General features: G+C 71.5%; 227 protein-coding genes, 4 tRNA genes and 1 pseudogene (2 of these 232 cut by a window edge). 65 read left to right on the top strand and 167 right to left on the bottom strand.

The features are described from left to right. The 4 genes in view from trpS to FDO65_RS14980 are tightly spaced (at most 36 nt apart) and all read right to left on the bottom strand, a layout consistent with a single transcriptional unit that may run on beyond the window. A protein-coding gene (gene trpS / locus FDO65_RS14995; protein WP_137450469.1) for a tryptophan--tRNA ligase crosses the window boundary here: on the bottom strand, positions 1-638 show its 5' portion. 370 nt of this gene lie to the left of the window's left edge; 638 of the gene's 1,008 nt are visible here — the first part of the coding sequence; it begins with the start codon at positions 636-638; the stop codon falls past the left edge of the window. 36 nt (positions 639-674) lie between these two features. After that, complete coding sequence (locus FDO65_RS14990; RefSeq protein ID WP_205850052.1) at positions 675-1,703, bottom strand: PDR/VanB family oxidoreductase; 1,029 nt, start codon at positions 1,701-1,703, stop codon at positions 675-677. Next, positions 1,700-2,926 (bottom strand): aromatic ring-hydroxylating oxygenase subunit alpha, encoded by a 1,227-nt coding sequence (locus tag FDO65_RS14985; protein WP_137450467.1) that lies wholly within the window; start codon positions 2,924-2,926, stop codon positions 1,700-1,702. The genes FDO65_RS14990 and FDO65_RS14985 overlap by 4 nt, the downstream gene beginning before the upstream one ends. Next, positions 2,923-3,891 (bottom strand): sugar phosphate isomerase/epimerase family protein, encoded by a 969-nt coding sequence (locus tag FDO65_RS14980; protein WP_137450466.1) that lies wholly within the window; start codon positions 3,889-3,891, stop codon positions 2,923-2,925. The genes FDO65_RS14985 and FDO65_RS14980 overlap by 4 nt, the downstream gene beginning before the upstream one ends. Before the next feature lie 163 nt (positions 3,892-4,054). Here FDO65_RS14980 and FDO65_RS14975 point away from each other — a divergent pair, with 163 nt between their 5' ends. Next, a complete protein-coding gene (locus tag FDO65_RS14975; RefSeq protein ID WP_137450465.1) occupies positions 4,055-5,014 on the top strand; it encodes an Lrp/AsnC family transcriptional regulator in 960 nt (319 codons plus the stop codon). On the opposite strand, the gene speB is transcribed toward FDO65_RS14975, so the two are convergent. Genes speB through FDO65_RS14945 form a run of 6 tightly spaced genes read right to left on the bottom strand, consistent with a single transcriptional unit; the run spans position 5,006 to position 11,149 of the window. Continuing rightward, entirely contained in the window at positions 5,006-6,001 is a 996-nt protein-coding gene (gene speB / locus FDO65_RS14970) for an agmatinase (RefSeq protein ID WP_137450689.1), read from the bottom strand. The genes FDO65_RS14975 and speB overlap by 9 nt on opposite strands. A gap of 53 nt (positions 6,002-6,054) precedes the next feature. Next, positions 6,055-7,680 (bottom strand): 5-guanidino-2-oxopentanoate decarboxylase, encoded by a 1,626-nt coding sequence (locus FDO65_RS14965; protein ID WP_166442203.1) that lies wholly within the window; start codon positions 7,678-7,680, stop codon positions 6,055-6,057. Next, positions 7,677-8,666 (bottom strand): C-terminal binding protein, encoded by a 990-nt coding sequence (locus FDO65_RS14960; RefSeq protein ID WP_137450463.1) that lies wholly within the window; start codon positions 8,664-8,666, stop codon positions 7,677-7,679. The genes FDO65_RS14965 and FDO65_RS14960 overlap by 4 nt, the downstream gene beginning before the upstream one ends. A gap of 35 nt (positions 8,667-8,701) precedes the next feature. Next, the gene (locus FDO65_RS14955; protein WP_137450462.1) at positions 8,702-9,478 is read right to left on the bottom strand and encodes an amino acid ABC transporter ATP-binding protein; all 777 of its coding nucleotides are present in this window, start codon (positions 9,476-9,478) and stop codon (positions 8,702-8,704) included. After that, the gene (locus tag FDO65_RS14950; protein ID WP_137450461.1) at positions 9,475-10,239 is read right to left on the bottom strand and encodes an amino acid ABC transporter permease; all 765 of its coding nucleotides are present in this window, start codon (positions 10,237-10,239) and stop codon (positions 9,475-9,477) included. The genes FDO65_RS14955 and FDO65_RS14950 overlap by 4 nt, the downstream gene beginning before the upstream one ends. Before the next feature lie 19 nt (positions 10,240-10,258). After that, the gene (locus FDO65_RS14945; RefSeq protein WP_137450460.1) at positions 10,259-11,149 is read right to left on the bottom strand and encodes a transporter substrate-binding domain-containing protein; all 891 of its coding nucleotides are present in this window, start codon (positions 11,147-11,149) and stop codon (positions 10,259-10,261) included. 265 nt (positions 11,150-11,414) lie between these two features. Here FDO65_RS14945 and FDO65_RS14940 point away from each other — a divergent pair, with 265 nt between their 5' ends. Together FDO65_RS14940 and FDO65_RS14935 are read left to right on the top strand one after the other, a co-directional pair. Beyond that, complete coding sequence (locus FDO65_RS14940; RefSeq protein ID WP_137450459.1) at positions 11,415-12,329, top strand: Lrp/AsnC family transcriptional regulator; 915 nt, start codon at positions 11,415-11,417, stop codon at positions 12,327-12,329. A gap of 5 nt (positions 12,330-12,334) precedes the next feature. Further along, on the top strand, positions 12,335-13,048 hold the full coding sequence (locus tag FDO65_RS14935; RefSeq protein ID WP_137450458.1) for a 3-phosphoshikimate 1-carboxyvinyltransferase: 714 nt from the start codon (positions 12,335-12,337) through the stop codon (positions 13,046-13,048). Positions 13,049-13,091: 43 nt separating this feature from the next. Here the strand turns inward: FDO65_RS14935 and FDO65_RS14930 are convergent, their stop codons facing one another. The 5 genes from FDO65_RS14930 to FDO65_RS14915 all read right to left on the bottom strand — a co-directional run bounded on the left by FDO65_RS14930 (position 13,092) and on the right by FDO65_RS14915 (position 17,306). Further along, positions 13,092-13,787 carry a cysteine dioxygenase gene (locus tag FDO65_RS14930; RefSeq protein WP_137450457.1) on the bottom strand — a complete coding sequence of 232 codons (696 nt, stop codon included), beginning with the start codon at positions 13,785-13,787 and terminating at the stop codon, positions 13,092-13,094. After that, entirely contained in the window at positions 13,784-14,803 is a 1,020-nt protein-coding gene (locus tag FDO65_RS14925) for an amidohydrolase family protein (RefSeq protein ID WP_205850051.1), read from the bottom strand. The genes FDO65_RS14930 and FDO65_RS14925 overlap by 4 nt, the downstream gene beginning before the upstream one ends. Before the next feature lie 186 nt (positions 14,804-14,989). Beyond that, positions 14,990-15,106 carry a putative leader peptide gene (locus FDO65_RS23220; RefSeq protein WP_338101054.1) on the bottom strand — a complete coding sequence of 39 codons (117 nt, stop codon included), beginning with the start codon at positions 15,104-15,106 and terminating at the stop codon, positions 14,990-14,992. 114 nt (positions 15,107-15,220) lie between these two features. Next, positions 15,221-16,078 carry an exodeoxyribonuclease III gene (locus tag FDO65_RS14920; RefSeq protein ID WP_137450687.1) on the bottom strand — a complete coding sequence of 286 codons (858 nt, stop codon included), beginning with the start codon at positions 16,076-16,078 and terminating at the stop codon, positions 15,221-15,223. A gap of 13 nt (positions 16,079-16,091) precedes the next feature. Further along, entirely contained in the window at positions 16,092-17,306 is a 1,215-nt protein-coding gene (locus tag FDO65_RS14915; RefSeq protein WP_137450456.1) for an NADP-dependent isocitrate dehydrogenase, read from the bottom strand. A 211-nt stretch (positions 17,307-17,517) separates the two neighbouring features. On the opposite strand from FDO65_RS14915, the gene FDO65_RS14910 reads away from it, so the two are divergent. Next, positions 17,518-18,105, top strand: a complete 588-nt coding sequence (locus FDO65_RS14910; RefSeq protein ID WP_166442202.1) for a MarR family winged helix-turn-helix transcriptional regulator — start codon at positions 17,518-17,520, stop codon at positions 18,103-18,105. Positions 18,106-18,141: 36 nt separating this feature from the next. On the opposite strand, the gene FDO65_RS14905 is transcribed toward FDO65_RS14910, so the two are convergent. The 10 genes from FDO65_RS14905 to FDO65_RS14860 form a co-directional block, all read right to left on the bottom strand. Beyond that, entirely contained in the window at positions 18,142-18,420 is a 279-nt protein-coding gene (locus FDO65_RS14905; RefSeq protein WP_205850050.1) for a DUF3017 domain-containing protein, read from the bottom strand. A gap of 8 nt (positions 18,421-18,428) precedes the next feature. After that, positions 18,429-19,313 (bottom strand): bifunctional methylenetetrahydrofolate dehydrogenase/methenyltetrahydrofolate cyclohydrolase, encoded by an 885-nt coding sequence (locus tag FDO65_RS14900; protein WP_240757628.1) that lies wholly within the window; start codon positions 19,311-19,313, stop codon positions 18,429-18,431. Positions 19,314-19,369: 56 nt separating this feature from the next. Next, positions 19,370-20,005, bottom strand: coding sequence for a pentapeptide repeat-containing protein (locus tag FDO65_RS14895; RefSeq protein WP_137450454.1), 636 nt, complete (start codon positions 20,003-20,005; stop codon positions 19,370-19,372). 11 nt (positions 20,006-20,016) lie between these two features. Then, the gene (gene purH / locus FDO65_RS14890; protein ID WP_137450453.1) at positions 20,017-21,639 is read right to left on the bottom strand and encodes a bifunctional phosphoribosylaminoimidazolecarboxamide formyltransferase/IMP cyclohydrolase; all 1,623 of its coding nucleotides are present in this window, start codon (positions 21,637-21,639) and stop codon (positions 20,017-20,019) included. Beyond that, on the bottom strand, positions 21,636-22,304 hold the full coding sequence (purN, locus tag FDO65_RS14885; RefSeq protein ID WP_240757627.1) for a phosphoribosylglycinamide formyltransferase: 669 nt from the start codon (positions 22,302-22,304) through the stop codon (positions 21,636-21,638). Before purN ends, purH begins: the two co-directional genes overlap by 4 nt. Positions 22,305-22,537: 233 nt before the next feature. Further along, positions 22,538-24,157, bottom strand: a complete 1,620-nt coding sequence (locus FDO65_RS14880; protein ID WP_137450451.1) for a cell division protein PerM — start codon at positions 24,155-24,157, stop codon at positions 22,538-22,540. Between the two features lie 67 nt (positions 24,158-24,224). Continuing rightward, positions 24,225-25,148 (bottom strand): DUF5336 domain-containing protein, encoded by a 924-nt coding sequence (locus FDO65_RS14875; protein WP_137450450.1) that lies wholly within the window; start codon positions 25,146-25,148, stop codon positions 24,225-24,227. 273 nt (positions 25,149-25,421) lie between these two features. After that, entirely contained in the window at positions 25,422-26,303 is an 882-nt protein-coding gene (sucD, locus tag FDO65_RS14870; RefSeq protein WP_137450449.1) for a succinate--CoA ligase subunit alpha, read from the bottom strand. A 5-nt stretch (positions 26,304-26,308) separates the two neighbouring features. Beyond that, positions 26,309-27,478 (bottom strand): ADP-forming succinate--CoA ligase subunit beta, encoded by a 1,170-nt coding sequence (gene sucC, locus FDO65_RS14865; protein WP_137450448.1) that lies wholly within the window; start codon positions 27,476-27,478, stop codon positions 26,309-26,311. 290 nt (positions 27,479-27,768) lie between these two features. Next, positions 27,769-29,715: a hypothetical protein gene (locus tag FDO65_RS14860; RefSeq protein ID WP_137450447.1), complete on the bottom strand. Its 1,947-nt coding sequence runs from the start codon at positions 29,713-29,715 to the stop codon at positions 27,769-27,771. A 133-nt stretch (positions 29,716-29,848) separates the two neighbouring features. Between FDO65_RS14860 and FDO65_RS14855 the strand changes: the two genes are divergently transcribed. Both FDO65_RS14855 and FDO65_RS14850 read left to right on the top strand, forming a co-directional pair. Next, positions 29,849-30,211 (top strand): hypothetical protein, encoded by a 363-nt coding sequence (locus FDO65_RS14855; protein ID WP_137450446.1) that lies wholly within the window; start codon positions 29,849-29,851, stop codon positions 30,209-30,211. Continuing rightward, positions 30,204-30,671 carry a hypothetical protein gene (locus FDO65_RS14850; protein ID WP_137450445.1) on the top strand — a complete coding sequence of 156 codons (468 nt, stop codon included), beginning with the start codon at positions 30,204-30,206 and terminating at the stop codon, positions 30,669-30,671. The genes FDO65_RS14855 and FDO65_RS14850 overlap by 8 nt, the downstream gene beginning before the upstream one ends. A 55-nt stretch (positions 30,672-30,726) precedes the next feature. Here the strand turns inward: FDO65_RS14850 and FDO65_RS14845 are convergent, their stop codons facing one another. The 4 genes from FDO65_RS14845 to FDO65_RS14830 form a co-directional block, all read right to left on the bottom strand. Further along, on the bottom strand, positions 30,727-31,797 hold the full coding sequence (locus FDO65_RS14845) for an iron-siderophore ABC transporter substrate-binding protein (protein WP_205850049.1): 1,071 nt from the start codon (positions 31,795-31,797) through the stop codon (positions 30,727-30,729). A gap of 69 nt (positions 31,798-31,866) precedes the next feature. Continuing rightward, positions 31,867-32,442 (bottom strand): ArsR/SmtB family transcription factor, encoded by a 576-nt coding sequence (locus tag FDO65_RS14840; RefSeq protein WP_240757626.1) that lies wholly within the window; start codon positions 32,440-32,442, stop codon positions 31,867-31,869. A gap of 28 nt (positions 32,443-32,470) precedes the next feature. Further along, the gene (locus FDO65_RS14835; protein ID WP_166442201.1) at positions 32,471-33,628 is read right to left on the bottom strand and encodes a serine hydrolase; all 1,158 of its coding nucleotides are present in this window, start codon (positions 33,626-33,628) and stop codon (positions 32,471-32,473) included. Positions 33,629-33,738: 110 nt separating this feature from the next. Beyond that, the gene (locus FDO65_RS14830; protein ID WP_137450443.1) at positions 33,739-34,302 is read right to left on the bottom strand and encodes a P-loop NTPase family protein; all 564 of its coding nucleotides are present in this window, start codon (positions 34,300-34,302) and stop codon (positions 33,739-33,741) included. Positions 34,303-34,443: 141 nt separating this feature from the next. Between FDO65_RS14830 and FDO65_RS14825 the strand changes: the two genes are divergently transcribed. Next, positions 34,444-35,178: an AAA family ATPase gene (locus FDO65_RS14825; protein WP_240757625.1), complete on the top strand. Its 735-nt coding sequence runs from the start codon at positions 34,444-34,446 to the stop codon at positions 35,176-35,178. A 38-nt stretch (positions 35,179-35,216) separates the two neighbouring features. On the opposite strand, the gene FDO65_RS14820 is transcribed toward FDO65_RS14825, so the two are convergent. Both FDO65_RS14820 and FDO65_RS14815 read right to left on the bottom strand, forming a co-directional pair. Continuing rightward, positions 35,217-35,585, bottom strand: a complete 369-nt coding sequence (locus tag FDO65_RS14820; RefSeq protein WP_137450442.1) for a bleomycin resistance protein — start codon at positions 35,583-35,585, stop codon at positions 35,217-35,219. Positions 35,586-35,628: 43 nt separating this feature from the next. Further along, on the bottom strand, positions 35,629-38,346 hold the full coding sequence (locus FDO65_RS14815) for a UvrD-helicase domain-containing protein (RefSeq protein ID WP_137450441.1): 2,718 nt from the start codon (positions 38,344-38,346) through the stop codon (positions 35,629-35,631). Positions 38,347-38,809: 463 nt separating this feature from the next. Here FDO65_RS14815 and FDO65_RS14810 point away from each other — a divergent pair, with 463 nt between their 5' ends. Then, positions 38,810-39,067 carry a chorismate mutase gene (locus tag FDO65_RS14810; RefSeq protein WP_420847545.1) on the top strand — a complete coding sequence of 86 codons (258 nt, stop codon included), beginning with the start codon at positions 38,810-38,812 and terminating at the stop codon, positions 39,065-39,067. 18 nt (positions 39,068-39,085) lie between these two features. Here FDO65_RS14810 and FDO65_RS14805 read toward each other — a convergent pair whose 3' ends face one another. Then, positions 39,086-39,373, bottom strand: a complete 288-nt coding sequence (locus tag FDO65_RS14805; RefSeq protein ID WP_137450439.1) for a helix-turn-helix domain-containing protein — start codon at positions 39,371-39,373, stop codon at positions 39,086-39,088. 59 nt (positions 39,374-39,432) lie between these two features. Between FDO65_RS14805 and map (FDO65_RS14800) the strand changes: the two genes are divergently transcribed. Both map (FDO65_RS14800) and FDO65_RS14795 read left to right on the top strand, forming a co-directional pair. Beyond that, a complete protein-coding gene (gene map / locus FDO65_RS14800) occupies positions 39,433-40,200 on the top strand; it encodes a type I methionyl aminopeptidase (protein WP_137450438.1) in 768 nt (255 codons plus the stop codon). A 214-nt stretch (positions 40,201-40,414) separates the two neighbouring features. Next, entirely contained in the window at positions 40,415-41,926 is a 1,512-nt protein-coding gene (locus FDO65_RS14795; protein ID WP_137450437.1) for a Tat pathway signal sequence domain protein, read from the top strand. A 60-nt stretch (positions 41,927-41,986) separates the two neighbouring features. On the opposite strand, the gene FDO65_RS14790 is transcribed toward FDO65_RS14795, so the two are convergent. Together FDO65_RS14790 and FDO65_RS14785 are read right to left on the bottom strand one after the other, a co-directional pair. Continuing rightward, positions 41,987-43,660, bottom strand: coding sequence for a flavin-containing monooxygenase (locus FDO65_RS14790; protein ID WP_137450436.1), 1,674 nt, complete (start codon positions 43,658-43,660; stop codon positions 41,987-41,989). Between the two features lie 119 nt (positions 43,661-43,779). Further along, complete coding sequence (locus FDO65_RS14785; protein ID WP_137450435.1) at positions 43,780-45,582, bottom strand: sigma-54-dependent Fis family transcriptional regulator; 1,803 nt, start codon at positions 45,580-45,582, stop codon at positions 43,780-43,782. Between the two features lie 180 nt (positions 45,583-45,762). Between FDO65_RS14785 and FDO65_RS14780 the strand changes: the two genes are divergently transcribed. Both FDO65_RS14780 and FDO65_RS14775 read left to right on the top strand, forming a co-directional pair. Then, on the top strand, positions 45,763-46,824 hold the full coding sequence (locus FDO65_RS14780) for an alpha/beta fold hydrolase (RefSeq protein ID WP_137450434.1): 1,062 nt from the start codon (positions 45,763-45,765) through the stop codon (positions 46,822-46,824). A gap of 47 nt (positions 46,825-46,871) precedes the next feature. Beyond that, positions 46,872-47,933 (top strand): NAD(P)-dependent alcohol dehydrogenase, encoded by a 1,062-nt coding sequence (locus tag FDO65_RS14775; RefSeq protein WP_205850048.1) that lies wholly within the window; start codon positions 46,872-46,874, stop codon positions 47,931-47,933. Between the two features lie 42 nt (positions 47,934-47,975). On the opposite strand, the gene FDO65_RS14770 is transcribed toward FDO65_RS14775, so the two are convergent. Together FDO65_RS14770 and FDO65_RS14765 are read right to left on the bottom strand one after the other, a co-directional pair. Next, a complete protein-coding gene (locus FDO65_RS14770) occupies positions 47,976-48,650 on the bottom strand; it encodes a response regulator (protein WP_137450433.1) in 675 nt (224 codons plus the stop codon). Continuing rightward, entirely contained in the window at positions 48,647-50,176 is a 1,530-nt protein-coding gene (locus FDO65_RS14765) for an ATP-binding protein (RefSeq protein WP_240757623.1), read from the bottom strand. The genes FDO65_RS14770 and FDO65_RS14765 overlap by 4 nt, the downstream gene beginning before the upstream one ends. Before the next feature lie 123 nt (positions 50,177-50,299). Here FDO65_RS14765 and FDO65_RS14760 point away from each other — a divergent pair, with 123 nt between their 5' ends. Both FDO65_RS14760 and FDO65_RS14755 read left to right on the top strand, forming a co-directional pair. Continuing rightward, positions 50,300-51,718 carry a PspC domain-containing protein gene (locus tag FDO65_RS14760; protein ID WP_137450432.1) on the top strand — a complete coding sequence of 473 codons (1,419 nt, stop codon included), beginning with the start codon at positions 50,300-50,302 and terminating at the stop codon, positions 51,716-51,718. Then, entirely contained in the window at positions 51,711-51,929 is a 219-nt protein-coding gene (locus FDO65_RS14755; protein WP_137450431.1) for a hypothetical protein, read from the top strand. Before FDO65_RS14760 ends, FDO65_RS14755 begins: the two co-directional genes overlap by 8 nt. Before the next feature lie 69 nt (positions 51,930-51,998). On the opposite strand, the gene FDO65_RS14750 is transcribed toward FDO65_RS14755, so the two are convergent. The 4 genes from FDO65_RS14750 to guaA form a co-directional block, all read right to left on the bottom strand. Continuing rightward, positions 51,999-52,190, bottom strand: coding sequence for a hypothetical protein (locus FDO65_RS14750; protein WP_137450430.1), 192 nt, complete (start codon positions 52,188-52,190; stop codon positions 51,999-52,001). A 100-nt stretch (positions 52,191-52,290) separates the two neighbouring features. Further along, positions 52,291-52,704 (bottom strand): endonuclease domain-containing protein, encoded by a 414-nt coding sequence (locus tag FDO65_RS14745; protein ID WP_166442200.1) that lies wholly within the window; start codon positions 52,702-52,704, stop codon positions 52,291-52,293. 631 nt (positions 52,705-53,335) lie between these two features. Further along, positions 53,336-54,553 (bottom strand): multidrug effflux MFS transporter, encoded by a 1,218-nt coding sequence (locus FDO65_RS14740; RefSeq protein ID WP_137450428.1) that lies wholly within the window; start codon positions 54,551-54,553, stop codon positions 53,336-53,338. A gap of 19 nt (positions 54,554-54,572) precedes the next feature. Further along, complete coding sequence (gene guaA / locus FDO65_RS14735; protein WP_137450427.1) at positions 54,573-56,234, bottom strand: glutamine-hydrolyzing GMP synthase; 1,662 nt, start codon at positions 56,232-56,234, stop codon at positions 54,573-54,575. Positions 56,235-56,426: 192 nt separating this feature from the next. On the opposite strand from guaA, the gene FDO65_RS14730 reads away from it, so the two are divergent. The 13 genes from FDO65_RS14730 to FDO65_RS14675 all read left to right on the top strand — a co-directional run bounded on the left by FDO65_RS14730 (position 56,427) and on the right by FDO65_RS14675 (position 70,420). Continuing rightward, positions 56,427-56,699, top strand: coding sequence for a DUF4031 domain-containing protein (locus tag FDO65_RS14730; RefSeq protein WP_137450426.1), 273 nt, complete (start codon positions 56,427-56,429; stop codon positions 56,697-56,699). Between the two features lie 295 nt (positions 56,700-56,994). Beyond that, on the top strand, positions 56,995-57,897 hold the full coding sequence (locus FDO65_RS14725) for a hypothetical protein (protein WP_137450425.1): 903 nt from the start codon (positions 56,995-56,997) through the stop codon (positions 57,895-57,897). 160 nt (positions 57,898-58,057) lie between these two features. Then, entirely contained in the window at positions 58,058-59,089 is a 1,032-nt protein-coding gene (locus tag FDO65_RS14720) for a pepsin-like aspartyl protease (protein WP_137450424.1), read from the top strand. 13 nt (positions 59,090-59,102) lie between these two features. Beyond that, positions 59,103-60,194 (top strand): hypothetical protein, encoded by a 1,092-nt coding sequence (locus FDO65_RS14715; protein ID WP_137450423.1) that lies wholly within the window; start codon positions 59,103-59,105, stop codon positions 60,192-60,194. 106 nt (positions 60,195-60,300) lie between these two features. Beyond that, positions 60,301-61,803 (top strand): hypothetical protein, encoded by a 1,503-nt coding sequence (locus tag FDO65_RS23385; RefSeq protein WP_476739044.1) that lies wholly within the window; start codon positions 60,301-60,303, stop codon positions 61,801-61,803. A 48-nt stretch (positions 61,804-61,851) separates the two neighbouring features. Beyond that, complete coding sequence (gene thiM, locus FDO65_RS14710; protein WP_137450422.1) at positions 61,852-62,670, top strand: hydroxyethylthiazole kinase; 819 nt, start codon at positions 61,852-61,854, stop codon at positions 62,668-62,670. Next, positions 62,667-63,380: a thiamine phosphate synthase gene (gene thiE / locus FDO65_RS14705; protein ID WP_137450421.1), complete on the top strand. Its 714-nt coding sequence runs from the start codon at positions 62,667-62,669 to the stop codon at positions 63,378-63,380. The genes thiM and thiE overlap by 4 nt, the downstream gene beginning before the upstream one ends. A gap of 32 nt (positions 63,381-63,412) precedes the next feature. After that, on the top strand, positions 63,413-64,285 hold the full coding sequence (gene thiD / locus FDO65_RS14700) for a bifunctional hydroxymethylpyrimidine kinase/phosphomethylpyrimidine kinase (RefSeq protein WP_137450420.1): 873 nt from the start codon (positions 63,413-63,415) through the stop codon (positions 64,283-64,285). Positions 64,286-64,337: 52 nt separating this feature from the next. Next, the gene (locus FDO65_RS14695) at positions 64,338-65,483 is read left to right on the top strand and encodes a magnesium transporter CorA family protein (protein WP_166442198.1); all 1,146 of its coding nucleotides are present in this window, start codon (positions 64,338-64,340) and stop codon (positions 65,481-65,483) included. 150 nt (positions 65,484-65,633) lie between these two features. Beyond that, entirely contained in the window at positions 65,634-67,349 is a 1,716-nt protein-coding gene (locus FDO65_RS14690) for an L-lactate permease (protein ID WP_137450418.1), read from the top strand. 133 nt (positions 67,350-67,482) lie between these two features. Beyond that, on the top strand, positions 67,483-68,232 hold the full coding sequence (locus tag FDO65_RS14685; protein WP_137450417.1) for a (Fe-S)-binding protein: 750 nt from the start codon (positions 67,483-67,485) through the stop codon (positions 68,230-68,232). Continuing rightward, entirely contained in the window at positions 68,229-69,770 is a 1,542-nt protein-coding gene (locus FDO65_RS14680; RefSeq protein ID WP_137450416.1) for a LutB/LldF family L-lactate oxidation iron-sulfur protein, read from the top strand. The genes FDO65_RS14685 and FDO65_RS14680 overlap by 4 nt, the downstream gene beginning before the upstream one ends. Beyond that, on the top strand, positions 69,767-70,420 hold the full coding sequence (locus tag FDO65_RS14675) for a LutC/YkgG family protein (protein WP_137450415.1): 654 nt from the start codon (positions 69,767-69,769) through the stop codon (positions 70,418-70,420). The genes FDO65_RS14680 and FDO65_RS14675 overlap by 4 nt, the downstream gene beginning before the upstream one ends. Before the next feature lie 112 nt (positions 70,421-70,532). Here FDO65_RS14675 and FDO65_RS14670 read toward each other — a convergent pair whose 3' ends face one another. From FDO65_RS14670 to FDO65_RS14650, 5 genes are all read right to left on the bottom strand, one after another. Then, the gene (locus tag FDO65_RS14670; RefSeq protein ID WP_137450414.1) at positions 70,533-71,666 is read right to left on the bottom strand and encodes a GuaB3 family IMP dehydrogenase-related protein; all 1,134 of its coding nucleotides are present in this window, start codon (positions 71,664-71,666) and stop codon (positions 70,533-70,535) included. A 289-nt stretch (positions 71,667-71,955) separates the two neighbouring features. Next, positions 71,956-72,726 carry a DUF6636 domain-containing protein gene (locus FDO65_RS14665; RefSeq protein WP_137450413.1) on the bottom strand — a complete coding sequence of 257 codons (771 nt, stop codon included), beginning with the start codon at positions 72,724-72,726 and terminating at the stop codon, positions 71,956-71,958. Positions 72,727-72,743: 17 nt separating this feature from the next. After that, positions 72,744-73,160, bottom strand: coding sequence for an MmcQ/YjbR family DNA-binding protein (locus tag FDO65_RS14660; RefSeq protein ID WP_137450412.1), 417 nt, complete (start codon positions 73,158-73,160; stop codon positions 72,744-72,746). A 58-nt stretch (positions 73,161-73,218) separates the two neighbouring features. Next, on the bottom strand, positions 73,219-73,725 hold the full coding sequence (locus FDO65_RS14655; protein ID WP_137450411.1) for a YceI family protein: 507 nt from the start codon (positions 73,723-73,725) through the stop codon (positions 73,219-73,221). Then, positions 73,722-74,123 carry a hypothetical protein gene (locus FDO65_RS14650; RefSeq protein ID WP_137450410.1) on the bottom strand — a complete coding sequence of 134 codons (402 nt, stop codon included), beginning with the start codon at positions 74,121-74,123 and terminating at the stop codon, positions 73,722-73,724. Before FDO65_RS14650 ends, FDO65_RS14655 begins: the two co-directional genes overlap by 4 nt. A 119-nt stretch (positions 74,124-74,242) precedes the next feature. Between FDO65_RS14650 and FDO65_RS14645 the strand changes: the two genes are divergently transcribed. Next, positions 74,243-77,068: a helix-turn-helix transcriptional regulator gene (locus FDO65_RS14645; protein WP_137450409.1), complete on the top strand. Its 2,826-nt coding sequence runs from the start codon at positions 74,243-74,245 to the stop codon at positions 77,066-77,068. A gap of 66 nt (positions 77,069-77,134) precedes the next feature. Here the strand turns inward: FDO65_RS14645 and FDO65_RS14640 are convergent, their stop codons facing one another. From FDO65_RS14640 to FDO65_RS14620, 5 genes are all read right to left on the bottom strand, one after another. Continuing rightward, complete coding sequence (locus FDO65_RS14640; protein WP_137450408.1) at positions 77,135-77,770, bottom strand: hypothetical protein; 636 nt, start codon at positions 77,768-77,770, stop codon at positions 77,135-77,137. 39 nt (positions 77,771-77,809) lie between these two features. Continuing rightward, complete coding sequence (guaB, locus tag FDO65_RS14635) at positions 77,810-79,396, bottom strand: IMP dehydrogenase (RefSeq protein ID WP_420847537.1); 1,587 nt, start codon at positions 79,394-79,396, stop codon at positions 77,810-77,812. 266 nt (positions 79,397-79,662) lie between these two features. Then, positions 79,663-81,135, bottom strand: a complete 1,473-nt coding sequence (locus FDO65_RS14630; protein WP_137450406.1) for a hypothetical protein — start codon at positions 81,133-81,135, stop codon at positions 79,663-79,665. Next, positions 81,135-81,737, bottom strand: coding sequence for an RNA polymerase sigma factor ShbA (gene shbA, locus FDO65_RS14625; RefSeq protein ID WP_240757656.1), 603 nt, complete (start codon positions 81,735-81,737; stop codon positions 81,135-81,137). Before shbA ends, FDO65_RS14630 begins: the two co-directional genes overlap by 1 nt. Before the next feature lie 269 nt (positions 81,738-82,006). Beyond that, on the bottom strand, positions 82,007-82,603 hold the full coding sequence (locus FDO65_RS14620) for a response regulator transcription factor (RefSeq protein WP_137450405.1): 597 nt from the start codon (positions 82,601-82,603) through the stop codon (positions 82,007-82,009). A gap of 548 nt (positions 82,604-83,151) precedes the next feature. Here FDO65_RS14620 and FDO65_RS14615 point away from each other — a divergent pair. Further along, positions 83,152-83,460 (top strand): WhiB family transcriptional regulator, encoded by a 309-nt coding sequence (locus FDO65_RS14615; RefSeq protein ID WP_137450404.1) that lies wholly within the window; start codon positions 83,152-83,154, stop codon positions 83,458-83,460. Positions 83,461-83,794: 334 nt separating this feature from the next. Here FDO65_RS14615 and groL read toward each other — a convergent pair whose 3' ends face one another. The 10 genes from groL to rpsN form a co-directional block, all read right to left on the bottom strand. After that, positions 83,795-85,426 (bottom strand): chaperonin GroEL, encoded by a 1,632-nt coding sequence (gene groL, locus FDO65_RS14610; protein WP_137450403.1) that lies wholly within the window; start codon positions 85,424-85,426, stop codon positions 83,795-83,797. 138 nt (positions 85,427-85,564) lie between these two features. After that, the gene (groES, locus tag FDO65_RS14605; RefSeq protein ID WP_137450402.1) at positions 85,565-85,864 is read right to left on the bottom strand and encodes a co-chaperone GroES; all 300 of its coding nucleotides are present in this window, start codon (positions 85,862-85,864) and stop codon (positions 85,565-85,567) included. 183 nt (positions 85,865-86,047) lie between these two features. After that, complete coding sequence (locus FDO65_RS14600; protein WP_137450401.1) at positions 86,048-86,596, bottom strand: hypothetical protein; 549 nt, start codon at positions 86,594-86,596, stop codon at positions 86,048-86,050. Further along, on the bottom strand, positions 86,593-87,375 hold the full coding sequence (locus FDO65_RS14595) for a hypothetical protein (RefSeq protein ID WP_137450400.1): 783 nt from the start codon (positions 87,373-87,375) through the stop codon (positions 86,593-86,595). Before FDO65_RS14595 ends, FDO65_RS14600 begins: the two co-directional genes overlap by 4 nt. A 60-nt stretch (positions 87,376-87,435) precedes the next feature. Further along, positions 87,436-88,428 carry a hypothetical protein gene (locus tag FDO65_RS14590; protein WP_137450399.1) on the bottom strand — a complete coding sequence of 331 codons (993 nt, stop codon included), beginning with the start codon at positions 88,426-88,428 and terminating at the stop codon, positions 87,436-87,438. A 5-nt stretch (positions 88,429-88,433) separates the two neighbouring features. Next, positions 88,434-88,892: a hypothetical protein gene (locus FDO65_RS14585; protein ID WP_137450398.1), complete on the bottom strand. Its 459-nt coding sequence runs from the start codon at positions 88,890-88,892 to the stop codon at positions 88,434-88,436. 91 nt (positions 88,893-88,983) lie between these two features. Further along, complete coding sequence (tsaD, locus tag FDO65_RS14580; protein ID WP_137450397.1) at positions 88,984-90,075, bottom strand: tRNA (adenosine(37)-N6)-threonylcarbamoyltransferase complex transferase subunit TsaD; 1,092 nt, start codon at positions 90,073-90,075, stop codon at positions 88,984-88,986. Beyond that, entirely contained in the window at positions 90,072-90,527 is a 456-nt protein-coding gene (gene rimI, locus FDO65_RS14575) for a ribosomal protein S18-alanine N-acetyltransferase (RefSeq protein ID WP_166442197.1), read from the bottom strand. The genes tsaD and rimI overlap by 4 nt, the downstream gene beginning before the upstream one ends. Further along, positions 90,524-91,255 (bottom strand): tRNA (adenosine(37)-N6)-threonylcarbamoyltransferase complex dimerization subunit type 1 TsaB, encoded by a 732-nt coding sequence (tsaB, locus tag FDO65_RS14570; RefSeq protein WP_137450396.1) that lies wholly within the window; start codon positions 91,253-91,255, stop codon positions 90,524-90,526. Before tsaB ends, rimI begins: the two co-directional genes overlap by 4 nt. A 225-nt stretch (positions 91,256-91,480) precedes the next feature. Then, positions 91,481-91,786, bottom strand: a complete 306-nt coding sequence (gene rpsN / locus FDO65_RS14565; RefSeq protein ID WP_137450395.1) for a 30S ribosomal protein S14 — start codon at positions 91,784-91,786, stop codon at positions 91,481-91,483. A 99-nt stretch (positions 91,787-91,885) separates the two neighbouring features. Between rpsN and ykgO the strand changes: the two genes are divergently transcribed. The 4 genes from ykgO to FDO65_RS14545 all read left to right on the top strand — a co-directional run bounded on the left by ykgO (position 91,886) and on the right by FDO65_RS14545 (position 94,470). Then, positions 91,886-92,008 (top strand): type B 50S ribosomal protein L36, encoded by a 123-nt coding sequence (gene ykgO / locus FDO65_RS14560; protein ID WP_137450394.1) that lies wholly within the window; start codon positions 91,886-91,888, stop codon positions 92,006-92,008. Next, positions 92,005-92,418, top strand: a complete 414-nt coding sequence (locus tag FDO65_RS14555; RefSeq protein WP_137450393.1) for a hypothetical protein — start codon at positions 92,005-92,007, stop codon at positions 92,416-92,418. The genes ykgO and FDO65_RS14555 overlap by 4 nt, the downstream gene beginning before the upstream one ends. Positions 92,419-92,597: 179 nt before the next feature. Next, positions 92,598-93,686, top strand: coding sequence for a LacI family DNA-binding transcriptional regulator (locus tag FDO65_RS14550; RefSeq protein WP_137450392.1), 1,089 nt, complete (start codon positions 92,598-92,600; stop codon positions 93,684-93,686). A 115-nt stretch (positions 93,687-93,801) separates the two neighbouring features. Beyond that, on the top strand, positions 93,802-94,470 hold the full coding sequence (locus tag FDO65_RS14545; RefSeq protein ID WP_137450391.1) for a DM13 domain-containing protein: 669 nt from the start codon (positions 93,802-93,804) through the stop codon (positions 94,468-94,470). 23 nt (positions 94,471-94,493) lie between these two features. On the opposite strand, the gene tsaE is transcribed toward FDO65_RS14545, so the two are convergent. The 5 genes from tsaE to FDO65_RS14520 all read right to left on the bottom strand — a co-directional run bounded on the left by tsaE (position 94,494) and on the right by FDO65_RS14520 (position 99,742). Beyond that, entirely contained in the window at positions 94,494-95,003 is a 510-nt protein-coding gene (tsaE, locus tag FDO65_RS14540; protein WP_137450390.1) for a tRNA (adenosine(37)-N6)-threonylcarbamoyltransferase complex ATPase subunit type 1 TsaE, read from the bottom strand. After that, positions 95,000-96,214, bottom strand: coding sequence for an alpha/beta fold hydrolase (locus FDO65_RS14535; RefSeq protein WP_137450389.1), 1,215 nt, complete (start codon positions 96,212-96,214; stop codon positions 95,000-95,002). Before FDO65_RS14535 ends, tsaE begins: the two co-directional genes overlap by 4 nt. Continuing rightward, on the bottom strand, positions 96,211-97,446 hold the full coding sequence (gene alr, locus FDO65_RS14530) for an alanine racemase (RefSeq protein ID WP_205850046.1): 1,236 nt from the start codon (positions 97,444-97,446) through the stop codon (positions 96,211-96,213). The genes FDO65_RS14535 and alr overlap by 4 nt, the downstream gene beginning before the upstream one ends. A gap of 75 nt (positions 97,447-97,521) precedes the next feature. Then, positions 97,522-99,030 (bottom strand): NAD(P)H-hydrate dehydratase, encoded by a 1,509-nt coding sequence (locus FDO65_RS14525; protein WP_137450388.1) that lies wholly within the window; start codon positions 99,028-99,030, stop codon positions 97,522-97,524. 55 nt (positions 99,031-99,085) lie between these two features. Further along, complete coding sequence (locus FDO65_RS14520; RefSeq protein ID WP_137450387.1) at positions 99,086-99,742, bottom strand: response regulator transcription factor; 657 nt, start codon at positions 99,740-99,742, stop codon at positions 99,086-99,088. 660 nt (positions 99,743-100,402) lie between these two features. Between FDO65_RS14520 and FDO65_RS14515 the strand changes: the two genes are divergently transcribed. Continuing rightward, positions 100,403-100,825 (top strand): RidA family protein, encoded by a 423-nt coding sequence (locus FDO65_RS14515; protein ID WP_137450386.1) that lies wholly within the window; start codon positions 100,403-100,405, stop codon positions 100,823-100,825. Positions 100,826-100,856: 31 nt separating this feature from the next. Further along, a complete protein-coding gene (locus FDO65_RS14510; RefSeq protein WP_137450385.1) occupies positions 100,857-102,260 on the top strand; it encodes an FAD-binding oxidoreductase in 1,404 nt (467 codons plus the stop codon). A 131-nt stretch (positions 102,261-102,391) separates the two neighbouring features. Here the strand turns inward: FDO65_RS14510 and FDO65_RS14505 are convergent, their stop codons facing one another. The 4 genes from FDO65_RS14505 to FDO65_RS14490 form a co-directional block, all read right to left on the bottom strand. Continuing rightward, positions 102,392-102,760, bottom strand: a complete 369-nt coding sequence (locus FDO65_RS14505) for a holo-ACP synthase (protein ID WP_137450676.1) — start codon at positions 102,758-102,760, stop codon at positions 102,392-102,394. Positions 102,761-102,796: 36 nt separating this feature from the next. Next, positions 102,797-104,656, bottom strand: a complete 1,860-nt coding sequence (gene glmS, locus FDO65_RS14500; protein WP_137450384.1) for a glutamine--fructose-6-phosphate transaminase (isomerizing) — start codon at positions 104,654-104,656, stop codon at positions 102,797-102,799. Positions 104,657-104,766: 110 nt separating this feature from the next. After that, on the bottom strand, positions 104,767-105,486 hold the full coding sequence (locus FDO65_RS14495) for a DUF5995 family protein (RefSeq protein WP_137450383.1): 720 nt from the start codon (positions 105,484-105,486) through the stop codon (positions 104,767-104,769). Between the two features lie 287 nt (positions 105,487-105,773). Continuing rightward, the gene (locus tag FDO65_RS14490; RefSeq protein ID WP_137450382.1) at positions 105,774-107,462 is read right to left on the bottom strand and encodes an AAA family ATPase; all 1,689 of its coding nucleotides are present in this window, start codon (positions 107,460-107,462) and stop codon (positions 105,774-105,776) included. A 75-nt stretch (positions 107,463-107,537) separates the two neighbouring features. Between FDO65_RS14490 and FDO65_RS14485 the strand changes: the two genes are divergently transcribed. Together FDO65_RS14485 and FDO65_RS14475 are read left to right on the top strand one after the other, a co-directional pair. Next, positions 107,538-108,404, top strand: coding sequence for a dienelactone hydrolase family protein (locus tag FDO65_RS14485; RefSeq protein ID WP_137450381.1), 867 nt, complete (start codon positions 107,538-107,540; stop codon positions 108,402-108,404). Positions 108,405-109,085: 681 nt separating this feature from the next. Next, positions 109,086-109,379 (top strand): annotated as a pseudogene (locus FDO65_RS14475) (hypothetical protein); the annotation flags it as partial. 10 nt (positions 109,380-109,389) lie between these two features. Here FDO65_RS14475 and glmM read toward each other — a convergent pair. From glmM to mpaB, 5 genes are all read right to left on the bottom strand, one after another. Then, entirely contained in the window at positions 109,390-110,649 is a 1,260-nt protein-coding gene (gene glmM, locus FDO65_RS14470; RefSeq protein WP_420847544.1) for a phosphoglucosamine mutase, read from the bottom strand. Positions 110,650-110,932: 283 nt separating this feature from the next. Continuing rightward, positions 110,933-111,484 (bottom strand): 30S ribosomal protein S9, encoded by a 552-nt coding sequence (rpsI, locus tag FDO65_RS14465; RefSeq protein ID WP_420847536.1) that lies wholly within the window; start codon positions 111,482-111,484, stop codon positions 110,933-110,935. 28 nt (positions 111,485-111,512) lie between these two features. Then, a complete protein-coding gene (gene rplM, locus FDO65_RS14460; protein WP_137450378.1) occupies positions 111,513-111,956 on the bottom strand; it encodes a 50S ribosomal protein L13 in 444 nt (147 codons plus the stop codon). A 447-nt stretch (positions 111,957-112,403) separates the two neighbouring features. Beyond that, positions 112,404-113,714 (bottom strand): iron-containing alcohol dehydrogenase, encoded by a 1,311-nt coding sequence (locus tag FDO65_RS14455; RefSeq protein WP_137450377.1) that lies wholly within the window; start codon positions 113,712-113,714, stop codon positions 112,404-112,406. A 164-nt stretch (positions 113,715-113,878) separates the two neighbouring features. After that, entirely contained in the window at positions 113,879-115,084 is a 1,206-nt protein-coding gene (gene mpaB / locus FDO65_RS14450) for a daptide biosynthesis RiPP recognition protein (RefSeq protein WP_205850044.1), read from the bottom strand. A gap of 263 nt (positions 115,085-115,347) precedes the next feature. On the opposite strand from mpaB, the gene FDO65_RS14445 reads away from it, so the two are divergent. Further along, positions 115,348-115,539: a hypothetical protein gene (locus FDO65_RS14445; protein WP_137450375.1), complete on the top strand. Its 192-nt coding sequence runs from the start codon at positions 115,348-115,350 to the stop codon at positions 115,537-115,539. 78 nt (positions 115,540-115,617) lie between these two features. On the opposite strand, the gene FDO65_RS14440 is transcribed toward FDO65_RS14445, so the two are convergent. The 9 genes from FDO65_RS14440 to infA all read right to left on the bottom strand — a co-directional run bounded on the left by FDO65_RS14440 (position 115,618) and on the right by infA (position 121,768). Next, positions 115,618-116,340, bottom strand: coding sequence for a helix-turn-helix transcriptional regulator (locus FDO65_RS14440; RefSeq protein WP_137450374.1), 723 nt, complete (start codon positions 116,338-116,340; stop codon positions 115,618-115,620). A 215-nt stretch (positions 116,341-116,555) separates the two neighbouring features. After that, positions 116,556-117,515 (bottom strand): tRNA pseudouridine synthase A, encoded by a 960-nt coding sequence (locus FDO65_RS14435; RefSeq protein ID WP_137450373.1) that lies wholly within the window; start codon positions 117,513-117,515, stop codon positions 116,556-116,558. A 10-nt stretch (positions 117,516-117,525) separates the two neighbouring features. Further along, a complete protein-coding gene (gene rplQ / locus FDO65_RS23335) occupies positions 117,526-118,197 on the bottom strand; it encodes a 50S ribosomal protein L17 (RefSeq protein ID WP_137450372.1) in 672 nt (223 codons plus the stop codon). Between the two features lie 210 nt (positions 118,198-118,407). Next, the gene (locus FDO65_RS14425; protein WP_137450371.1) at positions 118,408-119,475 is read right to left on the bottom strand and encodes a DNA-directed RNA polymerase subunit alpha; all 1,068 of its coding nucleotides are present in this window, start codon (positions 119,473-119,475) and stop codon (positions 118,408-118,410) included. 111 nt (positions 119,476-119,586) lie between these two features. After that, positions 119,587-120,192: a 30S ribosomal protein S4 gene (gene rpsD / locus FDO65_RS14420; RefSeq protein WP_137450370.1), complete on the bottom strand. Its 606-nt coding sequence runs from the start codon at positions 120,190-120,192 to the stop codon at positions 119,587-119,589. Between the two features lie 25 nt (positions 120,193-120,217). After that, positions 120,218-120,628, bottom strand: coding sequence for a 30S ribosomal protein S11 (rpsK, locus tag FDO65_RS14415; RefSeq protein WP_137450369.1), 411 nt, complete (start codon positions 120,626-120,628; stop codon positions 120,218-120,220). 4 nt (positions 120,629-120,632) lie between these two features. After that, entirely contained in the window at positions 120,633-121,010 is a 378-nt protein-coding gene (rpsM, locus tag FDO65_RS14410; protein ID WP_137450368.1) for a 30S ribosomal protein S13, read from the bottom strand. Positions 121,011-121,238: 228 nt separating this feature from the next. Further along, positions 121,239-121,352 (bottom strand): 50S ribosomal protein L36, encoded by a 114-nt coding sequence (rpmJ, locus tag FDO65_RS14405; RefSeq protein ID WP_137450367.1) that lies wholly within the window; start codon positions 121,350-121,352, stop codon positions 121,239-121,241. A gap of 194 nt (positions 121,353-121,546) precedes the next feature. Beyond that, positions 121,547-121,768, bottom strand: coding sequence for a translation initiation factor IF-1 (gene infA, locus FDO65_RS14400; RefSeq protein ID WP_015746488.1), 222 nt, complete (start codon positions 121,766-121,768; stop codon positions 121,547-121,549). 281 nt (positions 121,769-122,049) lie between these two features. On the opposite strand from infA, the gene FDO65_RS14395 reads away from it, so the two are divergent. Beyond that, positions 122,050-122,451, top strand: a complete 402-nt coding sequence (locus FDO65_RS14395; RefSeq protein ID WP_137450366.1) for a TFIIB-type zinc ribbon-containing protein — start codon at positions 122,050-122,052, stop codon at positions 122,449-122,451. Positions 122,452-122,519: 68 nt separating this feature from the next. Here FDO65_RS14395 and FDO65_RS14390 read toward each other — a convergent pair whose 3' ends face one another. After that, positions 122,520-123,455 (bottom strand): helix-turn-helix domain-containing protein, encoded by a 936-nt coding sequence (locus FDO65_RS14390; RefSeq protein ID WP_166442195.1) that lies wholly within the window; start codon positions 123,453-123,455, stop codon positions 122,520-122,522. Positions 123,456-123,569: 114 nt separating this feature from the next. On the opposite strand from FDO65_RS14390, the gene FDO65_RS14385 reads away from it, so the two are divergent. The 3 genes from FDO65_RS14385 to FDO65_RS14375 all read left to right on the top strand — a co-directional run bounded on the left by FDO65_RS14385 (position 123,570) and on the right by FDO65_RS14375 (position 125,332). After that, positions 123,570-124,079: a group I truncated hemoglobin gene (locus tag FDO65_RS14385; protein ID WP_137450364.1), complete on the top strand. Its 510-nt coding sequence runs from the start codon at positions 123,570-123,572 to the stop codon at positions 124,077-124,079. A gap of 20 nt (positions 124,080-124,099) precedes the next feature. Then, positions 124,100-124,336, top strand: coding sequence for a 4Fe-4S domain-containing protein (locus FDO65_RS14380; protein WP_137450363.1), 237 nt, complete (start codon positions 124,100-124,102; stop codon positions 124,334-124,336). A gap of 108 nt (positions 124,337-124,444) precedes the next feature. Continuing rightward, a complete protein-coding gene (locus FDO65_RS14375; RefSeq protein WP_137450362.1) occupies positions 124,445-125,332 on the top strand; it encodes a phosphatase PAP2 family protein in 888 nt (295 codons plus the stop codon). On the opposite strand, the gene FDO65_RS14370 is transcribed toward FDO65_RS14375, so the two are convergent. From FDO65_RS14370 to FDO65_RS14330, 10 genes are all read right to left on the bottom strand, one after another. Then, complete coding sequence (locus FDO65_RS14370; RefSeq protein ID WP_137450361.1) at positions 125,290-125,982, bottom strand: response regulator; 693 nt, start codon at positions 125,980-125,982, stop codon at positions 125,290-125,292. The two genes, FDO65_RS14375 and FDO65_RS14370, sit on opposite strands and share 43 nt — an antisense overlap. Further along, on the bottom strand, positions 125,979-127,706 hold the full coding sequence (locus FDO65_RS14365; RefSeq protein WP_166442194.1) for a sensor histidine kinase: 1,728 nt from the start codon (positions 127,704-127,706) through the stop codon (positions 125,979-125,981). The genes FDO65_RS14370 and FDO65_RS14365 overlap by 4 nt, the downstream gene beginning before the upstream one ends. A gap of 54 nt (positions 127,707-127,760) precedes the next feature. Continuing rightward, complete coding sequence (locus FDO65_RS14360; RefSeq protein WP_137450359.1) at positions 127,761-128,513, bottom strand: energy-coupling factor ABC transporter ATP-binding protein; 753 nt, start codon at positions 128,511-128,513, stop codon at positions 127,761-127,763. Further along, positions 128,510-129,277: a cobalt ECF transporter T component CbiQ gene (gene cbiQ, locus FDO65_RS14355; RefSeq protein WP_137450358.1), complete on the bottom strand. Its 768-nt coding sequence runs from the start codon at positions 129,275-129,277 to the stop codon at positions 128,510-128,512. The genes FDO65_RS14360 and cbiQ overlap by 4 nt, the downstream gene beginning before the upstream one ends. A gap of 53 nt (positions 129,278-129,330) precedes the next feature. Then, positions 129,331-129,663: a PDGLE domain-containing protein gene (locus FDO65_RS22560; protein WP_205850043.1), complete on the bottom strand. Its 333-nt coding sequence runs from the start codon at positions 129,661-129,663 to the stop codon at positions 129,331-129,333. Continuing rightward, positions 129,660-130,361: an energy-coupling factor ABC transporter permease gene (locus FDO65_RS14350; protein ID WP_205850042.1), complete on the bottom strand. Its 702-nt coding sequence runs from the start codon at positions 130,359-130,361 to the stop codon at positions 129,660-129,662. The genes FDO65_RS22560 and FDO65_RS14350 overlap by 4 nt, the downstream gene beginning before the upstream one ends. A 164-nt stretch (positions 130,362-130,525) precedes the next feature. Continuing rightward, positions 130,526-132,220, bottom strand: a complete 1,695-nt coding sequence (locus FDO65_RS14345) for a solute symporter family protein (RefSeq protein ID WP_137450357.1) — start codon at positions 132,218-132,220, stop codon at positions 130,526-130,528. After that, positions 132,217-132,597 (bottom strand): DUF485 domain-containing protein, encoded by a 381-nt coding sequence (locus FDO65_RS14340; protein ID WP_137450356.1) that lies wholly within the window; start codon positions 132,595-132,597, stop codon positions 132,217-132,219. The genes FDO65_RS14345 and FDO65_RS14340 overlap by 4 nt, the downstream gene beginning before the upstream one ends. Before the next feature lie 206 nt (positions 132,598-132,803). Next, positions 132,804-133,955, bottom strand: a complete 1,152-nt coding sequence (locus tag FDO65_RS14335) for a nucleotide-binding protein (protein WP_166442193.1) — start codon at positions 133,953-133,955, stop codon at positions 132,804-132,806. Between the two features lie 713 nt (positions 133,956-134,668). Further along, entirely contained in the window at positions 134,669-135,337 is a 669-nt protein-coding gene (locus tag FDO65_RS14330; RefSeq protein WP_137450354.1) for a response regulator transcription factor, read from the bottom strand. A 143-nt stretch (positions 135,338-135,480) separates the two neighbouring features. Here FDO65_RS14330 and FDO65_RS14325 point away from each other — a divergent pair, with 143 nt between their 5' ends. Then, positions 135,481-135,768, top strand: a complete 288-nt coding sequence (locus FDO65_RS14325; protein ID WP_137450353.1) for a GlsB/YeaQ/YmgE family stress response membrane protein — start codon at positions 135,481-135,483, stop codon at positions 135,766-135,768. Between the two features lie 55 nt (positions 135,769-135,823). Here the strand turns inward: FDO65_RS14325 and FDO65_RS14320 are convergent, their stop codons facing one another. The 5 genes from FDO65_RS14320 to FDO65_RS14300 form a co-directional block, all read right to left on the bottom strand. Continuing rightward, on the bottom strand, positions 135,824-136,564 hold the full coding sequence (locus FDO65_RS14320; protein WP_137450352.1) for a TetR/AcrR family transcriptional regulator: 741 nt from the start codon (positions 136,562-136,564) through the stop codon (positions 135,824-135,826). Between the two features lie 65 nt (positions 136,565-136,629). Then, the gene (locus FDO65_RS14315) at positions 136,630-138,135 is read right to left on the bottom strand and encodes a sodium/solute symporter (RefSeq protein WP_137450351.1); all 1,506 of its coding nucleotides are present in this window, start codon (positions 138,133-138,135) and stop codon (positions 136,630-136,632) included. A 9-nt stretch (positions 138,136-138,144) separates the two neighbouring features. Continuing rightward, positions 138,145-138,552, bottom strand: coding sequence for a hypothetical protein (locus FDO65_RS14310; RefSeq protein WP_137450350.1), 408 nt, complete (start codon positions 138,550-138,552; stop codon positions 138,145-138,147). Positions 138,553-138,579: 27 nt separating this feature from the next. Beyond that, the gene (locus FDO65_RS14305; protein WP_137450349.1) at positions 138,580-139,455 is read right to left on the bottom strand and encodes a LytR/AlgR family response regulator transcription factor; all 876 of its coding nucleotides are present in this window, start codon (positions 139,453-139,455) and stop codon (positions 138,580-138,582) included. An 89-nt stretch (positions 139,456-139,544) separates the two neighbouring features. Further along, positions 139,545-140,768: a sensor histidine kinase gene (locus tag FDO65_RS14300; protein ID WP_137450348.1), complete on the bottom strand. Its 1,224-nt coding sequence runs from the start codon at positions 140,766-140,768 to the stop codon at positions 139,545-139,547. Between the two features lie 131 nt (positions 140,769-140,899). Between FDO65_RS14300 and FDO65_RS14295 the strand changes: the two genes are divergently transcribed. Continuing rightward, complete coding sequence (locus FDO65_RS14295) at positions 140,900-141,880, top strand: NAD-dependent epimerase/dehydratase family protein (RefSeq protein ID WP_137450347.1); 981 nt, start codon at positions 140,900-140,902, stop codon at positions 141,878-141,880. 92 nt (positions 141,881-141,972) lie between these two features. On the opposite strand, the gene FDO65_RS14290 is transcribed toward FDO65_RS14295, so the two are convergent. From FDO65_RS14290 to rpsJ, 34 genes are all read right to left on the bottom strand, one after another. Further along, complete coding sequence (locus tag FDO65_RS14290) at positions 141,973-142,422, bottom strand: YdeI/OmpD-associated family protein (protein WP_137450346.1); 450 nt, start codon at positions 142,420-142,422, stop codon at positions 141,973-141,975. Continuing rightward, positions 142,419-142,856, bottom strand: coding sequence for a VOC family protein (locus tag FDO65_RS14285; RefSeq protein WP_137450345.1), 438 nt, complete (start codon positions 142,854-142,856; stop codon positions 142,419-142,421). Before FDO65_RS14285 ends, FDO65_RS14290 begins: the two co-directional genes overlap by 4 nt. Positions 142,857-142,921: 65 nt before the next feature. Beyond that, positions 142,922-143,260 (bottom strand): helix-turn-helix domain-containing protein, encoded by a 339-nt coding sequence (locus FDO65_RS14280; protein WP_137450674.1) that lies wholly within the window; start codon positions 143,258-143,260, stop codon positions 142,922-142,924. A 56-nt stretch (positions 143,261-143,316) separates the two neighbouring features. Further along, positions 143,317-144,189: an AlbA family DNA-binding domain-containing protein gene (locus tag FDO65_RS14275; RefSeq protein WP_137450344.1), complete on the bottom strand. Its 873-nt coding sequence runs from the start codon at positions 144,187-144,189 to the stop codon at positions 143,317-143,319. Between the two features lie 152 nt (positions 144,190-144,341). Beyond that, complete coding sequence (locus FDO65_RS14270; protein WP_205850040.1) at positions 144,342-145,265, bottom strand: DNA-3-methyladenine glycosylase family protein; 924 nt, start codon at positions 145,263-145,265, stop codon at positions 144,342-144,344. 51 nt (positions 145,266-145,316) lie between these two features. Beyond that, positions 145,317-146,147 carry a class I SAM-dependent methyltransferase gene (locus FDO65_RS14265; protein WP_137450672.1) on the bottom strand — a complete coding sequence of 277 codons (831 nt, stop codon included), beginning with the start codon at positions 146,145-146,147 and terminating at the stop codon, positions 145,317-145,319. A gap of 198 nt (positions 146,148-146,345) precedes the next feature. Further along, the gene (locus FDO65_RS14260; RefSeq protein WP_166442192.1) at positions 146,346-147,740 is read right to left on the bottom strand and encodes a cation:dicarboxylate symporter family transporter; all 1,395 of its coding nucleotides are present in this window, start codon (positions 147,738-147,740) and stop codon (positions 146,346-146,348) included. Positions 147,741-148,117: 377 nt separating this feature from the next. Beyond that, a complete protein-coding gene (locus FDO65_RS14255; RefSeq protein ID WP_137450342.1) occupies positions 148,118-149,422 on the bottom strand; it encodes a hypothetical protein in 1,305 nt (434 codons plus the stop codon). 242 nt (positions 149,423-149,664) lie between these two features. Further along, a complete protein-coding gene (locus FDO65_RS14250; protein WP_166442191.1) occupies positions 149,665-150,870 on the bottom strand; it encodes a beta-galactosidase in 1,206 nt (401 codons plus the stop codon). A gap of 296 nt (positions 150,871-151,166) precedes the next feature. Then, the gene (locus tag FDO65_RS14245; RefSeq protein WP_205850038.1) at positions 151,167-152,636 is read right to left on the bottom strand and encodes a hypothetical protein; all 1,470 of its coding nucleotides are present in this window, start codon (positions 152,634-152,636) and stop codon (positions 151,167-151,169) included. A gap of 1 nt (position 152,637) precedes the next feature. Then, positions 152,638-153,504, bottom strand: a complete 867-nt coding sequence (gene map / locus FDO65_RS14240) for a type I methionyl aminopeptidase (RefSeq protein ID WP_137450340.1) — start codon at positions 153,502-153,504, stop codon at positions 152,638-152,640. Between the two features lie 10 nt (positions 153,505-153,514). Continuing rightward, positions 153,515-154,096 (bottom strand): adenylate kinase, encoded by a 582-nt coding sequence (locus tag FDO65_RS14235; protein WP_137450339.1) that lies wholly within the window; start codon positions 154,094-154,096, stop codon positions 153,515-153,517. Continuing rightward, complete coding sequence (gene secY / locus FDO65_RS14230; protein WP_137450338.1) at positions 154,093-155,433, bottom strand: preprotein translocase subunit SecY; 1,341 nt, start codon at positions 155,431-155,433, stop codon at positions 154,093-154,095. Before secY ends, FDO65_RS14235 begins: the two co-directional genes overlap by 4 nt. A gap of 362 nt (positions 155,434-155,795) precedes the next feature. Further along, the gene (rplO, locus tag FDO65_RS14225; protein ID WP_137450337.1) at positions 155,796-156,239 is read right to left on the bottom strand and encodes a 50S ribosomal protein L15; all 444 of its coding nucleotides are present in this window, start codon (positions 156,237-156,239) and stop codon (positions 155,796-155,798) included. Positions 156,240-156,248: 9 nt separating this feature from the next. Then, complete coding sequence (rpmD, locus tag FDO65_RS14220) at positions 156,249-156,458, bottom strand: 50S ribosomal protein L30 (RefSeq protein WP_137450336.1); 210 nt, start codon at positions 156,456-156,458, stop codon at positions 156,249-156,251. 2 nt (positions 156,459-156,460) lie between these two features. Further along, a complete protein-coding gene (gene rpsE, locus FDO65_RS14215) occupies positions 156,461-157,084 on the bottom strand; it encodes a 30S ribosomal protein S5 (RefSeq protein WP_137450335.1) in 624 nt (207 codons plus the stop codon). A 34-nt stretch (positions 157,085-157,118) separates the two neighbouring features. Further along, a complete protein-coding gene (gene rplR, locus FDO65_RS14210) occupies positions 157,119-157,496 on the bottom strand; it encodes a 50S ribosomal protein L18 (RefSeq protein ID WP_137450334.1) in 378 nt (125 codons plus the stop codon). 3 nt (positions 157,497-157,499) lie between these two features. Further along, a complete protein-coding gene (gene rplF / locus FDO65_RS14205; RefSeq protein WP_137450333.1) occupies positions 157,500-158,036 on the bottom strand; it encodes a 50S ribosomal protein L6 in 537 nt (178 codons plus the stop codon). Positions 158,037-158,048: 12 nt separating this feature from the next. Next, entirely contained in the window at positions 158,049-158,447 is a 399-nt protein-coding gene (gene rpsH / locus FDO65_RS14200) for a 30S ribosomal protein S8 (RefSeq protein WP_137450332.1), read from the bottom strand. A gap of 145 nt (positions 158,448-158,592) precedes the next feature. Then, positions 158,593-158,778 (bottom strand): type Z 30S ribosomal protein S14, encoded by a 186-nt coding sequence (locus FDO65_RS14195; protein ID WP_137450331.1) that lies wholly within the window; start codon positions 158,776-158,778, stop codon positions 158,593-158,595. 1 nt (position 158,779) lies between these two features. Then, a complete protein-coding gene (gene rplE, locus FDO65_RS14190; protein WP_137450330.1) occupies positions 158,780-159,355 on the bottom strand; it encodes a 50S ribosomal protein L5 in 576 nt (191 codons plus the stop codon). Continuing rightward, entirely contained in the window at positions 159,355-159,669 is a 315-nt protein-coding gene (rplX, locus tag FDO65_RS14185; RefSeq protein WP_137450670.1) for a 50S ribosomal protein L24, read from the bottom strand. Before rplX ends, rplE begins: the two co-directional genes overlap by 1 nt. A gap of 8 nt (positions 159,670-159,677) precedes the next feature. Further along, positions 159,678-160,046, bottom strand: coding sequence for a 50S ribosomal protein L14 (gene rplN / locus FDO65_RS14180; protein WP_137450329.1), 369 nt, complete (start codon positions 160,044-160,046; stop codon positions 159,678-159,680). Between the two features lie 394 nt (positions 160,047-160,440). After that, positions 160,441-160,737 carry a 30S ribosomal protein S17 gene (gene rpsQ / locus FDO65_RS14175; protein WP_137450328.1) on the bottom strand — a complete coding sequence of 99 codons (297 nt, stop codon included), beginning with the start codon at positions 160,735-160,737 and terminating at the stop codon, positions 160,441-160,443. Beyond that, on the bottom strand, positions 160,734-160,988 hold the full coding sequence (gene rpmC, locus FDO65_RS14170; RefSeq protein ID WP_137450327.1) for a 50S ribosomal protein L29: 255 nt from the start codon (positions 160,986-160,988) through the stop codon (positions 160,734-160,736). The genes rpsQ and rpmC overlap by 4 nt, the downstream gene beginning before the upstream one ends. Then, positions 160,988-161,407, bottom strand: coding sequence for a 50S ribosomal protein L16 (gene rplP / locus FDO65_RS14165; RefSeq protein WP_137450326.1), 420 nt, complete (start codon positions 161,405-161,407; stop codon positions 160,988-160,990). Before rplP ends, rpmC begins: the two co-directional genes overlap by 1 nt. 3 nt (positions 161,408-161,410) lie before the next feature. Next, positions 161,411-162,244: a 30S ribosomal protein S3 gene (rpsC, locus tag FDO65_RS14160; protein ID WP_137450325.1), complete on the bottom strand. Its 834-nt coding sequence runs from the start codon at positions 162,242-162,244 to the stop codon at positions 161,411-161,413. Continuing rightward, positions 162,244-162,666, bottom strand: a complete 423-nt coding sequence (gene rplV, locus FDO65_RS14155; RefSeq protein ID WP_137450324.1) for a 50S ribosomal protein L22 — start codon at positions 162,664-162,666, stop codon at positions 162,244-162,246. Before rplV ends, rpsC begins: the two co-directional genes overlap by 1 nt. 49 nt (positions 162,667-162,715) lie before the next feature. After that, on the bottom strand, positions 162,716-162,997 hold the full coding sequence (gene rpsS / locus FDO65_RS14150; RefSeq protein ID WP_137450323.1) for a 30S ribosomal protein S19: 282 nt from the start codon (positions 162,995-162,997) through the stop codon (positions 162,716-162,718). 6 nt (positions 162,998-163,003) lie between these two features. Next, on the bottom strand, positions 163,004-163,843 hold the full coding sequence (gene rplB, locus FDO65_RS14145; RefSeq protein WP_137450322.1) for a 50S ribosomal protein L2: 840 nt from the start codon (positions 163,841-163,843) through the stop codon (positions 163,004-163,006). A gap of 22 nt (positions 163,844-163,865) precedes the next feature. Next, positions 163,866-164,162 (bottom strand): 50S ribosomal protein L23, encoded by a 297-nt coding sequence (gene rplW / locus FDO65_RS14140; protein WP_137450321.1) that lies wholly within the window; start codon positions 164,160-164,162, stop codon positions 163,866-163,868. After that, complete coding sequence (gene rplD / locus FDO65_RS14135; RefSeq protein WP_137450320.1) at positions 164,159-164,884, bottom strand: 50S ribosomal protein L4; 726 nt, start codon at positions 164,882-164,884, stop codon at positions 164,159-164,161. Before rplD ends, rplW begins: the two co-directional genes overlap by 4 nt. Continuing rightward, on the bottom strand, positions 164,884-165,543 hold the full coding sequence (gene rplC / locus FDO65_RS14130) for a 50S ribosomal protein L3 (protein ID WP_137450319.1): 660 nt from the start codon (positions 165,541-165,543) through the stop codon (positions 164,884-164,886). The genes rplD and rplC overlap by 1 nt, the downstream gene beginning before the upstream one ends. Positions 165,544-165,643: 100 nt before the next feature. Further along, positions 165,644-165,949: a 30S ribosomal protein S10 gene (gene rpsJ, locus FDO65_RS14125; RefSeq protein ID WP_003938093.1), complete on the bottom strand. Its 306-nt coding sequence runs from the start codon at positions 165,947-165,949 to the stop codon at positions 165,644-165,646. A gap of 684 nt (positions 165,950-166,633) precedes the next feature. Here rpsJ and FDO65_RS14120 point away from each other — a divergent pair. Then, entirely contained in the window at positions 166,634-167,302 is a 669-nt protein-coding gene (locus FDO65_RS14120; protein WP_137450318.1) for a hypothetical protein, read from the top strand. A 27-nt stretch (positions 167,303-167,329) separates the two neighbouring features. Here FDO65_RS14120 and FDO65_RS14115 read toward each other — a convergent pair whose 3' ends face one another. The 8 genes from FDO65_RS14115 to FDO65_RS14080 all read right to left on the bottom strand — a co-directional run bounded on the left by FDO65_RS14115 (position 167,330) and on the right by FDO65_RS14080 (position 176,798). Further along, on the bottom strand, positions 167,330-168,133 hold the full coding sequence (locus FDO65_RS14115) for an ABC transporter permease (RefSeq protein WP_137450317.1): 804 nt from the start codon (positions 168,131-168,133) through the stop codon (positions 167,330-167,332). Beyond that, a complete protein-coding gene (locus FDO65_RS14110; protein WP_137450316.1) occupies positions 168,130-169,278 on the bottom strand; it encodes an ATP-binding cassette domain-containing protein in 1,149 nt (382 codons plus the stop codon). Before FDO65_RS14110 ends, FDO65_RS14115 begins: the two co-directional genes overlap by 4 nt. Positions 169,279-169,370: 92 nt before the next feature. After that, positions 169,371-170,468, bottom strand: a complete 1,098-nt coding sequence (locus FDO65_RS14105) for a DUF808 domain-containing protein (protein WP_137450315.1) — start codon at positions 170,466-170,468, stop codon at positions 169,371-169,373. A 115-nt stretch (positions 170,469-170,583) separates the two neighbouring features. Continuing rightward, positions 170,584-171,774, bottom strand: coding sequence for an elongation factor Tu (gene tuf, locus FDO65_RS14100; RefSeq protein ID WP_137450314.1), 1,191 nt, complete (start codon positions 171,772-171,774; stop codon positions 170,584-170,586). 180 nt (positions 171,775-171,954) lie between these two features. Next, positions 171,955-174,051, bottom strand: a complete 2,097-nt coding sequence (gene fusA, locus FDO65_RS14095) for an elongation factor G (protein ID WP_137450313.1) — start codon at positions 174,049-174,051, stop codon at positions 171,955-171,957. A 176-nt stretch (positions 174,052-174,227) separates the two neighbouring features. After that, positions 174,228-174,698: a 30S ribosomal protein S7 gene (rpsG, locus tag FDO65_RS14090; RefSeq protein WP_137450312.1), complete on the bottom strand. Its 471-nt coding sequence runs from the start codon at positions 174,696-174,698 to the stop codon at positions 174,228-174,230. Between the two features lies 1 nt (position 174,699). Beyond that, on the bottom strand, positions 174,700-175,074 hold the full coding sequence (gene rpsL / locus FDO65_RS14085; protein ID WP_137450311.1) for a 30S ribosomal protein S12: 375 nt from the start codon (positions 175,072-175,074) through the stop codon (positions 174,700-174,702). A 566-nt stretch (positions 175,075-175,640) separates the two neighbouring features. Next, positions 175,641-176,798 (bottom strand): metallophosphoesterase, encoded by a 1,158-nt coding sequence (locus tag FDO65_RS14080; protein WP_166442190.1) that lies wholly within the window; start codon positions 176,796-176,798, stop codon positions 175,641-175,643. A gap of 185 nt (positions 176,799-176,983) precedes the next feature. Between FDO65_RS14080 and FDO65_RS14075 the strand changes: the two genes are divergently transcribed. From FDO65_RS14075 to FDO65_RS14050, 6 genes are all read left to right on the top strand, one after another. Then, on the top strand, positions 176,984-178,312 hold the full coding sequence (locus FDO65_RS14075) for a glutamate-cysteine ligase family protein (RefSeq protein WP_137450309.1): 1,329 nt from the start codon (positions 176,984-176,986) through the stop codon (positions 178,310-178,312). Beyond that, on the top strand, positions 178,309-179,691 hold the full coding sequence (gene egtB, locus FDO65_RS14070; protein WP_240757618.1) for an ergothioneine biosynthesis protein EgtB: 1,383 nt from the start codon (positions 178,309-178,311) through the stop codon (positions 179,689-179,691). The genes FDO65_RS14075 and egtB overlap by 4 nt, the downstream gene beginning before the upstream one ends. Before the next feature lie 2 nt (positions 179,692-179,693). Next, positions 179,694-180,431: an ergothioneine biosynthesis protein EgtC gene (egtC, locus tag FDO65_RS14065; RefSeq protein ID WP_137450308.1), complete on the top strand. Its 738-nt coding sequence runs from the start codon at positions 179,694-179,696 to the stop codon at positions 180,429-180,431. A gap of 72 nt (positions 180,432-180,503) precedes the next feature. Next, complete coding sequence (egtD, locus tag FDO65_RS14060) at positions 180,504-181,556, top strand: L-histidine N(alpha)-methyltransferase (RefSeq protein ID WP_137450307.1); 1,053 nt, start codon at positions 180,504-180,506, stop codon at positions 181,554-181,556. Positions 181,557-181,795: 239 nt separating this feature from the next. Then, positions 181,796-184,135: a hypothetical protein gene (locus tag FDO65_RS14055; protein WP_137450306.1), complete on the top strand. Its 2,340-nt coding sequence runs from the start codon at positions 181,796-181,798 to the stop codon at positions 184,133-184,135. 207 nt (positions 184,136-184,342) lie between these two features. Next, positions 184,343-186,496: a hypothetical protein gene (locus tag FDO65_RS14050; RefSeq protein WP_137450305.1), complete on the top strand. Its 2,154-nt coding sequence runs from the start codon at positions 184,343-184,345 to the stop codon at positions 186,494-186,496. A gap of 78 nt (positions 186,497-186,574) precedes the next feature. On the opposite strand, the gene pntB is transcribed toward FDO65_RS14050, so the two are convergent. Together pntB and FDO65_RS14040 are read right to left on the bottom strand one after the other, a co-directional pair. Beyond that, the gene (pntB, locus tag FDO65_RS14045; protein WP_137450304.1) at positions 186,575-188,002 is read right to left on the bottom strand and encodes a Re/Si-specific NAD(P)(+) transhydrogenase subunit beta; all 1,428 of its coding nucleotides are present in this window, start codon (positions 188,000-188,002) and stop codon (positions 186,575-186,577) included. A 1-nt stretch (position 188,003) separates the two neighbouring features. Beyond that, positions 188,004-189,554 (bottom strand): Re/Si-specific NAD(P)(+) transhydrogenase subunit alpha, encoded by a 1,551-nt coding sequence (locus FDO65_RS14040; protein WP_137450303.1) that lies wholly within the window; start codon positions 189,552-189,554, stop codon positions 188,004-188,006. 521 nt (positions 189,555-190,075) lie between these two features. On the opposite strand from FDO65_RS14040, the gene FDO65_RS14035 reads away from it, so the two are divergent. Then, positions 190,076-190,489: a hypothetical protein gene (locus FDO65_RS14035; protein WP_137450302.1), complete on the top strand. Its 414-nt coding sequence runs from the start codon at positions 190,076-190,078 to the stop codon at positions 190,487-190,489. Between the two features lie 166 nt (positions 190,490-190,655). On the opposite strand, the gene FDO65_RS14030 is transcribed toward FDO65_RS14035, so the two are convergent. From FDO65_RS14030 to FDO65_RS14020, 3 genes are all read right to left on the bottom strand, one after another. Further along, the gene (locus FDO65_RS14030) at positions 190,656-194,588 is read right to left on the bottom strand and encodes a DNA-directed RNA polymerase subunit beta' (protein ID WP_137450301.1); all 3,933 of its coding nucleotides are present in this window, start codon (positions 194,586-194,588) and stop codon (positions 190,656-190,658) included. Between the two features lie 182 nt (positions 194,589-194,770). Then, positions 194,771-198,244 (bottom strand): DNA-directed RNA polymerase subunit beta, encoded by a 3,474-nt coding sequence (gene rpoB, locus FDO65_RS14025; RefSeq protein ID WP_137450300.1) that lies wholly within the window; start codon positions 198,242-198,244, stop codon positions 194,771-194,773. Between the two features lie 349 nt (positions 198,245-198,593). After that, positions 198,594-199,643, bottom strand: coding sequence for an alpha/beta fold hydrolase (locus FDO65_RS14020; protein WP_137450299.1), 1,050 nt, complete (start codon positions 199,641-199,643; stop codon positions 198,594-198,596). 209 nt (positions 199,644-199,852) lie between these two features. Between FDO65_RS14020 and FDO65_RS14015 the strand changes: the two genes are divergently transcribed. The 8 genes from FDO65_RS14015 to FDO65_RS13980 all read left to right on the top strand — a co-directional run bounded on the left by FDO65_RS14015 (position 199,853) and on the right by FDO65_RS13980 (position 208,251). Beyond that, complete coding sequence (locus FDO65_RS14015; protein ID WP_137450298.1) at positions 199,853-201,322, top strand: hemolysin family protein; 1,470 nt, start codon at positions 199,853-199,855, stop codon at positions 201,320-201,322. After that, positions 201,319-202,404, top strand: a complete 1,086-nt coding sequence (locus FDO65_RS14010) for a hemolysin family protein (RefSeq protein ID WP_137450297.1) — start codon at positions 201,319-201,321, stop codon at positions 202,402-202,404. Before FDO65_RS14015 ends, FDO65_RS14010 begins: the two co-directional genes overlap by 4 nt. A gap of 104 nt (positions 202,405-202,508) precedes the next feature. Next, complete coding sequence (locus tag FDO65_RS14005; protein ID WP_137450296.1) at positions 202,509-203,360, top strand: alpha/beta fold hydrolase; 852 nt, start codon at positions 202,509-202,511, stop codon at positions 203,358-203,360. A 177-nt stretch (positions 203,361-203,537) separates the two neighbouring features. Further along, positions 203,538-204,620 carry a response regulator gene (locus FDO65_RS14000; RefSeq protein ID WP_205850036.1) on the top strand — a complete coding sequence of 361 codons (1,083 nt, stop codon included), beginning with the start codon at positions 203,538-203,540 and terminating at the stop codon, positions 204,618-204,620. Beyond that, positions 204,617-205,705: an ATP-grasp domain-containing protein gene (locus tag FDO65_RS13995; RefSeq protein WP_137450294.1), complete on the top strand. Its 1,089-nt coding sequence runs from the start codon at positions 204,617-204,619 to the stop codon at positions 205,703-205,705. Before FDO65_RS14000 ends, FDO65_RS13995 begins: the two co-directional genes overlap by 4 nt. Next, entirely contained in the window at positions 205,702-206,556 is an 855-nt protein-coding gene (locus FDO65_RS13990; RefSeq protein ID WP_205850035.1) for a PHP domain-containing protein, read from the top strand. Before FDO65_RS13995 ends, FDO65_RS13990 begins: the two co-directional genes overlap by 4 nt. A gap of 70 nt (positions 206,557-206,626) precedes the next feature. After that, on the top strand, positions 206,627-208,057 hold the full coding sequence (locus FDO65_RS13985; RefSeq protein WP_137450667.1) for a glycosyltransferase family 2 protein: 1,431 nt from the start codon (positions 206,627-206,629) through the stop codon (positions 208,055-208,057). Next, positions 208,054-208,251 carry a hypothetical protein gene (locus FDO65_RS13980; protein ID WP_137450293.1) on the top strand — a complete coding sequence of 66 codons (198 nt, stop codon included), beginning with the start codon at positions 208,054-208,056 and terminating at the stop codon, positions 208,249-208,251. The genes FDO65_RS13985 and FDO65_RS13980 overlap by 4 nt, the downstream gene beginning before the upstream one ends. Before the next feature lie 81 nt (positions 208,252-208,332). On the opposite strand, the gene rplL is transcribed toward FDO65_RS13980, so the two are convergent. From rplL to FDO65_RS13930, 10 genes are all read right to left on the bottom strand, one after another. Continuing rightward, positions 208,333-208,725, bottom strand: a complete 393-nt coding sequence (rplL, locus tag FDO65_RS13975) for a 50S ribosomal protein L7/L12 (protein WP_137450292.1) — start codon at positions 208,723-208,725, stop codon at positions 208,333-208,335. A gap of 134 nt (positions 208,726-208,859) precedes the next feature. Further along, positions 208,860-209,462: a 50S ribosomal protein L10 gene (rplJ, locus tag FDO65_RS13970; RefSeq protein ID WP_137450291.1), complete on the bottom strand. Its 603-nt coding sequence runs from the start codon at positions 209,460-209,462 to the stop codon at positions 208,860-208,862. Between the two features lie 300 nt (positions 209,463-209,762). After that, positions 209,763-210,164: a hypothetical protein gene (locus FDO65_RS13965; protein WP_137450290.1), complete on the bottom strand. Its 402-nt coding sequence runs from the start codon at positions 210,162-210,164 to the stop codon at positions 209,763-209,765. Between the two features lie 54 nt (positions 210,165-210,218). After that, positions 210,219-210,530, bottom strand: coding sequence for a hypothetical protein (locus FDO65_RS13960; protein ID WP_137450289.1), 312 nt, complete (start codon positions 210,528-210,530; stop codon positions 210,219-210,221). A 31-nt stretch (positions 210,531-210,561) separates the two neighbouring features. Continuing rightward, positions 210,562-211,473, bottom strand: coding sequence for an SCO4651 family lipoprotein (locus tag FDO65_RS13955; protein WP_137450288.1), 912 nt, complete (start codon positions 211,471-211,473; stop codon positions 210,562-210,564). Between the two features lie 226 nt (positions 211,474-211,699). Beyond that, complete coding sequence (gene rplA / locus FDO65_RS13950; protein ID WP_137450287.1) at positions 211,700-212,422, bottom strand: 50S ribosomal protein L1; 723 nt, start codon at positions 212,420-212,422, stop codon at positions 211,700-211,702. Positions 212,423-212,521: 99 nt separating this feature from the next. Beyond that, the gene (gene rplK, locus FDO65_RS13945) at positions 212,522-212,956 is read right to left on the bottom strand and encodes a 50S ribosomal protein L11 (protein ID WP_137450286.1); all 435 of its coding nucleotides are present in this window, start codon (positions 212,954-212,956) and stop codon (positions 212,522-212,524) included. Positions 212,957-213,001: 45 nt separating this feature from the next. Next, positions 213,002-213,811: a transcription termination/antitermination protein NusG gene (gene nusG / locus FDO65_RS13940; protein ID WP_137450666.1), complete on the bottom strand. Its 810-nt coding sequence runs from the start codon at positions 213,809-213,811 to the stop codon at positions 213,002-213,004. A 257-nt stretch (positions 213,812-214,068) separates the two neighbouring features. Next, entirely contained in the window at positions 214,069-214,626 is a 558-nt protein-coding gene (gene secE / locus FDO65_RS13935; protein ID WP_137450285.1) for a preprotein translocase subunit SecE, read from the bottom strand. Between the two features lie 86 nt (positions 214,627-214,712). Next, positions 214,713-214,785, bottom strand: a tRNA-Trp gene (locus FDO65_RS13930). 226 nt (positions 214,786-215,011) lie between these two features. Between FDO65_RS13930 and FDO65_RS13925 the strand changes: the two genes are divergently transcribed. After that, entirely contained in the window at positions 215,012-216,259 is a 1,248-nt protein-coding gene (locus FDO65_RS13925) for a pyridoxal phosphate-dependent aminotransferase (RefSeq protein ID WP_137450284.1), read from the top strand. Between the two features lie 99 nt (positions 216,260-216,358). On the opposite strand, the gene FDO65_RS13920 is transcribed toward FDO65_RS13925, so the two are convergent. The 7 genes from FDO65_RS13920 to FDO65_RS13890 form a co-directional block, all read right to left on the bottom strand. Then, positions 216,359-216,796, bottom strand: coding sequence for a MaoC family dehydratase (locus tag FDO65_RS13920; RefSeq protein WP_137450283.1), 438 nt, complete (start codon positions 216,794-216,796; stop codon positions 216,359-216,361). After that, positions 216,793-217,242 carry a MaoC family dehydratase N-terminal domain-containing protein gene (locus FDO65_RS13915; protein ID WP_137450282.1) on the bottom strand — a complete coding sequence of 150 codons (450 nt, stop codon included), beginning with the start codon at positions 217,240-217,242 and terminating at the stop codon, positions 216,793-216,795. The genes FDO65_RS13920 and FDO65_RS13915 overlap by 4 nt, the downstream gene beginning before the upstream one ends. A gap of 30 nt (positions 217,243-217,272) precedes the next feature. Further along, the gene (rpmG, locus tag FDO65_RS13910; protein ID WP_137450281.1) at positions 217,273-217,437 is read right to left on the bottom strand and encodes a 50S ribosomal protein L33; all 165 of its coding nucleotides are present in this window, start codon (positions 217,435-217,437) and stop codon (positions 217,273-217,275) included. 105 nt (positions 217,438-217,542) lie between these two features. Beyond that, a tRNA-Met gene (locus FDO65_RS13905) sits at positions 217,543-217,618 on the bottom strand. A 77-nt stretch (positions 217,619-217,695) separates the two neighbouring features. Then, positions 217,696-217,768, bottom strand: a tRNA-Thr gene (locus tag FDO65_RS13900). Positions 217,769-217,857: 89 nt separating this feature from the next. Next, complete coding sequence (locus FDO65_RS13895; protein WP_137450280.1) at positions 217,858-220,458, bottom strand: putative bifunctional diguanylate cyclase/phosphodiesterase; 2,601 nt, start codon at positions 220,456-220,458, stop codon at positions 217,858-217,860. 419 nt (positions 220,459-220,877) lie between these two features. Then, a tRNA-Tyr gene (locus FDO65_RS13890) sits at positions 220,878-220,959 on the bottom strand. Between the two features lie 241 nt (positions 220,960-221,200). Here FDO65_RS13890 and FDO65_RS13885 point away from each other — a divergent pair. After that, positions 221,201-221,692 carry a YajQ family cyclic di-GMP-binding protein gene (locus FDO65_RS13885; protein ID WP_137450279.1) on the top strand — a complete coding sequence of 164 codons (492 nt, stop codon included), beginning with the start codon at positions 221,201-221,203 and terminating at the stop codon, positions 221,690-221,692. A 63-nt stretch (positions 221,693-221,755) separates the two neighbouring features. On the opposite strand, the gene FDO65_RS13880 is transcribed toward FDO65_RS13885, so the two are convergent. Continuing rightward, positions 221,756-222,637 carry a helix-turn-helix domain-containing protein gene (locus tag FDO65_RS13880; RefSeq protein ID WP_137450278.1) on the bottom strand — a complete coding sequence of 294 codons (882 nt, stop codon included), beginning with the start codon at positions 222,635-222,637 and terminating at the stop codon, positions 221,756-221,758. Positions 222,638-222,769: 132 nt separating this feature from the next. On the opposite strand from FDO65_RS13880, the gene FDO65_RS22555 reads away from it, so the two are divergent. Together FDO65_RS22555 and rarD are read left to right on the top strand one after the other, a co-directional pair. Next, positions 222,770-223,093, top strand: coding sequence for a hypothetical protein (locus tag FDO65_RS22555; RefSeq protein ID WP_205850033.1), 324 nt, complete (start codon positions 222,770-222,772; stop codon positions 223,091-223,093). 133 nt (positions 223,094-223,226) lie between these two features. Then, positions 223,227-224,219 carry an EamA family transporter RarD gene (gene rarD / locus FDO65_RS13870; RefSeq protein WP_205850032.1) on the top strand — a complete coding sequence of 331 codons (993 nt, stop codon included), beginning with the start codon at positions 223,227-223,229 and terminating at the stop codon, positions 224,217-224,219. Here rarD and FDO65_RS13865 read toward each other — a convergent pair. The 3 genes from FDO65_RS13865 to FDO65_RS13855 form a co-directional block, all read right to left on the bottom strand. Then, the gene (locus FDO65_RS13865) at positions 224,189-225,145 is read right to left on the bottom strand and encodes a ketopantoate reductase family protein (protein ID WP_137450277.1); all 957 of its coding nucleotides are present in this window, start codon (positions 225,143-225,145) and stop codon (positions 224,189-224,191) included. The two genes, rarD and FDO65_RS13865, sit on opposite strands and share 31 nt — an antisense overlap. A gap of 66 nt (positions 225,146-225,211) precedes the next feature. Further along, complete coding sequence (locus FDO65_RS13860) at positions 225,212-225,805, bottom strand: hypothetical protein (protein WP_137450276.1); 594 nt, start codon at positions 225,803-225,805, stop codon at positions 225,212-225,214. Between the two features lie 102 nt (positions 225,806-225,907). After that, entirely contained in the window at positions 225,908-227,443 is a 1,536-nt protein-coding gene (locus FDO65_RS13855) for a helix-turn-helix transcriptional regulator (RefSeq protein WP_137450275.1), read from the bottom strand. A 164-nt stretch (positions 227,444-227,607) separates the two neighbouring features. Here FDO65_RS13855 and aceA point away from each other — a divergent pair, with 164 nt between their 5' ends. Beyond that, positions 227,608-228,295: the 5' portion of an isocitrate lyase gene (aceA, locus tag FDO65_RS13850; RefSeq protein WP_137450274.1), read on the top strand. Its footprint extends 635 nt past the window's final position; 688 of the gene's 1,323 nt are visible here — the first part of the coding sequence; its start codon is at positions 227,608-227,610; its stop codon lies off the right edge, out of view.

Raw genomic sequence — 228,295 nt, 5'->3', positions numbered from 1 at the left:
TCGAGCGCGCCGCCGGGCGACGACTTGCTCATCTTGGCGGTGGGTTCGGTGAGGTCGTAGATCTTGGCGGTGGACTTGAGGATGTACGGCTCGGGGACGCGCAGCGTGGGGCCGTAGCGACTGTTGAAGCGCTGGGCCAGGTTCCGGGTCAGCTCCAGGTGCTGCCGCTGGTCCTCGCCGACCGGGACGGCGTCGGCCTGGTAGGCCAGGATGTCGGCCGCCTGCAGGATCGGGTAGGTGAACAGACCCACACTGGACCGGTCCGCGCCGCCCTTGACGGACTTGTCCTTGAACTGGGTCATCCGGCCGGCCTCGCCGAAGCCGGTCAGGCACTCCATCACCCACGCGAGCTGGGTGTGGGCGGGGACCATCGACTGCACGAACAGGGTCGACCGCTCGGGGTCGATGCCCAGGGCCAGCAGCTGGGCGGCGGCCACCCGGGTCCGCCGGCGCAGCTGCGCCGGGTCCTGCTCGACGGTGATGGCGTGCAGATCGACCACCGAGTAGAAGGTCTCGTGCGTGTCCTGCAACTGCACCCACTGCCGGATCGCGCCCAGGTAGTTCCCGACGTGGAACGAGTCGGCGGTGGGCTGGATTCCGGACAGGACGCGCGGACGAGCGGCGGGCGCAGCAGACATGACGGCGATCTTGCCACCGTCAGCCGGACGCCTCGGTCACAGGTCCAACGTCAACCGGGGGGTGAGGGCTCGGGAGACGCAGGGGAAGAGCACGTCACCGGCCGCCTGCTCGGCCGGAGTCAGCACACTGTCCCGGTGCTCGGGCACCCCGGCCAGCACACCGGTCTCGCAGCTGCCGCAGGTGCCCTCGCGGCAGGACCACGGCACGTCCCGGCCGGCGGCCAGCAGGACGTCGAGCAAGGGCGTGGCGGCCGGGACCGGCAGGACCGGGCCGCCCTCGCCCAGCTCCACCTCGAAGTCGCCGGTGGCGTCCGGGGTGTCGGCGTCGGGCACGACCGGGCGCGGGCGGAAGCGCTCGCAGCGCAACCGGTCCGGCGGCACCAGCGCGGCGACGTCGGTCAGCATCCGCTCGGGCCCACAGCAGTAGACCAGCGCCTCCCCGGCCAGACCGGCCAGTGCGGCCGGGACGGCGGCGGTCAGATCCAGCCGGGCACCCTCCTGGGCCGGGAACACCTGCACCCGGTCGGGGTGACCGGCGAGCCGATCCCGGAACGGCATGGCCGCCAGTGACCGGCCGGCGTACAGCAGGCGCCAGGGGCGACCGGCGGCGACGACCTCCTCGATCATCGGCAGCAGCGGGGTGATGCCGATCCCGCCGGCGACGAACAGGTACGCGGGCGCCGGGTCGAGACCGAACAGCTGGCGGGGCCCGGTGACGGTGATCGACTGTCCCACCCGCAGCCGCTCGTGGACGTGCCGGGAACCACCCCGGCTGGCGGGGTCCAGGCGGACGGCCACGGTCCACTCGGCGAGGCCGGGACGGCCGCACAGCGAGTACGACCGCACCACGGCGTCGGCATCCGACCGGTCGTCCAGATGCAGGTCGACGTGCGCCCCGGGTCGCCACGGCGGCAGCGGCGACCCGCCCGGGTGGTCCAGGGTCACGGCCAGCACGTCGTCGGCCTCCCAGCGCAGGGCGCGGACCCGCAGCCGGGTCGGGTCGCCGGCCGGGCCGGCGGAGGTGCTGCCGGTGGTGGGAAGACGGTCGGTCACGGCAGCGGTCACCGGTAGCCGGCCTTGTCGGCGACCCGCTCCTGGAAGTACGCGGTGACCTGATCCCACTGCGGGACCAGGTAGGTGCGGTCGGCGGCCGGGGAGCGACGGCCGGTCTGCAACTTGTGCAGGATCGGCAGGTCCTGCTCGTTGACCTCGTACAGGACCTCGCAGAGCCGCTTGCGCGCCGGCCCGTAGTCCTCGCCGGCGGCAGCGCGGTCGACGAAGACCGCCATGTGCTCGACGGTGCGGTCCGGGGCGATCGGGTCGAAACCGATGACCTGGAACCAGTCGGCCTCCAGGAACAGCAGCGCGTTCGGGAAGACGCAGAAGATGTCCTGGCTCTCCAGCTTGGCCGCCGGCACGTCGCCGAGCCACGGCAGCTGCTGTTCGGTCTTGGCGGCCTTGCCGGCGGCGCCCCGCGGGTAGCAGCCGCCGACGATGTCCCGTTCCACGATGACGTCGTCGACGTCCAGCGAGGCGGCGACGCTGCCGACCTGCGGATGGATGAACGGCAGATGGTAGAAGTCCAGGAAGTTCTCGACGACCAGCTTCCAGTTGGCGTCGATGTCGAAGTCGCGCTCCTGGGCCAGGTGCAGTCGCTCGAAATCGATGTGGCCCCAGCGCTGCTGGAGCGGGGCCAGCAGTTCCCGCAGGCCGCTCTCCGGGTCGCCGTCGGCCGGGTCGGCGGCCAGGTTGACGAACACCATGCCGGCCCAGACCGCGCTGGCCACCGGAAGCAGTCCGAGCTGGTCACGGACGTCCTGGTCCGGGTGGGTGCGCCGCTCGCGCTTGAAGTAGGGCGCCACGGCGAGCGAGCCGTCGAGGTGGTACGACCAGCAGTGGTAGGCGCACTGGATGCGCTGGGTGACCTGGATCGGTTCCTCGGTCAACGCCATGCCGCGGTGCCGGCAGGCGTTGTGGAAGACCCGCAGCACGTGGTCGTCCCCGCGGACCAGCAGCAACGGGCTGCCGCCGACGGTCAGCGGGCGGACGTCCCCGGGTTGGGCCACCCAGTGGGCATAGCCCGCCCACACCCACCCGGAGGCGAAGACGGCGCGTTGCTCGTGGTCGAACTCGGCCTGGCCGGTGTAGGCACGGGCCGGGATGAGGGACCGTCCGATCGGACGGCCGTCGAGCGGGCCGGCGACGACCACATTGCCGGCCCCGGTGACCGTCTCGGCCGGCGGGGTGAAGGACGGTTGCACGGCGGACGGGCCGGTGCGCAGGGTCATGATGCGATCTCCACGGGAGCGGGGCGGCCGGCGGTGGCGGACAGCGGGTCGGCGGCCGGATGGGCGGCGGACGCGGCGAAGGCCTGCAGGGCCCAGTCGCGGAGGGTCAGTGCTTCGGCCCACCGGTCGGACAGCTGGTGGCCGTCGGGTCCGGTGATGGCGTACGGGGTGGTGCCGAGTTCGCAGCAGAAGATGACGTCGCCCGGTAGGTCCTCGCCCGCCGCCCGGCGCCGGCGGATGGCGGCGAAACCGCGGGTCCACCAGTCCCGGAAGCGGTCCACGGCGGCGGCGTGCACCGGGTAGTCGAGGGGCACCTGCACCTGACCGCGGGTGGCGATCCGCCCCTGCAGCGATCCGGCGCGATCCAGGATGCGGTCGACGAGGGCCTCGGTCTCCGGGTGGTGCCCGTCCGGCAGCTCGCAGCCGCAGACGTGGTGGGACAGGTCGACCGCGACGGTCACCGCCGGGTCGAGGGCGTCCAGCAGCCTCGCCGTGGCACGGATGTCGTTCGTCATGGTGTTGCGGTGCGTCTCCAGCTGCAGCCGCACCCCGGCGTCGGCGGCCCGGGTGAACCAGTCGTGCACGACGGCGGCCAGCCGGGCCGGGTCGGGGTCGAAGGCCTGTCCGCAGACCACCAGATCCCGGGCGCCGATGCTCGCGGCGTAGGTCAGCGCGTTCGCCAGGGAGGTCGACCCGGTCGGCGCGCCGTCGAGGAAGGCGAAGACCGCGGTCCGCAACCCGGCGTCCCGGGCCAACGGGCCGATCGCGTCGGCACGGGGCGCCTGGCGGGCCCCGAGATCCACGGCGAGACCGTCGAAGCCGGCCCCGGCGATCCGGTCGACCTGCTCCCCCAGCGACCACGGCTGGTCACCACGGTGCGGCAGATCCTCCATCGCCCACAGCGACTGGAAGGTCGACAGGGTCAGCGGCCCGTCGGTCCGGTCGACGGCGGGTACTGGTGTCATGAGGTCCCCGAGCGGTGGAAGAGCCCGTCCCGGGACGGGCCATGGGTCGACAGTGCGAACAGATCTATTGTCGAAATAACGATAGGCGAACTTTCTGGCGCTAGCGTAAGGGACTAGTCAGCCCATCTGCCAGCCTGGCGTCGCTTCTACTGCAAGGTGTGACATGACGGAAACACTTCAGCCGGCGCCCACCGGGGTGAGGCCGACGGCGGACCCGATCGACGACGCCCTCCTGACGGCGCTGTCCCGGGACGGTCGGACCGGGGTCGAGGCCCTGGCCCGCGAGACCGGACTGAGTCGGGCCGTGGTCCGCCAGCGGACCCATCGGCTGCTGACCGAGGTGGTCGACGTGGTCGGGATCGTGCACCCGGCGGTCTTCGGATTGACCGAGTACGCGCACCTGCGGGTGGCCCCGTCCGGTACCGCGGCCGCGGCGGCCTCCGCGGTCGCCGACCACCCCGGCGTGCCCTTCGTGTCGATCACCGCCGGCGATGTGCCGGTGGTCGCCGAGGTGCGGGCCCGCAGCCGGGCCGTGCTGGCCGACACCGTCGCCCGCATCGCGGCCCACCCCGCGGTGGCCGACGTCGAGACCACCGTCTACCTGGCCATTCTCGCCGACGCCGCCGCGCCGACGCCGGCCCGGACGACCTCCCCCGGCTCGTCGATCGAGATCGACGAGGTCGACCGGCGGCTGCTCGGAGCGCTGCAACGGGACGGGCGGTCGTCCTACTCGGTGCTGTCCGGACTGGTCGGCCTGTCGGTCGGCGCGGCGCGCGCCCGCGTCCTGCGCCTGCTGGATGCCGGGGTGGTGCGGATCGGGGTGCGGCCCCGGCCGGCGACCGCGGGCCTGGTGCAGGCCGGCGTGGCCTTCCTGGCGCACGGCGCCCCCGACGAGCTGGCCGACCTGGTCGGCGCACTGCCCGGGGTCACCTACCTGGCCACCACCCTCGGTCGCTGGTCGCTGCTGGCCACCGTGCAGGCCGAGTCGCTCCCGGTACTGGCCGAGCGACTGGACGCCCTGCGAGCCCTGCCGGGCGCCGGTCGGCTCGTCACCTGGACCCACCTGCGGGTGGTCAAGGAGCGCTACCAGGACGACCTGGTCGACGGGCCGTCGTCAGGCTGAGGGCTCGGCGACCCGAGACCGGACGGCCCGGCGGCGGGCCAGCAGCGTGACCAGGTCGTAGGCGACGTGGCAGGCGGCGACCGCGGTGATGTCGGCGTGGTCGTAGGCCGGGGCCACCTCCACCACGTCGGCGCCGACCAGGTCGAGACCGTCCAGTCCACGCAGGATCTCGAGCAGCTCGCGACTGGTCAGGCCCCCGGCCTCCGGGGTTCCGGTGCCCGGCGCGTGGGCCGGGTCCAGGACGTCGATGTCGATCGAGACGTACAGCGGGCGGTCACCGATGCGCTCCCGCAGCGCCGCCACCACCTCGTCGACGCCGCGCCGGCCGACCTCGGCGGAGGTGACGATGCCGAAGCCCAGCCGGCGGTCCTCGGTCAGATCCTCGGCCGCGTAGAGCGGGCCCCGGGTACCCACGTGGCTGAGCGCGTCGAGGTCGAGCAGACCCTCCTCGGACGCCCGCCGGAACGGGGTGCCGTGGGTGTAGTCCGCCCCGAAATAGGTGTCCCAGGTGTCCAGGTGCGCGTCGAAGTGCAGCACCGCGACCGGACCGTGGGCGCGGTGGGCGGCCCGCAGCGCGGGCAGGGCGATGGTGTGGTCGCCGCCGATGACCAGCGGGCTGACCCCGGCCGCGTAGAGCCCGCTCAGGTGTTCGTCCACGGTGTCCAGGGCCGCGCCGATGTCGAACGGGTTGACGGGCAGGTCACCGCCGTCGACCACCTGGGCCACCCGGAACGGCGACGTGTCCAGCGCCGGATGGTAGGGCCGGAGCAGGCGGCTGGCCTCCCGGATGGCCGCCGGACCGAACCGGGCCCCCGGCCGGTAGGAGACCCCGGAGTCGAACGGGATGCCCAGCACGGCCACGTCCGCCGTGGGGACCTCGTCCATCCGCGGGAGCCGGGCGAAGGTCCCCCAGCCGGCGAATCGGGGGACCCGGGAGGAGTCGACGGGACCGACCGGTTCGTCGGGGGTGTGCTGCACCCGGGGCATCTCGAGCAGCGGCGCCGGCGGCGCGAGGTCGCTGGTGCGGTGGGACTGCAGGGTCACGATCGTCCTCCTGGACGGGTGCAGCCGGTCGGATCGGTGGCGACGACCACCGACACACCGGGGCGGTCGGCGGCGGCCTTCAGGTCGCGCCGGAAGGCGTCGGGATCGTCGGCCCGGGTGGCGAAGGCCCCGAAACCACGGGCGATGGCGACGATGTCGTGCGCGGTGGTCTCGGTGCCGACCCGGGGTGCCCCGGCCCGGTCGAACGAGTCGCGGATCTCGCCGTAACCGGCGTTGTCCCACACGACAAGGGTCAGGGGGCCGCCCTCGTCGACGGCGGTGGCCAGTTCGGCGATGGTGAACAGCAACCCGCCGTCGCCGGCGACGGCCATCACCGGGACGTCCGGCCGTCCGACCCGAGCCCCGACGGCCATCGGGAGCGCCGGCCCGAGGGTGCCGAGACCGTAGGGTGCGAGCCAGGTCCGGGGGCGCTGGGCGCCGAGCACGTGGATGGCGCTGTAGGCCAGCTGGGTCGAGTCCAGGGCGACGACCGTGTCCGGGGTCCGGACGTCGGCCATGGCCGCCAGCCACGGCCGGTGGCCGTCCGTCTGGCCGGTGAACTCGACCTGGCGGGCCCGGCCGGCCCGGACGGCGCCGTCCTCGTCCGCCCGTCCGGGTGCGACACCGCTCCCGGTGAGCGCCCGCTGCAGGTCGTCCAGTACCTCGGCGGCGTTCCCGACCAGACCGACGCGCGCGGGCACCGGCTCGTGCAGCTGGGCCGGGTCGATGTCGACCCGCACCACCGCTCCGGTGATGCCCAGCGGCGCGCCGGTGTAGATGCGGTCGACCTCGCTGAACTCGGTGCCGACGGCCAGGACGACGTCGGCGTCGGCGAGCAGGCGCAGCGGGGCGGGGAACGGCAGCAGCGTGCCCACCGACAACGGATGGTCCTCGGGCAGCAGGCCCTTGGCGTTGCCGGTGGTGATCACCGGGGCGTCGAGACGTTCGGCCAGGCTGCGGATCTGGGCGGCGGCGTCGACCGCGCCGCCCCCGACCACCAGCACCGACCGACGGGCGCCGGCCAGCAGGGTCGCCGCCGCGGCCAGCTCGGCGGCCTTAGGCCGCGGTGGGCGGGCGGTGACCGGCGCGGGGGTGATGGGCCCGGTCGGCCGGGCCAGCAGGTCGGTGGGGACGGCCAGGTGGACGGGTCGCGGCCGCCCGGCCGCCCACCCGGCCACGGCCTGCCCGAGCAGTTCGGCGAACCGGTCGGGGTCGGTGACGACCTCGCTGATGGAGGTGACCGGGGCGGCGATGGCCGCCTGGTCGTTGACGTCGTGCAGCGGTCCCCGGCCGCGGCCGAGGTCGGTGCTGGCGGTGGCGGCCGCGAGCACGAGCATGGGCTGGGAGTCGTGCCAGGCCTGCGCCACCGGGGTGAGCGCATTGATCAGGCCCGGGCCGGTGACGAGCAGACAGACGCCCGGCTTGCCGGTGACCCGGGTGTAGCCGTCGGCCATGAAGCCCGCGCCCTGCTCGTGCCGGGGCACCACGGAACGCAGGCCGCGCCGGTGCACTCCCCGGTAGAGCTCGATGGTGTGCACCCCGGGGATGCCGAAAACGGTGTCGGTGTCGAGGGTGTCGGCGACGAGGTCCATGATGGCCTCGCCGAACGTCCGGGTGCTCATCGGGTTCCTCCGGTGGTGGCGGGGGTCACGTCGTTGACCGGGGAGACCGGTCGGCCGGTCCGCGCCCATTCCAGGACGTTGGTCGCCTGCTCGGTGACGTAGGTCCGGCGCGTGACGTCGGACAGGTAGGCGACGTGCGGGGTGACCAGCACGTCGTCGCGCTGCAGCAGCGGATGACCGGCCGCCGGGGGCTCGACGTCCAGGACGTCGAGCGCGGCCCCGGACAGCTGCCCGGAGTCGAGCGCGGCCGTCAGCGCACCCACGTCGACCAGTCCCCCGCGGGCGGTGTTGACCAGCCGGGATCCGGGACGCATCCGGGCCAGGAACCCGGGGTCGACCAGGTGGTGGGTGTCGTCGGTGAGCGGCAGATGCAGGCTGACCACGTCCGCGGCCGCCAGCACCTCGTCCAGCGGAGCGCGGCGCACGTGCGGGACCGCCACCCCGTCCGGCAGCCACGGGTCGTGGCCGATGACCTCGGCCACCTGCCCGGCCGCCCGGGCCGCCACCTTCGCGCCGATCCGGCCGAGGCCGAGCAGGCCCACGGTCACCGTGGACAGCCGCCGGGGCGGCGGCATCCGACGGGCCAGCCAGTCGCCACGGCGCACCGCGGCCTGATGGAACGGCAGGTCCCGCAACAGGGCTCCGGCCAGCACCCAGGTGTGGTCGGCGACCTCGTCGGACGACAGGTCGTCCAGGTTGGCCACCCAGACGCCCCTTTGGGTCGCCGCCTCGACGTCGACGGTGTCCCAGCCGCGGGACAGCAGGGCGATCACCCGCAACCGGGGCAGCCGCTCGATGAGCGAGGCGGGGATGGGCGCATAGCCGACGAGCAGCGCCTGCGCGTCCTGCGCCGCGGCGAGAATCTCCTCCTCGTCGCGGGTCTCGAGCACCTCGACGCGGAACCCGGCGGCCCGCAACAGGTGCACGCCGGGGGTCGGGTCGAGGTCGTCGACGTCGGTGTAGACGGCGAGCGGTGCGGACGGCATACGCGGCAGCTCCTGGCTTGGTGGAGAGAGGATGTTCAGTGCACGTGCTGCAGGAAGCGCCGGGTCCGCTCGTGGCGGGGGCGGTCGAAGAAGTCGTCGGGGCCGGCCTGCTCGACGATCTGGCCGCCGTCGAACAGGGCCACCTCGTCGGCCACCCGGCGGGCGAAGCGCACCTCGTGGGTGACGACGACCATGGTCATGCCGTCCGCCGCCAACTGCTCCATCACCCCGAGCACCTCGCCGACGAGCTCGGGATCCAGCGCCGAGGTCGGCTCGTCGAACAGCATGACCTTCGGATCCATCACCAGCGCCCGGGCGATGGCCACCCGCTGCTGCTGCCCACCGGACAGCTCGCTAGGGAAGTGACCGGTCCGGTCGGCCAGTCCCACCCGGGCCAGCATCTCGGTCGCCCGTTCCCGGGCCTGGGCCCGCGGCACCCTCCGCACCTGGGTCAGGCCCAGCATCACGTTGTGCAGGGCGTCCAGGTGGTTGAAGAGGTTGAACCGCTGGAACACCATCCCGATGTCGGTGCGCTGCCGGGCGAGTTCGCGTTCCCGGAGGTGGACGACCCGGCCCCGGGTGGCGTTGACGCCGAGACGTCGACCGTCCAGGACGATCTCGCCCTGGTCCGGCGCTTCGAGCAGCGCCATCAGCCGCAGGATCGTCGACTTGCCCGAACCCGACGGGCCCAGCAGCGCCTTCACCTCGCCGCGGCGGACCGTGAAGTCGACCCCCTTGAGCACCTCGGTCGCGCCGTAGGTCTTGTGCAGGTTCGCGACCCGCAGCAGTGGGGCGGTGGCCGTGTCGGTCATGCCTGCACCGTCGCCTTCTCCGGGGCGGCCGCGGCCGATCCGGGTTTGCGGGACCACACCGACGACTGACGCTTGGGGCGGGTGGCCGACACCCACCGGTAACGCCGTTCCACCCACCACTGCAGAGCCATCACGATGCTCACGATCACCAGGTAGTAGACCAACGCGGCGACGTAGTACTCGGCGTACCGGAACGTGACCGAGACCCCCGCCTGCGCCGTGGTCAGCAGCTCGCGCAGCGAGATCACCGAGGCGAGGCTGGTGTACTTGATCATCGCGATGAACTCGTTACCGGTCGGCGGCAGCGCGACCTTGATGGCCTGCGGCACCAGCACCTTGGCCAGCACCCGCAGCGGGCTCAGGCCCAGCGCCCGGGCCGCCAGGGCCTGACCGTCGTCGATGCTCAGCAGCGCCGAGCGGATGATCTCGGCCATGTAGGCGGCCTCGACGACGGCCAGACCGATGAAGGCGGCCAGGAAGGGCGAGAACCAGTCCTCGCGCAGGGCCGGGAACAGCTGCGGCCCGGCGTTCCAGATCAGCAGCAGCACCAGCAGGGTGGGGATGGCCCGGAAGAACCACACGTAGAGCGCGGACGCCGCCCGGGGCACCCGCCGGCGGGAGATCCGACCGAGCGCGACGACGAAACCCAGTGCGATGGCCAGCATCTGGGCGGCCGCGGCCAGACCGAGGGACAGCAGCGCGCCGTGCAGGTACTCCGGGGACGTCAGCGCGTTCCAGAAGATGGCACCGTCGAATTGCATGGTCGGATCCCCCGGGGGCTCAGGCGGCCGGGATCGACGCGGGGTCGAGCCCGTACTTCGTCGCGATGGTGGCCAGGGTGCCGTTCTTCGTGAGCGTGGCGATACCCTCGGCCACGGCCGGGCTCAGCTCGGACCCCTTGACGGTGAAGACGCCGAACTTGGTGTCGGCCGGGAAGACGCCGGGCACGATGATCAGCTGGCCGTTGGACTTGGCCTTCATGTCGGCGGCCGCGACGTCGGTCTCGATGAGCGCGTCGGCCTTGCCGTTGGTCACTGCAGCGACGGTCTCCGCGGTCTTCGGGTACGGCTGCACGGTGATCCCCGGCTTGCCCGCGGCCTCGAACGTCGCCGAAAGATCCTTCAGCGTCTGCTCGTTCGACCCGCCGCCCTGCACGGCGACGGTCTTGCCGGAGAGGTCGTCCTGCGTGGTGATGGACGACCCGGTGGGTGCCAGCAGCGCGGGACCCGTGTTGAAGAAGGCCGTGGCGTCGGCGACCTGCAGACGGGCCTCGCTCATGTAGAGCGCCGACCAGAGGATGTCGCACCGCTTGGACTGCAGGGCCGGCATCAGCCCGTCGAACGCCGTGACCTGGAAGGTCGGCGTCGCCCCCCACAGCGCGGCCAGGGCGCGGGCGCTGTCGGAGTCGAAACCGATGATCTCGCCGCTGGTTCCGTTCTCGTAGTACTCCATCGGCGGGTACTCGGGGTCGGTGCAGAAGCTGACCTCCCCGTCCTTGAGCAGTCCGGCCGGGGCGGCCACGGACGCGCCGGACGCGGCCGACCCGCTCGCGGCGGGCGAGCTGGTGGTCGCGGCTGACGAGCCGCCGCCGGAACCACAGGCCGACAGGGCCAGCGCGGCCGAGGTGGTGATGGCGCCCAGCAGGGCGAGGGCGGAACGGGAACGCGTCATGACTGGTCCTCCGGGAGGCGACGACGGAGCCGAGGGGGCGATGGCTTCGCGGCCAGACGCTAGGCGGAGCCAACCGCCCGGCACAACAGATCAGTAGGTAACAAGCGTGTTTCGTGCTTGATTTGACCGCCGATATGGGCAGATGCTGACCGAAAGCAGGTCATTCTGCGTCCGGCCTGTCGTTTCTGCCACCGTCGGACCGCTGACTGGTGGTTGTAAAGATCGTGTATCGCCACGCCGCGGCGGGCGGTGAGGGGAGGCAGGCGTGGACGCGATCGACACCGCTTTGCTCGCCGCGTTGCGGGCGGACGGACGGGCCCGGCAGCAGACCCTGGCGCAGACGCTGGGCATCTCGCGATCCGCGGTGGCCGCGCGGCTGCACACCCTGTTCGCCAGCGGCGCCGTCCAGACGGTCAGCGTGATCCACCCGTCGGTGATGGGACTGCATGCCGTCGCTCATCTCTCGATCCGGGTGGATCGGCCGGTGGCCGAGGTCGCCGCCGCGCTGGCCGCTTTCGACGACACCCCGTTCGTTTCCCTGGTCAGCGGGGCGGCCGATCTGATCGCCGAGGTGCGAACCCCGGGGCCGAGCGAACTGGCCGACGCCCTCGAACGGGTCCGCTCGACCGACGGCATCCTGGCCATGACGACGCTGCTCTGCTCGTCCCTGGAGGTCGACGTGCTGCGCCCCGCACCGGGTTCCGAGCGGGACGTCGACGAGATCGACCGGGTGCTGCTGGAACTGCTGCTGGACGACGGCCGGATGTCGCTCAGCGAACTCAGCCGGCGCTCCGGCCTGTCGACGGGCACCGTGCGGATCCGCACCCGTCGGTTGTTCGACAGCCGGATCATCAAGGTCGGCGTGGTGGCGACCGCCGCCGTCGACCAGGCCGGCCCGGCCATCGGCGTCGGCGTTCAGGTCCGCGGACCGATCCAGCCGGTCGTCGACGCGGTCGCCGCCGACCCGGGCACCCGCTTCCTGGCCACCACCGCGGGCCGTTTCGATCTCCTGGCCACCGTGCACGCCGACACCATGAGCCAGGGTGTCGAGCTCATCGACCGCATCCGGCGACTACCCGCGGTGGTCACCGTGGAGAGCTGGGTGCACCTGCAGGTGGTCAAGGAGCGCTACCGGCTGGCCCCCACCGGCCGGCCCCCGCTCACCGAGGAAGGACAGTGACGACCATGACGTCATCGACCGTGGGACCGACGGGATTCCGGGTCTGGAATGTGCCGACCGCGGAGATCCCCGTCCGGGGACGGGTCCGCCCGACCGTCCCCGACCGGCCCTTCGACCCGTACCACGCGGCGGCGTTCCTGGCGGCCGCTTCGGTGACCACCGGCACCGTCGTCGTGCAGGGCTGGCCGCGGCCCACCGGTCACGGCACCGACGGCGCGGCGGACGACCGCATCCGCCACCTGCTGGCCGGGCTGGGCGTCTACGTGGTGCGGACCGCCGAGGGCCTGACCGCGACCAGCCGCTCGACCTCCGGCGACCTGCGCGGCGGCCGCTTCGACCTCACCGGGATGCCCCGCCTGGTCCCGCTGGCCCTGGTGCTGGCCGCGCTGGCCGAGGGCCCCAGCACGCTGATCGGCCCGGCCCGCACCGCACCCGCCGCGCTGGCCGCCGTCGAGGCGCTCCGCACGGTCGGCGGGGCGGCGGACTGGACCGGCGACGGTCTGCTCGTCCACCCACGGCGGCTGACCGGCGCGCTGTGGGTCGCTGCCGGGGACGTCGACGTGGCTCTGGCCGGCATCGTCCTCGGGCTCACGGTCCCCGGTGTCCGGCTCGACGACCTGTCGCCGGTGATCGACGCGATCCCCGCGTTCGACGACCTCTGGCTGCGCCTGCTGTGGGCCGACGAGCACCTCCTGCCGGGGACGTCGGCGGCGCACTGAGCGGATCGGGCGGGGCGCCCGATCCCGCTCCGGCGCGGCACGGTCAGGCGGGGGCGCCGCCGTCGTCGGCCGGACGCAGCTCCTCGGCGTAGGACACCGACCTGCGGCGCAGCACTCCCCCGGCCCCGAGCGTGTACTGACCCATCCGCCACAGCGGCGGCGAGTAGGCGTGCACCGACACGCTGCCGGCGGCCTTGCCGGTCAGCCGGTGGATGTGGTCGGGGCCGAAGCTGAACACCCGGCCGCCGGGAACGCTGGTGGCCACCCCGTTGTCGGCGTCGGCGCCGACGGCCAGGTTGTGCTCGGTGAGCTCACCGCTGACCACCGCGACCGCGCCCGAGGACGTGTCGTGGTCGTGCCAGCCGGTGTCGTTCTCCGGGGTCCAGCAGATCAGCCAGACGTCGACGTTCGGATCCCGGTGCAGCGACACGAAGTGCCGGTGCTCGTCGTCGAACGCAATGTGCGGAGCCAGCAGTTCGGCGCGACCGGCCAACCGGGCGGCCAGCGCCCGCAGCTCGGCGTGGTCCAGTTCCCGGCCGGGCAGCGTGTCGAGATCCAATGCCGGCTCGCCGTTCTCGCCCGGCAGCGCGGCATCCTCCAGCGCCACGGCAGCCCGGGCGGGGACCGCCTCGGCCGGCCAACGACCGGCGATGTCGGCGGCGGTGTCCGACGGCGTGGGGACAGTGTCCACCCCCCGGTCGTCGGTCAGGGGGAGCTCGGACAGTTCGATGGTCTTCATGCGGTGTGTCCTTCGAGCGGGCGTCCGGTCAGCAGACGCAACGGGTTGACGGAGCGGACCGCGCGCTCGGCGGCGGGGCCGAGCTTGCGCAACGCAGGGATCGCGGCGGGTCCGGACGCGGGGACGTAGGGGGTGTCGGTGCCGAACACGAGGGGGTCGATGCCCAGGGACCGGAGCAGGCCGTCCAGGCCCTGTTCGCCGTAGGACGAGACCTCGACGAAGGTCAGCGGGTCGACCACCGGGGGGCGGCCACCGCGAGCCGTGTGCCGTTCGTGCTGCAACGGCGCCAAGCCGGCGGCGGCCCCGAAACAGATCCGCAGCCGGGGCAGCAGCGACCGGCCGGCCACCAGCCAGGCCCACCAGGCGGCCTGCAGCTGGGCCGGGTAGTCGACGGTGGCGACCCACCAGGACGGCAGTCCGGCCCGGTCGGCCGCCGAACCGTTCGCCGGGGCCGGCACCGGGCCGGGGTGGACGAACACGGGTCGGTCGGCGGCCTCGGCGACCGCGAGCACCGGCGCGAGCCGTTCCACGGCGGACGGGGTCAGCAGGTCGGAGGCCGGCACCTGCAGTCCCACGAACCCGCCGCCGGAACCCGGCGCCAGGCGGCCGGCCAGGTCGCCCAGGTCCGGCTCCCGGCTGCTCACCGACGCCCAGGCCCCGAACTGCGGGGCCAGCGCGGCCGCGCCGTCGTGCCAGAGGTCGAGGAGCGGCGCGGCCTCGTCGACCGGCAGCGCTTCGAGCCCCAGCGGGCTGGACAGGCTGATCAGCGCCAATCCGTCCGTCCCGAGGACGGTGTCCGTGGCCGCTCGCCGGGCGACCGGGTCGTGGTCGGCCGGGTTCACCGCGTACGGCGGCTCCCCGTCCAGATGCAACGTCCAGCCGTCCAGCCGCGGGGCGCTGAGCCGGCGGCGCAGCGCCTCGACCAGCGGTTCCGGCCAGAGGTGCTGGTGCAGGTCGACCAGCACCGGGGGCGCGGGCGACGGACCGGGAATGGGAGAGGAGGTGGGGGCGCTCACGCGCATCTGCTGGCCTTCCGGGAGGCCGACGGATCGCCCGGACTCACCCCCGGCGGGCCGGGAGAGCGGGGATCCGATCGGCCGCGGTGGACGGGACGACCGGGACGACGCACTCGACCGAGCTTCGGACACCCACTCCGCCGGGCGGGCCGGCGGGGGAAGAGACCGAAGCGGGGAGCGGGTCGTTCAGAGCGAACAGAGCGCGCTGGCGACGCGGACCAGGTCCACGTGGCGGCGCAGATGCAGACGGGCGGACGGGGCCCGGGTGGCGGGGACGGAACGGCGGCGGGTCAGCCCGTCCATGTCCACCGCCTCACTCGTCGTTCCCAGCCGGATACCGGCCGGGGCGTGATCATCGGACCGTAACCCGCGGACAGGTGCACCTGTCAACCCCTGGACGGTCACCCGCCGATCCTGTCAGCTCGATGCCCAGCCGTAATCCACCCAGACCGGGCTGTGATCGGACACCCGGGCCTCGTAGGACGCCTCGCGGTCCACTCCCCCGACCATGGCCGTGGCGGCCAGCGACGGTGACGCCAGGTGCAGGTCGATGCGCCAGCCGGCATCGTTGTCGAACTGCCGCCCCCGCCACGACCACCACGTGTACGGGCCGGGCCGGTCGGGATGCAGGCGACGCAGCACATCCACCACCGCGGGGGCGGTCCCGGAATCGGCACCCTCGCCACCGGGCGGGGCCAGCAGGTCCGCGAACCACTCCCGCTCGACCGGCAGGAACCCGGGCGAGCGGAGATTGGTCTTCCACGCCTTCAGGTCGTCCTGGGTGGGGGCGATGTTGAAGTCACCGGCCACCAGGTAGGCACCGCCGGTGGCTTCCGCCTCCGCCGACCGGGATCGCACGTGCTCGGCGAGCTGCTTGCAGAAACGCAGCTTGCTGTCGAGGATCTCGCCGCTCGCCGCCCCCTTGGGCAGGTACAGCGACGCCACCGTCAGCCGGCCGGCCGGGTCACCCGGTGTCGGACCGGGTAGATCGACCTCGATGTACCGGCCCTGGGTGTCGAACTCCGCCGAGCCGAACCCGACCCGGACGGCCTCCGGGGCGGTCCGGGTCAGGACGGCGACACCGGCCCGACCCTTCTGCGACCCCTCGTGGTAGGCGAGGTGGTAGCCGTCACAGGTACCGGCCGGGATGTCGGACTCGCCGGCCCGGACCTCCTGCAGGCACAGCACGTCGGGGTTCCGCGCGGCCAACCAGCCCGCGAAACCCCGACGTACCGCCGCCCGGATGCCGTTGACGTTCGCCGTGGCGATCGTGATGGGCACGCCGGGACTACTTCAGGCGGGTCGAGAGATTCTCGTCCAGCGCGGACAGGAATTCCTCGGTGGTGAGCCAGGCCTGATCCCGACCGACCAGCGCCGCGAGGTCCTTGGTCATCTTCCCGCTCTCGACGGTCTTGATGATCACGTCCTCGAGCGTCTCGGCGAAGCCGGTGACCTCGGGGGTGGAGTCCAGCTTGCCGCGGTGCTTGAGACCACCGGTCCAGGCGTAGATCGACGCGATCGGGTTGGTCGACGTCGGCTTGCCCGCCTGGTGCTGGCGGTAGTGCCGGGTGACCGTGCCGTGGGCGGCCTCGGCCTCGACGGTCTTGCCGTCCGGGGTCATCAGAACGGAGGTCATCAGGCCGAGCGAGCCGAAGCCCTGGGCCACGGTGTCGGACTGCACGTCACCGTCGTAGTTCTTGCAGGCCCAGACGTAGCCGCCCTCCCACTTCAGCGCGGAGGCGACCATGTCGTCGATGAGCCGGTGCTCGTAGATGATGCCCGCGGCCTTGAACTGGTCGATGAATTCGGCGTCGAAGACCTCCTGGAACAGGTCCTTGAACCGGCCGTCGTAGGCCTTGAGGATCGTGTTCTTGGTCGACAGGTACACCGGGTACTTGCGGGACAGGCCGTAGTTGAACGACGCCCGCGCGAAATCGCGGATCGAGTCGTCCAGGTTGTACATGGCCATCGCCACCCCGGAGCTGGGGGCGTCGAACACGACGTGCTCGATCGGCTTGGAACCGTCGGCCGGGGTGAAGGTGATGGTCAGCTGACCCTCGCCCGGGAAGCGGAAGTCGGTGGCCCGGTACTGGTCGCCGTAGGCGTGCCGGCCGACGATGATCGGCTTGGTCCAGCCGGGTACCAGCCGCGGGATGTTCGAGATGATGATCGGCTCGCGGAAGATCACGCCGCCGAGGATGTTGCGGATGGTGCCGTTGGGCGACCGCCACATCTTCTTCAGGCCGAACTCCTCGACGCGGGCCTCGTCGGGGGTGATGGTGGCGCACTTCACGCCGACCCCGTGCTTCTGGATCGCGTGCGCGGCGTCGATGGTGATCTGGTCGTTGGTGTCGTCCCGGCTCTCGATGCCCAGGTCGTAGTACTCGAGGTTGACGTCCAGGTACGGCAGGATCAGCTTGTCCTTGATGAACTGCCAGATGATGCGGGTCATCTCGTCGCCGTCGAGCTCGACGACCGTTCCCTCGACCTTGATCTTCGCCATGCTGGTGGGCGATCCCTTCTCACGTGTCTCGCCCCGGTCCGGGCCTGCCACCGGGACGTCCCGCATTCCGCTCCACCGGCATGTTCGGCCGGGGTGTTGCGACTGCGGGAACCTCCGTCAGACCGTACCGTCAGGCTGCAGCGTCGGGGCGCGGCGGGGTGACCGAAAGGTGGCCCTGCTGGTGGACGGCATCGAGAGCCAGGGAACGCCCATGACCGACAGCAGCACGCCCGCACCCGACGCCGACGGCGCGGTGACCTCCGCCACCGACAGCGTCCGCGCGGACGTCTGGCCCCGGATGGTCCGCGCCCACGCCCGCATCGTGGGCCGGTTGGCCCGCGATCTCGACGAGGCCGGCAAGGTGCCGCTGAGCACCTACGAGGTCCTGCTGCAGGTGGCCGACAGCGGTGGCCGACTGCGACTGAAGGACCTCGTCGATCGGGTCGTGCTGTCCCAGCCCGGACTCTCCCGCAAGGTGACCCGACTCAGCGAGCAGGGCCTCGTGCACCGCGAACCCGACCCCCGCGACGGCCGCGGCGTGCTGGTCAGCCTCACCGAGGAGGGGCACAGCGCCGTCCAGGCGGCCCGCGCACTCCACGACGCCGGCATCGCCCGGGAGTTCACCGCGCACCTCGGTGAGCAGGAAGCGCAGACCCTGCTGCGCGTCTTTGACCGCTTGGCCGACCCGAACTCCGCGCCGGGTCCGGATCGACTGGCCGATCCAGGCTCCGCGCCGGGTCCGGATCGCCTGGCCGACCCCGATACCGCAGCCGGTCGGGACGGACGCGCCGGGTCCTAGCCGGCGGCGCCGCCCACTGCCGCTGGGAGCGACGCGTTACTCCGGAACCGGCAGCGAGGCCACGGTGAGCAGCACCAGACCGAGCCCGCAGCCGTAGTAGAAGAGCACGTCGAACCGCCGCCCGCGCACGGCGAGCACCCCGGCCGACCGTTCGGACAGCACCCAGCGCAGGGTGCCGGCCACGCCCATCGCCAGGCCCAGGGTGAAGGCGCCGCGCCGCCAGTGGGCCAGCGAGATCAGCACCAAGGCGACCACCACCACCGCCAGCACCACGGCGATGGGAATGGCCCGCAATACCCGCCGGTCGACCGTCATGGCGGCGGTCAGGCCCGTTCGGCGGCGGCCACGACGTTGGCCAGCAGCATGGCCCGGGTCATCGGACCCACGCCACCGGGGTTCGGCGCCAGGAACCCGGCCACCCGGGCCACCCCCGGGTCGACGTCGCCGACGATCCGGCCGTCCACCCGGCTCACCCCCACGTCCAGCACCGCCGCGCCGGGCTTGACCATGTCGGCGGTGACGATCCCCGGCGACCCCGCGGCGGCCACCACGATGTCGGCCTGCCGGACCAGGCCGGCCAGGTCACGGGTGCCGGTGTGGCACAGCGTCACCGTCGAATTCTCGGTGCGCCGGGTCAGCAGCAGACCCATCGGGCGACCGACCGTCAGACCCCGGCCGATGACGACGGCGTGGGCGCCGTTCAGCGGCACGTCGTAGCGGCGGAGCAGTTCGATGATGCCGAGCGGCGTGCACGGCAGCGGTGCGGGATGCCCGAGGACCAGGGCCCCCAGGTTCTGCGGGTGCAGGCCGTCGACGTCCTTGACCGGGTCGACGCGGGACAGCAGGGCGTACTCGTCCAGGCCGGTGGGCTGCTGGATGAGGAACGCGGTGCAGGCCGGGTCGGCGTTCAGCTCGTCGACCACGGCCTCGACGTCCGCCTGGGTGCTGCCCGCCGGAAGTTCACGCTGGATGCTGGCGATGCCCAGCTGCGCGCAGTCGCGGTGCTTGGCCGCGACGTACCAGTGACTGGCCGGATCGTCGCCCACCAGGATGGTGCCGAGGCCGGGCACCACGCCCCGCTCGGCCAGCGCGGCCACCCGCTCGCGCAGCTCGGACTTGATGGCGGCCAGCGTGGCCTTGCCGTCCAGCACCGTCGCCCCGGCCGGTGCGGTGGTGGGCGCGGAGTCAGCGGCGGTCGTCCTGGTCACGACAGGCCATGATGCCACTGCCGACCCGCCGGTCCGTGCGTCCGCGCCCGGCCCGATCAGGCCGCGCCCTCCGGGTCGTCGCCATCCGTCAGCACCAGACCGTGCGCCGCCGCGAACCGCAGCGCCTGGTCGACGTCGATGCGCGCCCCCCGCAGCCGCGCCCCGATCCAGGCGTCCACGTCCAGCCGGGCCCCCCGCAGGTCCGCGCCGGCCAGCTCGGTACCGGCCAGCCGCGCCCCGGTCAGATCGGCCCCGGCCAGGTCGCACCCCCGCAGGTCGGCGCCGGTCAGGTTCGCCTCCCGCAACCGCAGGCCGGACAGGTCCGTCCCGGCCAGCCGGGCGCCGCCGAGCGACACCAACGTCAGGTCGGTGTCGCGGACGGTCAGCGGGATCAGCCGGCAGTCGGTGAACGCGGTGCCGACCAGCCGGCTGTCGGTGATCGTCGCGCCGTGCCAAGCCGACCGGTCGACCCGGCACGACAGCAGCGTGCACCCGCGCAGCTCGCTGCCGTAGAACTCGGTCCCGACGAACGTGCACCGCTCGAAGACGACCCGCCGCAGGCGGCTGCCGGCCAGGGTGGCGTCGCTGAAGTCACAGCCGACGAACCGCAGATCGGTCAGGTCCCGGTCCCGCAGGTCCACGTCGCGGAAGTCCTCGTCCCGGTACTCCGCGACCCCCTCGTCCAGCACCATCGGCCGCTCCGTCAGTGGTAGAAGTGCCGGGTCCCGGTCAGGTACAGGGACACCCCCGCGGCCTCGGCCGCCGCCACGACCTCGGCGTCCCGCACGGAACCACCCGGCTGCACGACGGCCCGCACCCCGGCCTGGAGCAGGATCTCCAGGCCGTCGGCGAACGGGAAGAACGCATCGGACGCGGCGACCGCCCCGGCCGCCCGCTCCCCCGCCCGCTCGACGGCGAGCCGCGCCGAGTCGACCCGGTTGACCTGGCCCATGCCGATCCCCACGCTCGCACCGTCGGTGGCCAGCAGGATCGCGTTGGACTTGACCGCCCGGCAGGCCCGCCAGGCGAACTCCAGATCGGCCAGGGTGGCCTCGTCGGCGGCCGCACCCGCGGCCAGCTGCCACGTCGAGGGCGAGTCCCCGTCGGCGTCGATCGCGTCGCGCTCCTGCACCAGCAGGCCGCCCGAGATCGCCCGGAACTCCAGCGGATCCGGGACCGAACCCTCCGGCATGACCAGCAGGCGGATGTTCTTCTTGCGGGTCAGGACGGCCACGGCCGCATCGTCGAACCCGGGAGCCAGCAGGACCTCGGTGAAGATCTCCGCGACCTGCTCGGCCATCGCCAGCGAGACCGGACGGTTGACGGCGATGACCCCGCCGAACGCGGAGACCGGGTCACACTCGTGGGCCTTGCGGTGGGCGGTGGCGACCGCGGCGGCCGGGTCGGCGTCCCCGCCGACGACCGTGGCGATGCCGCACGGGTTGGCGTGCTTGATGATCGCGACCGCCGGATCGGCGAAGTCGTTGGCCGCCCGCCAGGCCGCGTCCACGTCGACGTAGTTGTTGTAGCTCATCTCCTTGCCGTGCAGCTGGGTCGCCCCGGCCAGGCCCGGCCGCCAGTGCCGGTACAGCGCGGCCCGCTGGTGCGGGTTCTCGCCGTAGCGGAGCGCACCGGCCTTGGTCCAGGTGGCGCCGGTGAACTCCGGCCAACCATCCGACTCCGGATCGGACCGCCCGACCTGGCCGTACAGCCAGGACGCCACGGCGACGTCGTAGGCGGCGGTGTGCGCGTACGCGGCGGCGGCCAGCGCCGTCCGCTGGGCCAGCGTGAAGCCCCCGGCCCCGACCGCGGCGAGCACCTCGTCGTACCGGGCCGGGTCGACGACGATCGCGACGGACGGGTGGTTCTTGGCCGACGCCCGCACCATCGCCGGCCCGCCGATGTCGATCTGCTCGACGCTCTCGTCGAAACCGGCGCCGGAGGCGATGGTCTCGCGGAACGGGTACAGGTTGATGACGACCAGCTCGAACGGCTCGATCCCGAGGTCGGCGATCTGCTGCAGGTGCTCGGGGCGCCGGGTGTCGGCCAACAGGCCGCCGTGCACCGCCGGGTGCAGCGTCTTGACCCGGCCGTCCAGGCACTCGGCGAACCCGGTGACGTCCTCCACCGGGGTCACCGGGATACCGGCGTCGGCGATCGCCCGTGCGGACCCGCCGGTGGACACCAGAGCGACGCCGGCCTCGTGCAGTGCGGTGGCCAGCTCGATCAGGCCCGTCTTGTCGGACACCGACAGCAGGGCCCGCCGGATGGGCCGACGACCGCTGGCCGCCTCGTCCGCCGGGGCGGGGGTGGTGCTCTCGCTCATCCGAGCCGTACCTTTCGTCCGTCCACGCGGTAGGGCGCCGCGGTCAACGACCGCACCACGTCCACCAGCAGGGTTCGTTCCGTCACCTTGATGCGTTCGTGCAGGGTCTCGACCGTGTCGTCGTCCAGTACCGGGACCGCCCGCTGGGCGACGATCGGGCCGGCGTCCACCCCGGTGTCGACCAGGAACGCCGTGCAACCCGTCAGCTTGACGCCGTGTTCGAGGGCGTCGGCCGGGGCGTGCATCCCCGGGAACGACGGCAGCAACGACGGGTGGGCGTTGAGCACCCGGTGGTCGAAGGCGTCGAGGAACCGGGGCCCGACCAGTTTCATGAACCCGGCCAGCACCACCAGGTCGGCCCCGAACTCCGCGCACCGGCGGGCCAGGGCGGCGTCCCAGGACGCGCGGTCGGAGTGGTCGCGCACCCGTTCGGTGAACGTCGGCACCCCGTGCTCGACGGCCCGTTCCAGGGCCCGGCAGGCCGCCAGGTCGGATCCGACGGCGACCACCTCGTAGGGGCGCGGAGCCGGGTCGTCGAGCAGCGCCTGCAGCAGGGTGCCGGACCCGGAGGCCAGGACCACCACGCGACGCGGGTGTGCTGTCGGTCCGGACGTGGATGCGGGGGTGGACACCGCCGTCCCGGCGGACGGGTGCACTGCTGACACTGCGCTCCTCGGCTGCTGCGGCCGGGCCATACCTCGACGCGCCCGCGTCGACGGCCCGGCCGGGCGATCCGGCCGTGGGTCCCGATCCCACGGCGGGTCCAAGGCTAGTCGGCCATGTCAGGACGACCGCGCGCGGGCCGATCAGGCCAGTCGGGCAGGGATCTCAGGACGACCGCGCGCGGGCCGATCAGGCCAGTCGGGCAGGCATGTCAGGACGACCGCGCGCGGGCCGATCAGCCCCGGTCGGCCGGGGGTGTGGCGTCGCTCGCCGGCGGGGTCGTCGGCCGGTCGTCCGCGTCGTCCGTGTCGTCCGTGTCGATCTCGTCCGTGTGCGCATCGTCCGTGTCGGCCTCGGCGGACGCGTCAGCGTCATCGATCCCGGCGGCGTCGCCCGCGACGTCGGCCGACTCGTCGTCGTCCGTGGTGTTCTCGTCCATGGTGTCGTCGGTCGGGTCACCGTCGACCGTCGCCTCGTCGGCGCTCGCGACTTCGTCGTCCGGCACGGCCTCCTGGTCGTCGTCTGCGATCTCGGTCCCGGCGACAGCCGGCCCGGCCCCCGCGGCGGCCGATCGCGAGGCGGCCGAAGCAGGACGCCGGGTGGTCCGGGGACGGCGCTGGGCCGGCCGGCTGGACACCCGGCCCAGCCGCCACGGCACCGTGCGCACGGCCGTGAGGGCGGCGACGGCCCCGCCGACCAACGCGAAGCCGACCGCGACCACAGCGGCCGCGACCGGGGCCGACGAGCCGATGTCCGCCCAGCGTCCGGCGCCGACCCCGCCACCGGCGGCGAACACGGCCAGCCCCACGACGACCGCGCTCATCACGGCGGCGGTCACCGCGGCCAGCACGCGGTCCTGCCGGGTCGGCAGACCCCCGCGGACCACGGTCCAGCCGAGCAGACCGGCGGCGATCACCGGGACGGCCAGCGCGGCCAGGGCTGCAGACGGGCCCGGCGCGGTGGGCAGGGCAGCCAGCAACGGCAGGCCGGGCAGTTCGGCGGGGGTGGCCCCCCACGGCAGGTACGAACCGGGCCCGACGTGCACGCCGGCCCCCAGGCTGTACCCCAGGGTGGCCAGCACGGCGTTCGGGAGGTAGACGACGCTGAGCAGCGCGAGACCGGCGCCGTCCAGACCGTCGGGGGCGATGGCCGACCCGACCGTGAGGGCGGACGAGAAGTGCAGGCCCAGGGAGACGGCGAACAGGGCGGCCGCGCCGCCGAACAGCGCGACGGACCCCACCGTTGTGGCGCGGACGGCGACCGTCACCCACTGCGGAACGATGGCCCGCCACCAGGCCCGGCAGGCCGAGTCCCGCCCCAGGGTGCCCACGGCGAAACCCAGTACGCCGACGACGAACGGGCCCACGCCGGGGGCGACGACGCCCTCGTCACCGAAACCGCGGGTGAGGACCAGGACGAGCAGGCCGTAGACCCCGCCGCCGACCAGGGTGACCATCGCCTCCTGAGCCCGACCGGTCGGTCGGAACCGGCCGCGCCGGGCGGTCGAGGCGAGCAGCACACCCAGTAGCAGGGTCAGCAGCAGCGGCGACAACCGGAACGCGACGCCGCCGATGCTGATGGGGAGCAGGTTGGCCGCGGCGAGCGCCGCGAACCCGGCGTGCAGGGCGGCCGTGGCGTCGTCTCCGGACTGGGGGGTGATCGCCCAGATCACGACGGCCAGGCTGATCGTGGCGACGATCCCCGTGACGGCGACCACCGCCCCGCGGACCGCCGCTGCGGCGGCCACCCAGGTACCGGCCGGGAACGCGTTCCACAGGTCGGCCCACTCCATGGGGCGCTTGCGGTCGGGTGGGTCGACGGCGGTCGGCCGCTCCTCGACCAGCTGTCGGCTCATCCGACCATTTCACCCCAGGACCGCGGGGCCGTCGGGGAAGCACGCCGACCGGCGGCGGCCACGGCCGTCAGCGCCGGGGGCCGCCGGGGAACTGGACGGGGCCGCTCCCGGCGGGCGGGGCGGGGGGCGGCGCCGCCCCCGGCGCCCAGGGTGACGACCCGGAGGTGACCGGCCCGCCCGGGAACGGGTGCGAGCCGCTGTCCGCAGGGCGCTGCGCCGCCGACGACCACCGGCCGGCGGCGGTCCGGTCCGAAGGCTGCTGAGGACCGCTGCCCATGACGTGCGCGGCGATGGCGACGACGGCCTGGATGGTGCCGACGATGAAGAGCAGGAGCGCGCCGGCGCCGTTGCCGCGTCCGTTGCCCAGGAGTTGTTCGAAGCCGTTCGGAATGCCCAGGCCGATGACCGCGCCGATCGCACCGGCCACCGACACGGCCGCGGCGGCGAACCGGAGGTCCGCTCCCCCCGGCATCAGGGCCCCGGCAGCGAGGAGCCCCCCGATGAGCAGCAGCAACGGCACCCAACCCGGACCGACGGCGTAGACGGACACACTGGCGGCCGCGTTGCGGGTGGCCTCGGGGAGCGAGACCTCGGGCAGGAACCCGGCCATCAGGTTGACGATCCCCAGCAGGGCCACGACGGCGGTCAGCGCCCGGGGAACACCGGTGCCACCGGTCCCGTCGGCCCGCGAGTCCGGCACCCCTGGCCCGTCGGTGCTGACGCCGTAGGCGACCGCCCCGGGCGGGACGAAGCCGGCCGGACCGAACGGCGGGGGCGCCGGAGGCGGACCGAACGGCGGCGCGGTCGTGGGGGCGGGCCCGACGGGTGGCGGACCCCCTCCGGGTCGAACGGCCGGATCCCCGGACCGCGGGACAACCGGCACCGGCCCGGTGTCCCGGCCGTCGTCGTCCCAGCCGGCGTCGCCCGCCGCCGGCAGGTGGTCACCGGACCGCTCGGCTCCGGTCGACTGCTCGGGTGCAGGCTGGTTCATCCTCGGTGCTCCCCCTCGCCAGGCCGCTCGCGCCCGGTCGGTCTGCGGCGGACCGTCCTGGGGCGGCCCGAACGGACCCGATCGACGCTACCCGCGCCCTCGACCCTTCCCCGGGACGTCGTCACCGTCGATCGCGGCCCGTCGGGGTCGGCGCTCCGGCGGGAAAAGAACGCTCAGCGACGCTCGTCCGCCGCAACCACGGCCGCAGAACGCGTCGAGCCCGGGCGGACCGGAAGGGTCCACCCGGGCTCGACGAAGGGTCTCGCCGATGAGCTAAGCGATGACCTCGCGCAGCAGACGCGCGGTCTCCGACGGCGTCTTGCCGACCTTGACGCCGACGGCCTCGAGCGCGTCCTTCTTGGCCTGCGCGGTGCCGGCCGAACCGGAGACGATGGCGCCGGCGTGACCCATGGTCTTGCCCTCGGGGGCGGTGAACCCGGCGACGTAGCCGACGACCGGCTTGGTGACGTGCTCGGCGATGTAGGCCGCGGCCCGCTCCTCGGCGTCGCCGCCGATCTCGCCGATCATCACGATGGCCTCGGTCTCCGGGTCGGCCTCGAACGCGGCGATGGCGTCGATGTGGGTGGTGCCGATGATCGGGTCACCGCCGATGCCGATGGCCGTCGAGAACCCGAGATCGCGCAGCTCGTACATCATCTGGTAGGTCAGCGTGCCCGACTTCGACACCAGGCCGATCTTGCCGGGGCCGGTGATGTCGGCCGGGATGATGCCGGCGTTGGACTTGCCGGGCGAGATGATGCCGGGGCAGTTCGGCCCGATGATCCGGGTCTTGTTGCCGGTGGCGACGGCGTGCGCCCAGGCCTTGGCCGAGTCGTGCACCGGCACGCCCTCGGTGATGACGACGGCCAGCGGGATCTCGGCGTCGATCGCCTCGATGATGGCGTCCTTGGTGAACGCCGGCGGGACGAACAGCACGCTGACGTCCGCGCCGGTCTCCTTCATCGCCTCGGCGACGGTGCCGAACACCGGCAGGGTGGTGCCGTCGATCTCGACGGTGGTGCCGGCCTTACGGGCGTTGACGCCGCCGACGATCTGGGTGCCCGAGGCAAGCATGCGGCGGGTGTGCTTCATGCCCTCGGAGCCGGTCATGCCCTGGACGATGACCTTGGACGATTCGGTCAGGAAGATGGCCATCGGTTTCAGACTCCTGCGTGCGCGAGCTCGGCGGCCTTGTCGGCGCCGGCGTCCATCGTGTCGGACTGGGTGACGAGCGGGTGGGCGGCCTCGTTGAGGATGCGACGGCCCTCCTCGACGTTGTTGCCGTCGAGGCGGACGACGAGCGGCTTGGTGGCCGCGTCGCCGAGGATCTCGAGGGCCTTGACGATGCCGTTGGCAACGGCGTCACAGGCGGTGATGCCGCCGAAGACGTTGACGAACACGGAGCGGACGTCCGGGTCGGACAGGATGATGTCCAGCCCGTTGGCCATCACCTCGGCGCTGGCGCCGCCGCCGATGTCCAGGAAGTTGGCCGGGGTGACCCCGCCGTGCTGCTCACCGGCGTAGGCGACGACGTCCAGGGTGGACATGACCAGGCCCGCGCCGTTGCCGATGATGCCGACCTGGCCGTCCAGCTTGACGTAGTTCAGACCCTTCTCCTTGGCCCGGACCTCGAGCGGGTTCTCGGCCTCGGCGTCGGCCAGCGCGGCGTGGTCCGGGTGGCGGAAGGCGGCGTTCTCGTCGAGCGAGACCTTGCCGTCGAGGGCGATGACTTCACCCTCGGGGGTGCGGACGAGCGGGTTGACCTCGACGAGGGTGGCGTCCTCGGCCTCGAAGGTCTCCCACAGCTTGATGAGGATCTGGATGACCTGGTCGCGGACCTCGGCCGGGAACTTGCCGGCGTCGGCGATCTCCTCGGCCTTGCGCAGGTCGACCCCGGTCAGGGCGTCGACCGGGATCTTGGCGAGCGCGTCGGGGCGCTCCTCGGCCAGCTGCTCGATCTCCATGCCGCCCTCGTGGGTGGCCATGGCCAGGAACGTGCGGTTCGCCCGGTCCAGCAGGAACGAGACGTAGTACTCCTCGGCGATGTCGGACGCCGGGGCGATGAGGATCTGCCGGGTGATGTGGCCCTTGATGTCCAGGCCGAGGATGTTGCCGGCGTTCTCCCGGACCTTGTCGATGGTCGGCGAGAACTTGACGCCGCCGGCCTTGCCGCGGCCGCCGATCTTCACCTGGGACTTGACCATGACCGGCAGCCCGAATTCTTCGGCGGCGGCCGCGGCATCGTCCACGGAACGGACGACACGACCCGCCGGAGCGGGGACGCCGTGCTCACGGAACATGTCCTTGGCTTGGTACTCGTACAGATCCACGTGGTCTCCCTGGCGGGGCCGCCGCCGGGATGGCGGTCGGCTCCTCGGATCGGACGGCACCGCAGCGCCGGCCATTCGAACAATCGGGCGGATCACCGCTCCGGCGTCGCTCGGCTGACCACCTCGGGCGCCCACGGACCGGTGACCTCATGGACCCTAGTCACCTCGTCCGACGTGCAGACCCGGTCCTCCCCCACCGGGACCGTGGCTCTGGCCACATTCATCCGGGGTTTCCCGCCCCGGACCGGCGCAGATGTCCTGTTCGCCGCACCTGGGTACGAGTCGGTCGGTCAGGCGGGCAGCCGGGCGCGGTCCGTTCGCGGGCGGATGCGCTTGGCCTGGGCGCCGAAGACCGGTGCGGACGCGATGAGCGCCACGACGAGCGCGCCGATCAGCCAGAGCCCGGCGCCCCAGGTGAACCCGACCTGGCCGCGGATCGCCGCGGGCACCAGCAGGGGCTGAACGGCCGCGGCCGCGGCCGCCAGGGGTGCGGCGATGGCGACGTCGGTCCGCAGGGTGCGGGCCGCGGCGGCGACCGCGATGAGGACCGCGATGGCCACGGCCCAGTGTCCCCAGGTCTGGACGTCGTAGCCGGACAGCAGCGTGCTCGACGCCCCGGTGCCCAGGGTGCTCCAGACCGGCAGGCTCAGGGCGACGAGTGTGAGGACGGCGAGGCCGATGGCCGCCCCGGTCCGGACCGGACGACTCTCGGCCACCGAGACGTCGTCGTGGATCTGGGTCACGGCGTCGGCCAACCGGCGAGCGGCGACGGCCCCGAGGACGGCCGCGGCGAGGGCGGCCAGCACCGCCGACCAGGCCAGCCAGAACCCGGTGCCGTCGGTCCAGGTCGGCACGGCCATGGCCCGCCCGTTGTCGACCGGGCGGGCGGCGCTGAACAGCACGGCCTCGCGGACGGCCAGGGCCTGGGTCGACGCCAGCAGCGGCCCGGCCCAGACGACCCCGGCCGCGACCAGCCCGGCCCGGCGGGTCGGCGCGGCCAGCGTAAGGACCCCGGCGAGGAGCAGCGGCACCGAGGCGACCACGAAGGGGGCGGCGAGCGGGGCGACCACCTCGGCGGTCGCGCCGACGGGTTCCGCCCCGTCGAGGAGTAGGAACGGGGCGACTGCCGCCCCGAGGCATGCCGCGCCGCCGACGAGGGCCAGCACCCCACTCAGCAGCGTGAACCGCGACCCGTCGTCGGACGGTCCGGTGGCGGCCATCGGCCGTTCGGCCGCGTGGCCGCTGTCGGCGTCTTCGTCCCGCGGGGCCAGCAGGCCGGCCACGCCGAGCAGCACCGCGCCGGCCAGGCCCCACCAGATGGACCCGGCCAGGCCCGGAGGCCGGTCATCGCTCCAGGCGATGACCACGACCAGGGCCACCAGGAAGGGCACGGCGGCCGCCAGGGCCGACCCCACCAGCAGCGGGACGGCCAGCGAACGGCGGGTGGCCCCGGCGACCAGGACGAGGCCCGCGGCGACGATGACGGCGAGGCCGAGTCCGAGCACCCCGAGCAGGGTGGTCCCGGGTGGGAGCGCCCGGAGGTCCAGGAACCCGCCCACATATCCCGGATCGAGCGCCCCGACGGCGACGAGTACCACCCCGAGCAACCCGACCAGCACCACCGGCAGGGACCAGCGGGTTCGCCCGGAAGTCGCGGGCCCGGTTTCGGGGGCGTCCTCGGCCGCGCCCGGGTCGCCGAACAGCGATGACGCGGTCGGCCGATCCGGCAGGAGTCGGGGGGCGACGGCCCGGGTGGCCAGCACCGCGGCGGCGATCGCGAGCACGTCGGCCACCAGCAGCACCCCCACCCCGGACGCCGAGCCGAACGGCTGCGAACGGGCGGAGGTCTCGGCGAACAACTCGGGACGCACGACGGCCCCCGGATCGCCGAGCAGCGACAGGTCGTTCAGCAGCCGGGCCAGGCCCCACCAGCCGGCGGCGGCCGCGAGGGCCAGCCCGGCGGTCGGCCGGCGGGCCCCGAGGACGAGGGCGGCCAGGCCCGGGAGGGCGGCGACGAACGCGGCCACCGGCACCCCACCCCGGGGTCCGCCGTCGGCGGCGGCGACCACCCCGACGAGGGCGGCGACCCCGACGAGCAGACCCGCGACGAACAGCAACACCCCGGGCAGTAGGTCGGAAGGCGTCGCCGCGGTCGGGCGCTCCGGTCCGGTCGGCCGCGGCGTCCGACGTGGCGGCGGGCCGGCGGCTCGGGAGGTGGGGGTGGGGGGTACTGACACGCCGCCGACGGTAGCAACGCCCCACCCGGCCGTCGGGAGTTCCGCCCGTTCGGTGCTCGCGGGCCGGTGGTCGATCCGGCTCCCCCGACGCGGATCGTCCGGCCGGGCCGCGCCGCCCGTTTAGCGTGGTGCCGTGATCTCCTGGCTCGGGTACGGCGTGCTGACCGCCGGTCTGGTTCTCGCCGCGTGGACGGGGTGGCAGGCCTACCGTCGCCGCCCGACGACCGAGGCGCAGATGTGGGGCGCCATCGTCGTGGAGGCCGGCTTGCTGGTGCAGACGGTGATCGCCCTCGTCCGGCTGGCCGGTGGGGCCAGCGTCACCGAGCCGGTGACGTTCATCGCGTACTCGGTGGGCATCCTGGCCCCGCTCGCGCTGGGGTTCTATCTCGCCCGGCTGGAGCGGACCCGGTGGGGGTCGATCGCCCTGTGCTTCACTGCGGTGGTGGTCGCCGTGATGACGTTGCGTTTGCTGCAGCTCTGGCAGGGCCATGTCTGAGCCGCTCCGCGACCCGGCGCCGGATGCGGTCGACCGGACCGAGCTGGAGGGCCCGCCGACGGGCCCTCGCCGGGTGCTGATCGCCCTCTACGCGGTGTTCGCGCTGGCGGCGACGGCCCGCGGGATCGTGCAGATCACCACCCAGTTCGACGCGGCCCCGCTGGCGTACGCGTTGTCCCTGTTCTCCGGGGTCGTCTACGTCGCCGCGACCGTCGGTCTGGTCACCGACCGGAGCTGGTCCCGTCCGTTGGCCTGGGCCGCGGTCGGCACCGAGATGGCCGGGGTGCTGGTCGTCGGGCTGCTGTCGATCTTCGACGGCGCCGCCTTCCCCCGTGACACGGTCTGGTCGCGCTTCGGCAGTGGCTACGGGTACGTCCCGGTGATCCTGCCGGTCATCGGCCTGATGTACCTCTGGCAGACCCGGCGTTCGCCGGACGGGCCGCCCCACCCCGCGGGCTGAGCCGATCGTGGAGCGTCGTGCCCGCGTGGCGAGCACGACGCTCCAGGCTCGGTGATCAGACGGCGTCGGGGACGGTGGCGGGGTCGCCGTCGGCCGCGGCGGCCAGTCGGGGCACGGCCACATCCAGTGCGTACGGCAGGCTCAGCGGGCTCGAGAAACCGAGGGCTCCGGCGAAGTCACCCGTGAACGGGCCGAAGTAGACGACCCGGTTCTCCGTCACGGCGGGCAGGTTCTGCACCAGCGGGTCGGCGGTGAACTCGGCCTGGGCGGCGCCGAGGACGGCGACCACGTCGGCGTTCAGGTCGGCCGTGTTCTCGGCGGCGATCTGCCCGGTGACGGAGGGCGCACTGAAGCCGAGGTCGGTGAAGAACCGCATCCGCGGATCCGTCGGCTCGAGGACGTAGTAGCCGCTGTCCAGGAGCAGCACCAGGGCGAGGGTCTTCCCGGCGAACTCGGGATGGGCCGTCTTCGCGTCGGTGAACCGCTGTTCGACGGAAGCGGCGAGCTCCTGGGCCTGCGCGGACTTGTCCAGGGCGGTGCCGACAGCGGCCAGTTCCTGCTGCCAGCTGACCGCTCCCGCCGGGGCCAGGTCGCCGACGGTGGGGGCGATCGCCGACAGCTGGTCGTAGATGTTCTGGTCGAGGAACGCATAGGGGCCGAGGATCAGGTCGGGATCGGCCGCCGCGATCTGCTCCAGGTTGAGTTGCTGTTCGCCCACGGTGGGGATGGTCGCTCCGCCGAGGGCCTCCTGCGCCCACGGTCGCCGGGCGAAGTCGTTGCCGATGAACTCCCGGGTGCCGACCGGGACGACCCCGAGCGCGAGGGCGAAGTCCTGCTCGTTGAAGCCGACGGTGACCACACGCTGGGGCTGGGTGGCGATGGTGGTCGACCCGAAGATGTGGTCGATAGTGACGGGGTAGCCGGCGGTGACGGCGGCCGATGCACTCCCGGAGACGGCCGCAGAGGTAGCCGACGGGGAAGTGCTGACGGTGGACGCCGTGGTGGTGGACCCGGCCGAGCCGGTGGACGACGAGCAGGCGGTCAGTCCAGCGACCAGGGCCAGGGCGGCGGCGGGGACGAGCAGGGCGGGCCGCCGGGACGGCCGATGAGACAACAGAAGCGACACGGGCACACTCCAGGCATCAGGGGGTTAGGCAAGGCTACCCTGAATAGCGGAGCGGAAGTCAGGAGGGGGTCAACCCTGGAACGGCGGCGCCGCGGTACCCAGATGACCAGCGACGTCGGCCGCGGCCAGCAGCAGGGTCAGCGCGGGGACGACGGCGGTCGCCGGCACCCGGTAGCTGCCCCGCCCGTCGGCTTCCACCAGCCCGCAACCGGTCAGGGTGCGCAGGTGGTGGTAGAGCTGCCCGGTCGACGAACTGCCGACGGCCTGCTGCAGATCGGTCACCCCCGCCGGCCCGCGCAGCAGCCGCCGCACCATGGCGGCCCGGGCCGGGTGGCCGAGCCCGGCCAGGACAGCGGTGCCGCTGGTCTCGGGCAGCTGCAGGATCGCCTCGGTCGCCAGCTCGATCGACCAGGCGACGCGCCCGTGCAGGGTGACGTCACCGCGATAGGAGACCGCACCCCCGGCCGGCGGGTCCCCGGCGGTCGGGTCGGCCCCCTCCAGGGCAGTCGTCGGCCCCGACGGTCGGGCCGCCTCCAGGGCCGTGACCCGCACCTCCAGTGCGGCCAGCCGCTCCGCCGTCCGGGGGCCGGGATCGACCGGGTCCGGCGAGGTTTCCGCCGCCCGCTGCCCGTCGCTGTCCGCCATGGCTGCACTATCCCGCACCGCCCGACGGTCACCGGGCGGACGACCCGCAGCGCAACGCGGCCAGCGTGTCGGGGTTCTGCAGGGCGTCGAGCAACAGTTCCTGGTGGGCGAAGGACCCCACCGCCGTCGACCAGTCCTGCGCGTCCATCCCCCGCACCATCAGCGCGGCGCGGCCGACTGTGCCGTCGTCCCGCCGCAGGACGAACACCTCGGTGAGGACGCCGGGCAGTGATCCACCCTTGGCACCCAACCCCACCGCCCCGTCCGGGACGGGCGGCCACTCCAGGTGGGTCCGGGCCAGCCGGGCCCCGGTCCGGCCCGGGTCGTCGGCCGCGGCAACCAGATCGGCCGCGACGGCGGACAGGGTGTCGACCGAGGCGGTAGGCGTCCCGTCGGCCCAGGTCAGCTGAGTCCCGATGGGCGGCACGGGAAGCGCCTGCACCCGTCGCCGTTCGGCCTCGTCGGTCGCGTAGCGCTGGGCGGCCGCCAGGTCGGCGGCGCCGTCGGCCGATGTGCCGGAGGAGTCCAGCAGGGCGATCTGGGCGCCGAGGAACGACGGCAGCTCCACGACCGGTGCGCTGCCGGACGGCAGCTCACCGCCGACCGACTCGACGACCGACTGCAACGTGGCATCGCCCAGGCGGTCGCGGAGCAGGTCGGCGGCGGCGTTGTCACTGAACCGGATCATCGCGTGGGCCAGGTCGTCGAGGGTGACCGGAGTGCTCGGGTCGGCGGCCGCGAGACCGCGGCCGTCCAGGGCGACGCCGAGCTCGGCCAGCGCGGCCGGGTGGGCGCCGCCGTCCAGGCCGGGCAGATACCACCGTTCCCACTCGCCCACCGTGATCAGCTGCTCGGGGTCGATGGTCCCGGCGTCGACGGCCCTAGCGTAGGCGGCGAGATGGACGATCTTGGCGGCCGAGGCGGCCGGCTGGGCGTCCCCGCCCCGGTGGCGCAGCCCGTTCCCACGACCGTCGTCGATCGTCACGGCGACCTGGTCGGGATGCGCGGCCAGATATCCGGTCCACCCGGCGGCCGTCGCGGTGTCGACCACGCCCGGGGCCGGGCAGGACAAGGTCGAACTCTCCACCGACTCCGCCGCCGCACTGGAGACCGTGGCGTCGGGCGCGGTCACGGATCCCCCGGAACAGGCCGTCAGCAGGACCCCGCCGAGTACGAGTGCCCCCACCCGGGGGCTCCACCGTCTGCTGCGCTGCCGCTCCGCCATTGGCCACCTCCGCCTCGGACCTCCGTGAATCCGATATTACGGAAATTCGACGCGACCGCCACCGGACGGATTCACCGCACGTCCGCCAGGACATCGAGCCACCGATTCACCTCGGCCCGCGAGCGAAGGACGACCACCGGCAGGTCCGGGCGGGCCGTGCGGATCTGGGTCAGCCGTTCGGCGCTGCGGCCGTGGGTCCGCCACGCCCAGCGGACGATGTGGTCCGGATCGGTGAAGAACGTGCGCAGCGCCGGTTCCCGGTTGCCGTTCCACAGTTCGACCCGGCCGACGGACCGCCGGACCGTCCGGCGGACCACCCGGCTCATCACCAGCGCTCGGGGCAGATCGAGGTGGACCGCCAGGTCGCAACGGGCCAGCAGCAGCGGGCGGACGGCCTGGTACTGCCATTCCGACACCCATCGCGGCGCGGCGGCGATGGCCCGCACATCGGCGACGAAGTCGGCGCGGGGGATCCAGCCCGGCCCGTGGTGCAGGCTGTCGAGCTCGGTGTACGGCAGGTCGAGGACGCGGGCGATCGCCGTACAGAGGGTCGTCTTGCCGGACCCGCTGCTGCCACTGACCAGCACCCGGGACGGCAGCGCGGGCAACGGGTCGTCGGCGGTGAGCGTCGGCACGGCCAGCACCGTAGCCCGGCCCGGCGCGCACCGGTCAGGTGGAACCGAGCCGCGGCCAGCGCCGACCGGTCGGTGGGCCGTGTCAGGCTGACCCGGCGGGGTCGGCCGAGGGCCCGCCGGTGACGATCTGGAGGGCCGACAGTGACCACACAGCCCGGGATCCGACGGCCCGTGCGGCGGGTGTCCGGTGAACGCGGGAGGCCGCTGGATCCGCACGTCTGGCCGGGCACCCTGCCGGCGGCCCGGCAACTGGTGGACGAGGGGCTAGACCTGGGGCCGTTGACGGTGCTGGTGGGCGAGAACGGCGCCGGCAAGTCGACGGTCGTCGAGGCCATCGCGATGGCCTACGGGTTGTCCCCGGAGGGCGGCTCGATCGGTGCGCGGTTGACCAGCCGGGCGTCCGAGTCACCGCTGCACGAGTCGCTGTCCCTGGTGCGCAATCCCGGCGCCGCCCGCTGGGGCTTCTTCCTGCGGGCCGAGACCATGCACGGCTTCTACTCGTACCTGGAAGCCAACCCAGGGAAGTCGATGGAGCCGGCGTTCCACGAGATGTCACACGGCGAGTCCTTTCTCGCGGTCCTGGCGCACCGCTTCGACTCGCCCGGGTTCTACGTCCTGGACGAACCGGAGGCGGCGCTGTCGTTCTCCAGCAGCCTGGCCCTGGTCGGGCTGCTGGCCGAGATCGCGGTCAGCGAACGCACGCAGGCCATCGTCTCGACCCACTCCCCCATCGTCGCCGCCACCCCGGGGGCCGACATTTACGAGGTGGGCGACTGGGGCCTGCGACGGGTGGCCTGGGAGGACCTGGAGCTGGTGCAGCACTGGCGGCGCTTCCTGGACGGACCGGGCGCCTACCTGCGTCACCTACGGGACTGATCCGTCACCGGGTCGGTGGCCGACGCTTCGGGCGGATTCTAGGAGTCGGGCCGTTCGATGAGGTTGATCTGCGTGCCGTCCGGGTCAATCAGGAAGCCGACCCGGCCGCCCCAGCTCTCGATCCGCGGCGGATGGAGTCGGGGGAATCCGCGATCGGCCACCGGCACCCCGGCGGTCCGGATCGCGTTCCACAACCCGTCGAGATCGGCGACCCGCAGGCAGCACTGGAAATGGCTGGTGGCCGGGTCGAGGTCCGGGTGGGCGAAGAACTCCAGGTGCAACGGTCCCCGTTGCAGGATCAGCCAGCCGTCGGCGTCGTAGGTGCACGTGAAACCCCACCCGCCGTAGAACGCCCGGGTGGCCGCGAGATCACGCGACGGCAGCGCCGGTACCGCACGATCGGCCATCCCGACCCTCCTGTTCGCCGCGCCCTCCGGGGCCGGGCCCGGCTCAGAGTTTGGTCATCGGCACGCCGCCGATGAGCATGAGGCGCACCTTGCCCGCCGTTCCGAAGTCGATGGTCGCCGTCGTCCGCGGGCCGACCCCGTCGACGACGAGAACCGTTCCCAGCCCGTACTTGTCGTGCGAGACGCGGTCACCGGGCGCCAGCGACAGCGCCGGCTTGGATCCGAGCCCGGCCCCGCGGGCCCGGGACGGGGAGTCCGCGCCGAACCGGCGGGCGCTGACCGGCGCCGATCGGCCGGTCCAGCCCTCCTCGGCCGACTCGCCGAAGGTCCGCGAGCCGTAGGGGGACTCGAAGCGGCGGGAGCCGAAGGAACCGCGCCCGCGCGGGTAGCCCATGTCGCTCTCGAACGAGCTGTCGCCGATGAAGCCGCCGGCGCGGGCGTCGTCCTCGGAGCGGCGCCAGTCGACGAGTTCACCGGGGATGTCGCTGAGGAAGCGGGACGCCGGGTTGGCCGCCGGCTGTCCCCACGCCGACCGCATCATGGCCCGGGTGATGTAGAGCCGGCGCTGCGCGCGGGTGATGCCGACGTAGGCCAGCCGGCGTTCCTCGGTCAGCTCGAAATCGTCGGCCAGCGAACGCATGTGGGGGAAGACGCCGTCCTCCCAGGCGGTGAGGAAGACGACCGGGAATTCCAGTCCCTTGGCCGTGTGCAGGGTCATCATCGTGACGACCCCCTCACCGGACTCGGGTAGTGAGTCGGCATCGGCGACCAGCGACAGCTGTTCCAGCACGGCGATCAGCAGCTCACCGGCGTCCGGCGGGACGTCCTCGTCGGCCGCCGGCTCCGCGGTCTCGTCGATCACGCCGTCGGACCCCTCCCGCCCGGCGTCGGCCACCACGGGATCGACGTCGTCACCGGACGCCGGTTCCCGCGTGCCCGGCGGAACCGCCGGCGCCCCCAGAGATGTCCCGGCCAGCAGGTTCTCGGTGTTCTCCCGGAGCACCGTGACCAGCTGTTCGAGGTTCTCCAGGCGGGACCCGTCCTGCGGATCGTCGGAGTTCTCCAGCTCCGCGCGGTACCCGGTGCGATCGAGCACCGCGGTGAGCAGGTCGGCCGGTTCCATGCCGAAGCCGACCTCGGCGCGCAGCCCGGTCAGCAGGTCGGCGAAGGACTGCAGCGAGTTGGCCGACCGGGTGACCAACCCGGGGATGTCTTTGATGCGGGTGAGGGCCTCACCGAAACCGATGCGTTCCCGTTCGGCGAACACCGCGACGGTGGCCTCGGCCCGGTCGCCGATTCCCCGGCGCGGGGTGTTCAGGATGCGGCGCAGGTTGATCTCGTCGTCCGGGTTGGCGATGGCCCGCAGGTAGGCCAGCGCGTCCTTGACCTCCTTGCGCTCGTAGAAGCGCACTCCACCGACGATCCGGTAGGGCAGGCCCGTGCGGACGAAAACGTCCTCCAGGGCCCGCGACCCGGAGTTGGTCCGGTAGAACACGGCCACGTCACCGAAGGTGGCGTCGCCGTTGTCGACCAGGGCGTCGATCTCCTTGGCGACGAACTGGGCCTCGTCGTGCTCGTTGTCGCCGACGTACCCGGTGATCTTGTCGCCGGCCCCGGTGGACGTCCACAGATTCTTGGCCCGCCGCTCGGGGTTGCGGGCGATGACGGAGTTGGCCGCGGACAGGATCGTCTGGGTGGAGCGGTAGTTCTGCTCCAACATGATCGTCCGCGCATCGGGGTAGTCGCGCTCGAACTCGACGATGTTGCGGATGGTGGCGCCGCGAAAGGCGTAGATGGACTGGTCGGCATCACCGACCACCACGAGCTCGGCGGGCGGCACGGGCGCGCCGGACGCCGGGCGGACCAGCTCACCGTCCGCGGTGCGGACCTCCCGTTCGTCGACGGTGCCGCCGACCAGCGCCTTCACCAGCATGTACTGGGCGTGGTTGGTGTCCTGGTACTCGTCGACCATGACGTGCCGAAACCGCCGCCGGTAGTGCTCGGCGACGGCCGGGTACGTCTGCAGCAGGTGCACCGTCTGCATGATCAGGTCGTCGAAGTCGAAGGCGGCCGCCGCCTTGAGACGGGCGGTGTACTCGCGGTACACGTCGGCGACGATGCGCTCCTGCTCGCCGTCGGCCTTGTCGGCCGCCTCGTCCGGGCCGACGAGCTCGTTCTTCAGGTTGGAGATGGCGTTGGCCAGCTGCTTGGCCGGGAAGCGCTTGGTGTCGAGGTTGAGCCCGCCCGCCACCAGCTGCACGAGCCGCTGCGAGTCCGCGGCGTCATAGATGGTGAACGTCGTCTTCATCCCGAGGGTCGACGCTTCGGCGCGCAGGATCCGCACGCACATGGAGTGGAACGTCGACACCCACATCGAGTAGGCCCGCCGGCCGACCAGGTCGATGACCCGTTCCTTCATCTCCCGGGCGGCCTTGTTGGTGAAGGTGATGGCCAGGATCTCCCCCGGCTGCGCGCCCCCGTCGGCCAGCAGGTGGGCGATCCGCCGGGTCAGCACCCGGGTCTTGCCGGAGCCCGCGCCGGCCACGACCAGCAGCGGACCGCCGCGGTGCTCCACGGCCGCCTTCTGCTGGGGGTTCAGGCCCTCCAGAAGCGAGTCGGTCCGCTGGCGGGTGCGCTGGGCCCGTTGGGCCGCGATCTCGGCGAGGTTGGCCGCGGCCCGGCCGAGGGCGGAACCGGCGGCCGGGCGCGGCTCCAGGCCGGCGGCGGGAGCGGCGGGGGGAAGGTCGAACAGGCTTTCCATGTCGGCGTTCACGCTACCCGCGGGCACCGACAGCCCGGCCCGGCGCGGCCGGGCGCGGCCGGCCCACCGTCCCGTCCGCCACGTACCTATGGCCCCCGACCGGGCTAAAGGGTGGGCAGTTCGCGGGTTCTGTGGTCTACTGCCAGGGTGATCAGCCAACTTTCTGCTCGGGTGCCGCACGGCGCACGACCAGAGTTTTTCTACGGGTACCGGATTTCGGTGCCCGTCAGCGGCTGACAGCCCGCCCCGACGACGCCCCGAGGTCCACCGACCCGGGGCGTTTTGTATGCCTGGGCTCGGCGGGTCAGGGCAGAACAAGGACAACGTTGTGACCACCACCCTCAGCTCGACCGCCACCGGAGAGACCGCTCCCGTGCCTACCGCCGACACCCCCGCCGACCGCGACGCCACTGGCAGCCCGGTCGCCAGCTCCCCCACCGAGCCGCAGCTCGAGGACGTTCCGGTGCCCGCCGACCAGGCCGGCATCGACGTCCTGCGGACCGAGATCGACAGCCTGGACGCCGAGATCCTGCGCCTGATCAAGCGGCGCAACGCCGTCTCCCACGCCATCGGCGCCGCCCGCCGCACGCTGGGCGGGCCGCGCATCGTCTACAGCCGAGAGATGGCCATCCTGGAGCGCTTCCGCGACCTCGGCCCGGCCGGCGCCGACCTCGGCATGCTGCTGCTGTCGATGGGCCGCGGACGGCTCGGCCGCAAGTAACCGGCGCTCGATCGCGGGTCAGGCGGTCCGGCGCTGCTCGTCGGCCCCGTCCTGCTCGGCCGCGGTCGGCACGTCGAGATCGAGCAGCCGCTCGATCGGCAGGTCCAGCGCCCGGGCCAGCGCGACCACGGTGAAGAAGGCCGGGGTCGGGATCCGACCGGACTCGATCTTGCGCAGGGTGTCGACCGGTACTCCGGACGCGGCGGCCACCTCGGTGGCCGGCCGGTCACCCCGAGCGTCCCGCAGGGTCTCGCCCAGCCGGATCCCGCGAGCCCGTTCGGCTTCGGTCAGCATCGGTCGCACCATGCCTGTGATAGTAATCCCTGGATAGTTATCCTGGGATTGTTATCCGAGGAGGCGTGGTCATGATCCATCTCAAGACACCCGGCGAGATCCAGGCGATGCGGGCGGCCGGCCTGGTGGTCGCCGACATCCTGGCCACCGTGTCGGCGGCGGCAAAACCGGGGGTGCGGACCCGGGATCTGGACGGGATCGCCCGCGACGTGTTGCGTCGGCACGGCGCCCGTTCCCCGTTCCTGGGGTACCGGCCGTCGTTCGCCGACAGCCCCTTCCCCGGGGTGATCTGCACGTCGGTCAACGACGCCGTGCTGCACGGCATCCCCAGCCGCGAACGCCTGCGCCCGGGCGATCTGCTGTCGGTCGACTGCGGCGCCCTGCTGGACGGCTGGGCGGCCGACGCCGCGGTCACGGTCGCGGTCGGCGCGCCGTCCCCGGCCGACGCCGCCCTGGCCGACACCACGGCTGCCGCGCTGCGGGCCGGGATCGCGGCCGCCGTCCCCGGCGGCCGCCTGGGCGACATCTCCGCCGCCATCGGCATGGTGGGCCGGGCCGGCGGGTACGGCATCAACACCGACTACGGCGGCCACGGGGTCGGCCACGAGATGCACGAGCTGCCGTCCGTGCCGAACGAGGGCCGCCCCGCGCGGGGCCTGCGCCTCCCGGTGGGGCTGGTCATCGCCATCGAACCCTGGTTCCTGGGCGGCGGGTCCGACGCCTACCGGGTCGATCCCGACGGTTGGACGCTGCGCACCGCCGACGGCAGCCGAGGCGCCCACGTCGAGCACACCGTGGCCGTCACCGCCGACGGCCCGCTGGTGCTGACGGCCGCCTGATCCGCGCCCTGATCGACGCCGACTTGTCATACCCGCACCTTCCCGGCTCGTCCGGACATGCGGGTATGACAAGTCGGCCGTCCCCCGAGGCCGTCACCATCGGTGACCGCAGCTCACGCGGCTGGCGGCTGCGCGGACGCCCGCCGTGTGGGAGCGTTCCCATCACCCGTCCACCGACGGGTGCCGACCGCCTCGACGACAACGGAGTCCACCCGTGGCCGATCTGCCCGATCCCCTGTCCCGTCCCGCGCCCGTGGCGGAGCCGCACCGGCTGACCCGCCGGGCCGTGCTGGGTGGCCTGTCCGCCGGCGCCGCCCTGACCGCGGCGGGCGTCCTCTGGCCCGGCATGGCCGGCGCCGCCTCCTCCGGTCCGGACGCCACTCCGGACGCCGGGAGCGCCGCCGCCGACCTGCAGTCCGAGGCCGGCGCGCAGGCCCGCTCGGCCGCCTGCGACCGCGATGCCGTCCGGCGGGGCCTGGGCTTCCTGCAGACCATGACGGACGCGTACCCGGCGTCGAACCCCGGTCCGCGGCTGGCCCAGAGCTACGCCGACGAATTGGGGCTGTTCTCCTCCGCGTTCGTCTACGACAACGCCCTGGCCATCTGCGCCGCGCTGGCCGCCGGCCCGTCCGGCCTGTCGCTGGCCCGCACCCTCGGTGACGGCCTGGTGTTCGCGGCGGCCAACGACCCGGACTACTCCGACGGTCGGCTCCGGCAGGCCTACAACGTCGGCCCCTACACGTTCTACGACGGCAACCGCTCGCCGGCCGGGTTCGTGCGAGCCGACGGCAAGGCGAACGTCGGCTGGCAGTTCGGCTTCCTCGGCACCGCGGTCGGCGACATGGCCTGGGCCGGCATCGCTCTCGCCCAGCTGTACCGGCGCACGAAGGCTCCGGCCTATCTCGCGACAGCGCTGCGGATCGGCCGCTGGATCACCCGGACCACCCTGAATCCCGGTGCGCTCGGCGGGTTCTCGATCGGCGTCGACGGCGGCAACGTGTCCAAGCCGAACGTGTCCACCGAGCACAACATCGACTGCGTCGCCCTGTTCGGCATGCTGCGCACCCTCACCGGCGACGCCGCCTGGACGGCTGCCCAGCGGCGGGCCCGCGGCTTCGTCGACAAGATGTGGAACGCGACCGACGGTTTCTTCTGGACCGGCTCCAACGACGGTACGACGATCAACCAGAGCCCACGGCCGCTCGACCCGCAGACCTGGAGCTGGCTGGCCCTGCGGGACCGGCGCTACGCGCGGGCGCTGGACTGGGCCGGCCGGGAGCTAGCGGTCACCGACAACGGGACCGGGCCGAATTCCGAGGTCCTGGAGGGGGTCTCGGTGTCCGGGGTGACGTTCAGCGACACCAGCAGGACGTCGACCGCCCAGTACAACGGGCGTCCGGTCGAGCAGTCCGGCGTCTGGTTGGAGGGCACCGCCCAGCAGGCCACGTCACTGGCCGACCGGGGCGGCGGCGCCGATCGGCGGGCCGCCGACGCCCTGCTCGCCCAGGTGCGGACGGCGCAGGACCGGCTCGGTTTCGGCACCGCGCCCGGCACCCCGCAGCACGTCGGCGGCGCCGACCTGCCGGCCGGCGGCGGCGTGGTCGCGGCGACGAGCCTCATCGACACCGGTTTCAACTTCGGGTATTTCCGGGTGCAGCACGTCGGCGCGACCAGCTGGTACGTGATGGCCGCCCGGCGGGTGAACCCGCTGCGACTCGGACTGTAGGGGCCGGCCGGTGACACCGGCGGGTGGGGCACACCCCCGACGGAGCGTGCCCCACCCGGCTCACACGCCCACGGCGTCCCTGGCCGCGGCCTGCCGGACGGCGAACGACGGGTATCCCGCGTCGGCCTCCTCCGTGCACAGCCGCCGGTACTGGCCGACGCCGCCGATGTAGGACAGCAGTCGGCGTGGCTTGCCGGGCACGTTCGACCCCATGTACCAGGACGAGGTCTTCTGGACCAGGGTCGCCCCGGCGATCTCTTCGTGGTGGTCGATCCAGGCCTGTTCGCCGGCGACGGTCGCTTCGACCACCGCGCCGCCGGCCAGCCCGACCGTCCGGATCAGCCGGGTGATCCATTCGGTCTGCTGCTGCAGACAGGTGGTCATGTTGCAGAGGGCGGCCGACGGGGCCAGCGGCGCACCGGTGGTGAACAGGTTCGGGTAGCCCTCCACCATCATCCCCATGGTGGTGCGGATGTCGCGGGACCAGTCCTCGGCCAGCTTGCGGCCGTCCCGTCCGGTGATGTCGATCCGCGTCAGCGATCCGGTGCCGGCGTCGAAACCCACGGCGAGGATGACGATGTCGACCTCATGGACGGTGCCGTCCGCGAGTTCGACGCCCTCGGGCACGATCCGGGCGATGGGGTTGTCGCGGACGCCGACCAGGTCGACGTTGTCGCGGTGGTAGATCTCCAGGTAGCCGCGCTCCAGGGGCACGCGGTGGGTGCCGAACCCGTAGTCGGTGGGCACCAGGATGTCGATGAGCCGCTGGTCCTTCAGGCGGGCGCGCATCTTCTCGCGGACGAACTCGGAGATGGTCTCGCTGACCTCGGCGTCGAAGAACTGTTCGCCGAAGCCGGCGAGCCAGAGCTTGAGCGACCCGTCCTGGTAGATCTCCTCCAGGATCTCCTCGCGCTGCTGCGGGGTGCAGTCGGCCCAGGCGTGCTCGAAGTCGTACTCGAACCCGGTGAACGTGTGCGGGATGGTCGCCTTCAGCTCGGCGAAACGGCTCTTGTACCAGTCGTGTTCGGCCTCGCCGTAGAGCGGGCTCTTCATCGGCAGTACGTACTGCGGGGTCCGCGCGAAGACGGTGAGGTGCTCGACCTGGTCGGCGATGGTCTGGATCACCTGGATGCCGGTCGCCCCGACCCCGACGACGGCGACCCGCTTGCCGGCCAGATCGACGCCCTCGCGGGGCCAGCGGGAGGTGTGGAAGATCTGGCCGCGGAACGTCTCCTGGCCCGGGAAGACCTTGTCCAACGGGGCGGACAGCATGCCCGTGCAGGAGATGAAATAGCGGGTGTCGATCTGCTCGCCGGTGTCGGTGCGCACCGTCCAGCGTTCCCGGTCGGCATCCCAGTCGGCGCTGACGATGCGGGTGCCGAACTGGATGTCCTTGCGCAGGTCCAGCTGGTCGGTGACGTAGTGCAGCCACCGCTCGATCTCGGGCTGGCCGGGGAACTTCTCCGACCAGCTCCAGCCCTTGTAGAGCTCCTCGGAGAACAGGTACTGGTAGATGTACGCCTCGGAGTCGAAACGCGCACCGGGGTAACGATTCCAGTACCAGGTCCCGCCGACGTCGGTGGCCATGTCGTAGGCGCGGACCGTCAGGCCGAGTTCCCGGAGTTGGTGGAGCTGGTAGAGGCCGGCGACGCCGGCTCCCATCACGAGCGCGTCGAGCACGGTGACGGTGGGGTCGGTCGACGCCGAGACTCCGGTGTCCGTCAGGGTTGTCATCGCTGGCACCTCTCTGTGCGGTGGATCACAAGGAGGTTCACGATGCAGGTGTCCGGCGTGTCGCCCATGTCCCACTACCGGACACGTTGTCGGACCCCACCACCCGGCCGACGGCCGGGTCAGTCGGTGACGCCGTACTCGGCGATCTTGCGGTAGAGGGTGGACCGGGCCAGGCCGAGGACCTCGGCAGCGGCCTTGCGGTTGCCGCCCGTCTCCCGCAGGGCCGCCACGATGGCGTCCCGCTCCACCCGGTCGACCTCCCGCAGCGCGTTCTTGGGGGCGCTCTGGCAGGACGCCGGCAGGTCGGCGATCTCGAGGGTCCCCACCGGTCGTCGGCGCACCGCGTGGTCCAGGGCCGCACGCAGTTCGGTGACGTTCCCGGGCCAGCGGTGCCGGACCAGGGTGGCGACGACCTCGTCGGTCAGGCGGATACGGCCCCCCGGGGACAGGTCCTCGACGATGGATCGGGCCAGCGCGGGGAAGTCGGCGGTCCGGTTGCGAAGCGGCGGCACCCAGACGGAGTCGTCGAAGGCCGCGAGCAGCGGCTGCTCCCGGCCTGGGCCGCCGGGACCGGAGGTACCGGCCAGGTGGACCCGTCCCGCCCGGCGCGCGAGCCGGTCGAGCAGCGCGGCACCGGCGGCCGCGCCGAGCCGGTCGACATCCCGCACCACCAGCAGTGTCTCGGCGTCACCGGCCCGGTCCAGACCGGTGACCTCGGTCGGCAGGCCCGTACCGACCAGCTGATCCGCCGCGACGGCGACCACCCGGTGCCGGGGTCCGAGCCCCCGGAACTCGTTCCGCAGCAGGGTGTGTCGACCGGTGCCGGGTTCGCCGACGACGAGCACCGAGCGGCCGGACCGCAGGGCCGTCCGGACCCTGGTGATCGCCGCGTTCATCGCCGGGGTGTGCGACCCGGTCCCGGCGCGGGGGTCGACCACGGCGCCCCCACCCGGACGCCACCCCCCGGCCGGCCGGCCGGTGATCACGTCCTCGTCCACCACCAGATCCCGGCAGCGGGTCACCACGCCGACCATCCCGGCGACGTCGCCGCCGAATTCGGCGGCCGACCCGCGGAGCCGGATCTGCAGGCCGGACGGCAGGTCGACACGGTCGTCGACCCGGACGGGACGCTGGTCGATGAGGAACCGCATGTGATCGGCCAGGGCGGCCTGGTCGGCCGAGTCGAGCAGGGCGGTCAACGCGGTGTTGGCCATCGTCACCCGGGGTCCCACGGCGACCACGGCCTCGCGGGTGCGCGCCTCGACCCGGGCGTACACGTCGAACAGGGCCTGCTGGGATTCGTTGCGGTCCCGCACCAGGCGTCGCTCGATCTCGGCGGCCGCCGAGCGGGCCAGTGAATGCATGATCGGCGTGTACTGCTCCTGCAGGCACGTCACGTCCAGGACGCCCTCGATCCGCCCGGTGAACGGGTCGCGGACCGGTGCCCCGGTGCAGGCGAAGGCCTGCAACGACTCGACGAAGTGCTCGGGCCCGACGATGGCCACCGACGCACCGAACTCCAGGACGGTGCCGACACCGTTGGTCCCGACCGCCCCCTCGGCATAGTCGAAGCCCTGGGCGAAGGAGACCCGGTCCAGTACCCGGGAGATCCAGGGGGTGCTGTCCTGTCGGAGCATGATCCGCGCCTTGCTGTCGGTCAGCACCACGCAGGACGGGACGTCGGCCAGCTGGTCGATCAGGCGGCTGACCACCGGCTGGGCGCAGCGGACCAGACGGGAGGAGAGATCCAGGTCCGGGGTGTACCGGCTGTGCAGCGCCGTCGGTGAGACGCCGCTGGTCAGGCTCCGCCGCCAGGACGCCTGCACGAGATCCGGGACCTCGGGGCGGGCCAGCGCGTCGCCCTCGATGAGTTCCGCGCGCGCGGTGGCCAGGGCCAGCCGGTAGTCACCCCGGTTCCTCATGGATCAAGAACCTCCTCGTTCCCGCCCCATGCTCGGCCCGACCCGCGCCGCCGAGGTGTCCCAAAAGCGGACACGTGCCCGTCGTGGACACCCTCGACAGTGGTGGCCGTCACCCCGACGACCGACCGGCCACCCCGCCCCCATCGTCGCCGACCACCCCCTCAGAGTCGAGGAGCAGACATGATCGCCAACCCCTACTACACCTCCGAGTTCCACGGTGACTACGACGTCGTGCCGATCGGCCGGCTGGATCTGGAGGAGGGCGGCTCGATCCCCGACTGCCGGCTCTCCGTCGCCACCTTCGGCACCCTGAACGAGGCGAAGGACAACGCGATCCTCATCCCCACCTGGTTCTCCGGCACGCACCAGGTCTGGCGGGACGTCTACATCGGCCCGGACCACGCCCTCAACCCGGACGAGTACTTCATCGTCGTCGTCGACCAGATCGGATCCGGGCTGTCCACGTCGCCGCACAACGCCGACGGACCGAACTCCGGCATCGCGATGTCGAAGTTCCCGCGTGTGCGCATCGGGGACGACGTCGTCGCCCAGGAGCGGCTGCTGCGCGAGCACTTCGGCATCGAGCGGCTCGCCCTGGTCGTCGGCGGCTCGATGGGTGCCCAGCAGACCTACGAGTGGGCGGTCCGGTTCCCCGACAAGGTGCGCCGCGCGGCCCCCATCGCCGGGACCGCCCAGAACACCCCGCACGACTTCCTCTTCGCGCAGACCCTGGTGGACACGATCACCGCCGACCCGGGCTTCGCCGGCGGCGAGTACAGCTCCAATGCCGAGGTGCTGGCCGGGCTGACCCGGCACGCCCACCTCTGGGCGGTGATGGGGTTCTCCACCGAATTCTGGAAGCAGGAGGTCTGGCGCGCACTGGATTTCGACTCCAAGGAAGCATTCCTGGCCGGGTTCCTCGAGCCCTACTTCACCGCGATGGACCCCAATGACCTGCTGACCCAGGCGTGGAAGTGGCAGCGCGGTGACGTCGCCCGGCACACCGGGGGCGACTTGGCCGCCGCCCTGGGCCGGATCACCGCGAAGACGTTCGTCATGCCCATCGACGAGGACATGTTCTTCCCCGTCCGCGACACCGCCGCCGAGGCCGCCCTCGTCCCGGGCGCCGAACTGCGTGTCGTCAACGACGTCCTCGGCCACCTCGGACTGTTCGGTGTCGCCCCGACCTACATGCCCCAGATCGACCAGCACCTGCAGGACCTGTTGGCCATCCCGGCCTGATCCCTCCATCCACCACTCTCCCCAGGAAGACAAGGACGTCACCAGCCATGGGCACCATGAAGGCATTCACCACCCCCGGAGTCGGCCGCACCGAGGTCATCGACAAGCCGATCCCCACCCCCGGTCCCGACGACGTCATCGTCAAGACCACCGCGGCCCTGATCTGCACCTCCGACGTCCACACCGTCGCCGGCGCGCTGCCGGTCGAGGCCGGCCGCACCCTCGGACACGAGGCCGTCGGCGTGGTCGAGGCCATCGGGAGCAACGTCACCGGATTCACCGAGGGCCAGCGCGTCGCGGTCAACGCGATCACCCCGTGTTGGGAGTGCCGCTACTGCCAGACCGGCTACACCAGCCAGTGCGGCGGACCGCTCGGCGGCTACCAGTACACGGCCCAGCGGGACGGCAACATGGCCGAGTACTTCGTGGTCCCCAAGGCCCGGGGCAACCTCGCCCCCATCCCCGACGCCATCACCGACGCCCAGGCCGTCTATGCCTGCGACATGCTGTCCACCGGATTCATGGGTGCCGAACACTGCTACCTGCGGCTGGGCGACTCGGTGGCGATCTTCGCGCAGGGCGCCGTCGGGCTATCCGCGACCATCGGGGCGACCCTCCTCGGCGCGGCCCGCATCTTCGCCGTCGAGGCCATCCCCGCGCGTCAGGACCTGGCCCGGGCCTTCGGCGCCACCGACATCATCGACTTCACGCAGGGCGATGCGGTGGAGCAGATCCGGGCGGCGACCGACGGGGAGGGCGTGGACGCGGCCATCGAGGCGTTCGGCTTCCCGCAGACGTGGGAGGCGTGCCTGCGGGTCACCAAGGCCGGCGGCCGGGTCTCCAACATCGGCTACCACGGCGAGAACCCGAACCCGCTGCCGGTCCCGCTGGACGCCTTCGGGCTCGGCATGGCCGACAAGTCGATCCACACCGGGCTCTGCCCGGGCGGCAACGACCGCATGCAGCGGATCTTCGCCCTCATCGGCACCGGCCGGTTCGACCCGACCCTGATGACGACGCACACCTTCGGCTTCGACGACGTGGAGAAGGCGTTCGAGCTGATGCGCACCAAGCAGGACGGCGTCATCAAGCCGCTCATCACGTTCTGACCGACGGCTCGCGGCCGGGGCGCTGCGCGAGCGCCCCGGCCGTCAGACCAGTCGGCGGTCCGACGCCCAGCGGGACAGCTCGTAACGGTTGGACTTCTGCGTCTTGCGCAGCACGCTCGAGACGTGGGTCTCGACGGTCTTGATCGAGATGAACAGCTGGGCGGCGATCTCCTTGTAGGCGTACCCGCGGGCCAGCAGCTTGAGCACCTCGCGTTCGCGGGGCGACAGCAGGTCCAGCTCCGGGTCCGACACCCCGGCCGGGACGTGCCGGTCGGAGAACGCGTCGAGGACGAACCCGGCCAGCCGGGGCGAGAAGACGGCGTCCCCGGCGGCCACCCGGACGACCGCGTCGGCCAGCTCCCGGCCCGAGATCGTCTTGGTGACGTAGCCGCGGGCCCCGGCCCGGATGACGGCGATGACGTCCTCGGCGGCGTCGGACACCGACAGCGCCAGGAACACGACACCCGGATAGCGGGCGTGGGTCTGCTCCAGGACCGCCCGCCCGCCGCCGTCGGGCATGTGCACGTCCAGCAGCACGACATCGGGCTGGTCGGAGGCGATCCGGACGACCGCCTCCCCGACCGAACCGGCCTCGCCGACCACGGCGATCCGGTCGTCGGCCAGATCGGCCAGTTCCGCCTTCACCCCGGCCCGGAACAGCGCGTGGTCGTCGACCAGGAACACCCGGACCGGGTTCGCGGACGGGGGCGTGGTCATCGGTGGGCGTCCTCTCGTCGGGGGGACGGACCGGGCCGTCCCGCGGCCCCGACCGTACCGTCGGGCCCGGACGCCGCGGCCGGATCGTCCTCGGTCTCGACGGCCGAGCGGATCCGCATGGTCAGCTCGACCTCGGTGCCCTCCCCCGGGTTCGACCGCACGGAGGCGCTGCCACCGTGCCGGTTCATCCGCCCGTGGATGGACTCGGCCAAGCCGCGTCGGTCCGGGTCGACGGCGGTCGGGTCGAACCCGGCGCCCCGGTCCCGGACGAAGATGCTGGCGGTGTCGTCCTCGACCTCGGCGTACACGCTGATCTCCTGCACCCCGGCGTGTTTGGCCGCGTTGACCATCGCCTCCCGGGCCGCGGCCACCAACGCGGCCAGGTGCTCGTCCATCGGGGCGTCGCCGACGACCACCGGGGTCACGCTCATCGCATAGGTGTCCTCCACCGCACCGGCCGCCTCGGCCAACGCCCCGGCCAGGGTGCCGGTGGGCCCGGCCGGGCCGGCGCCGCTGGGCGAGGCGTATCCGGCCGGCCCGTACAACCATGTCCGCAGCTGCCGTTCCTGGCTGCGGGCCAGCCGCTGCACCTCCCGGGCGTCACCGGCCTGCCGCTGGATCAAGGCCAACGTCTGCAGCACCGAATCGTGCAGGTGGGCGGCGATCTCGGCCCGTTCCCGTTCGCGCACGCGTTCCCGGCGCTCGTCCCCCAGGTCGCGGACCAGCCGCAGCCACCAGGGGACGGTGATGATGGCGACGCCGACCAGCGTCAGCAGGACGGCGATCAGCGCGGACCGGACGGCCAGGAAGTCGAGCTGTCCCAGGGCGAACACCGCGAGCCCGCCGATGACCAGGACGCAGCCGCCGAGGATCCGCCACCACGACGACCCGCCGGGAGCGACGAGCCCGGCCGCGCTGCGCCGCCAGCGCCGACGACGGGCGTCGTCGGCTTCCCGCCAGATGAACGCCGCGCCCACCGCGGCCAGCCCCAGGGGGCCGAGCACCCAGCCGAGGACGTGTTCGAGGCCCAGGCCGACGGCGGCCAGGAACAGCGCCGCGCCGACCGCGGCGATGCCCAGGGCCTGCCGTCGCTCGGACCGGCCGGTGCGGGTGGGTTCGGCCTTCTCACCCGCGGGGAGCCGGGGGGTCTGCGGCACGAAGATCCACAGCAGCGCGTACGCGAGGATGCCGGCGCCCGAGATGAGAGCGAGGAAGACGAACGTGGCCCGGACCCAGGTGGCCGGGACCCGCAGATGGTCGGCGAGCCCGCCGGCCACCCCGCCGAGCAGCGCACCGTCCCGGCGGCGGGTGAGCTTGGGGACGCCGTCGGGGGTCCGCTCGACGATCGGCGCGGCGGCGCTCCCCTGCCCCCGCCCGGGATCGGCGATGGATGGGTCGTCCCCGGAGCCGGTGGTCGGCCGGGCGGCGCGGACGGTGGGGATGGGAGCGGTCGGTCGATCGTCGGACGCCTCGACGCCCGGCCGCCCGGCCGGGGACGAGGGGTCGGGACCTGCGGGCACACTCACCCCTCCAGCGTCACACGGAACCGCGACCGTGCGTATCGGGGTGAACCCTGGTCCGGCGGGCGGACCGCGAACCAGGGGCATCCCCGATGGTGTCCGCCGGCGCCGGGAACGAGGCTGATCGGCATGACTTCCACGCAGCAGGGCCCGAGCGGCTGGTCACCGGCCGGCTCGGTGGGTGATCCCGCTGGTTCCGGCCCGGGGACGGGCTGGTGGCCGAACCGTCCGCGCCGGTCGTCGACCGACCGCAAGATCGCGGGGGTGGCCGGCGGGCTGGGGCGGGCGCTCGGCGTCGACCCGGTGCTGTTCCGCGTCGGGTTCGTCGTCCTCGGGTTCTTCGGGGTCGGCGTCCCGCTCTATCTCGCCGGGTGGCTGCTGTCGCCCGGCGACGAGGACGAGGTCTCGCCGGGCGAGGCGCTGCTGGGGCGGGGCCGTTCCGCCGTGCCGCCGATCGGGGCAATCGCGATGATCATCGGATTGGCCGTGTCGATCGGCACCACCCTCTCGTTCGGCAGCCTGGTGCCGCTCGTCGTGGTCGGGGTCATCGCCGTCCTGGTGCTGCGCCGACGCCGGTCCAGCGGGTCCTGCGGCGGGCGGGCCTGGGGCGACGGGTGGGCGCACACCCCCCCGACGTGGACGGCCGGGAACGCCTGGACCCCGGGCGCCGGTGCACAGCAGCAACAGCAACAGTCGGGTCCGGCCTCGCCGTTCGACCGCCCGCCGTTCTGGGACGACACGCCGTCCGCCGCGGCCCCCCGGGTCGACCTGACCAAGCACCCGGTCGCTCAGCCGACCCCAGCCGCCCCGCCCGCGTGGCATCCGCTCGATGAGTCGCCCCCCGCCGCCCCGCCCGCGTGGGACCCGCTCGGGGTGGCCCCGTTCGCCTGGGACCTGCCCGAACCGCCGACCGCCCCGTCCACGTCGTCGCCGGTCCCGGTCACCCGTGATCCGGGGGTGCTCGGCCGGGTCACCACCGGTCTGGCCTTCCTGGTCGGCGCGGTGTTCGCCGGCGGCATCCTGCTCGGCGGTTGGTCGATCCCGTGGGCCGCGGTCTCCGGCGCCGCCCTTGCCGTCGTCGCGGTCGGGCTGCTGATCGGGTCGCTGCGCGGCCGGGCCCAGAACCTCATCGGCACCGGCGTCTTCCTGTCCCTGGTCACCCTGGCCCTGACCGTCAGCGGGCTGCAGGGCACCGGCGGTTACGGCGACCAGCAGTGGCGGCCGACGACGGTCTCCGCCGTCCAGGGTCAGTACGAGATCAACGGGGGTTCGGGCAACCTGGACCTCCGCGGTCTGACCGTCCCGGCCGGCCAGACCGTGACCACCGAGGTCGAGGTGCACGCCGGCCAGGCCGCCGTCACGCTCCCCGCCGATGCCTCCGTGGAAGTGACCTGCACCAGCAACGCCGGCGAGGTCGACTGCCTCGGCGACCGCAGGTCGGGTCTGCTGCAGCAGGTGAGCCGGGTCGAGACGGGTTCGCCGGACCAGGGAACCATCGACCTGACGGTGCACGTCGGCGCGGGTCAGGCGCAGGTGCGTCGTGGCTGACCAGCAGCAGGTCGCCGCGTCCCGCCGCGACATCAAACCCGTCGGCCTGGTGATGGCGCTGGTCTTCCTGGCCGTCGCCTCGATCGGATTCACCGGTGACCCGTGGTGGCTCTTCACCACCGCCGCGATCTGGACCGCCGCCGCGGCCGTGGCCCTGATCGGCGTGCTCCTGCTGTTCAGCGCGCTCCCTGGCCGACGCCGGCGACGCTGACCCCATGACGGACGAAGGCCCGCCCCCTGTGCCGGGAGCGGGCCTTCGTCCGTGGGGACGGTGGGTGACTCAGAGGCTGGTGACGATGATGACGGCCAGCAGCGCGAGCCCGAGGACGACCACACCGATGGTGATCCAGAGCCGGAAGTTCGGATTGACCTGGGCCTCGGCCTCCAGGTACTCGATCTCCTCCACCGGCCCCCGGGTCTCGTGGTCCGGGTGCGGCTGGGGTTCGGGCTTGTCGTCCGGCGCAGCGGTCATGCTTCGGAGTGTAGGCAGATCCGCCCGGGAGACGCGGAACCGACGGCCCGGTGATCCCCGTCGGCTGGGGCTCCTCCCGCCGTCGGCGGAAAATAGTCGCTCAGCGACACTTTCCCGCCGCCCCTGACCTGAGTCGGCCCTGCAGTTCGGCCTCCACCGACCGGATCTCGGCGACGACGGCGCAGACGCGGCCATGCAGCTGGGCCGGGGTGTAGCGGAGCACCGTCCAGCCACCCCGGACGAGGTCGTTCTGCCGTTGCCGGTCCTCATGAAAGGCGACCGAACGGGAGTGCACGGTCCATCCGTCGACCTCGACCGCCAGTCGCGTCCGGACGTGAGCCAGATCCAGCCAGTAACGCCGACCGCACGCCTCGACGTGGACACCGGCCGACCAGCCCTGCGCTCCACTCCGACGCAGGCCCCGCAGCAGCTCCCGCTCGGGAACGGACACCCCGCCGTCGAGGACCAGTGTGATCAAGGCACGGGCCGCGGGCGCTCCCGGTCGGGCGGACATCCGCTCCACCGCCCCCAGGCAGGCTGGTGGTCGTCGTCCCCCGTTGCAGGGCGACGTCACGGATGGCGTCGGCATCCGGCTGGTCTGCGCACTCCAGGACGGTCAGGGGGCGGGTGGTCACCAGCACCCCGCGACGGCGCTCCCGGTCGACCGGTGAGAGCTGGCAGCGCCTGACCACGATCCCTCGCCACCGGGGACACCATCCCCGCGACGGCATCAGGATGACCATCGGAGTCGAGGCGGGCGGCTCCGACACCAGCTGATGCCACCAGGCTGCATACCGCCCAGCGAGCACGGCATCCGGACCGAGCCGGAGCATGACAGCCCGAAGGCGCAGCTCGGCCGTGAGCGGTCGGCTGGCTGGTCGACAGATCCCGGGGACGACGGCCACCAGTTCACCGGACCGCAGGCGTCGGGCGATCGCAGAGGCGTCGACCCCCAACGCCAGCAACCGTCGACGAGCGACGACCCCCTGACCGGCGTCGCTCGCCGCCCGAATGACCGCGGTCGGAGAAGCCATGCCGGCAGCCTCATCCGGGCCCGAACTCCCTGTCCGGACCGGGGCTCCGCCGTGGACAACCGGACCAGATGTGGACAACGCCCGCGGCCAGCGGTGTTGGCGGGAACCCGCTCAGGCCGGCTCGGCCAGGGCCGGCCGGGCCACCAGTAGTCCTCCGGCGGCCAGCGCGGTGGCCACCACGGCGGTGGCCCCGAGCGCGACACCGGTGGTGCGGTCGCCCAGGCCGACGAGCGGCGCGGTGAGGGCCCCGAAGGCGTACTGGGCCAGACCCACCAGGGCCGACGCGGTCCCGGCGATGCGGCGGTGCCGGTCCATCGCGATGGCCGACGAGAACGGCAGCGCGAAGCCGACGGCCGACACCATGACGAACAGCGCGATCAGCACCGCGACGAGCCCCGCGCCCACCAGCGTCACCGCCAGCAGGGCGACCGCGCCGACGATGGCCTGGGCGACGCCGAGGGTCAGCACCCGGGCCGCCGAGGTCCGGACGAGCAGCCGCCGGCCGAGCTGGGTGGTGATGATGATGCCCACGGCGTTGGCGGCGAAGCAGACGCTGAACGCCTGGGGCGACAGGCCGAACCCGGTGCGCAGCAGGAACGGCGACGCCGAGATGTAGCCGAACATCGCCGCGGTCACCATCGAGCCGGCGATGACGACGCCGACGTAGCCGCGGTCGGTGAGCAGCGTGCGGAACGCCGACTCCCGCCGAACCGGGTCGTCCGACACCCGGGTCCGGAGCCGACGTCCGGGCGGTAGCGACTCGGGGACGGCGAACCAGGTCAGCACGGCGAGCAGCAGACCGAACCCGGCGAGCACCCAGAACACCGTCCGCCAGGTGCCGACGGCGAGGATCTGGCCGCCGACGACCGGCGCGAGGATGGGTGAGAGTCCGTTGATGGCCGCGATGATCGCGAAGTAGGACGCGGCCGCCGCGCCGGCGAACCGGTCGGCGACCACGGCCCGGCCGACGACGATGCCCACCGCGCCGGCCGCGCCCTGGACGACGCGGAGCGCGACCAGCAGCTCCATCGACGTGGTCACCGCGCACAGCGCCGACGACCCGACGAACAGCAGCAGTCCCACGATGAGCGGCAGCCGCCGCCCGACCCGGTCGGACCACGGCCCGGCGATCAGCTGGCCGAGGCCGAGGCCGACGATGCAGGCCGACAGGGTCAGTTGGGCCAGGGTCGCCGTCGAGCCGAGTTCGCCGGGCAGGTCCGGGAGCGCCGGCAGGTACATGTCCAGGCACAGCGGCCCGAAGCTGGACAGCAGGGCGAGCGCCACGACCCAGGCGGCACCGGCCCGGGGCACGACGGCCGGGCCGGTCATGGGCCGACGCGCCGGCCGGTCACTCCCACTCGATGGTGCCCGGCGGCTTGCTGGTGATGTCCAGGACGACCCGGTTGACCTCGGTGACCTCGCCGGTGATCCGGTTCGAGATGCGGGCCAGCAGGTCGTAGGGCAGCCGCGACCAGTCGGCGGTCATGGCGTCCTCGCTGGACACCGGGCGCAGCACGATGGGGTGTCCGTAGGTGCGGCCGTCCCCCTGCACGCCGACCGAGCGGACGTCGGCCAGCAGCACCACCGGGCACTGCCAGATGTCCTGGTCCAGTCCGGCGGCGGTGAGCTCCTCGCGGACGATGGCGTCGGCGGCGCGGAGCACCTCCAGCCGCTCGGCGTCGACGGCCCCGATGATGCGGATGCCCAGGCCCGGGCCCGGGAACGGCTGCCGGCCGACGATCGCGGACGGCAGGCCCAGCTCGGCCCCGAGTGCGCGCACCTCGTCCTTGAACAGGGTGCGCAGCGGTTCGACGAGCGCGAAGGTGAGGTCGTCGGGCAGCCCGCCGACGTTGTGGTGCGACTTGATGGTCGCCGTCCCGGTGCCGCCACCGGACTCGACGACGTCCGGGTAGAGGGTGCCCTGGACGAGGAACTCGACGCCGCCCTCGGACTGCGAGACGTCGGCCGCGGCCTGCTCGAAGACGCGGATGAACTCGCGACCGATGATCTTGCGCTTGGTCTCCGGGTCGGTGACGCCGGCCAGCGCGTCCAGGAACCGTTCCCGAGCGTCGACCGTGACCAGCTTGATGCCGGTGGCGGCGACGTAGTCACGCTCGACCTGCTCGCGCTCCCCGGCCCGCAGCAGACCGTGGTCGACGAAGACACAGGTCAGCTGGTCGCCGACGGCGCGGTGCACCAGCGCGGCGGCGACCGCGGAGTCGACCCCGCCGGACAACCCGCAGATGACCTTCTTGTCCCCGATGCGCTCGCGGATGGCGGCGACCTGCTCGGTGAGGATCTCGGCCGACGTCCAATCGCCGGGCAGGCCGGCGACGTCGTGCAGGAACCGTCGGAGCACCTCCTGGCCGTGCTCGGAGTGGACGACCTCGGGGTGGTACTGGACGCCGGCGAGCTTGCGGTCGGTGTCCTCGAAGGCGGCGATCGGGGCGCCGGGGCTGGTGGCGGTGACGGAGAAACCGGGCGGGGCCTGCGCGACGGAGTCGCCGTGGCTCATCCAGACGCCGAGGGTGTCGGGCAGGTCGGCCAGCAGGCGGCCGCCGCCGTCGGCGACGGACAACTCGGTCGCGCCGTACTCGCGGACACCGGTGCGGTCGACCCGACCGCCCAGGGCCTGAGCCATGGCCTGGAAGCCGTAACAGATGCCGAACACCGGGACCCCGGTGTCGAACAGGGCGGGGTCGACGGCCGGCGCGTCAGGTGCGTAGACGCTGGACGGCCCGCCGGACAGGATCACCGCGGACGGTTGTTTGGCGGTGATCTCCTCGACGGACAGCGTCGACGGGACGATCTCCGAGTAGACGTTCGCCTCGCGGACCCGGCGGGCGATCAGTTGGGCGTACTGGGCGCCGAAATCCACGACGAGAACGGGGTGCTGTTCGAGTTCCGGGCGGCTGTCGGCCGGGGGTTCGGCGGCCGGTGGGGCGACCGTCGCGGGCTCGGTGTCCGGGGTGAGGGCGTCCGCCGCACCCGTGTCGTCGATGCTGTTCATGCGCTACGCCCAGAAGTCCCGATCACGCAGCGGGAGTCTAGTCGTCCTGTCCCCGGGGCCGGCCCGGTGTCGTAGCCTCGGCCGACGACCGTGCTGATCGATCCGTTGACGACCGGCCCGGCGTCGTAGCCTCGGCCGACGACCGTGCTGATCGATCCGTTGACGACCGGCCCGGCGTCGTAGCCTCGGCCGATGACCGTGCTGATCGATCCGCCCCGCTGGCCTGCGCACGGGCGCCTCTGGTCGCATCTGGTCAGCGACACCTCGTACGAGGAGCTGCACGAGTTCGCGGCCGCCCTGGGGATCCCGTCGCGCGGTTTCGACCACGATCACTACGACGTCCCGCAGGAACGGTACGAGGCGATCGTCACGGCCGGGGCGGTGCCGGTGGAGGCCCGGGAGCTGCTCGAGCGATTGCTGCGGTCCGGTCTGCGGCAGCGCAAGCGGGACCGGCGCACCGGGTGAATCGTCACCCGCTTCGGTGACGGCGGGCCGGCCGGCGGGCTGTTCGTCCTACCGTTCGCAGATGAGCTCCCGACGCCGCTCGGGACCGTGGGTCCGGGGGGACGTCGGTATGCAGGTATGGCGAAAGACGTTAGGCGACAGGACTTCCCGGGTCAGGTGGTCGACGGGTGCTGGTCTGGCGGCGGCGGCCCTGGTGTTGGCGGGGTGCGGCAACTCGACCCCGGCCGGGAACGGGTCGACGGCGGGTCCGACGGGCGCGGCGACGGCCGCATCGCTGGCCGCCACCGGAGCCGGTGTGTCGATACCGGTCCAGACCGTCGCCGGCCCGCAGGACCAGCCGTTCCTCACCACGCAGATCAGCGTGGGCGGCGGCGCCCCGGCCACGGTCTGGCTGGACACCGGCTCGTCCGGCCTCATCATGGATCCCAGCGCCCTCGGACCGGACGTCACCCAGGGCACACAGACGCAGACCAGCGAGTACGAGTCCGGGAACATGGTGAGCGCCATCAGTACAGCCACGGTGTCGCTCGGCGGGGCCACCACTTCCTCCCCGATCACCATCGGCGTGCGGGACGACTCCGCATCGACGTTCCAGTTCCCGGCGGGCACGGTCGGGATCATGGGCATCGCCACCGCCAACGCCGACTCGTTCTCCGGTCAGGCACTGTTCGCTCCGCAGTTGCAGCTGCCGGCGCCGCTGAATGCCGGATCCACTCTGCAGGCCGCACCGGTCGGTCAGACCGGCACCTGGACGCTGGGGCCGGTGACACCGCCGTCGGGAGCGACATCGGTTGCCCTGGCAGCTCTGTCGGGTGGGTCGACCGGTGCGCCGGCGGGCTACCCGGCGTTGGAACGGGGCGTGCCGCTCTGCTGGACGGTGGGCAGCACGGGCCCGGTCTGCGGACCGACCGATATCGACGCCGGGTCGCCGTCGGCCATCCTCACCGGCGACCAGTTCGCCGGCCTGGCCGGCAGCGGGAAGCTGATCGGCGCCGGGACCGCGGTCACCGTCGGCGTCCAGGGCGGCCCGACCGTCTGGTCGTTCACCTCCGGTTCGAGCTACGCCGACGACACGGTCGGATGGGTCGGCACCGGGCTGGGGGCGAACCAGTTCAACACCGGCCTCGGCTTTCTGATCGGCCGCACGGTGGCCTGGAACTACCCGGCCGCCCAGGTCTGGATCGGGCCGCAGGCCTGACCGGTCGTCGATGACCCCTCCGGGGGACGCCCACGCGGTTCGTCACCGTGGGGGGCGGACCCGTCGATAACGTCGCGCACGTCACGACGTCCGTCCGGGGACGTCGCCGGTGCTGGGGGGCGCCATGCGGATGCGAACGGACCATTCGACCGTCGGTAGGGTGCGGCGGGCGCGTGGTCGGGTGACCGGCGTCGGGCTGGCGGCCCTGCTCGCTCTGACGGCGTGCGCCAACGGGGCGTCGCGTCCGGCCTACTCCGGCGGCTCGTCGGACGTTGGCGCCCTGGCGGCGACGGGGTCGGCGGTGTCCGTGCCGATCACGACGACGGCGGACGGCTCGCACAACATCGTCTCGGTCCAGATCTCCGTGGGGGGCGGTGATCCGGTACCGGTCATGCTCGACACCGGGTCGGCCGGCCTGCTCATCGACGCCTCGGTCGCCGGGCCGCAGACCTCTGCGACCGGCGGACCCTTCACCCAGCACTACGTGAGCGGACCGGTCAGCGGTTCGCTCGGGTCGGCCGTCGTCACCATCGGCGAACTGAGCACCCCGCAGCCCATCACCGTCGGACTGGTCGATTCCTCCAGCGCACCGACCGCGTTCGCCTCCGGGATGAAGGGCATCCTCGGGGTGGCGACGACCAACGACGGGGGCCAGGCGATGCTGGCCCCCACTCTGCAGATGGCCGCCCCGTACAACGCGGGGTCGACGCTGCAGGTGGCCGCAACGGCCGGCGCCACCGGGACGTGGTCACTCGGCCCGGTGACGCCGCCCGCCGGCGCGACATCGATCCCCCTGGTGGCCCAGACACCGGGAAGCAGCGCGACCCCCGAGGGCTTCCCGGGTTTCGCCCAGGACGTGGACCTCTGCTGGACCATCGGCGGCAAGGCGGCGAGCTGCGGGCCGACGGACCTCGACACCGGCAACGACTCGCCGGCGCTGAACGCGACCACCTACGCGGCGGACGGTCCGGTGCACACGGTCCTGCCGTCCGGGCAGTCGATCGCGGTGGCCCCGCCGAACGGTGCCCCGCTGTGGTCCTTCACGACGGGCCAGACGGTCGGGACGGACGCCGTCAAGCTGTCGTCCCTCGGCGAGAACACGCAGTTCAACACCGGTCTGCCGTTCTTCTACGGCCGCACCGTCGCCTGGAACTACGCCGGCGGCGAGCTCCTCCTCGGCCCGGCGGCCTGACGTGGGGACGATCGTGGGACGGCGGCGGAGCAAGCGCCCGCTGGGCGCTGCCATGGCCGTCGCGGCGTTGCTGGCCCTGGCGCTGGTCGGCTGTTCGGGCTCGACCGCCACCCCCGGGACAGCGTCGACCTCCCCCTCGGGGAGCACCGTGGCCGGGTCGGCATTGTCGACGGCGAGCGCGATGGCCGCCACGGGCTCGCCGTTGTCCGTCCCCTTCTCGACCATCACGGTCGACGGCACGCCCAAGATCACGGTGACGGTCAGCATCGGGGGCGGTGACCCGGTTCCGGTCGTCCTGGACACCGGCTCGTCCGGGTTGATCGTCGCGTCGTCGGCCGTCGGGCCGGAGACCACCTCGGACGGGACGCCCTTCACCACGACGTTCACCGGCGGGACCGTGCAGGGGACGGTGGAATCGGCGACCGTCGCCATCGGCGGGGTGAGCACCGCGAATCCGATCGCGATCGTGGTGGCCGACACCTCCGGCTCGACGACGGACTTCTTCAGCAACGGCACCCAGGGCATCATGGGCATCTCGTCGGCCAATGGTGCGACGTTCGCGGGTCAGTCGATCTTCGCGCCCAACCTGCAGTTGCCGGCGCCGTACAACGCGGGCTTCGCCCTGCAGATCGGCGCCGACTCACCGCCGACGGGGACGTGGACGTTGGGCCCGGCGGCCGTCCCGGCCGGTGCGGTGACCGCTACGCTGACGCCGATCGAGCCGGGCGGGTCCCCTCCGCCGGGATACCCCGGCTTCGCCAAGAGCCCGTCCCTGTGCTGGACGGTCGGTGGTGCGGCGCAGAACTGCGGGGTCACCGATCTCGACATCGGGGAGTCCGCGCCGGGGCTGAACATCTCGACGTTCGGCAGCCTCGCATTCGACGGCAAGCCGTATCTGGCCCCGGGCCAGACCGTCACCGTGGCGGGCCCGACGGGCCCGCCGCTCTGGAGCTTCGCCACCGGCCTGACCAAGGGCAAGGACCTCGTGCAGCTCGTCCAACTGGGGCCGGTCGCCCAGTACAACACCGGCCTGCCGTTCTTCTACGGGCGGACCGTCACGTGGGACTACACCGGCGGGCAGGTGTCGATCGGCCCAGCGTCCTGAGCGAAAATGAATGCCCTGGCTCGACTGTCAGAACCACGGGGGTCCTGCTTGACGGCGGGGACTATCGTCGAGGCATGAACAGCAGATGGGACACCACCCTCGCCGCATGACGGGGCCGTCGACGCCGTTCGGCGTCTTCACCCCGACCCACCGCATTCTTGGGCTCGTCGACCAGTGGGAATTCGGGTGTTGCGCCCCGCTACCCGTGGTGGGCGGAACAACCTGGTGGCGCTGGACTTTCGTTCCCCACGTCGAGGCCCCACTGCCGGACTCGGACGAGCAGGGGGTCTTTTCCCACCACTGGACGATCCGTTCGCGCGCGGAGCTGACAAACGGATCGACCGCATTGGAACTGCGCAGCGGGGATCTCGTCGCCTGGTGGCAGCCGGACGAGCGGGGCGAGTTCGTCTGGCTCGACCCCGTTCGGGGTCGCGCGAGGGTGCCGGCGGCGTCGGTCACCGACGTTCTCGTCGGGCGAAGGCTGCTCCTGCGGGGCCGGTTGCTCGGCGGGCGGCACGGCGGCGGACCCGACGCGGAGTTCCCCTACATCGGCGCCCGCGTGCTCGGCATGACCATCCTGGGTCGGCGCTCACGGATCGAGAACCATCGGAGCCGAACGGTTCTCGCCCGGACGGCCCGCCGAGAGGCACTGGGTCCGCCGCGATTCTGGGACTACCCCGAATCCGACGACCCGCCCGTCGAGGTCCATGAGCACGCGTTGCTGATGGAACTGACCGGGCTCACCCCGCACGAAGCGGCACGCGACCGACGACATCAGGGACGGGGCCGCATCCTCCCGGTGAACGATCTCCGTGCCCTCCTGGCGGCGGTGCAACCGGTGGCGCCGGGCACGCTGCTCGTCGCGGCCGGGCACACGGCCGACAAGAGTGCGCAGTTGCCGCCCGGGTTCCGACCGCCGCGGCACCCCCACGAGTGGACGACGCAGGACACCGATCTGATCAGCGCCGGAGAGGTGATCACCCTGCACCGCCGCACCGTCATTTGCCGGTTCGGCCCGTCGGAGGAGCATCCGGACGGCGCCGAGCGGGACGAGTTGCCGGACGGTAGGCCCCTGTCGATCCGCAGCGGCCGACGGCAGTGGCGCTTCCCCCTCTGGCCGACCGACTCCTTCCGAGTCCCGGGCGACCGGGAACTCACCGCGGTGGAGTCGACGGCCCGGGACGACCCGGGTCCGCCCTCCCCGCCCCGTCCCGCCGGGTGGCAGGCCCTGCTGGACGGCGCGGATCCGATCGGGGAGGTCAGGGCCATCACGGCGTTCGGGAAGCCGTGCTGGACGTACACGATGCCGGGACCGGCCCGGGCGGGCTGGGCGGTCGACCGGGTGGTCGTCGACGCCGAGACCGGCTGGTTGGTCGCCGAGTCCCGCCAGGGCGGGTGGTCCCAGGTCCGCTGGAGCGACGTCCGCCTGACGGACTCGCCGACGGCCGACGACATCGCGGCCTTCACCTGGGCCGGGCCGCGCGGCCCGTCGACATGTTCCGCCAGCACTGGGCGGCACACCGGCCGGTCCGCCCGACGTGACGCCGACGGCTACGGTGGACGGCGGCGCGGGGCGTCGGAGCCGCCTCACGGGCGGCCCGCCGACTGAGAAGCACCCGTGGAACCTGTCGAGGTCATGCTTGCGAAGGGACGCCCTGTGAACTCCACCGACCCCCACGGTGCCGCCGTGACGACGGACGAGGTGGCGTCCGCCATCGCCGCCGTGCGGGCGACGTCGCCGCTGGTGCACTGCATCACCAACACCGTCGTCGCGAACTTCACCGCCAATGTCCTGCTGGCCGCGGGTGCGGCCCCGGCGATGGTCAACGACCCGGCCGAGAGCGGCGTGCTGGCCGGGGTGGCCGGCGCGCTGCTCATCAACCTGGGCACGGTCACCAGCGCCCAGGCCGAGGGCATGGACGTGGCCATCGGCGCGGCCGTAGCGGCCGGGGTGCCGTGGGTGATGGATCCGGTGGCCATCGGCGCACTGCCGCTGCGCACCGACCTGGCCCGGTCGTGGGCCCGCCGCTCCCCCGCCGTGATCCGGGGCAACGCGTCCGAGATCGGCGCCCTGGCCGGGGGTCTCGGCGGCCGCGGAGTCGATTCGACAGCCAGCCCGGAGGAGGTCGCCCAGACGGCCCGCACGCTCGCCGCCGAGTTGGGAACCGTGGTCGCGGTCAGCGGACCGGTCGACTACATCACCGACGGCCACCGCACCGCCCGGGTCGACGCGGGGCACCCCTTGCTGACCCGGGTGACCGGCGTGGGGTGCTCTCTCGGGGCCTTGATCGGCGCAGCGGTCGCCGCCTCTGGTGATCCGTTCGTCGGCGCGGTCGCCGGCACCGCACTGGTCTGTGTCGCCGGGGATCTGGCCGCGGCCGACCACACCGGCCCCGGCTCCTTCGCTGTCGCGCTGCTGGACCGGATGTCCGACGTCCGCCCCGAGGACGTCGCGGCGCGAGCCGGTCTGCGATGACGGCCTTGTCGGTCGACATCGACGGGAGGATCTCCGCGGCAACGGGTTCCGGCATCTACCTGGTGACCGACACCGGCCTGTGCGGTGATCGGGAGGGGGTCGCGGCGACCGCGGCCGCCGCCGCCGCCGGTGGCGTCCGGACCGTCCAGTTGCGCGACCCGTCGGCGACGACTCGCGAGCTCGTGGCCCTCGGCCGGGCGTTGCGGGCGGCACTCGATCCGTTCGGCGTCCCGCTGGTCGTCAACGACCGGGCCGACGTGGCGATCGTCGTCGGGGCGGCCGGGGTGCACGTCGGCCAGCGGGATCTCGATCCCCGGGACGCCCGGGCCCTGCTCGGCCCGCAGGCCCACGTGGGCCTGTCGATCTCGAACGAGCGGGAACTGGCCGATGCGCTCGCCCTGCCCGCCGGGACGGTCGACCTGCTCGGGGTCGGACCCATCCGGGACACCCCGTCAAAGACCGACGCCGCGCCGGCGATGGGCTGGGCTGGTCTCGCCGCGGTCTGCGCGGCCAGCCCCGTACCGGCGGTGGCCATCGGCGGTATCGGCGTCGCAGATCTGGCCACGGTCGCGCGATCCGGCGCGGTCGGTGCCGCAGTGATCTCGGCGATCTGCGGGCGAGAAGATCCGGACAGCGCAGCCCGGGAACTGGTCTCGAGCTGGGAGCTGGCCGCGGCCGCCGCCCGTGATGGTGGGGGGCGGGGGGCGTGACGGGCCGCGCGCGGCCGACCGGTCATCCCCCGGTGGTCGCCACGATCGCCGGGTCCGACCCCAGTGGCGGGGCCGGCATCCAGGCCGACCTCAAGACGCTCAGTGCGCTCGGCGCCTACGGCTGCGCCGTACTGACCGCACTCACCGCCCAGAACACCCGGGGAGTCACCGGCGTGCACGCGGTGCCGGCCGACTTCGTGCGGGCGCAGTTCGACACCCTCGTCGCGGACGTGGAGCTCGACGCGATCAAGATCGGGATGGTCGCCGACGGGGCGATCGCGGCGGCCATCGCCGACGGTCTGGCCGAGCTCGCGGCGGGTGGGTCGGGTGCCGTCGTGGTCCTCGATCCGGTGATGATCGCGACCTCGGGCGACCGGTTGCTGGCCGCCGACGCCGAGGACGTCGTGCGCCGTCGACTGGTCCCGGCCGCCGATCTCATCACCCCGAACGTCGACGAGGCCGCCGCCCTGCTCGGGGTGGATCGGGCCACCACGATCGACGATCTCCGGACGCAGGCTCTGGCCCTGCGTGGTCTCGGCGCCCGGCGGGTGCTGCTCAAGGGCGGTCACCTGGCCCATCCTGGGGGCCCGACCGGCGACCGTTCGATCGACGTGCTGGTCGACGCGGACGGCACGGTGCACGAGATCGGCGGGGAACGGATCGACACCGTCAACACCCACGGCACCGGCTGCACACTGTCGTCGGCCATCGCGGCCCTGCGGCCGGTGAGCCCGGACTGGGTCATCGCCGTCCGGCGGGCCAAGGACTACCTGACCCGGGCCCTGCGACACGCGGACGACCTGCAGATCGGCCGGCCGGACACCGATGGTCGGTCGCCGGGACACGGGCCGGTCCACCACTTCGCCGAGGTGTGGCCACCGGCTGGTGCTCACCGGTCGAGGTGATCACCCTCCGCGCTCCGACATCCGTCCCCTGTCGTCGGCGCACAATCGCGGCATGACCGTCGACGGGCGTGGCCACGCCTCCGCGCAACCCCCCTTCGTCGCGTCCCCGGCGGCGAATGCGGCGGTGCCTTCGGCGCCGACCGGCGCGCCGCCGCGAGCGGTGCTGTGGCGGCCCGACGGCACGGTCGAGCGGGACTGCGCGCCGACGCGGATCCTCGAGGTGTTGCACCGCGAACCGGAGGCCCGGGCCTGGTGGCTGTTGCCCCGGCAGTCCGGCGGGGATCTGCAGGCCGCGGCCGATCTGCTGGGCCTGGATCAGCTGGCCATCGAGGACCTGTTGGACGATCGTGAGCCGCCCAAGGTCGACACCCTCGGTGAGACCGTCATCGTGGTCACCGCCGCCGTCCGCTTCGACGTGCCGTCGACCCGGCTGCTGGTCGACCGGGTGTCGATGATCGCCGCCCCCCGCCTGCTCGTCCTGCTGGCCGACGACGGACCGGCCGCCGAACTTATCGCCGCGGTCCGGCGACGCTCCCCCGACCAGCATTTCCATCCCCGGGCGGCCGATCTCGCCCTGCACACCGTGCTCGACGTGCTGGTCGACGGATACGGCACGACACTGCTGGCCATGGAGCAGTGCGCCGAGCACCTGTCGGAGTTGCTCTTCGACGACCACCCGCTGTCCAAGGCCGACCAGCTGCAGGCGTTCCGGCTCCGTCAGGCCGTCACCGCGATCCGGCGGGTGACGTCACCGATGGTCGACGTGACGACCGAACTCGCGGGGGCGGCCACCCGGTCCGAGCCCACACCGACGGCCGATCCCGGGGACGGCGACGCCGAACGCACGGACGACGACCCGCTGGCCCGGCTGATCCGGCCGGAGACGGCCCGACGGTTCGCCGACGTCCGCGATCACGCCGCGCATGCGGCGGACAGCACGATGGCCCTGCGGGACGAGCTGTCGAGTGCGTTCGAGACGAACCTGGCCCTGGCCGACGTCCACCTGAACCAGATCATGAAGAAGCTGTCGGCCTGGGCGGCCATCATCGCCGTCCCGACGCTGGTCACCGGGTTCTTCGGGATGAACGTGCCGTATCCGGGGTTCAGCGAGGGCAGTGGCTTCGTGGCCGGGCTGACGATCATGGTCGCCGCCGTGGTGACCCTGTTCGTCACCTTCCGCCGCAAGGGCTGGCTGTAGTCCGGCGTCGTCCCCACTGACCGCCGGGTGGCACATCGACCGCCGGTGGTCTTTCCTCCGCGTGGGACAACTGGTCCGTTCGGCCTCTAGACAGCCCTCTCATTGTTCTCTAAGGTCGGTTCAATCTTTGGTCAGACCATAGGAGACTCAATGGTGAATCCCCGCTCTGCCGCCCTGCTCGCCGAGACCTACCAACCCGACACCACTGCGGTCGGCGGCAGTCTGCTCGGCACCGCACTGGTCTCGATGATCCCGCTGGTGGTGGTGTTCGTCTTCCTGGGTCTGCTCAAGACCAAGGCCCACGTCGCGGGCCTCGCCGGACTGGCCGCAGCGATCCTCGTCGCGGTCTTCGCCTTCGGGATGCCGGTGGAGCTGAGCCTCCTCTCGGCCTCCCAGGGCTTCCTCTACGGCCTCTTCCCGATCATGTGGATCGTGCTCGCGGCGATCTGGCTCTACGAACTGACCGTCATCAGCGGCCGTTTTGAAGACCTGCGCACCTCGTTCAACCGGGTGTCCGACGATCCCCGCATCCAGGGCATCATCATCGCGTTCTGCTTCGGCGGCCTGCTCGAGGCGCTCGCCGGGTTCGGCGCTCCCGTCGCCATCACCGGCGTCATGCTGGTCTCGCTCGGCTTCTCCCCGATGCGCGCCGCCGCCACCGTGCTGCTGGCCAACACCGCCCCGGTCGCCTTCGGCGCCATCGGCATTCCGATCATCACCGCCGGCAACCTGACCGGCATCGACTACCACGAGATCGGCGCGGTCGTCGGCCGGCAGACCCCCATCCTGGCCATGTTCGTGCCGTTGCTGCTGGTGATGATCGTGGACGGCAAGCGGGGCATCAAGCAGACCTGGCCGATCGCCCTGGTCGCCGGTGTCGCCTTCGCCATCGCCCAGTTCATCAGCGCCAACTTCATCTCCGTGGAGCTCACCGACATCATCGCCTCGCTGGTCGCCCTGGTGGCCGTCGTCGTGATGCTGAAGTTCTGGAAGCCGAAGGACACCCCCGAGGCCCGGGAGCGCCTGGCCCTGGCCGCCAAGGCCGACCACATCGAGCCGGTCGACGGCTCCGGCGGGGGCGCCCCCGTCGCCACCGCGGTCTCCACCGAGAAGCTCACCGCCGGACGCACTCTCATGGCCTTCCTGCCGTACCTCGTGGTCATCGCGATCTTCTCGCTGGCCAAGCTGCTCACCCCGCTCAAGACCTGGCTGGCCAGCACCGACCTCAAGTTCGGCTGGCCCGGATCCGACGGCAACATCCTCACCACCGCCGGCAAGACGTCCACGGCCACCCAGTACACCTTCGGTTGGCTGTCGACCGCCGGCACCCTGCTGGTCATCTCCGGCGTCATCGTCGTCATCGCCTACAAGATCAAGCCGTCGGTGGCCGTGAAGGAGTTCGGTCGCACCATCGTCAAGCTCAAGTTCGCGCTACTGACCGTGGGCAGCGTGCTCGCCCTGGCCTACGTGATGAACCAGTCCGGTCAGACCATCACCATCGGCCAGTGGCTCGCCGCCGGCACCGGCACCTTCTTCGCGTTCCTCTCCCCCATCCTGGGCTGGGTCGGCACCGCCGTCACCGGGTCGGACACCAGCGCCAACGCCCTGTTCGCCACCCTGCAGCAGTCGGCCGGCGAGAAGGCCGGGCTCGACCCGACCCTGCTGGTGGCCGCCAACACCTCCGGCGGGGTCGTCGGCAAGATGATCAGCCCGCAGAATCTGACCATCGCCGCCACCGCGGTCGGCCTGCTCGGCCGGGAATCCGACATCCTGCGGCGCGTCCTGAAGTGGAGCGTCGGGCTGCTGTTGGCCATGTGCGTCCTGGTCTACCTGCAGAGCAACCTGCTCGCGTGGATGATTCCCTGATCCACCGCGTTCCCGAACGACCGTCACCGCACCGTCTCCCGCCGGTATTGCGCGTCAAGGCCGCAGTACCGGCGGGTCCACCCCGTCACTCGCCGCACTGCCCGCCGCACCACCCGCCGCCAACGGAGTCGTCATGCGCATCGCGCTCATCGCCACCTGTCTGGGGGACGCCCTGTTCCCGGACGTCGCCAAGGCCACCACCCAACTGTTGGAGCGCCTCGGCCACGAGGTCGTCTTCCCCGCCGAGCAGGTCTGCTGCGGCCAGATGCACGTCAACACCGGGTACCTGAAGGAGGCCGTCCCGGTCGTCGAGCACCACGTCGAGGTCTTCGAACGCGCCCGGTTCGACGTGGCCGTCGCCCCGTCCGGATCCTGCGTCGGCTCAGTCCGGCATCAGCAGGCCATGGTCGCCCGGCGGGCGGGACGGACCGACCTGGCCGAACGGGCCACCGCACTGGCCGGTCGCACCTACGAGCTGTCCGAGCTGCTGGTCGACGTACTGGGCGTGACCGACGTCGGGGCCTTCTACCCGCACCGCGTCACCTACCACCCGACCTGCCACTCGCTGCGGATGCTGCGGGTCGGCGACAAGCCGCTGCAGCTGCTGCGGGCGGTCGAGGGGATCGACCTGGTCGAGCTGCCGGGCGCCGACCAGTGCTGCGGGTTCGGCGGCACGTTCTCGATCAAGAACGCCGCGACCTCGTCGGCGATGCTGGCCGACAAGGTCGACAACATCTGCTCGACCGGCGCCGACCGGTGCACGGCCGGGGACGCGTCGTGCCTGATGAACATCAACGGCGGGTTGACCCGCGGCGAGAAAGGCGTGCAGACCGTGCATCTGGCCCAGATCCTCAACTCGACCCGGGAGCGGGTGGCGGCATGACGAGTGGAACATTCCTGGGGATCCCCCGTCGGCATCGTCACGAGGAGTCGCCGCTGCGCGGCGAGACCTCGTTCCCGAAGGCCGCCAAGACGGCACTGGCCAACGACCAGCTGCGCCGCAACCTCAAGCACGCCACCGGCACCATCCGGGCCAAGCGGGCCCTGGTGGTGAACGAGATGCCGGACTGGGAGCAGCTGCGCGATGCCGGAGCGGCGGTCAAGACCGATGTGATGGCCCGGATGCCGGAGCTGCTGGAGCAGTTCGAGGCCAAGGTCATCGAGCGCGGTGGCGTCGTGCACTGGGCGGCGGATGCGGCCGAGGCGAATGCGATCGTCACCGAACTGGTGCGCGCGCAGGGGGTCTCGGAGGTTATCAAGGTCAAGTCGATGGCCACCCAGGAGATCGGCCTCAACGAGTACCTGGAGGAGCAGGGCATCGCGGCGGTCGAGACCGACCTCGCGGAGCTCATCGTGCAGCTCGGCCACGACAAGCCCTCGCACATCCTGGTGCCGGCGATCCACCGCAACCGCACCGAGGTCCGTGACATCTTCCTGTCCGAGATGACCGGTGTCGTCGAAGGTCTCACCGACGAGCCGAAGCAGCTGGCGATGGCCGCCCGCTCCTACCTGCGGGCCAAGTTCCTGTCCGCGAAGGTCGCCATCTCCGGCACCAACTTCGGCATCGCCGAGACCGGCACCGTCGGCGTGGTCGAGTCCGAGGGCAACGGCCGGATGTGCGTCACCCTGCCCGAGACGCTCATCACCGTCATGGGTATCGAAAAGCTGCTGCCCCGCTTCGAGGATCTCGAGGTGTTCCTGCAGTTGCTGCCCCGGTCCTCCACCGGCGAGCGGATGAACCCCTACACCTCGCTGTGGACCGGCGTCACCCCCGGCGACGGCCCGCAGAACTTCCACATCGTGCTGCTCGACAACGGACGCACGAACGCATTGGCCGACCAGGTCGGCCGAGCCGCGTTGCACTGCATCCGGTGCTCGGCCTGCCTGAACGTGTGCCCGGTGTACGAGCGCACCGGCGGGCACGCCTACGGCTCGGTCTACCCCGGACCGATCGGCGCGGTGCTGACGCCGCAGCTGACCGGGATCACCGGCCATGACGACCCGAGCGCCTCGCTGCCGTACGCGTCATCGCTGTGCGGCGCCTGCTACGACGTCTGCCCGGTGAAGATCCCGATACCCGACCTCCTGGTCGAACTGCGGGCCCGGGCCGTCGACGCCGACCGCTCGCGCACGATCCCCGGCGGCTGGGACGCGGCCATGCGGGCCGCGGCCTGGGTGATGAGCGATGCCAAGCGGTTCGCCGCGGTCGAGAAGACGCTGGCGGTCGGGCGTCTGGTCGCCGGACCGGACAAGCTGATCTCCACCCTCCCGCCGCCCGGCAGCGCCTGGACCAGGACCAGGGACATGCCCGCCCCACCGAAGCAGACGTTCCGGCAGTGGTGGAAGGAATCCCACCCCGAGGGGTCCATCGCCCGGTCGGCCGACCCCGCGGACACCGAGCAGAAGGACGGTCACCGATGAGCTCCCGTGAGGTCGTCCTCGGCCGTATCCGCGCCGCGCTGGCGGCGGACACCGATGCTCCGCCGCCGGTCCCCCGCGACTACGTCCGGGTCGGCGCGGACGCTCCCGGCACCGAACCGGTGCTGGAGCAGATGATCGACCGCCTGGTCGACTACAAGGCGATCGTCGATCGGGTGCCCGCCGGCGAGGCCGCTGCTCTGGGCGACGCCGTCGCGGCGGCGCTGTCGAAGGCCGGGGCCCGTTCCGTCGTCGTACCGTCGGATCTCCCCGCGGATCTGGTCGACGCCAGCGGCCGGGACGAGCGGGTGGTCGTGGCCGACGGCCGCCCGTCCGTGCTGACCCCGACGGAACTGGACGGCGTCGACGCGGTGGTCACCACCGCCCAGGTGGCCATCGCGATCTCCGGGACGATCGTGCTGGACGGCAAGGCCGGTCAGGGACGTCGCGCCATCAGCCTCGTCCCGGACTTCCACCTGATCGTCCTGCACGCGGACCAGGTGGTGTCGACCGTCCCGGAGGCCATCGCCAGGCTCGACCCGATCGCCCCGCTGACGATGATCGCCGGCCCGTCGGCCACCAGCGACATCGAGCTGGAACGGGTGGAGGGCGTCCACGGCCCGCGCACCCTGCACGTGCTGATCGTCGGCTGATCGCCGACTCCCAGGTCGGTCCGACACGACGAGGGGGTGTCCCGCCGCGATGGCGGGACACCCCCTCGTCGTCGTTGCCGGGGCCGAACGATGCCGGTTCCCGCCGCTGGGCTCAGGCGCGCAGCGACAGCCCGACCTTCTGGAATTCCTTGAGACCCGAGTATCCGGCCTTGGCCATGGCTCGGCGCAGGGCCCCGAACAGGTTGGTGCGGCCGTCTGCGCCCAGCGCCGGCCCGAACAGCAACTGCTCCATCGACACGTCCGCCGGCCCGCACGGAGCCGCGAACCCGCGGGGCAGGATCGGGTGGGCTGCCGTCGTCGGCCAGAACCACCCCTGGGCGGGGACGGACGCGGCCCAGGTGAGCGGCTCACCCAGCATGACCGCATCGGCGCCGCAGGCGATGGCCTTGGCGATGTCGGCGCTGCTGTCCATCCCGCCGCTGGCGATGACGTGGACGTACCGCCCGCCGGTCTCGTCCAGGTAGGCGCGGCGGGCGGCCGCGGCGTCGGCGATCGCCGTGGCCATCGGGACCGCGATTCCCAGTACCTCGTCGGTGGTGGAGGTCGACCCCTCGCCGTGCCCGACGACGACACCGGCGGCGCCGGTGCGCATGAGGTGCACGGCGGTCTGGTAGTTGGTGCAGCCACCGACGATGACCGGGACGTCGAGGTCGGAGATGAACGACTTGAGGTTGAGCGCGACGCCGTCGCGCTGCACGTGTTCGGCGGAGACGATGGTGCCGAGGATGACGAGCAGCTCGGCGCCGGCGGCGATGGCCGGGCCGGCCAGCTGGGCCGCGTTCTGCGGGGACAACCGGACGGCGGTGGTGCCCGACCCGCTGTTGGCGACGGTGCGGACGGCCTCGGTGAGCAGGTCGATCTGCACCGGGGACGAGTAGACCCGCTGCAGCTCACGGATGAGATCGTCGGGATCGTCGGCGCTGATGCCGGTCTCGATGAGCTCGTCGAGGACGCGTTGCGGATCGGCGTGCCGGCTCCACAGGCCCTCGCCGTCGAGGACGCCGAGACCGCCCAGGGCGTTGACCTCCGCGGCGACGGCCGGCGAGCCGATGGCGTCGGTCGGCTGGGTGATCAGCGGGATCTCGAAGCGGTAGGCGTCGATCTTCCACGCGGTGGAGACGTCGGACGAGGAGCGGGTCCGGCGGGACGGGACGATCGACACCTCCGACAGGTCGTAGGCGCGGCGGGCCGTGCGACCCATACCGAACTCGACGGATTCGGGCACGTCCATCCTCCTGCACTGCCGGGTTTCCGGTGGGTCAGCCTAGTCGGCGGAGCGGAGCGCAGCCGCCAACCAGCACAGCAGGCCGGGGCCGCCCGCGGGCGACGCAGGAGCCCGCGGCCGAGCCACGGCCGTCGGCGGAGCGGAGCGCAGCCGCCATGGGCACAGCAGCGGGGGGGGCCGGTCGCCGGGCGACGCAGGAGCCCAGCGCCGACCCACCGCCGTCGGCGGAGCGGAGCGCAGCCGCCAACCAGCACAGCAGCGGGGGCCGGCCCGGACGAACCACCGTCGGTCAGAAGGTGTCGAGTGCGTCCCGGCGGAGCGTGAAGCCGTGGCCGGTGCCGTCGTGTCGGCAGGTGACGCCGGTCTGGGCGCTGGAACAGGTGATGGCGCCGTCGGTCAGGGACTGCCCGTAGGGCAGGACGGTGGCCACGGGCGGCACTTCGACCCCGCCGAGGCACTGCCCGGATTCGGCCCCGGCCGCCCCGATGGCGACGTGGTTGTCGAGCCAGTTCCATTCGCAGGACGCGGGTTTGGGCGGTCCGGTCCAGTTCTTCTGGTCGATGGAACAGAGCGCGTAGCCGTCGCCGCTGGCGGTGATGGTGCAGTGGATGTTGCCCGACGGGGAACCGAAGTACAGCCCGCCGCCGGCCGCCGGCACGGTCAGTGGCTCGCCGGGACGGAAGGCGTATCCACGGAAGGCGTTCGGATCCGCGGCGGCGCCGGCGGCGGCCGTCATCGTGGCGGTGGCGGTGGCGGTCACGGTGGTGGCCATGGTCGGCGGGGTGGTCTCCGTGGTCGGGGTCAGGGTTCCCCACCCCATCGTCGGCAGGGGTGTCGCTGTCCCGGCGACCTCGTCGCCGCGGTCGCGGAGAACGACGAACACGGTCGTCGCCACCACGGCCAACACGGCGGCCACGGCGGCGGGCAGCGCCCAGGACGGGTGTCGGACCGGGGGTCGGTCACCGACCGCCGGGCCCGTCGGGGGGAGGGCACTGCCGCACCGTGCGCAGAACGCTCCGACGGCCGACGGCATCCCGCACTGCGGGCACACTCTGTTCACCTGGGCATCGTCCCCGATCACCGGCCCTCCGGCGGACCGTCGCGTTCGGCCAGGAACGCGTCGGCCAGTCGTTTCGGTGCGCGGGCCAGCCAGGCATCGGTGAGGATTTCGTCCAGACGCGGCCGGTCGACGCGGGACAGACGGAGCAGCACGGCGGCGTAGTTCGCGAAATGCGGGATGTCGAAGAACAGGTCGGGGTCCTGGGCGAGGACTGCCTCCTTCTCGCCCAGATCGTCGACGGAGACGGCGAGGATGGGTTCGTCCGGGACCTCGCGGCCCGACTCGGTGAGGGCGCGTACGTCGGACTTGTTCAGGGGCCGGACCCAGGCGTAGGCCTTGTCCCGCACGGTCCAGGAATGGTTACCCCACCGCACCCTGCTCCCGGCCTCCGGGAGCTCGGCGGCGACGGCTTCCACGTCCTCCCAGGTGGCCACCGCCCCAGCAGACCAGATCCCCGGACCGGTGGCCAGGGCTCGACCCGCCGGATGCCCTTCACCGGCGACGGAACCGGGCGGTGACGTCGAGGTCGACCCACCGCCCGATGGTAAAGCGCGGAGCCCTGATGCCCAGGAGCCGCCGGTCGAGTCGCCCGCGGATGCGCACCGCCGCGTCGTCCGCCGATGGAGCGGTCTCGGGGACCACGGTGACCTCCACGGGTGCGGTGGTACCGCGGGCGTGGATGACCGCGATCGCCGTCCACCCGTCGGATGTCACCGAGAGGTCGTCGACCTCCACCGTCATCGTCGGGTGGGTGGCGATGTCCATCAGTCCGGGTTTGGCCAGATCCCGGTCACGCCGGACGTTCCCGGTGTCGATGGCCGCGAGGTCGAGGTCGGCGGTGACCCGCCGCGGGAGGCCGTCGGCGTCGATGTCGCACCGCGCCGACAGGAACGGGATGCTCCCCGGCACCGAACGGCCCATCCCTCGGGCGACGAACTGCGCCGTGCTCGTCGCCGGATCCAGATCCCACCGGCCGACGGCCACGGTCGGGGCATTCACCGGGACACCTCCGGCACACCGAACCCACGCATCTCGACGACCTGGAACACCTCGGCCGTATCGGGCCCCGGCAACAGCGAGACGTCCTCTCCCGGCAGCAGTTCCGACGAGGAGACCAGCTCCTGCAACACGTCCAGGGTGGCCGCGTCGCGCACGGTGACCACGACAATCTCGTGACCGTCGGGTCGCCGCAGGACCTGCAGTCCGATGAACTCGTCACGCAACCGTGGGTGGTGCAGCAGGGTGGGCCCGAGCCGTTCCCGGCCGGCGCGATCCGCCGCCGCGATCAGCTCGGCCGATCGGGGTCCCTGGAACGTCAGGACCAGCGTGACCGGTCCGTTGGAATCGTCCCGGTCGTGCTGACCCGCCGTCTGTTCGCCGGTGGTCGATCCGTTCATGACTGCCTCCTTGGTCGGCGTGCACTGCGGACGACTGTGGACGGCGGCGACGACGGGCGCCTCGGTGGAAATACCGACATCCGGTACTGAATCCGACCGCGGGCGTCCATACTCGGCGGGTGTCGCCTCTCGTCGGTCGCACCACCGAGCAGTTCGAGCTCGCGCAGTTGCTGGCCGGGGCGGCGAACGGTCGAGGCGGGTTCGTCCTGATCAGCGGGGACGCCGGGATCGGGAAGACCTCGCTCGCCGAGTCCGCACTGGTCCCGGCCGCAGCGGCGGGCCTGCGGGTGGTCCGAACACGGGCGGTCGACGACCCGGGGGCACCGCCCCTGTGGATCTGGCGTCGACTCGGTCGCAGCGTGCCCGAGATCGGGCGGCTGCTCGACGACGAGGCGGTCGACCAGGCCCCGGCCGACCGCCGGCTTGCCGTGTTCGCGGCCGTCGTCGACCACCTGCTGGACGAGGCCACCCGGACCGGCCTGGTCGTCCTGCTGGACGACCTGCACTGGGCCGACCCGGGTTCCCTGGCGCTGCTCCGGCTGCTGGCCGACGAGGCCGCCGACGCGCGACTGCTCCTGGTCGGCACCGCACGCCGATCCGGCGGCCCGGCCTGGGACCGGGGCGCGACCGAGCTGCTCCGCCGTCCCACCATGCACCCGATGCCACTGTCCGGCCTGACCCTGCCCGACGTACGGGAGTGGCTCGGCTCGTCGCCCCGGCGCCGGGAATGGTCGTCGCTGGCGGAACAGCTGCACGAAGTGACCGGCGGCAACCCCTTCTATCTGACGTTGATGACGTCGGCACCGGCCGGGGCGGGCACGACAGCGGGGCGACGGCCGGACATCGTCGCCGAGGTGACGGCCCGGCTGCGCCGGTTGTCGCCGGCAACGCGCGATCTCGCCGAGACCGTGGCGCTGCTGGGCGATCTCGCGACCCGGCCGCTGGTCGGGATGATCATCGCCCGGAGTGATGCCGAGGTGGCGTCGGCGTTCGACGACGCGGTGCGCGCCGAGATCCTGCAGCCGGTCGAGGGACCCGCGATCACCCACGCCCTGGTGCGGGACGCGATCACGGCGGGTCTGCCGGCCCGGCGACGGTCGGAACTGCACCGGCGGATCGCCCGCGCACTGGAGAGCGGCGGGGACCCGTTGACCTTCGGGGCGATCGCCGGACATTGGCGGCAGGTCGACGACCGGGACAGCACGCTGCGGTCCGTGGTGTGGGCCCGGCGGGCAGCGGTGGTCGCCGGTCGCCACCTCGACCTGGACGGTGCCGTCTCGGTGCTGGCCGACGCGCTGGAGCGGGCCGAACGAGCGGGGCTTTCGGCCGTGGATCTGGCCGAGTTGGCCGCCGAACTCGCCGAGGCCCGGTTCCGCGCGGGAGACGTCGTCGGCGCGACCGACACCTGCCTGCGGGTCGGCGATCTGGCCGGGACGAGTGGGCGGCCCGATCTGTTGGCGCGCGCGGCCCTGACGATCCGGGGCATCGGCGACTGGCGATCCGCCGGGGTGATCGTCGATCTGTGCGAACGGGCGTTGCGCGCCCTCCCCGACGGCGCGGACGTGTTGCGGGCCCGGGTCTGCGCCCAGCTGTCGGCCACGCTGACCGAGACGGTCGACCCGGCGCGGGGCGCGGAACTCGCCCGGAACGCGGTGGCGATGGCCCGGCAGTGCGGCGACCCGATGGCCGAGCTGGAGGCCATCGCCGCCCGCCACCTGGCCATCACCGTGCCCGCGACGGTGGGCGAACGGGAACGACTCGCGCGCCGGGCGGTGGAACTGGCCGCTGCTCCGGGGGTTTCGTCGGTCGACCGGGTGCTCGCGCACCTCTGGCTGCTGATGGCACTGCACCAGAGCGGCCAGGTCGACGGCGCCCGGGAGCAAGCGGCAGCGATCGGACGCATCGCCGAACAGCACCGCTCGTCCGTCGCCCGGTGGCACGATCTGCGGGTCACGGCGGCGATGGCCGAATTGACCGGCGATTTCGACCGGGCCCGCCGGCTCAACCGGGCATCGCTGGACGTGGCGCTCCGGATGGGCGACGAGTCGATGCTGGGAGTGCACCAGTCGTTCCGCCTCTTCCTCGGGGTGGTGCGGGGAGACCCCGGTGAGATCGACGACGACGCGGTCCGCATGCTGCGGTCGGAGACCCGGATCCCCCTGGTCAGGGCACTCCTGGTGCTGGCCCTGACGCTCCGCGGCGAGCGGGCCGAGGCAATCGCGGTCTTCGACCAGTTGCGCGCACTCCCGGACGAGATGGCCGGCCAGGTCCGTTGGGCCGGGACGATCAATCAGATCGGGCTGGCTGCCGTCGCGCTCGACGACGCCGAGGTGGCCGGCCGCGTCTTCGACGCGATCCGCGGGAGCGGTGGTCCGTACGACGGGGACGGCTCCGGTTTCATCGTCGCGATGGGGGCGGTCTCCCGCCAGCACGCCGACTACGCCCTCGCCGCCGGCCGCCTCGAGGAGGCCATCTCGCTCTATCGCGAGGCGGAGCCCCTGAACATCCGCATAGGCGCCCGCCCGTTCACGGCGTTGACCCGGCTGGGGTGGGCCACCGCCCTCGTCCGTCGGTACGGCTCGCGCCGCCCGGGTGCCGACCCGGCCGATCTGGTGTCGGCGTCGACCCTGCTCGAGCTGGCCGACGGCGAATTCCACCGACTGGACATGCCGGGCCCGTCGGCCGCTGCGTCCCGTCTGCGGAGGGCCATCGTGGAACTCTCGCCCCGTCCCCCGGCCAGCAAGACCGACCGCCTGACCGCCCGCGAGGCCGAGGTGGCCCGGCTGGTGGCCAGCGGGCAACGGAACCGGGAGATCGCCACCGCGCTCTTCCTGTCCGAACGCACCGTCGAGTCGCACGTCCGCAACGTGCTGGCCAAACTGCAGCTGCACAACCGCGTAGAGATCGCCGCGTGGGCCGCCCGTCGACCGGACCACGAAGGGTGAGGCGACCGACCGTCGACCGCACGAGATCGTGTTCCCGCCGGCACCGCACCGGGGCCTGACAGCCGGCTACTGGTGGTGCTCCCCGCCGTCCGAGGGGTCGCCCGCGGAGCGGCTGGCCGACCGCGGGCGCTGCCGGTTCTGCGCCTCCAGGGCGACCCAACGTCGCTCGAGCGCGGCCGCGCGCCGGGCGACGTCGGCCTCGACGTCGACGTCCGTCCGGACCTTCTCCCGCGGCGGCGGCGTGATCAGCACTCCTGGGACGGGCGGTCGCCGCAAGGGGCGGTCACCGATGCGGGCGACGAGCGCGGCCTGATCCGGGGCGATGTCCTCGAGCGGCACCGGACGTCCACCCGCACGCAACGCCACCCGCGGGGCCACGGCCGGCTCCAGCCCCGTCGGCGGGACGACGATGGCCTCGACCTCGGGCCAGGTGATGAACCGCCGGCGCCACCGGTAGGGCCGGCGGATGCCCCGCACGTCGATCACGGTGGGTGGGCGGACCGACATCAGCACGAACAGCCCGCCAGCGACGACGAGCAGACAGCCCAGGACCACATCACCCCGCCAGCACTGGAACACGCCGTACCCGACGTAGAAGGTGGCCGCCACCCTCGCCAGCACCGGGTGCCGGCCGGCCCATCGCTGCCCGACGACCCGCGGCGCCGGTCCCGTCTCTTGCCGGTCGCTCGACGACTCACCCATGGCGGCTCTCGCCGTCAGCTCGCCGGCCTCCCGTCCGCCTCAGCGGTTGACGTAGTTGGGCGCCTCGTCGGTGATGGTGATGTCGTGCGGGTGCGATTCGCGCAGACCGGCCGAGGTGATGCGGACCAGCTTGGCGTCCTTGAGCGCCTCGATGGTCGGCGACCCGGTGTAGCCCATCGCCGCGCGCAGACCACCGACCAGCTGGTGGGCGACGTCCTGCAGACGACCGCGGAACGGCACGCGCCCTTCGATGCCCTCGGGGACCAGCTTGTCGTCGCTGAGCACGTCGTCCTGCGAGTACCGGTCCTTGGAGTAGGAACGGGCCTCGCCGCGGGACTGCATCGCGCCGAGCGACCCCATCCCCCGGTAGGCCTTGTACTGCTTGCCGGCGACGAAGATCAACTCGCCCGGCGACTCGGCCACACCGGCCAGCAGCGAGCCGAGCATGACGGTGTCCGCGCCGACCGCGATGGCTTTGGCGATGTCACCGGAGAACTGCAGACCGCCGTCGCCGATCACCGGGACCCCGGCCGGCCGGCAGGCCTTGGCGGCCTCGTGGATCGCGGTGACCTGCGGGACGCCGATACCGGTCACGACCCGGGTGGTGCAGATGGACCCGGGGCCCACCCCGACCTTGACCGCGTCCACCCCGGCATCGACCAGCGCCTGCGCGCCGGCCCGGGTGGCCACGTTCCCGCCGACGATGTCGACCCGGGTGCCGACCTCGTTGCGCAGCCGACGCACCATGTCGCCGACCCGCTGCGAGTGCCCGTGCGCGGTGTCGACCACGACCACGTCGACGCCGGCCTCGACCAGCAGCATGGCTCGCTTGTACGACTCCTCGCCCACGCCGACCGCCGCACCGCAGAGCAGGCGACCGTCGGCGTCCTTGGTGGCGTTCGGGTACTGCTCGGTCTTGACGAAGTCCTTGACGGTGATGAGACCGCGCAGCTTGCCGTCGCCGTCGACCAGCGGCAGCTTCTCGATCTTGTGCTTGCGCAGCAGGCCCAGGGCAGCCTCGGCGCTCACCCCGACCGGCGCGGTGACCAGCGGCATCTTGGTCATGACCTCGCGCACCGGGCGCGACAGGTCGACCTCGAACCGCATGTCGCGGTTGGTGATGATGCCGACCAGCCGTCCGTCGGCGTCGGTGACCGGGACACCGGAGATGCGGAACTTGGCGCACAGCGCGTCCGCCTCGCGCAGGGTGGCGTCCGGCGGGCAGGTGACCGGGTCGGTGACCATGCCGGCCTCGGACCGCTTGACGATCTCGACCTGCGCGGCCTGGTCCTCCATGGCCAGGTTGCGGTGCAGGATGCCGATCCCGCCCTCGCGGGCCATCGAGATGGCCATCCGCGATTCGGTCACGGTGTCCATCGCGCTCGACACCAGCGGCACCCGCAGCCGGACGTTGCGGCTGAACCAGGTACTGGTGTCGGCCTCACTCGGCACCAGGTCGGAGGCGTCCGGCAGCAACAGGACGTCGTCGTAGGTCAGGCCGATCAGGCCGAACTTGTCCGAGTCGTCGTACCGGCCGCTCGAGGCGCCCTCGGCGGGATCGACCCGGACCGACCCCGATCCGTTGAAGCTTCCGCGACGATCCGTCGACTCCGCTGCTGACGTCACCACAACCCGACCTTCCTGCCGGTCGGCCGGGCCCCCGCCCGTCCGCGACCGGACCATTCCGCAGACGCAAAGGCCAGTCTAGGCATGCTCACGGCCGCCCGGGACGCCCCTGGGGTGGGGCGGCCCGGCTGTGGGGACGAAGGAGCGCGACGACCGCGGTGGCGAGCCCGGAACCGACGGAACCGATGGCCCGATCGGGCGCGTCCGGTGGTCCACCTCACGACGTGACGTCGACGGCACCCCCGGTCGGCGCGGCCGGACCGTGGTCAGCGGCCGGCGGCCGCGGAGGTCGACGCCGCAGCGGAGGCGTCGGGCACGGCGGCCGGCGCGGCACCCTTGGCCGGCGTGGTCGACGGGTCCGGCGTCGCGGCCGGTGGCGGAGTCGGCGCCGGCGCCGGCGGCGCTTCCGGCTGCACCCGGCTCACCGAACTGGCCTGCGGCACACCGGCCGACGGGGTCGGTGCGGACGAGCCGGCCTCGGCTTCGGAGTTCACGGCGGCTCCCGTAGCACCGGCGGCCGAGGATGTCGGGGCCGACGTGCCCGGGGTCTTCACCGGAGTCGTCGAGTTCGACGGAACCGGTGTCCCGGTGGACGGCTGGGGCGAGGACGCCTTCGTACCGCTGGTCTGACCGGCCGGCTGGGTGGTCCCGCTTGCGGACGACGGCGACGAGGTCGTCAGGGCACCCGCTGTCGTGCTGGACGGGGACTCACCGGTCGCCGGGCTCGACGCCGTCGACCCCCCAGCGTCGGATGGCTGCGGATCAGAAGAGCTGGATGGACTCACCGAGACAGGGGCACCGGCGCTGGACACCAGGCCGAGGGAAGAGTCGTCATCGAGTCCCGATACGTCTGCGGTGGCCGTCGAGCCCGGCGCCAGGGTGGACGGACCGTCGGACGCCGCCCGCGTCGTGGACGGGGCTTCGGGTCGTGACTCGGACGACGATGCGCGCCGTTGCGCGGCGGGTGCCGATGACGTGGTCGACTCCGTCGCTGAACGCGTGGCCAGCGCGGCCCGCTTGTCCAGGCCGACCTTTTCGGCCGCGGTGATCGCCGTCGCCAGGTCACCCTGATCGTCGAGTTCGACCTGGGCCAGCAATCCACGGGCGGCGTCGGCTTCGGCCAGGATCGTGACGGCGTCGTCGCCGCTGGCGATGGCCTTGTTCAGTCTGTCGAGCGCCGCCCACACCGAACCCATCGCGGTCTTGGACGCCGCTTCCTGCGGCCAGAAGATCGTCGTGAGCGCGAAGAGCGGCTGTTCCGGAGTGGCCTCCTTGGCGCTGACCACGGCCGATCCGAACAGCAGCCCGGCCAGGGCTCCGCTGATGGCCAGCGCCGGGCGGACCGAGCGGGCGCCCGTCACCCGGGTCGCCATCGTCGACCAACGCCGCCGGCGCGCTGCCGAACGGACCCCCGCCGGGAGGGCGGGCAGCGGCGGGAGCGGCGGCGTCGTGATCTCGGAGCGCCACTCCTGGAGCAGAGCGAACACCTCGTCACCCACCACCGGGACCACGGCCGGCGGCAGGCTCGGCGGGCTGGAGGCCCGGTGACGGCCCGGGGGACGAGACACCCCGTCGACCCCCACCGAGCGCAGATCGGCGGGCGGGCGCGCAGCACAGGCGTCGGCACGGAGGGCGGCGGCCCGGAGTCGTTCGATGATCTCGTCGTCCATCAGGACGTCGGCGAGGTCGACGAGCGGCGCTTCGGGGTCCAACCGACGACGGTGGCGGGGACCGGTCATCACATCAGCTGCTCGGTGAGCCCTGCGTCCGCGGCCAGCAGTGAGCGGAGCTTGTTCAGGGCCCGATGCTGGGCGACCCGCACCGCACCGGCCGTCATCCCCAGCGCGGCGGCGGTCTCGTCGGCGCTGAAGCCGACGACGATGCGCAGGCGCACGATCTCCTGCTGGCTGTCGGGCAGATTGGCCAGCAGGCCGTCCATGAGGTCGCTGGTGGTGCCGGCGAGTACGTGCTGCTCGGGTCCACGTTCCCCGGTCGGGGCGTCCGGTAGATCGGCGACCGGCAACGCCCGGCTCCGCGCAGCGGCCCGATGGACGTCGGCCACCTTGTGCGCGGCGATGCCGTAGACGAAGGCCACGAACGGCCGGCCCTCCTGACGAAAGGTGGGCAGGGCGGTCAGGACGGCCATGCACACCTCCTGGGCGACGTCGTCCGCGGTGGTGCCAGAGCGGTAGGTGGACGACAGACGTGAACGGCAGTAGCGGACGACGATGGGATGGACCTGCGACAACAACGCCTGCAGTGAAGGGGTGTGGCCGGCCACCGCCTGGTCGACGAGATCGTTCATCGCCGGCGATGACGGTGTCCCCGTCACCTGTCCCATCGTCACGCAGCGACCCCCTGTTACATGCCGTGACCTGCCGAGGGCGGCACGACGTGTCCATGGTCAGCAGTTGGGGCGCCCCCGCAGCCGCCGTGCTGACCGTGGAACCAGCGTCGCACACAAGGCATCAAGATCGCACCCGATTGTCCGTTGCGTCCGAAAACGTCACGGGCCCGATACATGGGCGACGCCGGCGGCGTCAGGACGACACGACGCCGTCCGGGCCGGTTCCCCCGCCGGTCCGGACGCGACGACGAGCCGTCGCCCGATCAGGCGACGAAGCCGCGGCGGAAACCGAGGGCGACGGCCTGCGCGCGGTCCCGGGCGCCGAGCTTGCGGAACAGCCGACGGGCGTGCGTCTTGACGGTGTCCTCGGAGAGGAACAGTTCCCGGCCGATCTCGCCGTTGGACTGCCCCTGGCTCATCCCCCGCAGCACCTGCATCTCACGCTCGGTCAGGGGCGCCTCGCCGTCGCCGGCGTCGCGCAGGGCCGGGGCCCGCGGCGTGGTGAGGGTGTCGGCCAGCGCAGCCACGATCTCCGGCTGGGTGGCGTCCCAGCGCAGGAAGCCCCGCGCGCCGCAGGCGATCGCCGCGGCGATCGACGCGGTGTCGTCGGGCGACCCGAAGACGATGACGACGGCGGACGGGTGGATCGCCAGCAGCCGCCGGGTGGCCTCGATTCCGCTGGTCAGCGCCCGCTGGGTACCGATCAGCACCACATCGGCGGGCTGCCGCCCGTAGCGGGCCAGCAGCTCGTCCCCGCTGGCGACACAGTCGATCCCGTCGACCGACGGCACCGACCCCATCACCCGTGTCAATCCGTCGCGAGCGCTACGGCGCTCGTCACAGATCAGCACACTCGTCATGTCCTACCCCCTGAGTTCGGCCTGCCCACCACAACAACCGCCGCGCCGCACACCGGTGATCCGGTACGTCTGACGCGGCGGCAGTACATCCAGCCTGGTCGACGCGGCGATGGGTGTTGCCATCCCCTGCCGACCATCGTCCGCCCCGCAACGGAAAGTAGTCGAAAACCGCGGGTCGAACACTCTCCGATACCAGAGACTAAACCCCGGGAGGCCACCCTGCGGCACTTACTCCACTCGTGTTCACCCACCCATCCGGGGTACCTGCATGCTGCACCAGGATTCGGATTGTCAACTGACCGAGGACCGGGACAAAGTTCGCACAACGTTGTGATCAAGGTCTTGTCGATGCCGCTTGCGCGATCTAGGGTCGAGTGATCAACAACGCCGAGATCAGCGCGGATCCGGCCCGTACCCGACGGAAACAACGGCAGTCCAGTTGCAAGGTCCACCGCGAACCGTGCAGCTGAATCCCCCTGCCCCATCCCGAAGGTCGTTGACCGCGCCCTGTTCCCGGCTGGTGTTGCCCGAGCAACCGGATTGTCGAAATGGGGATCGCAGTGGCAGACACCCGGCGCCTTCCCGGCCCGAACGCTGATCTGTGGGACTGGCAGCTGCACGCAGCCTGCCGCGGCATGGCCAGTTCCTTCTTCTTCCACCCCGAGGGTGAACGTGGGCCGGCCCGCGCTCGCCGCGAAGCCAAGGCCAAGGCCGTCTGCCTGGAATGCCCGGCCGTCGCCGCCTGCCGCGCGCACGCCCTGCAGGTGCACGAGCCCTATGGCATCTGGGGTGGCCTGTCGGAGAGCGAGCGGGCGTCGCTCATCGCTCCCCCGGTCCGCCCGGCCGCCTCGGCCTGACCCGACCGCCCGATCCGCCGTCGGCCACCTCCGGTGGCCGGCTGCGGATCTGCGCGAAGCCACCACTGCCGTTGGTCCTTGCGAGCGACGACCGCTCGAAGGACTGACGGATAGATGGGACATTCTTCGAGTGTAGGGCCTGACGTCGCCCGCTGTAGCGGATATCGATGTCCGTGTTCACTCCAACAGGCGACGCATTGGTGCGTCATCACCCTGACGGCCTTGAGCGACCACACGTCTGAAGACCGACCGGAACGACGAAAGCGCCCGCCCCTGCACGGGACGGGCGCCTTCGCGGCGGCGGCGCGACGGGAACCATCGCGCCACCGATCGATCAGTGCGAGTGACCCGCGTGCCCACCGGCGGCCGGGGCCGGCTCGGCCTCGGGGATGTCGGTGACCGTGGTCTCCGTGGTCAGCACCATGCCGGCGATCGACGCCGCATTGGACACTGCCGACTTCGTGACCTTGACCGGGTCGATGATGCCGGCCGCGACCAGATCGCGGTATTCGCCGGTCGCCGCGTCGAAGCCCTGCCCGACGGGCAGGTCCGCGATCTTGGAGACGACGACCGCGCCCTCGAGACCGCCGTTGGCGGCGATCCAGTAGGCCGGGGCCGACAGCGCGCGCTGGACGATGCGGACGCCGATGGCCTCGTCGGCCGGGAGGGACTCGGCCAGGGCCGTGAGCTCGGGGCTCTTGGCCGCGTGGACGAGCGCCGAACCACCGCCGGCGATGATGCCTTCGGCCACCGCGGCCTTGGTCGCGTTCACCGCGTCCTCGATGCGGTGCTTGCGCTCCTTGGCCTCGATCTCCGTCGCTGCGCCGACCTTGATGACGGCGACGCCGCCGGCCAACTTGGCCAGCCGCTCCTGCAGCTTCTCGCGGTCCCAGTCGGAATCGCTGGCCTCGATGTCGGCCTTGAGCTGCTTGGCCCGGTCGGCCACCGCCTCGGCGGACCCGCCGCCGTCGACCAGCGTGGTCTCGTCCTTGGTGACGACGACCCGACGGGCGGTCCCCAGGACCTCCAGCCCGACCTCGGCCAGCTTCAGTCCGACCTCGCTCGAGACGACCTCGGCCCCGGTGACGATGGCCAAGTCCTGCTGGAACGCCTTGCGACGGTCACCGAAGAACGGCGCCTTCACCGCGACCACCGACAGCGTCTTGCGGATCGAGTTCACCACGAGCGTCGAGAGCGCCTCGCCGTCGACGTCCTCGGCGATGATCAGCAGCGGCTTGGACTCGGCGAGCACCTTCTCCAGCAGCGGCAGCAGGTCGGCCAGCGCCGAGACCTTCTCGCGGACCAGCAGGATGTACGGGTTCTCCAGGACGGCCTCGCCGGCCTCCGGATCGGTCGCGAAGTACGGCGACAGGTAACCCTTGTCGAACTGCACACCGTCGGTGTACTCGAGCTCGGTGGTCAGGCCGGAATGCTCCTCGACGGTGACGACGCCGTCGGCACCGACGTGCCCGATGGCCTCGCCGAGCTGGGCACCGATGGTCTCGTCGCGCGCGGCGATGGTGCCGACCTGGGCGATGGCGGCCTGGTCGCCGGCCACCGGGGTGGCCCACTGCGACAGCAGCTCGTTGACCTTGTCGGCGGCCTGCATGATGCCGGACCGCAGGGCCATCGGGTTGGCGCCGGCGGTGACGTTGCGGATGCCCTCGGCGACCATGGCCTGCGTCAGCACGGTCGCGGTGGTGGTGCCGTCGCCGGCGACGTCGTTGGTCTTGGTGGCCGCCGTCTTGATCAGCTGCGCCCCCATGTTCTCCTGCGGATCGTCCAGCTCGACGTCACGGGCGATGGTGACGCCGTCGTTGGTGATGGTCGGTCCGCCGAACTTCTTGTCGAGGACGACGTAGCGCCCCCGCGGGCCGAGGGTCACCTTGACCGTGTCGGCCAGCTTGTCGACGCCGCGCTGCAGAGCCGCGCGGGCGGTCGTATCGAAGCTGATGTGCTTCGCCATGTTTTCAGTCCTTGGTCGATCGAAGGCCGGTTCGTGGCCGGCTACCGGACGGTTCTGGCTCGGGAAGATCTGCCCTGACGGGCCAACCGAAACGCCCCGGCGCCCGAGGTGGGCGGCCGGGGCGTCAGCCGGGTCGTGTTACTTGGCGACCTTGGCCAGCACGTCGCGGGCCGACAGCAGCAGGTACTCCTGGCCGCTGTACTTGACCTCGGTGCCGCCGTACTTCGAGTAGATGACGACGTCGCCCTCGGCGACGTCGACCGGGATCCGCTTGCCGTTGTCGTCGTAACGACCCGGGCCGACCGCGAGGACGGTGCCCTCCTGCGGCTTCTCCTTGGCGGTGTCGGGGATGACGATGCCGGACGCGGTCGTCGTCTCAGCCTCGTTGGCCTTGACGAGGATCTTGTCCTCGAGCGGCTGGATGTTCACGCTCGCCACGGTGTGACCTCCCCTTCGGGGGTTCGAGCGGGCGGACCGTCGGACGGCCTGCCCGTTGGCTGTGCTGTCGTTGGATGTCCGACGCACTGCGGGCCCGTCGTCGCGGGTGCCGGGCTCTCACTGCGCCGTTCGACTAGCACTCTAGCCATGCGAGTGCCAGGTCTCAACCACCGGGGCCCCGGTTCACCCGCCGCCGTTGATCGCGGCACGCAACTGTTCCAGTTCGGCGCGGTGGGCGTCGACGTACTCCTGCTCCATCGCCCGCTGCGCAGCGTCCCGGGCCGCGGTCAGACCGGAACTCACCCGACAGTCGTGGTCGGCCACGGCCAGCGCGATCTCACTCGCCTGGACAGCGGCGAGCCGTGCGTCCTGCCCACCGTCGTCGGTGCTGCGGGCAGCGGTCAACGCCTGCTCGACGGACGTCGGCGGGTCGGACTCCGTCGTCATGCCCGGATGACCGGACTCGGCCAGACAGTGCGACCACCGGCCCCGGGCGGCGACCACCTCGGGAGCGTCGAGGACAGCACCGGACATCAGGGTGCGGAGGCCCCAGGGGTCGGAACCGCCGTCGAGTGGGGTGTAGGCGGTCCAGGCGCTGCCGGCGTTCTCGGCCCGCTGCCGGCAACCGTCCCCGGCGCGGACGGCGGCGGACACCACCGCCGATCCCGGCTCGACCACCGCCGATCCGGTGCCGGCCGATGCCTCGATTCCTGGGTACGCCCACGCCGTCACCTCGACCAGTCCCCGACCGGTACCGGCACCGACTGGGGCTCCTCCGTCGTGAGCTGTGTCGCGGCCGCTTCCGCCGCTTCCGCCGCCGCCTGCGCCTGCGCGGCCTGGTCCGCCGCGGCGGCCGCTGCGGCGGCGTCGAAACCCGGTTCGTGGGCGTATCCGTTCTCGTCGATCTCGGCGGCCGACGTCGGGGTCGGGACCGGCGCATCGCCCACGGTCACCGTCGCCGGCTTTTCGACCGGCACCGCGCCGTCGATCGCCGGCGGGGCCGCGAGCACCGACGGCTCACTCGATGCGGGAAACGCCTGGGCGGCAACACTCTCCGACCCCGGGACGGCCTGTTCGCCGACCACCGAGCCGGACATCGCGTCATCCCATCCGCCCTGCTCGGATGCACTCAGCGCCGCTCGGATGGCCGGGTTCGGGTCCTGACTGTCGGCGGCCGGGCGGACCCGGGCGACGAGGCCGTACCCCCACTGCGCCGACCAGTCCCGGGACGCCGGGGCGTACTCCGCACCGGTGGCCGGCGGCACGTACGGCACGTAGTGGAAACCCCGTTCGGCCATGCAGGCGGCGACGGCGTCCTCGACGACGGATCTGGCCGCGGCCGCTTCCTCGGGGGTGGACGGCGGCGCCGGAGCGTCCGCGGGCCGCAGGTACGGGTCGAGCGGCATGGCCGCGGCCGCGGTGACACTGTCGGGCGCCGCGGCGCAGCCGATCAGGCCCACCAGCCCGACGGACAACGCCACCGTCGTCCGGACCCACCGTCGAGCCTTCATGGCCACCCCCGGGCCGGACCCTAGCGGACCTTCGAATGCGCCGGGCCCGGGGCGCGCCCGTCAACCGGTGGCGTTGATCGCGTCCCGGTGGGCCGTCAACGCCGTGCGGTGCTCGGCGACGTACTCCCGCTCGCGCTCCCACCGGACGCCGACCATGGTCGCCACCACCTGCGACGCCGCGCGGGCGTCCCAATCGGCCACCGCCAGCGCCACCTCGTCCCGGGCGAGCCGGGCCAGTTCGTCGGCGACGGAGGCGGTCTCGTCGCCGGCGCCGGCCATGATCCGGTCCCGCCGTTCGACCACGGAGGCCGCCGGGCCGTCCAGGTCGGCGAAGCCGGGGTGGCCGGACTCCGTCATCCGCCGCGACCAGTCCGCCAGCGCCCGCACGACCCGCGGGTCGCCCAGCGCCGCGTCGTGGAGGCGGGCCCGGTCGGCCCACGGATCCATCCCGTCGGGCCACCGGAACGCGCGTGGACTCGTCCCGCCGTACACGGCCCGGATGGCCAGGGTCCGGCAGGAAACGTCGAGCGCAGCCGCCGCGGCAGCCCGGTCCGCAGCGAGATCGCCGTCAGCTGAGGGCATTTCGACGTCCGGGTCGGGCGCCCCGTCGTCCAGGGCCCGGCCGTACAACGCCCGCTCGTAGTCACGTCGCGTGGCGACATCCAGCTCCTGCACCACGGCGGCATCGGGGTCGGACCCGCCGACCTCGTCGCCGGTCCCGCCGGTCGGGGGTGCGGTCGCGATGCCGTACCCCCACCGCTGCGCCCAGGCGCGGGTGTCCGGCTCCGGCTCGATGGTTCCGGACGGTGGCGACTGCGGCGACCGACCGAGGATCGGGACGTAGGTGAACCCCCGCTCGGCCATGCAGGTGGCCACCCGCCGCTCGACCTCGTCCTCGCGCGCCCGGACGACGACGGGGTCCGCCGGTTCCAGCAGGGACCGCGGCATCAAATAGGTGTCCAGCGGACCGACGGAACCGGCGGGCGCGGGCGAGACCGGACCGGGTCCCGATCCCCGGTCCCCGCGGTCGGCCGACCCCGACGCCGTGCTCATCCCGCTCAGCCGGCGTCGGCCAGCAGGTCCCGCAGACGGCGGACCGCCGCCATCGCGGCGTCCCGGTCCCCGGCCGCCCGGTGCGCGTCCTGCCACTCGTTCTCGAGGTCCAGCTCGATGCGGGTGAGCGCGGCGGTCGCCGCGAGCTTGCGGCCGGGGGTGAACTCGGTGTCGACCTCGTGCAGCCACCGGCGCAGCCGCTGCTCGTCGGGGGCCCCGTCCAGCACGGACGGTTCGAACTCGGCCATCAGCAGCGCGATCGCGGCCAGGGCCGCGTCCACCTCGGCGGGCGGTAACGCCGAGCCCGGTCGGGTCACGCCGAGCATCGCCATCGACAGCCGGTCGCCCGCGCGACCGTCGGTCGTCTTCTCCAGGTCGGCCAGCAGGTCGGCCGCCCCGGCCGTGGCCAGATACGGATTGCCCGTGGTCGAGCCGCTCGTCCCGTCCACCGATGGTGCGCCCATGACGGCCTCCTGTCCCTGCCGTCAGGGTAGGCGGGCACCGCCCTCCGGGCACGGTCGACGGTCCGGGGCCACCTGTTCGGGACCGCCGCGCTCAGGCGGCGTGGACGACGTTCACCGGGAGTCCGGGGTCACCGGTCAGGTGTGGTCCGGACGGGGTCGCCCCGGCCGCCACCACGTGCGCCCCGATGGCGGCGATCATCGCCCCGTTGTCGGTGCACAGGCCCGGTCGCGGCACCCGCAGCTGCAGACCGGCTGCCGTGCAGCGCCTCTCGGCCAGCTCGCGCAATCCGCGGTTGGCCGCGACCCCACCGGCGATCACCACGGTGCCGACCCCGAGATCCTGTGCCGCCCGCACCGTCTTGGCGGTCAGCACGTCGATGACGGCCTCCTGGAACGCCGCACACACGTCCGGCACCGCGGCCTGCAGCTCGTCGGGTCCGGCGCCGTTCCGTTCCATCGTCTCGACGTAGCGGGCGACCGCGGTCTTCAGCCCGGAGAAGGAGAAGTCGTAGCGGGCGTCCTTGGGGCCGGTCAGACCGCGCGGGAACCGGACGGTCGACGCATCGCCCTGCGCGGCCAACCGGTCGATGACCGGCCCGCCGGGGTAGCCCAGGCCCAGCAGCCGGGCGACCTTGTCGTACGCCTCGCCGGCGGCATCGTCGACGGTGGACCCGATCTCGGTGATGTCGGTGGCCAGGTCGTCGATGCGCAGCAGCTGGGTGTGACCGCCGGAGACCAGCAGGGCCAGGGCCGGTTCGGTGAGCGGGCCGTGTTCCAGGGTGTCGGCCGCGACGTGCCCGGCCAGGTGGTTGACGCCGAACAGCGGCACGCCCCAGGCCGTCGCGTACGCCTTGGCCGCGGCCACCCCGACCAGCAGCGCGCCGGCCAGCCCGGGTCCACTGGTCACGGCCACCGCGGCCACGTCACCCGGTGCGACGCCGGCGTTCGCGAAGGCCGCGTGCACCGTCGGCGTCATGGCCTCCAGGTGGGCCCGGGAGGCGATCTCGGGAACGACCCCACCGAAGCGGGCGTGCTCGTCGGAGCTGGACGCGACGGCCTGACCGAGCAGCTCGGGACCCCGATCGGTGATCCGGACGAGACCGACACCCGTCTCGTCGCAGGAACTCTCGATGCCCATCAGCACCGTGCCGACGTACTGCTCGCCCGCTGCCGTGATCCTCATGCCGATCGCTCCATCGTGTAGGCGTCCGCCCCGCTGGGGAAGTAGTAGCTCCGTCGCAGACCGATGCGGCGGAAACCCTCCGAGGTGTAGAGGGCGATGGCCGGGTCGTTGTCCGTGCGGACCTCGAGCATCATCCGCTGCCCGCCGGAGGCGGCGATCAGGTCGCGCAGCAGCAGCCGGCCCAGACCCCGGCCCTGGCGGTCCGGGCGGACACCGATGGTGCACACGTCGGCCACGTCCGGTCCGACGGCCAGACCCGCGTACCCGTCGACGAGGCCCGCCTCGTCCCGGTGGACGACGTAGTGATTGCCCACGGCCAACTCGGACCAGAACATCTCCGCCGACCACGGCGAGTCGCCCGGGAACAGCCGGCGCTCCAGTTCCACCAGGGCCGGGATGTCCCACCAGGGCAGCGGCTCGAGCGTCGGTGACGGTCGGTACGCGGCGGTCACCGCGCCGGTCCGGCCGGCCCGAGCACCGAGCGGCGGGCCGACGGCTCGGTCGCGTCCGGGCGGCGCAGGTACAGCGGGGTCAGGGGTCCGGGGACGGCTCCGGTCAGTAGGGCCGGGGCGGCCCGTTCGACCAGGCCCAGACCCAGCGCCCGCTCCGGCGACCGGAACGGCAGATCGGGCAGGGCGGTCGCGAGGAGCTCGGCCCCCGCCCCGGTGACCGCGCCGACCGCGATGCCGGCGGCGGCCAGCTCGCCTCCGACGACCGCCGGGGCCAGCACCGCGGGTCCGAAGGTCCGACGCCCGTCCGGTCCGTAGGCGCTGACGTAGACCTCGCGGCGACGGGCGTCGGTCGCGACCAGCAGGCCACCGGAACGGTCCGGCACCCGGCGGGCGATCGCGTCGTGGCTGGGGACCCCGTGCGCCTCGCACCCGAGCCCGTCGGCCAGCGCGCTCGCCGTGGCGATGCCGACCCGGAGTCCGGTGAACGGCCCCGGCCCGAGACCGACGACGACCGCGTCGACGTCCCGCAGGGTGCGCCCGGCGTCGGCGACGGCCCCGTCGACCAGCGGCATCAGGTACTCGGCGTGGGCGAACGGGTCGGTATGGGTGTGCTCGGCCAGCAGGCGCACCGGCTCGGCGGCCGCGCCGGTCAGCTCGTGCGGTCGGAGCAGTTCCACGACCGCCGCGGTGACGGTGGGCGTCGACGTGTCCAGAGCGATGACGAGCACGGGGAGCCAGTGTAGGCGGGCACGAGCGGGGACCGGCGGGTCGCGCGGCCGGTGAGCGGTCCGTAGGCAGACATCCGACAGGACCGACGGTCGACCTGACCACCGGTTCCGCCGCAGGACCCCGTCCGGCCCGGCGGCGCGTCGTCGTCCGGTTCGTCGGGGACGCCCCGGGGGCCGGGCCGCCCGGCGCTCATCGAAGCGCCCCCGACCGAGGCGCGGCCGAGCTCACCAGGACGACTTGGTGACGCCCGGCAGCTCCCCGCGGTGGGCCATCTCCCGCAGGTTGATCCGGGACAGCCCGAACGCCCGCAGGTAGGCCCGGGGCCGACCGTCGACGACGTCGCGGTTGCGGACACGGGTGGGCGACGCGTCCCGGGGAAGCCGCTGAAGGGCGAGCTGGGCGGCGGCCTTCTCCTCGTCGGAGGACCGCGGGGATCGCACCGTCTCCTTCAACTCCGCCCGCCGGGTGGCGTACCGGGCGACGATCTCGCGGCGCTGTTCGTTGCGGGCGATCTTCGACTTCTTGGCCACGGGCCGGGTCCTCCTTGCGGGACGGTGCCATCGCGGCCGCCCGTTGTCGTGGGAATGATTCTCGTTATAGTAGCCGGACCGGGAAGGAGGGACCCACCCATGAAGGTCCGCAATTCGCTCAAGGCCCTGAAGCAGAAGGAGGGCTCGATCGTCGTCCGGCGACGCGGTCGCGTCTTCGTCATCAATAAGCGCAACCCGCGCTGGAAGGCCCGGCAGGGATGACCGCCACCGACCCCACCGGGCCTGGAAAGCCCAGCGGGGAGCGGTGTCTCGCCGTCGTCTACTGCACCGGCGCGGGCTGCCGGGCCGGCGACATCTCCCCCGCCCATCGCGGTACCGGCGCCGCGGCCCTGCGGGCGGCGACGCGCGAAAGAGCGCACGCGGTCCTCGTCGCCGCACCCTGCCTGCGGCGTTGCCAACCGGGCGGGACGGCGGCCGTCGGTTGGGCGACCGTCGCGGACGGCAGCATCCGGTGGACCACCCCGCCGGTGGTGGTCGACGGACTGGAGGGCGGCGGCGGGATCGACGGCCGGTCCCGCTCGCGGGTGGTGGCCGACTGGATCCGAAACGGCGCCCCGGACCCGGCCCGACTGCCCGACAGCCTGATCACCACCCCCACCCGGTCCGTCTGACCGGCGGGCCGGGTCCGACGGCCGCTCCCTCCTGCCTCGGCGCGCACCCCGGACCCGGCCCACGCCGTCGAAGTTCGTTGACGCCGATCAACTCGGCGCCCCACGGTCTGCCAGGGGGTGGGCCGCGCAGGAGGTCAGCGTCAGCGACGCTTCCCCGGCGTCACGGCTAGGCTCGGCCGGTGGCCGAACAGGTGACGCTGGCGGACGTCGCCCACTGGGCCGGCGTCTCCCTGGCGACCGCCTCGCGGGCCCTGCACGGAGCGGGCGGCCGGACGGTGCGGCCCGATCTGCGGGCTCGGGTCCTGGCCGCCGCCGCCGAGCTCGACTACTCCCCCAACGCCAACGCGCAGGCCATCGTGCGCGGCTCGACCAGCACGGTGGGTCTGGTGGTCCAGGACCTGGGCGACCCGACGGGGGCGGCGGTCGCCGCCGGGGTGATGGCGGCGGCGAGCGAACGGGATCTGATCGTGACGGTCGCCGCGACCGGCTTCGACCCCGCCCTGCAGATCCGGCACGTGGAGGCCCTACGTCGACAACGGGCCCGGGCGATCATCCTGGCCGGGGCCCGGTTCGCGGACCCGGAGACCACCGACCGCCTGGCCGACGAACTGCGCGGCTACGGGGTCGGGGGCGGCGGGTTGGCCGTCATCGGCCGACCCGGGCTGCCCGCCCCCACCGTGGTCACCGACGACGTGGGTGGATCACGACGCCTCGCCCTGGCCCTGCACGGCCTCGGGTACCGACGGTTCGCCGTACTGACCGGCCCGGAGGACCTGCTCACCGCCGAGGACCGCGTCAGCGGGTTCCTCGACGGCCTGGCCGCGGTCGGAACCACCGTGCCCGACGAGGACGTGCTGTCCGCCGCCGTCACCCGGGACGGCGGGTACGCCGCGATGACCGAACTGCTCGACCGGGAGGAGATCGGGAACGGCACCGGTACCGGCACCGGTTCCGATGGCAAGCTCCTCGTCTTCGCGGTCAGCGACACCATGGCCGTCGGAGCGATGGCCGCCGCCCGCGACCGGAACATCCGGATCGGGCCCGACCTCGCCCTGGCCGGGTTCGGCGACACCCCCGCACTGCGGGACGTGCGACCCGGGCTCAGCACCGTCCGGCTGCCCCTGGTGGACCTTGGTCGGTGGGCCGTCGACCTGGCACTGCCCGGTCACGAGCGGCCGGGGTCGTCCGCGGACCCGGAGGCACCGCCGCTGATGAGCACCCCCGCCGACGTGGTCCTGCGGGAGAGCACTCCGCCCGTCCCCGGCTGATTCCGATCGCCTCGTCACCCGAGGCGATCATTTCGGGGTCGCCGGACTCCTGAGAGGCGACAGCCGCGACGACCCGCCGTCACCGGGCGGCGCCGTAAGCACCCAGGAGTCCCGCATGAACAGTCCTGTGTCCCCGCGTCGCCTGCCCTCCCCGTCGCCGGCGGAGGTTCCGCGTCGGCGCTCCCGCCGGTGGTGGTGGGTGGCGGCGGCGGTGCTGGTCGTCGTGGCCGGGGTGGGTGCGGCCCTTTTCGAACCGTGGCGGCTGTTCACCCGCAGTTCGATCGACGAGGCGGCCCCGGCGGCGGCGGCCACTCCGGCCGCCGCGTCGACGTCCCCGGCGCCCTCCGTCACGATGACGCCTTCGACGGGCCCGGGAACTGCCGTCCCGGCACCGTCGAGCAGCCCCGCACCGGCGACCACGTCCGCTCCGGACACGACTGCTCGGCCGGCCTCACCGGAACCCCTCGTCGACGGGGAACACGCCACCAGCGGGACCGCGACCGTCGTGACGGCGGCGGACGGCCGTCGGTACGTGCGGTTGGAGAACTTCTCGACCAGTGACGGGCCGGACGTGCACGTGATCCTGTCCGACCGCTCGTCGGGTCAGGCCGACTGGGGCGTCTACGACGACGGACGGCACGTCGAGCTGGGTGAGCTGAAGGCCACCGACGGCAACCAGAACTACGAGATCCCGGCCGATGTCGACCTGGCCGGCCTGCAGTCGGTGGTGATCTGGTGCGACCGGTTCGACGTCGCCTTCGGGACCGCTGCGCTGACCGCCTGACCGCCGCGCGGCGGCCGGCGGGCTCAGTCCGTGGCCGGCATCCCGGCGACCACGGACGGCAACCGCTGCGCCCAGGCCCCGATCCCGGTCAACCGGGCGCGGCGGGTGTCGTCCGGACGGCGTTCCAGGGCGATGGTCAACCGGTCGTCGGCCAGCTGATCCGCCACTCCCTCGCCCCACTCGACGACGACGGCCGAGCGAGCGAGGTCGGTGTCGAGATCCAGGTCGTCGAGCTCCAGGGCGCCCCCCAGCCGGTAGGCGTCGACGTGCACCAGCGGCACCGCCCCGGCCCGGGCGTCCGGTCCCGGCCGGTGGACCCGGGCCAGGACGAACGTCGGGGACAGCACCGTGCCCTGCACCCCGAGACCGACGGCGATGCCCTTGGTCAGCGCGGTTTTCCCGGCGCCGAGCGAACCGGTGAGGATGACGACGTCACCCGCCCGCAGCGCCCGCCCCAGGGCCGCGCCGAACGCCAGGGTGTCGTCCAGGGTGTACAGGTCCAGTTCAACCGTGCCGTCCGTCGCCCCGGTCATCGGGCCGCCACCTCCGCCTCCGCGTGCTGCTCCTGATAGGCCGCGGCCTCCCGCAGCAACCGCCGCACCGCCGCGTTCACCACGTCCGGCGCCTCCATCATCGCCACGTGCCCGACCCCCTCCACCACGACCAGGCGGGCCTCCGGCAGGGCGTCGGCGATGGCCCGGGACCGGGCGATCGGGGTCATCCGGTCCTGCCCGCCGCCGATGATGACGGTGGGGATGCCGGCCAGGCCCGGCAGGGCGGCGGCCCGGTCGAAGACCAGCAGGCCCGGGGCGAACTCCGCGATCACGTCGGCCGGGGTGTCGGTGATCATCTCGTCCAGGTAGTCGACCAGCGGCGCCGGCACGTCCGGGGAGGCGAAACCGAAGGTCCGGGTGGCCAGCCAGGCCGCGTCCCGACTGCTGGCCCGGCCCCGTTCGATGACGGTCGGGAAGCGTCCGGCCAGCGAGGCGACCCCGCGGACCAGCGGATTCCCGCCGGTCACCAGCACCTTGTTCCACTGCCCGGGGCGCAGGTATGTCGCGCCCGTGCAGATCAGGCCGATCCCCAGGACGCGTTCGGCGAACCAGTCCGGCTCGTCACCGGCCAGGGCGAGGATGGCCATCCCGCCCATCGAGTGGCCGACGAGCACGACCGGGGCGTCGGGGGCGGCAGTGTCGATGACCTGCCGGAGGTCGCTGGCCAGGAAGTCGATCGTCGCGTGGTCGGCCGGGCCCCGCGAGGAGCGGCCGTGCGAGCGCTGGTCGAAGAACACCATCCGCAGCGACGGAAGTTCCGGGAGACCCGTCGCGTCGGCCGCCCCGTCGGTCTCCTCGTCGAGCCCGGGAGCCGGGGGCAGCGGCAGCTCCGGGTCGTTCCCGTCGGTCGCCCCGGCCCCGGCGGCATCGGTCAGCCCGAACCGCTGGAAATGCCAGGACCCCATCCGCAGCGTCCACCCGTGGGCGAACACCACCGTCAGGGCCGCGTCCGTCGGGCCGACCTCCTCGACCTGCAGCACGGTGCCGTCGACCGCGGCGACCGAATAGGTCCGGTCCGGGCGCAGGTCGTCGAAGTCACCGACCCCGGCCGCCGCAGATCCGGGTTCCAGTTCGACGGTCCGCAGGGTGCGCACCCGGCGGCGCTGCGCGGTCACCCCGCCGAGCGCGGCCGCCCCGATGACGCCGGTGGCGATCCCGGCCGCGCCGAGGATCCGGCCGACGGTGCTCATCGGGTCCGCCCTTCTGCCCGCCGTTCGACGGGATGCTCGTTCTGCCGGAGGTGACGACGCGGGACCCGGGGGCCGATGCGCGTGACGATCTCGTAGTCGATGGTGCCGCAGGCCGCGGCGAGCTCCGCGGCAGACGGTTCCCCGTGGTCCCCGGGGCCGAACACCAGCACGCCGTCCCCGGCTGTGACGTCGTCGTCACCGCAGTGCAGGACGAGCTGGTCCATCGCCACCCGACCGACCACCCGATAGCGACGGCCGCGACCGTCACGACCGACGACCAGCACCGACGCGCTGTTGCCGGCGGCCCGGGGCAGACCGTCGGCGTACCCGACCGGGACCAGGGCCAGGGTGGTCTCCCGCTCCGGCCGCCAGGTCAGGCCGTAGGAGACCCCGAACCCGGCCGGGACCCGCTTGGTCAACGCCACCGTCGAGCGCAGCGTCATGGCCGGCCGGAGCCCCTGCGGGCCGCGGGCGCCGCCGAGCGGGTCGAGCCCGTACAGCCCGATGCCGCAGCGCCCCAGGTCGAAGATCGTCTCCGGGTGGTCGAGGACGCCGGGGGTGTTGGCCAGGTGCAGCAGACCGGGGTCGATCCCCCGGCCCTGCAGGACGGCGACCGCGTCCCGGTAGGCCGCAGTCTGGGCCGCCACCGACTCGTTCCCGGGTTCGTCGGCGCAGGCCAGGTGGCTCATCGTCCCGGCCAGGGTGACCCGGTCGGCGCGGATCGCGGCGGCCAGGGCGTCGGCGACAGCGGCGAGGTCGGCCGGGCCGACCCCGTTCCGCCCGAGGCCGGTGTCGATCTTGAGGTGAATCCGTGGGCGGACGGGCGTGCGGGCCGGCCCGGCGGAGGCGGCGAGCACCGCGTCCAGGTGGGCCAGGCTCGACACCCCCAGCTCCACCCCGCCGACCAGGGCGGCGGCGATGTCCTGCCCGGCGGGCCACAGCCACGCCGCGACGGGGGCGGTGATCCCGGCCGCCCGCAGGGCAAGCGCTTCGTCCGGGGTCGCGACGCCCAGGTGGGTGGCACCGGCGCGGACCGCGACCCGGGCGCACGGCACCGCGCCGTGGCCGTAGCCGTCGGCCTTGACGACGGCCATCAACCCACCGGCCGGGTTCGTCCGGCGGACGCGGTCCAGCAGCAACCGGGTGTTGGCGGCGACCGCGTCGAGGTCGACCACCGCCTCGGCGCGCACCGTCGCGGGACGGCCGTCGGGGATGCCCGGTGCGGTGGTCATCCGCCGATGCAATCACGTCGGGGGGTCGCCCCGGGTGACCGTCCCCGGACGGGCCCCCGACCGGGGACCGTCCGGTCAGACGCGGGCGGCCCGCAGGTGCGACCACAACGCCTGGGCCCCGGCCTCGCCGGCCGCGTGGACCCGTTCCCCGGCCCGGCCGTGCAGGAACGCCCCCGCCCCGGCGGCGAGCACCGGCGGCAGGCCGGCGGCCAGCAGTGAACCGATCACCCCGGACAGCACGTCGCCGGACCCGGCCGTGGCCAGCCAGGACGATCCGCTGCGGTTGACCACCGTGGTGCCGTGGGGGTCGGCGACGATGGTGCGGTGCCCCTTCAGGAGCACCGTCGCCCCGCTGCGGCGGGCGGCGGTCCGGGTGGCCGTCAGCCGGTCGTCGAGCGGCAGGTCCGGGAAGACCCGCGTGAACTCGCGGTCGTGCGGGGTGAGCAGGGTCACCGCGCCCCGGGCCGTGCGTTCGGACAGCCACTGCGGGTGCTCCCCGAGCAGGGTCAGCCCGTCGGCGTCGACCAGCACGGGCTCGTCGCGGCGGAGGACGTCGGCCAGCAGCTCGCCGGCGGCGGCGTCGGTGCCCATGCCCGGGCCGATCACCCACGCCTGGACCCGTCCGGCGACGGACGGGTCGGCGGCCGCGACCACCTCCGGCCAGCGGGCCACGACCGCGGTGGCCTGCGCGCCCGCGTAGCGGACCATCCCCGGCCGGGTCCGCACGGCTCCCCCGGTGCACAGCACCGCCGCCCCCGGGTATCCCGGCGACCCGGCGACGATGCCCACCAGCCCGTCGGTGAACTTGTCGGCGCCCGCCCCGGGGTCGGGCAGCAGGACCCGCAGGTCGGCGTCGGTGAGGGCGATCGCGTCCACGGCCGCCGCGGCGGCGGCGAACCGCTCGGCGGAGCCGGTCCCGTCCGGTGCGGGTCCGGGATCGGGTTCCATCCCGATCCCGACGCTCACCATCGCGTCGGCCGCCAGCAGCAGTCCGGTCTTGACGCCGCCGAAGGTGACGGTGACGTCGGCGGCGAAGACGACCGGATCGCCGTCGTCGGCCGGGCCCGTCGCCCCCGTGTCGGGGTCGATGCCGCTGGGCAGGTCGACCGCCACCTTCAGGGCCGGGGACGTGTTCGCGGCCGCGACCAGCGCGGCGGCCCCCGGACGCAGGGGCGGTCGGGCCGCGAGCCCCACGATTCCGTCGATCACGGCATCGGCGCTGGTCAGCAGGGCTCTGACGGGCGCGGGAGCCGGATCGCCGGGGTCCAGCGCCAGCACCCGACCGCCGGCCCGGCGCAGCGCGGCCAGCCCGGCCGGGTGTGCCCGGTCCGGCTGCAGCAGGAGGGCGGTCACGGCCAGGCCGCGTCGCCGCAGGAACGCCCCGGCCCACAACGCGTCGCCGCCGTTGTTGCCCGCCCCGACCAGCAGCACCGCCGAACGCCCGGGAAGCGGGTGCGGCAGCCGTTCGGCGACGACGGACGCGACGGCGGTGGACGCCCGGCGCATCAGCGTCGCGTCCCCGTCACGGTCGATGGCGACTCGTTCGGCCGCGCGGATCTGCGCCGCCGTGTACGCGGTGATCATGCGTCCATCCTGGCCCCGTTCCCGACGGGCCGGGCGGTCGACACAAGCCCGCCGGTCAGCCGGACGCCGGTCCCGGTTCGCTGAACCAGCCGGACGGGCCGACCGCGGGGGTGTCGGCGAGCCGGGGCGCGTAGTGGTCGTAGAAGACCTGTGCGGTGAGCTCCCGCCGGCTGCGGACGCCGGTCTTGGCGAAGATCGCCTTGAGGTGGTCCTGGACGGTGTAGGCCGACAGGTGGAGCGCCGCCGCGATCTCGGCCGTGCCGATGCCCCGCAGGACCAGGCGGACCACCGCCTGCTCCCGTTCGGTCAACCCGTACGCGGCGACCACCAGTGGCACGATCTCCGGGGCCCGGGCCGGCTCGATGGTGATGACGACGTCGGTACCCGTTCCCGCGGGTGAGAGCAGCGGGGAGGCGTGGGCCAGTAACCAGCCCGACCCGGCCCCGCCGGGCGGCGCGGTCCGGCTGCGCATCCGCACCCGGGGGACGTCGGTGTGGCGGCCGGACGCATAGGAGCGGGCCGAGGCGACCAGGCTGAGCAGCGGCATCGGGAGCGGCTCGGACAGCGGGCCGCCGCCCAGTTCGGCCACCCGGGCCGGCGCCCCCACACTCGCCTGCTTGACGACGTCGTCCGGGCCGACCACGAGAACGGCCGGGCCGGCGTCGATCCCACCGGGCTGGTCGTCGGGGCCCCTCCGTGAGCGCCGCCGCACCGGCGATGAGCGCGGTCCGCAACCCCCGCGCGATGACGGGCGCGACCGCGCTCAGGTACTGGTGCTCGGCCGGGGTGAAGTGGGTGCCGTTCTCCCGGAAGAGCGCGACCGCCCCCCACATGACGCCGTCGAGTTGCAGCGCCGCGCGCAGCTCGTCCCCGAAATCCCATACCGACCGGTAGAACTCGACGTGCCGGCGCGAGCGCTCGAGGTGCCCGTCGGTCTCCAGGAACGTCGACGTCACCCCGCCCGGGCGTCGTGCGGTGGTCCGGAAGTCCCAGGCCTCGTCCGCCTCGTACTCCCAATAGGCCCACTGGGCGTCCTGCTCGTTCCCCAGTCCGCCACCCTTCACGGTGCCGGTGATCAGCTGGGTGGCCGGATCGACGGGAGCCAGGCAGAACGCCGCGAACGGCACGGCCGTCTGCAGCACCTCGGTGGCCGCCGTACCGAACGTGACGACGTCGAGTCCCGCGGCGGCCAGCGACTCCAGCCGGGTCCGCGCCCGTTCCGCGGGCATCGAGCTCATGCCGGAAGTATGCGACCGACCGGACAACCGGGACCATCCCAGAAAAGTGGGGCACGGCCTCCCAGATTGCTCGCGGCGAGAACCCCAGGAACCGGGGATGGTCCCTGACCCCTGGCCGGACCAGGCTCGACGGCATGACCACCTCACTGCACCCCGCCCCGTCGGCGGTGACGTCCATCAACCCGACCACCTGGAACGCGGCGTTCGGCTACGACCAGGGCCAGCTGCGGGCCGCCCCCGCCCGGTTGCTGACGGTGGCCGGCCAGGGTCCCGTCGACGAGTCGGGGGTGCTGCTGCACGCCGGCGACGTCAGCGCCCAGCTGTCGCTGAGCCTGGCCAACGTCGAGACGGTGCTGGCCGCGGCGGGGATGGACCTCTCCGACGTCCTGCGCCTCGTCGTCTACACCACCGACGTCGATGCGACCCTCGCCGCTTACGGTGCCCTGATCGAACGGCTGCAGCAGTTCTCCGCCACCCCGCCGACCACCCTGCTCGGCGTGCAGCGCCTCGCCCTGCCCGGAATGGCCGTCGAGATCGACGCCACCGCCGGTCGCTGAGTCCCACTCCCCCGCTTCGAAAGGAACCCCCATGACCTCCACCGCGACCGACCTGCCCGGCCAGAATCTCCCCCTGGACCCGCCCGGTCCCCTGGCCGGCCCCGTCCTGCGGCCCGGTGATGCGGACTACGCCGCCGAGGTGAGCGGTTTCAACCTCGCGTACCACCCGGCGCCCGCGCTGGTCGTCGCCGCCACGAGCACCCAGGACGTGTCGGTCGCCGTCCGCTGGGGTGCGCAGCTGGGCCTGCGGGTCGTCGCGCAGAGCACCGGGCACGGCCTCTACGACGACCGCGCCGGCACGCTGATGGTCACCACCCGGCGGCTGACCGGGGTGACGGTCGACGCGGACGGCCCGGCGCCCACCGCGCGGGTCGCGGCCGGCGCCCGGTGGCGGGACGTCATCGCCGCCACCGCCCCGTACGGCCTGGCCCCGTTGTCCGGGTCGTCCTCGTCGGTGGGCGCGGTCGGCTACACCCTCGGCGGCGGCATCGGGGTACTGGCCCGGCAGTACGGGTTCGCCGCGGACCACGTCCGGGCCCTCACCCTCGTGACCGCGGACGGCACCGTCCGCCGGCTCACCGCCGACGCCCCGGACGGGACCCCGGAGGCGGACCTGTTCTGGGCGATCCGCGGCGGCCGGGTCGGTTTCGGCATCGTCACCGAACTGGAGATCGCACTGTTCCCGGTGGCCCGGCTGCACGGCGGCGGCGTCTTCTTCGACATCGCCGACGCCCCGGCCGTGCTGCACGCCTGGCGGACCTGGGCGCCGCAGCTGCCCCGGGAGGTCACGACATCCGTTGCCCTGCTGCAGCTCCCGCCGGACCCGCAACTCCCGCCGCCGCTGAGTGGACGGTTCGTGGTGCACCTGCGGTTCGCCTCGACCGGTCCGGTGGACCAGGCCGAAGCCCTGCTCGCCCCCCTGCGGGCCTCCGCGCCGATCATCATGGACACCGTCGGCGAGCTGCCCTACGCGGCGGTCGACGCCGTGCACATGGACCCACCGCTGCCGCTGCCCGCCCTGGGCCACGGTTTCGGTCTGTCCGACCTGACGCCCGAGGCGGTCGACGCCCTGGTCGGCACCTGTGGCGCCGGCTCCGGTTCCGCCCTGGTGATCGCCGAGATCCGGCTGCTCGGAGGGGCTCTCGCCGAGCAGCCGGCGGTGGCGAACGCCGTGCCCGGCCGCTCGTCCGCCTTCGGTTTCTGGGCCATCGGCGTTCCGATGGGCCCGGCCGCCGACGTCGTCCCCGCCCATCTGCGTCGGGCGGCCGACGCCCTGACCCCCTGGCGGGACGGCGGGCAGCCCAACTTCGTCGACCTCGACGGCGACGCCGGGGTCCGCGCGCTCTACCCCGACGCCGTCCGTCAGCGGCTGGCCCGGATCGCCGCCGCCCACGACCCGGCCGACGTCCTCGGCGGGACGGCGATGTTCGGCTGACAGGGGGCAGCGGCGCCGCGGGGGGGGGGGGGGGGGGGGGGGGGGGGGGGGGGGGGGCGCGGGGGGGGGGGGGGGGGGGGGGGGGGGCCCCCCCCCCCCCCCCCCCCCCCCCCCCCCCCACCACTCGGCCCTCAGCCCAGACCCAGCACCACCGCGGCGGCGATCCCGCCGTCGTGGGAGACCGAGACCCGCCAATCGGTGATACCCACCTCGGCCGCCGCCTCCGCCACCGAGCCGGTGATCGCCAGGACGGGACGGCCGGACGGTTCGGAGAGCAGCCGGCAGTCGTGCCATTCCATGCCGCGGGGTACCCCCAGGGCCTTGGCGACGGCCTCCTTGACCGCGAACCGGGCGGCCAGGGACGCCGGACGGCGGGGGGCGCCGGAGGCGGTGACCTTCTCGTCCGGGGCGAACACCCGGTCGGCCAGCGCCGGGGTGCGCAGCAGCACGACCTCGAAGCGTTCGACCGCCACCACGTCGATACCGACCGCGCGCACCACGGCACCAGCCGGGGGCACCGGCACGGAGACCACCGGCTACTCGACCGTGACCGACTTGGCCAGGTTCCGCGGCTTGTCGATGTCGTAGCCGCGGGCCCGGGCGATCTCGGCCGCCAGCACCTGCAGCGGGATGGTGGCCACCAGCGGTTGGAACAGCTTGGGCACCCGGGGCAGCTCGACCAGGAAGTCGGCGAACGGCGCCACCGTGTCGTCGCCCTCCTCGGAGATGACGATGGTGCGGGCGCCGCGGGCCTGGATCTCCCGGATGTTCGACAGCAGCTTGGAGTGGATCAGCGGATCCGACTTCGGCGACGGCGTGACGATGACGACCGGCAGACCGTCCTCGATCAGGGCGATCGGTCCGTGCTTGAGCTCGCCGGCGGCGAAGCCCTCGGCGTGCATGTAGGCCAGCTCCTTGAGCTTCAGCGCGCCCTCCAGGGCCACCGGGAAGCCGACGTGCCGGCCCAGGAAGAGCACCGCCTTGGACTGGGCGATCTCCTGGGCGAGCTTGCGCACCGGGTCCATCAGGGTGAGGGTCTGCTCGACCGCCTCGACCATGGCGGTCAACGCCTCGTACTCGCGGGCGATCTCGTCGCGGTACTTGGTGCCGCGGGCCTGGGCCAGGGCCAGCCCGACCAGGTAGTTCGCGGCCAACTGGGCCAGGAACGCCTTGGTCGACGCGACGCCGATCTCCGGTCCGGCGTGCGTGTAGAGCACGGCGTCGGACTCACGGGGGATCTGTGCGCCGTTGGTGTTGCAGACGGCCAGCACCCGGGCGCCCTGCCGGCGGGCGTGCCGCACGGCCTCCAGGGTGTCGGCGGTCTCGCCGGACTGGCTGACCGCCACCACCAGGGTCTGCCGGTCGAGGACCGGGTCGCGGTAGCGGAACTCGGAGGCCACCTCGACCTCGACGGGGATCCGGCACCAGTGCTCGATGGCGTACTTGGCGATCAGGCCCGAGTGGTAGGCGGTGCCGCAGGCGACGACGAAGACCTTGTCGATGGTGCGGAGGTCGTCCTCGGACAACCGCTGCTCGTCCAGCACGATGCCGGACCCGTCGAAGTGCCCCATCAGCGTCGACCGGACGGCGTCGCCCTGCTCGGCGATCTCCTTGTCCATGAAGAACTCGAAGCCGCCCTTCTCGGCGGCGGATAGGTCCCAGTCGACGCGGAACTCAGTGAACACCGGCTCGCCCCCGGTGAACGAGCTGACCTCGTACCCGTTGGGGGTGACGACGACCAACTGGTCCTGTCCGAGTTCGACGGCGTCCCGGGTGTGGGCGATGAACGCGGCGACGTCGCTGGCCACAAACATCTCGCCGTCGCCGACCCCCACGACGAGCGGGGAGTTGCGACGGGCGGCGACCAGCATCCCCGGGACGTCGGCGTGCGCGGCGACCAGGGTGAACGCCCCGTCCAGCCGACGGCAGACGGCGGCCATCGAATCGGGCAGGTGCCCGGCGGTCGGGCCGTCGGCGTAGGCGCGGGCCAGCAGGTGGGCGACCACCTCGGTGTCGGTCTCACTGGTCAGTTCGACGCCGCTGCTCTCCAGCTCGGCCCGGATGGCGACGAAGTTCTCGATGATGCCGTTGTGCACGACCGCGACCCGACGGTTGGTGTCGGTGTGCGGGTGGGCGTTGCGGTCCGTCGGGCCGCCGTGGGTGGCCCACCGGGTGTGGCCGATGCCGGTCGTGCCGGCCAGGGCCACTGCCCCCTCGTCGATGTACCGCTCGAGGTTGTTCAGGCCACCGGCCTTCTTCGCGGTGTTCAGGCCGCCTTCACCGTCCAGAACGGCGACACCCGAGGAGTCGTATCCCCGGTATTCGAGCCGCCGCAGACCCTCCAGCACCAGGGGCAGAGCCTGGCGGGGACCGGTGTAACCCACGATTCCGCACATTTCGTCAGGCTATCGGCTGACGTCAACCGAACCGGTACGTCCGACTGTTCGGGTGAACGAGTGTCGCCGCGAGGACCGTCACACCGGTCGCGCCCACCCTGACGACCAGGTCAGGCGGGCTGCAAGCGGACGACCATCAGATCGGCCCAGCGGGGCAGCGGCCACCGATGCCGAGTGAGCAGCTCGCCGATGTTGCCGACCGTCAGGGTGGCCAGCAGGCGACTGCGCGTCTCGAAGGGGTCGACGTCAGCAGCGTCCGGACAGTCTGCGGCGGTCCTGTGGTGCAGCAGGTCCTCGGCGTTCGGCCAGGCCTGGGCGCCGGCCGCCAGCAGCGCCCGGCGCAGCAGCGGTCGCTCCCGGAGGGCGGCCATCCGTTCGACGGGACCCGCGCCCGCCGGGCAGGCGGCATCTGCGAAGGCGTCGGCCATCAGTTCGGTCCAGGCTGCGTGATCCATCCGGGAGGCGCTGCCGTCCCAGCCGGGCAGTTCGAGCAGGGCCCGGGGCAGGTCGTCGTTGAGGCCGGCGTTGGCGGTGACCAGCAGGAGCCGCATGGCGGGCAGGCCGGGGTCCACGACGAGCGCGGTCCGCCAGGGCCCGGGGACGTCGTCGGGACGCTGTCGCACCAGCGCCGCATCAGCGGCGAGGAACCGCTGGACGAGGAACGCCGTCGTCCGCAGCGGGTGCTGCGGATCGGTGAACCGGTCGGGGGTCGCGTCGATCGCGACGACCAACCGACGGAGTGCGCTCGCGTAGAGACGACCGGCCGACGGCGGGGCTGCGGCCAGGAACTCGTCGAGTCGGAGCAGCAGGGAACGCGGCGTCGGAACCACCGGACCTCCTGCCATCCCCCACGGCGGGGACGTGCGGACAACCGTGAAGGGGTAGGCCGTTCCGAGCGTCAGGGTCACGGAAGAAGGATGCTCCGCGATCACCGCCGATGACATGTGTACCCCTTGGGAGTACCGGGCGAAAGCCACAGATCGACTGACAGATCGGCCCCGAAGGCGCGTCACGACAGCCCGGTGTCGTGGCTCTCGGGTGACCGGTCACCCTGGCGAGCCGATGTATGTCCGGGACGGTCTTCGCCGGCGCGTCCGACGGGCCGCGCGGGCCCGGTTCAGGCCTCGACGGGCCGCCCACCGCGGGTCAGCGCGGCGGCGTCGCCGACCCCTGGCGCCACACCGTCCCAGTCCGGGGTGGCGTACCCGGCCCGGTCCTCCGGGGCCGAGGCGGCCACCGCCCGGACATCCGCCCAGGAGCGCAGAGCGGCGATCTGCTCGGCCTGCGTGACCGACAGCGGCACCGTCGTGGCGATCTCGCGCAGCAGGTCGTCCCGGGTCAGCGGCCGACGACCGGAGAAGGCGTCGAAGCAGGCGGCGATGACGACCTGCTCGATCTCGGCGCCCGAGAACCCCTCGGTCCCCTCGACCAGGGCGGTCAGCAGGTCGTCGGTGACGGCCAGGTCGCCCAGGGCGGGGCCGGCTTTCAGCCGGCCGGCCAGGTGGATACGGAAGATGACCCTGCGCTCGGCGTCGGTGGGCAGGTCGATGAAGAAGATCTCGTCGAAACGGCCCTTGCGCAGCATCTCCGGCGGCAGCAGGTTGATCTGGTTGGCCGTGGCGATGACGAAGACGGCGGCCGTCTTCTCCTGCATCCAGCTCAGGAACGTGCCGAACACCCGGGCCGAGGTCCCGCTGTCCCCGCTGCCGGAGGCGCCGGAGGCGAAGCCCTTCTCGATCTCGTCGATCCACAGCACGCACGGCGCGATCGCCTCGGCGGTGGCCAGCGCGGTGCGCATGTTCTGTTCCGAGGCCCCGACCAGGCCGCCGAACACCCGGCCGATGTCGAGCCGGGCCAGCGGCAGGGACCACGCCGAGGCCATGGCCTTGGCGGTCAGCGACTTCCCGCACCCGGGGACGCCGGTGACCAGCACACCCTTGGGCGCCGGCAGCCCGTAGGCGCGGGCCTCGTCCAGCCAGGCTCCGCTGCGCTTGCGCAGCCAGGTCTTGAGGTTCTCCAGACCACCGATGTCGTCCAGCCGGACGGCGGAGTCGACGACTTCGAGCACCCCGGACTTGCGGACGATCTGCTTCTTCTCCGCCTGCACCAGCCCGACCGACGCATCGGTCAGCACCGCGCGACCCGGCCCGTCGGCGGTGCCGGCCCCGTCCTCGGAGGCGACCATCGCCCGGGCGAACGCGTTCTCGGCCTCGAAGGCGGTGAGGCCGAGCGCCGCCTTGGCCATCCGTTCCCGGCCGTCCGGCCCGAGGTCGACGCGCAACGCCCCGGCGGAGGTGTTCCGGGTGATCATCGCGTCGAGGGTGGCGCGCAGCTGCTCCTCGGTGGGCAGGGGGAAGTCGACCAGGGTGACCAGATCGGCCAGGTCGGCGGGGATCCGGGGCGTCGGCGAGAGCAGGATGAGCGTGCGCGGGATCGTCGAGTCCTTGAACCAGCCGACGGTGTCCTTGAGCGCCCGGACCAGCTGGGTGTCCGGCGGGCTGGTGTCGCTGCCCAGCCACGGGTGCAGGTCGATCATCACGACGACGCTCGGCGCGGCGATGGTCGCGGCGGCGGCGAGGGCTGCGTGCGGGGTCCGGGTGTCCGGGTTGCCGGCCTTGCCCAGCTCGGCCAGCCCGTTGGTCGTGGTCCACGTCCACACCTGGCGGGGCGGTGACAACTGGGACCGGCTGCCGACCACGGAGGCGATCCCGGCGAGCGCGCGCGACTCCTCGGCCGTCCGGATGGACAGGAACGGGAACCGCGCCCGAACGAGCCGACGCAGGGTCGTCACGAAGTCCTCGGCCACCTGGCTACTGTACGAGGGCGGATCCGGCCGAACCCCCCGGTCGGGCTGCCCCGTCCGTACCGCCAGGAGGAGCGCATGGCCCGCCGACCCGCCCCGAGCATCAAGCGGCCGACCCTGGAGTACTTCCGCTACCGCGGTCCCCATCGGGTCGCCACCGGTGATCTGGCTCCCACCGGTCTACCCGGCCTGGTGTTCGCCCCCACGTCCGGCCGCCGGTTGCCGGTGGTCGCGTTCGCGCACGGCTGGCTGCAGCCCGTCGACCGGTACGCCGACACCATGCGCTACCTGGCCTCCTGGGGCATCATCGTCGTCGCGCCGGACACCCAGCGCGGCCCGATCCCGTCCCATCAGGGCCTGGCCTTCGACCTGTCGACCGCGCTGCGCCGGGTGGCCACCGGGTCGCTGGCCGGCGGCCGGGTCCGGGGCGATCTGCGTCGGCTGGCCGTGATGGGTCATTCCATCGGCGGCGGGGCCGCCATGCTCGCGGCGGCGAAGGACGACGCCATCAAGGCCGTGGTGACGGTGACCGCCGCCGAGACCCGCCCGTCGGCGATCGAGGCCGCCGGCCTGGTCGAGGCGCCGAGCCTGCATCTCATCGGCAAGTCCGACAACATCGCCGAGTCCGACGGCTCGCGGATCGCGCGGTCGTGCACCGGTCCGTCGGTCCTGCGGGTGGTCAAGGGTTCGGGCCATCTGGGTCTGACCGAGGGCAAGCACTGGACGAACACGTTCATGGGGGTCGAGTCGGACCAGAAGGTCCAGCAGATCACCCGCATGCTGGCGTCGGCCTTCTTCCTGCGCCACCTCACCGACAACCCGCAGCTGGCCGACGAGATGGAGGACTCCGTCCGCGGTACCGAGCTGATCGACACCACCGAGCCGGAGCCCGCTCCCGAGCCGGTGGGCGTCGTGAAGGACGCGGTCGCCGACACGGTCGAGTAGTCCGGCGGTCCCGCACGGCTGTCCGTGACTGAGGTCGCTCCTGCGGGAGGACCGTGGTCGCGACGGACGATGACATTCCCTGGGGTCTGGTCGCCCTGCCGGACGGCTCGATCCTGTATTCCCGTCGGGACGCGCGGCAGATCGTCCGGACGGACGCTTCCACGGGCGCCCAGACCGTCCTCGGCAGCATCCCGAACGCGGCCACCACCGACGGCGAGGGCGGCGCACTTCTCGACCGCCCCCTGGCTGTACGTCATGCAGTCGACCGCCACCGACAACCGGCTCGTCCGGATGCGGTACGCGAACGGAAGCCTCGACGCGTTATCGACCCAGGTGCTGCTGTCCGGCAATCCCACGGAACCAGTTCCACAACGGCGGGCGGCTGCGCTTCGGCCCGGACGGCATGCTCTCTGTCGCCACCGGCGGCGGCTGCGGCAACGCCGGGCTCGTCGCCCCGAAGCTGACGTACCCGACCTCCGAGGGGTCGTGCAGCGGCCCGGCCGTGGTCGGCTCGGCCGTCTACGTGGCCTGCGCCCGCGGTCAGCGGCTCTACCGGGCCGAGATCTCCGGCAGCAGCCTGGTGAACCCTCAGCAGTACTTCGTGGGCACGTTCGGCCGCCCGCGGACGGTCGAACCGGCGGGCGGCTGCGCTTCGGCCCGGACGGCATGCTCTCTGTCGCCACCGGCGGCGGCTGCGGCAACGCCGGGCTCGTCGCCCCGAAGCTGACGTACCCGACCTCCGAGGGGTCGTGCAGCGGCCTGGCCGTGGTCGGCTCGGCCGTCTACGTGGCCTGCGCCCGCGGTCAGCGGCTCTACCGGGCCGAGATCTCCGGCAGCAGCCTGGTAAACCCTCAGCAGTACTTCGTGGGAACGTTCGGCCGCCTGCGGACGGTCGAACCGGCGACCGGCGGCGACCTGTGGCTGACCACCACCAACTCGGGCGGCAACCGCATCATCCGGGTCGACCTGCGCTGAGCCGCCTCGCTCAGACCTTCCCGACGACCGCCGCGACATCGTCGGCCACCCGCTGCGCCTGCTCGTCGGTGGCCGCCTCGACCATCACCCGCACCACCGGTTCCGTGCCGGACGGGCGGAGCAACACGCGACCGTCGGCGCCCAGCTCGGCTTCGGCGGCCTTGACGGCGGCGACCACGGCCGGGTCGGCGGCCACGGCGTTCTTGTCCGAGACGCGGACGTTGATGAGCACCTGGGGGAACTTGGTCACCACCGTGGCCAGGTCGGCCAGGGTGCGACCGGACTCGGCGACCGCGGCCATCAGGTGCAGCGCCGACAGCAGCCCGTCGCCGGTGGTGGCATGGTCGGACAGGATCAGGTGCCCGGACTGCTCGCCGCCGGCCGTGAACCCGCCGGCCCGCATCTCCTCGAGGACGTACCGGTCGCCCACCCCGGTGGTCCGGACGGCGATGCCCTCCTTGGCCATGGCCTGGTGGAAGCCGATGTTGGCCATCACGGTCGCGACCACGGTGTCCTTCGCCAGCTTGCCGCGGCGACGCAGGGAGATGGCCAGCAGCGCGAGGATCGTGTCCCCGTCCACGGTCCGGCCCTTGGCGTCCACGGCCAGGCAGCGGTCGGCGTCGCCGTCGTGCGCGATGCCCAGGTCGGCCCCCTCGGCGACGACCTTCTCGCGCAGGCCGGTGAGGTAGGTGGACCCCACCCCGGCGTTGATGTTCAGCCCGTCCGGATCGCCGCCGATGACGACCACCTCGGCCCCGGCCCGCCGGTAGACCTCGGGAGCCAGGATGTACGACGCGCCGTGCGCGCAGTCGACGACGACCTTGAGGCCGGTCAGCGGGTTGGGCGTGGCGACCAGCAGGTGGTCCAGGTAGCGCCGGTCGGCGTCGACGGCCCGGGTGACCCGCCCGACCCCCTCACCGGTGGGCAGCGCCCCCGGGTCGTCCAGGCGGGCCTCGATGGCGTCCTCGACGGCGTCCTCGAGCTTGAGCCCGCCGGCGGCGAAGATCTTGATGCCGTTGTCGGGCATGGCGTTGTGGGACGCGGAGATGACGATGCCGAGGTCGGCGCGCATGTCCCCGGTCAGGAAGGCCACGGCGGGGGTGGGGAGCACGCCGAGGAGCACCACGTCGACTCCGGCCGACGCCAGTCCGGCAGCGACCGCCGCCTCGAGCATCTCGCCGCTGGCCCGCGGGTCACGGCCGACGACGGCGAGCGGGCGTCGGCGCTGCGGGGGCTGCTGCAGGTCCTCCTCGACCCGGACGCCGGCCACCCGACCGGTCCGCCCGGACACCGTGGCGCCGACGGAGACGGCCCGGGAGACCGCGGGCCCCCGGCCCTCGGTCAGCACCCGTGCGGCGGCCGTCGCCAGCCGCATGGCGAGCAACGGGGTCAGGTCGGCGTTGGCGAGCCCCCGCACGCCGTCGGTCCCGAACAGACGTCCCCCCATGGCACTTCCTTTCGCGTCGGTCACCGCGCCCGACAGTCGATCCGCATCATTGCCCAGAAATGCCAAGACGGCGCGCACCGAGGTGCGCGCCGTCCGGGGAAGCGAATTACCGCTTCGAGTACTGCGGGGCCTTACGGGCCTTCTTCAGGCCGTACTTCTTGCGCTCCTTGGCCCGCGCGTCACGGGTGAGGAAGCCGGCCTTCTTCAGCGAGGGACGGTCGTTCTCGTCCAGCTCGATGAGGGCGCGGGCGATAGCGAGACGCAGCGCACCGGCCTGCCCGGTGACGCCGCCACCGACGAGGCTGGCGTGGATGTCAAAGGTCTCGCCCTTCTCCAGCTGGACCAGCGGCTCTTTGATGAGCTGCTGGTGCACCTTGTTGGGGAAGTAGCTGTCCAGCGTGCGGCCGTTCAGCGTGAAGTTGCCGGTACCGGCGACGAGACGGACGCGGACCACGGCCTCCTTGCGGCGACCGACGGTCTGGATCGGGCGGTCGACCACGACGGCGGTCGGCACGATCTCGGGGTACTCCTCGTACACGGCCTCGTCGCCGACCTCGGCCTCGGACTCGGCCTGGACCAGCTCGACCAGCTCATCGACCAGTTCGGTCTCGGCGACGTCGGCGTCCTGCGGAGCGGACTCTTCGGGATTGATGCTCACGGTTCTCTCTCGTCTGTTCCGGGGGCGCTTACTGGGCGATCTGATCGATCGTGAACGGCTGCGGCTGCTGGGCCGTGTGCGGGTGCTCGGCACCGGCGTAGACCTTCAGCTTGCGGCCCATGGACTTGCCCAGCGAGTTGTGCGGCAGCATGCCCAGGATGGCCTTCTCGACCAGCTTCTCCGGCTTGGACTCGAGCATCTGGCCGACGGATTCCTTGCGCAGACCGCCCGGGTGGCCCGAGTGCCGGTAGTGGAACTCGTTCTCGCGCTTGCTCCCGGACACCGCGACCTTGGCCGCGTTGACGATCACGACGTAGTCGCCGGTGTCCATGTGCGGCGCGTAGATCGCCTTGTGCTTGCCGCGGAGCAGTCGTGCCGACTGGCTGGCGAGCCGGCCGAGCACGACGTCGGTGGCGTCGATGACGTGCCAGGCATGGGTGATGTCGCCGGGCTTGGGGCTGTACGTGCGCACAGAAGTCTGCCTTTTCGCTGTTTTGTCCTGGTTCCTGCCGGGTGCTGACCGAATGTCTCGATCCCGCGCCGCACAGACCGAACCGTGACGATCCGCAGAACGGACCGACTCGACCATCGAGCTGCTCGACGCCGCCATTTCGATGGACGCCACCTACCGGAGCAGGTAACACATCGAGGCGGCAAGCAGCCGCGCGGCACACCGACTGATCAGACTACCCGCCGAACCGGGGCGGGGTCAAAACTCGTCGTCACCGCCGGCCAGCCGGCTCCGGCCGGGACGCGGGGCGTTCTTCATGACAGCACACCGAGGACGTCGGCCCGCACCCCGCGTCGGGCCGACGTCACTTCGATGCCCGGTCCCCGTCCTGCCGCCCCCACGGCAGGTGGTGCGCCCGGCGCGTCCCCAGCGGGCCCATCCCCCCTACCTGCGGGCCCGTTGCGGAACTCACGCGGTCGAACACCGACGGAGACCGAAGATCCTGTGCACCTGATCGGCATCCGGGATGCCGGGGCCGATGGGGCGCCACCAGCGGTCGACCCGCTGGAGGACGACCCGCAGGTCGGCCGCGGTCAGTGTGACCGGCGGCCGGGACGGCCGGAGCGGAATGGCAGCTTCATGCCACAGGTCGAGCTGCTCGCCCGGTAGACCGGCGGCCGACCCCTCGGCCAACCAGGGTGGCAGCAAGGCCCCCAGCGCGACGGCGAACGACTGGTCGGTGATCGTCGCCCACTCGTGCGCGACGGGCCACAGCCACCAGGAACACGGCCGGCCGGGCGGCCCACCGACCCGGGCGGCCCGCTGACCCAACTCCTCCAGCCGGGCGAGCGCTCCCGACGCGGCGGCCGCCGCCGGGTCCAGCGACAGGTCCAGACCGGCACCGAACAGCGCCCGGACGTCGAACACGGCCCGCTGCGGGGCCGGCAGTCCGGCGCCGTGCCAGGGACCCAGCAGACGACCCACCGTCGTCAGCATCGCCGCTGCACGCGGCTCCGGGTCGCTGGACGCTCCGGGCAGCGGGAGACGCCGACGGGGTTGCAGGGCGTCGCCGGTCAGGACCAGCCGGCCGACGTCCGTCCCCACGACGACCGCCCCGGCGGCGGATGCGGCCAGGAGATCGACCGGGACGGTCACCAGCGGTACCGCGGCGGCCAGCGGTAGCAGGCACTGGCTTCCCCCCCGACCGGCGTAGAGCGGGACCAGCGAACGACCACCCGCGGCCAGTACCCGCGCGGCGTCGATCGTCCGGCCCCCACCGATGGCGACCACCGCGTCGACCCCGCCCAGGCGATCGGCGAGCGCGTCGAGTTCGTGCACGTCCACCGGGCCGGCCCCGGTGCAGACCGTCACCACCCGACGGACCGGTACCCGCTGGGCGAGACGGGCGAGCAGCTCGTCCACCACCGGCCGGGCCGCGGGGCGGACGTGGGGCGCCCTCACCCCGCAGAGGGGCGGTCCCGACGGAACCGACGGGGCATCCACCAGGACGGCCACCGCCGATGCACCCCACGGGCCGCTTCGCCCGTCCGCATCGCTCGCAAGGGCATCGACCACCGCATCCGCCAGCACGCTCACGGCGTCCGGCTCGGCCCGCGCCTGCGCCTGCGCCTGCGCCGGGATGACGCCCCGGCGGGGCGTCGTGGGGTCGTGGTGACCGGGAAGGACCACCCCGGACCGACCGGTCGGTTCGGCGGGATCACCGGTCGCGGCGGGACCATCCGCGTCCGCGGGGACCCGCGGGAAGAACGGCCACCTCATGACGCGACTCCCGTCAGATCTTCGGCGGGCCCGGACGGCCCCGTCCCGTGTCGCGGCGACTTTCGTCTCGCCACCCCTCACGGCGAGATCCGGCCTCCGACAACGACACTAGGGAGCGGGGCGGGTCGCGTCCGGTGGATGTCCGGATGCTGCCAGCCGCGCTGTCAGCCGAAGACCGGGCGGCCGACCGGCAGGGGCCGGGCCCCCTGCTCGAGCGCCGAGAACCATTGCGCGCAGATCTCGTCGTCGACGAGACGGTCGATCAGATCGTCCAGCGCTATTCGGGGGGATCGCCCGGGGGCGCCCGGCGACGGGTCGACCATGCCGGCCCCCGACCGGGACCGGAACGCCAGCAGGTACTCGAGCCGGAGCGCATCGGCGGCGTCGATGCCGCAGCCACGGGTGGTGACGGGGTCGGCGACCCAGTATCGATTGCGTCCCTGCTGACGGGTCACGAGCAGCAACGGCGCCGTGGCGTCGTCGACGACCGGGCCGGGCTGTGCGGCGGCCACTCGACGGTCCAGGCGACGCCCGAAGCCGGACGCGGCGATCGGCAGCAGACCCCGCGCCCGCAGCCGGCGCATCGCGCGGACGGTCGCGTGGTATCGGGACAGCCAGGGCCGGTCGGCCAGCGCCTCGGTCCGTTCGCCCTCGTCCAGCACCTTCGCCAGGCCCACCGCGCAGGGCCGCGTCCCGCCGTCGTTGCGCGCCCGCCAGCGTGCGGTCACCGTGGCCGGTGACTCCTCGATCCGTCCCAGGTCGGCACCGGACTGCGAGGTGCTGACGCGCCCGTCGGCGGCGACCCAGAGTCGGTGGTCGGGTCCGGCCGCCGTGAAGTCGGCACCCAACGACGACAGGTCGCCGACCAGGGTGTCGGGACGCAGGAGGTGCCCGGCGAAACACCCGGTGTCCATCGCCCGGTCGGCGTCGCGGAGAAAGGCGGAGAGGTCGTGGTCGTCCCCGACCCGCAGCACGATCCCCGGACCGGAGCCGGGAGCACCGCCACCGTGACCGGGCCGGCGATCCCCCTCGGCACCGGATGCCGCGGGCAACCCGTTCGACGGCGGTTCCGGGGGGTCCGCTGACCACCCGGCCATGCCGTAGGGCTGCTCGAGCCAACCGGGCACACCGGTGTCCGAACCCACGAGCACCGTGTCGAGGGCTCCGATCCATCCCGACCGGGCGGCCACGCCGACGAGGCCGACGTCCTGGAAGACCAGGGTGCGTCCGCCCGGTTGCCGCTCGGCTCCGGAGGGGGACGAGCTCGGGTGGTCGACGGACCCGGCTCCCACCCCCGTCGCCCACTGTTCCCAGCGCGGATCGGTGAACCACGATCCGGAGGACGGTGGACAGCCCTGCACCCAGGGCATGTCGTCCGTTCCCTCAATCCTCACGCACTCCACCCCCGACGGGCTTCGGACGGTCTCACCGTTCCGCTTGTCGCCACCACTTGCTGCCCGCCCAGTTGTCGCACACCAGCGTCCTGACGGCGACCGGGTGGCCGGTTCCTGACAGAGAGTGGTGATTCAACCTCGTTCGGTGACAACTTCCTGCCATATTGCTCACAGCAACCAATCAACCACGCATAGTGAGACAAGGCGGGTCGGTGGGGTCCGCCGGGGGAGGAAATGTCATGTCTGAGCTCAACGCAGCACCGGTCAGCACCACCGCCCGTCCGACCACGTCCGGCCCGTTCCGCCGCGTCGCCCGGTTGCTCACCGCCGGCGCCCTCACGGCCGGTCTGCTGATCGTCCCGATCGCCGGCGAGGCCGCCGCCAAGCCCGCTCCGCAGGGCAAGATCACCTGCGGGTTCTGCGTCAAGTAGCGGCGAACGGAGCGGGTACCCGGCGAACCCGTACCGGGTACCTGCTCCGCGGCCTTCCGTTCCACGCGGGACCGGGATTCAGAGCCAGCCGGCCTGAGCGGCTCGTACCCCCGCCTCGAAGCGACTGCCGGCCCCGAGCAGTTCCATGACCGCGGCCACCCGACGCCGGACGGTCCGCACCGAGATGCCCAGCCGCCGGGCCGCCACCTCGTCGGTCACCCCGAGCTGCAGGATCTCGAGCGTCTCGCGCACGGTCTCGGAGGCCAACGCGTCCTCGGGACCCACACCCACCGACGGCGACACCCGCCACTGGGCGACGAACTGCGCATGGAAGCTCCGCACCATCGCCGGCTCCCGCACGACGAGGAACGGCACACTCAGACTGTCCTCCTGCACGCCCACGACGGCGACGGCCCGGTCGACGATGATCGTGCGGTGGGCCAGACGGGCGGAGACCCGCACCTGGGCTCCGGCTTTCGCGAAATCGGTGAGGTAGCGCAACACGGCCGGCGAACGGACGGCGTTTCCCTGGTACAGCGCGTTCAGCGCCACCCCGCGGTGCAGCGTCGCGACATCCGTCGACCAGGAACTCCGCAGGTAGTCCAGTTCATAGGGTCCGCCCGGCAACATGCTGCAGACCTCGTGCTGCGCGGTGGCCGCAAGATCGGTGAGGACCTCGACGATCTCCTCGCGGTCGTCGACCCGCCGGATGTCGATCTGCCGGTCGACCACCTGGTGCGCGGCCTCGTCGATCAACGCGTTCTGCCGGTCGACGTCCACCACCGAGGGTTCCTGCGACATGGCGACCCCGGTCTCCCCTCCGCCCGACGCCCTGGACGACGCCGCTCGCCGGTCGTCATAGCGTGAATTTCCAGACCCGTTCAGGCTATCCGTCGTCCGACCGCGGGCTCGTCCGCTAAGCGGGTACGACCCTGACCGCTCGCTATGACTGGCTGTCGATCGACGTCACTCGGACGAGTGAGACACTTCGGACATCTCACCCGGCGAACGGGCGATCACTCGCCGGCGACGACCGTCCGCACCGCTCGGGTGCGTTCGGCCCGGACCGACAGCTCCCCCACCGCCGGATAGTCCACCCCGACCAGCGTCAGCCCATGGGCCGCGGCCACCGGGAACGCCGTCCGGTCGGCTAAGACCAAGCGGCGTCGGGGGCCGTCGACGTCGTCCCGCCCGAGCCCGACGGCGAGCAGCGCACCGACCACCGACCGCACCATGGAGTGGCAGAACGCGTCGGCGGAAACCTCCACCACCACTTCGGCCGGGTCCAGCGGGGCCCGGCGGACGACGAGCGACTGCAGTTCGCGGATCGTGGTCGCCCCGTCACGGGGCTTGCAATAGGCGGCGAAGTCATGCAGGCCGAGCAGTCGGACACCCGCCGCCGCCATGGCATCGACATCGAGCTCGCGCCGGACGGCCAGGACGAATGCGCGGTCGGCCGGTTCGACGCCCCAGTCGGCGGTGCCGATGCGGTAGCGGTAGTGCCGGCGGAGGGCCGAGAAGCGCGCGTCGAACCCGTCGGGGGCCGGGGCGGCCGCGCGCACCCGCACGTCGCCGGGCAGCAGACCAGCCAGCCGGCGGACCAACCCGACGAGCGCGCCCGCCAGGTGGGCCGGTGCCCGGTCACGGGGCGTCAGACCCAGCAGAGCGGACGGATCCACGTCGACGTGGGCGACCTGACCGGTGGCGTGCACGCCGGAATCCGTGCGGCCCGCGACCACCAGCCGACCCGGGGTTCGCAGCAGCGTGGCCAGCGCGCCCTGCAGCTCGCCGGCCACCGTGCGGCGACCGGGCTGTTCGGCCCAGCCCACGAAGTCGGTGCCCTGGTAGGAGATGTCGAGCCGCAGGCGCAGCGGCGTCACCGGATCGCCGACGGCCGGGGCGGTGCGGGGGTGAGCAGAAAAGGCCGACGGCCCGGTCTCGGGGAGAGACCGGGCCGTCGGTTCGTCGTACGGCATGACCGTGGGATCAGGCCTTGGCCGACTTGTCGGCACCTTCGGCCGGGTCCTCGGCCGAGGCCTCGAGGGCCTGGGTCGAGCTGCCGTCCTGGTCGGCGTCCGCCTCGACGGGGGCCGCAGCGGCCTCCGGAGCGCCTTCGGCCGGAGCCTCGGCACCGGCGGCCGCGGTCTGGGCCGAGGTGGAGGCGGGATCGGCGTCGGGATCGACGACGTCAGCCGGAGTACCGGCAGCGGCCGCGCCCGAGGAGGCGGCGACGCGCGCCGAGCGGTCCCCACCGGAGGCGGCGGCACGACGGGCGACCTTGCCGGCGGCGGCGGACACCGTCTCCTCGCCGATCAGCTCGATGATCGCCATGGGAGCGTTGTCGCCCTTGCGCGGGGCGGTCTTGATGATGCGGGTGTATCCACCGTCGCGGGTCGCGAAGGACGGCCCGATCTCGGCGAACAGCTTGTGCACCACGTCCTTGTCGCGGACGGTCTTGAGGATCTCACGACGGGCGTGCAGGGTGTCCTGCTTGGCCGTGGTGATGAGCTTCTCCGCGTAGGGGCGCAGCCGCTTGGCCTTGGTCTCGGTGGTGGAGATCCGGCCGTGCTCGAAGAGCGCGGTGGCCAGGTTGGCCAGGATCAGCCGCTCGTGGGACGGCGATCCGCCGAGGCGAGGGCCCTTGGCAGGCTGGGGCATGGTGTCTTCCTTGTCTGTGTCGTGGTCCGCCAACGGCGAGGCCGGGCGGGTGAAGGCGGCGGCCCGGGGGCGAACCCCCGGGTGCCGACGTGCTTCCTGTGCGAGTTCGGGACGGTGGTCCCGCCCACCCGACGGCGCGGGTGGACCCGTAATGCGGACGGAGACGGCCGGCGGGCGGCGGTACGGAACCGCTGCCCGCCGGCCGGCGGATCAGATCTGCTCGGTCTCCGCGTAGTCCTGCTCGCCCTCGCCGGCGGCGGGGGCGTAGTTCGGGGTCTCGTCGTCGCTCCACTGCGGATCGTCGTACGAGGCCAGGGCGGCGACGCTGGGATCGAACCCGGCCGGCGAGTCCTTCAGGCCGAGGCCCATGCCGGCGAGCTTGATCTTGACCTCGTCGATCGACTTCTGCCCGAAGTTGCGGATGTCCAGCAGGTCGGCCTCGGTCCGGGAGACCAGTTCGCCGACGGTGTGGATGCCCTCACGCTTGAGGCAGTTGTAGGAGCGGACGGTGAGGTCCATCTCCTCGATCGGCAGCGCGAACGCGGCGATGTGATCGGCCTCGGCCGGGCTGGGCCCGATCTCGATGCCCTCGGCGTCGACGTTCAGCTCGCGGGCCAGGCCGAACAGCTCGACCAGGGTGGTGCCGGCCGAGGCCAGCGCGTCCCGCGGGGTGATCGACGGCTTGGTCTCGACGTCCAGGACCAGCCGGTCGAAGTCGGTCCGCTGCTCGACACGGGTCGCCTCGACGCGGTAGGTGACCTTGAGGACCGGCGAGTAGATCGAGTCGACCGGGATGCGGCCGATCTCGGCCCCGACGGCCTTGTTGGACGAGGCCGGGACGTAGCCGCGGCCACGCTCGACGACCAGCTCGATCTCGAGCTTGCCCTTCTTGGTCAGCGTGGCCAGCTGCAGATCCGGGTTGTGCACGGCGACCCCGGCCGGCGGCGCGATGTCGGCCGCGGTGACCTCACCCGGTCCCTGCTTGCGCAGGTACATGGTGACGGGCTCGTCGTCCTCGGAGGAGACGACCAGTTCTTTGAGGTTCAGGATGAGCTCGGTGACATCCTCCTTGACCCCGGGGACGGTGGTGAACTCGTGCAGCACGCCGTCGATGCGGATGCTGGTGACCGAGGCACCGGGGATCGAGGACAGCAGGGTGCGACGCAGGGAGTTGCCCAGGGTGTACCCGAAACCGGGCTCCAGGGGCTCGATGACGAACCGCGAACGGTTCTCGGAGACGACCTCTTCGGTCAGGGACGGGCGCTGAGAGATCAGCATGGAACGACCTCCGGTCGATCAGGTGGCGACCGCCATATGACGCCACACAGGGGGTGGAGCACGACCGCGCGGACCCACGTCGGGTGGACGTGGATCCGCGCGGGTGGAGCCTTACTTCGAGTAGAACTCGACGATCAGCTGCTCGGTGATCTGCGAGTCGATCTGCGCCCGGACCGGGAGCGAGTGGATCAGGATGGTCAGGGACTCGGGGAGCACCTTCATCCAGGCCGGGATCGGACGGTCGCCGAAGGTGGCGCGGGCCAGCTCGAACGGGAACGACTCAGCCGACTGCTTGCGCACGGTGATGATGTCGTACTGCTCGACGCGGTAGGACGGGACGTCGACGCGCTGACCGTTGACCTCGAAGTGGCCGTGGGTCACGAGCTGACGGGCCGCCCGACGCGTGCGGGCCAGGCCGGCACGGTAGACGACGTTGTCCAGACGCGATTCGAGGATCTGCAGCAGGGTGTCGCCGGTCTTGCCGGTCCGCGAGGCGGCCTCGGCGTAGTAGCGACGGAACTGCTTCTCCATGACGCCGTAGGTGAAGCGGGCCTTCTGCTTCTCCTGCAGCTGCGTCAGGTATTCCTTCTCCTTCGTCCGCGCGCGACCGTGCTGGCCGGGCGGGAAGGGGCGACGCTCGAAGGCCTGGTCGCCGCCGACGAGGTCGACCTTCAGACGACGGGACTTCTTGGTGACAGGGCCGGTGTAACGAGCCATGAGAGTGGTTTCCTTTCCTGACTCGTCAGACCCGGCGCCGCTTGGGCGGACGGGTGCCGTTGTGAGCCTGCGGGGTGACGTCGGAGATGGCCCCGACCTCCAGGCCGGCGGCCTGCAGGGAGCGGATGGCCGTCTCGCGGCCCGAACCCGGGCCCTTGACGAACACGTCGACCTTGCGCATGCCGTGCTCGATGGCCTGGCGGGCGGCGTTCTCGGCCGCCATCTGCGCGGCGAACGGGGTCGACTTGCGCGAGCCCTTGAAGCCGACGTGGCCGGCGGAGGCCCACGAGATCACCGCACCGGTCGGGTCGGTGATCGAGACGATCGTGTTGTTGAACGTGCTCTTGATGTGCGCGTGGCCGTGGGAGACGTTCTTCTTTTCCTTGCGGCGGATCTTCTTGACCGCGGCCGCACCCTGACGGGACTTGGGAGGCATCGGATTACCTGGCCTTCTTCTTGCCGGCGATGGTCTTCTTCGGGCCCTTGCGGGTGCGCGCGTTGGTCTTCGTGCGCTGGCCACGGACCGGCAGGTGACGGCGGTGACGCAGACCCTGGTAGGAGCCGATCTCCATCTTCCGGCGGATGTCGGCCTGGACCTCGCGACGCAGATCGCCCTCGACCTTGATGTCGGCGGCGTCGATGGCGTCACGCAGGGCGAGGACGTCCTCGTCCGTGAGGTCCTTCGAGCGGAGGTCCGGGCTGATGCCCGTGGCCTTGAGCAGTTCCAGGGCTCGGGTACGTCCGATCCCGAAAACGTAGGTGAGCGCGATCTCCATCCGCTTGTCGCGGGGGAGGTCGACGCCGACGAGACGTGCCATCTGGCGCGTTCTCCTTCGTGTCGCCCGCAGGTGTCGGTCGTGGGCCGTCCCCGTTGGCGGGGCCCCGGCCTGCGGACCGGGGGTGGTGGCCCGGTCCCGGGTGAACCGGGGCGGGCCGTGGCGACACGATGGTGATGTGGTCCCGCCGAGATGGACCTCGGTGGAGACCGGCTGACCGGCGGGCGGACCCGGGCCGGTCAGGGCTGCGGCGGCAGCCGCCGGGCTGAATCAGCCCTGGCGCTGCTTGTGCCGAACGTTGTCGCAGATGACCATGACGCGACCGTGCCGGCGGATCACCTTGCACTTGTCGCAGATCTTCTTGACGCTCGGGTTGACCTTCATGCTGCTGTTCCTGTCTCTAGTACCGGCCCGAACGGGCCGGACCACGCACCACCGGTTCCGGTGGTGCTCCCTACCGGTCTCCCTGGGAACTGGAGCCGGTCGACCCGGGACCGTCGTGGAGACGAGTCCCAGGTCCGCCCTTGAGTGGGGGCGGATGTCCTGCGCGGTACTGGCTGCCGACCGGGGTCAGCGGCTCACTTGTACCGGTAGACGATGCGACCGCGGGTGAGGTCATAGGGAGAAAGCTCCACGACCACGCGGTCCTCGGGCAGGATGCGGATGTAGTGCTGCCGCATCTTGCCGCTGATGTGCGCGAGCACGCGGTGCCCGTTCTCCAACTCCACGCGGAACATGGCGTTGGGGAGCGGCTCGACCACGCGACCCTCGACCTCGATGGCCCCGTCTTTCTTGCCCATGTCCTCCGCAATCCGCAGACTTCGCTTCGTCTCAGTACCGGCACCCGCTCCGTTCCCCGAGGGGAAAGCCGTCGTGACCACGCCGCGGCCAGCCGACCGGATGAATCCGGCCGAGCCGACGAATCGACAGGGTCTGGCGCCACAACCGGGGGAACCCGGGCAGCACCCAACGGCACGACACGCGCGCCGACGTTCCACTCTACGCTTGTTTGCGGCCCGAACCAACCTGAGGCACGATGTGCGGTCCGGAACCGCCCGGACGCCCCGGTCGTTGGTCGGGCATGACCATGATCTGCCCGAAGTGCCACGACGTGATGCGCCAGTACGAACGCAACGGGGTCACGGTCGACCAGTGCCAGGAGTGCCGCGGGATCTTCCTCGACCGCGGCGAGCTGGAGTATTTGGTGGCCGCCGAAGCCCGGTTCGCGGCCGGCGGCCCCCCGGCTGCGCCGGCTCCGCATCCCGCGCCGGCGGCCCCCTCCCCCATGCCGGCCCCGGCGTCGTCGTCCCCGCTGGCCGGGCTGCTGCCCGGCAGTGGCGGCGCCGCCCCGGGCGGGAAGAACGACCTGCTGCGGGACGGGGCGCAGCTGCTGAAGACGGCAGCTCGCGAGTACGCCAAGCACAGCGGCAAGTCCGGGAAGAAGAAGGGCAAGAAGTCGTTCGTGGAGGGCCTGTTCGGGTAACGGGCACCCCGCGCACCCGGCGGGGCCGCGCTGCGGACCGGCGCCCGCCCTCGCCGGCGGGGCACCGTTCAGGCTCGGGCGAACCGGTCCCGGACGTCGCGGGGCGAGAGGCCGAACCGCCGGTGGAACGCGCGGCTGAAGTGCGCCGCGTCGGGCAATCCGCACCGGCGACCGATGGCGGCGATCGACTCGCGGCGGCTCCCGGGCGACACCAGCAGTCGCAACGCGGCCTGCAGCCGCTCCTCCCGAATCAGGCCGGCGACCGTGGTTTCCTCACCGGCGAACGCCCGGTGCAGATAGCTGACGGAGATGCCACACGCCGCGGCGATGGTCGCCGGGGACAGGCGCGGGTCCCGGAAGTGGCGCCGGACGAGAGCCCGGACCAGGGCGACGGGAACCCGGGGCGGCTCGCCGGACCGGGCGGCGGGCACCAGACAGGACACCGCCCCCAGCAGCGATTCCTGCAGACGCAGGTCGGTGCGGAGCTCGCCATCGGGCTCCTCGGCCACGACCAGGGACTCCACCAGCCGGCGCACCGACGCAGCCAGACCGTCGCGGGCCGACCCCGGCCGGACCGTGCAGGCGGTGTCGCCGCCACGGGACAGCCCGAGCGGCCCCTTGGGCATGAGCACGATGGTGTAGTCGAAGGAGCCCCGCGTCCGGAACTCGAAGGGCCGCGCACTGTCGTAGAGCAGGAAGTCCCCGGGCGTCAGGACGGCCGTCCGATCGTCCTGTTCGACGACCGTGGTGCCGCGGTTGACGAACAGGAGGTTGAGCTCGTCCGGGTCCCCACCCAGCCGGATGTCGTCCTCGCGACGACGGAACACGTGCTCCGTGCCGGCGATACGCCGCACCTTGGTGCCGGCGATCTCACGGTGCCGGATCCGCCCCTGTACCTGCGGATCGGACGGGGCGACCAGTAGCGGGACGAAACGGTCGCGGACGTTCTCGTGCCAGTACTCGAGGCGTTGGCGGGCGGGGACGGCCCTGGTGTCGACGTCCACGGCGTCCAGTGGACCACCGACCGGAGCGCGATGGGATTGCCGCCACGTCACATGTCTTGCCAATGCGTCGACTCACATTGACGCGTTGCCGGTCCTGGTCCGAGGGTCTCGGCCATGACCGAAGCAGCAGTCCCCGCCGCCACCGACGACCGCCCGCTCTACGACCGCCTGGGAGGCCTGCCCGTCGTCACGTTCCTGGCCAAGACCCTCGTGCAAAGGGCCATGCTCAACCCCACCATCGGCCACATCTGGAACCACAAGAGCCAGGCCGAGGTCCAGGAGGAGATCAACGGCTTCATCGACTTCCTCGGCGAGCACTGGGGTGGACCGCAGACCTACACCGGCCCCGACATGGCCACCGCGCACCGCGGGATGGGGGTCACCGAGGAGTACTGGAACGCGCTGTTCGACGACATCGTGACGCCCGCCTACGCCGAGTTCGGTCTGCCCGAGCGCGAGGTGCGGGAGATCGACGACTTCCTCCGCTCCTTCAAGGACGTCGTGGTCGGCAGCCCGTCCTTCAAGGACGTCCTCATCGCCAACCCGGAGATGGACGTGCTGGCCGGCATGGCGAGCGTCGGTGTGCACTGGCCGGCTCCCCGCAACGCCGCCGCCACCCACTGACTCGCGGACGGGGACCCCACATGGGTGCGCACCAGCGCACGGGCGACCCGGCGGAATGGCGTGTCGACGTGTCACAACGCTGCATCTCCGCCGGCCTCTGCCTGGCCATCGCGCCCGGCCACTTCGACTTCGTGGGTGTCCGGGCCCGCCCCACCGGGGCACCGCTGGACGCCGAGGACGCCGCCGCGGTCCTCGACGCCGCGGACCAGTGCCCGGTCGGGGCGATCACGGTGGTCACCGGGCCGGCGCCATCCTGACCAGACCTCGGGCCGGACTTCGTGAGCACGGCGCGGGAAACCACTCGGAGGCGGACGACACCCGCGATCCGGCGAGTCCCCACCCGCCCGTTGGGGCACTCTGGGTCGGTGAACCAGCTTGCCGTGCAGCAGCTGGCCGACGTGCACCAGTCGGCCAACGACGACGTCTTCTTCGAGTACGGCTACGTCTGGCTGCCGTACGCCATCGGGGCCGTCGTCCTCATCGCCCTGGGCGCCGTGTCGGCGTTCCGCTGGCGGCAGTCCTCGCCCCGGACCACCGAGTTGTTGCTGATCAGCGGGGCCGTGCTCGCCGTGGTGGCCGCGGTCATCCTCGGCTTGGCCGACGGCGCCACCGACCGCAACGGGCTCTCGGCCATCGACCAGCCGGTGCTCGACTGGATGGTGGCCCACCGCAGCCCGGCACTGACCAGCGTGATGATCGTGATCACCGAGGTCGGCGGGCCGATCGGGATGACGGCGCTGGCCGTCGGAGTGGGCGTCCTGCTGCTGGTCAAACGGCACTGGGGCCAGGCGATCCTGGTCGCGGTGGCCGCCGGTGGCGGTGGCCTGCTGGTCCGGCTGGGCAAGGCCACCGTCGGTCGCCAGCGCCCGCCGGTGGTCGACCACGCCATCGAGGCGTTGGGCGAGTCGTTCCCGTCCGGGCACGCCCTGGGGGTCGCGGCCACCCTGGGCGTGCTCGTCTACATCGGGTGGCTGCACTATCCGCGGCGGCTGCCGCTGTTCGTCACGGCCGCCGGTCTGGTCGTGCTGGTCGTCGGCCTGTCCCGCGTCTACCTGGGGGTGCACTGGTCGACCGACGTGCTGGCCGGCTGGCTGATCGGCATCGCCTGGCTGCTGCTGTGCCTGACGGTGCGGCGGGTGTGGCGCCGGTCCCGCCGTCATCGGGCCGAGGTGACCGCCGCGTCCGCCGGGTCCGCCCCGTCACCGGCGGGTCAGTCGGCCCCGTCCGGTCCGTCCGGCCGGCGCAACCCGTAGCGGGTCTCCGGCCGGCCGACCTGCCCGTACCGCAGACTGCGATCGGCCGCCCCGGTGTCGGCCAGGTGCTCCAGGTAGCGGCGCGCGGTGATCCGGGAGACGCCCAGGACCTCGGCGACCTGCGCGGACGAGGCCTCCCCGAACTCCCGGAGCGCGCCGACCACCACCGCGAGGGTCTCCTTGGTCATCCCCTTGGGCAGCGACCCGGCCGACGGCGCCCGCAGTAGGGACAACGCCCGGTCGACGGCCAGCTGGTCGACGGCGCCGGTGTCGTCGACCTGCTGCCGGAAATCCTGGTAGGCCAGCAGCCGGTCGCGCAGCGTGGTGAACGCGAAGGGTTTGATGACGTACTGCACGGCGCCCTGGGCGACCGCGGACCGCACGATGTCGGCGTCCCGTGCCGACGAGACCACCATGACGTCGACCGTCGACCCAGCCGCCCGCACCCGTCGGAACAGGTCGAGGCCGCTGCCGTCCGGCAGGTGCAGGTCGAGCAGCACCAGGTCGACCCCGCCGCGGGCCAGGACCCGTTCGGCCTCCAACCGCGACGCCGCCAGCCCGACCACCTCGAAGCCCCGGACCCGTTCGACGTAAGCCCGGTGCGCCCGGGCCGCGATGGGCTCGTCCTCGACGACCAGCACCCGGATCACCGGTGACCTCCCACGGGCTGATCCGATCCGGCGGAACCAGGGACGGTGTTCGGATCCGCCGTGGCCCGGTCGTACGGCAGCCACACGTCGAACACCGCGCCCGGGCCCGGGTGGGCGACGACGGTGCCGCCGCAGCGGCGGACGGCCTGTGCGACCAGGGCCAATCCGAGTCCCCGGGCCCCGGCCGGGCCGCGGGCCTGCTTGGTCGACCAGCCGCGACGGAAGACGGCGGCAGCCTGGCCGGCGCTCATCCCCGGACCGGTGTCGCTGACGGTGATGCGGTAGCCGGCGGCCGGATCGTCGACCCCGGACGCGGCGACCTCGATGCGGCGGTCCTGGCCGGCCGGTTGTCCGGCCAGGACGTCCATCGCGTTGTCGAGCAGGTTGCCCATGATGGTCACCAGGTCCTGGTCGGGCGCGAGGTCGGCCGGCAGCACCCGGGTTCGCACGACCAACTCGATGCCGCGCTCGGCCGCCTGGGCCGACTTGGCCAGCAGCAGCGCCTCCACCGCGCGGTTGCCACCGCCGTCCAGCACCCGGTCGGCCAGGGCCTGGGCCATCTCGAGTTCCTCCAGCGCGAATTCGACGGCGTGCTCGGTCTCCCCCAGCTCGATCAACGACACCACGGTGTGCAGGCGGTTGGCCGACTCGTGGGCCTGCGCGCGCAGCGCCTCCGAGAAGCTGGAGACGCGATCCAGTTCACCGCTCAGCTCGGTCAGTTCGGTGTGGTCGCGCATGCTCACCACCGCCCCCGCCGGACGGCCGTTCACCCGCACCGGACGGCGGCTGATGACCAGCGTCCGGTCGTCGAGCAGGGCCAGCTCGTCGGACGTGGTCGTGCCCCCGAGTTCCTCGGCGCCGCTCGTCGACCCGGCGTCGGCCTCGACGATCGCCGTGATGTGCGACGGCAGCCCGGCCTCGGTCGGGGTGCGACCGATCGCCGACCGATCCAGTCCGAGCAGTCGCTGGGCCTGGGCGTTGACGCTGACGATGCGGCCGTTGCGGTCGAGCATCAGCATGCCCTCGTGCACCGAGGCCAGCACGGCGTCGTAGTAGGTGAAGGTGCGGGCGAGTTCCCGCGGCCCGAGGCCCAGGGTCTGGCGCCTGACCCAGCGGGCGATGAGCACCGACCCGATGACGCCGACGATGATCGCGCCCGCCGCGAACGCGGCCAGCAGCCAGAGTCGCCGGGCGGTCAGCGAATCGACCCGCTCGACGGTGACGCCGACGGCGACCATCCCCTGCACCTGCCCGTCCGCGGCGGTGATCGGCACGATGGCCCGGACCGAAGGGCCGAGGGTGCCGACGTACGTCTCGACGCCGATCCCCCCGGCGAGGGCGGCGTCGCGGGTTCCCAGGTACTGCTTGCCGATCTGGTTGCGGTCGGGGTGGGTCAGCCGGGTTCCGTCGGGCCACATGATGACGACGAAGTCGGTCCCGGTGTTGGCCCGCACCTGTTCGGCGTACGGCTCGAGCACGCCCGACGGACCGGCGGTTCCGGCGGTCCGGTCCTGGATCTGCTGGCGGACGGTCGGGTCGGCGGCGACGGTCTCGGCGATGGCGGTGACCCGGTCCCCGGTGGCCCGTTCGGCTTCCTGGTTGGCGTCCCACAGCAGCAGCGCGAGAGCGACGGCGACCAGCCCGACCAGGACGACCGCCTGGAGCACCAGGATCCGCCGGGCGAGGGACCAGCTGGAACCGCTGCGGAACGGCAGCCGAGCCACGGTCGACCTCCTCGTCGGGTTCCCGGCGGACGCCGGGGCGGTGATCACGGGCCGTCAGGGCCAGGTGAACCCGAAGGGTAGTTCCAGGCGGTGGGCGGCCAGCAACTGCTGGTCGCGCAGGATCCGGTCGGTCGGTCCGTCGGCGACGATCCGCCCGCCGTCCAGGATGACGGACCGCGGGCACAGTTGCAGCGCGTACAGCAGGTCGTGGGTGACGACCAGGGTGGTCAGCCCCAGCGAGGTCACGATGTCGGCGAACTCGCGGCGGGCCTGCGGGTCCAGGTTGGACGACGGTTCGTCCAGGACCAGCACGGTGGGATCCATGGCCAGCACGGTGCTGGCGGCGACCCGGCGGCGTTGACCGAACGACAGGTGGTGCGGCGGGCGGTCGGCGGCGCCGAGCATCCCGGTGGCCTGCAGCGCCTGCTCGACCCGGGTGGTCAGCTCGGTCCCGCGGAGTCCGAGGTTGCGGGGCCCGAAGGCGACGTCGTCGCGGACGCTGGCCATGAACAGCTGGTCGTCGGGGTCCTGGAAGACGATGCCGACCCGGCGGCGGATCTCCTTGAGGGTGTCCCTGGCGACGGGGATGCCGTCCACGATGACCTGGCCGGCCCCGGCGGTGAGGGTGCCGTTGAGGTGCAGGACGAACGTCGTCTTGCCGGCGCCGTTGGGTCCGAGGACGGCGACCCGTTCCCCGGGGGTGACGGTCAGGTCGACCCCGAAGAGGGCCTGCCGCCCGTCGGGATAGGCGAAGGCCAGCCCGCGCACCTCGAGGGTGCCGCGGGTCGACCCGGTCGGCCCCGTCACGTGGTCACGGCGGCGAGCAGGCAGACCAGGGCGGCCGTGACCGGCAGGGTCAGGCCGGCGAGCCAGGCCCGTCGGGGGACGGCGCTCCGGTCGGGCCGATCGTCGGCGGTCGACCCGTATCCGCGGGCCAGCATGGCCACGTAGACGCGCTCGCCCCGTTCGTAGGCCCGGACGAAGAGCGCCCCGGCGGTCGCAGCCGTCGCCCGGATCTGCCAGAGGAACCGGGGGTCGTCGCCGCGGGACACCCGGGCGATCCGCATGCGGCGCAGGTCGTCGGCGAGCACCTCGCCGTACCGCACCATGAAGGTGGCGATGGCGACCAGGGCCCGGGGCACCCGCAGACGTTCGAGGGCCTGCAGCAGCTGCGGCACGGTGGTGGTCAGGGCGAGCAGGGCGGAGGCGGCGACCCCGAGGGTGCCCTTCACCGCGATCCCCCATGCCGCCCACAGTCCGGGTTCGGACAGCGTCACCGGCCCGACCTCGACGTACGGCGCGGAGCCGACCAGCGGCAGGAAGACCGCGAACGCCAGGAACGGCACCTCGACCACACAGCGCCGCAGCCAGCGACCCGCCGGGACTCCGGCGACCCGGGCGACCACCACGAGCAGCAGAGCGTGGACGGCGAACGCCCAGATCGCCTCGCGGGGGGTGGCCACGACGGCCAGGACGTACAGCACCGTGGCCAGGACCCGGACCGCCGGTGGCAACCGGTGCACGGGTGTGTCCGCAGGGTTCGCCGCCCACCCGCCGGCGGGCGACGGCATTCTCGAACGGGCCGGAAGGAGGACGACCGGGCTCGTCGTCGGGAGGAAGGCGTTCAGGATCGACCGGTCCCGGTCGCTCGGCGGCGACGCGAGCGCCGGAGCAGCGCGGTCAGCCCGGCGGCGAGCGCGAAGCACAGCAGCACCCCGATCACCCCGGACAGCCCGGTCGACAGCCACGGCGAGTCGACGCCGGCGGTGGTGTAGTCGGCCAGCGGACTGCCCGCCGCGGCCGAGTCGGCGGCATGCCCGGCGAATCCCTGGTCGAGTGCGACCCGTTCCAGGCCGTCCGGTTCCGAGCTGGCCCAGTGGCTCACGACCAGGGCCAGCAGCAGGGCGACGGCGAGGCCGAGGCCGACGAACAGACCGACACCGGAGCGGCGGCTCACCGGGCGTCCCCGGTCGGCACGGTCGCCGGCGGGGCGACGACCAGGGCGGGCACCAGGTCGCGGGCTCCGTGGACCAGATCGGGCCGGGTGGCCAGGACGGCGCCGACGGTCAGCGCGGTGATGACGCCCTCACCGATGCCGATGAGCATGTGCACACCGACCATCGCCAGGGCCACCGTGCCGACCGGCGCCCCGCCGGCTCCGCCGAGCGCGTAGAACGCGGTGAAGACCAGCGACGCGGCGACCACGCCGCACCAGGCGGCCAGCCCGGAGGCCACCCCGACCGCCGCCTTCGTCCGGGGCAGGGCCAGCCGGAGCAGACGGAAGATGCCGTACCCGACGAAGCAGGTGGCGTAGCCCATCACGATGATGTTCAGCCCGAGTGCGGTCAGCCCGCCGTCGGCGAAGACCAGGGCCTGCACGATGAAGACCACGGACAGGGCCAGACCACCGACCCACGGCCCCACGAGGACGGCGGCCAGGCACCCGCCGAGCAGGTGCCCGCTGGTGCCGCCGGCCACCGGGAAGTTCAGCATCTGCACCGCGAAGACGAACGCGGCGACCAGGCCGGCCAGCGGGAGGTCCCGGTCGTCCAGGGCGGTGCCGGCCTTGCGGATCGAGATGGCGATGAGTCCGGCCGCCACCACACCCCCGGCGATGGACACCGGGGCGTTGATGAACCCGTCGGGGATGTGCATCGGACCTCCTGCGCTCGGACAGCGGGAGCCTAGCCGTCGTCTGGTCATCTGCCCAGATGTTCCGATGACCGGGGAACGGTCCGACCGCGGAAAGACGCTGGTGCCGCTCCGGGGGCGTCCCGGAGCGGCACCAGCGTCCCGTCGATGTGTGCCTCAGCGCGCGGTCAGTGGTTGGCCGCCTTCTCGGCGTGCGCCCCGGTCAGCGAACGCACCTCCATCTCGGCCCACTTGGCCTTGTCCAGCTCACGACTGGTGAGCGTCCCGACGATCGCGAACAGGAAGCCGAGCGGGATCGAGACGAGCCCGGGGTTGTCCAGCGGGAACCAGTGGAAGTCGATGGACGGGTCGGTGAACAGGCTGGCCGACTTCCCGGTCGTCGGATTGGCCGGCTTGCCCGACACGACCGGTGAGAACAGCAGCAGGAACAACGCCGAGCCCAGACCGCCGTAGATGCCCCAGGTCGCGCCGCGGGTGTTGAACCGCTTCCAGAACAGCGACAGCAGGATCGACGGGAGGTTGGCCGACGCGGCGATGGCGAAGGCCAGGGCGACCAGGAACGCGACGTTCAGGCTCTGCGCCGGGATGGCCAGGGCGATGGAGACGGCCCCGATGATGACCGCGGAGATCCGCCCGACCTTGACCTCCTCCTTCTCCGTCGCCTTTCCCTTACGGATGACGTTGGCGTAGAAGTCGTGCGCCATCGACGACGACGACGCCAGGGTCAGGCCGGCGACGACCGCCAGGATGGTGGCGAACGCGACCGCGGCGATCACCGACAGCATCACCGCGCCGAGCCCGGTGCCCACCCCGCCCAGCGCCTCCGCCAACTGCGGTGCCGCGGTGTTGCCGGCCGGGTTTCGGTCGGTGATCTCCTTCTGGCTGAGCAGCGCGGCCGCGCCGAAGCCGATGACCAGGGTCATCAGGTAGAAGAGGCCGATGATCGCGATGGCCCAGTTGACCGACTTCCGCGCGGTCTTGGAGTCCGGCACCGTGTAGAAGCGGATCAGGATGTGCGGCAGTCCGGCGGTGCCGAGGACGAGAGCCAGGGCCAGCGAGATGAAGTCGAGCTTGGAGACGATCGTCGCCCAGGTGGTCGCGCCCTCCTTGCCGTAGTACAGGCCGGGCTGCAGGAAGCCCTCCTTGCCGGAGTTCTCGGCCGCGGCACCGAGCAGCGAGGAGACGTTGAAGCCGTACTTGGCGAGCACCCAGATCGTCATGATGCCGGCGCCGGTGATGAGCAGGACGGCCTTGATGATCTGCACCCAGGTGGTGCCCTTCATGCCGCCGAAGACCACGTAGACGATCATCAGGATGCCGACGCCGACGACCACCAGGTTCTTGGCGGTCGGCGAGGTGATGCCGAGCAGCAGCGCGACAAGCGTTCCGGCGCCGACCATCTGGGCCAGCAGGTAAAAGATCGACACGACCACGGTGGACAGCGACGCCGCCGTCCGCACCGGGCGCTGCCGCATCCGGAACGAGAGCACGTCGGCCATCGTGAACTTGCCGGTGTTGCGCATCAGCTCGGCGACCAGCAGCAGTGCGACCAGCCAGGCGACGAGGAAGCCGATGGAGTAGAGGAACCCGTCGTAGCCGTAGAGCGCGATGGTCCCGGCGATGCCGAGGAACGAGGCGGCCGACATGTAGTCGCCGCCGATGGCCAGGCCGTTCTGCCAACCGGTGAAAGACCTTCCCCCGGCGTAGAAGTCGGCCGCGGTGCGGGTCTGCCGGCTGGCCCAGATGGTGATGCCGAGGGTGGCGGCGACGAACACGGCGAACAGCCCGATCGTCAGGGTCTGGTGGTTGCTCTCGGCCTCCGCGGCGACCTGCACGGTGTCGGCCAGCACCTGCGTGCTCATCGTGCGCCTCCCGTGGCGCCCCGGGCACTGCCGGTGGTGACGCCGGATTCGATGTCGTCCCGGAGCTCGTCGGCCAGCGGATCCATCTTCCGGTTCGCGTACCGGGCGTACAGCACCGCGATGCCGAAGGTGGTGACGAACTGCAGCAGCCCGAAGATCAGCCCGAACGTGATGTTGCCGAACACCTGCGTGTTCATGATCGGCCGGGCGAAGGCCGCCATCAGCACGTACAGCAGGTACCAGGTCAGGAAGGCGACCGTGGTGGGGAAGATGAAGGACCGGACGGCGCGGCGCAGCCGGCCGAATTCGGCGCCGGCCTGGATGGACTCCCACTCGGCCGCGGTGATCGCGGCGGCGGGGGTGGGCGGTTCGGCCATGGGACCTCCTTGTCGCAGGGCATCTCCGCCGGCTGCACCGGCGGTGTGATGCAGCGCACGCTAGGTCCGTGGTGTCCGGTTCGCGCCACCCGTTCGGGCAGCGCCACCGTCTATGCGACGAACGGTCGCCGCAGCACGACGAACGGTCGACCCGGCAACGCCCCTCAGTCGCGGACCAAACGTCCGGACCGACGCAGGCGGACAAGCTAACGCTTCGCCCCTTCACTACCAATCAATTCCGAATACGTACGAATGCCGAGATCGGTGAACTCCCATTGCCGCTCACTGAAAGACGTTCCAAGCTCCTGCCGTCGCACCAGCCCCAGGCCCTCAAACATTGCGAGCACGTCTGTGATGGGCTCCAGTCCCACCGAAACGCCGTTGGAGCGCTCAAAGTCGGGAGGGAAATACGACCCATCTTCGACAATCACGCGGTTTGCAAGGCGGGCCATTGGCACAACAAGACCTGGTGCACTCACTCCTTGATACAAGAAGCGCCCCGCCTCAACCAGGAGCTCCGTCCAGGTTGTTGGAATCTCTGCTTTTACTGAACCAATGACATTTCCAGAACCAGGATCAGGAACTCGTTTAATGTAACTAAATTCCACCATGAAACTCCAAGATTTGGCTAGATTCCTATAGAGGGCACCGCTCTGAGTATTACTCAGAATTGGTCCTGGCGAATGAAGTGAATTCGGGTCTCGAACTGATATCGAAACTCTCGAATCGCGCCCAACAAAATCCGTAGCCGCGGAGTCCTTGCTAAGCGGCCCCAGCTTAGACATCGCCTCCGACAATCTTGAGACTGCCGAACCCACGGAGGCATCATAGTTCTCGTCGCTATATACCCTGTAGTCGACGGGCGTGACCCCTAATAGATCGGTGGGCAGGTCCGGCCGTCTCTCGCGGTCAAAAACCATGAAACACCGACTTAGCCCAAGAGCTCCAATGAACAGACCTAGCTCTAGTATGACGTTATCACGCGTAGTTCTCTTGTCCTGGTCCCTACTTCGCGTTACGTCGTCGGCATCGACCACAAAGATAGCAAAATCCTTCTGCTTCGTCTGGGCGATAAGCTGCTCCAGCACGTAAGAACCGGGGTCAAAGACACCCTGCGTCCATATGGTCGACTCGAACCCATACTCGAGACCATTTTTGATAGCATTAGCCACCCGTAAACCCTCCGTCGAGGAGGCTATGAAAACCTTCGAGTGTCTCTTTGACATCGTGCCACCTCCTCTGTTGGTGAGCTTCTCCGAGCGTTCCACGCGTCTGCTTATAACCTCGACTCCTGCCACCCGTGGCTCTTCTTGGCCGTTCGACTGGAGGCCTTCGATTCTACCCAGGTACTCACTCACCGAATCAACGCCCCGCAGGGGTCGCAGGCGTCTCCCGCCCAAAGGAACTCGATACTTGAAGCTCGAATGCTCCTCCGCCAGAGGCATGAACTCGTGAATGAGCATCTCGCCAACAGCACGCTCCGTCATACTGACATGCCCAACGAGCCCATCCAAGTCCCGAATTTGGGACATCAGGCGAGGCTCAAGTTCAATGAAGCCCCGTCGCACCCCATTCGGATCGATGGGCAGCGCGCGTTCTTCTTCAGCACAGGAACCGAGGAATCGAGAAACCAGGGTCGCAGCCTGCTCGTTGATGCGGCAAAGTCCGGCCAGGGTTAATCCCACTGTCTCGCTTTCCTGAATACTAAGCCCGGCGCGCGGAGCACTCCGCCACAGCAACGTATAGGTACTTGAAGGCAGCGATATTGAGGGGAGGGACTGCACCTCTGCGTCTAGGTCTATAGATTCATCAAGGTCAGTCTGACCAACTACGGCATCCCAGGACGGCCAAGATGTGACAGGGCCACGGAATGACTCATGCGTTGCAAACCAGAAGATTGTCCGCAGCAACTGCATTTGCCCAGAACTAAGAGCGATAGTCGACAGCCGACTCATTTCTTTGTGAACACCCCCAACACTCGGCTAGCTCCGGGTTACAGCTCGACGATACTCACCGTTTCAGCTAACGCAATCTTTGACAATTGAAGTTCACGCAATCTATCAACCTCCAACTAGGGCCCGCCGCGCCAATGGTCGATGCGGTGGTGGTCGGGGGCGAAACCGTTGTCGATCCCCCACAGCACGGCCTGCGTCCGGCTGGCCACGCCGATCTTGCGGTAGACGGTGCGGATGTAGGACTTCACCGTGTTGGGGCTGAGGAACGTCAGGGCGGCGACCTCGGCGTTGCTCTTGCCCTGGGTGATCAGGGCGAGGATCTCGGCCTCCCGGTCCGTCAGCCCCTCCCGCCGGCCGGGCCAGTCCAGCCCGGTGACGGTGCGCGTCCCCCGCGGTGGGTCGCTGACGACCATCTCGCCCGCGTGCACCCTCTCGAGCGCGGCGACCAGGTCGCGGGCCGGCAGCGCCTTGGACAGGTAGCCGTCGGCACCCTTCGCGCGGGCACTGCGGATCAGATCCGGGTGGAAGTTCCAGGTGTAGACGACGACCCGCCGGGCCCGCGGGTTGGCGACCAGTACTTCGATCTCGTCGTGGTCGGCCTCCGGCTGGGCGAACGAGTCGTAGAGCACGACGTCCACCGCGTCGTGCAACGAGCTGTTGGCGTCGATCTCGGCGATGACCACCCGCTCCCGGTACTGGTCCAGGATGCTGGCCACCCCGATGAGGACGACGTCGTAGTCGTCGACCAGGGCCACCGTGATGGGACCGCCGTCAGGTGGGGACATGTCACGGACCGTAAACCTCCCTAGGGGTGTGCCGGACCCTCCCTGGGGGTGGTTGTGTCGTTCGGACGGGTCATCCCTCGTTCCGACGGACGACCCGACCGGAGATTCCTCTCCCCGGTCCCATCCCGCCCACGGAGGCAGCCATGCACTGGATCGGACTCATCATCAGCTTCATCGTCGTCGGGCTCATCGCCGGCGCCGTCGCCCGCCTGCTCGTTCCCGGCAAGCAGAACCTGTCGATCCCGATGACGATCGTCATCGGCATCATCGGCTCGTTCGTCGGCGGGTTCCTCGGCTACCTGCTGTTCCACAAGGACGCCGCCGAGGGCTTCCTGCAGCCGGCCGGCATCATCGGGTCGATCATCGGCGCCGTCATCGTGCTGCTCATCTGGACCCGGGTCGGTGGTCGCCGCAGCGTCACCCACCGTTGATCTCCCCGACGGGACCGACCGGCCGCCCGGGGGGTGGGCCGGTCGGTCCCGGCCCTCAGGCGGCGGGGGCGAAACCGAGCTGGTGGGCCAGCAACTCCACCGAGTGGTCGAACAGCGCCGCCGGATCCGTGAGGGTCCCGGCGCCGAACTGGCCGAACACCTCCCAGCTCACCGCTCCGAACAGCGCCGGCCAGACCAGGAGCACCCGGGCGGCGAGCTCCGGCGGGAGCGGTCGCGCCCCGGCGGGTTCCGCCGGTCGTACCGTCGGATCGGCCATGATGCGCTCGACGTCGGCAGCCAGGCCGGCCCCCAGGGGGATGCTCGGCGGTTCCCGTAGCTCGCCGGCCCGGTAGGCGTCCGCCACCAGCCGCACGAGCCGGACCACCACACGGGTACCGGGGACGGTCGTCCGCTCGGCCGGTGCGGCGTACCCGGGGACCGGCGCGCCGAACAGTAGGGCGTACAACGCGGGCTCCCGGTGCGCGAAGTCGCGCACCGCGGTCGCCAGGGCCCCGAACTGCGCGCGATGAGCGCCCCCACCGTCCACGGTGACACGATCCACGGCCGCGTCGACCGCGTCTCCCAACTCGGTGTAGCCCTGGACGACCAGCAGGGTCAGCAGCTCGTCCCGGCTGGCCACGTAGCGGTAGACCGCGGACGACACCACGCCGAGATCTCGGGCCACCGCCCGCAGCGACAGTGCCGCCGCCCCGTGCGCGGCCAGGTGCTCGCGGCCGATCCGCAGGATGTCGGCCATCGTCCGCTCCCGGGCCAGTGCGCGCGGCGTCGCTGTCATGCCTGGCAGTCTCGCCGGTCCGGTGGCGGCCGGCGGCCATCGACGCCCGGCGCGCCCCGTCGCCGTCACCTCGCGCGGCCCTCCTCCCGGAAGGCCCGGCGCGCAGCCGCCGGGACGTGCAACGTGGTCAGCACGGCGTCCACGGTCGGCGGGATGGTCGACCGGGTCACCAGCGACACCCCGATCATCGTCGCGAAGGCCAGCGGCACCGTGGCGACGGCCGGCTGGGCGAGCAGTGACCCCACCGGGTCGATCAGCCGGTCGCCGAACCCGACCGAGACCACCAGTGCGGTCAGCGATGTCGCGCCGCCCACGATGAGCCCGGCCATCGCTCCGGCCACGGTCAGTCCGCGCCACCAGATCCCGAGCACCAGCAGCGGACAGAACGTCGACGCGGCCACCGCGAACGCCATCCCGACCACCCGGGAGATGTCCACGCCGGTGACCGGCAGGGCCAGGGCCAGGGGGATCAGCCCGGCGGCCACCGCGGCGAGCCGGAAGTCGCGGACCCGGCCGCGGAGCACGTCGGTGGACAGCACCCCGGCGGCCGCGACCACCAGACCCGACGAGGTGGCCAGGAACGCCGCGATCGCGCCCGCGGCGACCAGCGCGGACAGCACGGCCCCGAGGGTGCCGCCCAGTGTCACGGCCGGCAGGGCCAGCAGCAGCGTGTCGGAGTCGCCGGGCGCGGGCGTCGGCAGCAGCGAGTGCATCAGCACACCGGCCACCCCGGGGAACACGTAGAAGACGCCGAGCAGGGCGATGACCCGCACAGTGGTCGCCCGGGCCGACCCGCCGTCGACGTTGGTGTAGAAGCGGACCAGCACGTGCGGCAGCCCCATGGTGCCGAGGAACGTCGCCAGCATCAGCGAGTACACCTCGGCGGTGGGGTGCCCGCCGCCGAGCCCGCCGCCCGGCTGCGCCCACGGATCCGCGAACAGGCCGGCGACGTCCGGGCGGAGCAGCACCACCACGATCAGCACCGGCGCGGCGATGGCCACCAGCTTCACCCAGTACTGCACCGCCTGCACCAGGGTGATCGACCGCATCCCGCCGGCGACCACGTTGATCGTGACGACCAGCGCCACCGTCACCACGCCGACCCAGCGGGGCAACCCGGTCACCTCGGACAGCACCAGGCCGGCGCCCTGCAGTTGCGGGACGAGGTAGACCCAGGCGATGACCAGTACCAGGGCGGTGACCAGCGACCGCAGCCGCTGTGACCCCCAACGGATCTGGGCGAAGTCGGGGACCGTGTACGCGCCCGACCGCCGCAGCGGTGCGGCGACGAACAGTTGCAGCGCCAGGAACCCCGCCGTGAATCCGACCGGGAACCACAGGGCGTCCGGTCCGTAGACGGCGACCAGCCCGGCGACGCCGAGAAACGATGCGGCGGAGAGGTACTCGCCGCTGATCGCGGCCGCGTTCCAGGCCGGACGGACGGTGCGGGAGGCCACGAGGAAGTCGCCGGTGGTGCGGGCGAACCGGCCGCCGAACGCGCCGACGACCCCGGTCGCCAGCACCACCAGGGCGATGGCGACGAGGGACAGCGTCGGTTGGCCGAGGTTCACCCTGTCGCCTCAGCCCCGGTCGAGCAGGTCGGCGAACTCCCGCTCGATGCGTTCGGCCTGGCGACGGTGCAGCCGGGCCAGCCCCAGCAGTGCCGGGTACGACAGGACGGCCAGCACCCACCACGGCAGCGGCACTCCCCACGGCGCGAGCGAGGACACGACCGGCAGCGCGGCGAACAACAGCGGCAACGGCGCGAAGAGCAGCACCGCGACCGCAGCGATCCGCAGGGACGCGGCGAGCTGCGCGCGCATCAGGCCCCGGACCAGCTCCCGTCCGATCGCGGTCTGTTCGGCGACCTCGACGCCGCGGCGCACCGGCGCCGGTCCCGGCCGGTGGTCGGCCAGCACGATGCGGACCCGCCGTCCGGACTGGCGGTCGCGGGCCCCGCGCTCGACCCCGCCGTGCCGTTCACTCACTCGCGGACCTCGTCATCGCTCCACCGTTCACGGGCCGGTCCGCCGCCCCGGGCGACGGCCGGCCAGCAGCCGCTCCTTCAATTCCCGCAGGTGCCGACGACTGACCGGCAGATCGGCCGGACGGGCCTGCCCGGTCACCCGGATCCGGTGCCCGCCCTCCCCCGAGCGCAACTCGACGATGCGGTCCAACGCCACCAGGTAGCTGCGATGCACGCGCACGAATCCGGCCGGTTCCCATTCCTCCTGCAGCACGGACAACGGTGTCCGCAGCAGGTGACTCGCTCCGCCGGCCATCTGCAGTCGCGCGTAGTCGCCCTGCGCCTCGGCCCAGCACACCGCCGACCGCGGCACCAGCGTCGTCGTCCCGGCGAGGTCGACCGCGATGGTCGCCCCGCGATCGTCGGCCGGGACCGGGCGACCCGTCCCGCCACCGTTCGTCGTCGCTGTCGAGGGGGCGGCGGCCGCCGGCTCGCGGCCCTCGTCGGCCCGATCGCGGGCGGCGCACAGCCGGCCGACCGCCTCGGCGAGGCGGGCCGGCCGCACCGGTTTGAGCAGGTAGTCCACGGCACCGATCTCGTAGGCGTCGACCGCCCGATCGTCGTGCGCGGACAGGAACGCCACCGCCGGGCGGTGCGGCAGGCCGGACAGCATGCGGGCCAGGTCGATGCCGTCCCACCCCGGCATCGCGATGTCGAGCAGCACGGCGTCCGGGACCGGGCCGTCGGCGTCCGGTTGCAGGGCGGCCAGCGCGGCGGTGGCGTTGGCCGCGGTGCGGACCTCGCCGACCCGCGGGTCGCGGCCCAGCAGGTAGCTGATCTCGTCGAGCGCGGGAGCCTCGTCGTCGACGGCGAGCACGACCAGGCCGGAACGGGCCGGTTCCGCGGTCGGCGGCAGGGTGGTCATCGGTCCACCTCATCGTGGTCGGCGGGCAGGCGCAGGGGTGGTTCGAGTCTCGTCAATGCCGGCACGGGAGGCAACACGACCGGCGGCGCTCAGGAATCCGCGGTGACCCCGGGAGCGAATTTCGGCAGCCGCACGATGACCTTGGTGCCGGCCCCGGGCGCGGTCTCCACCACCAGTCCGTAGTCGGCCCCGAAGGCCGCGCGGAGCCGGTCGTGCACGTTTCGCAGACCGACGTGGTTGCCACCGAGATCACCTGCGGTACCCAGACTTTCGGTCAGCTCGTCGGCGTCGACGACCTGTCCGACCGTCGCCGGGTCCATACCGGCCCCGTCGTCCTCGACGCTGATCACGCAGTCCGGCCCGGCGTCCTCGGCGGCGACGGTGACCGTGCCGCCGGACGGTCGTCCGGCCAGCCCGTGCCGGACGGCGTTCTCGACCAGCGGTTGCACGGCCAGGAACGGGACGACGACGCCCAGCACCTCGGGGGCGACCCGCCACCGGACCTGCAGGCGGTCGCCGAAGCGGGCCCGCTCTAGGGTGAGGTACTTGTCGATGTTGGCCATCTCGTCGGCCAGGGTGGTGAACTCCCCGGCCTGCCGGAAGGAGTACCGGGTGAAGTCGGCGAACTCCAGCAGCAGTTCGCGGGCCCGGTCCGGGTCGCTGCGGACGAACGAGGCGATGGTGGTCAGCGCGTTGTAGATGAAGTGCGGGGAGATCTGCGCCCGCAGCGCGCGCACCTCGGCCCGGGCCAGGTCGGCCCGCGACTCGTCGAGATCTGCCAGTTCCAACTGGGTTCCGATGAACCGGGCGGTCTCGTCGGTGGCCCGGATGAGGAACGGTCCGACGGCCGAGCCGGCCAGCACCACGAGGGCTCCGACCGCGCGCTCGCCGACGATCAGCGGGGCGACCACCGCCCGGCTGACCGGACAGTCCGACCGTCCGCACTCGGCCACCGGGACGAGTTGTCGCCGACCGACCCGCACCGCCTCGTGGGCGGCGGGCAGGGCGTCGGCCGCGTGGTGCCCGCCCGGGCCGTGTTCGCCGAGCACCCGGCCGTCGGCGTCGGTGAGCGCCACCCCCGGGGTGTCGAGCAGGGTGCGCAACCAGGGCAGCGCCTCCCCCGCGGCCCGGGCGGTGAGCCCGGCCCGCAACGGCGGGCCGGCCTGTCCGGCCGTCTGCAGGGCCAGTGCGGCGGCTCGCACCCCGGGTGGTTCCACCATCCGATGCCGCACCCACCGCCCGCCGAGCAGCACGACGGCACCGATCACCAGCAGGACGGCGACCACGACGAGGCCGGCGAGCGGGGCGCTCATGGGTCCGACTGTGACACACGGTCCCGCCGGTCGTCGGACTCGGGTGCCGCAAACGAGAGCACTGCTCTTGACAGAGACCGACATCAGAGCGCATCGTGGAGCCAACAGAGAGCACTGCTCACACTTGGAGGATGGACATGACCCAGTATGTCGTCGCCGGAGCCGGCCCGGTCGGCACCACCGTGGCCCGGCAGCTCGCCACCGCCGGCCACCACGTCCGGTTGCTCACCCGGTCCGGACGCGGCCCGGACCATCCGTCGATCGAGCGGGTCGCGACGGACATCAGCCGGGTCGACGACCTGACCGCCCAGCTGGACGGGTCGGCCGCCATCTTCAGCTGCATCCACGCCAGCCGGTACGCCGCCGCCACCTGGCGCGCCGAACTGCCGGCCGCCGACGCCGCCGTGCTCACCGCCGCCGGCCGGGTCGGCGCGACCGCCGTCTTCCCCGAGAGCCTGTACGGGTTCGGGCCCGTCGACGGCCCGATGACCGAACGCACGCCGCTGGCCGCGACCACCGGCAAGCCCGGGATCCGGGTCGAGCTGCTGCATGCCCGGGCCGCCTCACCGACCCGCACCATCAGCGTGGCCGCCTCCGACTTCTACGGACCGGAGGTGCTGACCGCCCACGCCGGCGAGCGGATGGTGGCCCGGGTACTGGCCGGCCGATCGGTGCAGGTCATCGGGTCGGCCGATCAGCCGCATTCCTTCACCTACGTCCCCGATCTCGCCGCGGCCATGATCGCCGCCGCCGGCCGCCCCGGCCCGGACGACGAGTTCCTGCTCGCGCCGACGGCACCCGCGATCACTCAGCGCGCGTTGGTCGGGCTGTTCGCGGCGGCGGCCGACGTGGCCGCCCCCCGGGTGGGTCGGCTTCCGGTCGGGTTGCTCCGCGCGGTCGGTGTCGTCCACGGAGGCAGCCGCGAGCTGGCCGAGCTGGGGTACCAGTTCACCGCGCCCTTCGTCCTCGACTCCCGTTCCAGCGAGCGGATTCTCGGTCTGGCCGCCACCCCACTGGGTGAAGGCGTCCGGGCCACGGTGCAGTGGTGGCGGCAGCGGCTGTCCACGGCGCCGGGGGCGACGGCCGACGTCGACCACGTCGGTCGACGCTGACCAAGAAGGCACTTCGGAGGCCGAAACAGCGTGTTGCCGCACACATGATCACCGTCGACCCACTTGCGCCGCGTCGCCCACGACGATCGGCGTCAGCCCCGGCTCAGCGACGCGACCACTGCGGCGATCCGCCGCTCGCGGGTCTCCGGGCGCTTGGCGTCGGCCACCGAGCGGGCGTGCTCCTTGCGGCGGGACGGGGCCAGCGCGTCGAACGCGGCCCGCACCGCCGGGTCGGCGTCCAGCGCGGCCGCCAGATCGGCCGGGACGTCGACCGGCGGCGGCCCGTCGGCCAGTTCGATGACGACGGTGATCTCGTCCCCCGCCGCCACCCCGAGCCGATCCCGCACGGCCTTGTTGAAGCCGAGCAGGTTCTCGCCGCCCATCCGCCCGATCCGGCCGTCGATGGTGGTGCCGCCCACGGTGAAGCGCACCGCGGGCGTCCTGCCGGCGCCCAGTCCGGCGACCTGCTCGTCGGTGAGCACCACGGCCGCCGCCGGTCCCCGCGGCTCCAGCCGGGTCGTCACCTCCAGGGGCGCGCTCACGCGGACTCCCCGGGCGCGGCCAGGCTGCCGATGCGGATGCGGTTGCCGAACGGGTCCCGGATGCCGAAGTCGACGCCGTAGGGCTTCTCCGACACCTCGTCGGTGAAGTCGACGCCCTTGGCCTTCAACTCGGCCGCCGTCGCGCGGGCGTCGTCGGTGACCAGGGCCAGCCAGCCGCCGGCCGCGCCCTTGGTCAGGGCGTCCCGCACCTGGGCGGCCGTGTCCGGGCTCATCGACGGCGGCCCCGGCACCTCCAGCAGGACCTCACGGTCGCGCTGGCCCGGCAGGCACACGGTCAGCCAGCGCATGAAGCCGAGATCGACATCGGTGTGCACCTCGAAACCGAGGGTGCCGACGTAGAAGTCGAGGGCCTGGTCCTGGTCGAGGACGAAGATCGAGGATTGGCGGATCGTGGTCGCAGAGGCGCTCGTCATGGTCCGAACGCTAGGTCCCGGAGCAGCCGGCGCGCTTGTCCGAAACTGCTCGATCCCCGACCGGGTCACGCCGGCCGGCGCCAGGCCTTGACGAAGCAGGTCGGGACCGGGCCCGGGGTGGCGGCGCGCCGCCGGTGGGCGGTCGGGGTCTCCCCGACCACCGCCCCGAAGGTCCGGGTGAACGTGGACAGACTGGTGAACCCGACCGCCAGACAGATCTCGGTGACCGGGAGGTCGGTGTCCCGCAGCAGAGCACTGGCCCGTTCGATCCGACGGCGTTGCAGGTAGCGGTGGGGCGTCTCGCCGAACGTGGCCTTGAAGATCCGGATGAAGTGGGCGCTCGACACCATCGCGATGGCCGCCAGCCTCGCGATGTCCAACGGCTCGGCGTAGGCCGCGTCCATCGCGTCGCGGGCCCGCAGCAACCGCCGGTTCTGGTCCTCGACGGCATCCACGGTCGTCAGCGTCCCGCCCCGCGGGCCGCCGCCCGCAACTGGGCCGACACCGTCCGGCCGATACCGAGCGGCCAGCGCACCATGGCGTACTCGGTGGCCTCGTCGACCCGGAGGGCACGGGTGGAATTGCCCGTCCGGACGAAGAAGTCGGTCGGACCGTTGCCCTTGGCCGGTCGCAGGTACACGGGCCGCGGCGACGCCGGGCACGTCACCCGGCAGACGATCCGCTCGCCGGTCGCCGACCCGTCGTCGGCCGTGACGCGGGCGAAGTCGACCGCCGGCAGCGCGGCCGCGTTCGGACCCAGCACGGTGGACAGGAAGTCCCGCAGCCACAGCTCGAACCGGTCTGGGTCCGGGGCCTTCATGATGGCCAGATCGTTGGCCAGGCCGAGGATCTCGCCGTCGTCGGCCACACCGATGAGCAGCGTGCCGCCGTCGGCGTTGGCGAACGCGGCGACCGTCTTGGCGATCACCGCCTCGATCTTCTCGTCGCGGGTCCCGGTGTGCAGGTTGTACCGGGCGGAGGACTTGAACTCGAGCCGGTCCGATTCACCGCGGGCGATGAGGTCGGGCACCGACTCCCGGGCTGGCGGTGGCTGCAGGCGCGCGGCGACCGCTGCGAACCCGGCCAGCAGCAGGGCCGTCACCCCGACCGCGATGAGGATGACGCCCACGTTCCACGGCCGGTGGGCATCCAGCGTCAGTCCACCGACGAGCAGCCCGACGGAGATGCCGATGACCGACAGCACGATGGTCGTCGACGTCGACAACCGCACCCGGCCACGGAGCACCCAGCGAGCGGCCAGCCCGATCAGGTACGCGGCCAGCAGGACCACCGGCAACGCCAGGGCCACCGTCACGGTCGATGCGTCGTACATCTCGTCCCCGATCCGCTCTGCTCCCGGGCCGCCAGGACCGCCCCCGGGAACCCGCTCCGCCGCGGCAGGAATCTACCGGCCGGCGCGCGGACGAGCCGGATCCACGATGCCCGACCTGCGCGGAAGGGGCGGCCGACCGCGCTCGGCCGGGGTCAGAGGAACACCGCGGCCGTCCACAGGTGCAACAGGGCGAACCCGCGCCACGGCCGCCACGGCTCCGCCCGCACCCGGGCCGCTCGCTCCCCCGGCACGGTCGGTCTCTCCCCCACCACACCGGACGGCGGGCTCTCCCCGGCCAGCATCCGCCGCAGCACCAGATCGCCGGCCGGGTAGCCGTCCGGATCCCGCAGGCACCGCAGGGTCAGGTACTCGACGGTCCACGGCCCGATACCCGGCAGAGCCAGCAGCCCCGCCCGCACCGCCGCCCGCTGATCGGCCGGACCCGGCGCGACGGTCAACCCGTCGGCGAGCGCCCCGGCCAGGGCCTGCAGGGTCCGGGCCCGGGCCCCGGTGACCCCGAGCGACGCCCGGAACTCCTCGGCCGCCGCACCGGCGATCCGTCGCAGGTCCAGGGGCCCGGCCACCGCTGAGTCGACCCGGCCGGCCTCGACCGGGGTCGACCAGTGCTGGACGAGCCGCCCCGCGAAGGTGCGGGCCGCCGCGAGCGACACCTGTTGCCCGAGGACGGTGAAGAGCGCCGTTTCCGCCCCGTCGACCGATCCGGGGATCCGCAGCCCCGGCCGGGCGGCCACCAGCGGACCCAGTAGGGGGTCGGCGCCGAGGTGGGCGACCGCCCCCGCCGGGTCGAGGTCCAGGCCGAGCCACCGCCGCACGACCCCGTCCACCTGCGGGAAGAGTTCGTCGGACGGCAGCCCGTCGACGGTCACCACCGGCGGCGCGCCGTCCGGGCCGGGCCAGGACACCCGGGCGAGCACCGGCCCGGCGGGGGTGTCGATCACCCGGATGTGGGCCCCGTCGTCCGGGTCCACCCATTCCCGCCCCGGCACCTGATGCGCGGCCAGGAAACGACGCAGTGGAGTCCAGGCCACATCCGTCGGGAGCGGGGATATCAGCACGAGCCCACCGTTCCCCACCGTCCGGCAGCCCAGCGACCCGGGGCGGCGCGATCAGCGGGGGCGGACCGCCTGCAGGGTGAAGGACAACGGCATGACCCCGGCCCGGGCGTCGAGCGCGTACTCACCGTCCGGGCGTTCGACCATCTGACCAGGCAACGCCTCCCACGGCACGCTGTCGTGTTCGGTCAGGCCGGTGAGCACCAGACCCGCGTCCAGGACGGCGGTGACGATCTCGCCCAGACCGCGGTTCCACTCGTAGGTGCGGGTGGCCCGCAACGGCCGGTCGGTCGGTACGTAGGAACTGCTCCCGTCGAACACCAGCGGCTCGTCGTGCTCGAAGTACGGGTACCGCAGGTGCAGGTCGTCGGTCTGTTCCTCGTCGACGGTCCACAGGATGGGGTGTCCCTCCCGGATGAACAGCCGCCCACCCGGGGCCAGCAGCCCGGCCACCACCTCGGCCCACTGCCGCACGCTCGGCAACCATCCGATCGCCCCGATGCCCGTGTAGACCAGGTCGAAGGAACCCGGTTCGAGCGCGGTGAGAGCATGCAGCACATCGGACTCGACGAAGTCCACGGCGTCACCGGTCTCGCCGACCAGACGGCGGGCCTCGGCGACCGCGGTCGGCGAGAAGTCCAGGCCGGTGACCCGGGCTCCCAGCCGGGCCAGTGACAGGGTGTCGGTGCCGATGTGGCACTGCAGGTGCACCGTCCGCTGCCCGGCGATGTCGCCGAGCCGCTCCCGGTCGAACCGCACCACGTCCGACAGCAGTGCGGGGTCCTGCACGTATCGCATGACGCCGTACCCGGTGCCGGTACGGCTGGCGTGCAGTTCGGCCCGCTCGTCCCAGTTGGCCCGGTTCGCGGCCAGGTAGCCGGTCACCGCGTCCACGGTCGGTTCGGCGCTCGGTTCGTCGGTCATCGGATCATCCTGCCGGGCCACACCGCGACACCGCGGGGGTGTCAGCCCCCGCGGTGTCGTGCGGTTGTCGCCCGCGTTGGCCCGCCGACAGACCGAGACCCCCTTCCCGGCTGGGGAAGAGGGCCTCGGTGTCTGGGGCGGAGTGCGCCGGTGGAGCGGTCAGTGGGACAGCGCCGCCTTGCGCTCGGAGCTCTCGGCCTCGGGGGCTCCACCGTGCTCGTCGAGCATGTCCGACTCGTCGAACGGGTTCTTGCCGTTCAGGGTGTCGGCCATGCGCTGCTTGTCGATCTCCCTGGTCCACTTGCCGACCAGGACGGTGGCCACGGCGTTGCCGGAGAAGTTGGTGACGGCGCGGGCCTCGGACATGAATCGGTCGATGGCCACGATGAGGCCGACACCGTTCAGCAGGTCCGGGCGGTGAGCGGCGAGGCCGCCACCCAGGGTGGCCAGGCCGGCACCGGTGACCCCGGCGGCGCCCTTGCTGGCGACGATCATGAAGACCAGCAGCGAGATCTGCTCGGGGATGCTCAGCGGGGTGCCCATGGCGTGACCGATGAACAGCGAGGCCATGGTCAGGTAGATCGCGGTGCCGTCCAGGTTGAACGAGTACCCGGTGGGGACGACGACGCCGACGACGGGCTTGGAGACACCGGCGTGCTCCATCTTGGCGATGAGGCGGGGCAGCACGGTTTCCGAGGACGACGTGGCGACGATCAGCAGCAGCTCCTGCTTCAGGTAGGCCAGCAGCTTGAAGATCGAGAAGCCGGTCACGGCCTTCAGGATCCCGCCCAGGATGACGAAGATGAAGACGGCGCAGGTCAGGTAGAAGGTGCCCATGAACAGGGCCAGCGAGGTGATCGCGGACCAGCCGGTCGCACCGACGACACCGGCGATGGCACCGAAGGCGCCGATCGGGGCCAGCCACATGATGCCGGCCAGGATCTTGAAGACCAGACGCTGCAGGACGGAGACCGCGTTGATGATCGGCTCGCCGCGCTTGCCGAGGGACTGCACCGCGAAACCGACGATGAGGGCGACGAACAGGGCCTGCAGCACGGAACCGACGGTCAGGGCCGAGAACAGCGTGGTCGGGATGATGTCGAGGAAGAAGTTGCCGGTGCCGGCGACCGCGGGGACCTCGTACTTCGAGGCGCTCGCGGCGGCAGCCAGACCGTCACCGACCGGCAGGAAGTTGCCGACGACCAGACCGATGATCAGCGCCAGGGTCGACATGGCGATGAAATAGCCGAGGGCCAGGCCGCCGACCTTGCCGACCTGGGAGGCCTTCCGGATGGAGCCGATGCCCAGGACGATGGTGCAGAAGATGACCGGGCCGATGATCATCTTGATGAGGTTGACGAACGCCTTGCCGATGTCGCCGAGCCAGACGGCGTCCTTGCCGAAGATCAGGCCGACGATCGTGCCGGCCACCACGGCGGCGATCACCAGGATGTAGAGCCAGTGGGTGCCCAGGCCCTTCTTCTTGGCGGGCGTGGCCGGCGCGGCGGGGCCGGCGGGATCCCCCATGGGGGTTCCGGGAGCGTTGAGCGTCATTGCCATCTCCTGCGGGTCTGTGGGCTGGCGCCCCGGGTCTCGGACCGTCAGTGGTCCGGCGGGCTGGCGGTCGAACCGGGGATCAGCTCTGCGGGACACCACAGAGATTGCTCGGGATTGCGATCTGGGTCACCGATACGTACATAAGGAAAACCGACCGCGCTCACAGGCCCTTGACATGCCGACGACGGGTGAGGTGCCGGCAGCCCTACTGACCTGCGGGGACACCCGGAGCCGAGCGGCCTGCGGGCGCCCGACGAGCGGACGGCCCGCCATGTACGCAACAGCCCGGTGGGTTCGTGCGGGAGCCGGCAGGAACGACTCGAGGCCCCCTCCCGCGAGCGGGAAGGGACCTCGAGTGCGGCCGGGCGGTGGGGTCAGGTGGTCGGGGCCGCGTACGCCGCCCAGTTGGACAAGTCGATGGTGCCGTCCCAGAACTTGTTGTCATGGGCCCAGTAGACCGTCGAGAAGCCGCAACTGGCGCCCTGTCGCATCGCGGTGGCCATGTAGCCGTTCTCCGACAGGTCGGTGTACTTGGCCGCGGTGGCCGCGCTGTATCCCGGGTTCTCGCCGACCTTGGCGATGCCGTACTCGTCGGCGATCCGGGAGATCCAGCGGGTGCCGCCCCAGGTGGTGACGCCCATGTCGGTGAGCGGCAGGCTGCGGTCACTCGTGGTGCACAGGTCGTTGCCACCCGAGCCGTCGGCCATCGAGCTGACCATCGCCGCGATGTTCCGGTCGGTGGAGTACATGTCGGCGTAGACCCGGTCCCACAGGGCCCCGACCCCGAGCGGGCTGGACGGCAGGTTCTGGGCGGCCAGCACGTCGATCTTGCGGGCGTAGACCCCGACCCCCGGGGTGAGGATCTGGAAGGTTCCGGTGAAGCCCACCTTGCGCATGGCCCGCATCTGCCACTGGCCGACGTCCGAGAGCGCGTCGACGTACCACAACGCCCACTGCTTGGCCTGAGCCGCAGTGAGGCCCGGGGTGCCGGGCTTCCAGCCGGGGAACGGGTTCTTGTCGATCGTGGCGGGCAGATCGGCCCCGTTCTGGGCGTTGGTGTCGAAAGCCCAGTAGGTGTTGCCGGACGGGTACAGCAGCTCGGACCGCGCCCCGGAGGTGATGCGGATGGAGTCCACCTGCGACAGGTCCAGGACCTGACCGACCCGCTGCAGGAAACCCCAGCCCTGGCTGCGGATCTTGCTGTTGAACACCAGGTTGGCCTCGGCGGACACCTGACCGTTCTGGTTCACGAACCGGCCGTTGGGCATGTTCTTGACCCAGTCCGGCGTGAAATGCAGCCCGAGGCCGAGACTGACCTTCATGCCCGAGGCCCGCAGCTGGGCGAGCCGGCTCTTGATGTAGCTCTCGTAGGCGGCGTTGAACACCCCGTCCTGCGGTTCCCAGGAGCGCCAGCTGATCTCGAGCATCGCCGAGCGGACGCCCGCCGAGTACTCGGTCGGCGCCTTCTCCGGCGTGGTGCCGAGCGTGCCCAGCGCCGGGTAGGAGGTCCCGGCGGGCGGCGGGGCCACGGTCGCCGCGGCGGCCACGCCGGTCCCGGTCAGTGCGGCCAGGCTGATGCCGAGGGCGGCGACCAGAGCGGTCGCGGTGGCCCGGACCCACCGGCGCGGGGAGCGTAACGACGGTCCGGCGGGGGCGCTGGACAGGCGGCTTGTGATCATCGTCAACTCCGGGAAGGGGCGGGCGTCTGGACGGAGATGGCGGTGACCGTCCAACTGACCAACCGAAAGTAACGAGCCGCCTACCCTCCGCACATCGTGCGTTCGACCGCAATTGCGCTGGTCAGAATGCATCGGAACGCCTGGGGCACCTGGCCGGCGCCTGGGTCAGCTGCATCAGGGCACCCCCGGCTGCTGCACCAGGGATGTCCCGCGATCGGGATGTTCGTCGTCCGCGCGCCGGGTCAGGCGTAGGCGGCCCACCGGGAGAACGCGACGGTGCCGTCCCAGAACTGGTCGTCGTGGGCCCAGTACACGGTGCGCAGACCACACGTCGCGCCCTGGCGCATCGCGGTGGCCATCGCCCCCGACGACGACAGGTCGACGTAGTCGGAGCGGGTCGAGCTGCTGTACCCCGGGTTCTCGCCGACCTTGGCGATCCCGTACTCATCGGCGATGCGGCTGATCCACCGGGCCCCGCCCCACCAGTTCGTCGTGGGCGAGGTGAGGGCGACGGACCGGTCCTCCGACGAACACGAGTCGTCGCCGCCCGAGCCGTCGGCCAGCGAACTGATGTTGGCCACGATCCGCCGGTCGGTCTGCAGCAGCCGGGGGTAGATCCGCGACCAGTACGCCCCGACCCCCAGCGCACCCTCCGGCAGGTTCTGCTCGGCCAGGTTGTCCAGCTTGTTCGCGTAGACCCCGACCCCCGGGGTGAGGATCTCGAACGCGCCACCGAAACCCATCTTGCGCAGGGCCCGCATCTGGAAAGCACCGGCCTCGGCGAGGGAATCGACGTACCACAGTGCCCACTGCTGCATCTGGGCGGTCGTGAGCCCGCCCCCGCCCGGTCGCCAGTCCGGATAGGGGTTGCGGGCGACGCCCTCGGGTAGGCCCCGCCCGGTCCGGGCGTTGGCGTCGAACGCCCAGTACGTACCGCCCTCCGGGTAGAGCAGTTCCGACCGCACCCCGGAGGTCACCCGCACGGCGGCGACCTGACCGAGGTCGAGCACCGTCCCCAGCCGCTGCAGGTAGTCCCAGGCGCGCTCCCGGACGGCCCCCGAGAAGACGAAGTCCGCGCCGGCCGAGACCCGGCCGTTCTGATCGACCAACCGGGCGTCCGGCAACGCCTTGACCCAGTCCGGTGTGAAGTGCAGGCCCAGACCCAGGGTGACCTTCATGCCGGACGCGCGCAGCTGCGCCAGCCGGGCGCGCATCTGCCGCTCATAGCCGGCGTCGAACTGGCCGGACCGCGGCTCCCACTCACGCCAGCTGACTTCCATCATGGCCGTGCGCACCCCGGCGGCCGCCTCGCCGGCGGCCCGCGACGGATTGGTGCCCAGCGTGCCCAGACCCGGGAACGATGTCCCGGCCGGCGCCACCGGGGCCGCCCCCGCCGGCGTGACCGACACGGTCGTCGCGGCGAGAGCCAGCAGCAGAACAAGCAGCATCCGCCGGGGACGTGAGCACCGGCCGGCGGCACCCCGCATCCGGACGGTGCCGGCGAGCGGGGCCGATCGCCCGCGGCGGTGGCCAGGGCGGGAACCGGGAGAGAGCACGACGGACTCCGATCGGTCGGCGACAGGACAGTGCCTGACCGACGCGGTCCGACCGGCAAAACGCTAGCGAGCAGGTTGCCTTTCGACACCATGCCATTTCTCATATTGCCAATCGGGAACACCGTCTGATTCCCTGACAATGGCGGGGTGGAATTCACCTGATATCCGCACCACTCCCGGCCGGCGACTCACCCGGATGAATCAGCGGTGATTTTCGTTCGCCCCGCTTGTCCGTTTGCCGTCGCCGTCGGTACGGCGCGGGCCCGCAGGAACGCCACGAACAGCGCAACGAGCAGGCCGGCCCGCCCCCAGACGCCGATGAGCACCAGCTGAGGTGAGATCGCGTCGTAGACCCCGGCCGGCGCACCCGTTCCCAGCAGATACATCCACCGGAAGAAACCGACACCCATCGCAGCGTCGACCGTGAAGTACGCCAGAATCCAGCCCACCGGAATGCGGAGCAGGACGAAGAACGGCAACAACCACAGGGTGAATTGCGGGCTGTGCACCTTGTTGAACAGCAGATACGCGCAGAGCATCGCCGCGGCGACGGCAAGCCACGGATAGACACCCTCCCGCCGGTACCGAATGAAGCCCAGGCCCACGGCCAGCAGGAGCCCGGCGAACGTGGTGACCGTCGCCCATTGCGCCATCAGCGCCTGGGTGGCGGCATTGTCGGAATTGCTCTCCGGCCGGAACGCCCAGAACCAGATCGAATTCGTCGTCAGATCGATGGGCCGGCTCCACTGGAACTGGAACGACGCCCACCAGCCCCGGAACCCGACCACCATGAAGGGCAGGTTGGCCGCCAGGCACACCCCGAACGCCCCGGCGGCGAACGCCAGTCCCGACCGCCACCGCGCGGCCGCCGACCGGACAGCCCGGTCCGCGGCCCCCTCCCCGAGGACGAGGAACAGGGCGACCGGTAGGACGAACATCAAGGGGTAGAGCTTGAACGCGCCACCCAGTCCGAGGGCGACCGCGGCGACGACCAGCCGCCGACGGCGCACCGCCGACCCATCGTCCACGCCGGGTCCGCCCGGCCCTGGTCCACCGTCCGATCCGCCCGGAACCGGAGGCGGCAGCCGCAGGAGAGCCCAGCAGGCCACCACCGTGCTGGCCACGGCCAGCAGGTCCCAGTTGTGAAAGGCGTACAGCACCAACGGCGGCGCCAGCGCGAACCACCACGACCGCAGACCGGCCAGCCAGGCCAACAGCGCCGCCGAGAGCAGACCCGCGACGGCGAGCGGGATCGCCGACCAGGCCAGGAACTGCCCGTCGGTGTCGGCCGGCAGGGCCGACAGCCAGATGACGACCCCGGTCAGCACCGGATACTCGAGGGAGCCGCCGTAGAGCTGGCTCGGCGGTCGGAAGCCGCCCGAGACGTACGGGAAGACGTGGTCGTCGATGCCCCGACCGATCCACAACTGCTGGATGTCGGAGTAGCAGACGTCCCGCGCGACCCGGGTGCTGTAGTCCGGAGTGGACCGACCCGACGCGTCGTAGGTCGGACCGACGCAGCGTTCCTTGTTCGCGAACCCCAAGACCAGCGTCACGCCGCAGAGGACGGTGGTCAGCAGGACGAAGACCAGCGATCCGGCCCGGAGTACGCCCCACCGACGGACGGCCGGCTGCTCCGTTGCCGGGGCGATCGCCACCTCAGTCCAGGGAGATGGGGGTGACGCCGTACGGACGCAGACCGGCCACCCCGCCGTCGGCCGCGGTCAGCACACAGATGCCGTCGGCGGTGATGGCCATGGAATGTTCGGTGTGGGCGGCCCGACTGCCGTCTTTGGTGACAACAGTCCAATCGTCGTCCAGCACACGGGTGGCGGACTTGCCGAGGGTCACCATCGGTTCGATGGCCAGGGCCATCCCCGCAACCAGACGCGGCCCCTTGCCCTTCTTGCCCTCGTTGGGCACGAACGGCGCCATGTGCATCTGCGTGCCGATCCCGTGGCCCCCGTACCCGGAGACCGAGCCGTACCGGCGGCCGTCCAGCTTGGCCGACCGGGCCACCGAGCCACCGATCGCCGCCGAGACGTCGCCCAGGCGGCCGCCGTCGTGCGCCGCGGCGATACCGGCCCACATGGCGGTCTCGCAGGCCTGGATGAGATCGACCTCGGCGGCACCCTGCTCGTCCTCCGGGGGCTCACCCACATGCAGGGAGATCGCAGAGTCGGCATGCCAGCCGTCGAGGATGCACCCGGCGTCGATGCTGATGAGGTCGCCCTGCTGCAGGACCCGGGGACCGGGGATCCCGTGCACCACCTCGTCGTTGACGGAGGCGCAGATGACGCCGTCGAACCCGCCGGTGCCATCCTTGGCCGCCCCGTAGCCCAGGAAGCTGCTGACCGCGCCGGCGTCCCGGATGACGGTGGCCACCACCTCGTCGATGTCACGGGTGCTGACCCCGGGTCGGGTCGCGGCCCGCGCTGCGTCCAGCGCCTGCGCGAGCAGGACGCCGGACGCGCGCATGGCCTGCAGCTCGCCCCGGGTCTTCAGTTCGATGTCACGGTCGCTCATGCAGGAAAGCTCAGCTCCGTCGGTCGGTGGGCGTGTTCGCCTGGCTGGCGTCCAACGCCTTGAGGATGCGCTGCTGCACCTCGTCGACGGCGCCGACGCCGTCGACCGCGAGCAGGATGTCGGAGTAGTGCTCCAGCAGCGGACGGGTCTGGTCGTGGTACAGCGACAGGCGGCGGGAGATCGCCTCAGCGGTGTCGTCCGAACGACCGCGCGACAGCAGCCGTTCCATCAGCACGTCGTCGGAGACCTCCAGCAGCACCACGGCGTCGAGCTGCTGATCACGGGTGCGCAGCAGATCGGCCAACCACTGGGCCTGGCCGGTCGTCCGCGGGAAGCCGTCGAGCAGGAAGCCCTTCTCGGCGTCGGGCTCGGACAGCCGGGCGGCCACCATCGCCTGGGTCACCTCGTCGGGGACGAGCTCACCGGCCTCGGTGTACTTCTGCACCAAGGTGCCGAGCTCGGTCTGCTGCGCGATGTTGGCCCGGAAGAGATCGCCGGTCGAGATGTGCGGGATACCGAGGTTCTCCTGCAGTTTTTCTGCCTGAGTGCCCTTGCCGGCGCCCTGCGGACCGACGATCAGGATCTTCATCAGCGAAGGAACCCTTCATAGTTGCGCTGCATGAGCTGCGTCTCGATCTGCTTCACCGTGTCGAGGCCGACCCCGACCATGATCAGGACCGCAGTGCCGCCGAAGGGGAAGTTCTGATTCTGGCCGCCACCCGTGAGCTCGAGGAACAGGTTGGGAAGGATCGCCACGATACCGAGGTAGATGGATCCGGGCAGTGTGATCCTGGACAACACATATTGCAGGTACTCGGCGGTCGGGCGGCCCGGGCGGATCCCCGGGATGAAGCCGCCGTACTTCTTCAGCTCGTCGGCCCGCTCCGTCGGGTTGAACGTGATGCCGACGTAGAAGTACGTGAAGAAGATGATCAGGGCGAAGTACAGCAGGATGTGCGACCAGGTGCCCTGATCGACGATGTAGGTGCTGATGAACGAGACCCAGCCACTGACCTGGGTGTTGCCTTCGGCGTCCACGGTGGTCGGGCTGACCAGCTGCACCAGCAGCAGCGGCAGGTACAGCAGGGACGTCGCGAAGATGACCGGGATGACGCCGGCCTGGTTGACCTTGAGCGGCAGATAGGTCGACGTGCCGCCGTACATCTTCCGGCCGATCATCCGCTTGGCGTACTGCACGGGCAGCCGCCGCTGGCCCTGCTCGACGAACACCACCGCGGCGATGATGCCGAGCGCGATGAACAGGACCACGGTGAAGACCACGCCACCCTGGTTCTGCAGGATGTTGTTGCCCTCGGCCGGGATGCGGGCGGCGATCGAGGAGAAGATCAGGATCGACATGCCGTTGCCGATGCCGCGGTCGGTGACCAGCTCACCCATCCACATGATGAACGCGGTGCCGGCCGTCATCGTCAGCACCAGCACGATGAGCGCGAACGGCGACTGGTCCGGGATGATCCGGTCGTTGACGCTGCAGCCGGGGAACATCTGGCCGTTGATGGCCAGGGCGAGGAAGGCGGTGGACTGCAGGACGCCCAGACCGATGGTCAGGTAGCGGGTGTACTGCGTCAGCTTGGCCTGGCCGGCCTGGCCCTGCTTCTTCAGCTGCTCGAACCGCGGGATGACGACCGTCAGCAACTGCACGATGATCGACGCCGTGATGTACGGCATGATGCCGAGCGCGAAGACCGACAGCTGCAGCAGCGCGCCACCGGAGAACAGGTTGAGGACCGTGAACAGGTCCGCTCCCCCACCCGCGGTCTCGTCGATGCAGACCTGGATGTTGGGGTACGAGACACCGGGCGACGGAATGGTCGCGCCCAAGCGGTAGACGGCGACCATGGCCAGCGTGAAGAGGATCTTCTTGCGCAGATCCGGTGTCTTCAACGCCGAAGCGAAGGCGGCGAGCAATGGTCCTCCTGGCTTCACCGCCCTGCCGGGCCGGACGGTGGCGACGGGACCCGGACCGAACCGGTTCCCCCCGCTGCTGAATTTCGGTTGCTGTGCGGCGGTCGGATCGCGCCCCGGTCACCCGGGACGCGCGGACGAGGCAGATCCGCGCAGGCAGCACGGCACGCCGGACGACCACCGATCGCAGCCTTCGACTCTAACGCAAGCCACGCCCCCACCACCCCGTCCGACGAGGCGGGTCGCCCCACCGCGCCACTCGAAAGCGGCGTGCCCGCGGGTGCCCTGCCGCACAGGGGGCCGAAACGACGACGCCCGGGCCGATCCAGTGGATCGGCCCGGGCGCTCGGTCGTGGTCGGCGTGATCAGCCGACGGTGACGCTGCCGCCGGCGGCGGCCAACTTCTCCTTGGCGGAACCGGAGAACGCGGTCGCGGTGACCTGCAGGGCCACCCCGTTCACGTCGCCGTCGCCGAGGACCTTGATCGGGTGTCCGGCGCGCACGGCACCGGCAGCCACCAGCTCGGCGGCACCCACGGTTCCGCCCGACGGGAACAGCTCGGCGAGCTGGCCGACGTTGACGACCTGGAAGGTCACCTTGAACCGGTTCTTGAAGCCCTTGAGCTTGGGCAGCCGCATGTGCAGCGGCAGCTGTCCACCCTCGAAGCCCGGGGAGACGTTCTTGCGAGCGCCGGTCCCCTTGGTGCCGCGGCCCGCGGTCTTACCCTTGGAGCCCTCGCCACGGCCCACGCGGATCTTGTCCCGCTTGGCCCCCGGCGCGGGGCGCAGATGATGCACCTTGATGGTCACGGTCGATCACTACTTCCCTGAGTCAGCGGTGTCGGCGGCGTCCGCCGGAACGACCGACAGCAGGTGCGTCGCCGTCCGGATGTAGCCGCGGTTCACCGCGTTGTCCTCGACCACCACGGAATCGTTGATCCGCTTGAGGCCGAGCGAGCGCACCGACTCCCGAGCCGGACGCTTGTTGCCGATGGTGGACTTGACCTGGGTCACCTTGAGAGCAGCCATGGTCAGACCCCCTGTCCGGCCCGCGCCCGCAGCATGGCCGCCGGCGCGACGTCCTCGATGGGCAGTCCACGACGGGCGGCCACGGCCTCCGGACGCTGCAGGTTCTTCAGCGCCTGGATGGTGGCGTGCACGATGTTGATCGGGTTGTCCGAGCCGAGCGACTTGGACAGCACGTCGTGGATGCCGGCGCACTCCAGCACGGCGCGCACCGGACCACCGGCGATGACACCGGTACCCGGGGAGGCCGGACGGAGCAGCACGACACCGGCGGCCGCCTCACCCTGAACCGGGTGGGGGATGGTCGACGCGATGCGCGGCACCTTGAACATGTACTTCTTGGCCTCTTCGACACCCTTGGCGATCGCCGCGGGGATCTCCTTGGCCTTGCCGTAGCCGACACCGACGCTGCCGTCGCCGTCACCGACCACCACGAGGGCGGTGAAGGAGAAGCGGCGGCCGCCCTTGACGACCTTGGCCACGCGGTTGGTGACGACGATGCGCTCGAGGAGCGGGTTCTTCTCGACGGGTGCGTCCCGACGGCCGCCGTCGCGGCGGTCCCGACGGCCGTCCCGCCGATCGCCGCGGTCGTTGCCGCCGAACCCTCCGCCTCGCTGGGGTCCGGGCATCAGATGTCCCTCTCAGATCGCTTGCTGTTCATGGTCAGAACTCCAGCCCGGCGCTGCGAGCGCCTTCGGCCAGGGCCGCGATACGGCCGTGGTACTTGTCGCCCCCACGGTCGAACACCGCCGCGGAGACGCCGAGGGCCTTGGCCCGCTCGCCCACGAGTTCGCCGACCTTGCGGGCCTTCGCCGTCTTGTCGCCCTCGCCCTGCCGCAGATCGACCTCGAGGGTCGACGCCGAGGCCAGGGTGCGACCCAGCGCGTCGTCCACCAGCTGAACGCCGATGTGCCGAGCCGAACGGGTGACGACCAGACGCGGACGAACCGCGCTGCCGACGACCTTCTTGCGCAGTCGCTCGTGCCGCCGTGTCCGGGCGGCACGCCGCACGCCGGAGGTTCCGGTTGCCTTGTACGCCATGACTTACTTCCCCGTCTTCCCGACCTTGCGCCGGACGACCTCGCCGGCGTACCGCACACCCTTGCCCTTGTAAGGGTCGAGCTTGCGGAGCTTGCGGATGTTGGCGGCGACCTCGCCGACCAGCTGCTTGTCGATGCCCTCGACGCGGAACTTGATCGGGGACTCCACGACGAACGTGATGCCCTCCGGAGCCACGACGGGAACCGGATGGGAGTAGCCGAGGGCGAACTCGATGTCCTTGCCCTTGGCGACGACGCGGTAACCGACGCCGACGATCTCCATCGACTTGCTGTAGCCCTGGGTGACACCCACGACCATGTTGTTGACCAGTGAACGCGTCAGGCCGTGACGGGCCCGCGAGTCACGCTCGTCGTCGGGACGGGTGACGACCAGCTGGCCGTCCTCCTTCGCGATCGAGATGGGCTCGACGACCGAGTGGCTCAGGGCGCCCTTGGGGCCCTTCACCGTGACGTTGGCACCATCGATCGCGACGTCGACACCCGACGGCACAGGGATGGGCAGTCTTCCGATACGGGACATGTCCGCTCCCCCTTACCAGACGTAGGCGAGGACTTCCCCGCCCACCTTGTTCTTGTGCGCCTGTCGATCGGTCAGCAGACCGGTCGACGTGGAGATGATCGCGACACCCAGGCCACCGAGGACCTTGGGCAGCTCGGTCGACTTCGCGTAGACGCGGAGGCCGGGCTTGGAGACGCGCCGGATGCCCGCGATGGAGCGCTCACGGTTCGGGCCGTACTTCAGCTTGACGACCAGCGACTTGCCGACGGCGGCGTCAGTGGTGGTCCAGGAGCCGATGTAACCCTCTTTGACGAGGATGTCGGCGATGTTGCCCTTCAGCTTCGAGAAGGGCATGACGACCTCGTCGTGGTACGCCGAGGAGGCGTTGCGGATCCGGGTGAGGAAATCCGCGATCGGGTCGGTCATGGTCATGGGTGTGTCGTGCCTTCCTCGCCTGGTTCCCGCACCACCGTCCCGATCGGGACGAACCGATCGGTTGCGGGTGACGGGCCTGGGCGAATCGGTGCCGGTGGCGGTCCCGCAGGACCGCCACCCGGCAATTCGAGTGAGCTGGTGGTTACCAGCTGGACTTGGTCACGCCGGGCAGCTCGCCCGCGTGCGCCATCTCGCGGACGCAGATCCGGCACAGGCCGAACTTGCGGTACACCGAGTGCGGGCGACCGCACCGGTTGCAGCGGGTGTAGGCGCGCACCGCGAACTTGGGCTTGCGCTTCGCCTTGTTGATGAGGGCGGTCTTGGCCATCTCAGCTCTCCTTGAACGGGAAGCCCAGCTGCCGCAGCAGCGCGCGCCCCTGGTCGTCCGTCGTCGCGGTGGTCACCAGGGTGATGTCCATGCCGCGCGGCCGATCGATGCGGTCGATGTCGATCTCGTGGAACATCGACTGCTCGGTCAGACCGAAGGTGTAGTTGCCGTGCCCGTCGAACTGCTTGGCCGACAGACCGCGGAAGTCGCGGATACGGGGCAGCGCGATGGTGAGCAGCCGGTCCAGGAACTCCCACATGCGATCGCCGCGGAGGGTGACCTTCGCGCCGATTGGCATGCCCTCACGCAGCTTGAACTGTGCGATGGACTTGGTCGCCCGACGGACGATCGGCTTCTGGCCGGTGATCAGGGTGAGGTCACGGACCGCGCCCTCGATCAGCTTCGCGTCACGGGCCGCCTCGCCGACGCCCATGTTGACGACGACCTTGGTGACCTTCGGGATCTGCATGACGTTCTGGATGCCGAACTGCTCACGCAGGGCAGCCTTGATCTCGTCGTCGTAGCGCGTCCGCAGACGCGGCGTGACCTTCTCGGCCACGGTCTCCACCGTCGTCATCACAGGTCCTTACCGGTACGACGGGAGAAACGCACCCGCCGGCCCTCAGAGTCGAGCCGCTTGCCCAGCCGGGTCGGCTTGTTGTCGCCGTCCACCACCTGCACGTTGGACACGTGGATGGGGGCCTCCTGGGTCACGATGCCGCCGGACTGGGCGCCCCGCTGCGTCGTCGAGACCTTGGTGTGCTTCTTAATGCGGTTGACACCCTCGACGAGGACGCGGTCGCTCTCGGGGTAGGCCTGGATGACCTTGCCCTTCGCGCCCTTGTCCTTGCCGGCGATGACCAGGACGGTATCGCCCTTGCGAACCTTCATGGCCATGGCTACAGCACCTCCGGAGCCAGCGAAATGATCTTCATGTAGCGCTTGTCGCGCAGCTCGCGCCCGACCGGCCCGAAGATGCGGGTACCGCGCGGGTCACCGTCGGTGCGAAGCAGCACCGCGGCGTTCTCGTCGAACTTGATGTACGAGCCGTCCGGACGACGACGTTCCTTGGCGGTGCGAACGATGACGGCCTTGACGACGTCACCCTTCTTCACGGCGCCGCCGGGAATGGCGTCCTTGACGGTGGCGACGATGATGTCGCCGATGCCCGCGTACCGACGGCCGGAGCCGCCGAGAACGCGAATGCACAGGATCTCCTTGGCGCCGGTGTTGTCGGCGACGCGGAGACGGGACTCCTGCTGAATCACTGCAGTCCACCTTCTCCTGGCAACCCGGGAGCGCCGGGTCGCGGTCTTCTGGTTCTGACACGGTCCGCACCGTCCGACCCCGCACACACGAAAAGACAAGAGGAAGAACGAGCATCTGCTCGCCTTTTCGCTCTTGCCCGTGGCGCACGGCCGCACAGATCCCGTCCGGACGGATCCGGGCGGGTTCACGCAGAAAGTGACGGAGCCCTGGCGAGATTTCCGACCTCGCCAGGCCAGAGTGGTGATCACACGCTCCAGACTGCAGAGCGGCCCACACCAATGTTTCACTCTACGGCAAAGGTGCCGCGAAAGCCAATCGTCGCAGGTCACACCCCGGGAACGGCAACGGCCCCGGTCCGTGGTGCGGACCGGGGCCGAGCCGTACGTCAGGTGCTTACTGGGCCTTCTCCAGCACCCGCACCAGGCGCCACCGCTTGGTGGCGGACTGCGGGCGGGTCTCGGCGAGCAGGACGCGGTCGCCGATACCGGCAACGCCCTCCTCGTCGTGCGCCTTGACCTTGGTGGTCCGGCGGATGACCTTGGAGTACCGCGGGTGCTTCACCCGGTCCTCCAGCTCGACGACGATGGTCTTCTCCATCTTGTCGGAGACGACCAGGCCCTCGCGCTGCTTGCGCTCGCCACGCGAATCGACGGCCTCGTTCGAGGTTCCAACCTCAGGCTGCTCGCTCACGCGGCACCTCCCTGCTTCGCCAGTTCGTCCGGTCCGACCGACAGGCCGAGCTCGCGCTCGCGCATGACGGTGTAGATGCGGGCGATGTCGTGCTTGACGGTCCGCAGTCGCCGGTTGTTGTCCATCTGTCCGGTCGCCATCTGGAAGCGGAGGTTGAACAGCTCCTCCTTGGCCTCACGCAGGCGGGCGACGAGCTCCTCGCCTCCCAGCTCGCGCAGCTCGTTGGCCTTGCTCACATCGGTGGTTGCCATCAGCTCTCCCCTCCTTCACGGGTGACGATCCGGCACTTCATCGGCAGCTTGTGGATCGCGCGGCGCAGCGCCTCGCGGGCGATCTGCTCGTTCGGGAAGCTCATCTCGAAGACGACCCGACCGGGCTTGACGTTGGCGACCCACCATTCCGGCGAACCCTTGCCGGAACCCATACGGGTCTCGGCCGGCTTCTTGGTGAGCGGACGGTCCGGGTAGATGTTGATCCAGACCTTGCCGCCACGGCGGATGTGCCGGTTGATGGCAATACGAGCGGACTCGATCTGCCGGTTGGTGACGTAGGCGGGCTCGAGAGCCTGGATGCCGTACTCACCGAAGGTGACCGCGGTGCCGCCCGTGGCCAGCCCCGTCCGATGCGGACGGTGCTGCTTCCGGTGCTTGACCTTGCGGGGGATCAACATGTCTCAGACTCCCGTGCCCTCACCCGGGGCAGCCGCGACGGCTTCCGGGTTCTCCTCGACGGCGGCGCGACCGGCCTCGGTGGAGGTCGGCGTCGTGCCCGACGCACCGGAACGACGGCCACCGCGGCCACGATCCGGACGGTCGGCGCCACGATCCCGCTGGCTGCGCTGCTGCGCGGCGGCGTCGGCCGCCCGCTGCTCGGCCAGGGTGCCGCTCTTGTCGCCCTTGTAGATCCACACCTTCACGCCGATGCGACCGAAGGTGGTCTTGGCCTCGAAGAAGCCGTAGTCGATGTCCGCCCGCAGGGTGTGCAGCGGCACACGACCCTCGCGGTAGAACTCCGAACGGCTCATCTCGGCGCCGCCCAGACGACCGGAGCACTGCACCCGGATGCCCTTGACGGCCGGCGAGCGCAGCGCCGACTGCATCGACTTGCGCATCGCGCGACGGAAGCTGACCCGGTTGGACAGCTGCTCGGCGACACCCTGCGCGACCAGCTGGGCATCGGACTCGGGGTTGCGGACCTCGAGGATGTTCAGCTGGACCTGCTTGCCGGTGAGCTTCTCGAGCTGCCCACGGATGCGATCGGCCTCCGCACCACGACGGCCGATGACGATGCCCGGCCGGGCGGTGTGGATGTCGACGCGGACCCGGTCACGGGTGCGCTCGATCTCGACCTTGGCGATGCCGGCGCGCTCCATGCCCTTGCTCATGAGCTTGCGGATCGCGACGTCCTCGGCCACGTAGTCCGCGTACGCCTTGTCTGCGTACCAGCGCGAGTTCCAGTCGGTCGTGATGCCGAGGCGGAACCCGTGCGGGTTGATCTTCTGACCCACTAGCGGGCACTTCCCTTCGCACTCTGCCGACGACCGGTGGACCGGCCCTTGTTCTCGGTGTTCACGGAGACCACCTCGAGCGTGATGTGGCACGTCCGCTTGCGGATCCGGAAGGCACGGCCCTGGGCGCGCGGCTGGAACCGCTTCAGGGTCGGGCCCTCGTCCACGTACGCCGTGTCGATCACCAGGGTCGCCGGGTCCAGGCCGAGGTTGTTCTCGGCGTTGGCCACGGCCGACGCGAGGAGCTTGCCGACCGGCTCGCTGGCCGCCTGCGGGGCGTACTGCAGGATCGCGGCCGCCGAGGCCACGTCGCGGCCGCGGATCAGGTCGACGACCCGGCGGGCCTTCATGGGCGTCATCCGGACGTACTTGGCGCTCGCCCGGGCGCGCGGCAGTACTGCCGCCTCTGCCTTGGCGTTCATCGCTGCGCCTCCTTCTGCTTCTTCTGCATCTTCGTCACGGTCTGATTCCTCAGCCCCGCCGGCTGCGGCGGTCTTCCTTCACGTGACCCTTGAAGGTCCGCGTCGGAGCGAATTCGCCGAGCTTGTGTCCGACCATCGACTCGGTCACGAAGACCGGGACGTGCTTGCGGCCGTCGTGGACGGCGATCGTGTGCCCGAGCATGTCGGGGATGATCGTCGACCGGCGCGACCAGGTCTTGATGACGGCCTTGGAGTTCTTGTCGTTGGCGACGTCCACCTTCTTGAGCAGGTGGTCGTCGACGAACGGGCCCTTCTTCAGGCTGCGTGGCATCGGTTATCAGCGCTTCTTTCCGGACTTGCGACGACGGCGGACGATCAGCTTGTCGCTGGCCTTGTTCGGCCGGCGGGTGCGGCCCTCGGGCTTACCGGCCGGGTTGACCGGGTGACGACCGCCGGACGTCTTGCCCTCGCCACCACCGTGCGGGTGGTCGACCGGGTTCATCGCCACACCACGAACGGTCGGGCGCTTGCCCTTCCAGCGCATGCGGCCGGCCTTGCCCCAGTTGATGTTGGCCTGCTCGGCGTTGCCGACCTCGCCGATGGAGGCGCGGCAACGCACGTCGACGTTGCGGATCTCGCCGGACGGCATACGCAGCTGGGCGTAGGGACCGTCCTTGGCGACCAGCTGCACCTTGGTGCCCGCCGACCGGGCGATCTTCGCGCCGCCGCCGGGGCGGAGCTCGATCGCGTGGATGACCGTGCCGACCGGGATGTTGCGCAGCGGCAGGTTGTTACCCGGCTTGATGTCGGCGCGGGGGCCGGTCTCGACGGTGTCGCCCTGGCTGAGCTTGTTCGGCGCGATGATGTAGCGCTTGTCGCCGTCCGCGAAGTGCAGGAGCGCGATGCGCGCGGTGCGGTTCGGGTCGTATTCGATGTGCGCGACCTTGGCCGGCACACCGTCCTTCTCGGCCCGCTTGAAATCGATCAGCCGGTAGGCACGCTTGTGCCCGCCGCCCTGATGCCGGGTGGTGACCCGACCGTGGACGTTACGGCCGCCCTTGGAGTGCAGCGGACGCAGCAGCGACTTCTCCGGGGTGTCCCGGGTCAGTTCCGCGAAGTCCGCCACGGAGGCGCCACGACGACCGGGGGTCGTCGGCTTGTACTTACGAATACCCATTGTTCTTCGATCCCTTACCGGCTCAGGCGCCCGAGAAGACGTCGATCGGCTTGCTGTCCTTGGCCAGCGTGACGATGGCGCGCTTGGTGGACTTACGACGTCCGAAACCGGAACGGGTGCGCTTGCGCTTGCCCTGCCGGTTGAGCGTGTTGACCGAGTCGACCTTGACCCCGTCGAAGATCTGCTCGATGGCGATCTTCACCTGGGTCTTGTTGGCGTCGGGGCGCACCTCGAAGGTGTAGCTGCCCGACTCCAGCAGTGCGTAGCTCTTTTCCGACACGATCGGACGCAGGATGATGTCCCGCGGATCGGCGATCATTCCCCGGCCTCCTGCTCGGTAGCGGTCTGCTCGGGAGCGGCGTGCCGACCCGGCTTGCTGACGTCCACCGCGGACTCCTCCGCACCGGCGCCCAGCGGGGCCGAACGGTGGACGAACTCGGCGAACGCGTCCTTGGTGAACACCACGTCGTCGCTGATCAGCACGTCGTAGGTGTTCAGCTGGCCGACCGTCAGCAGGTGCACGGTGGGCACGTTGCGCAGGCTCAGCCAACCGGCCTCGTCGTGGTCCGGCAGCACGACCAGGATGTTCCGGGCGGTGCTGACGGCGGCGAGCGCCTTGACGGCGGTGCGGGTCGACGGCTTGTCGCCCTCCACCAGACCGGACAGGACGTGGACGTTGCCGCCACGGGCCCGGTCGGACAGCGCACCGCGCAGGGCGGCGGCCTTCATCTTCTTGGGGGTCCGCTGGCTGTAGTCACGCGGGACCGGCCCGTGGACGACGCCACCGCCGGCGAACTGCGGCGCGCGGGTCGAGCCCTGGCGGGCGCGACCGGTGCCCTTCTGGCGGTACGGCTTCTTGCCGCCGCCGCGGACCTCGCCACGGGTCTTGACCTTGTGGGTGCCCTGTCGAGCGGCGGCCAGCTGAGCGACGACCACCTGGTGCATCAGCGGCACGTTGGCCGTGACGTCGAACAGGTGGGCCGGCAGCTCGACGGTGCCGTCGGAGGCGCCCGCGGGAGTGGTGATGGTGACGGTGCTCATCAGGCGTTCGCTCCGCTCTTCTTGACCGCGGACTTGATGAAGACGACGCCGCCCTTGGGGCCGGGGACCGCACCCTTGATGAGCACGAGGCCGGAGTCGGCGTCCACCGCGTGGACGGTGAGATTCTGCGTGGTGACCTTGTCGTTGCCCATCCGGCCGGCCATCCGCATGCCCTTGAACACGCGGCCCGGGGTGGAACAACCGCCGATGGAACCCGGCGAACGGTGCTTGCGCTGCACGCCGTGACCGGCGCCGAGACCGGCGAAGCCGTGCCGCTTCATGACGCCGGCGTAGCCCTTGCCGCGCGAGGTCCCGGTGACGTCGACGACGACGCCGGCATCGAAGACCTCGGACACGGTCAGCTCCTGGCCGACGGTGTAGCCGGAGACGTCCTCGGTCCGCAGCTCGGCGATGTGCCGGCGCGGCGTGACGCCAGCCTTGGCGAAGTGACCGGCCACCGGCTTGGTGACCTTGCGCGGGTCGATCGCGCCGAACGCGAACTGGACCGCCGTGTAACCGTCGGTCTCGGGAGTGCGGACGGCGGTGACGACGACCGGCCCGGCGGCGACGACGGTGACCGGGACGACCCGGTTCGTTTCGTCGAAGACCTGGGTCATCCCGAGCTTGTGGCCCAGGATCCCCTTGATCGTGTTTGCCATGGTGGAACTACCCATCTCCTCTTGCGATGTCTGTGGACGTTCTCGCTGGGCCGGCGAGCGCACCGTCTCCGGTTGCTGCAGTCGGCCCGCGGATCCCGGACTACTGGATGTTGACGTCCACGGACGCCGGCAGGTCGATGCGCATGAGCGCATCCACGGTCTTCGGGGTCGGATCGAGGATGTCGATCAGCCGCTTGTGCGTCCGCATCTCGAAGTGCTCCCGCGAATCCTTGTACTTGTGCGGCGAACGAATCACGCAGTACACGTTCTTCTCGGTGGGCAGCGGCACCGGGCCGACCACCCGGGCGCCCGTACGGGTCACCGTTTCCACGATCTTGCGCGCCGACGCGTCGATCGCCTCATGGTCGTAGGCCTTGAGCCGGATGCGGATCTTCTGTCCCGCCACGCTTGCCGTCCCTCTCGCTAGTCGCGGGTCACCCCGCGCCATGTCACAGGTCACGGGATGGCCCGTGCCTGAAGTCCTTCATGACGATCCACGCCACCTGCCTCGCAGGCGCCGCCGATCGGACGGATCTCTCCGTCGCCGCTGTTCATCTGTCCGGGTCCACCGGTCCACGCGGTCGGGTGTGTCGCCCTATTTCCGCATGCCTCCGCCCCGGAACCTGGCAGAGGAAAGCCGGCCGCGCTCGTGTGGAGCGCGATCAATTCGGTTGTACTCACCCTGGTTCAGGCCGCAACACAGTACGACCCCGGTCAGGGCAACCCGACAAGTGTGCCAGACGACGGGGGGACTGTTCAACCCGGCGATCTTGATGTGGGCCACTCCACCGACCGGCCCGGCGTGTTGTCCACAACGCCCGCCGGCGGCTGGCGAGCCCGGCCGTCGACTTCCTACCTTCAGCCCGACCGGCAGGCCCGCCCCCCGCGGGCCCCGTCGAACCGGCCGGTCCAGCGAAGGAGACCTCTTGTGCGCCCGTTCCCCGGCCCCCGCCACCCGGCCGACCGTCCTCGCCGCCCGCACCGGGTCCGGACCGGCCGCGCGGCCGCCTCGGCCCTCCTGGGCGGCGCCCTCCTCTCGGCCTGCGCGCCGACCGTTTCCGGTCTGGCGACACCCGGCAGTTCTGTCGAGGTGACATCGGCGTCCCGCGCCGACGACACGCTCACGACCTCGGCGCCGTCGGTGGCCAGCTCGGCCCCGAGCAGCTCCCGCGGCTCGGCCACGACCCGGACCCCCACCACGACGGCCCGCCCGTCCACCCCCGCCTCGTCCGAGGTGCTCGGCGCCGGAACCACGCCCGGATCCGCCCCGGCTCCCGCCGGGTGGTCGATCGTCGCGCCGGCCGGCCTGCAGTCCTGGGACGCGATCCCCGGCGACGACATCTCCTGGGGCTGGCACTCCGGCAACTGCGTCGTCGTGGTGTCGGCCCCGCAGAATCTCCCGGAGATGACCGACGAACGCTTCGCCCGGGCCCACGCGAAGTACAGCTTCACCGCGTTCGCCGCCGAAGTGGACCCGACGATGACGGAAACGGGCGAGGCCCGGGGCCAGGAGACCGATCCCTTGCGGGTCAGCGATCCGACCAGGGTCGAGCCACCCGCGGTCCATCTGCAGCTCAGTGGATTCCGCTTCGAGTTCCCGACCATCGGGGTGACTGACCAGACCTACTCGTTCGTCACGCAGGGCGGCGGCCAGGGTTTCGCGGTGTCCGTCGTCTGCTCCACCGCCGATTTCACCGCCCGCTACGACAGCGAAATCGCCCCGTTCATCAGCGATCTCGGTGTCGACACCGGGATCTAGGCCGGCCTCCGCGCCGGTGTGGTCGGTTCAGCGGGTGGACGTCTTCAGGTACACCCGCACCGCCAGCGGGATGAAGACCAGGAGGAAGCCGACGAGCCAGATCAGTGTGTACGTCACCGGGTTCTGCAGGGACCAGACGTCGGGCACCGGAAGGCCCGGGGCGGTGTTGCCGAACAGGTTGCGGGTGGCCTGCACCAGGGACGAGATGGGGTTCCAGTCGGCGATCGCTTTCAGGACGGCCGGAAAGCCCTGCGTGGGAACGAACGTGTTGGCGATGAACGTCAGCGGGAAGATCACGATGAAACTGGCGTTGTTGAACGCCTCCGGGGTCCGCACCAGCATCCCGAACACCGCCATCAGCCAGGAGATCGCGAACCCGAACAGCAGCAGCAGGACGTATCCCAGGATCGCCTCCCCCACCGAGGACGTGATCCGCCACCCCACGATCAGCCCGGTGATCGACATGACGACGACCGAGATGACGTTGATGAAGATGTCGGCCACCGTCCGCCCGACCAGCACCGCGGACCTGGCCATCGGCAACGACCGGAACCGGTCGATGAGCCCCTTCTGCAGGTCCTCGGCCAGGCTGAGCCCGCTGAAGGACGCCCCGAAGATGATCGTCTGGGCGAAGATGCCGGGCAACAGGAACTCGGCGTAACTGATGCCGTCCAACGGGATGGCGGCCCCGAAGACGTACACGAAGAGCAGGACGAACATGATCGGCGAGAGAATCGCGAAGACGATCAGGTCCGGGACCCGCTTGATCTTCAGCAGGTTCCGCTTGGTGATGGTGAGACCGTCGGAGACGGCGTAGGCCACGGAGCTCATCGGACGTCCTCACTGTCGGTACCACTCGGATGGGCCGAAGCGCGATCGTCGGCGGCGATGTCCTGTCCGGCGGCGTGCCGGCCGGTGCCGACCGGCGAACCGGCGTTCGCGGCCGGTGCGGCCGGGCCGCCGCCATGCCGGCCCTGAGGGCTCGACTGACCGGCGGGCCCTTCGGACCCCTCCCCGGTGCCCTCCACCTCTTCGGCGGGGCGCCCGGTCAGGGTGAGGAACACGTCGTCCAGGTCCGGTCGGCGCAGGCCGAGGTCGACCAGCTCGACCTCGCCGTCCAGTAGCCGGATGGCCTCGGCCAGGCTCTCCACCCCGTTGCGGACGGGGACGATGACCATCCGGACCGCCTCGTCGACGCGGATCTCGCCTCCGTCGGGATCGGCCAGCCCGGCCAGCCGGTTGCGGACGACGTCGATCGAGCTGTGCTGGGCCACGGTGAGCTCCAGACGCTGACCGCCGACCTGGGCCTTCAGCTCGTCTGCGGTGCCGCGCGCGATGACCTTGCCGTGGTCGATGACCACCATGCGGTCAGCCAGCCGATCGGCCTCCTCCAGGTACTGCGTGGTCAGCAGGATGGTGGTGCCGTCGCGGACGAGATCGGCGATGAACGCCCACATGCCCTGCCGGCTGCGGGGATCCAACCCGGTCGTCGGCTCGTCCAGAAACAGCACCTTGGGGTGCGCGATCAGCGAGGCGGCGATGTCGAGGCGACGCCGCATACCTCCGGAGTAGGTCTTCGCGGGGCGGTCGGCCGCATCGACGAGGTCGAAGCGCTCCAGCAGCTCCCGCGCCCGGTCCCGGGACACCGACCGGCCGAGATGGTAGAGCCGCCCGACCATCTCGAGGTTCTCGGTGCCGGTGAGGTACTCGTCGACCGCCGCGTACTGGCCGGTCAGGCCGATCGTCGAGCGGACGGCGTTGGCGTCCCGGACGACGTCCAGACCGGCCACCCGGGCCGAACCGCCGTCCGGCTTGAGCAGGGTGGACAGGATGCGGACGACGGTCGTCTTACCCGCCCCGTTGGGCCCCAGCAGGCCGAGGACGGTTCCCTCCTGCACCTGCAGGTCGACCCCGGCCAGCGCGGTCTTCTCCCCGAAGCGTTTGATCAAGCCGTCGATCTCGATGATGGCGGTCATATCGGTCACGCTAGAACAGACCACCGACAGAGCAATTTCTTATCGGTGACCAGGCATCAGGCGGGGCTTGCGGCCCGGCCCTGACAACGGGCTCACCGGCCGGTGGGGCCGCCGTCCGGCTGCCGCGGCGGCACGGGAGGGTCCAGCGGTGTCGCCGGCTCAGGGTGGTTCGCCCCGGCGGCGTGCGTCGGCTCGGCCGCCGCGGCGTCGGTGGCCGACCCCGCGGAACCGTGTCCGGCCGTAGCGCCGTGTCCCTTCTTGCCGAACGGCAGCAAGTGCATCACCACCACGGCGAGCGCGCCGACAACCGCGCCGAAGACGGCGGAGAAGAACGTGTTGGTGATCCATCCCAGGATGGCCCCGAAACCACCGGTGGCATCGTGGACGGCTTCCTCCAGGTGGTGCACCACCGCATACGGCGCGTGCAGACCCAGCTCGTCCATCCCGACCAGCAGGATGTGCCCGCCGACCCAGAGCATGGCCACCATGCCGACCCAGGACAGCGTGGCCAGCACGATCGGCATGGCCTTGACCAGACCGCGACCGAACGACGGCACGAACTTCCCGGACCGACGGGACAGGGCCAGGCCGGCGTCGTCCATTTTTACGATCAGGCCGACCGCGCCATAGACCAGCGCGGTGATCACGATGGCGACGATGATCAGGATGATCGCCCGGGCGACAATGCCCTCGGAGGCGACCTCGTTCAGCGCGATCACCATGATCTCGGCCGAGAGGATGAAGTCCGTACGGATCGCGGAGGCGACCACCCGCTTCTCGTGGCCCTCCGGGTCCTGAGCGGCCGCCGCGTCCTGGTCCTCCGCGGCCGCGCCGTGGCCGGAAATCTTCTCCCACAGCTTCTCGGCACCCTCGTAGCAGAGGTAGGTGCCGCCGATCATCAGGATCGGGGTCAGCAGAAACGGCGCGAACTGGCTGAGCAGCAGCGCCACCGGCAGGATGATCAGCAGCTTGTTGCGCAGCGATCCCTTGGCGATACGCCAGATGATGGACAGCTCCCGCTCGGGCTTCAGACCCTGGACGTACCGGGGGGTGACCGCCGCGTCGTCGACCACGACACCGGCGGCCTTCACCGAGGCTCGCCCGGCACCCGCCGCGACGTCGTCGAGGGACGACGCGGAGAGCTTGACCAGCGCGGCGACGTCGTCCAGGAGTGCAAAGAGCCCGCTCATGGGTCCATCGTGACATCCTCGGCGGATTCCCACGTCGACCGGGACGGTCCAGGACGACGAAGAGGCCCGCCACGCAGTGCGTGACGGGCCTCTTCGGGACAGCTCAGATCAGCAATTACTTGATGATCTTGATGACGGAACCGGCACCCACGGTGCGGCCACCCTCACGGATGGCGAACCGGAGGCCCTCCTCGATGGCGATCGGCTGGATCAGCTGAACGGTCATCTCGGTGGTGTCGCCCGGCATGACCATCTCGGTGCCCTCGGGCAGCGAGACGACGCCGGTGACGTCCGTGGTACGGAAGAAGAACTGCGGGCGGTAGTTGTTGAAGAACGGGGTGTGACGGCCACCCTCGTCCTTGCCCAGGATGTAGACCTGCGCCTCGAACTCCGTGTGCGGGGTGATCGAGCCCGGCTTGACGACGACCTGGCCACGCTCGACCTCGTCGCGCTTGGTGCCACGCAGCAGCAGACCGGCGTTATCGCCCGCCTGAGCCGAGTCGAGCAGCTTGCGGAACATCTCGATGCCCGTGACCGTGGTCTGGAACGACTTCGGCTTGATGCCGACGATCTCGACGGTCTCGTTGATGTTCAGCGTGCCGCGCTCGATCTTGCCGGTGACGACGGTGCCACGACCGGTGATCGTGAAGACGTCCTCGATCGGCATCAGGAACGGCTTGTCGGTGTCCCGCTGCGGATCCGGGATGGAGGCGTCGACCGCGTCCATGAGCTCCTCGACGGTCTTGACCCACTCCGGGTCACCCTCGAGGGCCTTCAGGCCGGAGGTACGCACGACGGGGGCGTCCTCGTCGAAGTCCTGGCTGGCCAGCAGCTCGCGGACCTCGAGCTCGACGAGCTCCAGGATCTCTTCGTCGTCGACCATGTCGGCCTTGTTCAGGGCGACCAGGATGTAGGGGACGCCGACCTGGCGGGCAAGGAGCACGTGCTCCTTGGTCTGCGGCATCGGGCCGTCGGTGGCCGCCACGACCAGGATCGCGCCGTCCATCTGCGCCGCGCCGGTGATCATGTTCTTGATGTAGTCGGCGTGACCGGGAGCGTCGACGTGGGCGTAGTGCCGCTTGTCGGTCTGGTACTCCTGGTGCGAGATGTTGATGGTGATACCGCGCTGGCGCTCTTCCGGCGCCTTGTCGATCTCGTCGAACGCGGCAGCCTTGTTGACGTCCGGGTACTTGTCGGCCAAGACCTTGGAGATGGCCGCGGTCAGCGTCGTCTTGCCATGGTCAACGTGACCGATGGTGCCGATGTTGACGTGCGGCTTGCTCCGGTCGAACTTCGCCTTCGCCACTGCTGTGTCCTCCTCAGGACTGATTCCGTTGCGCCACGCGACTCCGTTGAGCAGAGACGTCAGGCGTGGTGGATGGATCTGGACCGAACCGTATGGCCCGGACCCGTGACGATGCTGTGACGCACCGTCCCGACTGTGCAGGGTACGGGGGCCGCATCGACCCCCGTACCCCGAGAGGGATTACTCGCCCGTGGCCTTCGCGATGATCTCCTTGGCCACACCGGCCGGGACCTCCGCGTAGGAGTCGAAGACCATCGAGTACGAGGCGCGCCCGGCGGTCTTGGACCGCAGGTCACCGACGTAGCCGAACATCTCCGACAGCGGGACCAGGGCGGTGACGACGCGGGCGCCGGAGCGCTCGGTCATGCCCTGGATCTGGCCGCGACGGGAGTTCAGGTCGCCGATCACGTCGCCCATGTTGTCCTCGGGCGTCACGACCTCGACGTTCATCATCGGCTCGAGCAGAACCGGCTTGGCCATCCGCGCGGCTTCCTTCATGGCGATCGAACCAGCGATCTTGAACGCCATTTCGGAGGAGTCGACCTCGTGGTAGGCACCGTCGATCAGGGTCAGCTTGACCCCGAGCATCGGGTAACCGGCCAGCACGCCGTACTGCAGCGAGTCCTGGGCGCCGGCGTCCACCGAGGGGATGTACTCCTTGGGGATACGACCACCGGTCACCGCGTTGACGAACTCGTACGTCGCACCCTCGGACTCGGCCATGTCCAGCGGCTCGACCGTGATGAGGATCTTCGCGAACTGTCCGGATCCACCCGTCTGCTTCTTGTGGGTGTAGCCGTACTTCTCGACGGTCCCGCGGATGGTCTCGCGGTACGCGACCTGCGGCTTGCCGATGTTGGCCTCGACGTTGAACTCGCGACGCATGCGGTCGACCAGGATGTCCAGGTGGAGCTCGCCCATGCCGGAGATGACCGTCTGACCGGTCTCCTCGTCGTTCTTGACGCGGAAGGTCGGGTCCTCCTCGGCCAGCTTCTGGATGGCCGTGCCCAGCTTCTCCTGGTCGCTCTTGGTCTTCGGCTCGATCGCGACCGAGATGACGGGCTCCGGGAAGCTCATCGACTCCAGCACGATCGGGTTCGCCGGGTCGGCCAGCGTCTCACCGGTGGTGGTCTGCTTCAGACCCATGACCGCGCAGATGTCGCCGGCAGCCACGCTGCTCAGCTCCTCACGCTTGTTCGCGTGCATCTGGTAGATCTTGCCGATCCGCTCCTTGCGGTCCTTGGTCGCGTTCAGCACCTGGGTGCCGGACTGCAAGGTCCCGGAGTAGACGCGGACGAAGGTCAGCTTGCCCAGGTGCGGGTCGGTGGCGACCTTGAACGCTAGGCCGGAGAACGGCTCGGAGGCATCGGGCTTGCGCACGACGACGGTCTCGCCGTCCTGCAGGGTGCCCTCGATCGACGGGACGTCGAGCGGGGACGGCAGGTAGTTCACGACCGCGTCGAGCATGGGCTGGACGCCCTTGTTCTTGAACGCGGAACCGGTGACGACCGGGTTGACCTTGCCGGCGATGGTCGCCCGGCGGATGGCGGCGTTGAGCAGGTCCAGCGGGATCTCCTCGCCGGCCAGGTACAGCTCCATGACGTCGTCATCGGCATCGGCGATGGTCTCGAGGAGCTTCTCGCGCCACTCGGCAGCCTGCTCGGCCAGCTCCGCGGGGATCTCTTCAACCGCGTAGTCCTCACCCTTGACGGTCTCGCCGCGCCAGGTGAGGGCCCGCATCTGCAGCAGGTCGACGACGCCGATGAAGTCGGCCTCGGCCCCGATCGGGATCTGCAGCACCGCCGGGGTGGCCCCGAGGCGCTCGATCATCATGTCGACGCAACGGAAGAAGTTCGCCCCGGTGCGGTCGAGCTTGTTGACGAAGCACATGCGCGGGACGTGGTACTTGTCGGCCTGCCGCCAGACCTGTTCGGTCTGCGGCTCGACCCCGGCCACTCCGTCGTACACCGCGACCGCGCCGTCGAGCACCCGCAGGGACCGCTCCACCTCGACGGTGAAGTCGACGTGCCCGGGGGTGTCGATGATGTTGATCTTGTGACCCTTCCACGACGTCGTCGTGGCGGCGGAGGTGATGGTGATCCCCCGCTCCTGCTCCTGCTCCATCCAGTCCATGACCGCGGCGCCCTCGTGGACCTCGCCGATCTTGTACGTGATGCCGGTGTAGAACAGGATGCGCTCGGTCGTCGTGGTCTTGCCCGCATCGATGTGCGCCATGATCCCGATGTTGCGGACCTTGTCGAGGGCGTTGGATGCCACGGTGGCTTGTTCCTCTTTCCGAGATGGGAGTGGTGCCGGGATCCGGCCGCCGGCCTCTCATGAAGGCCGATCGTGTCGGTGCCGACACGGGGTGCAACGCCGAACGGACGTGCGATGTTCCGTTCGGACGCTGCGGCGCGTCGCCCGGTCGACGGATCGACCGGGCGACTGCGTTCTTACCAGCGGTAGTGCGCGAAGGCCTTGTTCGACTCGGCCATCTTGTGGGTGTCCTCACGACGCTTGACGGAGGCGCCCAGACCGTTGCTCGCGTCGAGCAGCTCGTTCATCAGACGCTCGGTCATCGTCTTCTCGCGACGGGCCTTGGAGTAACCGACCAGCCAGCGCAGGGCCAGGGTGGTGGAACGGCCGGGCTTGACCTCGATCGGCACCTGGTAGGTGGCGCCACCGACTCGCCGGCTCTTGACCTCGAGGGTCGGCTTGACGTTGTCCAGCGCACGCTTGAGCGTGACGACCGGGTCGCCGCCGGTCTTCTCGCGGCAGCCCTCGAGCGCGCCGTAGACGATCGACTGCGCGATGGAGCGCTTGCCGTCCAGCAGCACCTTGTTCACCAGCTGGGTGACCAGCGGCGAGTTGTACACGGGGTCGGCGGTCAGCGGCCGACGCGGAGCGGGTCCCTTGCGGGGCATGTCAGCTCTTCTCCTTCTTCGCGCCGTAACGGCTGCGGGCCTGCTTGCGGTTCTTCACGCCCTGCGTGTCCAGCGAGCCACGGATGATCTTGTAACGGACACCCGGGAGGTCCTTCACCCGACCGCCGCGGACGAGCACGATGGAGTGCTCCTGCAGGTTGTGGCCCTCACCGGGGATGTAGGCGGTGACCTCGACCTGGCTGGTGAGCTTCACACGGGCGACCTTGCGCAGCGCCGAGTTCGGCTTCTTCGGGGTCGTGGTGTAGACGCGGGTGCACACGCCACGCCGCTGGGGGCTGCCCTTGAGGGCGGGGGTCTTCGTCTTGCCGACCTTGTCGGTGCGGCCCTTGCGGACCAACTGCTGGATTGTGGGCATGTGCTGGCGACTTCTTCCTTCGCTGTGTGACCGGTCCGGTCGCTTGCCGGGGTGATGCGTGAACTCTCGGTGTGTTCCAGGTGGTGCGGGCGACGATGCGCCCTCACCAGGGTGGCCGTACTCCGCTCACCCCGGGTTTCCCGGAAGCCACCGACGATCTGCACCGTCGACACCGAACGAAGCTGCACGGACCGGCTGGAGTCGACTGCCGGCGTGAGCGCACGCGACAATCGCCCAGCATGACCGGGCCGATCGACCAGGCTACTCGGGGTGCAGTGGCCTGGCAAATGCGGCGGTCCGTGGCTGAGCTCCCGTCGACCGGCGGCGCCGCGCCGACGGAGTGCCGGAACGGTGGTCGATGGAGCCGGCCCGACTCCCGGGGATCACACGGATCCGTCGGCGGGTCGAGCCACAGCGCTGGGAGGGGTAATTCGGGGACTGCAGGCAGGGCGCCGAGCCGCGTGGAACGCAGCGCGGACATGCATCAGGACCTGCCGGAGCAGGCCCTGCCCCACCATTCTAGCGCCCGGGGAGCCTCCGCGGGCCCGTCGGAACCGACATCGCGCTCAGGCCGGGGTCAGGGTCAGGATGCTCACGTCACTGGGCGCTCCGACCCGCACCGGCGGGCCCCAGAACCCGGCGCCGCGACTGGTCCAGAGCTGGGTGTCGCCCACCCGGCTGAGCCCGGCCAACGAGCCCTGCTGGGCCAGGACGGCGTAGTGGAACGGCCAGATCTGCCCGCCGTGGGTGTGTCCGGCCAGCTGGAGGTCCACCCCGGCCGCGGCCGCCATGTCGACCTGACGCGGCTGATGGGCCATCAGTACGGTCACGTCCCCGTCTTGCCGACCCTGCAGGGCCGCGGTCAGGTCGGCCGGATCACCGAAGTCGGAACCGGTCCAGTCGTTGATGCCGGCGATCCAGAGCCGGGCGTCGCCCCGGGTCACCGGCATCCCGGCGTTGGCCAGCACTGTCAGACCCCGGTCGGCCAGAGCGGCCTCCCAGGCGGGGGCGTCGGAGTAGTACTCGTGATTGCCCGTCGTGAACAGGACTCCGTCCGGCGGGCCGCCGGGCCCGGTCAGTTCACCGATCGGATCGACGGCCGTGGCCAGCTGCTCCGGGACGCCGTCGACCAGGTCGCCGACGAATGTCGCGACGTCGACGTCCTGGGCCGCGATGATGTCGACCACCTCCCGGGTCCGTCCCGCCCCGCTGATCGCCCCCAGGTGTAGGTCGGTGGCCAGGGCGATGCGGTAGCCGTCGAACTCGGCGGGCAGACCGGGTAGCGCGACGGTGGCCTGGACGACCGTGATGGGCGCGAAGGCCTGGGTCACGCCGTAGCCGACGGTGCCGGCGGCCACCACCACCGCAGTGGCGGCGGCGCCACGGGCGTAGGCGCGAGGCCGCGGCGGCGGGGCGTCGCGCCCGCGGGACCGGCGCACGATCAGCAGCACCCCGCGCACGAGCTCGGCCAGGAGCAGGGTCAGCGTCAGGTAGAGGACCATCGCGACCCAGAGGTTGCCGACCACGTGCAGCGCCGTGACCTGCTGCCATGGTCCGGACCGCTGGGTGGCGAAGGCGGTGAGCAGAACGACGAAGAGCAGGGCCAGCACGACCCCGCCGCCGATCCGCCACGACCGGGACGTCCCGGTCGACAGCACCAGCCGCCAGTACAGGTAGAGGTGGGCGAGCAGCAGCAACCCGCCGAAACCGAGTACGAATCCCACTGGCCCATCGTGCCCGGGCACCGCGGGGGCCAATCCCGGCAGCCGGCCGACGCGGACTGAGCGACCTGCGCACACGAAGGGCGGACCCCCGACGAAACCCGCTGTCGGTGACGGGGTGCACAGTGGGTACTCCATAGCTCGTCGGCCCCGGCCGACGCCTGACAGCGGACTCGGAGGAGACCTGGATGCGGTCGGAGGCTGGACTCGGGCTTCTCGAAGGGCCACTGTCCGAAGCGGCGGCCGCCGCTTGGATACCCCGGACCTGTTTCAAGAACGGCCCGCCGGACCACCTCGGTATCGAGATCGAGCAGCTGGTGTCGTCGGCCGACGGCAGCCCCGCCTGCCGCCCGGGTGACCATCTCCCCGAAGACCGCTATCCCGCCCTGCTGGACGATCTGGCCGCCCGCGAATTCTCCGGCCGTATCACCGTCGAGCCCGGCGGCCAGCTGGAACTCAGTTCCGCGCCCGCCCCCGACCTGCCCACCGCCATCGCCCGCACCGCCGCCGACCTGGCCGTGCTGCGGTCCACCGCCCTTCTCCACGGTGCCCGGCTGACCAGCCTGTCCACCGATCCGGATCGCGCACCCCGCCGCCTGCTGCGCACCCCTCGCTACGAGGCGATGGCCGCTTACTACGCGCGCACCGCGGGATGTGCCGTGGCCGGTCCGGCGATGATGTGCTCGAGCGCCTCCATCCAGGCCAACGTCGAAGCGGCGGTGACGGTCTCACCGTCGGGGCGATTTCCGGTGGCCTCCGCCGCGGACCGGTGGGACCTGCTGCACACCATCGGCCCGGCCTTGTCGGCCGCCGTCGCGAATTCCCCACGCCTGCACGGCGTCTCGACCGGATGGCGCAGTGCGCGCCAGTGGATCTGGGACCGCATCGGACCCGGGATACCACCGCGACCGACCGACCGTGACCTGGGCGACTGGTGGGCCGAGCAGGTCCTCGACGCACCGCTCATGGTCGTGCAGCGGCCGGGCCCGGACTGGGGCGCCCCCGCCGGGCTGACCTTCCGGGACTGGATGCGGTGCGGGACCGCCGCCATCGGCGACCGTCCCCCGCCGGACCTGGACGACCTGGCCTACCACCTGACCACCGTCTTCCCGCCGGTACGGCCGCGCGGTCACCTCGAGGTGCGCTACCTGGACGTTCCCCCCGGAGACTGGTGGCCGGTGCCGATCGCGGTGCTCGCCGCACTTCTCGGCGACGCCCGGGCCGCCGACGAGGCCCTGGACGTCTGCTGCGCGACCGTCCATCACTGGGCCCGGGCCGGACGGCTCGGACTCACCGATCCGGAGCTGCGCACGGCCGCCGACCGGCTGCTGGCCATCGCCGCGACCGCCCTCGACCACGAACCGGGCACCCGGTCCCTGGCCCGGCTGGTGGACGACTACCGCACCCGCTGGACAGCGCGCGGACGCTGCCCCGCCGATGACACCGCCACTGCCGCACCGCCTTTCGCGGAGCCCGACCGCCCACGCGCCAGCCACCCGAACGGAGCCCGCCCGTGACGACCATCCCGGCGTCCCCAGTCCCCAGCCGTCCGACGCCTCCCGTCACCGCCACCGGCGACCGGCGCGAGCAGGACGAGCTCAAGCGTCACATCGTCGGCACCCTCGAGCGTGCCCGTGCCCGCACCCAGGCCCTCACCGCCACCGTCGACGACAGCGATTTGGTGCGTCAGCACTCGCCGCTGATGTCGCCGCTGGTCTGGGACCTGGCGCACATCGGCAACCAGGAGGAGCTGTGGCTGCTCCGCGACGTCGGCGGACGCGACCCGATCCTGCCCGAGACCGTCGATCAGCTCTACGACGCGTTCCAGCACGCCCGCTGTGACCGCCCGTCGCTGCCCCTGCTGGATCCGACCCAGTCCCGGCAGTACGTCGTCCAGGTGCGTGAGCGGGTCATCGATCTGCTCGAACGCACCCCGTTGAACGACACCCGGCTGACCCAGGACGGTTTCGTGTTCGGCATGATCGCCCAGCACGAGCAGCAGCACGGCGAGACCATGCTGGCCACCCATCAGCTCCGACGGGGCGAACCCGTCCTCGACGCACCGCCGCCGCCCCGCCCGGCCGGCCCCGTGCGCACCGGCGAGGTGCTCGTGCCCGGCGGCACGTTCCGGATGGGCACTTCGACCCATCCGTGGTCGCTGGACAACGAACGCCCCGCCCACGAGACGACGGTCCCGACCTTCTGGCTGGACACCCACCCGGTGTCCAACGGTCGCTACCTCGACTTCATCGGCGACGGCGGCTACGACGACCCCCGCTGGTGGTCGGCCGCGGGGTGGCAGCACCGGCAGGAGAGCAATCTGTCCGCCCCGCTGTTCTGGCGGCGTGACGGTGACCAATGGCTGCGGCGGCGCTTCGGCCGGGTCGAACCGGTGCCGGTCGACGAGCCCGTCGTGCACGTCAGCTTCCACGAGGCCGACGCCTTCGCTCGGTGGGCCGGCCGCCGCCTGCCCACCGAGCCGGAGTGGGAGTACGCGGCCCGCCACGACCCGGCCACCGGTCGCGACCGGGCCTTCCCGTGGGGCGACGACGAACCCACGCCGGAGCGGGCCAACCTCGGGCAGGCCCATCTGCAACCCGCCCCGATCGGCGCCTACCCCGCCGGCGCGGCCCCCACCGGCGTGCAGCAGCTCATCGGGGACGTCTGGGAGTGGACCGCCAGCGACTTCACCCCGTACCCGGGTTTCGTGGCCTGGCCGTACCGCGAGTACTCCGAGGTCTTCTTCGGGCCGGAGTACAAGGTGTTGCGCGGCGGATCCTTCGCCTCCGACGAGGTGGCCTGTCGCACGACCTTCCGCAACTGGGACTACCCCATCCGTCGGCAGATCTTCGCCGGTTTCCGGACCGCCCGGGACGCCGCTCCGGGCCAGGACTGACCGTGTGCCGCCACCTGGCCTACCTCGGCGCCCCCATCGGCCTGGCCGACCTGCTGGTCGGGCCACCGCACTCGTTGTACCGGCAGTCCTGGGCGCCCCGCCGGCAGACCAGTGGGGTGGTGAACGCCGACGGCTTCGGGGTCGGGTGGTACGTGGAAGGCGACCCCGTCCCGGCCCGGCACCGGGCGGCCGGTCCCATCTGGGCGGACGAGACCTTCGTCGATCTGGCCCGGGTGGTCCGGACCAGTGCGGTCCTCGCCGCGGTCCGCTCGGCCACTCCGGGCATGGCGCCGGGCATCGGCGCCGCCGCCCCCTTCCGCGACGGCACCTGGTTGTTCAGCCACAACGGCGCCGTCTCCGGCTGGCCGCAGGTCGCGTCCCGACTGGCCTGGGGCCTCGATCCCGGGTCGGTGGCCACCGCGGACGCCGCGACCGACTCTGCCCTGCTGTGGGTGCGGCTGCGGGAGCTGTTGCGCTCGGGCAAAGCCCCGGACGCGGCGGTGCAGGAGATCGTCGGGGTGGTGGCCGAGGCCGGGGGCGGGACGGTCAACCTGCTGCTCACCGACGGGCACCGCATCGTCGCGTCCGCCGTCGGTGCCAGCCTGAGCTGGCGCGCTGACGACCACGGTGTCGTCGTCGCCTCCGAACCCTTCGACGACGGGCCCGGCTGGTCCGACGTCCCCGACGGGAGCCTGCTGACGGCCACCGTCGACGGCGTCGACGTGCGGGCACTGGCGTAACGCCGAACCGGGCCCCCCGTCCGCACCGGCGTTCCCTTCCGCACGTCGCCGGCACACTCACCGAGGAGAGTCATGACGACACAGGCCGACCGGTCGACGAGGACCGCGTCACCCGGTACCACCGCCCCGACGCAGGGCTGGCGCTACGTCGACCACCTGCCCGCCGACTTCAGCGACGACCTGCTCCGCCGCGACGTCGAGTCGGGGCTGACGGCGGCCGACAAGTGGCTGCCGCCGCGGTGGTTCTACGACCGGACCGGCAGCGAACTGTTCGAGGACATCACCCGCCTCCCGGAGTACTACCCCACCCGGTGCGAGGCCGAGATCCTGTCCGCGCACGCCGCCGAGATCATGGCCCGGGCGAACGGTCGGGTGCTGCTGGAGCTGGGATCCGGTTCCTCGTCCAAGACCCGGCTGCTGCTCGACCGGTTGACCCAGCGCGGGGCGGGGTCGGGCGAGGGGCTGGCCGATGGGCCCGGATACGTCTCGGTGGACGTCAGCGAGAGCGCCCTGCGGGACGCCGCCATCGGCTTGAGCAGCGAGTACCCCGATCTCGACATCACGGCCGTCCGCGCGGACTTCACCAGTCAGCTCGATGCCCTCCCGGCCGACGGACCTCGGGTGGTCGCCTTCCTCGGCAGCACCATCGGCAACCTGGACCCCACCGAGCGCGGCAGCTTCCTCACCGCCCTGCGCGCAGTCCTGCGGCCGGGTGAACACCTGCTGCTGGGAGCGGACCTCGTCAAGGCCCCGGACATCCTGGTGGCGGCCTACGACGACGCGACCGGCGTGACGGCCGCCTTCAACAAGAACGTGCTCCGCGTCCTGGACGAGGCCCTCGACGCCGACGCGGACCCGGACGACTTCGACCATCTGGCCCGGTGGGATCCGCACCGACGATGGATCGAGATGCGTCTGCGGGCCCGACGCGACCTCCGACTCCACTTCCGCGATCTCGACCTGACCGTCGCACTGCGCCGGGGCGAGGACATCCGCACCGAGATCTCGGCCAAGTTCGATCGCGACACCCTGCGCGCGGAACTCCGGTCGGCCGGTTTCGTCGACGCCGGGTGGTGGACCGACAGCCGGGACTGGTTCTCGCTGTCGCTGTGGCGGGCCGCCTGAACGGAGGAACCGTCGTTCTCACCCGAATGGTCCATTCCGGTGGCTGGTGAACGCTAGGGCGTCCAGGTGCTGCGCCACTCCTCCGTGGGCGCGGTCGCTCTCTCTCCGATGCGGTCGGACCGCGAAGGGCGGAACCCTGACCCAACCGGGTGCGCCTGTCGACACGGCAGCCGCTCTGGTGCGTCGTTACTCAGAGCAGTGATGCAATTGCATCTAGTCGTTCTGGGGGGAAATCTGTCATGTTCACTGGGCAATCGCACGCTTCACCGGTCACCCGTTCAGGGTCACCCCGACGACGGTCACTCGTCCGGTCCACCGGCCTGACGGCCGTCGCCCTGCTCGTCGTCGGTCTGCTCGGTGCGACGCCGGCCGGGGCCACCACGGCGGCTCCCAGCCAGTCGGTGACCACTCCCGCCGAGCCGCCGAGCTCGGCACCGTCGACCGCACCCGAGCAGCAGAACCGGTCGGCGCTGCGGAGCGACGACGCCCTTTCGGGCGACGCGTTGACCAGCCAGACACCCGAGGCGACGGTCGCCGCTGCCCCGACCGACGCGATGACCGCCGTCGCCGCCGCGCGGATCCTCGACACCCGGACCGGTCTCGGCGCCCGGGGGCCGGTCGGCGCCGGCCGCTCCGTGACCGTCAAGGTGGTCGGACTGGGGGGAATCCCGGCCTCCGGCGTCACCAGCGTCGTCCTGACCGTCACGGTGCCCGGGCCCTCGACCTCGGGCACCGTCACCGCCTCCGCGTCCGGCGCCACGGCCGCCACGATTCCGTCGCTGCGGTTCACCGCCGGCACCGGCGTCACGACCCAGATCTGGGTCCCGGTCGGCGCCGACGGCTCGATCACACTCCGGAACGACTCCACCGCGCCCATCGCCCTGCTGGCCGATTCCGTCGGGTACGCCGGCACGGGGGACGGTCCGGGCAGCTTCGTGCCGGTCGCGCCGGCCCGTCTCCTGGACTCCAAGCTCGGTCTCGGCACCCGCGGCCCGGTGGCCCCCGGCGCGTCGGTCGACGTGCCGGTGACCGGGAAGGCCGGTGTCCCCTCCGGCGCCGCCGCCGCGTTGGTGCAGGTCACCGTGATCGACCCGAGCGCCGGCGGCTGGCTCACCGCACGCCCGGCCGGGTCCCCGCCCGTCGTCTCCCCGAGTTCGCAGCTGAACTGGTCGACCGGCGCTTCCAGCAGCGGCCAACTGCTGGTGCCGCTGTCCGCCGCCGGGGCGCTGACCGTCTACAACCGGGGCGGAGCCGGCATCACGCTGCAGGTCGACGTTCTCGGCTACGTCCGCAGCGGCTCGGCCACGGCCGGCAGCCTCGTCGCCGTCCCCGCGACGCGCATCGTCGATTCCCGCAACGGCCTGCGCTGGCCCGTCCCGCGTGGCCCCCTGGCTCCGTCCAACGGCATCACCCTCAAGGTGGCCGGGGTGGGTGGCATCCCCGCCACCGGGGTGAGTGCCGTCCTGCTGCAGGTCGTCGCCATCAACCCGCGGGGCGCCGGGAACCTGCTGGCCACCCAGGACTTCAGCGCCGGACCGGCCGGCATCGCGGTCAAGTTCGGGGCGAACCAGACCCGCAGCGCCTCGGTCCTGGTGCCGGTGAACAGCAACGGCACCGTGGTCATCGCCAACCCCGGAGGCTCGGCGGCCGTGGACGTGGCCGTGGACGCACTCGGCTACGTCGCCGCAGCCACCACCGAACCGGCCATGAAGTGGTCCGCGGCGACGGCCACCAGTTCGGGGCTGAGCGGGGTCGTTGCCTTGGACTGCGCGTCGGCCACGTCGTGTCTCGCCCTGGACACCCAGGGCCGGTCGGCCACGTTCTCCGGCAGCACCTGGTCCGCCGTCACCGGGGCGGCGCAGCCGACCTTCAGCACGGGAGTCAGCTGCGGATCGGCCACCTCCTGCCTGGCGACCTTCGGCACCAACGGGATCCGGCAGTTCACCGGAAGCGGCTGGACGGCCCTCACCGCACCCACCCCGGACTTCCTCAGCGACGTGAGCTGCTGGGCAGCCGACGCCTGTGTGGTCGTCGCCGGGGTGACCGGCCGGGCCTGGAGCTGGAACGGCACGGCGTTCACCGCCCTGCCCACCGTCTTCACCGCCGTCGGCACGGACGACCCGACCGCGCCGTACGCCCGGTCGCTGTCCTGCACCGGCCCGTCGTTCTGCGCGGCCGTCGGCAGCGGCTCCCCCGCTGGCTGGCTGTGGAACGGCAATGCCTGGTCCGAGGCGCCTCTGGTGCCCTACGGCAACGCGACCTCCGTCGACTGCGCGACCACCACCTTCTGTGCGGCGGCGTCCGCCGACATCGGCGCGATGGTCACGTACCGCGGGGGCGCCTACCAGCAGGACGACGTGCTGTGGTCCTCTCCGGTGCAGTCGGTGTCCTGCCCGGACGCCACCTTCTGCGTCGGCGTGGCCGACGGGAGCGAACTCGCGATGTGGGACGGCAGCACGTGGACCAACCCGGCGTTCCCGCCCACGGTGACCGGGTCGCCGGCGGTCGTCTCGTGCCCCACCCGGCAGCTGTGTGTGGCCCTGCAGCGTGATGGCCAGCAGGTCATCGGCCGGCGGTAGTCCACGCCCGACCTGTCCCGTACCCGCGCCCCGACGAGTTCTCTCGTCGGGGCGTCGGCCGTTTCAGCCCGGTCGACCGACGAACTCACCCATCTGGCGGGATCTACAGAGTCCGAGTTCGCTGATTGAATTCCGGCACGGCGACACGGGGGGCGCGTCATGGACGAAAAGGCTGAATCGCACCGGCGGCCACGCAGGAGGAGATGCGTGTGTGCGCGCCCCGCGATCGCCGGGATGCTGGCGCTGGTCATCGGCCTGGCGATGACCAGCGCCCCCTCGGCCGGCGCCACCGAGCCCGCTCCGGTCGTCTCGAGTGCCGCACAGTCCGATCCGACTCCCCTGGTGGCGGCCGTCGGGCCGACGCGGGTGGTCGACACCCGCGCCGGGCTCGGCCGCCGCGGCCCGCTTCCGGCGGGCGCGTCCCTCGTCCTGCCGATCGCCGGCCGGGCCGACGTGCCCGCCGAAGGTGCCGGGGTGGTCATCCTGACGGTCACCGTCCCGACCCCGTCGGCCGCCGGCGCGCTCCACGTCTTCGCCGCCGATCAGCAGGCCACCACGCCCCTCGTCCACTTCACCGCCGGCCGTACCGTCAGCACGCAGGTGTGGGTGCCCGTGGCCCGTACCGGCCCGCAGGCCGGTTCGGTCACAGTGCGGAACGACGCCGCGGTGGCCGTTCCGCTGGTCGTCGACGTCACCGGCTGGACGTCCTCGGCGACGTCGCCCGAAGCCGGCGGCTACGTCCCGGTTTCCCCGAGCGAGCTGACGGCGACACCGGTCGCCGCCGGCGCCTCCCTCGTCGTCCCCGTCGCCGGACGCGGCGGCGTCCCGGCCGGCGCCCGAGCTGCCCTGCTGTCGGTGAGTGTCACCGACAGCAGGGTCGCAGGCTGGCTGACCGCCCGCCCGACCGACCGGGCCGCCGGAGCCTCGCCACCGGCAGCGCTCAACTTCTCGGCCGGCGTGGACATCACCGGTCCGGCTCTCGTCCCGCTGGCCGCCGACGGTTCGGTCGTACTGGACAACCGGTCGAGCGGTCGGATCGGTCTCCGGGTCGACGTGGTCGGCTGGCTGCCCTCGGGGGCGGCGGTCGCAGGCGGCCTCGCAGTCCTGCCGGCCACTCGCATCATCGACACCCGGTCGGGCCTGGGCCTGGCCGGACGCTCCGGCCCGCTCGGCCCCGGCGGCCTCGATCTGACCCTCACCGGCCGTGGCGGGGTGCCGGTTCAGGATGTGGCCGCGGTGGTCGTGCAGGTCACCGCGGTCGACCCGACCCGCGACGGATATCTGCGGCTGGCCCCGTCGACCGTTCCGGCGCCGGCCGGGGTGGCGGTGAACTTCCCGGCCCGCGGCAGCCGGACCGGTACCGCGCTCGTCGCCCTCGACGGCAACGGCCAGGCGCGACTCGAGAACCCGACGAGCAGCGTGCAGCACGTCGTCGTCGACGTGCTCGGCTACGTCACCCGTCCCGCCGAGTCCACCGATCTGCGATGGACCGGACCCACTGACACCGTCGGCGGCCTCGGCCAGGCCGTCGCCCTGTCCTGTCCGCCGAGCACCCCGGGGGCCGGGTCCTTCTGCCTGGCCGTCGGGACCACCGGGTGGGCGGTTCGGACCGGCGCCACCTGGACGGCCGGTGCAGGATCCCCGCCGCCGACCGGTCGGGACGGGCTCTCCTGCACATCGCCCACGTTCTGCATGGCTGTCGGCGGCACCGCCGTGTCGGTGTTCGACGGGTCGGCGTGGCGCGCGGTCACCCCACCCACGGCCGACTTCCTGACCGACGTCAGCTGCCACGGCGCGTCGACCTGCGTCCTCGTCGCCGCCGACGGCCGGGACTGGGTGTGGACCGGGGCCTCGTGGACGGCGCGGTCGCCTGTCTTCACCGGGGACGGCGACGAGCAGCCCGAAGTGACCGAGGTGTCCTGCGCGTCGGATCTGTTCTGCGGGGCGGTGGGGACCCGGTCGTGGTTCTGGACCGGGTCGGGCTGGGGCGGTCCGGACGTGCTGCCGAACTCGGACACGACCGCGGTGTCCTGCCCGGTGGACGGGTTCTGCGCGGTGGTCGGCAGCGGCGGTTCCGGGCTGGCCGTCTATCGGCAGGGCGCCCGCACCCAGTTCGAGCAGCCCCAGTCACCGACCTCGGTCGCGTGCACCGACGCGACGTTCTGCGTCGCGGTCGGGGTGTTCAGTCAGCAGACGGGTCGCAGCGATGCGATCACGGTGTGGGACGGCGCGACCTGGACCGATCCGTTCGGTCCGCCGATCACCGTGCCCGGCGAACCGGTGCTGGTGTCGTGCCCGAACGCCGGGCTGTGTGTGGCCCTGCAGGACGACGCACGACAGATCCTGGGCACCCGCGGCTGACCCGCCACGCGTCGCGGCCCGGGCGTCGGCCCCATCCGTGGCTGACGTCCGGGCCGGTCGCAACAGGCCCCCGCCGGATCAGCGGGAGTGGGCGAAGTCCGCGTTGGCCGCCCCGACGGCGGCGGCGACCTTCTCGACCTGGTCCTTCGCGTCACCGAAGAGCATGGCCGCGTTGGGCTTGTAGAACAGCGGGTTGGCGACGCCGGCGTAGCCGGTGGCCATGGACCGCTTGAACACCACCACGTTCTTGGCCTTCCACACCTGCAGCACGGGCATCCCGGCGATCGGCGAGCCCGGGTCCTCCTCGGCGGCCGGGTTGACGGTGTCGTTGGCCCCGATCACGAGCACGACGTCGGCCTCGGGCAGCTCGTCCTGGATCTCGTCCATCTCGAGCACGATGTCGTACGGCACCTTGGCCTCGGCCAGCAGCACGTTCATGTGCCCGGGCAACCGACCGGCCACCGGGTGCACCGCGAACCGGACCTGCTTGCCGTGCGCCCGCAGCTTGGCGGTCAGCTCGGCCACCTGCCCCTGGGCCTTGGCCACGGCCATGCCGTAACCGGGGGCGATGACGATGTCGTTGGACTCCTCGAGCAGCTCGGCCAACGCGCCGGCCGTCGTCTCGTGGTATTCCCCCAGGTCCGCGTCGCTGGAGCCGCCGGAGGCGGCCTCTGTCCCGAACCCGCCCAGGATGACCGCGATGAACGACCGGTTCATCGCGGTGCACATGATGTAGGACAGGATCGCGCCGGACGAGCCGACCAGGGCGCCGGTGATGATGAGCAGGCTGTTGCTGAGCATGAACCCGGCCGCCGCGGCCGCCCACCCCGAGTACGAGTTGAGCATCGACACGACAACGGGCATGTCGCCGCCGCCGATGGCGGCGATGAGGTGCAGGCCCAGGGCCAGCGCGAGGACGGTCATCAACAGCAGCGGGATCAGGCTGGGAGCGGCCAGGAACCAGACGAGCAGCAGCAGACAGACGACCACGATGGCGAGGTTGATGAGGTTGCGGGCCGGCAGGGTCAGCGGGGCGGACTTCATCTTCGCCGACAGCTTCAGGTAGGCGATGATCGAGCCGGTGAAGGTGACCGCGCCGATGAACACCCCGAGGAACACCTCGATGAGATGCACGGCGTCCGCGGAGGTCTCGGTCAGGTAGGAGTTGAACCCGACCAGCACGGCGGCCAGGCCGACGAAGCTGTGCAGGATCGCGATCATCTCCGGCATCTGCGTCATCTCGACCCGCCGGGACAAGGCGGTGCCGATGACGGCGCCGATGAGCAGCACGGCCAGGATCAGCACCGCGGTGACCGCGGCGTTGCGCTCGGACAGCTGCAGCGAGAGCACGATGGTGGCCAGCAGAGCCAGGCCCATTCCGATCTTGCCGGCCAGGTTGCCGGCCTTGGCGCTGCGCTGATGGGACAGCCCGGCCAACGACAGGACGAACAGCACCCCGGCGATCAGGTACGCGGCCTGCACCGCTGAGTACAGGGTCTGGTTCACGTCAGCCGTCCTTTCGGAACATGGCGATCATGCGGCCGGCCACGCCGAAGCCACCGAAGATGTTGATGGCCGCGACGGTCGCTGCGATGAACGCGAGCACCTCGACCGCGATGTTGGTGCTGCCGAGCTGCAACAGGGCGCCGACCAGGATGATCCCCGAGATGGCGTTGGTCTGGGCCATCAGCGGGGTGTGCAGCGACGCGCTGACGTTGGTGATGACGTAGAAGCCGACGAACACGGCCAGTACGAAAACGGTGAACAGCCCCAGGAAGCTGGCCGGCGAGAACGTCACCGCCAGGAAGACGGCCACCGCGGCCAGCCCGAACAGCGCGAACCGGCGCTGTTGCTGGCGGGCGGCCGTCGCGGCCAGTTCCTCGGCGGTCGGCGGAGCCGGCTTCTCCGGGACGGCCGGCGCCGGCGCGGCGGCCGAGACCTGCACGGGCGGCGGCGGCCACAGCACCGACCCGTCGTGGGTGACGGTGACGGCCCGCTGGATGACGTCGTCGAAGTCGAGCGTGAGCACGCCGTTCTTCTCCGGGGTCATCAGCTTGAGCAGGTTGACGATGTTGGTGCCGTACAGCTGGGAGGTGTGCGCAGGCATCCGGCTCGGCTGGTCGGTCGCGCCGACGATGGTCACGCCGTTGTCGGTGACGATCGTCTTGCCCGGCACGGTCAGCTCGCAGTTGCCGCCGCCGATCGCGGCCAGGTCGACGATGACGCTGCCCGGCCTCATCCCGGCCACCATCTCGGCCGTGATGGTGCGGACGGCCTTGCCCCGCACCAACGCGGTGGTGATGACGACGTCGGCCTTGGCCGACTCCTCGGCATAGGTGCGGGCGGTCCGGGCCGCCTGATCCTCGGACAGCGCCTTGGCGTAGCCGTCGGAGGACACCTGCTGGTCGGCACCCTCGCTGGTCACGAAGGTCGCGCCCATCGACTGGATCTGCTCGGCCACCTCAGGGCGGACGTCGAACGCCCGCACCTGGGCGCCCAGGCTGCCGGCCGTGCCGATCGCGGCGAGGCCGGCGACCCCGGCGCCGATGACGAACACGGTGGCCGGCTTGGTCTTACCGGCCGCGGTCACCTGACCGCCGAACATCCCGCCGTAGGCCTCGGCGGCGTCGATGACGCCGCGGTACCCGGAGATGTTCGACATCGTCGACAGCACGTCCATCGACTGGGCGCGGGAGATCCGCGGGATTGCCTCGAGGCAGAACGCGGTCGCCTTGCGCGACTGCAGGGCCTCGATGAGCTCGGGCCGACCGGTGGGGTCCATCCGCGTCACCAGGGTCGCGCCCGGCTGCAGCCGGGCGATCTCGAACGGCTCGGGTTCGTTGACCCGCAGCACGACATCCGAGGTCCAGGCCTGGGTCGAAGAGCCGATCACGGCGCCGACCTCGGTGTAGGCGGCGTCGGGGAACGTCGCCTTGACGCCGGCGCCGGATTCGATCACCACCTCGTACCCGAGGGCGATCAGTTGGGCGGCGGTCCTGGGGGTGGCTGCCACCAAGGTCTCTCCGGGGCGGCTCTCCGCCGGCACCCCGATCCTCATCGGACCGCTCCTGCGGGGCGGCTCACCGAGCTGTACGCGTTCATCGGACGGCGTCGTCCCTTTCCGGGCAGGGGCTGCCCCGATCGTCGCTTCACCCAAGTCGGTGATGCGGGACGGGAAAGATACCGCGCGCAGCCGTCGCGGCGAGGGGCCGCGTGAAGTCGGTCACGCCCAATGTGCGGCATTGTCCGAACACGTCTGGACAAGTGGGGAGCTGAGAGTGATCCGACGACCGTCGCCGCCGTCCCAACACCCAGGTCGCGCGGGCGAAGCGATACGGCGGCCGCGCCTGACGGGTGAACGCGCGGGCCATTGCCCCACTCCGCGTCATGGCGCCCTGTCTGGTTCGTCCCTTATCGCCGGTGCACTGAGGACCGAGCCACACCAGGGGGAACAGCATGACCTACTCACCGCCGCCGTACTCGGGACACGGCGGAAACCCCGCCTGGAACTCGCTCCCACAGCCGCCATCTGATGGGCCTCCACCAGCGAAGGGACGGCGTCGTCGCCGAAGTCCGATAGTGGCCCTAGCCGTTTTTGCCGTCGGATTGATCGTCTTCTGCGCGATGTGGCTCGTCACCGCGTCCCGCAACAGAGATCTGCTCGCCAAGAACGAGCAACTCATCGATCAGGTGGCCAGTTTGCAGACTGAACGGGATTCAGCAGTCTCACGCAACGAAGATCTCCGCGGCGACCTCGACGGCGCTTCCCGCCAGCTGGCACGCTGCGACGACGCTCTCGATGCCGCGGAGGGCACGGTGCAGCTGATGTCCGAGATCCTGGACATCTCCGGAGACGCGATCGACGCCGCTTCGACCTGGAACGCGTCTCGCCTGGAATCCCTCACGCGTGACGTCGAGCAGCTGAAGCCTTCGATTGATCGATCGGCCAGCGACTACCGCGCCGCGGCCGGCGACTGTCGAGCCGGTACCTAGCTGATGGACGGTCCTTCGGCTCGCCCGAGCCGATCACTGAGCGAGGCCCGACATCGCCCGAAGTGCTCACCTCAAACCCCGACCGGAAACTGTCCACGAACGCCGGAAGGGCCGGCCCCCAACGGGAGCCGGCCCTTCCGGTTCAGTACGAGAACGCCTCAGGCGATCAGCGGTAGCCGCCGAGATCGAAGTCGTCCAGCGGCACCGAGGCACCGGTGGCGACGCCGAACGAATCGGACCCGTAGTAGGTGTCGTCGAACGCGGGGAGGGCGTACGCCGCGGCGCGGGCCTCCTCGGTCGGCTGCACCTGGATGTCCCGGTAACGGGCGATGCCCGTACCGGCCGGGATCAGCTTGCCGATGATGACGTTCTCCTTGAGGCCGACCAGCTTGTCGCTGCGGGCGTTGATCGCCGCGTCGGTGAGGACGCGGGTCGTCTCCTGGAAGGAAGCCGCCGACAGCCACGAGTCGGTGGCCAGCGACGCCTTGGTGATGCCCATGAGCGCGGGGCGACCGGCGGCCGGCTCCCCACCCTCGGCCAGCACCCGACGGTTCTGCGCCTCGAACTCCTTGCGCTCGATGACCGCGCCCGGCAGGAAGTCCGTCGACCCCGAATCGATGATGGTCACGCGGCGCAGCATCTGCCGGATGATCACCTCGATGTGCTTGTCGTGGATCGACACACCCTGGCTGCGGTACACCTGCTGGACCTCGCGGACCAGGTGTAGCTGCACCTGACGCGGGCCCATGACGCGGAGCACCTCGTGCGGATCGGGGTTGCCCTCGAGGAGCTGCTGCCCGACCTCGACGTGGTCACCGTCGACCAGCAGACGCTCGGAGCCGTCCACGGTGATCGTCGCGAGCCGCTGCGTCTTCGGCAGCTTGTCGTAGACGATCTCCTCGGACCCGTCGTCGGGGACGACCGTGAACTTCATGAACTTGTCGGCGTCCTCGATGCGGATGCGTCCCGCGGCGTCGGCGATGGGCGCCTTGCCCTTGGGGACGCGGGCCTCGAAGAGCTCCTGGACACGCGGCAGACCCTGGGTGATGTCGGAGGAACCCGACGCCGCACCCGTGTGGAAGGTCCGCATGGTCAGCTGGGTACCCGGCTCACCAATGGACTGGGCGGCGACGATGCCGACGGCCTCGCCGACGTCCACCAGGTTGCCGGTGGCCAGCGACCGTCCGTAGCAGACCGCGCAGGTACCGATGGCCGCCTCACAGGTGAGGACGGACCGGACCTTGGCGTTCAGGACGCCCGCCTCGACGGCGGCCGCGACGTGGTGCTCGCGCACGTCGGTCCCGGCCGGAACCACGACGGTGCCGTCCTCGGCGACCAGGTCCGTGGCCAGCACGCGGCCCTGGATCGAGGTCTCCACGTGCTCGTGCACGTGGACGGAGCCGTCGGCGTACCGCTCGGCCAGCGGCAGCTCGACGCCGCGCTCGGTGCCACAGTCCGACTCACGGACGATGACGTCCTGCGAGACGTCGACCAGACGACGGGTCAGGTAACCCGACTCCGCCGTGCGCAGCGCGGTGTCGGCCAGACCCTTACGGGCGGAGTGCGTGTTGATGAAGTACTCCAGCACCGACAGGCCCTCACGGAACGAGGACCGGATCGGCCGGGGGATCTGCTGACCCTTGGAGTTGGCCACCACACCCTTCATGCCGGCCAGCGACCGGACCTGGATCCAGTTACCGGCCGCGCCCGCGCTCACCAGCGTGGACACCGGGTTGCCCTTCGGGTACGCCGGCGGCAGCGCCTCCTCGATCTCGCGAGTGGCCGCCTCCCAGATCTTGACCAGGTCGTCGTTGCGCTCCTCGTGCGACAGGTTGCCGCGCTGGTACGCCTTCTCGACCCGATCGGCCTGGACGTCGTACTTGGCCAGGATCTCCGCCTTGGCCGCCGGGATGATGACGTCGCCGATGGCGACGGTCATGCCCGACCGGGTGGCCCAGTGGAAACCGGCCTCCTTGAGCTTGTCCAGGGTCTGCGCGACCAGGGACATCGGGTAGTGCTCGGCGAGGTCGTTGACGATCGCGGCCTGCCGCTTCTTGGGCAGCTCGCTGTTGACGAACGGGTACCCGGCGGGCAGCAGGTCGTTGAACAGCACCCGGCCCAGCGTGGTGTCGGCGATCCAGGCGCCGCCCTCCTCGACCTCGAACTCCGGGTCGACCTCGGGGGCGACGTAGTCCGGGCCGGGGATGACCGAACCGGGGAGCCGCACCTTGATCGGGGCCCGCAGGTCGATCAGACCGGCGTCGAGCGCCATGATCGCCTCGGCCGGCGAGGAGAAGACCTTCCCGGCCCCCTTGCCGTCCTCGTCAAGCCCGCACAGGTAGTACAGGCCGGTCACCAGGTCCAGGGACGGCATGGCCAGCGGCCGGCCGGAGCCCGGGGACAGGATGTTGTTGGACGACAGCATCAGCACGCGCGCCTCGGCCTGGGCCTCGGCGGACAGCGGCACGTGGACCGCCATCTGGTCGCCGTCGAAGTCGGCGTTGAACGCGGCGCAGACCAGCGGGTGCAGCTGGATGGCCTTGCCCTCGACCAGCTGCGGCTCGAAGGCCTGGATGCCGAGGCGGTGCAGGGTGGGCGCGCGGTTCAGCATGACCGGGTGCGCGGAGATGACCTCTTCGAGGACGTCCCACACCTGGGGCCGCTGACGCTCGACCATCCGCTTGGCCGACTTGATGTTCTGGGCGTGGTTGAGGTCGACCAACCGCTTCATGACGAACGGCTTGAACAGCTCGAGCGCCATCAGCTTGGGCAGACCGCACTGGTGCAGCTTGAGCTGCGGGCCGACCACGATGACCGAACGGCCCGAGTAGTCGACGCGCTTGCCGAGCAGGTTCTGACGGAACCGGCCCTGCTTGCCCTTGAGCAGGTCGGACAGCGACTTCAGCGGCCGGTTGCCCGGGCCGGTGACCGGCCGGCCACGACGGCCGTTGTCGAACAGCGCGTCGACGGCCTCCTGCAGCATCCGCTTCTCGTTGTTGACGATGATCTCGGGCGCGCCGAGGTCGATCAGTCGCTTCAACCGGTTGTTGCGGTTGATGACGCGGCGGTACAGGTCGTTGAGGTCGGAGGTCGCGAAGCGGCCACCGTCCAGCTGCACCATCGGCCGCAGCTCCGGCGGGATGACAGGGACGCAGTCGAGCACCATGCCGAGCGGCGAGTTGTTGGTCGCCTGGAACGCGGCGACGACCTTCAGGCGCTTGATCGCGCGGATCTTGCGCTGGCCCTTGCCGTTCTTGATGGTGTCGCGCAACGACTCGGACTCGGCGTCGATGTCGAAGTCACGGATGATCTTCTGCAGCGCCTCGGCGCCCATGCCGCCGGTGAAGTAGTCACCGAAGCGGTCCTCGAGCTCGCGGTACAGGACCTCGTCGATGATGAGGTCGCGGACCTTGAGCTTGCGGAAGGTGTCGAGCACCTCGTCGAGCCGGTCGATCGCGCGCTGCGCGCGGTCGCGGATCTGCCGCTGCTCCCGCTCGCCGCCCTCGCGCACCTTGCGGCGCACGTCGGACTTTGCACCCTCGGCCTCCAGCTCGGCCAGGTCGGCCTCGAGCTTCTTGGCCCGGGCGTCCAGGTCGGCGTCCCGCGCGTTCTCGAGGTTCTTGCGCTCGACGCCCATCTCGGCCTCGATGGTCGGCAGATCGTTGTGCCGAGCCTCGTCGTCGATCGAGGTGATCAGGTAGGCCGCGAAGTAGATGATCTTCTCGAGATCCTTCGGGGCGAGGTCGAGCAGGTAGCCCAGACGCGACGGGACACCCTTGAAGTACCAGATGTGGGTGACCGGCGCGGCCAGCTCGATATGGCCCATCCGCTCACGACGCACCTTCGCGCGGGTGACCTCGACGCCACACCGCTCGCAGATGATGCCCTTGAAGCGGACACGCTTGTACTTGCCGCAGGCGCACTCCCAGTCGCGGGTCGGCCCGAAGATCTTCTCGCAGAAGAGCCCGTCCTTCTCCGGCTTGAGGGTGCGGTAGTTGATGGTTTCCGGCTTCTTGACCTCGCCGTGCGACCACGCACGGATGTCGTCGGCGTTGGCGAGACCGATACGCAACTCGTCGAAGAAGTTGACGTCGAGCACTGATGCACGTCCCTGTCTTGTTCGGTGATGCTGGTGGCCCCGGCCGGATCGGCCGCCCTTCGGGGCGGCCGGTCCGGCGGGGCCGGGGGGTGGAGGTCGGGCTCCGGGTCAGGACGGGACTCGCGGGAGGTGAGTCCCGCCCCGGCCCGGAGATCCTCCGGCGGTGCTGCGGTCGGCAGCGGTCAGTTCACGAGGTCGTCGACCGAAGCCGACTCGTTGCGGGACAGGTTGATCCCCAGGTTGGCGGCGGCGCGCTCGAGGTCGTCGTCGTCGCTGTCGCGCATCTCGATGCGCTGACCGTCGCTGGCCAGCACCTCGACGTTCAGGCACAGGGCCTGGAGCTCCTTGAGGAGCACCTTGAACGACTCGGGGATGCCCGGCTCGGGGATGTTCTCGCCCTTGACGATGGCCTCGTAGACCTTCACGCGGCCGACGATGTCGTCCGACTTGATGGTCAGGAGCTCCTGCAGCGTGTACGCCGCGCCGTAGGCCTGCATGGCCCAGCACTCCATCTCACCGAAGCGCTGACCACCGAACTGCGCCTTACCACCCAGCGGCTGCTGCGTGATCATCGAGTACGGACCGGTCGACCGGGCGTGGATCTTGTCGTCGACCAGGTGCAGCAGCTTGATGATGTACATGTAGCCGACCGCGACCGGGTACGGGAACGGCTCCCCGGAACGGCCGTCGAACAGCGTCGCCTTGCCGTCGGTCTGGACCAGCCGCTCGCCGTCGCGGGTCGGGATGGTCGAGCCGAGCAGCCCGACGATCTCGTCCTCCGAGGCGCCCGAGAACACCGGGGTCGCGGTGTTGGTCCACGGCTCGGCCGAGCGGGCCTCGGGGGCCAGCTCCTTGGCCCAGCCGGGCTCACCGTCGACGTTCCAGCCCTGACTCGCGACCCACCCGAGGTGGGTCTCCAGGATCTGGCCGATGTTCATACGACGCGGCACACCGTGCGGGTTGAGCACGATGTCGACCGGGGTGCCGTCCGGCAGGAACGGCATGTCCTCGACCGGCAGGATCTTGCCGATGACACCCTTGTTGCCGTGACGGCCGGCGAGCTTGTCGCCGTCCTGGATCTTCCGCTTCTGGGCCACGTAGACGCGGACCAGCTCGTTGACGCCCGGGGGCAGCTCGGCGCCGTCGTCGTCCCGGCTGAACACCCGGATGCCGATGACCTTGCCGGTCTCGCCGTGCGGCACCTTCAGGGAGGTGTCGCGGACCTCGCGGGCCTTCTCGCCGAAGATCGCGCGCAGCAGTCGCTCCTCCGGGGTCAGCTCGGTCTCGCCCTTGGGGGTGACCTTGCCGACCAGGATGTCGCCGTCCTGCACCTCGGCGCCGATGCGGATGATGCCCCGCTCGTCAAGATCGGCGAGGACATCTTCCGAGATGTTCGGGATGTCCCGGGTGATCTCTTCCGGCCCGAGCTTGGTGTCGCGGGCGTCGATCTCGTGCTCCTCGATGTGGATCGAGGTCAGCACGTCGTCCTGGACGATGCGCTGGCTGAGGATGATCGCGTCCTCGTAGTTGTGGCCCTCCCACGGCATGAAGGCGACGAGCAGGTTCTTGCCCAGCGCCATCTCGCCACCGTCGGTGCAGGGCCCGTCGGCGAGGACGTCGCCGGCCTCGACCCGGACGCCCTCCTCGACGATCGGCTTCTGGTTGAAGCTGGTGCCCTGGTTCGACCGACGGAACTTGTTCAGCCGGTAGGTGCGGTGGGTGCCGTCGTCGGCCATCACCGAGATGTAGTCGGCGGTGGCCTCCTCGACCACGCCGGACTTCTCGGCCACGACCACGTCGCCGGCGTCCTTGGCCGCACGGGCCTCCATGCCGGTGCCGACCAGCGGCGCCTCGCTGCGCAGCAGCGGGACGGACTGGCGCTGCATGTTGGCGCCCATGAGCGCACGGTTGGCCTCGTCGTGCTCCAGGAACGGGATCATCGCGGTCGCGACCGAGACGATCTGCCGCGGCGAGACGTCCATGTACTCGACCTCGGACGGGTCGACCTGGTCGACCTCGCCGGAGCCCTTGCGCCGCACCAGGACGGTGGACTCCAGGAAGCGACCGGTGGCGGCATCCAATTTGGCGGACGCCTGGGCGATGATGTACCGGTCCTCCTCGTCGGCGGTCAGGTACTGGATCTCGTCGGTGGCGACACCGTCGGTGACCTTGCGGTACGGGGTCTCGATGAAGCCGAACGGGTTGACCCGGGCGAAGGTCGACAGCGAGCCGATGAGGCCGATGTTCGGGCCCTCAGGGGTCTCGATCGGGCACATCCGGCCGTAGTGGGACGGGTGCACGTCGCGGACCTCGAGCGAGGCGCGGTCACGGGACAGACCACCCGGGCCGAGCGCCGACAGACGCCGCTTGTGGGTCAGACCGGCGAGCGGGTTGGTCTGGTCCATGAACTGCGACAGCTGGCTGGTGCCGAAGAACTCCTTGATGGAGGCGACGACCGGCCGGATGTTGATCAGGGTCTGCGGCGTGATCGCCTCGACGTCCTGGGTGGTCATCCGCTCACGGACGACGCGCTCCATCCGGGACAGGCCGACGCGGACCTGGTTCTGGATGAGCTCGCCGACGGTGCGCAGACGACGGTTGCCGAAGTGGTCGATGTCGTCGGTCAGCACCGGGATCACCGGGGTCGGCGAACCGGCCGCGGCTTCGTCCTCGGAGCGGTCCCACTCGGTCTGACCCTCGTGCAGACGCAGCAGGTACTCGACCGTGGACAGCAGGTCGTCCTCGGTCAGCGTGCCGTGGCTGGTCGGCTTGGCCAGGCCCAGCTTCTTGTTGATCTTGTACCGACCGACCTTGGCCAGGTCGTAGCGCTTGTCCTTGAAGAACAGGTTCTCCAGCAGGGCCTGAGCGCTCTCCTTCGTCGGCGGCTCGCCCGGACGCAGCTTGCGGTAGATGTCCAGCAGCGCCTCGTCCTGCCCGGCGATGTGGTCCTTCTCCAGGGTGGACAGCAGCACCGGCGACCACGAGAAGTGCTCGCGGATCCGCTCGGTGTCCCAGCCCAGCGCCTTGAGCAGCACGGAGACCGGCTGGCGACGCTTGCGGTCGATGCGGACGCCGATGGTGTCGCGCTTGTCGATGTCGAACTCCAGCCACGCACCGCGCGACGGGATGACCTTGACCGAGAAGACGTCCTTGCCGGCCGTCTTGTCCAGGGACTTGTCGAAGTAGACGCCCGGGGACCGGACGAGCTGGCTCACGACGACCCGCTCGGTGCCGTTGATGATGAAAGTGCCCTTGCGGGTCATCATCGGGAAGTCGCCCATGAAGACGGTCTGCGACTTGATCTCGCCGGTCTCGCCGTTCATGAACTCAGCGGTCACGAAGAGCGGCGCCGAGTAGGTCATGTCCTTGTCCCGGCACTCCTCCTCGGTCGCCTTGACCTCGTCGAAACGGGGGTCGGAGAAGGACAGCGACAGGTTGCCGGAGAAGTCCTCGATCGGGGAGATCTCCTCGAGGATCTCGTCGAGACCGCTGGGGGTCGGCTCCTCCTGGCGCGCACGCCAGGAAGGGGCACCGATCAGCCACTCGAAGGAATCGGTCTGCAGGGCGAGGAGATTCGGTACTTCCAGTGGTTCATTCAGCTTCGCGAAGGAAACCCGGGGGGAGGTCCCGGGAGCCGGAGGCGTGGTGACTGCCAAGATTCGTCCTTTCGAGGACTAGCTTCTGCCGCGGTCAGACACCCACCGCATCCGCCCAGGTCAGGGCACGCTCCACCCGTGAGGGCGGGGTGTGTCGGACGAGGACGGCGCAAAGTGGGCAGCGCAACGTCGAAGCCTACCAGCCCCAGGGCGCGTCTGTCCAGACGTGCCCTCCGGGCATCCTGACGGGCGAGCGAAAACCGGTTGGCCGACCGCGGGGACAAGACCGCCGCGACATCCGACACCGACCGGACGAACCGCTCAAGCCACGGATACAGGATCCGAAAGGACGCGGCCCTCCATATGACCGACGTCGCGGACCAAGAGTGGCCCGCGTCCCCGGCTCACGTCAAGCACCGTCCCCCGGCGCGGTCGTGGTCGCCTGCGCGCCCCGTCCCGGTACGGCCGCTCGGATCGCCGCCGCCACCTCCGCCGCCCCGGGCCCACCCAGCAGCAGGCTGTAGTGGTTGGTGTCGGGCACGTCCCGCACGGTCAGTCCCCGCACCGCGGCGGCGTGCGCGGCCGCCCAGTCCGGCGGGTACATCCCGCCCGGCCGGTCCAGCAGATCCCGGGGCGCCCGCAGCAGCACCACCCCGTCGCCGGCGGCGCGGCCCCACCGGGCGGTCAGTGCCGCCAGCCCGGCCCGCAGTGCCGGACCACCACCCGGTTCGGCGATCTCCACCCCGTCGGCCAGCATCGCCGCCTCGTCGGTCACCGGCCGCCAGCCGGCGGCGGGATCCTGCGGGTCGACCGCCCGCAGGTCGTAGTCGAAGTACTCGGCCAGTCCGTCCGGCCAGGGCCCGGACAGGGCCGGGTGCGCGGCCCAGAAGTCCCGGTAGGCCGCGCGGTCGGGGAAGGTGCGGCGCAGCCGGTCGGCCGTCGGACCGAGAGTGGCGCGGATCGCCTCCTCCCCCCCGCTGGCCCCCGGCGGGGTGGGCAGCGGCAGACCGCCGTCGACCAGGACCAGACCACCCGGCCAGGGATCGGCCGACCCGGCGCCGGTCCCGAGCAGGGCGACCGCGACGAACCCGCCCATCGAGTGCCCGACCAGCACCGCCGACGCCGGCGAGGCGATGACGGCCGCTGCCACCGCCCGCACGTCGTCGGCGTGCCTGGCCAGGCCGTAGGGCCCGGGCAGGTTCGCCGACCGGCCCCGGCCCCGCAGGTCGGGTGCGACGATCCGCCAGCCCGGCAGCTGGTCGGCGACGACCGTCCAGGCCAGGTGGGACGAGGTGATGCCGTGCACGCACAAGGCCGTGGGCGGCGGCGCGGAACGGTCACCGGCGCTCCCGGACCCGTCGGCCGCCGGTTCCCAGATGCCGACCCGCAGCTGCCCACCCGGGACGTCGACGTCCTGCGTGCGGTATTGACGGAAAGGTCGACCGCGCTCTGCGTCCATCGCTCGACTGTGCCGCATCCGACCGGTCGTCGGGCGCCCGGGGCGGGAACCCTGAGCGCCGCCTGAGCGTTCCCCCGGCATGATCCCTTCGCGCCGCCGCGCGGTCCCGCGCCCCGGCACCCAGGACGCCGGACCAGATTCGTCGCACACCGGGCCGGTCGCCCGGTGACGACCTCCGACAGCCACCGATCCGAGCGGCCAGTGATCCGATGATCTGGCCGCTGACCCTTCTGCTGGGCCTGCTGGTGGTCCTGGCGATCACCGCCGCCACCGCCTACTTCGTGGCCCAAGAATTCGCTTACATGTCGGTCGACCGCTCCAGCCTGAAGGCCGCGGCGACCGCCGGGGACGCCGGCGCCCGGCGGGCGCTGGACATCACCCGCCGCACCTCGTTCATGTTGTCCGGCGCCCAGCTCGGCATCACCGTCACCGGTCTGCTGGTGGGCTACGTGGCCGAGCCGCTCATCGGGTCCGCCGTCGGGGAGGCCCTCGGCGGGGTCTCCGTCCCGCAGGCGGTCGGCGTGACGATCGGCACCGTCGCGGCGCTGGTGTTCGCGACGTTCGTCCAGATGCTGTTGGGCGAACTGGTCCCCAAGAACCTGTCGATCGCCCGGCCCACCCCGGTGGCCGTCGCCCTCTCGACCTCGACGCGCATCTACCTGGCCGTCTTCGGCTGGCTCATCACGATCTTCGACAAGTCGTCCAACCTGCTGCTGCGGTTGCTGCGCATCGAGCCGGTGCACGACGTGGAGTACTCCGCATCGCGCCGTGACCTCGAGCGGGTGGTGGCGGCGTCGGCCAAGTCCGGCGACCTGAGCCCGGAACTGTCGGTGCTGCTGGACCGCATCATCGACTTCCCCGAGCGGACGGTCGAACACGCCATGATCCCGCGATCGCGGACGGGCAGCGTCAGCCCGGACGCCCCGATCGGCGCGATCCGCGAGCTCATGCACACCGAGCACTCCCGCTACCCCGTGCTCAGCGACGACGACGAGGTCGTGGGCGTCGTCCACCTCGTCGACCTGCTGAGCCTGTCCGCCTCCGACACCCGCGACGGGCGCCCCCTGACCGCGGCGGACGTCATGCGCCCGCCCGTGTTCGTACCGGCGGCCATGCGACTGCCGGACGCGGTGGCCCATCTGGCCGCCGGCGACCGGCAGCTCGCCTGCGTCATCGACGAGTACGGCGGCTTCACCGGCGTGCTGGCCGTGGAGGACGTCGCCGAGGAACTCGTCGGTGAGATCGCCGACGAGCACGATGTCGCCGAGAGCCCCATCCGTCAGGACGCCGACGGCGCCTGGGTGGTCCGCGGGGACCTGCCGATCGACGAACTGGAACGGATCATCGAGCAGGACGTCCCCGACGCCCAGGCCGAGGACGCCGAGACGGTGGCCGGCCTGGCCCTGGCTCAGCACGGCGCATTCCTGCAGGTGGGCGACACCGTGGAGATAGCGCTGGAGGTCGATCCCGCGGCGTACGCGCAGGACGACACCCCGGCGCCACCACATCTGCAGATCACCGTGCTCGAGGTCGCCCGGCTGGTGCCGTCGGTCGTGCGGCTGACCGTCCGGCCCCCGGCCGATCCGGCAGACCCCACCGGCGATCCGTCGGAGGAGCACCTCACCCTGGGCGCCGAACCGGTGGCCGACCTCGCCATCCGGACGGGAGACGAGCGATGAGCAATCCCCTGGTCCTGACCGCGGTCACCGCGCTGATCATCGCGCTCAGTGCCTTTTTCGTGGCCATCGAGTTCGCCCTGCTGGCCGCCAAGCGGCACCGCCTGGAGGACGCCGCCGCCACCAGCCGATCGGCCCGGGCGGCCCTGCGCAGCTCCGCCGAACTCACCGTCGTCCTGGCCGGTTCCCAGCTCGGCATCACGGCCTGCACCCTGGCCCTGGGCGCCGTCACCAAGCCCGCCGTGCACGACGGGCTGATCCCGCTGCTGGCCGGTACGGGTCTGCCCACGGTGGTCGCGGACGTCGCCGCGTTCGTCCTGGCGCTGATCGTCGTGACGTTCCTGCACCTGGTGGTCGGCGAGATGGCCCCGAAGTCGTGGGCGATCGCCCATCCGGAGCGGTCGGCGATCCTGCTGGCCGTGCCGATGCGGGCGTTCATGACGGTCTTCCGGCCAATCCTGCTGGCCCTGAACGGGATGGCCAACTGGTGCCTGCGCCGGATCGGCATCGAACCGGTCGACGAGGCGCACGTGGGCCACGACCCGCAGGGCCTGCGGCAACTCGTGGAACACTCCGCGCGGGTGGGCGTGCTGGCCGTCGAGGAGTCCGAGCGGCTGGCCGGTGCCCTGGAGCTGCAGTCGATGGTGCTCGGCGACCTGGTTCGCACGGGGTCGCGGCCCACCGCGGTGCCCGCGGATGCGTCGGTGCAGGACGTCCGGGACGCCGCGGTCCGCAGTGGCCACCTGCGCATCCTGGTCGAGGACCGCTCGACCGCACCGGACGGCGTGGGCTACGCCGGGGTGGTGCACGTCCGGGACACCCTGGCCGACCCCGCGGACGCTCCGATCGCCCCCCACGTCCGGGAGGTCTTCACGCTGGCCGCCGACACCCCGGTCTCCCGAGGACTGGAGACGATGCGGCAGACCCGTCACCAGCTCGCGCTGGTCACCGACGACCAGGGCCGGGCGCGCGGCGTCATCACCCTGCCCGATCTGCTGCGCACCCTGTTCCCGGACCACGGCAAGCGGCCCCGGGCCGCGCAGCGTCCCTCGGATGCCGGGCAGTCGGTGCCCACCTCCGCTTGAGGGCCCGGACGATCCGAACGATCCGGGGTCGGTGTCGCTTGACCGCGACGGGCAACGGGCATCGGACCACCAGCAGTCCACGAACCATCGATGAGGAGCACCGCATGCCATTCGTCACGGTCGGCACCGAGGGCGACAGCCCGGTCGAGCTCTACTACGAGGACCACGGATCGGGGCGACCCGTCGTCCTGATCCACGGCTGGCCGCTGTCCGGCCGGTCCTGGGAGCACCAGGTCCCCGCCCTGATCGACGCCGGCTACCGGGTCATCACCTACGACCGCCGCGGTTTCGGGCGGTCCAGCCAGCCGTGGTCGGGGTACGACTACGACACGCTGACCTCCGATCTCAGCGTTCTGCTCACCACCCTGGATGTCACCGACGCCGTGCTGGTGGGCTTCTCCATGGGCGGCGGCGAGGTCGTCCGGTATCTCGCGCACAGCGAGGCCGTCGGCCAGGACCGGGTGTCCGCCGCCGTGCTCGCCGGCGCGGTGACGCCCTACCTGCTCAAGACCGAGGACAACCCGGACGGCGGCATCGACGACGCCTGGGTCAAGGACTTCATCGCGACCATCGCCCAGGACCGCCCCGCGTTCCTGGCCGACTTCCTGGCCGCGTTCTTCGCCGCCGGCGACCGGAGCGACCTGATCAGCGGCCCGTCCCTGGAGTACTACCGGCAGATCGCCGCCTTCGCCTCCCCCCAGGGCACCCTCGACTGCGTCGACTCGTGGGCGCGGACCGACTTCCGGGCCGACCTCGAGAAGGTCAGCGTGCCCACCCTGGTCATCCACGGCGACGCGGACGGCACGGTGCCGATCGAGGTCAGCGGGCAGCGATCGCACGAGGCCATCGACGGCAGTGAGCTGCACGTCGTCGCGGGCGGACCGCACGGCTTCCCCGTGACGCACGCCGACGAGTTCAACCGGGCGCTGCTGGCTTTCCTGTCGGGCCAACGCTGACCGGATTCACCCCGGGGGCCCGGTCCGTCCATCGGTGGTGGACACCGGACCACCGGGTGTGATCGGGTCCCGGGGCAGGTCAGCTCCATGGGGGATTGTTCCCGGCCCCACCGGTTGCGCACCCTGGACTGCACGGGGTCCGGGGGGCGGTGCCCCCTGATCGAGGGGGGGCTGTGCGTGGGGGATCTCCGCGTCCTGGTGGCCGAGGACGACCGTGACCTGGCCGAGTTCGCGCGCACGGTGCTGTCGCGCCGGCCCGGCGTCACGGTCATGGTGGCCACGGACGGTCGGGAGGCCCTCGCCGCCGTGGACCGCGGGGACGTCGACGTGCTGTTCACCGACATCGAGATGCCCGGCCTGACGGGCCTTGACCTCGTCGGACAGGCTCGGCGGCGCGACCCCGGCCTACCGGTGGTGATGATGACCGCACACGCCTCGGTTGACTACGCGATCACCGCACTGCGCAGTCAGGTCGACGAATTCCTGGTCAAGCCCGTCTCGGCGGCCCAGTTCCGCTCCTGCCTGGACGCGATGACCACGCTGCGCCACGACCGCGACGCCGCCGGGGCCCGGCCGACGGTGTTGGCCATCGGCGCCCACCCGGACGACGTCGAGATCGGGGTCGGCGGGCTGCTCGCCGCGCACCGGGCGGCGGGCGACCCGGTGGTCATCCTGACGCTGTCGCGGGGGGCCCGCGGCGGCACGGCGGACGACCGCCAGCACGAATCGCTGGCCGCGGCCGAGCTGCTCGGCGCCCGCCTGTTCCTGGAGGACCTCGAGGACACCCGCATCAGCGCCGCCGACCCGACCGTGTCGATCGTCGAGCGCGTCACCCGCGAGATCGACCCGAGCATCGTCTACACGCACTCCGTCCACGATCGACACCAGGACCACCGGGCGGTCCACCAGGCGGTCTCGGTCGCGACCCGCCGGGTCGCCACCCTGGCCTGTTTCCAGAGCCCGTCGGCCACCGTCGATTTCCAGCCGAACCGGTTCGTGCCCATCGACGGGTTCACCGACACCAAGCTGGCCCTGCTCGAGTGTTTCGGCAGCCAGACCGGTATCCGCGACTACCTGGAACCAGATTTCGTGCTCGCCACCGCCCGTTACTGGAGCCGGTTCGGCGGCGGCCGGTCGTGCGAGCCTCTCGAGGTCCTGCGGGACACCAGCGGCCTCATCTCTCCGGGCCGATCCGGCCGGACCACGGCCGCGCACGAACACTCCCCCACCGCAACCGCGACCGAACGGATGACGGCATGAACCCCCACTCCCCGACCGAGCCCACCACCGTGCTGGTCACCGGAGCCGGCGGTGCCGCCGGCATCGCGATCATCCGCTCACTGCTGGCCCGGGGCGGTGTCCGGGTCATCGCCGCCGACATGGACCGGCTGGCCAGCGGCCTCTACCTGGTGCCGGCGGCCGACCGCGTCCTGGTCCCCGCGGGCCTGGCCCCGGACTTCGCGTCGGCGGTCCACCACTGGTGCGAGCACTTCGGCGTGCAGGTGGTCTTCCCGACGGTCGACGTCGAGCTGCCGGTGCTGGCCGCGCGCCGCGTCGAGTTCGAGCGGCGGGGGACGCGGCTGGCCTCGCCCTCCCTGGCCACCCTCGACGTGTGCCTGGACAAGTGGGCGCTGGCGCGTCGATGCCAGGGCGTGCTGCCGGTCCCCCGCACGCAGACGCTGTCGCCGGCCGCTGCCGTCGGCCGTACCTTCCCGGTGATCGTCAAGCCGCGGCGGGGCGCCGGGTCGCGCGGTATCGAGCTGGTCGAGTCGGCCGCGGATCTGATCGCGCTGGGCACCGACGACGACCGTCTGGTCCAGGACTACCTGCCCGGCGACGAGTACTCGGTCGATGTGCTGGCCGGTCTCGACGGCAGCGTCATCGCCGCCGTCCCCCGGTCCCGGCTCCGGGTGGACAGCGGTATCTCGGTGGCCGGGGCCACCTTCCACGACGACGAACTGGAGGCCGCAGCCCGGGCGGTGGCCCGGGCCATCGACCTGACCACGGTGGCCAACGTGCAGCTGCGCCGGGACGCCGACGGGCGCGCGGCCCTGCTGGAGGTCAACCCGCGCTTCCCGGGAGCCATGCCGCTGACGGTGGCCGCCGGCGTCGACATGCCATCCCTCACATTGGATCTCGTGCTCGGCCGACCGGTCCCGGCGGCCCTGGACTTCCAGGAACTGGCCGTCGTCCGGCATCTGGACGAAGTGTTCGTGACCAACGCCGAGATCGCGGCGGTCGACGACGCACCCCCGGGACGGACCGGTCAACGGGTCGGCGCCGTCCATCCCGACCCGGTCTCCCCTGCCGCGGAGGTCCCGGCCGGCAGCACGGCCGGCCGGTGACGACGCCGACCGTCACCGACCGATCGGGCGCCGGTGGCAACGACGGCCCGCTGCGGTGGGCCGGCCCGGCCGGCGACCACCACGTGCACTCCTCGTTCTCCGACGACGCCGTCAGCACGCTGGCCGAGAACGTCGCGGCCGCCGAGGCGGTCGGCCTGACTGCGATCCGTCTGGTCGAGCACATCCGGGAGTCCAGTACCTGGATGCCCGACTACCTGGTCGCCATGGCCGCCCTGCGGTCCACCTCGGGGCTGGCCCGGCTCGACGAGGACGATCCCGGTGGGGGTCAGCGCGACACCGACCACGGCGGACCGCTGCGGGTCGGCACCGGGGTCGAGACCAAGATCATGGACGTCACCGGGCGGTTGGACCTGCCGCCGGACCTGCCGCGGGGCCCGGACGGTTTCGGCCGCATCCTGATCGCCGACCACCAGTTCCCGGGCCCCGACGGGCCCTGGTCACCCCAACGGGTGCTCGCCGAACGCGCGGCGGGGTTGCGGAGCGAAGACGTCATGGACACCCTGGTGTCAGCGATGATCCGCGCGACCGCGCGCGTCACCGGGGGGCAACTGGCGCATCCGTTCTCACTCCTGCCCAAGATCGGGCTCAGCGAGGCGGACCTGCGCGACGACCACCTGCGGGCGTTGGCGTCGGCCTGCGCGGCCAACGGCACCGTGGTGGAGGTCAACGAGAAGTGGGCATGTCCGGGACCCCGGGTGCTGCGCACCCTGGCCGACGCCGGCGTGGTGGTGGTGGCCTCGACCGACAGCCACCGCGCCGCCGGCGTCGGCCGCTACCGGCGCATCCTGGACATGACCGGCCCGAGCCCGCCCGTCACACCTGCCCGCTGACCCCCGATCGGTTCGGGTCCCGGTGAGCCACGGCCTTTGGTGGGACGTCCTGCAGGTCGTGTTGCTGACGATGGTGATCATCGGCGCCATCCCGGTGGTCGTCGGTCTCTACCAGTTCGCCCTCGTCCCGTTCCACGTCTGGCGCAACCACAACAAGCACGCCGCCCCGTACTTCCCGCGCGTCGCGGTGATCGTGCCGGCCTGGAACGAGGGTGCCGTGGTCGGCACCTCGATCGACCGGCTGGTGCGGCTCGAGTACCCGGCGGACCGGTTGCGGGTCTACGTCGTCGACGACGCCAGCACCGATGACACTCCGGACGTGGTGCGGGAACGCGGACGCCGTTATCCCGGGCGGGTGGTGCACCTGCGGCGGGAAAAGGGCGGCGAAGGCAAGGCCCACACCCTCAACCACGGCATCCGCATCCTGCTCGACGAGGGCTGGGCCCAGGCAGTGCTGATCATGGACGCCGACGTGATCTACCAACCCGACTCCCTGCGCAAGATGACCCGGCACCTGGCCGATCCCGAGGTGGGAGCGGTGACCGCGTTCATCGCCGAAGGGTCGCCCCGGCCCGCGTACCTGACGCGCTACGTGGGCTACGAGTACGTCGCCGCGCAGGCCGCGGCCCGGCGGGCGCAGAACGTGCTGGGGGTGCTGGCCTGTCTGGCCGGTGGCGCCCAGTTGCACTCCCGGGAGAACCTCGAGGCCATCGGCGGGCGCATCGACACCACCACGCTGGCCGAGGACACCGTCTCGACGTTCCTCACCCAGCTGGGCGGGCGCAAGGTGGTCTTCGAGCCGTACGCGGTGGTGCTGGCCGAGGAGCCGGAAGCGGTCGGGGCGCTGTGGAAGCAGCGACTGCGCTGGGCGCGCGGGAACGTCCAGGTCACCCGGCGGTTCCGGCACCTGTGGTTCCGGCCGTGGAAACACCGCCTGCTGGGCGGGTTCTCGTTCGGGCTGATCTGGTTCTCGGTGTTCCTGCTGCCGCTGTGCATGCTGCTGTCGTCGGTCGGTCTGATCGGCCTGTGGCTCATCGACAGCGGGCTGGCCGCGCGGCTGTTCGCCGTGATCTGGTTGCTGGCCGCCGGCACCTACCTGTTCATCACCGCGATGACCCTGCAGATCGACCCGCGGTCGGGGCGCCGCACCTGGCGGGAGGCCGTCGCGTTCCCCGGCCTGATCTCGTTGCTGGTCATGCTGACCGCGTTTGTCCCGAACCTGATGACGGACCTGCTGCCGGACATCGGCGAGACGATCTTCGTCCTGTTCACCTACGCGTGGCTGACCCTGTGCATGCCGGCCGCGTGGCTCGCCAAGTGGGCCGAGAACGTCCGGGTCGGCCGACTCGAGGTCGGTCGATGGCTGGCCCCGACGCTGGTGTACCTGATCGGTTACGGCCCGCTGCTCTGCGCGATCACCTTCGACGCCTACGTCAAGGAGTTCAAGGGCGCGGCGAACGTGTGGGACAAGACCGAGAAGACCGGGCGGGTGATGTCGTGACCGGGCCGCCCGCGCTGCCGGGGGATCTGTGGGAGCCCGACCCGGCCGGAGTGGCTGCCCCCATCCCCGACCTGCCGACGATGGACGACGAGATCGTCCGGGACCGTCGCCACGAGTGGTACCTGGTGCGGGCGGCGCTCGTGGCCCTGGTGCTCATCGGGCTCGCCGTGTGGGTCCGACTGCTGACCACCTGAGGCAGCAACGCCGAAGGGGGCGGATCCGATCGGATCCGCCCCCTTCGGGATGTTGCTTGCGTCAGACGCAGGCGAACAAGGTCACTTGACGGTGGCCTTGGCGCCAGCCTCCTCCAGCTTGGCCTTGGCGGCCTCGGCGGCCTCCTTGGTGGCCTTCTCGAGGATCGCCTTCGGCGCGCCGTCGACGAGGTCCTTGGCCTCCTTCAGGCCCAGCCCGGAGACGAGCTCGCGGACGGCCTTGATGACCTGGACCTTCTTGTCGCCGGCAGCCTCGAGGATGACGTCGAACTCGTCCTGCTCCTCGACGGCCTCGGCCGGGGCAGCGCCAGCGGCACCGCCGGCGGCGGCAACGGCGACCGGAGCGGCCGCGGTGACGCCGAAGGTCTCCTCGAACTGCTTCACGAACTCGGACAGCTCGATGAGGGTGAGCTCCTTGAACGCGTCGAGCAGCTCGTCGGTGGTCAGCTTCGCCATGATGGCGTTCCTTTCGCTTCAGCGCCCGCGCGGAGGAACCCGCGGCGGGCGGTGGTACTGGGTGGAGCCGATCGGTGATCCGACCGGGATGGCACACACCGCGCCGTCCGGGGACGACAGCGGTGCTGGTCGGATCAGGCCGAAGCCGTCTCCTCGGAGCTCTCGGACGCGGCTTCCACCGACTCCGTCACTCCCAGATCGGTCGCGCCCGCAGCGTCGCTGCCGGCGGCCTTCTTCTCCTGCAACGCGGCCGCCAGCTGAGCGGTCTTGGTGGGCAGCGCGTTGAGGACCACGGCGGCCTTGGTGAGCGTGCCGAGCATGGCACCGGCCAGCTTGGCCAGCAGCACCTCGCGCGACTCCAGGTCGGCCAGCTTGGTGACCTCGGCCGGCGCCAGGGCCTTACCGTCCAGGACACCACCCTTGATCACCAGGAGCGGGTGCGCCTTGGCGAAGTCGCGGAGCGCCTTCGCGGCATCGACGGGCTCGCCGTCGATGAACGCCACGGCGGTCGGGCCGGCGAACAGGTCGTCCAGACCGGTGACCCCGGCCTCGGCGGCAGCCCGCTTGACCAGGGTGTTCTTGGCGACCGTGTACGACGTGTCCTTGCCCAGCGACCGTCGCAGCTCGGTCAGCTGCGACATCGTGAGACCGCGGTACTCGGTGACCACTGCGGCGTTGGCCGAGCGGAACCGGTCCGAGATCTCGGCGACCGTGGCGGCCTTGTCGGACTTGGCCATCTGTCGCCTCCTTCCTGCCTCGTCTTCTCCCCCGGGACGGCGAAGGGCCGTCCGGGCACACCGTCCACCGCCGGCGGACGGGCCGGAAAATGACGAACGCCCCATGCACAGGGCACGGGGCGCGACAGGCTCTTCGTCACCAGCGCACTGCACCGGTCGAAGCGAACTGCTACCTCGTCCTCCTGCGCGGGCCGCCCGGAAGTTTTCCGGAACCTTCACCCGCGCACGCGGGAGCCGACGGTCTTCGGTGGATCGCTGACCACGATACCCCATGTTGCGGGGTGCGACGGTCGCCAAGGTTCAGCGGGCGGTGACCTCGGCGGGAGCGGGGGCCTCGATGGCCGGGACGGTGTCGAAGGCGCTGACCGACATGGTGCCGACGATCTCGCCGTCGGCCGTCGCCTGGGTGAACACGGCGTGCAGCACCCGGTCCCTCTCGTCGACGTAGAGGTCCATCGACACCGACCCGGCACCGGGGTCGGCGTCGACGAGGTAGCGGGGATCGGCGTCGCCCCGGTAATGCCAGACATCGACGGGGGTGTCCCCCAACCCCTCCAGCTGGCCGTTGTCGACCAGCTCCACCGAAGTCAGGGCGAGGTTCAGCTGGTCGACGAACTCGGGCCCGAGGCCGTGCCGCAGTTCGGCGAAGGTGTCGGCCAGCTTCTTCACCGCACCGTCGGCGGCATCCGCGGCCGGAGTCATCCACGGCGTGGTGATGCCGAGCGGGCCGAGCACCCCGTCCCCGGCCAGGTAGGTCTATCCATCGACCATCCGGACGGTGACCTCCAGGTCGGGGATCCCGGACTGCGACGCGTCGACCGCCGGGTCATCGGGCAGGGTCAGGCCGACCTCCCAGTCCCGAGCGACGCCGTCCTGCTGGGTGACCGTGAAGGTGGTGGTCGACCTGTCCGGGCCCTGCAGGTCGAAGGTGCCGACAGTGCTGGTGACCTGCTCCCGGAGGAACGACTGACGGTGCCGGTGACCGGGGCGACCGCGGCACTTCCGGCCACCCCCGGCGGCCGTTCTCCCTCCGCTGCGTATCCGAATCGCACGTCGGTGTTTCCGCACCGCTGGACCGGCTTCGCGACGAGGACCAGGCTCAGCCGGTGCTGACCTCGGCGGGGTCGGGGGCGGTGATGTCGATGGGCTCGTCGTACGCGAGGGCATGGACGGTGGTGACCAGCCGCTGGCCGGACGCCTGCTGTTCGACCTGGGTCTTGATCATGCGGCCCTGAGCGTCCAGCCACAGATCGGTGGGGATGGTGTCCGGGATGTCCGCGCCGGCGGGAATGCTGGGGGCCGCCGAGCCGAGGGCCTCCAGCGACTTCCGGATGTCGATCACCACCTGGTAGTGCGTGGTGGGGGTGCCGTCGACATCCTCGGGGCCGATCTCGGTGGACGACACCATGGCCTGCTGCATCTTCTCGATCTGCTCGGCCCCGACGCCCTGCCGCATCGACTCCAGCTGCTGGCCGAGGGCGGCGATCTGCGGGTTGTCCGACTGCGAGGTGATCTCCAGCCAGGGCTTGTCGATCTTCAGTTCCTTGAGCAGCGCATCGCCGCCGACGTAGGCCTTCCCGTCGACGTACAGCATCTTGATGGTCACCTCCTGGCTCTTGGCCGCAATCGTCAGGTCACTGGACAGGGCCTGCATGCGACCGCCGGCCTGCGAGCCGGTGAAGGTGCCGGAGGCGACCTGCTTCTCGGCCCCGGCGTCACCGGCCTGGACGGTGATCTCGCCCCGCACGCTGCTCATCTGCTGGGCCGCGCTCAGCGCCTGCGCGAGGAACGCCGGCGACCCCGTCGTCCCGCCGGACCCACCGGCCGGGTTCTGCCCGGTACCGCTACTCGTCGTGGCCGGGCTACTCGATGCCGCCACGTCAGCGGAGGCGGAGGACCCCGTCGCTGACGCCGCCGTGGTCGGTGACCCGGCGCAACCGGCGGTGAGCAGTGCGGCAGCGAGCAGACCCAGGGCGCCGCGACGGCGGCGAGATACGGGCGGGACGATCACGGTGGCCTCCTGTGACGTGCGAAACGTGCCCTTCCTCTCACCAGCCGCCGATGGCCTGAATCACCCGGCGGTCAGCCGTACCCCACCGTGCCAAGGCATCACCGATTCGGCCCAATAGGCCACCGTGATTCCTCGAAACGACAACGACCCCCGATGACCGAAGTCATCGGGGGTCGTGGCGGTAGAACGGATCGGCGCCGTGGTCGGCCGGCGCCGGCGGGTCAGGTCAGGCGGAAACGCCCTGCTCCTGCTCGAGCAGGTTGCGGGTCAGCGCCGGATCGACCTGGATCCCCGGACCCATGGTGGTCGCGAACGACACCTTCTTCAGGTACTTGCCCTTGGCCGCGGACGGCTTGGAGCGCAGCACCTCGTCGAGGGCGGCCGCGTAGTTCTCCACCAGCTGCTCGACCGGGAACGAGACCCGGCCGATGACCAGGTGCAGGTTCGAGGCCTTGTCGACGCGGAAGTTGATCTTCCCGCCCTTGATGTCCTTGACGGCCTTGGTGACGTCGGGCGTCACAGTGCCGGTCTTGGGGTTCGGCATGAGACCGCGCGGCCCCAGGATGCGCGCGATCCGACCGACCTTGGCCATCTGGTCGGGAGTGGCGATGGCGGCGTCGAAGTCGAGCCAACCGCCCTGGATGCGGGCGATCAGGTCGTCCGAACCGACGGCGTCGGCCCCGGCGGCTTCGGCCTCGGTGGCCTTGTCACCGACGGCGAAGACGATGACCCGGGCGGTCTTACCGGTGCCGTGCGGCAGGTTGACGGTGCCACGGACCATCTGGTCGGCCTTGCGCGGGTCGACACCCAGGCGCATGGCGACCTCGACGGTGGCGTCCATCTTCGACGGGGACGTCGTCTTGGCCAGTTCGGCGGCCTCGAGCGGCGTGTAGAGCTTGTCGCGGTCGACCTTCTCGGCCGCCTCGCGGTATGCCTTGCTGCGCTTCATTGCTGTCTCCTAGAGGAAAGTGGCTGCGGCGGACAGGCCGCAGTCGGAGGGTGTGGTTGGTGCGGACCGCGCCGGGTCCTCCCACGGTGGAACCGGGACTCAGCCCTCGACGGTGATGCCCATCGAGCGGGCGGTGCCGGCGATGATCTTCTCGGCGGCCTCGACGTCGTTGGCGTTGAGGTCGACCTGCTTGAGCTGGGCGATCTCGCGCACCTGGGCCGAGGTGATCTTGGCGACCTTGGTGGTGTGCGGGGTGCCGGAACCCTTCTCGACACCGGCGGCCTTGAGCAGCAGCCGGGCGGCGGGCGGGGTCTTCAACTTGAAGTCGAAGGACCGGTCCTCGTAGATGGAGATCTCGACCGGGACCACGTCACCGCGCTGCGACTCGGTCGCGGCGTTGTAGGCCTTGCAGAACTCCATGATGTTCACGCCGTGCTGGCCCAGCGCGGGGCCGACCGGCGGAGCCGGGTTGGCCAGACCGGCCTTGATCTGCAGCTTGACGATGGCGGCAAGCTTCTTCTTCTTGGGGGGCATCTTTCTGGACTTCTTTCCTGGGTGCGTACTGGGCTGTTACTGCAGTCAGATCTTCTCGACCTGAGTGAAGGCGAGCTCGACGGGCGTCTCCCGACCGAAGATCGACACGAGCACCTTCAGCTTCTGGGCGTCGGCATTGACCTCGCTGATGGTCGCCGGCAGCGTGGCGAACGGACCGTCCATGACGGTGACCGACTCGCCTTCGGAGAAATCGACCTCGGTGCGGGTGGTGACGGCACCGGCGGTCGGCTGGGACTTCTCGGCCTTGCGCGGGGCGGCCGGGGCCAGGATCTTCACGACCTCGTCGATGGTCAGCGCGGACGGCCGCTGGGCCGTCGCGCCGACGAAGCCGGTCACACCCGGGGTGTTGCGGACCGCGCTCCAGGAGGCGTCCGTCAGGTCCATCCGCACCAGGATGTACCCGGGGTAGACCTTGCGCTGGACCAGCTTGCGCTGGCCGTTCTTGATCTCGGTGACCTCTTCGGTCGGGACCTCGATCTGGAAGATGTACTCCTCCATGTCGAGCGACTTGATGCGGGTCTCGAGGTTGGTCTTGACCTTGTTCTCGTAACCGGCGTACGAGTGCACGACGTACCACTCGCCGAACGCGCGCTTCAGCGACGCCCGCAGCTCCTCGGTCGGGTCGACCTCGGCGGTCTCGCCCTCCGCGGTCTCACCCTCGACGGCCGAGCCGGCCTCGGGGTCGGCCTGCTCGGGGTCGCCATACTCGGCGAGGTCCTCGTTGCCCTCACCCTCGGCGCTCTCGTCGTCGTCCGCGGCACCGTCGACCGGCGTCGCGGCCAGGGTCTCGTCGGCGTCGGTCGGCGCATCGGCCGGCGGCGCGGGGGCGAGCACTGTCCGTTCGCCGTCGCTGAGGACCTCCTCGTCCGCCGCGTTCTCGAGCGTCGAGGTCTCCTCGTCCGTCGCGTGCTCGCGGACGGAGTCCTCGGAGTGGTCGAGGTGGCTGGACACGGTGGATCTCGCTTCCTTCTCGTCCGGTCTGACCCGGTTCTGCACTGCCTGGGTGGCGGTCGTTCTCTTCGATGGTGCCTGTCGTGGCCGTGGGGCGTCACGGGGCGGCGAGCCAGACCCCCGGCGCCGACGGCCACGGGTCAGCCGAAGATCGCCAGCACCCCGCGGGCGAAGAGCACGTCCAACCCGGCCACGTAGGCGACCATCACCGACACGAACACGATCACGACGATCGTGTAGGTGACCATCTGGTTGCGCGACGGCCAGATGACCTTCCGCAGCTCGGCGACCACCTCACGGAGGAAACGCCGCAACCGGACGAAGATGTTCCCCCGGCCCTCGCCGGCGGATGCCTCGGCCCGGCTGCGGGTGGCTCCACCCTTGCGCTCGCTGCGGGCCTTGACCGTGCCGACCGCGTCGTCATCACTGTCGGCCGTCTCGGCGGTGGTGGGTTCGCCATCCGCGTCCACGGTTACCGAACGACGTGCCTTGGGCGCCGGGCGGGCACCAGCCGCCGCGCGGGCTGCGGCCCGGGCCGAGCCGGCCGCCGCACGCGGGGTCGTCCCGCCATCGGCCGCGGTCTCCGCCGGGGCGGATGCCGTCGAGTCGTCGGACCCGGCGGTGGACGACGTCTCGTCCGCGGCGCTGCCGGCGGGGGTCTCCCCGTCGCGGGGAGCCGGGTCGCGGTCGTTGCTCACTCGCTGTCCGTTCGCTCGCAGGTGGGGTGGCCGTGGTCGGGTGCTGATCGTCGGCGCACCGCGGGTGCGCCGGCCGATCGGTGGTGCAGGGGCGACAGGACTTGAACCTGCAACCTGCGGTTTTGGAGACCGCTGCTCTGCCAGTTGAGCTACGCCCCTCTGTGCCGCCGGCCGAGGCCGACGACGATCGGGATGCCCTGGGGAACCCGTCCGCACGCAGCCGTCACGAACCGCCGACGACCCACCTACGGGCAGACCTCAGTACACCCCGGCTGACCAGTGTAGGACACGCGGGCACCGGAACGACAATCCGGCGCCACCGGTCACCGGATCGGCCGGCCGGGCCGGGCTCCGGGGAACCTTCGTGACATGCCACGATGAACTCATGAGCATCCCGGCCCCTTCCTCCGAAGCGCCCGTCCGCCCCCGCCTGTCCGCCCGGGTCGGCAACATCGCCGAATCCGCCACCCTGGCCGTCGACGCCAAGGCGAAGGCCCTCAAGGCGGCCGGTCGGCCGGTCATCGGTTTCGGCGCCGGCGAGCCGGACTTCCCCACCCCGGATTACATCGTCGCGGCCGCCGTCGAGGCCTGTGGCAACCCCGCCAACCACCGTTACACCCCCGCCGGCGGGCTCCCCGCCCTGCGGCAGGCGGTCGCGGACAAGACCCGGCGGGACTCGGGCCTCGAGGTCACGGCCGACCAGGTCCTCATCACCAACGGCGGCAAGCAGGCCGTCTACCAGGCCTTTGCCGCGCTGCTGGATCCAGGTGACGAGGTCCTGCTGCCGGCTCCGTACTGGACCACCTACCCGGAGGCCATCGCCCTGGCCGGCGGGGTGACGGTGCCCGTCGTCGCCGACGAGACCACCGGCTACCTGCTGAGCGTCGACGACCTCGAGGCGGCCCGCACCGAACGCACCAAGGTGCTGCTGTTCTGTTCGCCGTCCAACCCGACCGGTGCGGTCTATCCGCCGGAGCAGGTCACGGCCATCGGCCGGTGGGCGGCCGAGCACGGCCTGTGGGTCATCACCGACGAGATCTACGAGCACCTGGTCTACGGGGACGCGACGTTCGTCTCCATGCCGGTCGTGGCGCCGGAGATCGCCGATACCTGCATCATCGTCAACGGCGTGGCCAAGACGTACGCGATGACCGGCTGGCGGGTCGGCTGGATGATCGGCCCCAAGGACGTCATCAAGGGCGCGGCGAACCTGCAGTCCCACCTGACCTCGAACGTCGCCAACGTCAGCCAGCAGGCGGCCCTGACCGCGATCACCGGATCCCTCGACGCCGTGGACGAGATGCGCACGGCCTTCGATCGTCGGCGGCGGACCATGGTCGAGCTGCTGAACAAGATCCCGGGCGTGCAGTGCCCCGAGCCGCTCGGGGCGTTCTACGTTTATCCCTCGGTGCGGGACCTGATCGGCAAGGAGTTCGACACCCCGACCGGCCCGGTCCGCCCGCAGTCGTCGGCCGAACTGGCCGGGCTGGTACTGGATCAGGCCGAGGTCGCGGTCGTCCCCGGCGAGGCGTTCGGCACTCCGGGCTACTTCCGGCTGTCGTACGCCCTCGGCGACGACGACCTCGTCACCGGGGTCACGCGGATGGGCGAGTTCCTGGCCACCGCCCGCTGACCGGCCCCACCACGCCGAACGCCGCCATCCCCTCGGGGTGGCGGCGTTCGGCGTCTGCGGGTGTGGAGGTCCGGCCGGCGGGCCGGGTCCCGTCGGGGGTCAGGCCAGCGCGACGACGGCGCGGGCCTTGCCCAGCACGGTCTGTCCGTTGAACGTGGCCGTGATGTCGACCCGGGCGGTGCCGGCGGCCTCGTCGAGGGCACCGATCTTGGCGGTGATCTCGAGGGTCGCCCCCGCGGTGTCATCCGGGCCGTCCGTGACGACGACGGGACGGGTGAAACGCACCTCGTAGGAGCGGATGCGGCCCGGGTCGCCGACCCAGTCGCTGACGACCCGGCCGGCCGTGGCCATGGTGAGCATGCCGTGGGCGATGACGTCGGGCAGACCGACGGACGTGGCCACCCGGGCGTTCCAGTGGATCGGGTTGAAATCACCGGAAGCACCCGCGTAGCGCACCAGCTGGGCGCGGGTCAGGTGGGCGACGAGAGCGGGTAGCTGGTCGCCGACGGCGACGGACGCCAGTGCGGGGGTGCTCACTCCGCGCCTCCACGGACGACGAGGGTCACGTGGCAGGTGCAGACCGGAGCGGCGGACGGATCGGTGATCTCGGTCCGCAGGGTGATGACCTCGTTGCCCGCCAGCACGCGGACCGCGTCCACGTGGACTTCGCAGGTCAGTTCGTCGCCAGCCACGATGGGGCGGTGGTGCTCGAACCGCTGGTCACCGTGCACGACGCGACTGAAATCGACACCAAGGTCGGTGCCGAACAGAATCGCGTCCTGCGCACCCGCCGCGACCACGATCGCGAAGGTGGGCGGGGCGACGAGGTCGGCGTAGCCGGCCGCTCGGGCGGCGGCCCGATCGGTGCAGACGGCGGCCGTCTCACCGATGGCGGCGGCGAACTCACGGATCTTCTCGACGCCGACGACGTACGGCTGGGGGTACGGGAAAGACCGCCCGACGTACGCGGTGTCGATGGCCACGAGGGGATCCGTGAGCTCTGCGCGAGCTGACTAGCGGGTTTCCTTGTGGTTACGGTGCGTCCCGCAGTTCGGGCAGAACTTCTTCACCTCGAGCCGGTCGGGATCGTTCCGACGGTTCTTGCGGGTGATGTAGTTGCGGTGCTTGCACTCCTCGCACGCCAGGGTGATCTTCGGGCGAACGTCGGTGGCAGCCATGATGAATCTTCTTTCTCGCGCCTGTTCAGGAATGGTCCGGGACGCGGCACAGCCGCAGAACCATCGACCAGTATTGCAGCAGTCATCAGGCGACAACCGCGATCGTGGTAGCGATGGCCGGACTTGAACCGGCGACACAGCGATTATGAGTCGCTTGCTCTGCCAGCTGAGCTACACCGCCACGGGCAGGCACCGGGCTTCGGCCGGTCCTGATCGGAAGCTCCCGAGTCGGTTCGCACCGACCGGGACCTCCGTCCGAGCCCCTTTACGGAATCGAACCGTAGACCTTCTCCTTACCATGGAGACGCTCTGCCGACTGAGCTAAAGGGGCGCTGCTCTCTGGCTCTCCGGAGTGATCCGGCCGCCCGGAGGAAGCTCGTCAACTCTACATTACGACAGGTCCAGGAACGAAACCGCTGGTCAGGACATCATTCGCAGCACGTGGACCGACGAATCGGGGTCGTAGATGGTCACCGTGCGAGACGCGAGCCAGGCCTCGAAGCGGTCCAGGGGCAACGGCCGGGAGATCAGGTAGCCCTGCGCCTGATCGCAGTGCATGTCCCGCAACGCGTCGCGCGCGGCCTCCTCCTCGACGCCCTCGGCCACCACCCGCAGGCCCAGCGAATGCCCCAGGTCGACGATGGCGCGCACGATGGCCAGGTCGCCCAGGTCGCTGCCCATGCTCATGACGAACGAGCGGTCGATCTTGATCTCGTCGATCGGCAGCCGCCGCAGATAGGCCAGTGAGGAGTAGCCGGTCCCGAAATCGTCCACCGACAGGCCCACGCCGAGCGCATGCAGCCGGTTCAGCACCGGCAGGGAGTGCTCCGGGTCCTCCATGACGGACGATTCGGTGATCTCGAAGGTCAGCAGTGCCGGGTCGACCCCGTGCTTGCGGAGGGCGTCGTTGACCTTGCCCGGGAAACCCACGGCCATCAGGTTGCGGACGGAGAGGTTCACCGCCGCGGCGATGCGCACCCCCTGGGCCGCCCACTCGGCCAGCTGGCGCAGCACGGTGTCCAGGACGTGCTCGAGCAGGATGTCGATCGACCCGGTGGCCTCGATGGCCTCCACGAATTCCGCCGGAGACACGAGACCGAACTCGGGGTGCATCCACCGCACCAGCGCCTCGACGCCGATCAGCTGGCGATCGGCCAGACCGATCTTCGGCTGGTAATGCACGACGATGCGGCCCTGCTCGATGGCCTGCCGGAACTGGGTGACCAGCTGGAAGCGCCGGCGGTAGACCTCGCCCATGCTCGGCCGGTAGATCTGCAGGCTGTCCTGACGGGTGCGGGCGGCCATCATCGCCATCTCGGCCCGTTGCAGCATGGTTCCCGGTTCGACGGCCATGTCGCCCAGGATGTCGGCGGTCGCGGTCGCGGTGACCAGGGCGATGCCGAGGCTGGGTTGCGGGTCCACCTCAATGCCGTCGAGCCCGTAGGCGGCCGAGGCCACCCGGAGCATCTGGGCCCCGAAGGTCACCATGTCGACCTCGGGCATCGCCTCGAGCAGCACCGCGAACCGGTCGGTCTCGATCCGGGCCACCGGACGGCTCGGCCCGGTGAGCTCCCGTAGCCGGTCGCCGGCCGCGCGCAGCAGACGTTCGCCGCGATCGTGCCCCAGGGCGTTGTTGACCTGCGACAGCACGTTCAACTCGACCATCAGCACGGCGCCGCCGCTCTGCTGGGCGATGACGTCCTGGACGCGCACCGTCAGGCCGGGGCGGTTGAGCAGGCCGGTGATGGCGTCGTGGTAGGCCTCGTGGCGCAGGGTCTCCAACAGGCGCAGGTTGTCCAGCGCGGTCGCGATCTGCCCACTGAGGGTCTGCAGGACCTTCTCGTCGTCGTCCCGGAACCGACCCCACCGGGTGACGCGGTCGCGGACCTCGAGGTAACCACGCTCACGGTCCCCGGCCTGCAGGGGCACCACCATCACGTCCCAGGCCGGCCGAGCGGCCAGTGCCTCGAGCACCGCCGGATCCTCGATCCGATCGTTGGACGCGCGCGCCGCCCCGTTGGCCCGTGCGGCGCGGATGACGGGATCCTCGCAGCCCACGTCGGCGATCGGGCGGGGGCCGTCCGGGCCGGCTCCGAGAGTGAGATGCCGGCCGTCGTCGTCCTGCAGGTGCAGGACGGCGACCTCGGCGTTCATTTGTTCCCGGATCTGGGCCAGGACCTCCTGCCAGCCGCCTTCCGACGTCCCGATGGCGCTGATCTGGCGGCCGATCGCGTACATCTGGGCCAGATCGGCATGCTGGCGGAGGAAGACGAAGTAGGTGCGGTAGATCGCGCCCAGCACCGCGGCCATCAGCAGGCACAGGATCCATCCGGCACTGCCGCTGCGCCAGACGGTGAAGAGGACCAGGGCGAACGTGACCACGGTTCCGCCGGCCAGGATCGCCCGGGCGATGAACCGCACCATCGGCTCGGACGGCCCGATGAGCCGGTAGGTCAGGCTGACGGCGAACGCGGACATGAGCGCGCCGGCCAGCACCCCGGCTCCGACCGCCAGGTACTGGATGGGCATCGTGCTGTCGGGGCGGACGATCGCCAGCATGACGGCGGCGGCGGTGCCCGTCTCGACGACGATGAACGACAGGTTCACGGCGACGTTGCGCCACTTGTCCCGTCGGAAGAGGAACACCAGCAGCCCGGCGGCGGCGTGGGTCACCCCGACCAGCCAGGGCGGCAGCACCAGCAGTCCGATGACCATGGGCAGCTCGGACCCCGAGACCAGCCAGGTCTCCCGGCGGACCTCGATCTGCAGGGGGAACAGCTCACCCAGCAGGAACGCCGCGATCAGGATCAGGCCGCCGACCAGCAGGCTGCTGTCGGACACCTGGATGCTCGGAGCGGCCAGCACCGGCCACCACAGGAGGGCCGAGACGGCGAAGACCACCGCGGCGACGATCGGGAAGATGCGGGGGCCGGAGTAGTACGTGCGGGGGGCGGTGTCCACCGCGGCGACCGGCGGATCGGCCGGCGCGGCGGCGGCAGCGGGGACGGGTAGTTTGGCCACCGGGCGGATCGTGGTGTCCGCCGGCGCCTCGGATGGTGCGCCGGGGGGCCACGGCGGCGGCTCCGAGCTCGGCGTCGCGTCACCGGACACAGCAGTCACCTCCCCGACCCACGCCTGCACGCACCTCGCCGCGGGGCCATCTGCTGCGGGCATGAGGGAAATCCGCCGGCCGCACCCCCGTTCCGTACGGAGCGTAGCCCGTTGGTGGCGATTCGAGAACGAACGCGGCAGCCCTATTCACCCGGGTGCGCTGGACGTACCGACGCAACTTCGCGTCCCGGGCGAAAACCCGTGATATTCCCGTACGCCAACGGGGGCTTGCGCCACCCGGCTGCGACGCCCGACGTCGTCGAAGAGCGCGCCGGCCGGAAACGACGATGGGCCCCGTTCCGGAGAACGGGGCCCATCGTCGGTGCGGGTGGCAGGTGAGGGATTCGAACCCCCGTAGGCTGTGCCGGCTGATTTACAGTCAGCTCCCTTTGGCCGCTCGGGCAACCTGCCGGGCTGCGGACACACGGACGATTCCCGATTCCGGGCAGACCCGGGAAGTGGTGACCGTGCGGCGCCGGGCAAGCGTACAGGCGGGGGGCCCTGGTTTCCCAATCGCCTCCCGGCCCTGGGCCCGGCCCGGTCGGGTCGCCGCCGGCGCGGGCACAATGTGGCCCGGGCGCATCCGTCCCGGCGGTGCGCACCGGTCGGGGACGTCCGCCCGTCCGCCGCATCCCCCAGGTAAGGAGTTCCGATGGCCGACGCATCCTTCGACATCGTCAGCAAGGTCGACCACCAGGAGGCCGACAACGCCCTCAACCAGGCGGCGAAGGAACTGTCCCAGCGGTTCGACTTCCGCGGCACGGACACCACCATCGCCTGGGCCGGCGAGGACAACATCACCATCACCTCCAGCACGGAGGAGCGGTGCACGGCGGCCATCGACGTCTTCAAGGACAAGCTCATCAAGCGGGGCATCTCGCTGCGGGCCCTGGACATGGGCGAACCGGCGGCGTCGGGAAAGACCTACAAGGTGACCGGGTCACTGTTGAACGGGATCGCCTCGGACAAGGCCAAAGCCATCGTCAAGCGCATCAAGGACGAGGGCCCCAAGGGCGTGCAGGCCCAGATCCAGGGTGACCAGCTGCGAGTGACCGGCAAGAAGCGGGACGACCTGCAGGCCGTCATCGCGCTCCTCAAGGACGCCGACCTGGACATCGCCCTGCAGTTCACCAACTACCGCTGACCGACGCGGCGTCGACGCCCGCACCCGGTCCGGCTCGACCGGGTCCGGGCGTCCCGGACGGCATCAGTCCGCCGCCAGCTCCTGCAGCAGCGCGCGCGAATCGGCCGCCGGCAGCGCCATCTCGGTGAGCAGACGGTGGTCCCGCACGTAGCGATCGACCTCGGCGTCGACATCGACGAATGAGATCCGCGTCTTGTTCTCCAGGTAGACCACGTCCGCCGCTCCGGTGGCGGCGGACTCCAGCACGCTGAACGACCCAGCGCTCACCGGCGGGATACCGGCCGCGAACGGCAGCACCCGGATGTCCACCCCGGGCCGTTCGGACGCGGCCACCAGGTGGGCGAGCTGTTCGCGGCGGATCCGGACGGGGTCCGCGCCGCCGCCCGGCGCGCTGACCGCCGATCGACGCAGCACGGCCTCGTCCAGGACGACGGACAACCGGAGCGGCCCCGGCTCGGTGGCGCGATCCAGGACTGACTGTCGACGCCGGCACACCTCGACCCGACGTTCGATCTCCGCGGCCGACGGGCGCTGCCAGGTCGAGCGCACGACCTGCCGGACGTAGTCAGGGGTCATCACCAAAGGATGCGGCAGCACGGCGCAGTAGGTCCGCAGGGCGGTCGACCCGGCCTCGAGCCGCAGCAGCGCGGCGTAACCGGACGAGAGCGAGTCCGCCCAGGCCTCCCACCAGCCGTGGGCCGGCCCGGCGGGGGCGAGTCGCCGAAGGGCGGTGGCCGGCTCTGGCGGCAGACCATAGAGCTCGATCAGGCGATCCAGGTCGTCAGGGGCGATGCCGATCCGACCGTTCTCGATGCGCGAGACCTTGGACGCCGACCACCCGGTGGCGGCGGCCACGTCCTGGCCGGTCAGTCCGGCCGCGATGCGCAGCCGGCGCAGCTCGGCGGCCAGCCGCCGCTCCCGGACGGATGGGCTCACTGTGCTCATCGGACGCTCCCTGCAGACGGTCGTGCAATATTGCAAGGCTACTTCCTGCCGGACCGTGATCGGTGTCACTCTGCGGAGACCGATGACGGCGCGGCAGCAGCCGCCGCCCGGTACCGCAGGGAGGGCCTGGAGATGGACAGAGTCAGCGTGACCGTCACCATCATCGTGATCGCGGCGCTGGTGACCCTGGTACTGGTCGCCTTCGTCCGGGAGGGCGGGCGGCGCACGCCGCGCCGCCGCCGGAGCGGCGCCGCAGCCGACGGCGGATCCCCGGGCTGGTACGCCTTCGGCGGCAGCGACGCCTCGACCGGCCACGGCGGCCACTGCACCACCTCGAGCAGCGGCCACGGCGGAGGGTGGTTCGGCGGCGACGGCGGTGGTTTCGGCGGTTTCGGTGGGGACGGCGGTTGTGGCGGCGGAGACGGGGGCGGCGGGGGTGGGGGCGGCGGGGACTGACCCGTCCCACTCCCCCGCACCCGGGGTCGTCGCCGTCCGCGCCATCGCCACTGGCCGGTGACGTGCACCGCCGAGTGGCCCCGGGGCCCGGCGGCCACCTACCGTGAGGGCGGCGAAAGATCGGGGTTGAAGAGTGTCTGCTCCTGACGACGGCCGCCGTGGTCCTGCTGCGGGAGCCGTCGCGACGAACGGCCTGTGGTTCGGGCTGGTGGCCTACAGCATCTGGGGGCTGTTCCCCCTCTACTGGCCGCTGCTGCAGCCGTCCGGCGCGGTCGAGATCCTGGCCCACCGGATGGTCTGGTCGCTGCTGGTGTCCGCCGTCGTCCTCACGGTGGTGCGGGGATGGCCCGCCCTGCGGGCGATGTCCTCGCGCACTTGGCTGCTGGTGATGGCCGGGGCGGTGGTGATCTCGGTCAACTGGGGCCTCTACATCTGGGCGGTCAACAGTGACCAGGTGGTGGAGGCCGCGCTGGGCTACTTCATCAACCCGCTGGTGACGGTGGCCCTGGGCGTCGTCGTCTTCTCCGAGCGGCTACGGATCGCCCAGTGGGTGGCCGTCGGCCTGGGCGCGTTGGCCGTGGCGGTGCTCACCGTGGCCGGCGGATCGTTCCCATGGATCGCCCTCACGCTGGCCGCGTCGTTCGCGACCTATGGCCTGATCAAGAAGGTCATCCCGGTGGCTCCGACCACGTCGCTGACCGCCGAGGGTCTGGTCCTGCTGGTGCCGGCCGCCGGCTACCTCATCGTGCTCGGCGCGACCGGCGGCTCGACCGTGCCGGGCAATGGCGCCGGCCACCTGCTGCTGCTGATCGGCACCGGAGTCATCACCTGCGTGCCGCTGCTGGCCTTCGCGGCCGCGGCCCGACGGCTGCCGCTGTCGGTACTGGGGCTGCTGCAGTACCTGACCCCGACAGTGCAGTTCCTGCTCGGAGTGCTCTGGTTCGGTGAGCAGATGCCGCCGGCCCGGTGGATCGGCTTCGGGCTGGTCTGGCTGGCCCTGATCGTCTTCACCACCGATGCGCTGCGGCGGGCCCGCACCCAGCACGTGGCCCGGGTGGCGGGGGCCGAGAGGTCGGGTTCGACCGACCCGGACGCTCAGCCCGTCGACTCGCGTTCGGACCGGTAGACGCCTAGGGCCATCCGCGTCGCCCGCAGCAGCGGAACGGGCAGGCCCGCCCGGTCCGCCCGATCGACCAGGTCACCGATGATGGCCTCGTCCTCCACCGGACGCCCGGCCCGGCGGTCCTTGTCCATCGACGCCCGGTTGCCGGACGTCGTGTCGGTGAGGATCGTGAGGTCCTTGGCCAGCTTGCCATCGCTCGGCCGGAAACCCGCCGCTTCGGCGACCGACGCCGTCTCGGCCAGCAGCGCGGTGATCGTCGCGACGCCACCCGGAGCGCTGGACGCCTGGCCGAGTGTCCCGCCGGACAGCACGTTGGTGCCGGCGAAGGCGGCCAAGAAGACCCACTTCGCCCACATCTCGGCGGTGACCTTAGCGCTTCGGGTCGCCGTGAAGCCGCAATCGCGGGCGGCGGCGTCGAAGGCCCGGAGGCGCTCGGTGTCGGACCCGTCGCGCTCCCCGTAAGTGATGGCCGGGGCCACCGGTCCGGCCAGCACCCGGCCCCGCTCGTCCAGGTACGACGAGACGAACGCGTACCCACCGAGGACGGATGACCCGCCGAACTCGGCGACCAGCCGGTCGATGTGGCGCATCCCGTTCAGCAGCGGCAGCACCGTCGCCCCGTTCCGCACGGCCGGGCCGACATCGATGACGGCCGATTCGAGCCCGTACGCCTTGGTGGCGAGCACGACGAGGTCGAATCGGGGCCCGTCGCGCAGCTCGGCGGCGGTCAGGACGGGAGCGTTCACCGTCACGCCGTTCTGGCCGTCGACGTCCGGCAGACCCGGGCCGCCGACGATGGTCAGCCCCTCGTCGCGGACCTGCGCGGCCCGTTCCGGACGCAGCAGAAAAGTGACGTCCCGCCCGGCCGCGGCCATCAGCCCGCCGAACAACCCGCCGACCGCACCGGCACCGACGATCAGGATGCGCATGACCCGATCCAACCACTGCCCCACTGGGGGTGATCCGCCGTCGCTGCGCGAGAACAGCGGCGGTGGTCACCGAGTCGCGGACCGACCAGGCGGCCGGACACGGGTGACCCTCGTCGGTTCACCCCGACGCCTCCAGGGCCGGCCGTGGCTGGATATTCGGCCGCCGATGTCCGTCAGCCACAACTCGGATGATGTCGTGCCGTCGGGACGTTCCCACTGCCGGAGCTCGAGCGGACGGGACAACTGCTCCTGCAGCCACTCAACCGTTCGCTCCGCTGCCTCGACGTCGGTCATCGATGGGTCGTGGACGTTCAGGATCTCGTCGTAGTCGGGATGGAATCCGTCCCATAGATACCCGTCACCCCAGTAGCCCTGCAGGGCGCTCCCGTTCCACAGCACCTGGAGATCCAGGTTCCACGTGCAGGGGGGACGAAGGGCCCGACGGGTCTCGTGGTCGAGGACGTCGACCAGGATCAGACAACCACCGAAATCCATCTGGTGCCCCGGCTGGATGCACTCCGTCGCCCAGGGGTCGACCAAGCCGGCCAGCCGTTCGACGCCGAGCCGCCGAAGGTGCACGACGAATGGCTGGTCGGCGGAGTCCTGGTACTGATCGACGAACCAGTCCTCTGCGTCGAGGCCGCCGCCCTTGGAACCCACCGCGGCAGAATGCCCGATCGGATCGATCGCCCGCCGCGACTGGGGCCAACACGCCATCTCTGCGCGAGAACAGCGGCGTTCTTTACCGAGTCGCGGGCGGAATCAGGAGGTCGGCGCGGGAGAGTTGCGGTCCAGGAAGGCGAGCACCTCGGTCTGGTCGACGCCGGGGAACACGCCGGGCGGCATGGCGGCCAGCAGGTGGGCATGCGCCCGGGCGCTGGGCCAGGCGAGACCGTCCCAGCGGGAGGCGATCTCGGCCGGCGGCTGGGAGCAGCAATCCGGATCGGGGCAGCGGGACTTGCTCCGCTCCACGGTTTCCCGGCCGCGCATCCACTTCACGTGCGCGTACGGGACCCCGACGTTCACCGAGAACAACCCGGCCGGGGTGCGGTCGACAAACGCCGTGCACCAGTAGGTCCCGGACTTGGTGTCGGTGTACTGCTGGTAGGCGGCCGAGAGGTCGGGCTGGTCGAAGACGACGCGCGCCGTCCAGTAGCGGCACACCCGCTGCCCCTCGATGGCGCCGGTGGCGTCGGTCGGGAACTTGATGCCGTCGTTCTCGTACGCCTTGTAGATGACGCCCGACGAGCTGATCCGCATGAAGTGCACCGGCAGGTCCAGGTGCCGGGTGGCCAGGTTGGTGAAGCGGTGCGCGGCGGTCTCGTAGGAGACGGCGTAGGCGTCCCGCAGGTCCTCGATGGCGATGTCCTTGGCCGCGCGGGCCCGCCGCAGCAGCGCCATCGCCCCCTTTTCCGGGATCAGCAGCGATGCGGCGAAATAGTTGATCTCGACCCGCTGGCGCAGGAACTCCGAGTAGTCCGACGGCACCTCGTGGCCGAGGACGACGTGACCGAGGGCCTGCAGGGCCAACGACCGGGAGTCGTGCTGACCGGCGTCCGGCTGCGGCAGGTAGATCAACCGGTGGGCGAGATCAGTGACGGTGCGGGTGGAGTCGGGCAGATCCGAGGTGTGCACGAGACGGAACCCGAGGTGCGCGGCCATCCGGTCGACCACGGTGCGGGTGATCGGCCCGCCCTCGTACCGGGTGGCGGCCAGCAGATCCGCGGACACCGTCTCGATCTCGCCGAAGTAGTTGTCCCGCCGGCGCATCAACTCGCGCAGCTCGGCGTTGGCCCGGCGGGCGTGCTCCGGGGTGGCAGCCCGTTCGGCCTGCACCTTGCCCAGTGCCTGGTGCAGCCCGACCAGCGCCTCGAGTGCCTCCATGGGCAACCGGGGCCCGGTCCGGACGGCGGGAATGCCGAGCGAACGGAACGAGTCGGCCCGTTGCGCCTTCTCCAGCTCGATCTCCAGCGCGGCCCGCCGGCTGGGCGGCTCGGCGGCCAGCAGATCACCGATGCCGAGACCGAGGCCGGCGGCCAGCGCTCCGAGGACGGAGAGCTTGGCCTCCCGTTTGCCGTTCTCGATGAGCGACAGCGCGGAGGCGCTGATCCCGGCCAGCGCGGCGATGTCGTCCAACGTCTTGCCCTGGCTCCGGCGCACGTGCCGGAGCCGGCGGCCGATGGTCAGCGGATCGGGGCCACCCCCGGCGGTTTCGACCCCCCCACCAGTGGTGGCGTGACGTACGTCACCCTGCCGTAACCCACCGGAAACGGCCCTGCGGGGCCCGCTTTCGATCATTGCTGCACGCTAGCGCAAGAACTGCGTTTCTTGAAGAGTGGCTAGCGTTGTTCAACCTCGACTCTTTCGCCAACAGTGGTCCCACACCGGCCGGGAGCAACCGGCCCCGGATGGCAACAGCCCAGCGATCGGATCGCGAGATCCTCGAAAGGAACGGGTCGACGATGACTGCGACTCTGAACCCCACTGATAGCGACACCACGACGACGGCCTCCCCGGAGGCGCAGCTCGAGCGTGAGTGGGCCGAGAACCCCCGCTGGGCCGGTATCTCCCGCACCTACAGCGCCGCCGACGTGGTGCGCCTGCGCGGGACGGTCCAGGAGGAGCACACCCTGGCCCGCCTCGGTGCCGAGAAGCTGTGGGACCTGATCACCACCCAGAAGTTCGTCCGAGCACTAGGTTCGCTGACCGGCAACCAGGCCGTGCAGATGGTCAAGGGCGGTCTGGAGGCCATCTACCTGTCCGGCTGGCAGGTCGCCGCCGACGCCAACCTGGCCGGCCAGACCTACCCGGACCAGAGCCTGTACCCGGCCAACTCGGTCCCGGCCGTCGTCCGTCGCATCAACAACGCGCTGCTGCGGGCCGACCAGATCGACCACTCCACCGGCAAGAGCGCCACCGCCGAGGCGATCGACTACCTGGTCCCGATCGTGGCCGACGCCGAGGCCGGCTTCGGCGGCCCATTGAACGCCTTCGAGCTGATGAAGGGCATGATCGCGGCCGGCGCGGCGGGCGTGCACTGGGAGGACCAGCTGGCCTCCGAGAAGAAGTGCGGCCACATGGGCGGCAAGGTCCTCATCCCGACCAGCCAGCACGTCCGGACCCTGAACGCCGCCCGGCTCGCCGCCGACG

The sequence above is a fragment of the Nakamurella flava genome (genome assembly GCF_005298075.1).
Lineage (GTDB): Bacteria > Actinomycetota > Actinomycetes > Mycobacteriales > Nakamurellaceae > Nakamurella > Nakamurella flava.
Note: the sequence above shows the minus strand (reverse complement) of the source record. Positions and strands in the feature narration are given on the sequence as shown.

Bases quoted from the DNA above. Each gene is read 5' to 3' on its own strand.
- FDO65_RS14985 (WP_137450467.1), bottom strand. From the start codon at position 2,926: ATGACCCTGCGCACCGGCCCGTCCGCCGTGCAACCGTCCTTCACCCCG.
- FDO65_RS14980 (WP_137450466.1), bottom strand. From the start codon at position 3,891: ATGACACCAGTACCCGCCGTCGACCGGACCGACGGGCCGCTGACCCTG.
- FDO65_RS14975 (WP_137450465.1), top strand. From the start codon at position 4,055: ATGACGGAAACACTTCAGCCGGCGCCCACCGGGGTGAGGCCGACGGCG.
- speB (WP_137450689.1), bottom strand. From the start codon at position 6,001: ATGCCCCGGGTGCAGCACACCCCCGACGAACCGGTCGGTCCCGTCGAC.
- FDO65_RS14965 (WP_166442203.1), bottom strand. From the start codon at position 7,680: ATGAGCACCCGGACGTTCGGCGAGGCCATCATGGACCTCGTCGCCGAC.
- FDO65_RS14960 (WP_137450463.1), bottom strand. From the start codon at position 8,666: ATGCCGTCCGCACCGCTCGCCGTCTACACCGACGTCGACGACCTCGAC.
- FDO65_RS14955 (WP_137450462.1), bottom strand. From the start codon at position 9,478: ATGACCGACACGGCCACCGCCCCACTGCTGCGGGTCGCGAACCTGCAC.
- FDO65_RS14950 (WP_137450461.1), bottom strand. From the start codon at position 10,239: ATGCAATTCGACGGTGCCATCTTCTGGAACGCGCTGACGTCCCCGGAG.
- FDO65_RS14945 (WP_137450460.1), bottom strand. From the start codon at position 11,149: ATGACGCGTTCCCGTTCCGCCCTCGCCCTGCTGGGCGCCATCACCACC.
- FDO65_RS14935 (WP_137450458.1), top strand. From the start codon at position 12,335: ATGACGTCATCGACCGTGGGACCGACGGGATTCCGGGTCTGGAATGTG.
- FDO65_RS14930 (WP_137450457.1), bottom strand. From the start codon at position 13,787: ATGAAGACCATCGAACTGTCCGAGCTCCCCCTGACCGACGACCGGGGG.
- FDO65_RS23220 (WP_338101054.1), bottom strand. From the start codon at position 15,106: ATGGACGGGCTGACCCGCCGCCGTTCCGTCCCCGCCACCCGGGCCCCG.
- FDO65_RS14915 (WP_137450456.1), bottom strand. From the start codon at position 17,306: ATGGCGAAGATCAAGGTCGAGGGAACGGTCGTCGAGCTCGACGGCGAC.
- FDO65_RS14910 (WP_166442202.1), top strand. From the start codon at position 17,518: ATGACCGACAGCAGCACGCCCGCACCCGACGCCGACGGCGCGGTGACC.
- FDO65_RS14905 (WP_205850050.1), bottom strand. From the start codon at position 18,420: ATGACGGTCGACCGGCGGGTATTGCGGGCCATTCCCATCGCCGTGGTG.
- FDO65_RS14895 (WP_137450454.1), bottom strand. From the start codon at position 20,005: ATGGTGCTGGACGAGGGGGTCGCGGAGTACCGGGACGAGGACTTCCGC.
- purH (WP_137450453.1), bottom strand. From the start codon at position 21,639: ATGAGCGAGAGCACCACCCCCGCCCCGGCGGACGAGGCGGCCAGCGGT.
- FDO65_RS14880 (WP_137450451.1), bottom strand. From the start codon at position 24,157: ATGAGCCGACAGCTGGTCGAGGAGCGGCCGACCGCCGTCGACCCACCC.
- FDO65_RS14875 (WP_137450450.1), bottom strand. From the start codon at position 25,148: ATGAACCAGCCTGCACCCGAGCAGTCGACCGGAGCCGAGCGGTCCGGT.
- sucD (WP_137450449.1), bottom strand. From the start codon at position 26,303: ATGGCCATCTTCCTGACCGAATCGTCCAAGGTCATCGTCCAGGGCATG.
- FDO65_RS14850 (WP_137450445.1), top strand. From the start codon at position 30,204: ATGTCTGAGCCGCTCCGCGACCCGGCGCCGGATGCGGTCGACCGGACC.
- FDO65_RS14840 (WP_240757626.1), bottom strand. From the start codon at position 32,442: ATGGCGGACAGCGACGGGCAGCGGGCGGCGGAAACCTCGCCGGACCCG.
- FDO65_RS14820 (WP_137450442.1), bottom strand. From the start codon at position 35,585: ATGGCCGATCGTGCGGTACCGGCGCTGCCGTCGCGTGATCTCGCGGCC.
- FDO65_RS14815 (WP_137450441.1), bottom strand. From the start codon at position 38,346: ATGGAAAGCCTGTTCGACCTTCCCCCCGCCGCTCCCGCCGCCGGCCTG.
- FDO65_RS14805 (WP_137450439.1), bottom strand. From the start codon at position 39,373: ATGGTGCGACCGATGCTGACCGAAGCCGAACGGGCTCGCGGGATCCGG.
- map (WP_137450438.1), top strand. From the start codon at position 39,433: ATGATCCATCTCAAGACACCCGGCGAGATCCAGGCGATGCGGGCGGCC.
- FDO65_RS14790 (WP_137450436.1), bottom strand. From the start codon at position 43,660: ATGACAACCCTGACGGACACCGGAGTCTCGGCGTCGACCGACCCCACC.
- FDO65_RS14785 (WP_137450435.1), bottom strand. From the start codon at position 45,582: ATGAGGAACCGGGGTGACTACCGGCTGGCCCTGGCCACCGCGCGCGCG.
- FDO65_RS14780 (WP_137450434.1), top strand. From the start codon at position 45,763: ATGATCGCCAACCCCTACTACACCTCCGAGTTCCACGGTGACTACGAC.
- FDO65_RS14775 (WP_205850048.1), top strand. From the start codon at position 46,872: ATGGGCACCATGAAGGCATTCACCACCCCCGGAGTCGGCCGCACCGAG.
- FDO65_RS14770 (WP_137450433.1), bottom strand. From the start codon at position 48,650: ATGACCACGCCCCCGTCCGCGAACCCGGTCCGGGTGTTCCTGGTCGAC.
- FDO65_RS14760 (WP_137450432.1), top strand. From the start codon at position 50,300: ATGACTTCCACGCAGCAGGGCCCGAGCGGCTGGTCACCGGCCGGCTCG.
- FDO65_RS14750 (WP_137450430.1), bottom strand. From the start codon at position 52,190: ATGACCGCTGCGCCGGACGACAAGCCCGAACCCCAGCCGCACCCGGAC.
- FDO65_RS14745 (WP_166442200.1), bottom strand. From the start codon at position 52,704: ATGTCCGCCCGACCGGGAGCGCCCGCGGCCCGTGCCTTGATCACACTG.
- FDO65_RS14740 (WP_137450428.1), bottom strand. From the start codon at position 54,553: ATGACCGGCCCGGCCGTCGTGCCCCGGGCCGGTGCCGCCTGGGTCGTG.
- guaA (WP_137450427.1), bottom strand. From the start codon at position 56,234: ATGAACAGCATCGACGACACGGGTGCGGCGGACGCCCTCACCCCGGAC.
- FDO65_RS14730 (WP_137450426.1), top strand. From the start codon at position 56,427: ATGACCGTGCTGATCGATCCGCCCCGCTGGCCTGCGCACGGGCGCCTC.
- FDO65_RS23385 (WP_476739044.1), top strand. From the start codon at position 60,301: ATGACGGGGCCGTCGACGCCGTTCGGCGTCTTCACCCCGACCCACCGC.
- thiE (WP_137450421.1), top strand. From the start codon at position 62,667: ATGACGGCCTTGTCGGTCGACATCGACGGGAGGATCTCCGCGGCAACG.
- FDO65_RS14695 (WP_166442198.1), top strand. From the start codon at position 64,338: ATGACCGTCGACGGGCGTGGCCACGCCTCCGCGCAACCCCCCTTCGTC.
- FDO65_RS14690 (WP_137450418.1), top strand. From the start codon at position 65,634: ATGGTGAATCCCCGCTCTGCCGCCCTGCTCGCCGAGACCTACCAACCC.
- FDO65_RS14685 (WP_137450417.1), top strand. From the start codon at position 67,483: ATGCGCATCGCGCTCATCGCCACCTGTCTGGGGGACGCCCTGTTCCCG.
- FDO65_RS14680 (WP_137450416.1), top strand. From the start codon at position 68,229: ATGACGAGTGGAACATTCCTGGGGATCCCCCGTCGGCATCGTCACGAG.
- FDO65_RS14675 (WP_137450415.1), top strand. From the start codon at position 69,767: ATGAGCTCCCGTGAGGTCGTCCTCGGCCGTATCCGCGCCGCGCTGGCG.
- FDO65_RS14650 (WP_137450410.1), bottom strand. From the start codon at position 74,123: ATGAACGGATCGACCACCGGCGAACAGACGGCGGGTCAGCACGACCGG.
- FDO65_RS14640 (WP_137450408.1), bottom strand. From the start codon at position 77,770: ATGGGTGAGTCGTCGAGCGACCGGCAAGAGACGGGACCGGCGCCGCGG.
- FDO65_RS14630 (WP_137450406.1), bottom strand. From the start codon at position 81,135: ATGACCGGTCCCCGCCACCGTCGTCGGTTGGACCCCGAAGCGCCGCTC.
- shbA (WP_240757656.1), bottom strand. From the start codon at position 81,737: ATGGGACAGGTGACGGGGACACCGTCATCGCCGGCGATGAACGATCTC.
- FDO65_RS14620 (WP_137450405.1), bottom strand. From the start codon at position 82,603: ATGACGAGTGTGCTGATCTGTGACGAGCGCCGTAGCGCTCGCGACGGA.
- FDO65_RS14615 (WP_137450404.1), top strand. From the start codon at position 83,152: ATGGGGATCGCAGTGGCAGACACCCGGCGCCTTCCCGGCCCGAACGCT.
- groL (WP_137450403.1), bottom strand. From the start codon at position 85,426: ATGGCGAAGCACATCAGCTTCGATACGACCGCCCGCGCGGCTCTGCAG.
- FDO65_RS14595 (WP_137450400.1), bottom strand. From the start codon at position 87,375: ATGAAGGCTCGACGGTGGGTCCGGACGACGGTGGCGTTGTCCGTCGGG.
- FDO65_RS14590 (WP_137450399.1), bottom strand. From the start codon at position 88,428: ATGAGCACGGCGTCGGGGTCGGCCGACCGCGGGGACCGGGGATCGGGA.
- FDO65_RS14585 (WP_137450398.1), bottom strand. From the start codon at position 88,892: ATGGGCGCACCATCGGTGGACGGGACGAGCGGCTCGACCACGGGCAAT.
- tsaD (WP_137450397.1), bottom strand. From the start codon at position 90,075: ATGAGGATCACGGCAGCGGGCGAGCAGTACGTCGGCACGGTGCTGATG.
- ykgO (WP_137450394.1), top strand. From the start codon at position 91,886: ATGAAGGTCCGCAATTCGCTCAAGGCCCTGAAGCAGAAGGAGGGCTCG.
- FDO65_RS14555 (WP_137450393.1), top strand. From the start codon at position 92,005: ATGACCGCCACCGACCCCACCGGGCCTGGAAAGCCCAGCGGGGAGCGG.
- FDO65_RS14545 (WP_137450391.1), top strand. From the start codon at position 93,802: ATGAACAGTCCTGTGTCCCCGCGTCGCCTGCCCTCCCCGTCGCCGGCG.
- tsaE (WP_137450390.1), bottom strand. From the start codon at position 95,003: ATGACCGGGGCGACGGACGGCACGGTTGAACTGGACCTGTACACCCTG.
- FDO65_RS14535 (WP_137450389.1), bottom strand. From the start codon at position 96,214: ATGAGCACCGTCGGCCGGATCCTCGGCGCGGCCGGGATCGCCACCGGC.
- alr (WP_205850046.1), bottom strand. From the start codon at position 97,446: ATGACCACCGCACCGGGCATCCCCGACGGCCGTCCCGCGACGGTGCGC.
- FDO65_RS14525 (WP_137450388.1), bottom strand. From the start codon at position 99,030: ATGATCACCGCGTACACGGCGGCGCAGATCCGCGCGGCCGAACGAGTC.
- FDO65_RS14515 (WP_137450386.1), top strand. From the start codon at position 100,403: ATGACCACCTCACTGCACCCCGCCCCGTCGGCGGTGACGTCCATCAAC.
- FDO65_RS14510 (WP_137450385.1), top strand. From the start codon at position 100,857: ATGACCTCCACCGCGACCGACCTGCCCGGCCAGAATCTCCCCCTGGAC.
- glmS (WP_137450384.1), bottom strand. From the start codon at position 104,656: ATGTGCGGAATCGTGGGTTACACCGGTCCCCGCCAGGCTCTGCCCCTG.
- FDO65_RS14485 (WP_137450381.1), top strand. From the start codon at position 107,538: ATGGCCCGCCGACCCGCCCCGAGCATCAAGCGGCCGACCCTGGAGTAC.
- FDO65_RS14455 (WP_137450377.1), bottom strand. From the start codon at position 113,714: ATGAGGTGGCCGTTCTTCCCGCGGGTCCCCGCGGACGCGGATGGTCCC.
- mpaB (WP_205850044.1), bottom strand. From the start codon at position 115,084: ATGCCCTGGGTGCAGGGCTGTCCACCGTCCTCCGGATCGTGGTTCACC.
- FDO65_RS14445 (WP_137450375.1), top strand. From the start codon at position 115,348: ATGTCTGAGCTCAACGCAGCACCGGTCAGCACCACCGCCCGTCCGACC.
- FDO65_RS14440 (WP_137450374.1), bottom strand. From the start codon at position 116,340: ATGTCGCAGGAACCCTCGGTGGTGGACGTCGACCGGCAGAACGCGTTG.
- FDO65_RS14435 (WP_137450373.1), bottom strand. From the start codon at position 117,515: ATGCCGTACGACGAACCGACGGCCCGGTCTCTCCCCGAGACCGGGCCG.
- rplQ (WP_137450372.1), bottom strand. From the start codon at position 118,197: ATGCCCCAGCCTGCCAAGGGCCCTCGCCTCGGCGGATCGCCGTCCCAC.
- FDO65_RS14425 (WP_137450371.1), bottom strand. From the start codon at position 119,475: ATGCTGATCTCTCAGCGCCCGTCCCTGACCGAAGAGGTCGTCTCCGAG.
- rpsD (WP_137450370.1), bottom strand. From the start codon at position 120,192: ATGGCTCGTTACACCGGCCCTGTCACCAAGAAGTCCCGTCGTCTGAAG.
- rpsK (WP_137450369.1), bottom strand. From the start codon at position 120,628: ATGCCTCCCAAGTCCCGTCAGGGTGCGGCCGCGGTCAAGAAGATCCGC.
- rpsM (WP_137450368.1), bottom strand. From the start codon at position 121,010: ATGGCACGTCTCGTCGGCGTCGACCTCCCCCGCGACAAGCGGATGGAG.
- rpmJ (WP_137450367.1), bottom strand. From the start codon at position 121,352: ATGAAGGTCAACCCGAGCGTCAAGAAGATCTGCGACAAGTGCAAGGTG.
- infA (WP_015746488.1), bottom strand. From the start codon at position 121,768: ATGGGCAAGAAAGACGGGGCCATCGAGGTCGAGGGTCGCGTGGTCGAG.
- FDO65_RS14395 (WP_137450366.1), top strand. From the start codon at position 122,050: ATGACCATGATCTGCCCGAAGTGCCACGACGTGATGCGCCAGTACGAA.
- FDO65_RS14385 (WP_137450364.1), top strand. From the start codon at position 123,570: ATGACCGAAGCAGCAGTCCCCGCCGCCACCGACGACCGCCCGCTCTAC.
- FDO65_RS14380 (WP_137450363.1), top strand. From the start codon at position 124,100: ATGGGTGCGCACCAGCGCACGGGCGACCCGGCGGAATGGCGTGTCGAC.
- cbiQ (WP_137450358.1), bottom strand. From the start codon at position 129,277: ATGCCGTCGCCCGCCGGCGGGTGGGCGGCGAACCCTGCGGACACACCC.
- FDO65_RS14350 (WP_205850042.1), bottom strand. From the start codon at position 130,361: ATGCACATCCCCGACGGGTTCATCAACGCCCCGGTGTCCATCGCCGGG.
- FDO65_RS14345 (WP_137450357.1), bottom strand. From the start codon at position 132,220: ATGAGCACGCAGGTGCTGGCCGACACCGTGCAGGTCGCCGCGGAGGCC.
- FDO65_RS14340 (WP_137450356.1), bottom strand. From the start codon at position 132,597: ATGGCCGAACCGCCCACCCCCGCCGCCGCGATCACCGCGGCCGAGTGG.
- FDO65_RS14330 (WP_137450354.1), bottom strand. From the start codon at position 135,337: ATGTCCCCACCTGACGGCGGTCCCATCACGGTGGCCCTGGTCGACGAC.
- FDO65_RS14325 (WP_137450353.1), top strand. From the start codon at position 135,481: ATGCACTGGATCGGACTCATCATCAGCTTCATCGTCGTCGGGCTCATC.
- FDO65_RS14320 (WP_137450352.1), bottom strand. From the start codon at position 136,564: ATGACAGCGACGCCGCGCGCACTGGCCCGGGAGCGGACGATGGCCGAC.
- FDO65_RS14305 (WP_137450349.1), bottom strand. From the start codon at position 139,455: ATGACCACCCTGCCGCCGACCGCGGAACCGGCCCGTTCCGGCCTGGTC.
- FDO65_RS14300 (WP_137450348.1), bottom strand. From the start codon at position 140,768: ATGAGCGCCCCGCTCGCCGGCCTCGTCGTGGTCGCCGTCCTGCTGGTG.
- FDO65_RS14295 (WP_137450347.1), top strand. From the start codon at position 140,900: ATGGACATGACCCAGTATGTCGTCGCCGGAGCCGGCCCGGTCGGCACC.
- FDO65_RS14285 (WP_137450345.1), bottom strand. From the start codon at position 142,856: ATGACGAGCGCCTCTGCGACCACGATCCGCCAATCCTCGATCTTCGTC.
- FDO65_RS14280 (WP_137450674.1), bottom strand. From the start codon at position 143,260: ATGGACGCGGCCTACGCCGAGCCGTTGGACATCGCGAGGCTGGCGGCC.
- FDO65_RS14275 (WP_137450344.1), bottom strand. From the start codon at position 144,189: ATGTACGACGCATCGACCGTGACGGTGGCCCTGGCGTTGCCGGTGGTC.
- FDO65_RS14260 (WP_166442192.1), bottom strand. From the start codon at position 147,740: ATGACGCTCAACGCTCCCGGAACCCCCATGGGGGATCCCGCCGGCCCC.
- FDO65_RS14255 (WP_137450342.1), bottom strand. From the start codon at position 149,422: ATGATCACAAGCCGCCTGTCCAGCGCCCCCGCCGGACCGTCGTTACGC.
- FDO65_RS14250 (WP_166442191.1), bottom strand. From the start codon at position 150,870: ATGCTGCTTGTTCTGCTGCTGGCTCTCGCCGCGACGACCGTGTCGGTC.
- map (WP_137450340.1), bottom strand. From the start codon at position 153,504: ATGAGCGACCGTGACATCGAACTGAAGACCCGGGGCGAGCTGCAGGCC.
- rpmD (WP_137450336.1), bottom strand. From the start codon at position 156,458: ATGGCTGCTCTCAAGGTGACCCAGGTCAAGTCCACCATCGGCAACAAG.
- rpsE (WP_137450335.1), bottom strand. From the start codon at position 157,084: ATGCCCGGACCCCAGCGAGGCGGAGGGTTCGGCGGCAACGACCGCGGC.
- rplR (WP_137450334.1), bottom strand. From the start codon at position 157,496: ATGGCGTACAAGGCAACCGGAACCTCCGGCGTGCGGCGTGCCGCCCGG.
- rplF (WP_137450333.1), bottom strand. From the start codon at position 158,036: ATGTCCCGTATCGGAAGACTGCCCATCCCTGTGCCGTCGGGTGTCGAC.
- rpsH (WP_137450332.1), bottom strand. From the start codon at position 158,447: ATGACCATGACCGACCCGATCGCGGATTTCCTCACCCGGATCCGCAAC.
- FDO65_RS14195 (WP_137450331.1), bottom strand. From the start codon at position 158,778: ATGGCCAAGACCGCCCTCATCAACAAGGCGAAGCGCAAGCCCAAGTTC.
- rplE (WP_137450330.1), bottom strand. From the start codon at position 159,355: ATGACGACGGTGGAGACCGTGGCCGAGAAGGTCACGCCGCGTCTGCGG.
- rplX (WP_137450670.1), bottom strand. From the start codon at position 159,669: ATGAAGGTTCGCAAGGGCGATACCGTCCTGGTCATCGCCGGCAAGGAC.
- rpmC (WP_137450327.1), bottom strand. From the start codon at position 160,988: ATGGCAACCACCGATGTGAGCAAGGCCAACGAGCTGCGCGAGCTGGGA.
- rplP (WP_137450326.1), bottom strand. From the start codon at position 161,407: ATGTTGATCCCCCGCAAGGTCAAGCACCGGAAGCAGCACCGTCCGCAT.
- rplV (WP_137450324.1), bottom strand. From the start codon at position 162,666: ATGAACGCCAAGGCAGAGGCGGCAGTACTGCCGCGCGCCCGGGCGAGC.
- rpsS (WP_137450323.1), bottom strand. From the start codon at position 162,997: ATGCCACGCAGCCTGAAGAAGGGCCCGTTCGTCGACGACCACCTGCTC.
- rplB (WP_137450322.1), bottom strand. From the start codon at position 163,843: ATGGGTATTCGTAAGTACAAGCCGACGACCCCCGGTCGTCGTGGCGCC.
- rplW (WP_137450321.1), bottom strand. From the start codon at position 164,162: ATGATCGCCGATCCGCGGGACATCATCCTGCGTCCGATCGTGTCGGAA.
- rplD (WP_137450320.1), bottom strand. From the start codon at position 164,884: ATGAGCACCGTCACCATCACCACTCCCGCGGGCGCCTCCGACGGCACC.
- rplC (WP_137450319.1), bottom strand. From the start codon at position 165,543: ATGGCAAACACGATCAAGGGGATCCTGGGCCACAAGCTCGGGATGACC.
- FDO65_RS14115 (WP_137450317.1), bottom strand. From the start codon at position 168,133: ATGAGCTCCGTGGCCTACGCCGTCTCCGACGGTCTCACCATCACCAAG.
- FDO65_RS14110 (WP_137450316.1), bottom strand. From the start codon at position 169,278: ATGACCGCCATCATCGAGATCGACGGCTTGATCAAACGCTTCGGGGAG.
- FDO65_RS14105 (WP_137450315.1), bottom strand. From the start codon at position 170,468: ATGAGCGGGCTCTTTGCACTCCTGGACGACGTCGCCGCGCTGGTCAAG.
- rpsG (WP_137450312.1), bottom strand. From the start codon at position 174,698: ATGCCCCGCAAGGGACCCGCTCCGCGTCGGCCGCTGACCGCCGACCCC.
- rpsL (WP_137450311.1), bottom strand. From the start codon at position 175,074: ATGCCCACAATCCAGCAGTTGGTCCGCAAGGGCCGCACCGACAAGGTC.
- FDO65_RS14075 (WP_137450309.1), top strand. From the start codon at position 176,984: ATGCGGTCGGAGGCTGGACTCGGGCTTCTCGAAGGGCCACTGTCCGAA.
- egtD (WP_137450307.1), top strand. From the start codon at position 180,504: ATGACGACACAGGCCGACCGGTCGACGAGGACCGCGTCACCCGGTACC.
- FDO65_RS14055 (WP_137450306.1), top strand. From the start codon at position 181,796: ATGTTCACTGGGCAATCGCACGCTTCACCGGTCACCCGTTCAGGGTCA.
- FDO65_RS14040 (WP_137450303.1), bottom strand. From the start codon at position 189,554: ATGAGGATCGGGGTGCCGGCGGAGAGCCGCCCCGGAGAGACCTTGGTG.
- FDO65_RS14020 (WP_137450299.1), bottom strand. From the start codon at position 199,643: ATGGACGCAGAGCGCGGTCGACCTTTCCGTCAATACCGCACGCAGGAC.
- FDO65_RS14015 (WP_137450298.1), top strand. From the start codon at position 199,853: ATGATCTGGCCGCTGACCCTTCTGCTGGGCCTGCTGGTGGTCCTGGCG.
- FDO65_RS14010 (WP_137450297.1), top strand. From the start codon at position 201,319: ATGAGCAATCCCCTGGTCCTGACCGCGGTCACCGCGCTGATCATCGCG.
- FDO65_RS14005 (WP_137450296.1), top strand. From the start codon at position 202,509: ATGCCATTCGTCACGGTCGGCACCGAGGGCGACAGCCCGGTCGAGCTC.
- FDO65_RS13995 (WP_137450294.1), top strand. From the start codon at position 204,617: ATGAACCCCCACTCCCCGACCGAGCCCACCACCGTGCTGGTCACCGGA.
- FDO65_RS13985 (WP_137450667.1), top strand. From the start codon at position 206,627: ATGGTGATCATCGGCGCCATCCCGGTGGTCGTCGGTCTCTACCAGTTC.
- rplL (WP_137450292.1), bottom strand. From the start codon at position 208,725: ATGGCGAAGCTGACCACCGACGAGCTGCTCGACGCGTTCAAGGAGCTC.
- rplJ (WP_137450291.1), bottom strand. From the start codon at position 209,462: ATGGCCAAGTCCGACAAGGCCGCCACGGTCGCCGAGATCTCGGACCGG.
- FDO65_RS13965 (WP_137450290.1), bottom strand. From the start codon at position 210,164: ATGACTCCGGCCGCGGATGCCGCCGACGGTGCGGTGAAGAAGCTGGCC.
- rplA (WP_137450287.1), bottom strand. From the start codon at position 212,422: ATGAAGCGCAGCAAGGCATACCGCGAGGCGGCCGAGAAGGTCGACCGC.
- rplK (WP_137450286.1), bottom strand. From the start codon at position 212,956: ATGCCCCCCAAGAAGAAGAAGCTTGCCGCCATCGTCAAGCTGCAGATC.
- FDO65_RS13925 (WP_137450284.1), top strand. From the start codon at position 215,012: ATGAGCATCCCGGCCCCTTCCTCCGAAGCGCCCGTCCGCCCCCGCCTG.
- rpmG (WP_137450281.1), bottom strand. From the start codon at position 217,437: ATGGCTGCCACCGACGTTCGCCCGAAGATCACCCTGGCGTGCGAGGAG.
- FDO65_RS13885 (WP_137450279.1), top strand. From the start codon at position 221,201: ATGGCCGACGCATCCTTCGACATCGTCAGCAAGGTCGACCACCAGGAG.
- FDO65_RS13880 (WP_137450278.1), bottom strand. From the start codon at position 222,637: ATGAGCACAGTGAGCCCATCCGTCCGGGAGCGGCGGCTGGCCGCCGAG.
- FDO65_RS22555 (WP_205850033.1), top strand. From the start codon at position 222,770: ATGGACAGAGTCAGCGTGACCGTCACCATCATCGTGATCGCGGCGCTG.
- FDO65_RS13865 (WP_137450277.1), bottom strand. From the start codon at position 225,145: ATGCGCATCCTGATCGTCGGTGCCGGTGCGGTCGGCGGGTTGTTCGGC.
- FDO65_RS13855 (WP_137450275.1), bottom strand. From the start codon at position 227,443: ATGATCGAAAGCGGGCCCCGCAGGGCCGTTTCCGGTGGGTTACGGCAG.